At 40.1% G+C, this 230,686-nt stretch carries 230 protein-coding genes, 2 pseudogenes, 5 riboswitches and 2 other annotated features (1 of these 239 running past the window's edge); of the genes and pseudogenes, 62 read left to right on the top strand and 170 right to left on the bottom strand.

Annotation, left to right across the window (positions count from 1 at the left end):
- Positions 1–384: 384 nt before the first annotated feature.
- From BK575_RS06320 to BK575_RS06300, 5 genes are all read right to left on the bottom strand, one after another.
- Positions 385–750, bottom strand: coding sequence for a DUF3221 domain-containing protein (locus BK575_RS06320; protein WP_078414671.1), 366 nt, complete (start codon positions 748–750; stop codon positions 385–387).
- Positions 751–856: 106 nt separating this feature from the next.
- Positions 857–1,636, bottom strand: coding sequence for a hypothetical protein (locus BK575_RS06315; protein ID WP_078409407.1), 780 nt, complete (start codon positions 1,634–1,636; stop codon positions 857–859).
- Between the two features lie 105 nt (positions 1,637–1,741).
- Positions 1,742–3,142 carry an alkaline phosphatase gene (locus BK575_RS06310; protein ID WP_078409406.1) on the bottom strand — a complete coding sequence of 467 codons (1,401 nt, stop codon included), beginning with the start codon at positions 3,140–3,142 and terminating at the stop codon, positions 1,742–1,744.
- A gap of 366 nt (positions 3,143–3,508) precedes the next feature.
- The gene (locus BK575_RS06305) at positions 3,509–3,916 is read right to left on the bottom strand and encodes a VWA-like domain-containing protein (protein WP_078409405.1); all 408 of its coding nucleotides are present in this window, start codon (positions 3,914–3,916) and stop codon (positions 3,509–3,511) included.
- Positions 3,917–4,166: 250 nt separating this feature from the next.
- The gene (locus BK575_RS06300) at positions 4,167–4,784 is read right to left on the bottom strand and encodes an acetate uptake transporter (RefSeq protein WP_078409404.1); all 618 of its coding nucleotides are present in this window, start codon (positions 4,782–4,784) and stop codon (positions 4,167–4,169) included.
- A gap of 240 nt (positions 4,785–5,024) precedes the next feature.
- Here BK575_RS06300 and BK575_RS06295 point away from each other — a divergent pair, with 240 nt between their 5' ends.
- Positions 5,025–5,549: a ferritin-like domain-containing protein gene (locus tag BK575_RS06295; RefSeq protein ID WP_078409403.1), complete on the top strand. Its 525-nt coding sequence runs from the start codon at positions 5,025–5,027 to the stop codon at positions 5,547–5,549.
- 248 nt (positions 5,550–5,797) lie between these two features.
- Here BK575_RS06295 and BK575_RS06290 read toward each other — a convergent pair whose 3' ends face one another.
- The 6 genes from BK575_RS06290 to BK575_RS06265 all read right to left on the bottom strand — a co-directional run bounded on the left by BK575_RS06290 (position 5,798) and on the right by BK575_RS06265 (position 12,362).
- On the bottom strand, positions 5,798–6,187 hold the full coding sequence (locus tag BK575_RS06290; protein WP_078409402.1) for a cytosolic protein: 390 nt from the start codon (positions 6,185–6,187) through the stop codon (positions 5,798–5,800).
- Between the two features lie 120 nt (positions 6,188–6,307).
- On the bottom strand, positions 6,308–7,408 hold the full coding sequence (locus BK575_RS06285; protein ID WP_078409401.1) for a prephenate dehydrogenase: 1,101 nt from the start codon (positions 7,406–7,408) through the stop codon (positions 6,308–6,310).
- Positions 7,405–8,496: a histidinol-phosphate transaminase gene (gene hisC, locus BK575_RS06280; RefSeq protein WP_078409400.1), complete on the bottom strand. Its 1,092-nt coding sequence runs from the start codon at positions 8,494–8,496 to the stop codon at positions 7,405–7,407. The genes BK575_RS06285 and hisC overlap by 4 nt, the downstream gene beginning before the upstream one ends.
- Positions 8,497–8,614: 118 nt before the next feature.
- Complete coding sequence (aroC, locus tag BK575_RS06275) at positions 8,615–9,784, bottom strand: chorismate synthase (protein ID WP_078409399.1); 1,170 nt, start codon at positions 9,782–9,784, stop codon at positions 8,615–8,617.
- Between the two features lie 69 nt (positions 9,785–9,853).
- Positions 9,854–10,930 (bottom strand): bifunctional 3-deoxy-7-phosphoheptulonate synthase/chorismate mutase, encoded by a 1,077-nt coding sequence (locus tag BK575_RS06270; RefSeq protein WP_078409398.1) that lies wholly within the window; start codon positions 10,928–10,930, stop codon positions 9,854–9,856.
- Positions 10,931–11,103: 173 nt separating this feature from the next.
- Positions 11,104–11,335 (bottom strand) — a binding site (T-box leader).
- A 50-nt stretch (positions 11,336–11,385) separates the two neighbouring features.
- Positions 11,386–11,617, bottom strand: a binding site (T-box leader).
- Between the two features lie 547 nt (positions 11,618–12,164).
- Positions 12,165–12,362 (bottom strand): hypothetical protein, encoded by a 198-nt coding sequence (locus BK575_RS06265; protein WP_078409397.1) that lies wholly within the window; start codon positions 12,360–12,362, stop codon positions 12,165–12,167.
- 242 nt (positions 12,363–12,604) lie between these two features.
- On the opposite strand from BK575_RS06265, the gene pepF reads away from it, so the two are divergent.
- On the top strand, positions 12,605–14,494 hold the full coding sequence (gene pepF / locus BK575_RS06260) for an oligoendopeptidase F (RefSeq protein WP_078414670.1): 1,890 nt from the start codon (positions 12,605–12,607) through the stop codon (positions 14,492–14,494).
- A 436-nt stretch (positions 14,495–14,930) separates the two neighbouring features.
- Positions 14,931–16,328: a M28 family peptidase gene (locus BK575_RS06255; RefSeq protein ID WP_169907588.1), complete on the top strand. Its 1,398-nt coding sequence runs from the start codon at positions 14,931–14,933 to the stop codon at positions 16,326–16,328.
- A 102-nt stretch (positions 16,329–16,430) separates the two neighbouring features.
- Here the strand turns inward: BK575_RS06255 and glpK are convergent, their stop codons facing one another.
- The 3 genes from glpK to BK575_RS06240 form a co-directional block, all read right to left on the bottom strand.
- Entirely contained in the window at positions 16,431–17,921 is a 1,491-nt protein-coding gene (gene glpK / locus BK575_RS06250; RefSeq protein ID WP_078409396.1) for a glycerol kinase GlpK, read from the bottom strand.
- A gap of 31 nt (positions 17,922–17,952) precedes the next feature.
- Entirely contained in the window at positions 17,953–18,777 is an 825-nt protein-coding gene (locus BK575_RS06245) for an MIP/aquaporin family protein (protein WP_078409395.1), read from the bottom strand.
- 273 nt (positions 18,778–19,050) lie between these two features.
- A complete protein-coding gene (locus BK575_RS06240) occupies positions 19,051–19,407 on the bottom strand; it encodes a DUF5634 family protein (RefSeq protein WP_078409394.1) in 357 nt (118 codons plus the stop codon).
- A 277-nt stretch (positions 19,408–19,684) separates the two neighbouring features.
- Between BK575_RS06240 and putP the strand changes: the two genes are divergently transcribed.
- From putP to BK575_RS06225, 3 genes are all read left to right on the top strand, one after another.
- Positions 19,685–21,157, top strand: a complete 1,473-nt coding sequence (putP, locus tag BK575_RS06235) for a sodium/proline symporter PutP (protein WP_078409393.1) — start codon at positions 19,685–19,687, stop codon at positions 21,155–21,157.
- A 210-nt stretch (positions 21,158–21,367) separates the two neighbouring features.
- Positions 21,368–22,054: an SIMPL domain-containing protein gene (locus BK575_RS06230; RefSeq protein WP_078409392.1), complete on the top strand. Its 687-nt coding sequence runs from the start codon at positions 21,368–21,370 to the stop codon at positions 22,052–22,054.
- Positions 22,055–22,112: 58 nt separating this feature from the next.
- Positions 22,113–22,391, top strand: a complete 279-nt coding sequence (locus BK575_RS06225) for a hypothetical protein (RefSeq protein ID WP_235867318.1) — start codon at positions 22,113–22,115, stop codon at positions 22,389–22,391.
- A 65-nt stretch (positions 22,392–22,456) separates the two neighbouring features.
- On the opposite strand, the gene BK575_RS06220 is transcribed toward BK575_RS06225, so the two are convergent.
- From BK575_RS06220 to BK575_RS28355, 3 genes are all read right to left on the bottom strand, one after another.
- Positions 22,457–23,638: a trans-sulfuration enzyme family protein gene (locus tag BK575_RS06220; RefSeq protein WP_078409391.1), complete on the bottom strand. Its 1,182-nt coding sequence runs from the start codon at positions 23,636–23,638 to the stop codon at positions 22,457–22,459.
- A complete protein-coding gene (locus tag BK575_RS06215) occupies positions 23,622–24,770 on the bottom strand; it encodes a trans-sulfuration enzyme family protein (RefSeq protein WP_078409390.1) in 1,149 nt (382 codons plus the stop codon). Before BK575_RS06215 ends, BK575_RS06220 begins: the two co-directional genes overlap by 17 nt.
- Positions 24,771–24,859: 89 nt before the next feature.
- Positions 24,860–24,975, bottom strand: a riboswitch (SAM riboswitch).
- A 227-nt stretch (positions 24,976–25,202) separates the two neighbouring features.
- Complete coding sequence (locus tag BK575_RS28355) at positions 25,203–25,349, bottom strand: hypothetical protein (protein ID WP_169907586.1); 147 nt, start codon at positions 25,347–25,349, stop codon at positions 25,203–25,205.
- 295 nt (positions 25,350–25,644) lie between these two features.
- Between BK575_RS28355 and BK575_RS28350 the strand changes: the two genes are divergently transcribed.
- Positions 25,645–25,803, top strand: a complete 159-nt coding sequence (locus BK575_RS28350) for a hypothetical protein (RefSeq protein WP_169907584.1) — start codon at positions 25,645–25,647, stop codon at positions 25,801–25,803.
- A gap of 52 nt (positions 25,804–25,855) precedes the next feature.
- Positions 25,856–26,026, top strand: a complete 171-nt coding sequence (locus tag BK575_RS28345) for a hypothetical protein (protein WP_169907582.1) — start codon at positions 25,856–25,858, stop codon at positions 26,024–26,026.
- A 92-nt stretch (positions 26,027–26,118) separates the two neighbouring features.
- On the opposite strand, the gene BK575_RS06210 is transcribed toward BK575_RS28345, so the two are convergent.
- Both BK575_RS06210 and BK575_RS06205 read right to left on the bottom strand, forming a co-directional pair.
- Positions 26,119–27,087 (bottom strand): DMT family transporter, encoded by a 969-nt coding sequence (locus BK575_RS06210; RefSeq protein WP_078409389.1) that lies wholly within the window; start codon positions 27,085–27,087, stop codon positions 26,119–26,121.
- Positions 27,088–27,756, bottom strand: coding sequence for a GntR family transcriptional regulator (locus BK575_RS06205; RefSeq protein WP_078414667.1), 669 nt, complete (start codon positions 27,754–27,756; stop codon positions 27,088–27,090). It abuts the gene before it with no gap.
- 300 nt (positions 27,757–28,056) lie between these two features.
- Between BK575_RS06205 and cspD the strand changes: the two genes are divergently transcribed.
- Positions 28,057–28,257, top strand: a complete 201-nt coding sequence (gene cspD / locus BK575_RS06200; RefSeq protein WP_028396993.1) for a cold-shock protein CspD — start codon at positions 28,057–28,059, stop codon at positions 28,255–28,257.
- A 786-nt stretch (positions 28,258–29,043) separates the two neighbouring features.
- On the opposite strand, the gene BK575_RS06195 is transcribed toward cspD, so the two are convergent.
- The gene (locus BK575_RS06195; protein WP_078409388.1) at positions 29,044–29,442 is read right to left on the bottom strand and encodes a YppG family protein; all 399 of its coding nucleotides are present in this window, start codon (positions 29,440–29,442) and stop codon (positions 29,044–29,046) included.
- 367 nt (positions 29,443–29,809) lie between these two features.
- Here BK575_RS06195 and BK575_RS06190 point away from each other — a divergent pair, with 367 nt between their 5' ends.
- Both BK575_RS06190 and BK575_RS28340 read left to right on the top strand, forming a co-directional pair.
- On the top strand, positions 29,810–30,010 hold the full coding sequence (locus BK575_RS06190; protein WP_028396991.1) for a YppF family protein: 201 nt from the start codon (positions 29,810–29,812) through the stop codon (positions 30,008–30,010).
- A gap of 187 nt (positions 30,011–30,197) precedes the next feature.
- Positions 30,198–30,365, top strand: a complete 168-nt coding sequence (locus tag BK575_RS28340; RefSeq protein WP_169907580.1) for a hypothetical protein — start codon at positions 30,198–30,200, stop codon at positions 30,363–30,365.
- A 262-nt stretch (positions 30,366–30,627) separates the two neighbouring features.
- Here the strand turns inward: BK575_RS28340 and BK575_RS06185 are convergent, their stop codons facing one another.
- Positions 30,628–30,993, bottom strand: a complete 366-nt coding sequence (locus BK575_RS06185; protein ID WP_078409387.1) for a DUF1798 family protein — start codon at positions 30,991–30,993, stop codon at positions 30,628–30,630.
- 37 nt (positions 30,994–31,030) lie between these two features.
- On the bottom strand, positions 31,031–31,291 hold the full coding sequence (locus BK575_RS06180; RefSeq protein WP_078409386.1) for a hypothetical protein: 261 nt from the start codon (positions 31,289–31,291) through the stop codon (positions 31,031–31,033).
- A 191-nt stretch (positions 31,292–31,482) separates the two neighbouring features.
- Between BK575_RS06180 and BK575_RS29285 the strand changes: the two genes are divergently transcribed.
- Positions 31,483–31,605 (top strand): hypothetical protein, encoded by a 123-nt coding sequence (locus tag BK575_RS29285; RefSeq protein ID WP_268877704.1) that lies wholly within the window; start codon positions 31,483–31,485, stop codon positions 31,603–31,605.
- Between the two features lie 190 nt (positions 31,606–31,795).
- Here BK575_RS29285 and BK575_RS06175 read toward each other — a convergent pair whose 3' ends face one another.
- Positions 31,796–32,788, bottom strand: coding sequence for a DUF2515 family protein (locus BK575_RS06175; RefSeq protein WP_078409385.1), 993 nt, complete (start codon positions 32,786–32,788; stop codon positions 31,796–31,798).
- Between the two features lie 298 nt (positions 32,789–33,086).
- On the opposite strand from BK575_RS06175, the gene recU reads away from it, so the two are divergent.
- Positions 33,087–33,683: a Holliday junction resolvase RecU gene (gene recU / locus BK575_RS06170; RefSeq protein WP_078409384.1), complete on the top strand. Its 597-nt coding sequence runs from the start codon at positions 33,087–33,089 to the stop codon at positions 33,681–33,683.
- A gap of 62 nt (positions 33,684–33,745) precedes the next feature.
- Positions 33,746–36,442 carry a PBP1A family penicillin-binding protein gene (locus BK575_RS06165; protein ID WP_078409383.1) on the top strand — a complete coding sequence of 899 codons (2,697 nt, stop codon included), beginning with the start codon at positions 33,746–33,748 and terminating at the stop codon, positions 36,440–36,442.
- A gap of 20 nt (positions 36,443–36,462) precedes the next feature.
- On the opposite strand, the gene BK575_RS06160 is transcribed toward BK575_RS06165, so the two are convergent.
- The 19 genes from BK575_RS06160 to BK575_RS06070 all read right to left on the bottom strand — a co-directional run bounded on the left by BK575_RS06160 (position 36,463) and on the right by BK575_RS06070 (position 54,698).
- The gene (locus BK575_RS06160; protein WP_078409382.1) at positions 36,463–36,996 is read right to left on the bottom strand and encodes a YpoC family protein; all 534 of its coding nucleotides are present in this window, start codon (positions 36,994–36,996) and stop codon (positions 36,463–36,465) included.
- Positions 36,989–37,648 carry an endonuclease III gene (gene nth / locus BK575_RS06155; protein ID WP_078409381.1) on the bottom strand — a complete coding sequence of 220 codons (660 nt, stop codon included), beginning with the start codon at positions 37,646–37,648 and terminating at the stop codon, positions 36,989–36,991. The genes BK575_RS06160 and nth overlap by 8 nt, the downstream gene beginning before the upstream one ends.
- Positions 37,649–37,852: 204 nt before the next feature.
- Positions 37,853–38,554, bottom strand: coding sequence for a DnaD domain-containing protein (locus BK575_RS06150; protein ID WP_078409380.1), 702 nt, complete (start codon positions 38,552–38,554; stop codon positions 37,853–37,855).
- A 341-nt stretch (positions 38,555–38,895) separates the two neighbouring features.
- Complete coding sequence (gene asnS / locus BK575_RS06145; RefSeq protein WP_078409379.1) at positions 38,896–40,188, bottom strand: asparagine--tRNA ligase; 1,293 nt, start codon at positions 40,186–40,188, stop codon at positions 38,896–38,898.
- A 151-nt stretch (positions 40,189–40,339) separates the two neighbouring features.
- Positions 40,340–41,524, bottom strand: a complete 1,185-nt coding sequence (locus BK575_RS06140) for a pyridoxal phosphate-dependent aminotransferase (protein ID WP_078409378.1) — start codon at positions 41,522–41,524, stop codon at positions 40,340–40,342.
- A gap of 88 nt (positions 41,525–41,612) precedes the next feature.
- Positions 41,613–42,101 carry a cell wall elongation regulator TseB-like domain-containing protein gene (locus tag BK575_RS06135; RefSeq protein WP_169907578.1) on the bottom strand — a complete coding sequence of 163 codons (489 nt, stop codon included), beginning with the start codon at positions 42,099–42,101 and terminating at the stop codon, positions 41,613–41,615.
- Between the two features lie 332 nt (positions 42,102–42,433).
- A complete protein-coding gene (locus BK575_RS06130) occupies positions 42,434–42,604 on the bottom strand; it encodes a YpmA family protein (RefSeq protein ID WP_078409376.1) in 171 nt (56 codons plus the stop codon).
- Between the two features lie 211 nt (positions 42,605–42,815).
- Entirely contained in the window at positions 42,816–43,640 is an 825-nt protein-coding gene (locus tag BK575_RS06125; protein ID WP_078409375.1) for a ComEC/Rec2 family competence protein, read from the bottom strand.
- A 2-nt stretch (positions 43,641–43,642) separates the two neighbouring features.
- A complete protein-coding gene (gene dinG / locus BK575_RS06120; RefSeq protein WP_078409374.1) occupies positions 43,643–46,465 on the bottom strand; it encodes an ATP-dependent DNA helicase DinG in 2,823 nt (940 codons plus the stop codon).
- Positions 46,466–46,786: 321 nt separating this feature from the next.
- Positions 46,787–47,170: an aspartate 1-decarboxylase gene (gene panD / locus BK575_RS06115; RefSeq protein ID WP_078409373.1), complete on the bottom strand. Its 384-nt coding sequence runs from the start codon at positions 47,168–47,170 to the stop codon at positions 46,787–46,789.
- Positions 47,171–47,183: 13 nt separating this feature from the next.
- Complete coding sequence (gene panC, locus BK575_RS06110) at positions 47,184–48,029, bottom strand: pantoate--beta-alanine ligase (protein ID WP_078409372.1); 846 nt, start codon at positions 48,027–48,029, stop codon at positions 47,184–47,186.
- A 1-nt stretch (position 48,030) separates the two neighbouring features.
- Positions 48,031–48,864, bottom strand: coding sequence for a 3-methyl-2-oxobutanoate hydroxymethyltransferase (gene panB, locus BK575_RS06105; RefSeq protein WP_078409371.1), 834 nt, complete (start codon positions 48,862–48,864; stop codon positions 48,031–48,033).
- Positions 48,865–49,124: 260 nt separating this feature from the next.
- Positions 49,125–50,111 (bottom strand): biotin--[acetyl-CoA-carboxylase] ligase, encoded by a 987-nt coding sequence (locus BK575_RS06100; RefSeq protein ID WP_078409370.1) that lies wholly within the window; start codon positions 50,109–50,111, stop codon positions 49,125–49,127.
- Positions 50,081–51,286, bottom strand: a complete 1,206-nt coding sequence (locus tag BK575_RS06095; RefSeq protein WP_078409369.1) for a CCA tRNA nucleotidyltransferase — start codon at positions 51,284–51,286, stop codon at positions 50,081–50,083. Before BK575_RS06095 ends, BK575_RS06100 begins: the two co-directional genes overlap by 31 nt.
- Positions 51,287–51,293: 7 nt before the next feature.
- Entirely contained in the window at positions 51,294–52,418 is a 1,125-nt protein-coding gene (gene bshA, locus BK575_RS06090) for an N-acetyl-alpha-D-glucosaminyl L-malate synthase BshA (protein WP_078409368.1), read from the bottom strand.
- Positions 52,415–53,122 (bottom strand): bacillithiol biosynthesis deacetylase BshB1, encoded by a 708-nt coding sequence (gene bshB1, locus BK575_RS06085; RefSeq protein WP_078409367.1) that lies wholly within the window; start codon positions 53,120–53,122, stop codon positions 52,415–52,417. The genes bshA and bshB1 overlap by 4 nt, the downstream gene beginning before the upstream one ends.
- Positions 53,123–53,125: 3 nt before the next feature.
- Complete coding sequence (gene mgsA, locus BK575_RS06080) at positions 53,126–53,536, bottom strand: methylglyoxal synthase (RefSeq protein WP_078409366.1); 411 nt, start codon at positions 53,534–53,536, stop codon at positions 53,126–53,128.
- Positions 53,537–53,550: 14 nt separating this feature from the next.
- Complete coding sequence (dapB, locus tag BK575_RS06075; protein WP_078409365.1) at positions 53,551–54,351, bottom strand: 4-hydroxy-tetrahydrodipicolinate reductase; 801 nt, start codon at positions 54,349–54,351, stop codon at positions 53,551–53,553.
- On the bottom strand, positions 54,348–54,698 hold the full coding sequence (locus tag BK575_RS06070; RefSeq protein ID WP_078409364.1) for a nucleotide pyrophosphohydrolase: 351 nt from the start codon (positions 54,696–54,698) through the stop codon (positions 54,348–54,350). Before BK575_RS06070 ends, dapB begins: the two co-directional genes overlap by 4 nt.
- Positions 54,699–54,839: 141 nt before the next feature.
- Here BK575_RS06070 and BK575_RS06065 point away from each other — a divergent pair, with 141 nt between their 5' ends.
- A complete protein-coding gene (locus BK575_RS06065) occupies positions 54,840–55,712 on the top strand; it encodes a YitT family protein (protein ID WP_078409363.1) in 873 nt (290 codons plus the stop codon).
- A gap of 384 nt (positions 55,713–56,096) precedes the next feature.
- Here BK575_RS06065 and BK575_RS06060 read toward each other — a convergent pair whose 3' ends face one another.
- The 4 genes from BK575_RS06060 to BK575_RS06045 all read right to left on the bottom strand — a co-directional run bounded on the left by BK575_RS06060 (position 56,097) and on the right by BK575_RS06045 (position 59,659).
- Complete coding sequence (locus BK575_RS06060; RefSeq protein ID WP_078409362.1) at positions 56,097–56,777, bottom strand: zinc metallopeptidase; 681 nt, start codon at positions 56,775–56,777, stop codon at positions 56,097–56,099.
- A 187-nt stretch (positions 56,778–56,964) separates the two neighbouring features.
- Positions 56,965–57,732: a sporulation protein YpjB gene (gene ypjB, locus BK575_RS06055; protein ID WP_078409361.1), complete on the bottom strand. Its 768-nt coding sequence runs from the start codon at positions 57,730–57,732 to the stop codon at positions 56,965–56,967.
- Positions 57,733–57,803: 71 nt separating this feature from the next.
- On the bottom strand, positions 57,804–58,667 hold the full coding sequence (locus tag BK575_RS06050) for a CAP domain-containing protein (RefSeq protein ID WP_169907574.1): 864 nt from the start codon (positions 58,665–58,667) through the stop codon (positions 57,804–57,806).
- Positions 58,668–59,239: 572 nt separating this feature from the next.
- Positions 59,240–59,659: a CBS domain-containing protein gene (locus tag BK575_RS06045; protein ID WP_078409359.1), complete on the bottom strand. Its 420-nt coding sequence runs from the start codon at positions 59,657–59,659 to the stop codon at positions 59,240–59,242.
- Between the two features lie 215 nt (positions 59,660–59,874).
- Here BK575_RS06045 and BK575_RS06040 point away from each other — a divergent pair, with 215 nt between their 5' ends.
- On the top strand, positions 59,875–60,234 hold the full coding sequence (locus BK575_RS06040; RefSeq protein ID WP_078409358.1) for a YugN family protein: 360 nt from the start codon (positions 59,875–59,877) through the stop codon (positions 60,232–60,234).
- A gap of 109 nt (positions 60,235–60,343) precedes the next feature.
- Here the strand turns inward: BK575_RS06040 and BK575_RS06035 are convergent, their stop codons facing one another.
- The 9 genes from BK575_RS06035 to cyoE all read right to left on the bottom strand — a co-directional run bounded on the left by BK575_RS06035 (position 60,344) and on the right by cyoE (position 68,691).
- The gene (locus BK575_RS06035) at positions 60,344–60,667 is read right to left on the bottom strand and encodes an Asp23/Gls24 family envelope stress response protein (RefSeq protein WP_078409357.1); all 324 of its coding nucleotides are present in this window, start codon (positions 60,665–60,667) and stop codon (positions 60,344–60,346) included.
- A 74-nt stretch (positions 60,668–60,741) separates the two neighbouring features.
- Entirely contained in the window at positions 60,742–61,926 is a 1,185-nt protein-coding gene (locus BK575_RS06030; protein WP_078409356.1) for a GNAT family N-acetyltransferase, read from the bottom strand.
- Between the two features lie 126 nt (positions 61,927–62,052).
- A complete protein-coding gene (locus BK575_RS06025) occupies positions 62,053–62,511 on the bottom strand; it encodes a DUF420 domain-containing protein (protein ID WP_078409355.1) in 459 nt (152 codons plus the stop codon).
- 30 nt (positions 62,512–62,541) lie between these two features.
- Positions 62,542–63,450, bottom strand: a complete 909-nt coding sequence (gene ctaG, locus BK575_RS06020; RefSeq protein WP_078409354.1) for a cytochrome c oxidase assembly factor CtaG — start codon at positions 63,448–63,450, stop codon at positions 62,542–62,544.
- 189 nt (positions 63,451–63,639) lie between these two features.
- On the bottom strand, positions 63,640–63,975 hold the full coding sequence (gene ctaF / locus BK575_RS06015) for a cytochrome c oxidase subunit IVB (protein ID WP_078409353.1): 336 nt from the start codon (positions 63,973–63,975) through the stop codon (positions 63,640–63,642).
- Between the two features lie 4 nt (positions 63,976–63,979).
- Entirely contained in the window at positions 63,980–64,603 is a 624-nt protein-coding gene (gene ctaE, locus BK575_RS06010) for a cytochrome c oxidase subunit III (RefSeq protein WP_078409352.1), read from the bottom strand.
- Entirely contained in the window at positions 64,603–66,471 is a 1,869-nt protein-coding gene (gene ctaD / locus BK575_RS06005) for a cytochrome c oxidase subunit I (protein ID WP_078409351.1), read from the bottom strand. The genes ctaE and ctaD overlap by 1 nt, the downstream gene beginning before the upstream one ends.
- Positions 66,472–66,512: 41 nt before the next feature.
- Positions 66,513–67,583, bottom strand: a complete 1,071-nt coding sequence (coxB, locus tag BK575_RS06000; protein ID WP_078409350.1) for a cytochrome c oxidase subunit II — start codon at positions 67,581–67,583, stop codon at positions 66,513–66,515.
- A 172-nt stretch (positions 67,584–67,755) separates the two neighbouring features.
- Entirely contained in the window at positions 67,756–68,691 is a 936-nt protein-coding gene (gene cyoE / locus BK575_RS05995) for a heme o synthase (protein ID WP_078409349.1), read from the bottom strand.
- 627 nt (positions 68,692–69,318) lie between these two features.
- Here cyoE and BK575_RS05990 point away from each other — a divergent pair.
- Positions 69,319–70,218: a COX15/CtaA family protein gene (locus BK575_RS05990; protein ID WP_078409348.1), complete on the top strand. Its 900-nt coding sequence runs from the start codon at positions 69,319–69,321 to the stop codon at positions 70,216–70,218.
- A 243-nt stretch (positions 70,219–70,461) separates the two neighbouring features.
- On the opposite strand, the gene pyc is transcribed toward BK575_RS05990, so the two are convergent.
- The 3 genes from pyc to BK575_RS05975 form a co-directional block, all read right to left on the bottom strand.
- Positions 70,462–73,911 (bottom strand): pyruvate carboxylase, encoded by a 3,450-nt coding sequence (gene pyc / locus BK575_RS05985; protein WP_078409347.1) that lies wholly within the window; start codon positions 73,909–73,911, stop codon positions 70,462–70,464.
- A gap of 172 nt (positions 73,912–74,083) precedes the next feature.
- On the bottom strand, positions 74,084–75,307 hold the full coding sequence (locus BK575_RS05980; protein ID WP_078409346.1) for an FtsW/RodA/SpoVE family cell cycle protein: 1,224 nt from the start codon (positions 75,305–75,307) through the stop codon (positions 74,084–74,086).
- 433 nt (positions 75,308–75,740) lie between these two features.
- Positions 75,741–76,022 carry an Fpa/YlaN family protein gene (locus tag BK575_RS05975; RefSeq protein WP_028396951.1) on the bottom strand — a complete coding sequence of 94 codons (282 nt, stop codon included), beginning with the start codon at positions 76,020–76,022 and terminating at the stop codon, positions 75,741–75,743.
- Positions 76,023–76,182: 160 nt separating this feature from the next.
- Here BK575_RS05975 and BK575_RS05970 point away from each other — a divergent pair, with 160 nt between their 5' ends.
- Complete coding sequence (locus BK575_RS05970) at positions 76,183–76,680, top strand: molybdopterin-binding protein (protein ID WP_078414666.1); 498 nt, start codon at positions 76,183–76,185, stop codon at positions 76,678–76,680.
- A 166-nt stretch (positions 76,681–76,846) separates the two neighbouring features.
- On the opposite strand, the gene BK575_RS05965 is transcribed toward BK575_RS05970, so the two are convergent.
- Complete coding sequence (locus BK575_RS05965) at positions 76,847–78,175, bottom strand: PhoH family protein (RefSeq protein ID WP_169907572.1); 1,329 nt, start codon at positions 78,173–78,175, stop codon at positions 76,847–76,849.
- A 207-nt stretch (positions 78,176–78,382) separates the two neighbouring features.
- Between BK575_RS05965 and BK575_RS05960 the strand changes: the two genes are divergently transcribed.
- Positions 78,383–78,979, top strand: coding sequence for a YhcN/YlaJ family sporulation lipoprotein (locus BK575_RS05960; protein WP_078409344.1), 597 nt, complete (start codon positions 78,383–78,385; stop codon positions 78,977–78,979).
- An 86-nt stretch (positions 78,980–79,065) separates the two neighbouring features.
- On the opposite strand, the gene BK575_RS05955 is transcribed toward BK575_RS05960, so the two are convergent.
- On the bottom strand, positions 79,066–79,521 hold the full coding sequence (locus BK575_RS05955) for a pyridoxamine 5'-phosphate oxidase family protein (RefSeq protein ID WP_078409343.1): 456 nt from the start codon (positions 79,519–79,521) through the stop codon (positions 79,066–79,068).
- Positions 79,522–79,785: 264 nt separating this feature from the next.
- On the opposite strand from BK575_RS05955, the gene BK575_RS05950 reads away from it, so the two are divergent.
- Complete coding sequence (locus BK575_RS05950; RefSeq protein ID WP_078409342.1) at positions 79,786–79,986, top strand: YlaI family protein; 201 nt, start codon at positions 79,786–79,788, stop codon at positions 79,984–79,986.
- Between the two features lie 183 nt (positions 79,987–80,169).
- On the opposite strand, the gene BK575_RS05945 is transcribed toward BK575_RS05950, so the two are convergent.
- From BK575_RS05945 to typA, 3 genes are read right to left on the bottom strand one after another with little or no spacing between them, the layout of a single operon-like run.
- Complete coding sequence (locus BK575_RS05945) at positions 80,170–80,457, bottom strand: hypothetical protein (RefSeq protein WP_078409341.1); 288 nt, start codon at positions 80,455–80,457, stop codon at positions 80,170–80,172.
- Positions 80,458–80,472: 15 nt separating this feature from the next.
- Positions 80,473–80,790 carry a YlaH-like family protein gene (locus BK575_RS05940; RefSeq protein ID WP_078409340.1) on the bottom strand — a complete coding sequence of 106 codons (318 nt, stop codon included), beginning with the start codon at positions 80,788–80,790 and terminating at the stop codon, positions 80,473–80,475.
- A 33-nt stretch (positions 80,791–80,823) separates the two neighbouring features.
- Positions 80,824–82,668: a translational GTPase TypA gene (gene typA, locus BK575_RS05935; protein ID WP_169907570.1), complete on the bottom strand. Its 1,845-nt coding sequence runs from the start codon at positions 82,666–82,668 to the stop codon at positions 80,824–80,826.
- Between the two features lie 111 nt (positions 82,669–82,779).
- Here typA and BK575_RS05930 point away from each other — a divergent pair, with 111 nt between their 5' ends.
- Positions 82,780–82,965 (top strand): YlaF family protein, encoded by a 186-nt coding sequence (locus tag BK575_RS05930; protein ID WP_078409338.1) that lies wholly within the window; start codon positions 82,780–82,782, stop codon positions 82,963–82,965.
- Between the two features lie 162 nt (positions 82,966–83,127).
- Here the strand turns inward: BK575_RS05930 and BK575_RS05925 are convergent, their stop codons facing one another.
- The 3 genes from BK575_RS05925 to BK575_RS05915 all read right to left on the bottom strand — a co-directional run bounded on the left by BK575_RS05925 (position 83,128) and on the right by BK575_RS05915 (position 84,725).
- Positions 83,128–83,583: a GNAT family N-acetyltransferase gene (locus BK575_RS05925; protein WP_169907568.1), complete on the bottom strand. Its 456-nt coding sequence runs from the start codon at positions 83,581–83,583 to the stop codon at positions 83,128–83,130.
- 2 nt (positions 83,584–83,585) lie between these two features.
- Entirely contained in the window at positions 83,586–84,386 is an 801-nt protein-coding gene (locus tag BK575_RS05920; RefSeq protein WP_078409336.1) for an inositol monophosphatase family protein, read from the bottom strand.
- Between the two features lie 144 nt (positions 84,387–84,530).
- Positions 84,531–84,725: a hypothetical protein gene (locus tag BK575_RS05915; RefSeq protein ID WP_078409335.1), complete on the bottom strand. Its 195-nt coding sequence runs from the start codon at positions 84,723–84,725 to the stop codon at positions 84,531–84,533.
- A 360-nt stretch (positions 84,726–85,085) separates the two neighbouring features.
- Between BK575_RS05915 and BK575_RS05910 the strand changes: the two genes are divergently transcribed.
- Positions 85,086–85,727: a YktB family protein gene (locus BK575_RS05910; RefSeq protein ID WP_078409334.1), complete on the top strand. Its 642-nt coding sequence runs from the start codon at positions 85,086–85,088 to the stop codon at positions 85,725–85,727.
- A gap of 110 nt (positions 85,728–85,837) precedes the next feature.
- Here BK575_RS05910 and BK575_RS05905 read toward each other — a convergent pair whose 3' ends face one another.
- Complete coding sequence (locus BK575_RS05905; RefSeq protein ID WP_078409333.1) at positions 85,838–86,107, bottom strand: UPF0223 family protein; 270 nt, start codon at positions 86,105–86,107, stop codon at positions 85,838–85,840.
- 578 nt (positions 86,108–86,685) lie between these two features.
- Here BK575_RS05905 and BK575_RS05895 point away from each other — a divergent pair.
- Positions 86,686–88,161 carry an aminotransferase class I/II-fold pyridoxal phosphate-dependent enzyme gene (locus BK575_RS05895; protein ID WP_078409331.1) on the top strand — a complete coding sequence of 492 codons (1,476 nt, stop codon included), beginning with the start codon at positions 86,686–86,688 and terminating at the stop codon, positions 88,159–88,161.
- Between the two features lie 124 nt (positions 88,162–88,285).
- Here the strand turns inward: BK575_RS05895 and BK575_RS05890 are convergent, their stop codons facing one another.
- Positions 88,286–88,408 (bottom strand): GapA-binding peptide SR1P, encoded by a 123-nt coding sequence (locus BK575_RS05890; RefSeq protein WP_078409330.1) that lies wholly within the window; start codon positions 88,406–88,408, stop codon positions 88,286–88,288.
- Between the two features lie 210 nt (positions 88,409–88,618).
- Complete coding sequence (locus BK575_RS05885; RefSeq protein ID WP_028396934.1) at positions 88,619–88,918, bottom strand: DUF3055 domain-containing protein; 300 nt, start codon at positions 88,916–88,918, stop codon at positions 88,619–88,621.
- A 240-nt stretch (positions 88,919–89,158) separates the two neighbouring features.
- Here BK575_RS05885 and BK575_RS05880 point away from each other — a divergent pair, with 240 nt between their 5' ends.
- Positions 89,159–89,599: a DUF1885 family protein gene (locus BK575_RS05880; RefSeq protein ID WP_078409329.1), complete on the top strand. Its 441-nt coding sequence runs from the start codon at positions 89,159–89,161 to the stop codon at positions 89,597–89,599.
- A 64-nt stretch (positions 89,600–89,663) separates the two neighbouring features.
- On the opposite strand, the gene BK575_RS05875 is transcribed toward BK575_RS05880, so the two are convergent.
- Complete coding sequence (locus tag BK575_RS05875) at positions 89,664–90,707, bottom strand: M23 family metallopeptidase (RefSeq protein ID WP_169907566.1); 1,044 nt, start codon at positions 90,705–90,707, stop codon at positions 89,664–89,666.
- Positions 90,708–91,034: 327 nt separating this feature from the next.
- Between BK575_RS05875 and BK575_RS05870 the strand changes: the two genes are divergently transcribed.
- A complete protein-coding gene (locus BK575_RS05870; RefSeq protein ID WP_078409327.1) occupies positions 91,035–92,558 on the top strand; it encodes a glycine betaine uptake BCCT transporter in 1,524 nt (507 codons plus the stop codon).
- 191 nt (positions 92,559–92,749) lie between these two features.
- Here BK575_RS05870 and BK575_RS05865 read toward each other — a convergent pair whose 3' ends face one another.
- Positions 92,750–92,935, bottom strand: a complete 186-nt coding sequence (locus BK575_RS05865; RefSeq protein ID WP_235867316.1) for a hypothetical protein — start codon at positions 92,933–92,935, stop codon at positions 92,750–92,752.
- A 308-nt stretch (positions 92,936–93,243) separates the two neighbouring features.
- On the opposite strand from BK575_RS05865, the gene BK575_RS05860 reads away from it, so the two are divergent.
- Complete coding sequence (locus BK575_RS05860; RefSeq protein ID WP_078409325.1) at positions 93,244–93,654, top strand: hypothetical protein; 411 nt, start codon at positions 93,244–93,246, stop codon at positions 93,652–93,654.
- Positions 93,655–93,749: 95 nt separating this feature from the next.
- Here the strand turns inward: BK575_RS05860 and lpdA are convergent, their stop codons facing one another.
- From lpdA to BK575_RS05835, 5 genes are all read right to left on the bottom strand, one after another.
- On the bottom strand, positions 93,750–95,162 hold the full coding sequence (lpdA, locus tag BK575_RS05855; protein ID WP_078409324.1) for a dihydrolipoyl dehydrogenase: 1,413 nt from the start codon (positions 95,160–95,162) through the stop codon (positions 93,750–93,752).
- Positions 95,163–95,316: 154 nt separating this feature from the next.
- Positions 95,317–96,690: a dihydrolipoamide acetyltransferase family protein gene (locus tag BK575_RS05850; RefSeq protein ID WP_078409323.1), complete on the bottom strand. Its 1,374-nt coding sequence runs from the start codon at positions 96,688–96,690 to the stop codon at positions 95,317–95,319.
- A 149-nt stretch (positions 96,691–96,839) separates the two neighbouring features.
- Complete coding sequence (locus BK575_RS05845) at positions 96,840–97,817, bottom strand: alpha-ketoacid dehydrogenase subunit beta (RefSeq protein ID WP_078409322.1); 978 nt, start codon at positions 97,815–97,817, stop codon at positions 96,840–96,842.
- Positions 97,818–97,820: 3 nt separating this feature from the next.
- Positions 97,821–98,936 (bottom strand): pyruvate dehydrogenase (acetyl-transferring) E1 component subunit alpha, encoded by a 1,116-nt coding sequence (gene pdhA, locus BK575_RS05840; protein WP_078409321.1) that lies wholly within the window; start codon positions 98,934–98,936, stop codon positions 97,821–97,823.
- A gap of 612 nt (positions 98,937–99,548) precedes the next feature.
- The gene (locus tag BK575_RS05835) at positions 99,549–100,232 is read right to left on the bottom strand and encodes a YkyA family protein (protein ID WP_169907564.1); all 684 of its coding nucleotides are present in this window, start codon (positions 100,230–100,232) and stop codon (positions 99,549–99,551) included.
- A gap of 190 nt (positions 100,233–100,422) precedes the next feature.
- Here BK575_RS05835 and BK575_RS05830 point away from each other — a divergent pair, with 190 nt between their 5' ends.
- The gene (locus BK575_RS05830; protein ID WP_078409319.1) at positions 100,423–100,545 is read left to right on the top strand and encodes a YjcZ family sporulation protein; all 123 of its coding nucleotides are present in this window, start codon (positions 100,423–100,425) and stop codon (positions 100,543–100,545) included.
- A gap of 126 nt (positions 100,546–100,671) precedes the next feature.
- Positions 100,672–101,226 (top strand): peptide deformylase, encoded by a 555-nt coding sequence (gene def / locus BK575_RS05825; RefSeq protein WP_078409318.1) that lies wholly within the window; start codon positions 100,672–100,674, stop codon positions 101,224–101,226.
- A gap of 146 nt (positions 101,227–101,372) precedes the next feature.
- Here def and BK575_RS05820 read toward each other — a convergent pair whose 3' ends face one another.
- Both BK575_RS05820 and BK575_RS29280 read right to left on the bottom strand, forming a co-directional pair.
- The gene (locus tag BK575_RS05820; protein ID WP_139367973.1) at positions 101,373–102,212 is read right to left on the bottom strand and encodes an alpha/beta hydrolase; all 840 of its coding nucleotides are present in this window, start codon (positions 102,210–102,212) and stop codon (positions 101,373–101,375) included.
- An 81-nt stretch (positions 102,213–102,293) separates the two neighbouring features.
- Entirely contained in the window at positions 102,294–102,422 is a 129-nt protein-coding gene (locus tag BK575_RS29280) for a hypothetical protein (protein WP_268877703.1), read from the bottom strand.
- 839 nt (positions 102,423–103,261) lie between these two features.
- On the opposite strand from BK575_RS29280, the gene BK575_RS05815 reads away from it, so the two are divergent.
- The gene (locus tag BK575_RS05815; protein WP_028396920.1) at positions 103,262–103,474 is read left to right on the top strand and encodes a DNA-dependent RNA polymerase subunit epsilon; all 213 of its coding nucleotides are present in this window, start codon (positions 103,262–103,264) and stop codon (positions 103,472–103,474) included.
- 2 nt (positions 103,475–103,476) lie between these two features.
- A complete protein-coding gene (gene rnjA, locus BK575_RS05810) occupies positions 103,477–105,144 on the top strand; it encodes a ribonuclease J1 (RefSeq protein ID WP_078409316.1) in 1,668 nt (555 codons plus the stop codon).
- A 257-nt stretch (positions 105,145–105,401) separates the two neighbouring features.
- Here the strand turns inward: rnjA and BK575_RS05805 are convergent, their stop codons facing one another.
- From BK575_RS05805 to BK575_RS05785, 5 genes are all read right to left on the bottom strand, one after another.
- Positions 105,402–106,061 (bottom strand): potassium channel family protein, encoded by a 660-nt coding sequence (locus BK575_RS05805; RefSeq protein WP_078409315.1) that lies wholly within the window; start codon positions 106,059–106,061, stop codon positions 105,402–105,404.
- A gap of 101 nt (positions 106,062–106,162) precedes the next feature.
- Positions 106,163–107,179 carry a cytochrome d ubiquinol oxidase subunit II gene (locus BK575_RS05800; protein WP_078414665.1) on the bottom strand — a complete coding sequence of 339 codons (1,017 nt, stop codon included), beginning with the start codon at positions 107,177–107,179 and terminating at the stop codon, positions 106,163–106,165.
- Between the two features lie 22 nt (positions 107,180–107,201).
- The gene (locus BK575_RS05795; RefSeq protein ID WP_078409314.1) at positions 107,202–108,533 is read right to left on the bottom strand and encodes a cytochrome ubiquinol oxidase subunit I; all 1,332 of its coding nucleotides are present in this window, start codon (positions 108,531–108,533) and stop codon (positions 107,202–107,204) included.
- A 358-nt stretch (positions 108,534–108,891) separates the two neighbouring features.
- The gene (locus BK575_RS05790) at positions 108,892–109,347 is read right to left on the bottom strand and encodes a TlpA family protein disulfide reductase (protein WP_078409313.1); all 456 of its coding nucleotides are present in this window, start codon (positions 109,345–109,347) and stop codon (positions 108,892–108,894) included.
- A gap of 120 nt (positions 109,348–109,467) precedes the next feature.
- A complete protein-coding gene (locus tag BK575_RS05785) occupies positions 109,468–110,010 on the bottom strand; it encodes a peroxiredoxin (protein WP_028396914.1) in 543 nt (180 codons plus the stop codon).
- Positions 110,011–110,358: 348 nt separating this feature from the next.
- Here BK575_RS05785 and BK575_RS05780 point away from each other — a divergent pair, with 348 nt between their 5' ends.
- Positions 110,359–111,228, top strand: coding sequence for a mechanosensitive ion channel family protein (locus tag BK575_RS05780; RefSeq protein ID WP_078409312.1), 870 nt, complete (start codon positions 110,359–110,361; stop codon positions 111,226–111,228).
- A gap of 109 nt (positions 111,229–111,337) precedes the next feature.
- Here BK575_RS05780 and BK575_RS05775 read toward each other — a convergent pair whose 3' ends face one another.
- The 7 genes from BK575_RS05775 to BK575_RS05745 all read right to left on the bottom strand — a co-directional run bounded on the left by BK575_RS05775 (position 111,338) and on the right by BK575_RS05745 (position 116,366).
- A complete protein-coding gene (locus BK575_RS05775) occupies positions 111,338–111,580 on the bottom strand; it encodes a YkuS family protein (protein WP_078409311.1) in 243 nt (80 codons plus the stop codon).
- A 57-nt stretch (positions 111,581–111,637) separates the two neighbouring features.
- Complete coding sequence (locus BK575_RS05770; protein ID WP_078409310.1) at positions 111,638–112,768, bottom strand: N-acetyldiaminopimelate deacetylase; 1,131 nt, start codon at positions 112,766–112,768, stop codon at positions 111,638–111,640.
- A 186-nt stretch (positions 112,769–112,954) separates the two neighbouring features.
- Complete coding sequence (gene dapD / locus BK575_RS05765) at positions 112,955–113,665, bottom strand: 2,3,4,5-tetrahydropyridine-2,6-dicarboxylate N-acetyltransferase (protein ID WP_078409309.1); 711 nt, start codon at positions 113,663–113,665, stop codon at positions 112,955–112,957.
- 75 nt (positions 113,666–113,740) lie between these two features.
- Entirely contained in the window at positions 113,741–114,622 is an 882-nt protein-coding gene (locus BK575_RS05760; protein ID WP_078409308.1) for a LysR family transcriptional regulator, read from the bottom strand.
- A gap of 252 nt (positions 114,623–114,874) precedes the next feature.
- Positions 114,875–115,327 carry a cyclic-di-AMP-binding protein CbpB gene (cbpB, locus tag BK575_RS05755; RefSeq protein ID WP_078409307.1) on the bottom strand — a complete coding sequence of 151 codons (453 nt, stop codon included), beginning with the start codon at positions 115,325–115,327 and terminating at the stop codon, positions 114,875–114,877.
- A 325-nt stretch (positions 115,328–115,652) separates the two neighbouring features.
- Complete coding sequence (gene abbA / locus BK575_RS05750) at positions 115,653–115,844, bottom strand: antirepressor AbbA (RefSeq protein WP_078409306.1); 192 nt, start codon at positions 115,842–115,844, stop codon at positions 115,653–115,655.
- Positions 115,845–116,129: 285 nt separating this feature from the next.
- Positions 116,130–116,366: a YkuJ family protein gene (locus BK575_RS05745; protein WP_078409305.1), complete on the bottom strand. Its 237-nt coding sequence runs from the start codon at positions 116,364–116,366 to the stop codon at positions 116,130–116,132.
- A 454-nt stretch (positions 116,367–116,820) separates the two neighbouring features.
- Here BK575_RS05745 and BK575_RS05740 point away from each other — a divergent pair, with 454 nt between their 5' ends.
- Positions 116,821–117,075, top strand: a complete 255-nt coding sequence (locus BK575_RS05740; protein ID WP_078409304.1) for a glutaredoxin domain-containing protein — start codon at positions 116,821–116,823, stop codon at positions 117,073–117,075.
- Here BK575_RS05740 and BK575_RS05735 read toward each other — a convergent pair.
- The 3 genes from BK575_RS05735 to fadH form a co-directional block, all read right to left on the bottom strand.
- Positions 117,069–117,302: a hypothetical protein gene (locus tag BK575_RS05735; RefSeq protein WP_235867315.1), complete on the bottom strand. Its 234-nt coding sequence runs from the start codon at positions 117,300–117,302 to the stop codon at positions 117,069–117,071. The two genes, BK575_RS05740 and BK575_RS05735, sit on opposite strands and share 7 nt — an antisense overlap.
- A gap of 279 nt (positions 117,303–117,581) precedes the next feature.
- Positions 117,582–118,796: an EAL domain-containing protein gene (locus BK575_RS05730; protein ID WP_078409303.1), complete on the bottom strand. Its 1,215-nt coding sequence runs from the start codon at positions 118,794–118,796 to the stop codon at positions 117,582–117,584.
- 83 nt (positions 118,797–118,879) lie between these two features.
- The gene (gene fadH, locus BK575_RS05725) at positions 118,880–119,644 is read right to left on the bottom strand and encodes a 2,4-dienoyl-CoA reductase (RefSeq protein WP_078409302.1); all 765 of its coding nucleotides are present in this window, start codon (positions 119,642–119,644) and stop codon (positions 118,880–118,882) included.
- Between the two features lie 253 nt (positions 119,645–119,897).
- Here fadH and BK575_RS05720 point away from each other — a divergent pair, with 253 nt between their 5' ends.
- Entirely contained in the window at positions 119,898–120,785 is an 888-nt protein-coding gene (locus tag BK575_RS05720; RefSeq protein ID WP_078409301.1) for a metallophosphoesterase, read from the top strand.
- Positions 120,786–120,997: 212 nt separating this feature from the next.
- Here the strand turns inward: BK575_RS05720 and BK575_RS05715 are convergent, their stop codons facing one another.
- Positions 120,998–122,719 carry a sensor domain-containing protein gene (locus tag BK575_RS05715; RefSeq protein ID WP_078409300.1) on the bottom strand — a complete coding sequence of 574 codons (1,722 nt, stop codon included), beginning with the start codon at positions 122,717–122,719 and terminating at the stop codon, positions 120,998–121,000.
- A 307-nt stretch (positions 122,720–123,026) separates the two neighbouring features.
- On the opposite strand from BK575_RS05715, the gene BK575_RS05710 reads away from it, so the two are divergent.
- Positions 123,027–123,260 carry a hypothetical protein gene (locus BK575_RS05710; protein WP_078409299.1) on the top strand — a complete coding sequence of 78 codons (234 nt, stop codon included), beginning with the start codon at positions 123,027–123,029 and terminating at the stop codon, positions 123,258–123,260.
- A gap of 299 nt (positions 123,261–123,559) precedes the next feature.
- Here BK575_RS05710 and BK575_RS05705 read toward each other — a convergent pair whose 3' ends face one another.
- Together BK575_RS05705 and BK575_RS05700 are read right to left on the bottom strand one after the other, a co-directional pair.
- On the bottom strand, positions 123,560–125,701 hold the full coding sequence (locus BK575_RS05705) for an RNA degradosome polyphosphate kinase (protein WP_139367971.1): 2,142 nt from the start codon (positions 125,699–125,701) through the stop codon (positions 123,560–123,562).
- Positions 125,702–125,914: 213 nt separating this feature from the next.
- A complete protein-coding gene (locus BK575_RS05700; protein WP_169907562.1) occupies positions 125,915–127,453 on the bottom strand; it encodes a Ppx/GppA family phosphatase in 1,539 nt (512 codons plus the stop codon).
- A 176-nt stretch (positions 127,454–127,629) separates the two neighbouring features.
- On the opposite strand from BK575_RS05700, the gene BK575_RS05695 reads away from it, so the two are divergent.
- Positions 127,630–128,145 (top strand): L,D-transpeptidase family protein, encoded by a 516-nt coding sequence (locus BK575_RS05695; RefSeq protein ID WP_078409296.1) that lies wholly within the window; start codon positions 127,630–127,632, stop codon positions 128,143–128,145.
- Here the strand turns inward: BK575_RS05695 and BK575_RS05690 are convergent.
- Together BK575_RS05690 and BK575_RS28940 are read right to left on the bottom strand one after the other, a co-directional pair.
- Positions 128,142–128,927 carry a glucose-1-dehydrogenase gene (locus BK575_RS05690; protein WP_078409295.1) on the bottom strand — a complete coding sequence of 262 codons (786 nt, stop codon included), beginning with the start codon at positions 128,925–128,927 and terminating at the stop codon, positions 128,142–128,144. The two genes, BK575_RS05695 and BK575_RS05690, sit on opposite strands and share 4 nt — an antisense overlap.
- Before the next feature lie 19 nt (positions 128,928–128,946).
- Positions 128,947–129,089: pseudogene (locus tag BK575_RS28940) on the bottom strand (GRP family sugar transporter); the annotation flags it as partial.
- A gap of 435 nt (positions 129,090–129,524) precedes the next feature.
- Between BK575_RS28940 and BK575_RS05685 the strand changes: the two are divergent.
- Complete coding sequence (locus tag BK575_RS05685) at positions 129,525–129,992, top strand: YkyB family protein (RefSeq protein WP_078409294.1); 468 nt, start codon at positions 129,525–129,527, stop codon at positions 129,990–129,992.
- 47 nt (positions 129,993–130,039) lie between these two features.
- Here the strand turns inward: BK575_RS05685 and BK575_RS05680 are convergent, their stop codons facing one another.
- Both BK575_RS05680 and BK575_RS05675 read right to left on the bottom strand, forming a co-directional pair.
- A complete protein-coding gene (locus BK575_RS05680) occupies positions 130,040–130,945 on the bottom strand; it encodes a chemotaxis protein (protein WP_078409293.1) in 906 nt (301 codons plus the stop codon).
- 116 nt (positions 130,946–131,061) lie between these two features.
- A complete protein-coding gene (locus BK575_RS05675; protein WP_078414663.1) occupies positions 131,062–132,375 on the bottom strand; it encodes an MFS transporter in 1,314 nt (437 codons plus the stop codon).
- A 209-nt stretch (positions 132,376–132,584) separates the two neighbouring features.
- On the opposite strand from BK575_RS05675, the gene BK575_RS05670 reads away from it, so the two are divergent.
- Together BK575_RS05670 and BK575_RS05665 are read left to right on the top strand one after the other, a co-directional pair.
- Positions 132,585–133,181 (top strand): TetR/AcrR family transcriptional regulator, encoded by a 597-nt coding sequence (locus BK575_RS05670; protein ID WP_078409292.1) that lies wholly within the window; start codon positions 132,585–132,587, stop codon positions 133,179–133,181.
- Between the two features lie 164 nt (positions 133,182–133,345).
- Complete coding sequence (locus tag BK575_RS05665) at positions 133,346–133,543, top strand: hypothetical protein (RefSeq protein ID WP_078409291.1); 198 nt, start codon at positions 133,346–133,348, stop codon at positions 133,541–133,543.
- 30 nt (positions 133,544–133,573) lie between these two features.
- Here BK575_RS05665 and corA read toward each other — a convergent pair whose 3' ends face one another.
- On the bottom strand, positions 133,574–134,551 hold the full coding sequence (gene corA / locus BK575_RS05660; protein ID WP_078414662.1) for a magnesium/cobalt transporter CorA: 978 nt from the start codon (positions 134,549–134,551) through the stop codon (positions 133,574–133,576).
- 153 nt (positions 134,552–134,704) lie between these two features.
- On the opposite strand from corA, the gene BK575_RS05655 reads away from it, so the two are divergent.
- Both BK575_RS05655 and BK575_RS05650 read left to right on the top strand, forming a co-directional pair.
- A complete protein-coding gene (locus BK575_RS05655) occupies positions 134,705–134,944 on the top strand; it encodes an IDEAL domain-containing protein (protein ID WP_078409290.1) in 240 nt (79 codons plus the stop codon).
- A gap of 146 nt (positions 134,945–135,090) precedes the next feature.
- Positions 135,091–136,245: an aminotransferase A gene (locus tag BK575_RS05650; protein WP_078409289.1), complete on the top strand. Its 1,155-nt coding sequence runs from the start codon at positions 135,091–135,093 to the stop codon at positions 136,243–136,245.
- A gap of 70 nt (positions 136,246–136,315) precedes the next feature.
- Here BK575_RS05650 and BK575_RS05645 read toward each other — a convergent pair whose 3' ends face one another.
- From BK575_RS05645 to BK575_RS05635, 3 genes are all read right to left on the bottom strand, one after another.
- Complete coding sequence (locus tag BK575_RS05645; RefSeq protein WP_078409288.1) at positions 136,316–136,498, bottom strand: hypothetical protein; 183 nt, start codon at positions 136,496–136,498, stop codon at positions 136,316–136,318.
- A gap of 349 nt (positions 136,499–136,847) precedes the next feature.
- Complete coding sequence (locus BK575_RS05640) at positions 136,848–137,729, bottom strand: NAD(P)-dependent oxidoreductase (protein ID WP_328589545.1); 882 nt, start codon at positions 137,727–137,729, stop codon at positions 136,848–136,850.
- Positions 137,730–138,035: 306 nt separating this feature from the next.
- Positions 138,036–138,221: a TM2 domain-containing protein gene (locus BK575_RS05635; protein WP_028396885.1), complete on the bottom strand. Its 186-nt coding sequence runs from the start codon at positions 138,219–138,221 to the stop codon at positions 138,036–138,038.
- Positions 138,222–138,443: 222 nt separating this feature from the next.
- On the opposite strand from BK575_RS05635, the gene BK575_RS05630 reads away from it, so the two are divergent.
- Positions 138,444–139,055 carry a nitroreductase family protein gene (locus tag BK575_RS05630; RefSeq protein ID WP_078409286.1) on the top strand — a complete coding sequence of 204 codons (612 nt, stop codon included), beginning with the start codon at positions 138,444–138,446 and terminating at the stop codon, positions 139,053–139,055.
- Positions 139,056–139,161: 106 nt separating this feature from the next.
- Here the strand turns inward: BK575_RS05630 and BK575_RS05625 are convergent, their stop codons facing one another.
- The gene (locus tag BK575_RS05625) at positions 139,162–139,971 is read right to left on the bottom strand and encodes a peptide ABC transporter permease (RefSeq protein WP_235867313.1); all 810 of its coding nucleotides are present in this window, start codon (positions 139,969–139,971) and stop codon (positions 139,162–139,164) included.
- 14 nt (positions 139,972–139,985) lie between these two features.
- Positions 139,986–140,312 (bottom strand): hypothetical protein, encoded by a 327-nt coding sequence (locus tag BK575_RS05620; RefSeq protein ID WP_078409284.1) that lies wholly within the window; start codon positions 140,310–140,312, stop codon positions 139,986–139,988.
- 30 nt (positions 140,313–140,342) lie between these two features.
- On the opposite strand from BK575_RS05620, the gene BK575_RS05615 reads away from it, so the two are divergent.
- Complete coding sequence (locus tag BK575_RS05615; RefSeq protein WP_078409283.1) at positions 140,343–141,230, top strand: LysR family transcriptional regulator; 888 nt, start codon at positions 140,343–140,345, stop codon at positions 141,228–141,230.
- Positions 141,231–141,653: 423 nt separating this feature from the next.
- Here BK575_RS05615 and ptsP read toward each other — a convergent pair whose 3' ends face one another.
- The 9 genes from ptsP to BK575_RS05570 form a co-directional block, all read right to left on the bottom strand.
- Positions 141,654–143,375: a phosphoenolpyruvate--protein phosphotransferase gene (gene ptsP, locus BK575_RS05610; RefSeq protein WP_078409282.1), complete on the bottom strand. Its 1,722-nt coding sequence runs from the start codon at positions 143,373–143,375 to the stop codon at positions 141,654–141,656.
- Positions 143,375–143,641: a phosphocarrier protein HPr gene (locus tag BK575_RS05605; RefSeq protein WP_078409281.1), complete on the bottom strand. Its 267-nt coding sequence runs from the start codon at positions 143,639–143,641 to the stop codon at positions 143,375–143,377. Before BK575_RS05605 ends, ptsP begins: the two co-directional genes overlap by 1 nt.
- Before the next feature lie 20 nt (positions 143,642–143,661).
- Positions 143,662–145,713 (bottom strand): glucose-specific PTS transporter subunit IIBC, encoded by a 2,052-nt coding sequence (ptsG, locus tag BK575_RS05600; protein ID WP_078409280.1) that lies wholly within the window; start codon positions 145,711–145,713, stop codon positions 143,662–143,664.
- Between the two features lie 221 nt (positions 145,714–145,934).
- Positions 145,935–146,786 carry a glucose PTS transporter transcription antiterminator GlcT gene (gene glcT / locus BK575_RS05595; RefSeq protein WP_078409279.1) on the bottom strand — a complete coding sequence of 284 codons (852 nt, stop codon included), beginning with the start codon at positions 146,784–146,786 and terminating at the stop codon, positions 145,935–145,937.
- A gap of 311 nt (positions 146,787–147,097) precedes the next feature.
- Positions 147,098–147,565: a 6,7-dimethyl-8-ribityllumazine synthase gene (gene ribH, locus BK575_RS05590; protein WP_078409278.1), complete on the bottom strand. Its 468-nt coding sequence runs from the start codon at positions 147,563–147,565 to the stop codon at positions 147,098–147,100.
- A gap of 17 nt (positions 147,566–147,582) precedes the next feature.
- Complete coding sequence (locus BK575_RS05585; protein ID WP_078409277.1) at positions 147,583–148,776, bottom strand: bifunctional 3,4-dihydroxy-2-butanone-4-phosphate synthase/GTP cyclohydrolase II; 1,194 nt, start codon at positions 148,774–148,776, stop codon at positions 147,583–147,585.
- A gap of 16 nt (positions 148,777–148,792) precedes the next feature.
- Entirely contained in the window at positions 148,793–149,443 is a 651-nt protein-coding gene (gene ribE, locus BK575_RS05580; RefSeq protein ID WP_078409276.1) for a riboflavin synthase, read from the bottom strand.
- 1 nt (position 149,444) lies between these two features.
- Entirely contained in the window at positions 149,445–150,536 is a 1,092-nt protein-coding gene (ribD, locus tag BK575_RS05575; RefSeq protein ID WP_078414661.1) for a bifunctional diaminohydroxyphosphoribosylaminopyrimidine deaminase/5-amino-6-(5-phosphoribosylamino)uracil reductase RibD, read from the bottom strand.
- 339 nt (positions 150,537–150,875) lie between these two features.
- Positions 150,876–151,034, bottom strand: a riboswitch (FMN riboswitch).
- 304 nt (positions 151,035–151,338) lie between these two features.
- On the bottom strand, positions 151,339–152,373 hold the full coding sequence (locus BK575_RS05570; protein ID WP_078409275.1) for a YkvI family membrane protein: 1,035 nt from the start codon (positions 152,371–152,373) through the stop codon (positions 151,339–151,341).
- A gap of 458 nt (positions 152,374–152,831) precedes the next feature.
- Positions 152,832–152,942, top strand: a riboswitch (SAM riboswitch).
- 103 nt (positions 152,943–153,045) lie between these two features.
- Here BK575_RS05570 and BK575_RS05565 point away from each other — a divergent pair.
- From BK575_RS05565 to BK575_RS05555, 3 genes are all read left to right on the top strand, one after another.
- Positions 153,046–154,902, top strand: a complete 1,857-nt coding sequence (locus BK575_RS05565) for a bifunctional homocysteine S-methyltransferase/methylenetetrahydrofolate reductase (protein ID WP_078409274.1) — start codon at positions 153,046–153,048, stop codon at positions 154,900–154,902.
- On the top strand, positions 154,880–158,320 hold the full coding sequence (gene metH, locus BK575_RS05560; RefSeq protein ID WP_078409273.1) for a methionine synthase: 3,441 nt from the start codon (positions 154,880–154,882) through the stop codon (positions 158,318–158,320). The genes BK575_RS05565 and metH overlap by 23 nt, the downstream gene beginning before the upstream one ends.
- Before the next feature lie 299 nt (positions 158,321–158,619).
- Complete coding sequence (locus BK575_RS05555; RefSeq protein ID WP_078409272.1) at positions 158,620–160,047, top strand: carbon starvation CstA family protein; 1,428 nt, start codon at positions 158,620–158,622, stop codon at positions 160,045–160,047.
- Between the two features lie 54 nt (positions 160,048–160,101).
- On the opposite strand, the gene BK575_RS05550 is transcribed toward BK575_RS05555, so the two are convergent.
- Positions 160,102–161,148, bottom strand: a complete 1,047-nt coding sequence (locus BK575_RS05550; protein WP_078409271.1) for an oxidoreductase — start codon at positions 161,146–161,148, stop codon at positions 160,102–160,104.
- 144 nt (positions 161,149–161,292) lie between these two features.
- Here BK575_RS05550 and BK575_RS05545 point away from each other — a divergent pair, with 144 nt between their 5' ends.
- Both BK575_RS05545 and BK575_RS05540 read left to right on the top strand, forming a co-directional pair.
- Positions 161,293–162,057, top strand: coding sequence for a DeoR/GlpR family DNA-binding transcription regulator (locus BK575_RS05545; protein WP_078409270.1), 765 nt, complete (start codon positions 161,293–161,295; stop codon positions 162,055–162,057).
- Positions 162,058–162,059: 2 nt separating this feature from the next.
- Positions 162,060–162,872 (top strand): Cof-type HAD-IIB family hydrolase, encoded by an 813-nt coding sequence (locus BK575_RS05540; RefSeq protein WP_078409269.1) that lies wholly within the window; start codon positions 162,060–162,062, stop codon positions 162,870–162,872.
- A gap of 106 nt (positions 162,873–162,978) precedes the next feature.
- On the opposite strand, the gene BK575_RS05535 is transcribed toward BK575_RS05540, so the two are convergent.
- The gene (locus BK575_RS05535) at positions 162,979–163,167 is read right to left on the bottom strand and encodes a hypothetical protein (protein ID WP_078409268.1); all 189 of its coding nucleotides are present in this window, start codon (positions 163,165–163,167) and stop codon (positions 162,979–162,981) included.
- A 141-nt stretch (positions 163,168–163,308) separates the two neighbouring features.
- On the opposite strand from BK575_RS05535, the gene BK575_RS29275 reads away from it, so the two are divergent.
- A complete protein-coding gene (locus tag BK575_RS29275) occupies positions 163,309–163,431 on the top strand; it encodes a hypothetical protein (protein WP_268877702.1) in 123 nt (40 codons plus the stop codon).
- Positions 163,432–163,594: 163 nt separating this feature from the next.
- Here the strand turns inward: BK575_RS29275 and BK575_RS28335 are convergent, their stop codons facing one another.
- From BK575_RS28335 to BK575_RS05490, 9 genes are all read right to left on the bottom strand, one after another.
- Entirely contained in the window at positions 163,595–163,753 is a 159-nt protein-coding gene (locus BK575_RS28335; RefSeq protein ID WP_169907560.1) for a hypothetical protein, read from the bottom strand.
- A gap of 125 nt (positions 163,754–163,878) precedes the next feature.
- Positions 163,879–164,142: a hypothetical protein gene (locus BK575_RS05530; protein WP_078409267.1), complete on the bottom strand. Its 264-nt coding sequence runs from the start codon at positions 164,140–164,142 to the stop codon at positions 163,879–163,881.
- Between the two features lie 204 nt (positions 164,143–164,346).
- Positions 164,347–164,709 (bottom strand): cytochrome-c oxidase, encoded by a 363-nt coding sequence (locus BK575_RS05525; protein WP_078409266.1) that lies wholly within the window; start codon positions 164,707–164,709, stop codon positions 164,347–164,349.
- Between the two features lie 218 nt (positions 164,710–164,927).
- Complete coding sequence (locus BK575_RS05520) at positions 164,928–166,523, bottom strand: ABC-F family ATP-binding cassette domain-containing protein (protein WP_078409265.1); 1,596 nt, start codon at positions 166,521–166,523, stop codon at positions 164,928–164,930.
- Between the two features lie 114 nt (positions 166,524–166,637).
- Positions 166,638–168,005 (bottom strand): YcdB/YcdC domain-containing protein, encoded by a 1,368-nt coding sequence (locus tag BK575_RS05515; protein ID WP_169907558.1) that lies wholly within the window; start codon positions 168,003–168,005, stop codon positions 166,638–166,640.
- Positions 168,006–168,167: 162 nt separating this feature from the next.
- Complete coding sequence (locus tag BK575_RS05510; RefSeq protein WP_078414660.1) at positions 168,168–169,466, bottom strand: NCS2 family permease; 1,299 nt, start codon at positions 169,464–169,466, stop codon at positions 168,168–168,170.
- Between the two features lie 470 nt (positions 169,467–169,936).
- Complete coding sequence (locus BK575_RS05505) at positions 169,937–171,262, bottom strand: short-chain fatty acid transporter (protein ID WP_078409263.1); 1,326 nt, start codon at positions 171,260–171,262, stop codon at positions 169,937–169,939.
- Positions 171,263–171,882: 620 nt separating this feature from the next.
- Positions 171,883–172,128 (bottom strand): hypothetical protein, encoded by a 246-nt coding sequence (locus BK575_RS05495; protein ID WP_078409261.1) that lies wholly within the window; start codon positions 172,126–172,128, stop codon positions 171,883–171,885.
- 546 nt (positions 172,129–172,674) lie between these two features.
- Positions 172,675–174,591: a bifunctional metallophosphatase/5'-nucleotidase gene (locus BK575_RS05490; protein ID WP_078409260.1), complete on the bottom strand. Its 1,917-nt coding sequence runs from the start codon at positions 174,589–174,591 to the stop codon at positions 172,675–172,677.
- A 156-nt stretch (positions 174,592–174,747) separates the two neighbouring features.
- Between BK575_RS05490 and BK575_RS05485 the strand changes: the two genes are divergently transcribed.
- Entirely contained in the window at positions 174,748–175,113 is a 366-nt protein-coding gene (locus BK575_RS05485; protein WP_078409259.1) for a YueI family protein, read from the top strand.
- 144 nt (positions 175,114–175,257) lie between these two features.
- Here BK575_RS05485 and BK575_RS05480 read toward each other — a convergent pair whose 3' ends face one another.
- The 4 genes and pseudogenes from BK575_RS05480 to BK575_RS05465 all read right to left on the bottom strand — a co-directional run.
- Positions 175,258–175,572 carry a hypothetical protein gene (locus tag BK575_RS05480; protein WP_204524855.1) on the bottom strand — a complete coding sequence of 105 codons (315 nt, stop codon included), beginning with the start codon at positions 175,570–175,572 and terminating at the stop codon, positions 175,258–175,260.
- A gap of 330 nt (positions 175,573–175,902) precedes the next feature.
- Entirely contained in the window at positions 175,903–176,097 is a 195-nt protein-coding gene (locus BK575_RS05475) for a hypothetical protein (RefSeq protein WP_078409258.1), read from the bottom strand.
- A 14-nt stretch (positions 176,098–176,111) separates the two neighbouring features.
- Positions 176,112–176,963, bottom strand: coding sequence for an EcsC family protein (locus tag BK575_RS05470; RefSeq protein WP_407984338.1), 852 nt, complete (start codon positions 176,961–176,963; stop codon positions 176,112–176,114).
- Between the two features lie 123 nt (positions 176,964–177,086).
- Positions 177,087–177,479, bottom strand: a pseudogene (locus tag BK575_RS05465) (DUF6363 domain-containing protein); the annotation flags it as partial.
- A gap of 547 nt (positions 177,480–178,026) precedes the next feature.
- Between BK575_RS05465 and BK575_RS05460 the strand changes: the two are divergent.
- Entirely contained in the window at positions 178,027–178,212 is a 186-nt protein-coding gene (locus tag BK575_RS05460) for a YkvS family protein (protein WP_028396849.1), read from the top strand.
- A gap of 127 nt (positions 178,213–178,339) precedes the next feature.
- On the opposite strand, the gene BK575_RS05455 is transcribed toward BK575_RS05460, so the two are convergent.
- From BK575_RS05455 to BK575_RS05445, 3 genes are all read right to left on the bottom strand, one after another.
- Positions 178,340–178,933, bottom strand: a complete 594-nt coding sequence (locus BK575_RS05455; RefSeq protein WP_078409255.1) for an undecaprenyl phosphate transporter UptA — start codon at positions 178,931–178,933, stop codon at positions 178,340–178,342.
- Between the two features lie 132 nt (positions 178,934–179,065).
- Positions 179,066–180,004 carry a magnesium transporter CorA family protein gene (locus BK575_RS05450; RefSeq protein WP_078409254.1) on the bottom strand — a complete coding sequence of 313 codons (939 nt, stop codon included), beginning with the start codon at positions 180,002–180,004 and terminating at the stop codon, positions 179,066–179,068.
- A gap of 420 nt (positions 180,005–180,424) precedes the next feature.
- A complete protein-coding gene (locus BK575_RS05445; RefSeq protein WP_078409253.1) occupies positions 180,425–180,547 on the bottom strand; it encodes an anti-repressor SinI family protein in 123 nt (40 codons plus the stop codon).
- A 29-nt stretch (positions 180,548–180,576) separates the two neighbouring features.
- A riboswitch (cyclic di-GMP riboswitch) is annotated at positions 180,577–180,663 on the bottom strand.
- Between the two features lie 353 nt (positions 180,664–181,016).
- On the opposite strand from BK575_RS05445, the gene BK575_RS05440 reads away from it, so the two are divergent.
- The gene (locus BK575_RS05440; RefSeq protein WP_078409252.1) at positions 181,017–181,229 is read left to right on the top strand and encodes a hypothetical protein; all 213 of its coding nucleotides are present in this window, start codon (positions 181,017–181,019) and stop codon (positions 181,227–181,229) included.
- Between the two features lie 161 nt (positions 181,230–181,390).
- Here BK575_RS05440 and BK575_RS05435 read toward each other — a convergent pair whose 3' ends face one another.
- The 5 genes from BK575_RS05435 to queC form a co-directional block, all read right to left on the bottom strand.
- A complete protein-coding gene (locus tag BK575_RS05435; protein WP_078414658.1) occupies positions 181,391–182,071 on the bottom strand; it encodes an NAD(P)H-binding protein in 681 nt (226 codons plus the stop codon).
- Between the two features lie 123 nt (positions 182,072–182,194).
- Positions 182,195–182,692 (bottom strand): preQ(1) synthase, encoded by a 498-nt coding sequence (queF, locus tag BK575_RS05430; protein WP_078409251.1) that lies wholly within the window; start codon positions 182,690–182,692, stop codon positions 182,195–182,197.
- Between the two features lie 99 nt (positions 182,693–182,791).
- On the bottom strand, positions 182,792–183,523 hold the full coding sequence (gene queE, locus BK575_RS05425) for a 7-carboxy-7-deazaguanine synthase QueE (RefSeq protein ID WP_078409250.1): 732 nt from the start codon (positions 183,521–183,523) through the stop codon (positions 182,792–182,794).
- Complete coding sequence (queD, locus tag BK575_RS05420; RefSeq protein ID WP_078414657.1) at positions 183,516–183,959, bottom strand: 6-carboxytetrahydropterin synthase QueD; 444 nt, start codon at positions 183,957–183,959, stop codon at positions 183,516–183,518. Before queD ends, queE begins: the two co-directional genes overlap by 8 nt.
- The gene (queC, locus tag BK575_RS05415; protein WP_078409249.1) at positions 183,959–184,624 is read right to left on the bottom strand and encodes a 7-cyano-7-deazaguanine synthase QueC; all 666 of its coding nucleotides are present in this window, start codon (positions 184,622–184,624) and stop codon (positions 183,959–183,961) included. Before queC ends, queD begins: the two co-directional genes overlap by 1 nt.
- A 371-nt stretch (positions 184,625–184,995) precedes the next feature.
- Positions 184,996–185,039: riboswitch (PreQ1 riboswitch) on the bottom strand.
- A 236-nt stretch (positions 185,040–185,275) separates the two neighbouring features.
- Here queC and BK575_RS05405 point away from each other — a divergent pair.
- Positions 185,276–186,601: a DUF2254 domain-containing protein gene (locus BK575_RS05405; RefSeq protein ID WP_078409247.1), complete on the top strand. Its 1,326-nt coding sequence runs from the start codon at positions 185,276–185,278 to the stop codon at positions 186,599–186,601.
- A gap of 38 nt (positions 186,602–186,639) precedes the next feature.
- Here BK575_RS05405 and BK575_RS05400 read toward each other — a convergent pair whose 3' ends face one another.
- The 15 genes from BK575_RS05400 to BK575_RS28935 all read right to left on the bottom strand — a co-directional run bounded on the left by BK575_RS05400 (position 186,640) and on the right by BK575_RS28935 (position 199,529).
- On the bottom strand, positions 186,640–187,407 hold the full coding sequence (locus BK575_RS05400) for a TadE/TadG family type IV pilus assembly protein (RefSeq protein ID WP_078409246.1): 768 nt from the start codon (positions 187,405–187,407) through the stop codon (positions 186,640–186,642).
- Complete coding sequence (locus BK575_RS05395; protein ID WP_078409245.1) at positions 187,404–187,808, bottom strand: TadE/TadG family type IV pilus assembly protein; 405 nt, start codon at positions 187,806–187,808, stop codon at positions 187,404–187,406. Before BK575_RS05395 ends, BK575_RS05400 begins: the two co-directional genes overlap by 4 nt.
- Positions 187,809–187,832: 24 nt before the next feature.
- Complete coding sequence (locus BK575_RS05390; protein ID WP_139367970.1) at positions 187,833–188,525, bottom strand: hypothetical protein; 693 nt, start codon at positions 188,523–188,525, stop codon at positions 187,833–187,835.
- Between the two features lie 12 nt (positions 188,526–188,537).
- Positions 188,538–189,383, bottom strand: a complete 846-nt coding sequence (locus BK575_RS05385) for a hypothetical protein (RefSeq protein ID WP_078409243.1) — start codon at positions 189,381–189,383, stop codon at positions 188,538–188,540.
- A gap of 30 nt (positions 189,384–189,413) precedes the next feature.
- A complete protein-coding gene (locus BK575_RS05380; protein WP_078409242.1) occupies positions 189,414–190,733 on the bottom strand; it encodes a hypothetical protein in 1,320 nt (439 codons plus the stop codon).
- Between the two features lie 72 nt (positions 190,734–190,805).
- Entirely contained in the window at positions 190,806–192,164 is a 1,359-nt protein-coding gene (locus tag BK575_RS05375) for a VWA domain-containing protein (RefSeq protein WP_078409241.1), read from the bottom strand.
- Between the two features lie 296 nt (positions 192,165–192,460).
- Positions 192,461–192,694, bottom strand: a complete 234-nt coding sequence (locus BK575_RS05370) for a hypothetical protein (RefSeq protein WP_139367969.1) — start codon at positions 192,692–192,694, stop codon at positions 192,461–192,463.
- Between the two features lie 102 nt (positions 192,695–192,796).
- On the bottom strand, positions 192,797–193,735 hold the full coding sequence (locus tag BK575_RS05365; protein WP_078409240.1) for a type II secretion system F family protein: 939 nt from the start codon (positions 193,733–193,735) through the stop codon (positions 192,797–192,799).
- 3 nt (positions 193,736–193,738) lie between these two features.
- Positions 193,739–194,665 (bottom strand): type II secretion system F family protein, encoded by a 927-nt coding sequence (locus tag BK575_RS05360; protein ID WP_078409239.1) that lies wholly within the window; start codon positions 194,663–194,665, stop codon positions 193,739–193,741.
- On the bottom strand, positions 194,662–196,017 hold the full coding sequence (locus BK575_RS05355; protein WP_078409238.1) for a CpaF family protein: 1,356 nt from the start codon (positions 196,015–196,017) through the stop codon (positions 194,662–194,664). Before BK575_RS05355 ends, BK575_RS05360 begins: the two co-directional genes overlap by 4 nt.
- Before the next feature lie 54 nt (positions 196,018–196,071).
- Positions 196,072–197,232 (bottom strand): AAA family ATPase, encoded by a 1,161-nt coding sequence (locus tag BK575_RS05350; RefSeq protein ID WP_078409237.1) that lies wholly within the window; start codon positions 197,230–197,232, stop codon positions 196,072–196,074.
- 18 nt (positions 197,233–197,250) lie between these two features.
- The gene (locus tag BK575_RS05345; protein ID WP_078409236.1) at positions 197,251–198,024 is read right to left on the bottom strand and encodes an SAF domain-containing protein; all 774 of its coding nucleotides are present in this window, start codon (positions 198,022–198,024) and stop codon (positions 197,251–197,253) included.
- 759 nt (positions 198,025–198,783) lie between these two features.
- Positions 198,784–199,092 (bottom strand): DMT family transporter, encoded by a 309-nt coding sequence (locus BK575_RS05340; RefSeq protein ID WP_328589484.1) that lies wholly within the window; start codon positions 199,090–199,092, stop codon positions 198,784–198,786.
- Positions 199,089–199,235, bottom strand: coding sequence for a hypothetical protein (locus BK575_RS29460; RefSeq protein WP_328589483.1), 147 nt, complete (start codon positions 199,233–199,235; stop codon positions 199,089–199,091). Before BK575_RS29460 ends, BK575_RS05340 begins: the two co-directional genes overlap by 4 nt.
- A gap of 165 nt (positions 199,236–199,400) precedes the next feature.
- The gene (locus tag BK575_RS28935) at positions 199,401–199,529 is read right to left on the bottom strand and encodes a DUF6254 family protein (RefSeq protein WP_235867311.1); all 129 of its coding nucleotides are present in this window, start codon (positions 199,527–199,529) and stop codon (positions 199,401–199,403) included.
- 98 nt (positions 199,530–199,627) lie between these two features.
- Here BK575_RS28935 and BK575_RS05335 point away from each other — a divergent pair, with 98 nt between their 5' ends.
- Together BK575_RS05335 and BK575_RS05330 are read left to right on the top strand one after the other, a co-directional pair.
- A complete protein-coding gene (locus BK575_RS05335; RefSeq protein ID WP_078409235.1) occupies positions 199,628–200,221 on the top strand; it encodes a type II CAAX endopeptidase family protein in 594 nt (197 codons plus the stop codon).
- Between the two features lie 270 nt (positions 200,222–200,491).
- Positions 200,492–200,923, top strand: a complete 432-nt coding sequence (locus BK575_RS05330; protein ID WP_078409234.1) for a YkvA family protein — start codon at positions 200,492–200,494, stop codon at positions 200,921–200,923.
- An 87-nt stretch (positions 200,924–201,010) separates the two neighbouring features.
- On the opposite strand, the gene BK575_RS05325 is transcribed toward BK575_RS05330, so the two are convergent.
- Together BK575_RS05325 and nhaC are read right to left on the bottom strand one after the other, a co-directional pair.
- Positions 201,011–201,901, bottom strand: coding sequence for an alpha/beta hydrolase family protein (locus tag BK575_RS05325; RefSeq protein WP_078409233.1), 891 nt, complete (start codon positions 201,899–201,901; stop codon positions 201,011–201,013).
- 295 nt (positions 201,902–202,196) lie between these two features.
- Positions 202,197–203,591 carry a Na+/H+ antiporter NhaC gene (gene nhaC, locus BK575_RS05320; RefSeq protein ID WP_078409232.1) on the bottom strand — a complete coding sequence of 465 codons (1,395 nt, stop codon included), beginning with the start codon at positions 203,589–203,591 and terminating at the stop codon, positions 202,197–202,199.
- Positions 203,592–204,011: 420 nt separating this feature from the next.
- On the opposite strand from nhaC, the gene BK575_RS05315 reads away from it, so the two are divergent.
- Complete coding sequence (locus BK575_RS05315) at positions 204,012–206,150, top strand: ATP-dependent Clp protease ATP-binding subunit (RefSeq protein ID WP_078409231.1); 2,139 nt, start codon at positions 204,012–204,014, stop codon at positions 206,148–206,150.
- 620 nt (positions 206,151–206,770) lie between these two features.
- Here BK575_RS05315 and BK575_RS28330 read toward each other — a convergent pair.
- Positions 206,771–206,941, bottom strand: coding sequence for a hypothetical protein (locus tag BK575_RS28330; RefSeq protein WP_169907556.1), 171 nt, complete (start codon positions 206,939–206,941; stop codon positions 206,771–206,773).
- A gap of 279 nt (positions 206,942–207,220) precedes the next feature.
- On the opposite strand from BK575_RS28330, the gene BK575_RS05305 reads away from it, so the two are divergent.
- Positions 207,221–208,489: an ATP-binding protein gene (locus tag BK575_RS05305; protein ID WP_078409230.1), complete on the top strand. Its 1,269-nt coding sequence runs from the start codon at positions 207,221–207,223 to the stop codon at positions 208,487–208,489.
- Positions 208,490–208,799: 310 nt separating this feature from the next.
- Positions 208,800–208,946, top strand: coding sequence for a hypothetical protein (locus BK575_RS28325; RefSeq protein WP_169907555.1), 147 nt, complete (start codon positions 208,800–208,802; stop codon positions 208,944–208,946).
- 104 nt (positions 208,947–209,050) lie between these two features.
- Here the strand turns inward: BK575_RS28325 and BK575_RS05300 are convergent, their stop codons facing one another.
- From BK575_RS05300 to BK575_RS05275, 6 genes are all read right to left on the bottom strand, one after another.
- Complete coding sequence (locus tag BK575_RS05300; RefSeq protein WP_169907553.1) at positions 209,051–209,593, bottom strand: helix-turn-helix domain-containing protein; 543 nt, start codon at positions 209,591–209,593, stop codon at positions 209,051–209,053.
- Positions 209,594–209,676: 83 nt separating this feature from the next.
- A complete protein-coding gene (locus BK575_RS05295) occupies positions 209,677–211,656 on the bottom strand; it encodes a TRAP transporter permease (protein ID WP_078409228.1) in 1,980 nt (659 codons plus the stop codon).
- Positions 211,643–212,152, bottom strand: a complete 510-nt coding sequence (locus BK575_RS05290; RefSeq protein ID WP_078409227.1) for a DUF1850 domain-containing protein — start codon at positions 212,150–212,152, stop codon at positions 211,643–211,645. The genes BK575_RS05295 and BK575_RS05290 overlap by 14 nt, the downstream gene beginning before the upstream one ends.
- An 89-nt stretch (positions 212,153–212,241) precedes the next feature.
- Positions 212,242–213,189, bottom strand: coding sequence for a TAXI family TRAP transporter solute-binding subunit (locus BK575_RS05285; RefSeq protein WP_078409226.1), 948 nt, complete (start codon positions 213,187–213,189; stop codon positions 212,242–212,244).
- 376 nt (positions 213,190–213,565) lie between these two features.
- Positions 213,566–215,275 (bottom strand): M3 family oligoendopeptidase, encoded by a 1,710-nt coding sequence (locus BK575_RS05280; RefSeq protein ID WP_078409225.1) that lies wholly within the window; start codon positions 215,273–215,275, stop codon positions 213,566–213,568.
- A 92-nt stretch (positions 215,276–215,367) separates the two neighbouring features.
- Positions 215,368–215,832 carry a MarR family winged helix-turn-helix transcriptional regulator gene (locus tag BK575_RS05275; RefSeq protein ID WP_328589482.1) on the bottom strand — a complete coding sequence of 155 codons (465 nt, stop codon included), beginning with the start codon at positions 215,830–215,832 and terminating at the stop codon, positions 215,368–215,370.
- A 581-nt stretch (positions 215,833–216,413) separates the two neighbouring features.
- On the opposite strand from BK575_RS05275, the gene BK575_RS05270 reads away from it, so the two are divergent.
- On the top strand, positions 216,414–217,925 hold the full coding sequence (locus BK575_RS05270) for an ATP-binding protein (RefSeq protein ID WP_078409224.1): 1,512 nt from the start codon (positions 216,414–216,416) through the stop codon (positions 217,923–217,925).
- A 32-nt stretch (positions 217,926–217,957) separates the two neighbouring features.
- On the opposite strand, the gene BK575_RS05265 is transcribed toward BK575_RS05270, so the two are convergent.
- Positions 217,958–218,983 (bottom strand): phosphotransferase enzyme family protein, encoded by a 1,026-nt coding sequence (locus BK575_RS05265; protein ID WP_169907551.1) that lies wholly within the window; start codon positions 218,981–218,983, stop codon positions 217,958–217,960.
- A 108-nt stretch (positions 218,984–219,091) separates the two neighbouring features.
- On the opposite strand from BK575_RS05265, the gene BK575_RS05260 reads away from it, so the two are divergent.
- Both BK575_RS05260 and BK575_RS05255 read left to right on the top strand, forming a co-directional pair.
- Positions 219,092–219,880 carry a DUF4931 domain-containing protein gene (locus tag BK575_RS05260; protein ID WP_078409222.1) on the top strand — a complete coding sequence of 263 codons (789 nt, stop codon included), beginning with the start codon at positions 219,092–219,094 and terminating at the stop codon, positions 219,878–219,880.
- Between the two features lie 163 nt (positions 219,881–220,043).
- Positions 220,044–220,775 (top strand): ZIP family metal transporter, encoded by a 732-nt coding sequence (locus tag BK575_RS05255; protein WP_078409221.1) that lies wholly within the window; start codon positions 220,044–220,046, stop codon positions 220,773–220,775.
- 227 nt (positions 220,776–221,002) lie between these two features.
- Here BK575_RS05255 and BK575_RS05250 read toward each other — a convergent pair whose 3' ends face one another.
- A complete protein-coding gene (locus BK575_RS05250; RefSeq protein ID WP_078409220.1) occupies positions 221,003–221,209 on the bottom strand; it encodes an aspartyl-phosphate phosphatase Spo0E family protein in 207 nt (68 codons plus the stop codon).
- Between the two features lie 573 nt (positions 221,210–221,782).
- On the opposite strand from BK575_RS05250, the gene BK575_RS05245 reads away from it, so the two are divergent.
- Positions 221,783–222,688 carry a DMT family transporter gene (locus tag BK575_RS05245; RefSeq protein ID WP_078409219.1) on the top strand — a complete coding sequence of 302 codons (906 nt, stop codon included), beginning with the start codon at positions 221,783–221,785 and terminating at the stop codon, positions 222,686–222,688.
- A 169-nt stretch (positions 222,689–222,857) separates the two neighbouring features.
- On the opposite strand, the gene BK575_RS05235 is transcribed toward BK575_RS05245, so the two are convergent.
- Positions 222,858–224,192, bottom strand: a complete 1,335-nt coding sequence (locus BK575_RS05235) for a CoA-disulfide reductase (protein WP_078409217.1) — start codon at positions 224,190–224,192, stop codon at positions 222,858–222,860.
- A gap of 168 nt (positions 224,193–224,360) precedes the next feature.
- Here BK575_RS05235 and BK575_RS05230 point away from each other — a divergent pair, with 168 nt between their 5' ends.
- A complete protein-coding gene (locus BK575_RS05230; RefSeq protein WP_078409216.1) occupies positions 224,361–225,323 on the top strand; it encodes a dimethylarginine dimethylaminohydrolase family protein in 963 nt (320 codons plus the stop codon).
- A 381-nt stretch (positions 225,324–225,704) separates the two neighbouring features.
- On the opposite strand, the gene BK575_RS05225 is transcribed toward BK575_RS05230, so the two are convergent.
- The 5 genes from BK575_RS05225 to BK575_RS05205 all read right to left on the bottom strand — a co-directional run.
- The gene (locus tag BK575_RS05225) at positions 225,705–226,736 is read right to left on the bottom strand and encodes an ABC transporter permease (protein ID WP_078409215.1); all 1,032 of its coding nucleotides are present in this window, start codon (positions 226,734–226,736) and stop codon (positions 225,705–225,707) included.
- Entirely contained in the window at positions 226,702–228,216 is a 1,515-nt protein-coding gene (locus BK575_RS05220) for a sugar ABC transporter ATP-binding protein (protein ID WP_078414654.1), read from the bottom strand. Before BK575_RS05220 ends, BK575_RS05225 begins: the two co-directional genes overlap by 35 nt.
- Before the next feature lie 100 nt (positions 228,217–228,316).
- Positions 228,317–229,420: a sugar ABC transporter substrate-binding protein gene (locus tag BK575_RS05215; protein ID WP_078409214.1), complete on the bottom strand. Its 1,104-nt coding sequence runs from the start codon at positions 229,418–229,420 to the stop codon at positions 228,317–228,319.
- A 210-nt stretch (positions 229,421–229,630) separates the two neighbouring features.
- Positions 229,631–230,143 (bottom strand): 1,2-dihydroxy-3-keto-5-methylthiopentene dioxygenase, encoded by a 513-nt coding sequence (locus BK575_RS05210; RefSeq protein WP_078409213.1) that lies wholly within the window; start codon positions 230,141–230,143, stop codon positions 229,631–229,633.
- Between the two features lie 230 nt (positions 230,144–230,373).
- Positions 230,374–230,686: the 3' portion of a methylthioribulose 1-phosphate dehydratase gene (locus tag BK575_RS05205; protein WP_078409212.1), read on the bottom strand. It continues 311 nt past the right edge of the window; the window shows 313 of its 624 coding nt (coding positions 312–624); its start codon lies off the right edge, out of view — the gene reads right to left on this strand; its stop codon occupies positions 230,374–230,376.

Here is a 230,686-nt window from a genome sequence, read left to right as displayed (position 1 = left end):
CGGCAACGGCTGATTTCTAAGCAGGGGCTTCCCCCTTTACTTTTTTTCTTCCACCTTTTGCTCCTGATGGCAACCACTTTTACAAATATACGCTTTTTTTACATATAAACTCGGAAACACTTTCAAATTGTCTTTTGCCCCGCAAATATGACATTTTTTCGGTTTACTTGCCAACAGCATCTCCAGCACCTTCCCTTTGCTTAGTTTTTATTAAGCAAGGTCTAAGATGAATGTGTTCTAGTCTGTTCGACTATGATTCGCTCTTGAATTCATTTCGACTTTCTGTGATCCAATCCCTTTCTTCTTAAGGAATCTTGGTTTAATTTTTATCCCGCATGAATGGTTTCTTCGAGAACTAAAATCCCGCATGAAAAATAGGGCTCCTCATTTCTTCAAAATTTCTATTTTTGCAGCCGTTGCCCTTGCCGGAAATGAGTATGTAACACTCTCTTCTTCCTTTAGCCATGCCTTTACTAGTTGACCGGTTTTATAATTTTGGATGTTATCAGGGACCGTTATATAAATAGGCTGAATATCATTATCTCCTAAGATTTCTTTTGTCGTATAATTCAGTGCCACATCTTTTGGAACGACATTGGCCACTAAAATTTCATTCCCCTTTACCTCCATAATCCGACCTTGAACGGTATAAGAAAGTAACGATTCATCATTCTCTGTTTCTCCACTACAACCGACATGGATGATTAATAAAAATAAAATCATTGCACACTTTAAAATGGTAGATTTCATTTGTTCTCTCCTTATTTTTGCTGATTTCTTCATTGTAACCTGATTTGCCGTCCACTTTCCAAGGTTATGCAAAAAAGCCTCCCGGCAATTGTGCAGGAGGCGATCGTTAAAACTCAATCTTGATTTTTTGAGATTCACTGATTTTGTTTTCAGTTTGATCAAATACGTCACTTGTCGTTATTTCAATCCACTTAACATTCTTTGCTTCATTATCATGTTCATCTTTCTCGCTGTCGCCGCCTGCATGCTCGTCGTGTTGCTCTTTATGAGCATGGCCGTCTGTGGCGTTCACAATAAAGCCAATGTTTCCGGTCTTTACAGCATTACCTTGTATTTCACCGTTCAGCTCTTCAAGGTAAATATCTTTTTCCCAATCAAATGTTTCACCCGTGTTCGTTTCAAGTAATGCCACTGGTGCAAAATTCACTTTCTCTGAAGAAGTGTTTTTAATTTCCACAAACACTTTAACAAAGTCAAACTCCTCTTCATGTGTTAACACATGAAAATAATCGATCATCCCGTAGCTTGGCCTTAAGTGAACGAGTTTCATCTCTTTTACTGTCAATTCAATCGGTCCAACTTTGTAAGTTTGATTGACGTTATTAATGGCTTTTAAAGTGGCTTCTCCTTTATCGTCTTCATACGACTGACCAACCTCCAGCAATGAACGGTCATCTGTCACTTGAGGATTGGGCTGATATTCAACGGTTTGGTTCTCCGTTTGTTCTGAATCCTTTTGTTTTGACGTTTCAGTATTTTTTTCGTTCGTAGGCCTTTCTGTCTCGGTTGCATTTTCTTTATTCGTTTCATCGCTATCAGGAGCAGCATTTGCGGAACAGCCGACAAGCAACATGATTAAAAATAACACGGAAAAAGTTTGTTTCATGAAGATTCCCCCAGATGACTTTTTATTTTTAGTTTGAACAACCTCTTTAAAAAAGCACCCGCTGCTCTTATTGCAACGGGATACCTTTTCGTCTACAGTTAATTTTTACTTATCTTCAATTTTAATATCATAGTTTAATGCATCGAAAACATTTTTCGCGATTTCAATGTTATCGATTTGTCCAGCAAATTTTTCGCTTGCCGGTCCGAATGCATATATAGGAACGTCTTCACCTGTATGTCCGCCTGTTGTCCAGCCAGTATGAGAACGCTTATTGAAAATGTTCTCAATCGCATTGTCGATATCAACGACTTTCTTTGTTGCCGCAGCATCTTTAACTGATTGGATTTCTTCTGCTGTTAAGGCTAAGACATTTTGATCGATATATTTTTTCAATGTTTCTTCAACATCGGCACCTTTAGCAATTTCTTGAGCCATAAAGTCAGGTGTGCGCTTTGCCGCTTTGATTGGTTCGCTGAACCAGTTGTAAATGCCGTCCGCGCCGATAGAATATCCGCCTGTAGAATGGTCTGCCGTTGCCACAACTAATGTATGCTTATCCTTCTTCGCGAATTCGATTGCTGCTTTGAATGCTTGTTCGAAATCTTCCATTTCACTCATGGCACCAACAATATCATTGTCATGCCCAGCCCAATCGATTTGGCTTCCTTCTACCATTAAGAAGAAACCGTCTTTGTCTTTGCTTAATTTAGAAAGGGCAGTGTTTGTCATTTCTTTTAATGAAGGAATCTCTTCTGTACGGTCAATTTTCTTTGGAAGTCCGCCTGGAGCGAATAATCCAAGGATTTGATCGTTTTTGTCGTTCAACATCTCTTTACGATTTGTTACATAGCTGTATCCGTCTTTTTTAAATTCTTCTGCCAAATTGCGGTCTGTACGTTCAAAGTTGCTTTTACCGCCGCCAAGAAGAACGTCAACTTTATGTTCACCGTTTACCATTTCATCAAAGTAGTCATCCGCAATCGAGTTCATGTTTTTACGGCTGTGGTCATGCGAACCGAAAGAAGCTGGCGTTGCATGCGTAATTTCAGAAGTTGCCACAAGGCCAGTCGCTTTTCCTTGTTCTCTGGCAGCTTCAAGAACCGTTTTCACTTCTGATCCGTCGTTGTCAACGGCAATCGCAGCATTGTAAGTTTTAATCCCTGCAGACATCGCAGTTGCTGCGGAAGCAGAATCCGTTACGTTTTGTTCAGAGTCTTCCGGATAAGTCATTTGCTGCCCTACAAGGTACTGATCAAATGCTGTTTGTTCAGCGAACTTTGTTGTTGGATCATTTTTCATATAACGATGTGCAGAAGTGTAAGAAACACCCATGCCGTCACCGATTAAGACAATGACATTTTTAATTTTAGCGTTATTATTTGCTTCCTTTTTATTATGTTCTTTTGCATCTACATGCGAGAACCCGCTCATTAAACCGCCAAAAGCAACCGTTGAAAGAACAGCCACTGGTAATAACTTTTTCGCTAATTTCTTTTTAAACAATGTTGTTACCTCCTAGTTATTGTCGTATTCAATCTCACAAAATGAATTATATTCAGAAACTATTAAGCTACTTTTAACAGATTGTAAATTAAACGTTAAGATTCTATATCTATTAAAATATTAGTCTTTTAATGCTTTACCCCTTCAGCATATTCTGTAGAATGAACTACTTTTCCAGAGAATGTCTGGAAGAAAAAAGAGTGCTTCAATTTAATAAAAAAACTGAAAAAACCACCCGATTATAATAAAATCGGGTGGTTTTTCAACTTTTGTTAAAGGTAGAACTTGCTTTCTTCCATTGTTAGCCATTTCGCATAACCAGTATTTAAGATTTCCGCGTTATTCCTGCAGTCTATCATGATTTCATTAAGCGACCTTGATGGCTTTGCCAAATGGAACCCTCGGCAAATAATCGTCAGGAACGAGCCAAAATACTTTATAGTTCACTTGAAGCTCTTCATAAAAATGACCAGTCACATCTGTAATATAAAACAATGTATCAATTTTTTCTGCCTCAGCCCATTCCAATACTTCCGTATAGGAAGCTTTTCCATGCTTAAAATATTTGATTTCCGCCTTATCAATAGGTGTTGTACTTCTGATTTTAAAGTCGGCTTGAACCAATATGGCGTCTTTTTTTAATTCTTGAAATAATTTGATGATATTATTTACGAGGTTTGGATCCTCAGGCGGATTCGACGTATCAATCGCCAATGCAATCGTTTGGTCCTGCCGCTCTTTCAATAGCGTAAGGAGAGCCATTTGCCATTTCATTATGATCGCCCCCATCTTTTTTTTCGAACAACTTTTATTTTGTATCGATTTGATCTAAATATAAGAAGAGTTGAAATAAAAATTATGTATAGGAGATGGATCAAAAGGGTAAAGAGAAGCCCTTTTAATCCATCCTACTGAAAGACCGCGTCATTCAAGCTCAGTAAGACCAAAGGATTTCTTGACATGGTCTTTCAGTAAAAAAGTGCTTTGATAAGTAATTAAAGACTTATGGATAACTTCTTAAATATTATTTCTTGAAAATACCGAACGGTTTCCCCACAGGCAGCACAACTTGACCGAAATGAACATTCAAGACAGCTGCTGCGCATCCGTAAAACGAAAACAAAGCAATTAACAGCTCGGATACAGCAGCTAATAAATGCGTAAATTCATGCATGATGCCAAACGTACTTAAAGACAATCCGATAAATAGAAAATCGATTAAAACGAAAATAATGAACAAGACCTTGTGTGTTTCCATCGCCCCGATGGTCATAAAGATACTGAAAATCAAATAGCCGACAAAGGCAAAACCAAGTTGTTTTGGATCGGCAGCTGCCGCTAATTCTTCTCCAAGTGCTCCCATTTGAATGAGCCATGTCATTCCTACACCAAACCAAAATAAACCAAAGGCGCCAAATGCTGTCGCACCAAATGTATTATTATGTTTTGAATCTTGAATGGATGCGATCAATTGAGCCAAGCCGCCTAAGAAAACTGCCCACGGCAAGACTAATGAAACTCCGTCAGTTAGTCCAAGCTTTTGAAAGGATGCTACTAATGTGACCATAGCCAGTCCGAAAAGACCCAATGCCGACGGATCTGCCGTCACGATTTTAACATGCTGTGTATTTTCGTTGTTCATGATGAATAATAAACCTCCCTGATTTTAAACACATACTTGAAAAAGATACAGAAATGAGCGGAAAGTGTCAATGCTTTTTTACCTTCTTCTTTCTTTTTTCTGCTTTTTATGAGTCCTCTATACTGGATAAAAGTAATAACGTAAACGCTTTTTCATTCATGTTTTATTTTTTCTTTTATGGAATGGTTACGGAAAGACCGCACAAAATAGTTTTGAACAACTGTTAAAAGGAGAATTGATATGAAAACATCTATTGTTCAAAAACATGTATGTTTCGTTGCAGTATTCGCAGCTTTTATGCTATGTTGGGGATCCGTTTCATTTGCTGGGGCTTTACCTGAAAAATATGGTGCAAAAGGTGCTTTAAGCGACTCTTCGATTACATTAGATGAAGCATTGACATATGCGATTCAAGATGAATTTTTGGCACAGGCTCGCTATGATTCGGTTATTGAAAAATTCGGACCTGTCCGCCCGTTCACTCAAATTAAGGCTGCAGAACAACGGCATATTGAAGCGCTTCTTCCTTTGTTTAAACAATACAATGTGATTATTCCCGTGAATGACGCTGCCCGTTTTATTAACATTCCCCAAGCGGCAGAAGATGCTCTGGAAGCAGGTGTTTCAGCGGAAATTAACAATATTGCGATGTACGATAAGTTATTGAAGATACCCGATTTTCCTCCAAATGTCGAAAATGTTTTTTCCAGATTAGGCCATGCATCACGGAACCATCTTTCTGCACTCCAAGCGGCACTTAGATAAAAATGGGATAAGTGACGGTAAAATGGTTCGTGAAAATATATAAATCCACATAACCTTTGTGAGCTTACTCAAGATGGAAGAACAGAAAGGCCTGCATAGAAGAAAATCCGATAGAAAAGGTTAAAAGATTAATTTGGACTTATATAAACATAAAAACGGCACTTGAAAAATCCTTCCGTTTAGTGGATTTCTCAAACACCGCTCAATGGGCAAATCCTGGCTCGCAGACTGCCAACCAGGACTTTTCATTATACCTGTACCTTTTTTCCTTCTTCCAGAACGTGATGCAAAAGATGCGCCAAATGCTGGATTGGTCCATACTCCAGTTCATCCGCGTCATTTCCGAATTGCAAATCATTTAAATATAGGGCTACAAACTGATAAAAGTCTTTTAGTTCAAAACCGTAACACGCACTTGGTTCTTCATTTTCACCTTCGTAATGAAGCATTAAGTGTGAGGCCTTACCCTGTTCATCTTGTGCATCAAAAAAAATAAAAAATCCTACATCTGTATCAAGCTCGAACAGTTGTCTGGTCTCTTGTTCGGTTACTTTGTTAAAATCCTCTTCCGTTAATTTTTGAACTGTCATCTGTCCGATGGCATCTTCTCTATGTAACTGTACCGTAAAACTCTTCATCTTATCACCTCTAAGTAGTCTTCTCTCCTATCATAAACCATCTTATAAGATGAAAACAAATAAGAGAGCCAAATGAGGCGGGAGATGGTGGCAAGAAACACAAAAAGCCGCTTTGAAATTTCAAGCAGCTTCATATGTTTTATATTCATGATGCTGGAGCAGCGTTTGGGCCTGCAGCCGATCCTCGTCTGACTGAAAGCTGATGCGCAGCACTCCAAGCAATCCTTCTCTGGACTCAATGATATGAAGGTTTACAATACTGATTTCATGTTCCGCTAACAAAGTCGTGATGCGGGCAATCGCTCCAGGAACGTCGATAACGTCCACGTGCAAATCATAGTAAGCTGGAATTGCCCCTTTTGCACGAACGGGCAGTGCATCCCTGTAGTCTTTTGCATCTTCAAAAAATCGAGCAAGCGCTCGGTCATCTTCATTTAATAAAACGTTTTGAACTTGACGCATTTCCATAATCCACTCTTCTAAAAGCTGAAGAACATTATGGCGGTTTTGTTTTACGATGTCCTTCCACATGTTCGGACTGCTTGAGGCAATACGTGTAATATCACGAAACCCCCCTGCCGCTAAAAGGCTGACCAACGGATTATCTCCTGCATGTTTTTTGGCCAATTTCACCAAACCAGACGCGATGACATGCGGGAAATGGCTGATGACTCCTGTAATATAATCGTGTTCTGCTGTATCCAAAACAAGAAAATGGGCATTGGTTCCTTTCAGCCATCGCTTCAATTCTTCAACTTTCTCAAAGGAGGTAAAAGAATGGGGCGTTAACACATAGAATGCATTTTCGAATAAATGTGCCTTTGCGCTCTCAACTCCTGCTTTATGGGAGCCTGCCATCGGATGACCTCCGATGAATGTCACATTTCCTTTCCATAAATCATTGGCCTGTGCCATGATGTCTCCTTTTGTACTGCCGACATCAGAAATGATGACATCTTCCCTCAAATTGAAAGATGCCAATTTCTTCATCAGTTTCAACGTTTGTTCGACAGGTGATGCAAGAAGAATCAAGTTAGCTTTTTCCGCTTCTTCTTGCAAGCTTGAGGCCGCTTCATCAATCACTTGAAGCTCCCGAGCTTTTTTCAGTTGTTCTTTATTAATATCGTACCCGACAATTACAGCAGCCGCTTCTTTCTTGATGGCTAAAGCGATGGAGCCGCCAATAAGCCCTGTACCGATGAGCAATACCCGTCTTGTCACGATGTAACCCCTGCCTTTATTTGTTTTTTCTCCGCCATTAAACTTTTTATAATCGAAATGACTCCTGTATTTTGTTCTTTTGTTCCGATGGTGATGCGTACTCCGCTTGGAAACGGACGAACGATGAATCCTTTTTGGATAAGGTGTTCAAACCACCGTTGAGATTCATCCGTACAAATGAAAATAAAATTCGCCTCTGAAGGGTAATAATCGACTTCAAGCTCCTTTAATGCTTCTGCATATTGCTCTAATCCTTTTCTATTTTCTTCCGCACAAAATTGTAAGAAATCTTCGTCTTTCAAAGCTGTGACAGCAGCCGTTTGAGCAAACGTAGATGTGTTGAACGGCAATCTTACAATGTTAATTTTTTCGATCAGCTGTTCATTTCCGACTGCATAGCCAATTCGAAACGCCGCCAATCCGTATGCCTTTGAAAATGTCCGGAGCACTAACAAATTCTCAAATTCTTTCAGTAGAGGAATCGTTTGAGGGAAATCCTCCTTGTTCACATATTCATAGTAGGCTTCATCCACAACGACGAGTATGTTCTTTGGAACGGTCCGTAAAAAGTGAACAAGAGCTTCTTCCTTCACATACGTACCTGTCGGGTTATTCGGATTACAAATCCAAACTACTCTCGTTCGAATGTCGATTGCATTTGCCATTGTATCTAAATCGAACGCTCCATTTTTCAACGGAATTTCACGAACTTCACATCCCTCTACAATAGCGTGGTGTTTATATTGGGGAAAAGTGTTCGAAGCGGTGACGATATTATCGCCTTCGCGTAACATTGCCCGGCTGATCGTTTGGATTACTTCATCCAATCCGCTTCCAAATAAAAGCTGGCTTTCTTTCACATCTAAACGTTCAGCAAGTTTTTCCCTTAATTCGTTCGCTGCGCCATCTGGGTAGGACGAACAAAGAGAAAAAGAGTTTTGCAAAGCTCTTTCAACATGAGGAGAACACCCGAACGGATTTTCGTTTGATGCAAGCTTCACTACTTTTTCTACGTTATACTCCTTTTGGATATCCTCGGGGGATTTTCCTGGTTTGTATGGTTGCAGCATTAAAATTTGGGGTTTCATTTTCTATTCCTCACTTTCGTTTATCTATATAGATCGATTTAGAACATTCGACATGACCAAAGAACGGCCATGCCAAATTTTCTGGAGCTAAAGTAGGCTCGTTCCGCTTTTCTTGGCATCAAAACTCTCTTGCGTATTTTTTGTGCGCTTCAATGTTTTGATGAATCCATTCCATGCGATCTTGACCAAACTGTTCTACAAGGGCGTTGGCGAGTTCCCACGCTACTACGGATTCGGCGACAACACCCGCAGCAGGCACTGCACAGCTATCGGATCGCTCGATGCTCGCTTGAAACGGTTGCTTCGTCTCGATATCTACGCTCTCAAGCGGTTTGTAAAGGGTTGGAATCGGCTTCATTACACCTCTGACGACGATTGGCATACCTGTTGTCATTCCTCCCTCAAGGCCGCCTGCGCGATTTGTTTTTCTCACATATCCCTGTTCTTCATTCCATGTGATTTCATCATGCACAGCACTTCCCGGCGTTCGGGCCGCTTCAAACCCCACTCCGATTTCAACACCTTTAAAGGCGTTGATGCTCATCACCGCTCCTGCCAATTTTGAATCCAGTTTCCGGTCGTAATGCGTATAGCTGCCTACGCCAATCGGCATTCCTTCAGCTATAACTTCCACTATACCTCCGATCGAGTCTCCATTTTCTTTTGCCTCATCGATCATTTTCATCATGAGCGGTTCCGCTTCTTTATCCAAGCAGCGTACAGGGGAAGCTTCCACTCTCTCTTTCATCTCCTCCACAGATGGATAAAATTTAATGCTTGCTTGGACTCCACCAATTTCAAGTACATGTCCTGCAATTTGGACCCCCAGTTCGGAAAGAATTTTCTTTGCCACAGCCCCTGCGGCTACCCGAACCGTCGTCTCCCTTGCTGAAGACCGCTCTAATACATTACGCATGTCCCGATGCCCATATTTAATGGCACCATTTAAGTCAGCATGTCCTGGACGCGGTCTTGTGATTTGCCGTTTTACTTCTGCGGATTCGCCCTCCAAAGGTTCTGCTCCCATAATTTTCGTCCAATGCTTGTAATCATCGTTCACGACAACGAGGGTGATGGGAGAGCCAAGTGTCATGCCATGTCGGACTCCGCTTAAAATTTGCACTTGATCTTTTTCGATCTGCATACGTCTTCCGCGCCCGTATCCTTTTTGGCGTCTTGCCAGCTCTTCGTTAATATCCTCTGCTGCCAGTTCCAATCCTGCCGGCACTCCTTCAATAATGACTGTTAGCTGAGGACCATGTGATTCTCCTGCTGTTAAATATCTCATCGTATCTTTCCTCCCTTAGGTTCAACTAACACTCAGCGGGGATAACCCTCCGCTGAGTGAAGGTGCACTTTATGCCAGCTTTCCTTTAAACTCGCTCAATTCATTGATGAACTCGTTGAACTGAGGAATGTTCATTTGCTGAGCTGAATCGGATAAGGCAACTGCCGGGTCCGGGTGAACTTCCGCCATGATGGCATCAGCACCGATTGCGAGTGCCGCTTTGGCCGTTGGCAACAGTAAATCTCTTCTTCCTGTAGAGTGCGTGACATCGACGACAACCGGTAAATGTGTCTCTTTCTTTAAAATTGGAACAGCCGAAATATCCAATGTATTTCTTGTTGCTTTTTCGTATGTGCGAATTCCGCGTTCACATAAGATGATTTGATCGTTTCCTTGGGCAATGATGTATTCTGCTGCATTAATGAACTCTTCAATCGTAGCAGCAAGACCGCGTTTTAAAAGGACTGGTTTATTGATCTTTCCGACTGTTTTAAGTAGTTCGAAATTTTGCATGTTACGTGCCCCAACTTGAATGACATCCACATATTCTAAAGCGATTTCTACATCATGCGGTGTGACGATTTCACTGATGATGGACATTCCTACTTCATCGGCCACTTTTCTTAAAATTTGCAGTCCTTCCACACCTAACCCCTGGAAATCGTATGGGGAAGTACGAGGCTTGAACGCTCCGCCGCGCATGAGTGTAAGTCCTTGTTCTTTCATAGCTAATGCAACCTCTTTCACTTGCTCATAGCTTTCAACTGCACATGGGCCCATAATGAAACGCTGTTGGCCGTCTCCAATCGTTTCCCCGTTTATATCTACAATCGTATTTTCAGGGCGAGCTTTTCTGGAAACAAGTAAGGCTTTACGATGATCATCTTCCTGCAATTCAAGGCTCGCTTTGAAAATCTCCTTGAAAATATGTTGAATCGTTGATAATTCAAACGGGCCATTATGGTGCTCCGCAATCAAATCGAGCGCTTCTCTTTCGCGAACTGGATCAAATCGATTAACCCCTTGCTTTTTCTTTTGCTGGCCAATTTCTTGAGCAATTTCTCCACGCTCGTTTAACAACTTTAAAATCTGTAAATTAATTTGATCGATTTTGTTTCGTAATACCGTTAATTCATTTGTGCTCATGGTTTATTCCTCCTGAATTGTGTTAGTTTTATATTAAAATACAAGTGTTTGCATCTACAAACAAATAGAATATTGGAAATTTTCCGACTAGAAAAGTTTGTATTTCCTCTCAATCTACTGAGTTTGCCTCACCTCCTTAAAATAAAAAATCGTCCCTGCCGTATTAGATTAACGACAGGGACGATTTTCACCGCGGTACCACCCTCATTGTGAACAAGTTTGTTCACCTCTTGATATTGTTAACGATCATATGACCGTCTTTCCCTTCATAAAGATGGACTCTTTACTACGAAAAAGAAGCTCCAGGATTGTAATTCATGCTTATCTTTGTGCTGATTCGCACCGACCATCAGCTCTCTAAAACAGGGAGATAAGACACTACTCGTTTCCTTTCGTTGCTCATTGCTTATGAAATTATAGAGGGATGCTAATAAAAAAGCCCCTACTGGTTAACCAGTAGGGACGATGATTATCGCGGTACCACCCTAGTTGTGAACAAGTTTGTTCACCTCTTGATATTGTTAACGATCATATGACCGTCTTTCCCTTCATAAAGATGGACTCTTTACTACGAAAAAGAAGCTCCAGGATTGTAATTCATGCTTATCTTTGTACTGATTCGCACCGACCATCAGCTCTCTAAAACAGGGAGATAAAGCACTACTCGTTTCCTTTCGTCGCTCAAAATATATGTAAACCAGATTTTGTTAATGTTTCTTTGTTATGATTTGTATTATAAGGTCAATTTCAATTCTATGTCAACACTTTTCAGAAAAAAATATAAATCGATTTAGAAAATTAGGCATGACCGAAGCGGATGACGGTTGTCTGTATCTCCAATTGTAATGCGTCTTGATTGAATGAAGATGTGTCGAGTTATTAAGTGGAACGTAGATAGAAAAACGCAAAAAAGCTGCCAGAATTTCTGGCAGCTTTTTTTATATGGGGCAATAAAACTCTCACTCAGTGAAGTTTCCTTTATATTTTAAGAAATAATCAGCATACATTCATTCATTTTGCAACTTAAAACAACGAAAGCCCTACCTCTCTTTCGTCCTCACGGCTCCGATGACCGCGCCAGTATGAATCAAGTTTAGCAAAATACACATTTCAATAACTGGGATTTTAGAAAAATGGTAGAATAACTCATTTCGAGGAATATAAAGAAGATGTTTAAAACAGCAACTTTTAAAGTTTACACTTTTTCCAAATCGATTGCAAGTGTTTTTTAAAATTAATCCATTACTCCTGTTCGCAGGATGCTTGTCTTTACGTTTACTTTAAACGAAGCTCCTGGGAATTTCTTATGCCACTCTTCTTTCGTTAACGTTATCCCTCGTACTTTTGCATCAATTAGCTTAATGTCACCATTGCTTTTAATATCATCAACAGTAATATATACGACTTCTTCCCTCGGATTTTTTTCAAACATGTTTTCTTTTAGCTTATCTGTTTTTCAGGATTAGCAGTTTCCTCGTTCTTGTCTCTTTTTTTAATTTTCCTTTTCATTAATCTCATATCATTCACCCATTTAAAGCAATCGTTTCCAGTATAGCTCCCTACCCCTTTAGTTTTAATGCGGGATAAAAACAAGGGAATCGAGGAATGCTTAGTCATAGTGGATAATCTCAAAATTTGGAAGGGGATTTTTTTATGGGAAATCGCTCTAATTTAATGAAGACATCTCTTCTATCTATATCGGTTACCTCTCTTCTCGTTCTCTCTCCGCTGAGCGCCATACCGGCTGTAACACCTTTGGCAGCTGAGCAAAGACAAGAAAGTAACACATGGAATTTAAATGATATATACCAGTCCGAAACGGTTTTTAATAAAGAGTTGCAACATGTGAAACAAATCTTACTACCTAAGTTGAGTAAATACGAAGGTAAGCTGGACAATGCGAAAACCCTTTTGCAGCTTTTCAAATTGAATGAAAAGACAGCTCGAAAAGTAGAAAAGCTATACTTGTACGCCCACCTTATGAAAGATTTGAATATCGAAAATGAACATGCAGCCACTTTATGTGCAGTGACAGAGCAGTTGTATGCGGATTACGGAGCCGTTGTTTCATACATTGAACCTGAACTGCTTTCTCTTCCCGATCAAACATTTAAAAAAATAAAAAAAGATACTCTTTTGAAAGAGTACGCCCTCCAATTGGAAGCTTCCTATCGGCAAAAGGCACATACCTTATCCAAAAAAGAAGAAGCTTTACTTGCCAGGCTCTCTCCCCTTACAGGTGTGCCGGAACAGATTTATGACAATGCGTCGGTAGGAGACATCAAATATGAAAGCATTAAACGTCCGGATGGCCGAAACGTTGAGATATCCGAAAGTACATACCCTACAGAATTGGAGCATGAAAACCGTGATTACCGGAAAGCAGCCTTTAAAGCCTTTTTCACAAGCTATGACCGAATTAAACATACATCAGCTGCTTCTCTATTCGGGTCAGTTAAAGTCGATGAGCTGCTTGCTGATACTAGGCATTACAAATCTGGATTAGACGCCAGCCTCTCCAGTGGTTTTATTCCAGCAAGCGTATTTGACAATCTTCTTTCAACAGTCGATGAAAACTTGTCTTCTCTGCACCGGTACATTGATTTGCGAAAAAGGGTGCTAAAACTTGACCAAGTGCACGCCTATGATATGTATGTTCCGCTTGTCGATCAGTCGGTCGTGAATGATATGAAATTCCCGATCGACAAAGCGAAATCCACGATATCGGAAGGACTCCAGCCTCTTGGAAAAGACTACGTCCAAAAAGTAAATACAGGATTTCAAAACCGATGGCTGGATGTTTATCCAAAAAAGAAGAAGGCAACAGGAGCCTATAATTGGGACACATATGATACCCATCCCTTCATTTTACTTAACCATGACGGGTCATTAAACGACATGCTGACCATCGCACATGAAATGGGACATGCAATGAACTCGGTCTATACGAATGAAAAGCAGCCTTATCATCATGGGGGACAATCCATTTTCACAGCCGAAGTCGCTTCCACCGCCAACGAGCTTATCATGATGGACTATTTAATCAACAAAGCAAAAACAGATGACGAGAAGCTCTTTTTAATTAACAAGCAAATCGATACAATTCGGGGTACGGTTTATTTTCAGACCATGTATTCGGAGTTTGAAAAAAAGATCCATGACAAAGTCCGCAATAAGGAAAGCTTAACAGCTCAAGGCTTGAACGAAATGTGGTCAAATGTCCTCCAAAAGTATCACGGTCCCTCTTATAAAGTGGACGAACTGGCCGGTGTAGGATGGTCTCGGATTTCTCACTTCTATTCGCAGTATTATGTATATAAATACGCCACTTCCATGGCAGCCGCTTTTGAACTGGTTAAACAAATGAAAGAAGACCCGACAGGTGCAGCAACAAAGCGCTACTTGGACTTTTTGGCGGCAGGAACCTCTGACTATCCTATTCAATTACTGCAAAACGCAGGAGTAGATATGAATTCTCCAAAACCGATTGAACATGTATTGAATTATTTCGATTCCCTTGTTACGGAGATGGAACGGATTTTAAAAAAACAAGGGAAGATTTAATAAAAAGGCCTTCTCGCTCCATCTTTCCATAGCGAAAAGGCCTTTTTAATTTAGTTGTTTATTCTATTGAAATTATTTTAATTATATTAAGAAAAGAAAATGACGTAGTGGCTACAACAAAAGAATTATTTGATTCATATTTTGAACAGTTTTTCTCGTTGAATGTCAAAAAAGCTCCTCCGCCTTCTACTTTCTTGAAAAATGAATAAAAAGCAGGACTATACTCCCTTCTCAAGGATGCAAATAATAGAACGGAATAAATCGTTTCTCTTACAAAACACATACTCGACACAAGACTTTAAGCCCCCGTTTTCTGCAGAAGAAGTAGCTTTCCAACAAAAATCAGAACATATTTACCTGGTTAATTATAAACTTACCTATTTTTACCAAAAGCAATAATCTAGTAATAACTCATGCATATTCAAGGAGGAAGTTTATGGTCAGTAAAAAATCTATTAAAAAGCCCCTTCTATCATTGATGCTCGCTGCGAGCGTAAGTATTGGAGGGTCATCTGTTTATGCAGCACCTTCCGTTTCATCCCCTTCTGCCCATGCTTTTGATAACAAATTGATTAAGCGTATTAATGTGGACAGTATTTATAACCATATTGATTTCCTCTCCAAATCCCCTCGTGTGGCAGGAACGGATGGTGAAAAGAATGCCGTCAAGTACATCCAAAAACAGTTTGATTCATATGGATATGAATCAGAATTGCAACCGTTTACGTTTTGGGGATACAAAGAAGCCGACGAATTTTCTCTTGACGTTAATGGGGACAGGCTCTCTGATGTCAGCACTTTTACATATGGAATCAACGGTGACGTAGGTGGTAAGCTCGTATATGCAGGTCTTGGAACAGTCGAGGATGTGGCAAAGGTTAATTTAGAAGGGAAAATAGCTCTTATTAAACGGGGGGACATATCCTTTGCCGAAAAAATTGTCAATGCTGCAAAGGCGGGAGCAAAAGGAGTGCTTATTTTTAACCATTCTGCAGGTACTCTGAATGGTACACTCGGCGGTCCTGATGAAAACCTAGTTCCGGCTCTTGCTTTAACGAAAGAGCAAGGTGAAGCAATTGTCTCCCAATTAGATGCTGGACAAACCGTAACGGCTTCCATTCACATTGGAGGGGCAGAAACAAAAGAAAGCACTTCTTATAATGTTGTGGCCAAAAAGGCTGCAAGCCAAAAAAATAAAGATACAAATCAAATCATGATTATCGGTGCCCACCACGATTCCGTTGAAGGAGCACCAGGTGCTAATGATGACGCTTCTGGTACTGCCGTGACACTAGAACTGGCACGCGTGATGGCTAGCCTTCCAACAGATACAGAATTACGCTTCGTTACATTTGGGGCTGAAGAAAATGGGCTGATTGGATCATATGAATATGTGGATTCCCTATCCGATGATGAAATTAAACGAACCGTTGGCATGTTCCAAATGGATATGGTAGGCAGCAAAGATGCAGGCGATCTGATTATGTATACAATTGATGGGGAACAAAATGCCGTGACAGACCTTGGAGCTTCTGCAGGAGCTAGATTGAACGGAGAAGCTGTTGCGTATGGAAAAGAAGGGCGCAGCGATCACGAGCCATTCCATGTTGCAGGCATTCCAGCTGCCCTGTTCATTCATGCACCTGTGGAGCCGTGGTATCATTCACCGGAAGACACCATTGATAAAATCAGTAAAGAAAAACTGCAAGATGTGGCCGAAATTGTTGGGTCAGCTGTTTATCAAGCAGCTCGTCCGGATACACCGGCCTTACAACATGCGAGGGTTGCCCCTCAAAAAGTAGAATATCCTTTTGAAGAAAGAGAATTAGAATAATGAGAAGGCCCTGTTTGAAAATCCAGTAAATCAAGATTTCATGGCAGGGCCTTTCATTAAAACAATCAGTATTTATGGTTTATTGAATTATGGCTCAACCTATTATTTAAAAGCCATGGTTGCATGAATAGCTTTTTTCCAACCGCTGTATAACTTTTCACTTGTCTCTGGTTGCATAGATGGTTTAAAAGAACTGTCAATATTCCACTGTGAGGCAATCTCTTCTTTTCCGTTCCAGTATCCAACAGCTAACCCCGCTAAATAAGCCGCACCAAGAGCGGTGGTTTCATTGACGACCGGACGTTCAACAGGTACTCCTAACATATCGCTTTGGAATTGCATCAAGAAATTGTTTTTCACAGCCCCCCCGTCTACACGAAGAGTTTTTAAAGAAATGCCTGAATCCGCCTCCATTGCTGTTAATACGTCTTTCGTTTGGAAGGCTAACGATTCAAGAGTTGCTCGTACAAAATGTTCTTTCGTTGTCCCGCGAGTGAGACCAAATACAGCCCCTCTTACATCACTATCCCAATATGGAGTTCCTAACCCGACAAAAGCCGGAACCACGTACACGCCTTCTGTTGAGTCAACACGTGCGGCATATTGCTCGCTATCTTTTGCATCATTAAACATGCGCAATCCGTCTCTTAACCATTGAATGGCAGAGCCTGCTACAAAAATACTTCCTTCAAGAGCGTATTCTACTTTTCCGTTTATTCCCCATGCGATTGTCGTTAACAAACCACGATCAGATGCAACCGCTTTCTCACCTGTGTTCATTAACATAAAGCATCCTGTTCCATACGTATTTTTCGCCATGCCTTTATCAAAGCACGCTTGGCCGAACAATGCTGCTTGTTGATCTCCTGCAGCACCTGCAATCGGTACTTCATGACCAAAGAAATGGTATGTAACCGTATGTGCATATACTTCAGATGAAGGGCGCACTTCCGGTAACATCGAAGCTGGGATGGTTAAAATGTCAAGGAGTTCTTCATCCCATTTCAGCTCATGAATATTGTACATAAGCGTCCTGGAAGCATTCGAATAATCCGTTACATGGGCCTGCCCGCCAGAAAGCTTCCAAATGAGCCACGTATCAATCGTACCAAATAATAGTTCGCCTTTTTCCGCTTTTTCTCTAGCGCCTTCTACATTGTCCAAAATCCATTTTACTTTCGTGCCAGAGAAATAGGCATCAATCAATAAACCTGTTTTCTCCCTGAAAAGGTCATTGTAACCTTTTTCTTTCAACTTTTCACAAATATCGGCTGTTTGTCTCGATTGCCACACGATGGCATTGTATATAGGCTTTCCTGTCTCCTTTTCCCATACTACCGTTGTTTCACGCTGGTTCGTGATTCCGATACCAACAATTTGTTCTGGTTTAATATCCGACTCAGAAAGGCATGTGGCAATAACCGCAAGAATGGATCCCCAAATTTCGTTTGCATTGTGCTCGACCCAACCTGGTTTTGGGAAATGTTGAGTAAACTCTCGTTGAGCTACATGTACAATTTCTCCTTTTTGGTTAAAGATGATAGCACGGGAGCTAGTTGTTCCTTGGTCTAATGATAAAATGTATTTTTCCATCTTGAAAACCTCCAATTATATTTACTTTCGATTACGCAGCTAATTTTTTATTTGGTGTATTAACTGTTGATTTTTTGCTTATGAAATATAATACAACTAAAATAATTGCCATAACACCTGATACAAACCAGAACTCCTGTGTCATTTGTCCTAAAAATACCGCTTTATAAAATACTCCACCGAAAGATCCGCCGAGGATTGGCCCCACTACAGGAATCCAAGCATACCCCCAGTTAGATCCCCCTTTTCCTGGAATAGGGAGAAAGAAATGAGCGATTCTCGGACCTAAATCACGAGCAGGATTTAACGCATAACCAGTTGTTCCGCCCAATGAAAGCCCTAAGCTTAAGATTAAGAAACCGACAATTAGTGGGTTCAAGCCATCAGTAAATTTATTCGCCCCAATTGAAAGAATGCCTACAACCAAGATAAATGTTCCGATAATTTCACTTAACACGTTTGAAAATGCGTGGCTAATAGCAGGGCCCGTCGAGAATACGCCGAGCTTTGTGCCGGCATCTTCTGTTTCTTTCCAGTGTGGTAAATAGTGCAAATAAACCATAACAGCCCCGATGATGGCTCCGATAAATTGAGCTAAAATATATGATGGTACACCGCTCCAAGCAAAATCCCCTTTAAACGCTAGTGCTAATGTAACAGCCGGGTTTAAGTGAGCTCCGCTAAATTGACCTACTGCATATACGGCGATCGTTACCGCCAATGCCCATCCCCATGTAATCACAATCCAGCCAGAATTCGCAGCAAAAGATTTCTTTAACGAAACTCCCGCACACACACCTCCGCCTAAAATAATTAAAATGGCTGTTCCTAACACTTCCCCTAAAAATGGTGTCATGCTTTTTCCTCCTCTTCTTTTTGTAAACACTTATGCGATTCTATAGATAGAGACGATAAGAAGATAAAAAAAACAAAGACTCAACACAAAATACCCTATAAATAAATAATAGGAATTTTTGCGTGAGTCTCCGTTTTCTCCATCACAACTTATCAACTTGTTATCCTAACTATAAAGGACGTTGTAAGCGGTGTCAATTGATTTTTTTCAAAAAATCGTCACATTTATACTGTCCGTACAAGCAAACCTCCTCCTTCCCAGATTAAAGTACTCTTATCCTTTAATCTGATTAAATACATCTTCTAATGATGAGTAACCTTTTGATTCGTTTTGTTCCGACTGAATCGTCCATTGTGTTTCTTGTAAAGCAAGTTCTTTGCTTTCATTTTTTACATATGGCTGATGAATCATATACACATGTTCTCCTTTTTTGACCGTATATCCCATGTAATAGAGATCATTTACGCCTTCTTCCTCGTAAATTCCGATTTCATCCAATTGATATTGCTCCAACAGCGGTTCCAGCGAATGGAGCATTTCGTTCATTCTTTCTTCTCTCTTCAAAAACTGCATGGCCATTTTCTCCTTTCGTCTCAACTTCTCTTTGTTATTGTTTCCGTTTTGGGACAACTATACAAACCTCCTTTTCGATTCAAAAACAGGACGATTTTTACCGGATTAATTTTCTGAATATTTTTACTTTAATATATTTTTGCAAGCGTTTTCTTCGTCATAACCATGGGGTATACAGAGATAAAACTTAGAATGACAAGAGGTTTAGATCACTTGAAAGAGGGGGTATTTATTGTTACCGTAGATAACTGTAAGTAGTTTGAACGGTTATTCAAGCTGAATAGTTATCATTTCTCATTGAAGAGATTCTATAAAAGAAATAAGGAGAGATTTTGTGCAACTAGAAATTTTTATTTCATTAGGTATTTATTTAATTGGGATGTTATTGATTGGTTTATATTCTTTTAAACAAACATCCGATCTTAACGATTATATGTTGGGAGGAAGAGGTCTTGGTCCTGCAGTTACCGCTTTATCCGCAGGAGCATCGGATATGAGCGGATGGATGCTGATGGGATTGCCTGGCGCCATGTACGCGAGCGGTTTGTCCAGTCTATGGATTGCCGTCGGTTTATTGATTGGTGCCTATGTAAACTATTTAATCCTTGCTCCAAGACTCCGTACGTATACAGAAGTAGCCAATGATTCCATCACAATCCCCGACTTTCTTGAAAACCGCTTTAAGGACCATACGAAAATGCTTCGGTTCGTCTCAGCGATCGTTATCATTATTTTCTTCACATTATATACATCAGCGGGGCTCGTATCCGGTGGACGCCTATTTGAAGCCTCATTCGGTCTGGACTATAAACTAGGGTTGTTTGTTACAGCCGGAGTGGTAGTAGCTTATACATTGTTTGGCGGATTTTTAGCCGTAAGTTTAACTGACTTTGTACAAGGTATCATTATGTTCATCGCTCTTATTTTAGTACCGGTTGTCGCTTTTACAGATGTGGGAGGAGTACAGCTCGCTCTAGATGAAGTTCGCCGCATTGATCCTTCTTTGCTCGACTTCTTTAAAGGAACATCTGTTTTAGGAATTGTTTCTCTTTTGGCATGGGGGTTAGGCTATTTTGGGCAACCGCATATTATCGTTCGTTTTATGGCTATTTCCTCTGTTAAAGAGCTAAAAACAGCACGCCGTATCGGCATTGGCTGGATGGCTATCTCTATTATTGGGGCCATGCTGACAGGTCTAGTTGGCATCGCCTATTATTCCATCCATAATGAGCAGCTTGTCGACCCGGAAACAGTCTTCATTGTTTTTTCTGATATCTTATTCCATCCTTATATTACAGGATTCTTATTGGCGGCGATTCTCGCAGCCATTATGAGCACGATTTCCTCGCAGCTGCTTGTAACATCAAGTGCAATGACAGAAGATTTTTATAAATCATTCTTCCGCCGGGATGCAACAGATAAAGAACTTGTACTAATTGGCCGTTTGGCTGTATTGCTCGTGGCAATAATAGGTATTTTCCTTTCTTATACACCAAATGATACAATCTTAAACCTTGTCGGGTATGCATGGGCTGGATTTGGTTCAGCATTCGGACCTGCTATTCTATTGAGTCTATATTGGAAACGCATGACGAAGTGGGGAGCCCTTGCCGGTATTGTGACAGGAGCAGTTACGGTCCTTGTGTGGGTAAATATTCCTAACTTAAAAGAAATCATGTATGAAATGATTCCTGGATTCTTTCTTAGCTTGATTGCCGTCATCATCGTCAGCTTGCTAACAAAAGAACCGTCTGAAAAGGTGCAAGATACATTTGAAGAAATGGAAGAAGTGATGCAAGAAGATTAATGGAAAGGGCTGTTTTGCCCTTTCCATTAATCTTCTGAAAGGCCCCGTTATGAAGTTTGCAGTAAAATCGGGATTAAGTAATGGGGCCTTTCATTAAAAAAGAATTTATTTTGGTGATTAATTAGAGACCCATGAATGTGAATAAAGGCGATTCCTTTACATATCTTTTACTGAATGCATTACACGGCAGTTTAGAAAGGAGAATCAGCCATGAACCCATCTTTTCATCCTTACCCTCCCCACCGGAATAATGCGGCATCTCATTCTCAATCAAATCGCACTATTACCGTTTACGGGCAAGGGACGATTGAAGCGATGCCGGATACCATTATGATGACCATTGGGATAACAACGGAAAATCAAAATGTTCAAGAAGCCCTCAGACAAAATTCCGTTGCAGCATCTCAATTGATAGAGGCGCTCCATCAGCTCGGTTTATCAGATCAGCAAATTGAAACTTCTTCTTTTACCATCAATCCGAAATATGAATACAGTGAAGGAAAATCAACATTGATTGGCTATGAAGTACAACACTTATTCACGATTACTGTCAAAGACGTAAAACAAGCCGGGGAAGTCTATGCATCAGCTGTTGCAAATGGAGCAAACATTGCCCGGAACCTGCAATTTCAACTGCAAAATGCAGATCTTTATTATCAGGAAGCATTAAAAGCTGCTGTTCAAAACGCCACTGAAAAAGCATATACAATCGCCCGTTCACTAAGGGTTACCCTTCAAGAGCAGCCCATCGAAGTGATTGAAGAAACACTCTCCCCAGTTTATGAACGGTCATTCGAAGCAAAAGCCACCGTTTTAGCAGCCTCATCGGTCCCTCCTATCCAGCCTGGTGAACAGCAAATCGAGGCAAAAGTTAAAGTCGTCTTTTCATACGTGTGAGAATTGAATCTTTTTCCTCCTATTTGATATAGTTAGTGAAGGAAAAGGAGGTATATTCGTGACTTACCAGGAAACCGAGTATGTTCACCTGTTGAACGCCTATCGTAGATTGTGGACCAACCGTTCTCTTCAGCTTAACAACGATAAGAATGAACAAGATTTGTTATATGAGACCATCAAAAAAGACTTGTTGGACGAAATGACCCATCCCCGTGTACGTCAGCCAGCGAATGTGAAGCTCCAATGGGCTGTAAAGAGAATAGAAGATGCGGATTTAGAACAAGAATTAAAGGATGGGCTCCTCTCTTTATACCATTCTATCTACATTGCCCTATAAATTCACATAAATAAGGTGACATGGACTAACAACATCCATGTCACCTTATTTACGTATTAGCTATATTAAGGTGTTTTGACAGAAATTAGACTGCTTTCAAGCGCATGGGCGAAATCAGCTTGTAAATCTTCTGGCTCTTCTAACCCGACAGATAATCGGAGGAGTGAACCGGTAATGCCTCGTTCTTCCCGCGTTTCTTTCGGGATACTTGCATGTGACATCGTTGCAGGATGAGTCAAAATCGACTCAACTCCTCCCAGACTCACACCGACAGATGGAAGCGAAACGGTTTTTAAGAAATGATGGGCCGCTTCTTCATCTTTAACCGCAAAAGAGATAATAGCGCCGAAACCAGAAGCTTGTTTTTTAGACAGTTCGTGATGAGGATGGTCGGTTAAGCCCGGATAATACACATGCTCCACTAATGGATGTTCTTTGAGCCATTGTGCCAGCTTCTCTGCCGTTTGTTGCTGCTGCTCCAATCGAACTTTTAATGTTTTGATACCACGAAGCAGCAACCAGCTGTCTTGGGGACCTAGTACTGCTCCAAAAGCATTCTGAACAAACTTCACTTCTTTCCCTAATTCTTCCGAAGCCGTTACAACAACGCCTGCGACTACATCGCTGTGGCCGCCAATATATTTCGTCGCACTGTGGATGACAATATCTGCTCCCAATGCCAATGGCTGCTGTAAGTATGGCGTCATGAACGTATTATCCACAATGGTAATAAGGCCGTGCTTTTTAGCGATTGCAGACGCTTCTTTAATATCAGTGACATTTAAAAATGGGTTGGACGGGCTTTCGATATATAATCCCTTCGTATTTGGTGTTACAGCTTTTTCGATTTCAGCGAGATCCGTTGTATCTACGAACAGCGTCTTAATTCCAAACCTTGAAAAAAGTTGTGTAAGCACGCGATATGTTCCGCCGTAGCTGTCATGAGAAACAATGATTTCATCCCCGCTTTTGAATAGACAAAGGACGGACGCAATGGCCGCCATTCCCGATGCAAAGGCAAATCCCGCACTTCCCCCTTCCAACTGCGCGACTGTTTGTTCAAGCGCTTCACGCGTCGGATTCCCAGAACGTGAATAATCATAACGATTGTCTGCCTCAACATCTTGATGGAAAGTAGACACTTGATAAATCGGGACGTTAACAGCCCCGTAATGACTGCCGATATCTGTTTTCGCGTGAATAAGTTTTGTCCCAAATTGTATACGATCTTTATTTTCTGTATGCATCAAATACCTCCTTCAAATCTTGAATTAAATCATTTGCATTTTCGATTCCTACGGAGAATCGAAGCAATCGGTTTGTCACTCCGATGGCGTTTCGGATTTCTTCCGGAATGTCAGCATGTGTTTGACGTGCCGGGAAAGTAATAAGACTTTCCACTCCGCCTAAGCTTTCAGCGAATGTGATCAACTTTAAATGTTCAAGCAAAAACGGGACCAAGTCTTCTTCACGAACAGAGAAAGAAAGCATGCCTCCAAATCCGCTTGATTGCTTTTTCATGATTTCATAACCTGGATGCGTCTCAAGCCCAGGATAATATACATGCTCCACTACGTCAGTCTGTTCGACTAACCAACGGGCGATTTCCAGTGCATTTTCTTGATGTTTTTCCATCCTCAACGCTAATGTTTTGACCCCTCGCAGCAACAGCCAGCTGTCTTGAGGACCTAAAATAGCACCTATGGCATTTTGGTAAAATTTAACTTTCTCTCCAAGCTCACTACATCGAGTAACGACCAATCCTGCAATGACATCATTGTGCCCGCCAATATACTTACTGGCACTATGTACAACGATATCCGCTCCCAATTCAATCGGACGTTGATGATAAGGAGACATAAACGTGTTATCCACGATTGTAAGGAATCGATGGCTTTTGGCAATGTCCACCACTGCCGCAATATCTGTCACTTGCATTAATGGGTTTGTCGGGGTTTCAATGAATACTGCCTTTGTATTGCTTTGGACAGCTGCGTTTACCGCCTCAATATCACCTGTATTGACGTAACTTACTTGTATCCCTGAGTTCTCTAAAACATCACTTAAAATCCGGTATGTTCCCCCGTATAAGTCTTCTGATGCAATTAAGTGATCACCGCTTTTAAATAGAGAAAAAACCGCTGCAATCGCCGCCATACCCGAGGCAAATGCATAACCTTCTGCTCCGCTTTCTAATGCAGCAATCGCATCTTCAAGGGCTGTTCTTGTCGGATTGGCTGTACGTGAATAATCATATCCCGTACTTTCCCCAAGACGCGGATGCTGGAATGTGGAAGATTGATAAATAGGGGTTGTAATGGAGCCGGTGGAAGGGTCTTTTCCTACCCCTGATCGAACTAACAATGTCTCAATATGCATGTCTCTCTCTCCTTAATCTTAAAAATTCAATAAAAAACACTCTTCCGCAGTAAGAAGAGTGTTCGTTTCATTCACCGTGATAACGAAAACTCTCATCTGCTAGAACGATTTGTTCTACAGGAATTAGCACCGTTCAAATCAAACATATTGATTTGATGGTTGCCGGGCGTCACAGGGCCAGTCCCTCCGCCTCTCTGGATAAGAGTGATACAATTATTTGATTATTTTTCTTATTCTTTAAATTTAATCACAACAACAACTTTTGTCAATATAATTTTCCGAAAAATCATAATTGTATATAGATAAAATTATAAAAAAACCGCCATAAAGAGGCGCTGATGAATGAATTCGGCTCTTTTTTGGCGATTTTATTCATTAAAATATTCTCTAAGGCCTAAAATTTCTCCTCAAACCCTAAACACTTCTTATTCTTTAATTTTTATGAGATTTACTCCCATATTTTGGATTTTCTTCAGGTGTAGCATCTTTTTGAATGGAGAATTCTTTTGCAAACTCTGGTTGCTGCTTATTGTTTGGGTATTTATTTCTTCGCTCACGATTATCATTGCGGTTTGTCATAATCAGTACACGCTCCTTATTTTTTCTTTTGCTTGTTTCCTACTTCAGTTTTCGTTGATTTTCCCGTGAATTCTTTTCCAAATTCCATATTGGTTTTTTGAGGTTTGTTTGGCTTTTTGGACATCTGAAAGCACCCCTTTCACTTTTGCCTCCTTTATTTTTTGTGATTTCATTGAAAATATGTTTGAAGTAGAGCCCCAATTCCAGCCAACAAAGGGAGCCTTTAGAAATAGCGCCTCCTTTACATAAAGTGTTTAAAACAAATCCACTTTAAAGATAGGGAGGTGTAAGCAATATGACAGATAAACATGGCACAGGGAAACGACTTTACGCCCAACCGTCTTCTTCCCCTTCATTAGTTATTAAGACAAATCTGGATCCGAAAAGTCCTGAAGAAGAAAATCCATATTATACGCACAAACGTGATGAAAAGTTTAACCAGTATTTTAAATAAAGAACCTCCTATCAGCAACGGCCGTCCTGATCGGCAATGGAGAATCAAACAAATGGGGTGTTTTTTATTGAACAGCTTATCTTTTCCAAAAAGCAGCACAAATGTGGAGGAAGTCAAACGCTTGAATGCCCAGTCCGGCCTCAGTTATAATCAAGTATTTGAATTGCTGGCGGAAAAATACAAACAGGAGACAGCTCAAAAGCACAAGACAAGTACCTTCTAAGATGTCTCCATTGGAATGAACCACCCTCCTATCCGCGGGTGGTTCATTCTTTCTTTATTTTAATAAGTATTGTCCGCTTATTCAGTCGTCCATCAAAAACTGACCTTTTCCGCTTTCGGCAACGGTTCCATTCTTGAAGCATAACTATGTGCAATCATTCCAATCATTAATATCAGCATTCCCCACCAAGATAAAGGGGTTGGAATGATTACAGCTAGAAAAAGAAACTCTCCCATGAATGTAAAAAGGACTTCCATGGATTGGGTAGCTTCAACAGAAGCCAGTTTTCGCATGTCTCCTCTCACCATGTCTGTTGCTTTAAAGAAAAGAACGGTTGCGATAACTCCAGAGCAAATCGCGACTAAACCGGATTGAATGGTCTGCTCTTTACTTGGCAGGCCATTTGACATCAAACCATAGGCAGAAAGCAACAGCCAAACAGGAAGACTCGCCAAAGTCATGCCCAGCACACGCTGATAAGCATCTAATCGATTATCGCATAATTCCATCATTTTTCGATTGCCCAGCGGATACGCAAAAGAAGCGATGATAACCGGGATGATTCCGAGCCATAATTCTTTCATGGAAATATGTTGCGCTTGTTCAATCTGCATCAATACCACACCCAATAATATAATGAGAGACATGGTAAGACCTTTCAACGGAATCTGCCCCCGAAGTTTTTTCGTCCCGTTTGCGGTTTGAATCGTTTCATAAAAAAACGGAGCAAGCAGAGAGCCGGAAATGATGGTAATTTGCCATGTTCCCGCAATGAGCCACCCAGGTGAATAAGCAGCCGCAAAGCATAAAGGTGCATAAAACAACCCAAACCCGACAAAACTCCATAGCACCCATCTTCCGGGATTTTCTTTCATCACTTGCAAAAGAGGACGGAAATTCTTTCTTCCGGCTACAATAACAAAAAGTAAAGGAATCATAAACAGATACCTTAGTGAAGCACTCCATATCCAGCTGCCACCCGATAATTCCATGGCCCGGTTCAAAATGAACGTAAATGAAAAGAAAAGAGCTGCACAAATTCCTAGAAAAAGAGGACGCAATCATTTCACCTCATCTTTGTTTAATGTTAACAACTCACCAAGACTCAGCCAATTTTCTTCAACAAGGCGAGCCGTTTCTTCGCTATCTCCCTTTTTGCAGGAGAGAATGATCTGTTCGTGCTGCTCCACCGATTGTAAACCTTTAATGGAAGCAAACTGCGATATTTCCAAGCGGTGAATCTTAGGGACGATTCTTTCTAATGCCATCACAATTTCAGGATTTCCCGTTATATTTAAGAAAACGCCGTGAAACGCTTCGTCTGCTTCAATAGCATTTGCCACATCATGCTGCTCAAGTGATATTCGTAAAGCTTCATTACTTGTTTCCAGTGCTTTTATTTCCCTTTCTGTTAATGATGGGACTGCAAGACGAGCAGCTAATGAATGTAAAACAGCCACAACGGTAAAAGCATGCTTTGCCTCCTCTATATCAAGAAGAGCTACACGAGTGGCCGAGCCAGGAATGGATTGTACAAGACCCTCATCTTCAAGACGCTTGAGCGCTTCTCTGACTGGAGTCCGGCTTATTCCAAAGTCCTCAGCCAATTCCTTATCGTTTAAACGCTGTCCCGGTTCGAATTCCAACATAATAATTGCTTTTTTTAAGGTTTCATACACTTCATCTCTAAATGAGGAACGTTTAATGGGTTTTATGTTATTATTTTTCACAAAACCAATATATCGCATATCACTTTTCGTTTCAACAAGATTTTGAATTTTTAATTCGCATATTCTCACACATATCCTTTTTATATTGAACGTTATTTGCTTTTCTACTAGCGAAGTGATATAGTGGCTTTAAACCATTTTACTTTTAATACAATAAAGATTTAAGTGAGCTGTAACTTCAAAGAAGATGGCAAAGTTAAATCTTCTGCGAGGTTGCAGTTTTTCAATATCTTTTTATTATTTGTAAGATGGTCGAAAATGGATATGTACATAGAAGTACATTTTTAGGAGGATTTTTTAATGCAAACTGGTAAAGTTAAATGGTTTAACGCAGAAAAAGGTTTTGGATTCATCGAAGTTGAAGGCGGAGACGATGTATTCGTACATTTCAGCGCTATCCAAGGTGAAGGCTTCAAGTCTTTAGAAGAAGGACAAGAAGTTTCTTTCGAAGTTGAGCAAGGTGCTCGCGGACCACAAGCTACTAACGTAGTTAAAAAATAATTGACATTTAAAAGAGAAGGTAACCCCTTCTCTTTTTTGCATCTATCCAGGCTAATTTTTTATCCTCATTAACGGACAGTAGATAGAAGTTTCCTTTATTGATTCAACTCTTTATAGGCTAGAACCTTTAAAGCTAATATCTCTTCTTCTGTCAGTTTACTTTCCACTTTATTCAATATCTCCTGTTTTTCCTCTGCTGTCACTCCGTCTTTTACTTGCGACTGAATGGATTGTAATTCTGTAATTCCGATTTTTTTAATAATAGTTTTAGCAGCCTCTTCTTTAGTTGTAAACGGTAGTGTACTTCTATCAATTAGCTACTACTATACTATACCTTTGCAAAAGTTTAAAAACTTGATTTAACGTATTTTTATTTCAGCCGCTTCCTAAATCATCCCCCTTATGCTTGTCCACTTCCGGATAACGCCTCTTTTGCATATACTGGACTATCCAGAATTTTAGATAGCGAGGTGATGCTTATGTTGCCGAGGTGGGATTGGCTGTATCAATTTATTTTTTCCAACGAATCTGTGATATCTCTTTTGCTATACATCTCATCCTTAGGAGCGATTATTATCCTTCTTTCTTACTTATTTTCCACCATAAGCAAAATTTTAAAAAATAAACGTGATTAAACTAGGTACCCTGCTCCCTTATGATATTCAAAAGTTGATTTCTCCGTCTTGTTTAAAAGTGATACAATTCCACTATCATCATGGCGCATCATAAGAAAAAGAGTAAGTAAGCAAGTAAATAAAAAAGAAGGGGCAAATCCCCCGAGAATCCTTATACCTTAAAGATTCCCGAGACCCCCTTCACCATCCCGCTTAGTTGATTTACCGCGTTCATCATTTGTCCTGCGGTATTCATCATTTTATTAATATCCAGATTTCCATCAGATGTCTTGAACTGTGACATGATTGATTGCATTTGTTTTGGCTGTGCCTTTTGTGAAGGTGCCGGATATGGAGTCGGATACATATTGGCCATTGGCGGTCTCGGCCCCATATAAGGCATGTTAGGCAATTGGTTCATCATATTCATATTGCCCATTTGTGCTCCATGCTCTCCGTACATTGGCCAATAAGGATTCATGGGAAATGACGGCTGATACGAGGCAAATGGGTATGAATATGGATACTCCATGCGCTGAAGCTGAGTACCGTAATATGGTGTTGGAATCATCCTTTTAACCTCCCTGATCTTACATCTCTTCTTTATTGTATGAGCAAAGAAAAAATAGGTGTATATGGATGAAGGGAAAGGGGCAAATCATCCCTTTCCCTTCATCCACGTAAAATGGACCATGATGGAAACTTTGAATGCCAAGAGTTAAATGACGGCCCATTTTCCATAAAAACATAAAAACCAAACGATTTTAAACTTGAGTTCCCTAATTAGAGAAAAAACTTTAACAAAGATAAATTTATTAAATCCAGAAAAAATGTCACATTTTTGTCACAATTTGTCGGAAGTCTAAATTTTTCAAATAAAAGCATCCTCTCAAAATCATGATAAAATTATAGTAATTGGGGGATTAGGGGGGATTTCCATGAGTGTAAATGAACTTCGAAACAAATTTATTGCTTTTAAGCAGTATGAGCCCGAAGATGGAAATGAACTACTAGACTTTGCACAGCAGAAATATTTAAGGGGTGAAATTTCAATCACGGAGTACAAGCAGTTAATTCGTGAATTGGAATTAAATGGTGCTGAAAAGCCCTATTTTTCAATCTTAGAGGAAAAAGCTTAAGTGTTATAAGAGGACGAATGAAACAGGATTTCCTGTCATTCGCCCTCTTTTTTATTTCCATTAAAATTGTAAAATCAATCCCAAATCTTAAAATCGAAGTCTTACTCCCTGTTAATGAGGGATAAAACAGCTTAAAAATCTCATATTAAAAATGTAGTCACATCATTTTTATAGGAGGTCGATTTTCATGGGACGCGGAAAAAACTTTAATCATAAACAAAAAGGTCATGAGCCAGAAAGTCCAAAGCATGGCCAGCAAGCTCAAGCAAAACGTCATCAACAAGCTGTACTAGACATTGAGCCTGTAGCAAGTGAAAACACCCCTCCAGTATCGATTAAAGTAGTAGAAGAGTAACCCAAAAGAGGGTGAATCAACCGCATGGAAACCATGCGGTTGATTCACCCTCCTGAAAATGAACCGTCATGAGAAATCCAGTAAAACCAGATAGTTGCTTGACGGTTCATTTCAGTTTAAAACCCATATTATCTCCCTTTTCTGAACTTATGGGATAACCCTTTCTGAAAGGAGATCTTCACTTTTATTGAAAGTCCGTGTTAAATAACGACGTTGATTGTCGCTTATTTTTAACTCATTCGTGAAAAATATTTAACAGAGCTTATTGAAAAGATTCCAAAATGGATGTAAGGGTATATTTGTTGGCATGAATCATTTTTTTGATTCTTACGTTTCTTGAGCTTACATAAAAAGATTGTAAAACGACTTGCTGAAGATTGTCTGCAGCTGTTTCGATTTGCTGTTTATGAATATATTTCGGCTGTGTATCTTTAATCCATCTCTCGCACACGACACTCCAGCGATGGACTTGTTCATCAAAAACATCAACATATGGTTTGATCTGCTGATAAAAAAAAGTATCTGATGGTTCCTCTTCCTTATTCTCTTCTAATCGTTTGAACGCCTCTTCATTATACTGCAGCATTTTATTTGTCAATGAGAGAAGCTCTTCTTTATATTCATTCATTTCCGTCACCTCTACGATGCTATTGTATCATGAAAAATTAAACCGTTCGCAGAATGGCCTCTCCTGTGTGACTTCTCCATTCTCGCTTATCGGATTGTCCTTGCAGTGCCAATGTCACATTTTCGATTTCACTTATAGCATGTTCAATCGATCGAAGGCTTTCTCTCTGAGTATGTTCATGTAAAGAGACAACTTCATCAATTTTGGTGGAAATTTCTTGTTCCACTGTTTCCAAATCACCTAAAACAGCATCCAACAAATCCAGCATTTCCATCTTCCCGACCCATTGCTCTTTCATGAAAATCCCCTCCACATTTTTATTTAATATACTGATTCTCCCTTCCTGTACATCCTACCTTCACCTTTGACAAAACTAGTTTTTATTCGTCAAAGAAAGTTATAATGCGTCATAAAAAAATGGTTCGATATTTTCTAATAAGAATGAAAACCGTTTGTCAGCAAACAATAGTGATGAGGAGGTGTGGCACAATGCGAAAGTCGAATAATAATAACCTAGAACAAAAGATGCAAGAGAAGCAAAATCAGCAAGTGACAGATACAAAGGGGTACGGCGACAAAAAATTGAACGGACCAAATCGTCCGTCTACTTAATAAACCAGTCTTAGGACTTGGTTATTGTCAAATTGCCTCTATGCGAATAAGGCAGCTTTTTTTAACCAAGGCTAAGTTAAAATCTAGTGTTGATTTTGACTCATGTGCATGAAGCAAAGAGAAAACTGAAGAGAAAATGGATGTTCTCTTCAGTTTTCTTCTCATTCACTTTTAGCGTACAAAATAGCCCCTATTTGCCTCTCTTGCCTATGTGTCGAATATATTGCTCCAATTGTATTAAAAGCCTCAGCTGCATTTGCTTTTCTTTATACCATTCCGTCACATTTGCCTTTTCAGGAAACGGCGCGGACTTGAACCATCTTTTAATTTGTCGGTTAGAAGCTCTCCATTCATTTCCATCAGATTGATGATGCGCAATAACTGGATAGGTTATTCTTAAAAAAGGCGTATCCCTTGTATTTCTATTTGCCATGTACCGTTCATAATCCACACGGGAGCCTGTATGTGCAACTTGATGGGAAAATTCCAAAAAACGAGGGTATAACGACGGTTCAAAAAGGAGAAGACTCAATTTTTTCCCAAGCTCAATCCGCTTCGTTTTATTCCAAAAGTCATGAACAGAACAACCAAATATCTCCCCTTGCAATGTAGGAAAAATCACGGAGCTGAAGTGCAGCCAATCTTGAAATTTAAACATAAATGAGTGAAATACCTTCTTTTTATAAAACGGATGATCCATTACCGGTTTTTGGATAACATTTTGTTCATTGATAATGAGAGATGTGAGGAGTCTTTGTTCATTTCGTTCGTGCCAAAAAAGAAACCATTCCTTTTGAACAAACGGAGATGTTCGCCAATATGGAAGCAAATGAAAATAAGGCTTTCCATGTAATAGAGAATATTCATAAAGGAGCAGCTGAGGATACGCATCCGCAAAAATCAACCAGTTCGCCCGCTCATAAGTTAAAAATAAAATAGCCCTTGTATAGGCATCTAATGTAAGCGGCATCCATTTCCCTTCCAAATCACACATGTTCCATCCGGCATTCCGAGAAACCATGCTTGCTAAAAAGGACCATCTTATTTCGGGATGTCGACGATAGAAGTTTGCATAAGATTCTGTACGGGAAATGTTATCCATGTTCGCTTTTGCCGTTCTTTGTTGAATTTGTCGGAGGATGACCCGTTCTTCTTTTTGTAAAGGCAATTGCCCGGAATCCATCTTTGCTCCCTTCTTTCCTTAGATGTATTATATTTTTGCTTTATGGCTCTTTTCTAAGAAATGGCTTTTCCTACTTTTGAACCGTCGGCAATTGAATGTGTAATTGATGATTCTCTTCACCAAACTGTCATATATTGAACAAAATGGTAAATTCTAATGTTAGTATAGGTCCGTTCACTCATATTCATACGAAGTTCAGTCTTTTCTGACTTCATTTTATCGGTCCATTTCCTGATGATTTTTGCTATTATATAATATATATTTTTGATGGGTTGTCATCAAAGGGAGGTGGGTGCCGGTGATTCGTTATCCAAACGGGAAAAAATATCAGCCAGCACAAACGAACAAGAAGATGTCACGCCAACAGAACACGTATAGTAATCGCGGCATGATGCTTGAAGAGGATTTAAATGAGACAAATGATTTTTATCTTACACACGGAATTGCAGTGATCCATAAAAAACCTACACCCGTTCAAATCGTGAATGTTGATTATCCGAAACGGAGTGCAGCGGTCATTAAAGAAGCCTACTTCAAACAAGCCTCCACTACCGATTATAATGGGGTGTACAAAGGTCTCTATCTAGATTTTGAAGCAAAAGAAACAAAGAACAAAACTTCTTTTCCATTGCAAAACTTTCATGAGCATCAAATCAATCATATGAAGCAAGTAGTGAAACAAAATGGAATCTGTTTCGTCATATTAATGTTCACTTCTGTACAAGAACTATACTTATTTGAAGCAAAGAATTTATTTCCGTATTGGGACCAAATAAAAGAAGGAGGACGTAAATCCATCCCGAAAAATGACGTCGAAAAAAAGGGGCATTTGATACAAATTGGCTTACATCCTCGAATAGATTACATTAAAATTATAGATAAATTGTACTTTTAAGAGTATGATATATATGTTTACGGAATCATTCTCTTACATCTGTTGAAAGGTAGGAGTGTTTTATGTCAGAGAATTACACTTCTCGTGAAGAACGAAGAAGACAAAATCAAGTTCAAAATAAACACAAAGCAAAGCAGCCTAAGGACAAAAAGAGAAAAGGAGGCTTGTTCCGGAAAATTATTGTTGCTTTCCTTCTTTTGGGAATCATTGGAATGGTTGCAGGAGGAGCGACGTTCTTTGCTTTTATAAGCGGAGCACCGAAAATCGACGAATCCCTGCTCGCAGATCCCGTATCATCGAAAGTATACGATAAAAACGGTGATCAAATCGCGGAACTGGGCGTAGAAAGAAGGACACTGGTTACATACGAGGAAATTCCTCAAGTGGTAAAAGACGCGTTTATCGCAACGGAAGATGTCCGCTTTTATAAACATCATGGTATCGATTTATACCGTATCGGCGGCGCTGTCATTGCCAACTTTAAGGAAGGCTTCGGATCTGAGGGTGCAAGTACGATCACTCAGCAGGTTGTCAAAAACTCTTTCTTATCGCCTGATAAGACAGTGAAACGAAAAGTGCAAGAAATGTGGCTCGCGTTTCAATTGGAACAAAAATATTCAAAACAGAAAATTTTGGAAATGTACCTCAATAAAATTTTCTTTGCACAAAAAGCACACGGTGTAGCAAAAGCCGCTGAATATTTTTATGGGAAAGAACTCGATAAGCTAGAATTGCATGAAGCGGCCATGTTAGCGGGAATGCCAAAAGCACCAAGCACTTACAACCCTTATGCTAATCCAGAAGCAGCGACAAAACGCCGTAACATTGTCTTGAGCTTAATGGCTCAGCACGGATTTATTACAGAGGAAGAAGCAGCAAAGGCGAAAGAAGTGCCTGTTCAATCTACATTACGTACAAATGTGGATGAAGATGGAGAAAAATACAGCGCATTTGTTGACGAAGTAATTGATGAAGTAAAGAAAAAGACAGATATGGACGTGTTCTCGGCAGGTCTTGAGATCCATACAACATTAGATCCAGAAGCACAAGAATATGTTGAAAAATTGCTGAACAGCAATGACATTATCAACTGGCCAAATGATAATCTCCAAACCGGCTTCGTCCTGACGGATACAAAAACCGGTGAAGTGCAGGCCGTTGGTGGAGGACGCAATCGCGTAGCCCGTGGTCTAAGCTTTGCATCCGATTTCCCGAGACAGCCTGGATCTGCCATCAAACCAATTTTGGATTACGGTCCGGCAGTCGAGTATTTAAAATGGTCTACGGCTGAGCCCATCAATGATGAACCATATACGTACTCAAACGGTACACCGATCAACAACTATGACCGCCGCCATAAAGGCTGGATGACCGCCCGTGATGCACTGGCAGACTCCCGTAACATTCCTGCGTTAAAAGCGTTTCAAGAAGCAGGTGCTGACCGTGCCCGTGACTTTGCAGTTGGTTTAGGAATTCCATTAGAAAAAGAGATTCCGGAATCCTATTCCATTGGTGGATTTGAACATGGGGTCACACCGATGCAGCTTGCAGGGGCATACAGTGCATTCGGTAATAATGGAGTTTACATTAAGCCCCATACCGTCACAAAAGTGAAGTTTACTGACGGTACGGAGATGGATTTAAAACCAAAACCGAAAGTTGCCATGAAAGATTACACAGCTTTCATGGTCACATCCATGATGGAATCCGTTGTTGAAGATGGAACAGGACGTTCTGCCCGCATCCCGGGATTAGAAATAGCTGGGAAAACAGGAACAACGAACTTCTCAAAACAAGCGAGAAATCAATATAACATTCCAAGCGGTGGTGTTCCGGATATTTGGTTTGCAGGGTTTACACCAAAGTATACATTAGCCGTTTGGACAGGATATGAAAAAACGACGGAAAACAATTACATCTACAGTGATCGGGAAAAAGGGCTAGCCAAGGAAATTTTCCGAAAAGTCATGAGCCATGTTTCTGAAGGAAAAAGTTCTGGCGACTTTGAACGTCCTGATAGTGTTGTAACAGCTAAAATCGAAAAAGGTTCACATCCGATTCGGTTAGCGAGCGAGTATACACCGAATAGCCTTGTTTCAACGGAATACTTTGTAAAAGGAACAAGACCGACGAAAGTATCTACACGTTATAAAAAGAAAGAAATCAATAGACCAAGCGGCTTATCCGCAAACTTTGATCCGACAACCAATCATATTTATGTGAATTGGTCTTACCCTGACGATAAACGTGATGATGTGTCGTTCCAGGTATCTTTATCTATTGATGGCGGCGGTTCACAAACGATTGCCACAACGAATGATACATCCGTAACGATACCAAACCCTAATCCTGGATCGACCTATAGATTTACCGTCACGGCTGTCAGCGAAGGTGCCAGCAGTTCTTCTTCTACATCTGTAACGATTCCTGGCGGACCAGAAGAGCCGGAGGATAATCAAGAAATAGAGGAAGAAGAAGACGAAAATAATGGCAATAATGAATTACCGCCTGGCCAGGAGAACAATCCAGGTAATGGTAACGGCAATAATGGCAATGGCAATAATGGCAATAATGGTAATGGTAATGGTAACGGCAATACGCCGGAAGATGAAGATGAAGGTGAGGAAACAGAAACCCCTCCTGCTTCAGGGGAACAGCCTCAGCAGCCTTCTGTCCCGCCAACTCCAGATCAAGGGCAAAATCAGCAGCCGAACAACCCTCTGGGGAATGTAGGAGTTAACCCTGATCCTGCCAATTAATCAAAAAACGGACCTCTCAATCAAAATTGAGAGGTCCGTTTTTTCATGGTAAGCAGTTTATAATAAATCTTTTCCAGCTCTTGATACAATTCACCGAGCTGAACATATGAATGGTATTGGTTTGGTTGGTCAAGTAAAAAGCCAATCCGCTCCCCTGCATTCATTGGCTTGTAAGGTAATGTTTGAATCTCTTCTGTAAGATTACTTAATGATGGAACAGGAACGCTGTTTATCCAAAATACTGCGCTAATGAAATGTCCCAATGAAAGGACCATTGGCTGTAATGCCCGGTTTCGATCACGCTTTTTAAAATACTCTGCGATCTCACCTTTTTCTTTCTTCCAATGCTCAAATATGTGCGGTACATATATTTCCTGCTCTTCCCAGGGCTTATCACATGCTTCCCTATTTACTTCATGAAGCAAATCATACAGAAGTGCCATATCCTTTAAAGTTTCATCAAAAGCCCCTATCTCTTGGATTTCAATTTCCCTTTGTGTAAAAAATAAAGGATGTTGAAATAGACGAGGAATGCTTACTATGATGTTATTCACTTCTCCCCTTCTCCTTCATTCGTTTTTTCCCTTCTCGGCAAAACTCAAGAAGCGGACACACATGACACTGAGGTGACTGAGCTTTACAGTGGTACCGTCCAAAGAAAATCAAACGGTGATGAGTGACAGACCATTCATCTTGCGGAATTTTGCGCATTAATGTTTTCTCCACTTCAAGGACGGAATCTTTCCAGCGGCAAATCCCTAATCGCTTGCTGACCCTTTCTACATGTGTATCAACGGCAATAGCAGGAATCCCAAATGCGACCGATACGACGACATTGGCCGTTTTGCGCCCTACTCCCGGAAGCTTCGTCAGTTCATCTCGATCGGGAGGTACTTCCCCGCTATATTCATCCAATAAAATTTGGCAAAGTTTACGGATATTTTTAGCCTTGTTCCGATATAGACCGATGGAACGAATATCTTGTTGAAGTTCTTCTTCCGATACAGACAAATAATCTTCAGGTTTCTTATATTTTTGAAAAAGATTTTTGGTCACTTTGTTCACAAGAACGTCTGTACATTGGGCAGACAACAAAACTGCAATGACCAACTCAAACGGATTTTCATGATTAAGCTCGCAATGCGCATCAGGAAACATGTCCGCCATCGAATCTAAGCAATGACGAATTTCTTTTAATGTCAACATCCTTTGTCTCACCTTAACTTTCATCTATTCTATATGCAAAAATACCATACCAGTAAACCATTATAACAAATATAAAGCTAAAAAAACGAGAGGATTGCTGCCCCCTCGTTTTACTGTCATTCTCTTTATAAGGCTGTAGTCACTGCGTAAATCATTAAACATGGATACTTTTTCCCCATGTCCAATGATTTACGTTCATGAAGGTTATTGTTCGAGCCAATTGAAAAATGGGATAGTTGGGTTTTGGACCGGTTGTTCACTTGTACTTTTCTTTGGTTGTTGATGCTGGCGAAATTTGCGGCCGTAGCTCCGCGCTTGCTCGATGGTCTTAATCCCGTTCTTCTTCCATTCAAATAAAATGCGATCGATGTAGCGGAAATTCAACTTTCCGGACATGACTGCTTCACGAAGGGCTGCCTTAATAATGATCGGATCATGGTGATCCTGGTCTTGCCACATCGTTAACGTTTCACATTCAAATGGGGAGAGCGGACGACCAAATTCTTTTTCAAATACTGTATATAAATTTACTTCAAGCTGAACTTGCTGCTCTTGTTTATCCTGCTGACTCTCTTTAAAAAGGCTGTGGATCAATGTTTCCCATAGCGGCTTTAACGTATATCGTTCTGTAATAAAAGAAGCTTGATTGTGTTGTTCAATCGCTAAAAACCCTCGTTGAAGAAGACCTCTTAACACTTCCATACACGTTCCTGTCGAGATGCTCATGTGACTTGAAATTTCCTCAGGCGTTGGAAACGCGTTTCCGCCTTCGAGAGCCATATGAATATGAAGAAGGGTCATCAGCTCAGTTTCGTTTAAACCCATTTTCGCATAATGGGTCATTAATAACTTCGGAATGGAAACCGTTCCTTGCTCCATCCACTCAATGAATTTCTCTTTATCCATAATGGAACACCTCACAATTCAGTATATCACGGCAGATGATGTTATTCCTAACCATTCTCTTATAACCGGACATAAATTATTTAACATGAGTAAAAACTTTATTTTCATATTCACGCTTTTTTAAACATGACAGCATAAGGCCGAGAAAATAAATTTTCTCGGCCTATGTAAAAATGGATTTCCCATGAGCTTCTAATGAATTACAAAATGGATTTTCATTGAAAGGCCCCGTTACGAAACCCTTAATCTTGCTGGATTTTCATGACGGGGCCTTTCAAGAGAATGTGTCAAGAGGGGTGATTTTATCCTTTTGACACATTCTCTTTTATTACCTTCTTATGTTACGGATATAAGCGATTTAAAAGACGCGGGAACGGAATCGTTTCACGAACATGCTCGACACCGCTGATCCATGCTACAGTACGCTCTAAACCTAAGCCGAATCCTGAGTGCGGTACTGAACCATATTGACGAAGTTCCAAATACCATTTATAAGCGTCTGGTGATAAATTATGCTCTTTTAGGCGCTGTTCCAATAAGTCCATATCATGAATACGCTCAGAACCGCCAATAATTTCTCCATATCCTTCTGGAGCAATCAAATCGGCGCATAATACTACGTCATCACGATTTGGATCTGGCTGCATATAGAACGGTTTTAAAGATGTCGGATAATGTGTGATGAATACCGGTTTATCATAGCTTTCAGCGATAGCCGTTTCATGTGGTGCACCGAAGTCGTCACCCCATTGAATATCCGTAAAGCCTTTTTCTTGTAAAAACTCAATGGCATCATCATACGTGATGCGCGGGAACGGTGCTTTAATTTGCTCAAGCTTCGATATATCACGCCCTAAAGTTGTTAATTCCAATGAGCAATTTTTCAACACAGATTGAACCACGTGAGAAACATACTCTTCTTGAACTTTTAAGTTATCCTCGAACTCATAAAATGCCATCTCCGGCTCAATCATCCAGAATTCAATTAAATGGCGGCGAGTTTTCGATTTTTCCGCACGGAATGTCGGGCCAAATGAAAATACTTTTCCTAGAGCCATTGCCGCTGCTTCCATATAAAGCTGACCGCTTTGAGAAAGGTAGGCATCCTCATCGAAGTATTTGGTATGGAATAATTCACTTGTCCCTTCAGGAGCGCTGCCCGTTAAAATCGGCGGATCCACTTTTGTGAAACCATTTTCATTAAAGAACTCGTAAGTCGCACGAATGATTTCGTTACGAATTTTCATGACTGCATGCTGACGTTTAGAACGCAGCCATAAATGACGATGGTCCATCAAAAATTCTGTTCCATGTTCTTTTGGGGTAATTGGATAATCCACAGCAGCATGAATGACTTCTAAGTTGGTTACCGTTAATTCATATCCAAATGGTGAACGCTCATCTTCACGAATGACACCTGTTACATAAATAGATGATTCCTGCGTCACGCTTTTCGCTGTTTGAAAAACCTCTTCCGGAACCTCAGCTTTTACAACAACACCTTGCATAAAGCCTGAACCGTCACGTAATTGTAAAAATGCAATTTTACCACTTGAACGTTTATTCGCAAGCCATGCGCCGATTGTTACTTCTTTGCCCACATATTTGCTTGCCTCTGAAATCGTTATTTTCACGATGATAATCCCTCCAAAACCTTACAAAAACCTTGCTTGATATGTACAATCTTTTTTATTATACAATTCACATCTTAGAATCACAAGTGAGAATCAGCTTTTCCAATATATCAATTAGGGGAAAGTACTTTTAGTACTTTCCCCTAATTGATTAGTTCATATGATTGGTCATAAAGTTTTGAATGCGTTCGATCGCTTTTTCCAGCACGTCTAAAGATGTCGCATATGATAAACGTACATTTTCAGGAGCACCGAATCCTGAACCTGGTACCAGCGCGACTTTTTCTTCTTCTAAAATAGCTTCTACCCATGCGTCCACTGTTTCAAATCCAGTCAACTTGGCTGCTTCAATAGCATTCGGGAATAAATAGAAGGCGCCCTGCGGTTTAATGCATGAAAAGCCCGGGATTTGAATCAATTTCTCATGAATAATATTTAAACGCTCTTCAAACGCTTGGCGCATCATTTCAACCGGTTCCTGTGTTCCGTTGTACGCCGCGATTGACGCATATTGAGCAACGGATGTCGGATTAGACGTACTATGGCTTGCCAAGTTCGTCATGGCTTTAATGATCTCTTTATTTCCTGCCGCATAGCCAATACGCCAGCCGGTCATGGAATGAGATTTAGAAACCCCGTTAATGATAATCGTTTTTTCTTTCAATTCAGGAGACAGCTGAGCAATTGACACATGCTCATTGCCATCGTACACAAGCTTCTCATAAATTTCATCTGATACGATTAAAATATCATGCTTTATGCATACTTCGGCCAGTGCTTGAAGCTCTTCACGCGTGTATAACATACCGGTAGGATTGCTTGGAGAGTTAATGATGACGGCTTTCGTTTTATCCGTAATCACTTCTTCCAATTGCTCTGGTGTAATTTTAAAGCTGTTTTCTTCACGTCCTTCTATATATACGGGGACGCCTTCCGCCAATTTTACTTGCTCCGGATAGCTTACCCAATAAGGAGTCGGGATGATGACTTCATCCCCTTCGTCCAATATTACTTGGAACAACGTATAAAGAGCGTGTTTAGCACCTGAGCATACAATGACTTCAGCCGGTGTAAACGCCAAGCCCTGATCTTGTTCAAACTTTTTGATGATTGCCTCTTTTAAAGAAGCTAAACCGCCAGTCGGCGTGTATTTTGTGTGGCCTTCATTCATTGCTTTAGCTGCGGCTTCCAAAATGTGCTCTGGAGTGTTGAAGTCTGGTTCTCCTGCGCCTAAGCCAATGACATCATGACCGGCTGCTTTCAATTCTTGAGCCTTCGCTGTAATCGCTAATGTGGATGAAGGTGTTAAAGCTGATACACGTTTTGCTAATTTCATCTTGATTTCCCCCTAAAGGCATTAACGTATGACTTTTTATTAATGTTAAGAATCGTACAAAAAAGCAGCGTCGCTGGCACTGAAGTCACTATGAAGTTTGATACATGCTGTAACGTTTTAAAAATTCACCTGTCTGGAAATCCACATAATAGTATGTAAAACTGTTTTTTTCGTCTATATATGTGACTTCCCACATTGGAAGTTTGTTTTCCATGGCTAAGCGAATTGATTTAATTTTTTCAGGGCTTCGCTCTTTTTGTACAATGGATATCACTTTGTCTCGTGATACTCCACTACTTTCTTTCTTTACTATCATATCATGTTTTTTCTCATTTTTAGGTACCCAAACAATAACTTTTTCATTTTTCTTATCTTTTGCTTTTACGATATAGTACGTATGGGATCCATAGTATGTGTCAGTGCTGCTGACTTCCGCTAAATCGTAGGCTTCTCTTGCCTTTTGCACCGCTTGTTTTTCGGCATCACGTTTTGGCTGAAGCGCTTTTAAATAGAGGTTGGATGCCCCTAATCCCACCAAAATTAAAAATAATGAAATAATGATTCCCCATTTTTTCATGCTCATCGTTCCTTGTTTTTAATTAATAGATTGTATTGAATTCCAATGTCTCTCAAGATTGAACAGAAGCCTCCGCTTTTCTTCTTGTCCGGCTGCGGCTCCCAGCCCCTCGAGTCACTTCAATTTTCATTTCGAAGGCAAAGAGCGCCTTCGCTATGAAAACTGCCAGTGCTTATCGGGGCTAACCGGTCGCCTCCGCTTTTCTTTTTGTCTAGCTGCACGAGCCAGCTCCTACGGTCATTTCGCTTCTTCCTGCGGAGTCAAAAAGCGACTCCTTCTCAGAAGCTCCAATTTCCTATGGAGCTAAGCGGGCTCGTTTCGCTTTTCTTTTCTTATGTACGGTAAATGGTGAAGATGGCTTTGTCCTTGTCATTTTGATCCAATGCCAGTCCGAACATTAGATCCTGTTTTTTTAAGGTGCGATTTAAACTATCCACCAGCTTGTATAAATCCGGAGAGTTTTGAACACGAACCGTTGATAATACTTGAATTCTGCTTTCCATCTTAATCCTCCTCGATTTCCTTCCCAAAATTGTTAGTCATAACCCCTCTTGCTTTGGCCACAATATAATTACACATGCGGCAAGGAGTCGCATGATGATTACACAAAATCAAGACCTTTAAAAAAACTACTATATATACTTCCTGCCCCGCACCATCCATTTGCAGCTTTATACAGCTGCTTTTTTTTTGCGTCTTAAAATCAGCTTCTCGTTACTTATATTCCGAGACCGGAAAAGTGATGATTTCATAATGGGTATCGTTCATCTTCATTGAAACTGTCCCCATTTGATGGACAAAGTAAACATCAATCCATAGTTCATACAAATATTCAATAAATTGGCTGCCGTGTTGAAGGTCTTTAGGGGCCGTAAAAATGGCTGTTTGTGGATCCATATGCTCTACCAGTTTTTCCGATAAAGCTTCTCCCTTCGAAAGGTTGGGCATTTTGACGACATTCACATCTTCTAATTTTTCCTTCAACAGCTGTTCCTCTTTATGTTTCGAATAATTCGTCATATAGAAAATATGATTTTCTCCATACTTAATGGATAAATCTATTGAAGGAGTCTCTTCTTGTTCTTCATTCAGAACTTGTATCATTAACCTTTTACCAAACAATTGGCGATCTCCTTTTTTCCATTTGACCAATTTTAAAAAAGGGAGAGCATTTGTATAAGAAGAAGGAACATAGATGGTTTTAGGTGAAAATTGTTTAAAAAGAGACTCTAGATTGTCATCATACCCCTCTTCCTGTCTTGTCACTATAATCGTATCCAGCTTTTTTACTTGAAATAAGTCGAGCATGCTAAATAGTTCTTTTTCAGCAGAAGCATGGCCTGTGTTAATTAAAATAGAATGACCGTGGCCGTCCACCATTAAAGCGGCTTCTCCTTTTGACAAATGAAAAAATGTTAAAACGGCCTCATCTTCGCTCAGCTCAAACTCGATATTTTCAATCTTACTTGCCTGTACGATTTTTTCCATGTTAAGACAAAAAAGACAAGCTAAGAAGATTATAAACAGCTTTTTGAACATCTTCATCGCTCCATACTACTAGAATGTACCCACCACTCTTTTAATTCCCCTAATAACTGGTCAAATGGCTTTTCACTTATGTTCATCAGAGGGAGAGAGCGCAAAAAGTATTTTCCGTATTGTGTCGTTGAAATGCGATTATCCAACACAAACATGATTCCTCGATCATTCTTCGTACGAATCAAGCGGCCAAACCCCTGCTTGAATCGAATGATAGCTTGCGGCAAAGCAAGTTCCATAAATGGATTCAAGCCTTCTTGCTTGAGTTTAGCGGTTTTAGCTGCCATGACCGGTTCATTTGGAGGCGAGAACGGTAAACGTACCATAACCAAGCAAGATAAATGATGGCCCGGTATATCAATTCCCTCCCAAAAGCTGCTCGTTCCAAATAAAATGGATTTTTCAAATTGAATGAAGTCTTTTAAAAGTCGAGTGCGGTTTCTGCTTGAGACTCCCTGGCCTAAGAGTACATATTCGTCTAGCTGGTTCAATTCTTTGACATAGGAATACGTTTCTTTCAGCATGTCATAGGAGGTAAATAAAATGAGCATCCTGCCTTCTGTGACGGAAGCAATATCAATGATTCTCTCTGCTAAAATCATACTATACTCCTCTAAAGAAACTGCATTAATCGACGGCATATCCTGTGGAATCAAAATTTTAGCCTGTTTATAATAATCAAAAGGTGATGGAACCGTCAGCTGAAGCGGCTGAAAATCATAAAGACCAAGTTCCCGTATCATATAATCGAAAGAACGATTAACGGTTAAGGTAGCCGAGGTTAAAACCGCACTTCTCTTCTTCGCAAAAAATAAGTCTGCCAAATGCTCGCTTATATTGATTGGCTGGCTGTATAGAAAGGCCGCATTGGCAGCTCCCTTAGGCTCTATTTCAAACCAGGTGACTTCCTCTTCTCTTTCAGAAAGCAACAAATGATGAAGCTTTACCTTAATTTGTTCCACCTCTTCACAAGTCTCGTAAAAATCCGAGAAGACCCCTTGCTCTTTTCTAGTTAATTCTACTTTCAGCTGTTCGAGTGCCGTTTTTAGTTGATCAAATTCATGTAAAAAATCATGCAGTAAAAATTGTACTCTTGCTGCCAATTCGCGAACACCAAACCAGCCAGGATCATTCATGGTTTTCTTATTCCAATAAAAGCTGAGGCGTCCCGCTTCTTCGGTTTTCACTCGTTTTGATACAAACGCATGAATAAAACGAAATAAATCGTCCAACTCAGTTTGAAGGTCCTTTATGAGGAGATGAAGTTGATATACGTTAGGTACGGTCGAAAAAGAAGCTTTTTCGACTATTTCCTTTACATTTTTGAACAAACCATCCTTCTCTAATGTGCCAATGCGAGACAATAAAGAATTTATTTGAAAATAATCAATTTGGACACCGAACTGTTCCCCTGCAATCCCTGCAATATGATGGGCTTCGTCCATAATCACATTGTCATAATCAGGAAGAAGCGATTGGGTGCTCATCAAATCCATAAATAACAGACGATGATTAGTAACAACAAGATGGGCTTCATCTGCGCGCTTTCTGGCTCGTTCATAAAAAGAAAACTTCACCCACGGGTAGCGAAAATCCAGGGGCGAAGGATGGTCTTCGTTAATACGTTCCCAAAACAGCTTTCCTCCTGAAGGCAAATTGATTTCATCAATATCACCCGTATCCGTTTCCGTTAACCAAACAAGAATTTTTGCTTTGGATAAAATAGCATCGTAATTAGTTTCTCTTTCTTTTAACCAGTTTATAAATTTTCTTAAATTCAAATAATGATGACGCCCTTTTAAAATAGCCGCTTGGAAAGAAAAAGGAATCAATTTCCGTAAAATTGGAACATCACGGTCCATAATTTGCTGTTGTAAAGATACCGTATGGGTAGAAACAATGACCGGTTTTTGTTGCTGTTTTGCATGAAAAACAGACGGGATTAAATAACCCAATGTTTTTCCTGTTCCTGTACCAGCCTCGACTAAAGCATGCTGGTGAGTCGATAAAGCCTCATTGACCATCTTCATCATCGACTCCTGCATAGGGCGATTCTCGTAATGGGGAAGTGCCTTGGTAAAAGACTCTTCTTTCATTTCGTGAAATTCCTCAAAGGAATATAACTGTTCCTCTAGATTTTCGTCAAGAGGCGGTTTCTTTTTTAAGGCAACGCCATGGATGAGATGAAAGGCTTGCTCATTTTCCTTTAAAACGGCTTCTTTTTCTTCCATGATTTCTTCAATCAGCTCACTAATCTCACTTTTAAGATGAAGAGACAGGGCATATAGCTGTTTTAATGTGACAAGCGGCAAGGTTTGCAGTTTTTCAAGAAGAGCCAAAAGCACATAGGCTGTTACTTCAGCATCGCTGTCCGCTTGATGCGGGTTTTCATGATTAAGATTTAAATCGTCTGCCAATTGGCTCAGCTTATAGCCCTCAGCTGTCGGTAATAACATCCGGGCCAATTCTACCGTATCAATCGTGGAGTTATACAAAGTCCCATATCCGGATTCGTTTAATTCTGCTTGCAAAAATGACAAATCAAACGTGACATTGTGTGCGACAAAATATGCTTCATCCAGGAGCTTCAGTACATGGGGAGCAATCTGCTCAAAGAAAGGAGCATCTTTTACCATATCATCGTGAATATTGGTCAATTGCTCGATAAAAGCAGGGATAGGCATGGATGGATTTAAAAAACTCGAAAATCGTTCGACGATTTTTCCGTTTTCTACTATCACGGCAGCCAGCTGAATGATTTTATCCCCCTGTTTAGGTGAATGACCGGTTGTTTCTAAATCTATCACAACAAATCGCTTGTTCACGATTATCACCTCACTCATCTCTTAATTGTAGTATGAATCAGCGTGAGTTGTGTATGTATGAGAAAACGTTTGACATTGAAAATGAAACAGACCTTTTCGCCAACACTCCCGATAAACATGGGCATGTACGGAAAGGTCTTTCTCAACTTTATGAATCTTTTTATCCCGCATTAACGGGCAGGAAAGCCCCCCACTGATGGAAGTTTTCTTTATCAAATGAATCGTCAGAAAGAATCATTGGCTTCCTCATATTCTTCATGACGATTCATTTGATGCGTATATGAAAGCCCCGAAAAATACGGGGCTTTCATATACACGTTCTTAAAGAATTGTACCAGCTGGCTCCTGTTTAATCAATTGTTGAATACGGTTGTTTTCCCCCATGATCGCCACAGTAGGTTCATGGTTGGCCACTTTGTCTTCTGCAACGAGAGCATAAGAAATGATGATGACAACATCGCCCGGTTGAACAAGGCGGGCAGCGGCTCCGTTCAAGCAAACTACACCGCTTCCACGTTCACCGCGAATGACGTATGTTTCCAAGCGGGCTCCATTGTTATTGTTGACGATTTGCACTTTTTCATTTTCCGCTATGCCGACCGCATCGATGATATCTTCATCGATTGTGATGCTCCCCACATAATTTAAATTTGCTTCCGTCACCGTTGCACGGTGTATTTTTGCATTCATCATCGTTCGAAACATAAGACAACCTCCATTATACAGTCCATGTGATATTATCAATTAGACGAGCTTTTGAAAATTTAACCGCAAGGGCAAGAATCAACTTCCCTTCCAGCTTGTCCATCTCTGTCAATTGCGGATAAGAGTAAATTTGAACGTAATCAATAATTCCCGATGTATGTGTCTCAATATAGTTTTTTACAAAAGAAAGAATGGCTTGGGGGTTTTGCTCCCCTTGACCGATCCGCTCTTTTGCCGCCTGCAAACTAGCATATAGCGCAGGGGCTTCTTTTCTTTCCTGCTCTGTCAAATAAACATTTCTTGAGCTTTTCGCAAGACCATCTTCTTCTCTAACCGTTTCCACCGGAACAAGTTCAATCGGGAAGTTATAATCATGAATAAGCCCGTCTACGACTGCGACTTGCTGTGCATCCTTCATTCCAAAATACGCTTGATCGGGATTAACGATATTAAACAATTTCATCAAAACGGTGGCCACACCGTCAAAATGCCCTTCCCGTTTGCTTCCACACAAAACATCCACTCGTTTTTGAACAGAAACGGAAATAGACATTTCTTTTGGATACATCTCCCTTACATCCGGATAAAACACATAATCTACCCCTGCTTCTTTTGCGAGTTTTTCATCGCGTTCAAAGTCCCTTGGATAGGCATCAAAGTCCTCATTCGGACCGAACTGAGTCGGGTTGACAAAAATACTGAGCACCACGATATCATTTGTTTCCCGCGCCTTTTGAAGCAGCGTCAAATGGCCTTCATGCAAATAACCCATTGTTGGCACAAAACCAATCGTTTTTCCTTCTCTTCGCTCTTGCTTCACAGATGTTTGCATCTCAGGAATGGTACGAATCACTTTCATCTCATTTTCCTCCATATAAAGCTTCAAGCTCTTCTTCTTTCATTGTGAAGGAATGCTCTCTTGCCGGAAATGCTTTCGTTTTCACTTCCTGCACATACTGTTCGATTCCTCTAACGATCGGTTCGTTAAGCTGTTCGTATGCCTTTACAAACTTTGGCACCCGCTCTACCCCGTATGTGAGAACGTCATGGTAGACTAGAACTTGTCCATCTGTTTCGCTTCCGGCGCCAATTCCAATCGTTGGGATGGAAAGCTGTTGGCTGATTTCTGCTGCAAGCTGATGCGGCACACATTCCAAGACAAGAGCCATCGCACCTGCTTGTTCACACTTTTTCGCATCTTGAATGAGCTTTTTCGCCGCTTCTGCATCTTTTCCTTGCACTTTATAACCGCCGAGTACACCAACAGATTGAGGGGTTAGGCCTAAATGGGCAACAACAGGTACACCCGCTTGTGTTAAATCGGCGATTGTAAAAAGGACATCGTCTGCTCCTTCTACTTTAAGAGCATGTGCTCCTCCTTCTTGCATAAGGCGTGCAGCATTTTTCATCGTCTCTTCTTTTGAAATGTGATAAGACATAAACGGCATGTCTGTTACAATAAAAGTGTTTTTTGCCCCGCGTTTAACTGCCTTTGTATGGTGAATCATATCTTCAACTGTAACCGGAATGGTAGACTCATAGCCTAATACGACCATCCCTAATGAGTCGCCTACCAAAATCATGTCGACTCCCGCTTGCTCTGCCAGCTTTGCAGATGGGAAATCATACGCCGTCAACATGACAATCGGTTCACTTTGTTCTTTCATTTTCATAAACTCTGTTTTTGTTTTCATTCATTGCTCCTCCTTTTTTTGAAGAGGAGATGAACGTCCCGGAACAAAATAAAAACCTTCTTTTCAGCAGAAAAGAAGGAGAGAAAACAACACTATCCGGTCATGATCATCCCTCTGTCCTAGTCCTGCTTTTGGATCAAGGCAGAATCCAAATATATTTAAATAAAAAATAAAAATACGGGTGAAAGGTGCAGTTCGCGAGATACTACCCTTTCACCCGTATTATAAGAAATCTCACAACGAATGGCCAGTAAAATTTTTCAACGACGGGCCAATTCAATGTCAGCTGAATGAATTTGATGCATATTTCCATGTGCATCTTCCAGCAGCAGCACTCCGTCATCCGTAATTCCTTTAGCAAACCCTTCAATTGTTCCCGATAACGTTCTGGCGATAATATGCTTTCCGATGCTTACCGCATATGCTTCCCATAATAACTTAATTAACTTAAAACCGTTTGCTAAATACTCATCGTACAGTTGTTCCAGCTTTAAAAAAATGGTTTGCATCAATAGTGCTCTGTTAATCTCTCTGCCAGTTTCCAATTTCAAGGAAGTCGCAATATCTTGAATTGCTGGAGCAAAGTGTTCCTTCTGTTGATTCACATTAATTCCCAGCCCGATAATGACGGAATGAATTCGGTCGGAATCCGCCTGCATTTCCGTTAAAATCCCAACTGTTTTTTTGCCATTGATCAAAATATCATTAGGCCATTTTATATCCGGGGAAATAGCAGTTACTTCCTGAATCGCCTGTGCGACAGCCACTGCCGCCATCAATGTCAGCTGAGGGGCACGCTGAGGCGGCAGAGAAGGTCTTAGGATGATACTCATCCACACGCCTGTATGCTTTGGAGAATACCAGGCACGATCTAAACGTCCTCTCCCTGCGGTTTGTTCTTCCGCCACCACGACCGTTCCTTCTACTGTCCCTTCTTGTGCGAGACGGTGGGCAATTTTTTGGGTGGAGTCCACTGTTTCTTCGTAATGAATGGATTGCCCAATTCGACTCGTATGTAATCCTAGTCTTAATTCATTTTCGCTTACTTTGTCAGGTTTTTGAACAATGCGGTATCCTTTTTTTCGCACTGCTTCCAGTTCATATCCTTCTTTACGCAAATCTTCGATATGCTTCCACACCGCTGTTCGTGAGCATCCAAGCATATCGCTGATTTTTTGGCCGGACACATATTCATCTTCCGAGTTTGTAAACATGTCTAACAAGGTTCGTCTAATATCTGATTGCAAGATTCGAGCCACTCCTTTATTGCCTCTCGTTCATTCGGCAGTTCCTTTTGTACAACTTTCATTTCAATCTTTTGCAGCAACTCGGAAAGCCACGGGCCGCCCTTTCTCCTGCAGATGGCCATGACGTCTTTTCCATTTACGGCTAAATCTTTTAACGAATGGATTGGAAGCTCTTTATGTATAGATCGAATGAGACTTTCTTCATCCAGGCCGCTATGCAGCATAAGGTTTACTCTATTCACATGAAGGGCCGTATCTAATCCGTACAGATATACGGTTCTTTTATCCCATGGCTGAAGTTTCCTTTCACTGTACGCTGCTATAACAGCTTGTACATCTTTAATACGTTTGTTAGGAAGCTTCCAGGCTCTTAAAAAGGCATTTGTTTCATGAACTCCTAAAAGAATAAGAATTATGGACCAACTTTCTATTACATCAGTTGCTTTGCCCCATTGGCAGGCACAAAGCCTTCTCTTCATTTCATCATTTAGAGAAAAACCAGGCAAATATTTGTATAAACCTGTTTCGATGAGTAGTGAGAATGCATCCCCGGGTTTGCGCCCGAGCATCAACTTTTCCAACTCTACCGATGTTCTTTCAATTGAAACGTGCTGAAGCAAATGCCCGTGCTCGACAATGGCTTCTTTTGTTTTTTGTTCCACTGTAAAACCAAGCTGACTCATAAAACGAACGGCCCGCATCATCCTTAGCGCATCCTCATGAAATCGCTCCTTCGCTTCTCCAACCGTTTCAATCTTTCGATGTTGAAGGGCTTTTTGTCCGTTAAATGGATCAATGATGACACCTTTTTTATCCATTGCCATGGCGTTGACCGTAAAATCGCGCCGCTGTAAATCTTCTTTAAGTGAAGAAACGAAGGTCACAGATGAAGGCCTGCGGAAGTCTTCATATGTGCCTTCTGTGCGAAATGTTGTCACTTCATAAGAAATTCCTTCGTGAACAACGACGACAGTTCCATGCTCCATTCCAACAAGAATGGTTTTATCAAACAGATTCATTACTTGTTCGGGTTTCGCAGATGTCGCAATATCGACATCTCCAATCGGTCTATCGATGATTGCATCACGAACGGCGCCGCCAACAAAATAAGCTTCAAAACCTGCTTTTTCCAATGTTTCGATAACCGGAAGTGCTTCAAGAAAAGGCTGCTTCATCCTATTATCACCCAATCACGTCATAGTAAATCTTTTCATATTGATTGACAATTTCTTGAGAATCGAATTTTGTTTTTACCATTGCCACTGCTTGTTCAGACATTCGCTGCAAACGCGTTTCTTCAGTTAAAATATGTAATGCTTTCGCTGCAATGTCTTCCACATTGCCCAGTTCGCACACATATCCCGTCTGATCGTTTACGATTACTTCTGGAATACCGCCAACATTTGTTCCAATACACGGCACTCCGCATGCCATCGCTTCAAGCAGGACAAGCCCGAAACTCTCTTTTTCTGATAGAAGAAGTTTTAAATCGCTTATTGAATATAATTCCTCAACATTTTCCTGCTTGCCTAAAAATAATACGCGATTTTGCAGACCCAAGTTGCGAACTTGCTGGCATACCACGGTCATCTCCGGTCCATCTCCAACGAGCAACAACTTAGCAGGTATTTCTTGTTGAATGAGATGGAATGCCTTGACAACATCGGGCACTCGTTTGACTTGGCGGAAGTTTGACACATGGATGACGACTTTTTCATCTGGTAAGATTCCGTATTCTTTCCGTAAAGACTGAACTTCTTTTTGGCGATATACACGCTCATCGATAAAATTATAGACGGTTTCAATCTTTTGATTTGGGGCAATTAAATCGTATGTTTCTCGTACAAGAGCATTTGAAACCGCTGTAACGGCGTCCGATTTTTCAATACCGAATTTAATTAACTCGCTTAATGAAGGATCTGAACCTAATACAGTAATGTCTGTTCCATGCAGCGTGGTCACAATTTTGAGATGTTCTCCTGTCATTTGTTTTGCCAAAAATGCACAAACGGCATGAGGGATTGCATAATGGGCATGAATAAGATCAAGCTCCTCCCTTTTGGCTACTTCTGCAATTTTGGTCGCAAGTGCCAAATCGTAAGGCGGATATTTGAATACAGAATAATGATTGACCTCGACTTCATGGAAATAGATGTTATGATAGATTTTATTTAACCGAAAAGGCATGCTCGATGAAATAAAATGAATTTCATGTCCTTTCTCCGCCAGAGCCTTTCCCAGCTCTGTTGCTACAACACCTGATCCTCCTACAGAAGGATAGCAGACAATTCCAATTTTTAATTTCATTCTGCCCCTCCTACCAAATCATGAAACAGAAGCAGTGGTTTTTTCGTCAAAAACCCTTCCGCATATAACACACCCGCTTCTTTTCCAAATAATCGTTCTCTGCTTTCCACCGTATCAATATACCCGTTTACGAGAGGCGTGTTGACGCTGTCGTCTCTTTTTACGAACTGGCTTTCATATGCTTGCAGACTGGCCAGCTTTTTTTGAAAAGTACCAGATACGTCCACAAGAAAGTCCGGCTTATGAAATCCATTAATCATATAGTAATGAAGAGCGGACGGGCGGTGCGGAGGCAGCTCTTCATCGTCTTGATAATGGCGGATACCGGCTGAAAAGAATGCTTCCTCTACGATTTTGGCACAGTTTCCATGATCAGGATGCCGGTCTTCCGCGTAAGGGACAAATACAAGTTTAGGGCGATACTTCCGGATAACTGTCACAATCTGGCGAATATGACCTTCTGTTAAAAAGAGACCTCGATCTGGCATAGAAAGATGAAGGCGTTCATGTACCCCTAAAAGCTGTGACGCTTTTTCAGCTTCTTGTTTGCGCAGTTGGACAGTCCCGTTTGAAGAAAGCTCTGCATGTGTCAAATCGCAAATCCCTACTTTTAACCCTTCTTCTGAAAATCTGGCAATCGTTCCGCCCATGCCGATTTCTACATCATCGGCATGAGCTCCAAAAGCTAATATATCTAGCTGCATTAGTTATTCTCCTTGTTTCTCATGAATGACTGAACGCCAATTCAAATCTCCGCGTTCTAAACCATGAATTAATATCTCAGCTGTTCCCATATTAGTTGCAAGAGGAACTGCGTATACGTCACAAAGGCGCATTAAGGCAGAAATATCTGGTTCATGCGGCTGGGCCGTTAAAGGGTCACGGAAAAAAATGACCATATCCATTGCATTTTGGGCAATTAAAGCACCGATTTCTTGGTCTCCGCCAAGGGGGCCTGAGCAAAAACGATGAACAGTCAGTCCTGTTGCCTCTGCGATTCGTAATCCCGTCGTTCCCGTTGCGTAAAGATTATGTTTTTCTAAAATATATTTGTATGCTGTCGTAAACTGAACCATGTCATTTTTCTTTTTATCATGCGCAATTAAGGCTATTTTCATTGGCAGGATCCCCTTTATTCAATGATATTTTCCAAACCATAAATCAGTGTATCGACTTTCATCACCGTGTCCACCGCCAGCTTGACCCCAGACATAAAGGACTCTCGGTTGTATGAATCATGACGAATCGTTAATGATTGTCCAAATCCTCCAAATAACACTTCTTGGTGAGCAATCAAACCAGGTAACCGGACACTGTGAAGGCGGATACCGTCATAATTGGCCCCCCGCGCTCCAGACAGCAACTCTTTTTCTTCAGGATGACCTTGCTGTTTCGTCTCTCTTACTTGCGCAATGAGCTCCGCCGTTTTTAATCCTGTACCAGATGGGGCATCCAATTTTCGATCATGATGAAGTTCGATAATTTCCACATCACTGAAATACTTAGCTGCCATTTGCGAAAATTTCATCATTAAGATAGCACCGATCGCGAAGTTTGGAGCAATGATGCAGCCAATTCCTTTTTCTTCTGCTGCTTCTTTTAAGTCCTTTAAATCATCTTCTGAAAATCCAGTTGTCCCTACAACAGCACGTACGCCATACTCTAACGCTTTTTTTGTATGAAAGCGGCCTATTTCAGGTGTTGTTAAATCCACTAATACGTCTGCCTGTACTTCCTGGAAGCATTTTTCAATATCGGTATAAATGGGAGCTTGAATGGAAGGTAGTCCTTCGATCTCATTTATGTATTTTCCTTCATGAATACGATCCACCGCCGCTGCTAATTCAAACTGTTCTGTTTCTTGGATGAGCTTTAACGCTTCTATTCCCATTCTGCCTCTAGGACCTGCTAATACAATACGAATTGGTTTCATCTTGTCTGCCCCTTTTCTTCATTTTCTTTTCTAGTCCAGCGATCTTTATCACGTGTATTGAATTTATGCATGACGCGATCATGCGCTTCCTGCAAATCGATATTCAACGAATTAGCAAAGCAAATAAGTACAAATAAAAGATCGCCCGTCTCCTCTTCTATTGTGCGTTCTTTTTCTGACTGCTTTTTTGGTTTTTCCCCGTGATAATGATTGATTTCCCGCGCTAATTCACCCAGTTCTTCCGTCATGCGCGCAAGCATAGCCAACGGGCTGAAATATCCTTCTTTAAACTGGCTTATGTATTGATCCACTTCTTGCTGCATTTGTTGTATAGTCTTCTCGCCCATTTATGTTCACCTCATTTACATTCTCTTTTACATGTTAGCCAAACAGAGGGTTTTTGACAAACATTTGAGTTTGTTTGCTACTATCAAAACTTTCCACTATTATATATAGTAGCCAATATAACCAATTGCAGGAGGTTACTTATGTTAAACGGGCTGAAATTATCAAATATTTTTTTCATCTTACTGGGTTCAGCAATTTTCGCCTTTGGACTAGTTAATTTTAACATGCAAAATAATTTAGCAGAAGGCGGTTTTACTGGGATCACACTGCTTTTATACTTTTTATTTACTATTGATCCTTCCATTACAAATTTAGTGTTAAATATTCCCCTGTTTTTTGTGGGATGGAAGCTGTTGGGGCGCACATCCTTTTTTTATACAATGATTGGCGTATTCAGCTTGTCTTTGTTTTTATGGATATTTCAGCGCTATCCGGTAGAAATGCCCTTAACAGATGATATGACGCTCGCAGCACTGTTTGCAGGGGTGTTTATCGGAATCGGTTTAGGAATTATTTTTCGGAATGGAGGTACAACAGGAGGCGTCGACATCATTGCTCGTCTCGTCCAAAAATATATCGGATGGAATATGGGGAAAACGATGTTTTTGTTTGACCTTGTCGTCATTACTCTTTCATGGCTTCTTTACTTAAATTATAAAGAAGCCATGTATACACTCGTCGCGGTATTCGTGGCGGCAAGAGTCATCGACTTTATGCAAGAAGGGGCCTATTCTGCAAGAGGAGCAACCATTATCTCCAGTCGGAATGACGAAATCGCTGAAAAAATTATGAAGGAAATGGACCGTGGGGTAACCATACTCAAAGGGCAAGGCTCTTTCTCGAAAAAAGATTTAGATATCCTGTACTGCGTTGTAAGCAGAAACGAAATTTTCCGCTTAAAACAAGTCATCACTTCTATTGATCCCCATGCTTTCGTCGCCGTCAGCGATGTCCATGACGTATTAGGTGAAGGCTTTACATTAGATGAAAATAAAATGCCGATCGAACGATAGAAAAGCGAAACGAGGCTGCTTAGCCCCATAGGAAATTGGAGCTTCTGAGAAGGAACCGCTTTTTGGTTCCGCAGGAAGAAGCGAAATTACCGTAGGGGCTGCCTCGTGTAGCTGGACAGCAAAAGGAACGAAGACTAAAAACGCAACGTCCTGTTGCAACGTCTTCGTTTGCACATCTATGTGCTTCAAGCTCGCTCATGCTCGTAGGACAGTGGAACCGCCGACGAGAAGTCGCTTTTTGACTTCGTGGGAGGTGGTGGAATGACCGTAGAGCATAGCTTGCGTAGCTGGACAGTAAAAAAAGCAGAACAGTTCAGGTTATCGAGAATCCTAGAGAGTTTATCGACAATCTAAAAACGCAGCCTTGGTCAAGGCTGCGTTTTTTTAGTCTTCGCTGTTGGTCATTCCTGTATAAATTAAGACAAGTCGAACGAGTTCCAATACCGCTACGGCTGCTGCTGCTACATATGTGAGGGCTGCAGCATTTAACACTTTTCGTGCACGGCGCTCTTCCTCATTACGAATCATCCCCGTTGATACAAGCTGATCCATGGCGCGGCTTGAAGCGTTGAACTCAACCGGCAATGTAACCACCTGGAACAATACAGCCGCTGCCATAAATACGATACCAAGCAGCAGCATATTGCTTAATTGTGCAAAAATCCCAATCATAATGAAAATCCATGATAAGTTTGAACCAAAGTTTGCGACAGGAACTAGTGCATGGCGGAAACGTAAAAACGCATAGCCTTGGTCATCTTGAATGGCGTGGCCTACTTCGTGAGCTGCTACAGCCGCTCCCGCCACAGAATGCCCGTAGTAATTCTCCTGGGATAAACGAACCGTTTTAGAACGCGGGTCGTAGTGATCGGATAGAAAACCTCCAACTGGCTCTACTTGTACATGATAAAGTCCATTTTCATCCAAAATACGTCTCGCTGCTTCTGCACCTGTTACACCTGTTGAATTAGCGATGCGCGAATATTTCTTATAAGCACTTCTCACCTTCATTTGTGCCCAAATCGGCACAATAATCAGCAAAATAAAATAAAGCAAATAACCCATTATACAGCCTCCAGCAAATTCATTTTGTTAGTTAATATTGTAGTCAATGTCTTCTTTTTCTGTCAATTTATAAGGTAATTGTTTTTCATAAAAATCCATCACGCCTACATGATAGGATCTTATTAGCCAATGTTTTGTATTAGTCGGTGAATCTTTCCCACACGCTCTCATACATTAAAAAGACGGCTTATGGAGTCGTATATTGCACTTTATCTCCATTATATTTTCTCCAAGCTACATATGATAATGTAAGAACAATGATACTTCCGGTAGTCGCCATCATCCATATAAGGGAAGGACTGATCTCTTCTTCTTTCATTTTATGAAATAAATTTTGCAAGTCTTGTTCCATCTGCTCCAGTTGTTTCAATCGGGACTGTTCGTTTATACTTGAAGGTGAATTTAAAAACGCCAGATGGGCATCCATGCGCTGAACGTATTCTTTTCTTATATCAACTTGAACACTTGGAAGAATCATTTCATATTGTGATAAAAAAGAATGATATTCGTCCTCAAAAGAACGCTCATCTCCAGTGGACACCGTTGTCTTTAATTGACTGAATGCCCCCATTATGGTCCCTTCCATCTCTGTCCAAAGGGGCTGATGTTCACTTTGAAGGGCATCTACCAAGAGGCGGAAACTAGTTACTTTTCTTACCTTTTCGGCTTTCTCCAATGCATCAGTTTTCAAGGCGGCTGATGCTTCTTCATGGATAACCGTTAACATTCGAATATTTTCGGGCGACAACTTTAGCCAATCATGACGAGATTGCTCTAATCTCTGAGGAAACTGCTCTAACAAAGCAGCCGCCTCTTCATATCGTTCCTGTTTTGTAAGCTGCAGCACCTCATCCGATAACTCATTGAGCACTCCTTCATTTATCGTTTCTGCATATGTCAGCGGTTGGAGGCTCAATAAAATAAGCATCACCATCACGATTATTTTCCCCTTCATTCTTGTCCCTCCTCTAAGTTCTACTAAACTTTATGTAGAGGTGGACAAGAGTAGACCTGTTTCTTTTTCATTTACGGCAATGTTCGGATAAAGTTTTGAGTGTAATATTTTTGATGCACGCCAACCCCTAAATAAGTAAAATCCTTATTTAACAATGCCTTTCGATGCCCTTCACTGTTCAACCACCCTTCAACTGCCGCTGCACTATCTTGATATTGAGCAGCGATATTTTCGCCTGCCATCGTAAAGAGAACTCCCCCTGTTTTCAACCGATTGCCAAGGTCGCCGGTTGTGGGAGACACATGAGAAAAATATTGGTGATCACTCATATCCTTACTATGCTTGTAGGCTACGGTCGCCACTTTATCATTCCAAGAAAGGGGTTTTAAGTTATGGCGGGAACGGATAACATTTGTAATATCCAATATTTGCAGCTCTGCCCCCTTCTCGACTTCTTTCCATTGATCTTCTCCCAACGGCTCGGCATTCACAAGGGAACCTCGATATGACAATTCATATGGCCGCTGCTTCAATAACGTTTCTTCATCCATTATCCGTATACTTGACAATGTATCTAAAAAGTGGTCGAAATATAACTGAACAAATACATTGCCATGGCGAATGAGGGGTCTTTTTTCGAGATCTTCTTCAGACAGTTCAAAACGATACTCTCCGCCTTTGTATTCAAATTGGAGATGGAGAGGCGAAGACACTTCACTCATAATTGCAGTCCGTTTTCCCCCTATTTGAAAAGGGCTTGCCTTCACGTCTTTACCAATGGCATATACTGTCACAACCTGACCATCTAAAACTCCCATTTGTATATATGAATGAGGGGAATTTTTATAAATCCACCATTTGTAATCATAAGCGGAGGAGTCAATTCGCTCCGGCTCGCCTAGTATTCCAATGATTTCTTCTTCGTTTTTTCCCATAAACTGAAAAATGTCGCCTGTTTCAATAGCCGTAATGTTTTTTTTCGTCTCTGGCTCCTTTTGTTCCAGGGAAAAATTAGCCTCCTCAGAGTGAAAAATAGGGAAATAATCATATGCGTACATAAAAAAGCATGTTGCTGCTACTATAAATAAAATTTGTTTCAGTTTTCAGTCACTCCTTACTGCTCATTCTAATTCACCCCGCTCTAACGGGCAGTCCCCCTGCTATTTAAAGGTTTACTCTAATATATATTCACCATCCTTCCAACTTCATCCTTACTTTTTTAGCACGATTTCCCCACTCCTATACATATAAGAAGCCAATCTTACCACTTATACGTATGAAAAAAGATTTTGTTTCAATTTTATTCACTTTCAAATTTGCTGAGAGCATGTGAAAAGATCTTTCGAACAAATGATTCAAAAATGACCAAAGCCACTATAGTTATGTAAAGAGACCCATTCAAAAAAAGATGGATCATCCGATTTCACTCAGTCAAAAGAGAAAAAGGACGATCCATCTGCTGACGAATATTTATTACTTTAATTTAGTATGTGACTTTTCTTTATTTTTAATGAAGAGGTTCTGAAATTTCCGCTAAGGCAACGCCCGCTTTTTGATCGGAATACTTATTTGTAGCTAAGTCACCTAGCGCTACAATACCAACAAGTTGTCCATTTTGCACAACCGGCAAACGGCGAACTTGATGCTGCGCCATCAGTTGAGATGCCTCTTCTACCGACATATCAGGGGAAACTGTAACTAGATGCTCACTCATCACATCTGTTACTTTTTGTGAGTTCGGTTTTCGCTCTGCAATGCCTCGAATGACTAAATCACGGTCAGTAATCATCCCCATAACTTGACCATTCTCTACAATTGGTATTGCACCCACATTAAGCTCCTTCATTTTAGAAGCAACTTCATATACATTATCAAGTGTGGTACACGCCTCTACATTAGTTGTCATTACATCGCGAACCGTCTGCATGTCATAACTCCTCCTTTTTAATATACAGTTAAAAAGACAGTATGCCTTTTCATCTTCTAGTATGAGCAAAACCGTTAAATTTGCTCAAGGAAATTGACGGCTTTTTAACAAGAATTTTCTTGAAGTTGGGGAATATTACGTATGATGTCATTGCAACTTCTTTCCATTCGTACTATTATTAAGCAAGGGAGTATATGTTTTAGGAGGGAATACATATGAAATTTGAAAACACTGGAATAGAAAACCTAACAGCGGATTTAACTCGCTTAGATGAAATAATGGAAGACCTTGGATTAGTTCGTGCCGGTCAATGGGACTATGAGCGCGTAACATACGATCGCAAATTTGAACTTCAAAAGGATGTTTATTACTTACGTGTTCAAGGTTATGCGGTTGAAGGTGATGTAGGAGCACATCATGCTGCCATTAAACTAATGACTCCGCTTCTTGGCAAACATTATTATCCACACGGTGTGGAATACGGAGAAGGCGAAGACTTCCCGAAATCGCTAGTAGATCAATGTACAAAAATTCTAGCTGAAGTAAAGGCAAAAGTGGAAGCGGTTAACGCGTAAGCAATTATCGCAGCAACCAACAAAAAGGATCAAGCCGGAATAAAATATTCCGGCTCGATCCTTTTTTGCATGCTTGTAACAGGATGGTGCGGTGACAGAAATTTTCTCATCATGGATCTACAATAACTTTTTTTATATAAATTCTTATGTCTTTAACATTCAACCCTGTCATCAGTTCGAACTCTTTCTTGACCATTTGCTGCAGTTCTTCACACTTTTTTAAAAGAGATTGGGTTAAAGAAGCCGCTACAATCAAGTCCAGGTTAACTATTGATGATCTTCGGCTCTTTCTTTGCTCAGTTGGCACACCAAAGTTATATTGTAATAACGATAAATGTCGATCAAATTTGCGACTATATTCTTCGAAGCAAATGGTTAAGATTATCTCGGCAATAGAAGGATGAATCGGCCACTCTTTTTTCTGCTTCGACACAAACGATCTCCCTCTTTTCTTTATCCATCATTATTTATTATAGTATGCTGATATTATCGAAATGGGAATGTTGATTAAAAGAAATCCAAAAAATGAGGAGTTTTTTGTGTAATGATTTCTGCAAATTTTTCCGTCTCTTGTACATCCCCTGTGATTTTTCCCATTTGACTTAATTGCTTAACTGATCGGTATCCTAACAAGACGGCAGTCAATGTTTGAATATCAAGCTGAAGACCTCGCTTCGGAGGATGTGCACATGTACTGCCCTCTGTTCCTTTTAGAAAGGCGGTCACTAGCCCGTTTTTAATGTGATACGTTCCATTATTCCATGGGCAATGTTTGTCATAAAGATGAAGGAAAACAGAATGTTCATCTACTTTAAATGGATATAATTTCAAAAAAGCAGGTGCATCTATGATTCTTCCCATAAAATATGGGAACGTCGTTTGTTTACAATGGGGGTTGTCCAATAAAAACAGCCATGCTTCATCCCCTGCCCACCGTATGGAAAGCTGGTTGACCATTGAATCGTGCTGGCAAATAAAATTCCAAAGAATCTTGAATGCTTGCTCATTTAAAGGAATAAATTCTTCTACTTCAAATAGTTTATTTTCTATTTTGTACATCATATAGCCCACTACTTGCTGCTGGTCGTCTAACGCTGCCACAAAGTGAAAACTGTGACTCTGAACATGATTCAGCCACCAAAGTTTATTACGTTTCAGCATCCCATTATAAAGTTGACTGAACTGTTCATATACATCATTAAGAACTTCCCATTCCTTTTCGATGTTTATTCTCTTTACCATGTCATTTACAGACTGAAATGGTACGAGATGCTCTTTTGACAGCTCATAGCTGTTTTTATCAGCGATCAGCTCCCAGCCATATTTACGGTAAAAACTCACCTTGAAAGGGTGTAAATAGGAAAGCATATGCCCATCTTTTTTCATTTCTTTGAGTGCATGCATGATAAGAGAAGCGACATTTCCATGTCTTCTATACTCAGGCCAAGTCGCGACTCCCGCAATTCCTCCCATGGAAACAGGTTGTCCTTCAATCCATACCTGATGGGGAAGAATGTGCAATTTTGACTCTATGTCATTATTCTCATCATAGACAGCCCAAATTTGCTGTCTTTCCAACATCCTCTTTTTCTGATTTTTTTGCTCTTCTGTTAATGTATACTGAAAGGCATATTGTGATAAAGCCAAAACATCCTCATATTCTTTTTCACCTACTGTTCTTATTGATGACATACATGTTTCCTCCTTCCCATCTTTTTCTATTTTAATATGTTATGTTCCCATTACGCCAGTCCTGGATGAAGAAGACAAAAAAATCGCTCTTGCTTTCTTTTAAGAAAGCAAGAGCGATTTCCGATACTAAAATCCTAAGATCGCTTTAATAACAGAAGTAGTTTCCCCGCCGCGGTAAAAGATGTAAAGAAGCAAATAAACAGCTACACCTGTAATTGCCGTAAAAAACCAAATGATGCTTGTAATGGGCCCTAATTTTTTATGTTTAATCAATTGGTTTTTATAGCCTGTCAGCAGCGTCACAATACCAAAAACAGCTCCCGTTGTGGCGAGGAAAATATGAAAGATCAAAAACAGTGTATAATAAATCTTCAAGTGATCGGGTCCGCCAAAACTTGTATTTCCGATAAAAATGGTTCTAGAAGCGTAGATGATAAAGAAAATAAGAGCAAAGACTGCTGCCCAAAACATCGTCTTTTTATGAGCTTCAACTTTCCCCTGTTTAATTAAATACCAGCCAACGGCTACGGTAATGGCACTTAATACAATAAAGGTTGTACTAATCGTCGGTAAAATGGGTATCATCGTTGTATCCTTTCTTCCTGTTTATCTTTCTTAAGGCTTTAATCCTGAAGGGACATCTGCAACTGAGATATCGGTCCCATCTTTTTGACGTTCCGCACGAGCCCATTGAAAGAAAATATAAGCTAACATTGTTCCATACACAAGTTCCTGAATGACTTTCATTACAATACCGCCCAACTGTTGATCTTCTACCAGTGGGAGCATATTAAACATTTCAGGTCCAATTAAATTTAAATTTGCCAACATGTCAGAAGGGACACAAAGCGCCAAAGCATTTGCCCATGCTTGCGGGTCTGTGTATGTAGCATATAGCGGATCTTTGGCAAAAATAATAAGTGCACATGCTGGAGTCAACAAGATGCCATCTCCAAAAATGTACCCTACTTTCTTAATGGGCGTCAATGTCTGATGCTCTGGGAATTGATTAAGAAGCGGCCACCACATGAAAAAGGCTGCGATAAAAATGGCAGTCGTAATCATGGAATGCAACATGCTGTTCGTTTTCATAACATCAAAAATTAAAGGAATATGATAAAGCGAAAAGATTCCATTAAAAACTAAAATGGCAATTAACGGTTTTGAAAAAAAGTTAAAGAAAGGCTTAACCATTTTGTATTCAATGATCGTTCGTATAAACCAATCCGGCAGTCCTAAAATAAGGAGAGGAACAACCACTAAATACAATACCGCCATTTGAGTCATATGGGCACTGAACATGATATGCCCTAAAAGGTCAATTGGGGATCCTTTTACCAAATATAAAAGAATCATGCTCGATACAAAAAAAACTTTTGTTTTTGTTGCAACTGGTGCACTGTTTTTAAAATGCGGACGCAAATATCCAATTAAAGTAAAGTAAAGAGCAATAAACCCAATCGTAAAAATTAAAAATACGGGACTCCACAATGCCTGAAATCCAAAAATCTGCAAATTTTCCATAAAATATCACCTCAAATTGTCAGTGACCAATTAATTATATTATACATAAAAAACTTTGAAGCCTGCAATGAAACATTATATGAACATTTTGCTATAAGATTCATTATATATTAATAGATCAACCAAATTTTCTATCCATTGGATCAGGATAAAAATAATGGAGTTGGCAAAATGCCAACTCCGTTATTTTTACCACCAAACGATAGTTACGAAAGTTAATACCGTAATCAATCCAACCATTGCACCAGAGTATAAAAATAACGCTGGAACTTCATGACCTTTATGACTCATATGCATGAAATAGTAAAGTTGGAAAAGTAATTGAACGACAGCAAGAAGAATGATAAACGGCACTGTGAACCAGCCGCTAAATTGCTCATTTCCTACTGCAAAAAACGCGATAAGTGTTAAGAAAATCATGAGAGCAAAGGAAATCACTTGCATCTTCATGTCTTCCGCATTCTTTTTTCTACGGTACTCTAAATCAACCTTTGGGTTCGCTGAAGTTGAATGATTTGTCGCCATCAGTTTATCCCACCATTCCCATTAAATATACAACCGTAAAGATGAATACCCATACAACGTCGATAAAGTGCCAGTAAAGGCTGGCTACATAAAACTTAGGTGCGTTATATAAGTTTAGGCCGCGTTTCGCATTGCGAATCATTAGAGTTAGAATCCATAAGAGACCAACTGCCACGTGTCCTCCGTGGAAGCCGACCAATGTATAGAACGCTGAACCGAATGCACTGCTTTTAAATGTATGACCATATTCATGTACATAATGATTAAACTCATAAATCTCTAATCCTAAGAAACCGGCACCTAAAAGTACAGTTACTCCAAGCCAAAGCATCATTTTTGAGAAATTAAAGTTTTTCATATGATACATTGCATACACACTTGTTAAACTACTTGTTAATAAGAGCATTGTCGCAACAAACACAAGCGGTAAATCAAAAATTTCTTGGGTTGTCGGACCATTTGCTGTATGATCCTTCAATGCTAAATATGTCGCAAAAAGCGATGCAAAAAGTACGGTCTCTCCGCCAAGGAAAAGCCAGAAGCCTAAAAACTTATTTTTACCTTCAAGGGTGGCTTTTTCAGGCGATGCCGGAAAGGTTTCGGGTGTTAATTTTTCATTAAGTTCCATTATGCCTTAGCCCCCTTGTCATCGTCTTTTAGTAAATCTTCTTTATGAATATGATAACCAAGATCATCAATCCAAGAACGCAAGAACATACTTAACAATGTGATTAGCATACCCACTGCACCGACGATATCTCCCCATGCCGCTTCATTACGATGCAAGAAGCCATATGCAGCAACGAATAAGCCTAGTGACATAACGAAAGGTATGAATGAATTGTTTGGCATATGAATATCTCCTACAGGTTCTGCTGGAGTCATACCTGTTTTACCATCCATCTTTTCTACCCATAAAGCATCCAAGCCGCGAACTAACGGAGTTTGCTTAAAGTTGTATTCAGGCGGCGGAGATGAAATGGCCCACTCTAATGTACGCCCGTCTTCCCATGCATCTCCTGCTGCTTGTTGTCCATTCATGCTTGTTTTGATAACATTGATCAATAAAATAATCGTAGCGGCTGCCATAAAGAAAGCACCGATTGAACTGATTAAGTTTCCTGTTTCTAACCCTTGTCCAGGTAAGAACTTCCAAATACGACGCGGCATACCCATTAAACCAAGGAAATGCTGAATAAAGAATGTTAAATGGAAACCGATCAAGAATAACCAGAATGTCATTTTGCTAAGTGTTTCATTTAACATGCGGCCAAACATTTTTGGCCACCAGTATGTGACACCAGCTAAGATTCCAAATACTACCCCGCCTACGATTACGTAGTGGAAGTGGGCTACTACGAAGTAGCTGTCATGATATTGATAATCGGCAGGAGCTGCCGCATTCATTACACCTGTTACCCCACCCATAACGAATGAAGGAATGAAGGCTACTGCATAAAGCATTGGTGAAGTAAATTGGATGCTTCCGCCCCAAAGTGTCAATAACCAGTTAAAGATTTTAATACCGGTCGGTACAGCGATTGCCATTGTGGCAACTGCAAAGATCGCATTCGCGATCGGCCCTAACCCAGTTGTAAACATGTGGTGAGCCCATACCATGAACCCTAAGAAACCGATTAACACAGTTGCGAATACCATTGAAGAGTATCCGAATAAACGCTTTCTTGAGAATGTTGCAAAAATTTCAGAAAAAACACCGAATGCAGGAAGTATAAGTATGTATACTTCAGGGTGTCCGAAAATCCAGAATAAATGCTCCCAAATAATCGTATTACCGCCTAAAGCTGGATCAAAGAAATTCGAACCGAATAAACGGTCAAAAATCATTAAAAATAAACCAACTGTTAACGGAGGGAATGCAAATAAAATTAATGCAGATGCTACAAATGTTGACCATGTGAATAGCGGCATACGCATATATGTCATACCCGGTGCACGCATGTTAATAATCGTAACAAGGAAGTTAATCCCCCCGATTAATGTACCCGCACCAGAAATTTGAAGACCTAATGCATAAAAGTCAATTCCATGGCCTGGTGAAGCTAATGATAATGATGCGTAAGATGTCCATCCAGCATCAGGTGCTCCTCCCATGAACCATGATAAATTCAAGAACACACCGCCAAAAAAGAATAACCAAAAACCTAATGAGTTTAAAAATGGAAACGCAACGTCACGAGCACCAATCTGCAATGGCATGACCGCGTTCATTAAAGCGAATAAAAGAGGCATCGCAGCTAAGAAAATCATTGTTGTTCCGTGCATTGTTAAAATTTCGTTGTAAAGACCACCACTTACGAAATCATTGTTCGGAACCGCAAGCTGGATACGTATGAATAAAGCTTCAAGACCACCAACGAGGAAGAAAAATCCCCCGGCAATTAAATAAAGGATAGCGATTTTTTTATGGTCTACTGTTGTCAAGTAGTCCCATATTACAGCGCCAGCTCCTTTTTTCTGAGTTAACGTACTCACGGTTTTACCTCCCTTTCATAAAACTCCCCAAGTTCACCAGCTTACTTAAGTTTCAGAGACTCTAGATATTTTGTTAATTGATCGATTTGCTCGTCTGATAACTCACCATATGTGCCAGTCATCTTGTTACCTGGTTTAAAGTATTCAGGATCTTTTAACCAAGCTTTAATATTTTCTTCATTGTGCTCTAAGACTCCCGCAACTTTTTCACGATCTGCAAATCCAGCTAAGTTTGGAGCTTGACGAGCTTGCTCTGGACGATTATCTTGTGCTTCGACTGCGTGACAGCCAATACAGCTTTTAGAGAAGAGCTCTTCTCCTGCTTTTACGTCAGCATCAGCTGCGGCCACTTGCGGTTTTGCCGTCTTCATGTCTTCTACCCAAGCATCAAATTCATCTTGTGATAGCGCTTTTACTTTAAAGTCCATTAACGCATGTGACGGTCCGCAAAGCTCCGCACATTTACCGTAAAATATGCCGCCTGCTTCTTCAGCTTTTTTCGAATCGAACTCTAACCAGAATTGGTTAACCACATCTGTATTTGTATCCATTTTTCCTCCGACAGCCGGAATCCAGAATGAATGCTTTACATCAGAAGCCTTTAGGTTGAAATAAACTTTTTGATCTGTCGGAACGACAAGATCTTGAGATGTAACAACTTTTTGGTTAGGATATTCGAATTCCCACCAATAAGCATTTGCACGAACGTTAATAATCATTGCATTTTCTTTGTTCTTGCCTTCCATCTCTTTTACATCTGCAAGCTTAAACGTATAAGCTACAGTAGGAACTGTTAAAATAATTAATAATAGAATAGGAATAACAGTCCAAATCATTTCTAGTTTGTGACTTCCTTCTACTTGCTTCGGAATCACACTTTCGTCTCCTTTGCGACGACGGAAGCGAACCACTACATAAATAAAGATAATGGTAACAACGATAATAACGAGTACCATGATCACAGTGCTAAGCAGCATAAGGTCATACTGCATGCTTGCTACTTCACCAGCTGGTTGTAACGTCGATAAGAACGGTTTACCACAGCCGGCTAATAAAAGCGCTATCATGCTGAATAAAGACATGATTCGCCATTTTGGTAGCCAGTTTTTCATAGCGTATCCAAACCCCTCTTTCCTTGATGTGTAAATTCCTTCTATATTCAATTCTATTTTAGAAGAAATTCCTTAAATTAAGGCCTTGTTAATGATTAATGGGTATGTACTCAACCCATTTTTGAGTAATCCAAAAAATGGGTTGAATCAAAATATGAATAGTTAACAGAGCCTAAATTAAAGTAGCAATAACCATCGCAACAAACATAATCGTTAAATAATTTAACGAATACACAAACATCATGCTTGCCCATTTTGTATCTTCCATTTTTTTATACTTAATGCCCCCTAGAAATAACCACCCTACATTAAGAAGAGTAGCTAACCCTAAAAAAATCGGACCCAATCCATGGAGGTAAAATGGAAGCGGCATTAAGCAAGCAATCCAAATCATGATTTGTCGCTTTGTTATTTCGAAGCCGTGAACTACAGGAAGCATCGGTATTCCGGCCGCTCTGTATTCTTCACATCGTCTCATAGCAAGTGCTAAGAAATGTGGCGGCTGCCAAATAAACATAATTAAGAATAGCACCCAAGCTACAATGTGCAGATTACTGTCAACAGCTGCCCACCCGATTAATGGCGGTACCGCTCCAGACACACTGCCCACTACTGTGTTGATAGTATATAAACGCTTAGACCACATCGTGTAAAAGAAAACATATGTCACTACACCAACAAGCCCGATAAGCGCGGCCGTTACACTTGTAATCATAAGCATGAGTAAACCTGTTAAAGTAAAACCTACTCCCATTAGAAGTACGGTCACGGGGTTAAATCTCCCTGTTACGGTTGGTCTTCCTTTTGTTCGTTCCATTAAGTGATCGATATCGCGATCGACATAATTATTTAAACTGCAAGCCCCTGCAATAATCATTGCCGTGCCAATCATCGAAAAAAAAGCGAGATCGAGCGCCCCTAAGAAACTTTTCCCATTGAAATATAATGCCAGCCAAAAGCCGGTAAATGCTGTGATAAGGTTCGAATTGACAATCCCTATTTTTATTGTTGCCAAAAAGTCTTGCCACAGACTCGTTTTTTCTATTGAATGAGGACCATTGTTTGAAGCAGATATGGTTGTTTCCTCTAATGCCCTCGTGTCATTCATCATATTCCCTCCTTTATCCTTCATCCCTCTTTATTCATCCATAGTAATCCCTGTAAATATTTTCTCATATTATCATAGTTTGAGATTAATTTGAAATGCGCTTTTATCAACCAAAACAGATGAAGGCGTTTCCAAGGTCAGCACACAAAAGGAGATACCAAAAATTGTATACTACTATATAAATATTAGAACATGTTTCACGTGTATATTAAAACACATTTTCAACCAATTTTGTGAAGAAAATATGAAAAAAATATGTATTTTTTTTGTCAAGTCCTTGAAATGACGTATTCCAGCTTGCTTCTTTTATCGTTTTAAATTTAAAATAGTGAAATGCAATAACTCTCCACATTTGTACTATAGATATAGTATAAAAATAGACCTTTACCATCATTGACAAAAAAAACCAAAATTATGACGATTTTTCGTTTTTTTTGTTGTATTTGCTACTATAATACCAAAAAAATCGATGGATGAGGGCATATTTCGAAAAATATTACATTTTTTCTCATTTTTATTATTATTTTTATTGATATAATAAAAACGCGAATGAAAGATTATATGTTATTTGTTTTTTTGCTTTTCACATTTTTACTAACGAATCGCAGCATAGGATGGTGAAATAGATTGCAACGAGGATTAAAATGGTTGGCCGTTTCAACAACACTTGTCATGCTTCTTATTTTATTAGGAGGAGCGCTCGTCACTAAAACAGAATCTGGAGCGGGTTGCGGTAAATCATGGCCGCTTTGCCATGGTGAGCTTATACCAAGTGACATTACGCCGGAGCTCGTAATCGAATTGAGTCACCGAGTTGTTTCCGGTGCAGGAGGACTTCTTGTTTTAGCCCTGTCTGTTTGGTCATGGTTTGCATTAAAACATATAAAAGAAGCTAGATTTTTAGCTGTCGTTTCTTTCTTCTTTCTGCTCCTGCAAGCTTTAATAGGAGCTGCTGCCGTCGTTTGGGGGCAATCAGATGCGGTGTTAGCTTTGCATTTTGGTATCTCGCTTATATCATTTGCTTCTGTATTTTTATTAACATTGATGGTATTTGAAGTTGATAAGAAATTTGATGCCAGTTCGGTTTTGCTGGACTCCAAAATGAAGTTCCACATTTACGGCATTATCATCTATAGCTATATCGTTGTTTATACAGGTGCATTGGTACGTCATACAAATGCTAGTTTAGCTTGCCCTTCTGTACCGTTCTGCTCTCAAAATCGATTCTTTCCTGTTCAAATGCATGAGTGGGTACAAATGGGCCATCGCTTTGCAGCTACCTTAATTTTTGTATGGATTTTAATTGCTTTTATTCATGCGTATAAATACTATCGAAATCAAAAAGTTGTATATTATGGATGGATGGTTGCTTTTATCCTTGTATCCTTGCAGGCAATTTCTGGTGTAATGATCATCTTTACCCGTTTAAACTTGTTTGTCGCTCTTCTACATGCCTTAATCATTTCATGTTTGTTCGGCGTCCTGAGTTATCTAACCTTGGTCGCAACACGAAGCAAAACAAAATGATTCTCCTAATTAAAATGAATAAGTTGCTCAAAAAAGAACCGCCCGCTTTTCTTTCCAGAAAAGCGGGCGGTTCTTTTCAAAAGGCAGTCCCATAACCCTCTACTAAAACATAAAAACTGATTTTTACTGAAAGGCCCCGTCACATAATCCCTTGGTTTTACTGGATTTTCATGACGGGGCGAGGCCTTTCAGGAGAATGGATCAAAAGGGTTTCTTTTTTCCCTTTTGACCCATTCTCTTTTATTATTTTGTTAACTCAAGGAGCAAGTCTCCTGTTTGAATGGCATCGCCGTTTTTCACATAAATATCTTGGACCGTGCCGGAAAACGGAGCTTGAACAGTCGTTTCCATTTTCATCGCTTCTGTAATCATAAGATGGTCACCTTTTGAAACCTTTTCACCCTTTTCGACAAGAAGTTTCAATACCGTTCCCGGCATGGAGGCACCAATATGATTTTGATTGCCAGCGTCTGCTTTCGCTCTCGTTTGGACCGTCGTTTTAATGCTTTCATCCTTAATAATAACCTCACGGGATTGCCCGTTTAATTCGAAGTAAAGGATACGTGTTCCATCTGCTTGAGGCTCGCCAATCGAAACAAGTTTGACAATCAGCGTTTTTCCTTTTTCGATTTCTACTTCGATTTCCTCCCCGAGACGCATGCCGTATAAGAATGTTGGGGTGTCGAGTACTGAAATATCTCCATACTGCTCTACCGTTTTTTGATATTCCATAAATACCTTCGGATATAGTGCATGAGCGATGACTTCATGGCTTGTGACCGGACGATTTAAAGAATGATACAATGTCTCTTTAATCTCTTGGAAGTCTACAGGCTCCAATAGTTCTCCAGGACGAACCGTGATTGGCTCTTTTCCTTTTAAAATAATGCGTTGAAGCTCTTTTGGGAATCCGCCATGAGGCTGTCCTAAATACCCTTCAAATAATTCGACTACAGAATCCGGAAAATCGAGTGTCTCGCCGCGCTCATAAACATCATCTTCCGTTAAGTTATTTTGGACCATATAAAGCGCCATGTCTCCCACTACTTTTGAAGAAGGCGTTACTTTTACGATGTCGCCAAACAGTTGATTCACGCGGGAATACATCTCCTTGACTTCTTCCCAACGATCTCCCAGCCCTACCGCTTTGGCTTGCTGCTGCAGGTTGCTGTATTGCCCGCCCGGCATTTCATGAACATATACTTCCGTGTGAGGAGCATTCATGCCGCTTTCGAAGTCAATGTAATATTTGCGAATATCTTCCCAATATTGAGAAATTTGTTCCAATCCTTGAATATTGACTTGTGGTCTGCGATTATTGCCTTCTAACGCATAGTATAAAGAGTTCGCGCTTGGCTGTGATGTAAGTCCCGCCATGGAGCTGACTGCTACATCAACAATATCGACTCCTGCCTCAATCGCCTTTGCATACATAAATACGCCGTTTCCGCTTGTATCATGGCTGTGCAAGTGGATTGGGATATCTACCGTTTCTTTCAAAGCGGAAATCAAATCATAGGCAGCCTGTGGTTTGAGTAGACCCGCCATATCCTTGATTCCTAAAATATGCGCACCTGATGCTTCAAGCTCTTTTGCAAGGTCTTTATAATAGTTTAAATCATACTTCCTTCTCGTCGGGTCTAAAATATCTCCCGTATAGCACATTGCTGCTTCCGCAATTTTCCCATTTTCACGTACGGAATCAATCGCTAACGTCATACCTTGAACCCAGTTTAAACTATCGAATATACGGAAAACGTCAATACCTGCTTGTGCAGACTTTTCTACAAATTCTTTGATGACATTATCCGGATAGTTCTTGTATCCAACAGCATTTGATGCACGAAGAAGCATTTGGAACAAAACATTCGGCATCTCTTTTCGCAAGTTCAATAAGCGATCCCATGGATCTTCTTTTAAGAAACGGTATGAGACATCGAATGTTGCACCGCCCCACATCTCAGCAGAAAATAAATTCGGCAATATTCGAGCAGTCGGCTCGGCAATGTGCAAAAGGTCATTTGTGCGTACACGCGTTGCTAAGAGTGATTGATGCGCATCGCGGAATGTAGTATCTGTCAGCAAGACTTCCTTCTGTTCTTTAATCCACTTTACAACTCCCTCTGCGCCCTGTGAATCTAAAATTTGCTTCGTTCCATCTGGAATCGGTTCAGAATATTTTACTTGTGGAATGCTCGGCTTGACAAATACAGGTTTTTTCTTTTTGGCAACCCCAGGAAATCCGTTCACTGTGACATTTCCAATATATGTGAGCATTTTCGTTCCACGGTCTTTTCGTTTCGGGAAGACAAACAACTCCGGAGATGAATCGATAAATGATGTATTATAGTTGCCTGTTAAGAAATTTTCGTGCTTCACAACATTCTCAAGGAACGGAATGTTTGTCTTGATTCCACGGATACGAAATTCTCTTAAGTTTCGAACCATTTTTGCCGCTGCCTGTTCAAATGTTAATGCCCATGTCGTTACTTTAACAAGAAGAGAGTCATAATACGGTGTAATAACGGCTCCTTGGAAACTGTTTCCCGTATCTAGACGCACACCAAAACCGCCTCCTGAACGATAGGCCATAATCTTTCCTGTATCAGGCATGAAATTATTTTGCGGATCTTCCGTTGTAACACGTGATTGAATAGCATAACCATGCACAATAATCTTCTCTTGCTTAGGAATTCCCACTTCATCACTATGAAGAGAGCAGCCGTCAGCAATTAAAATTTGGGATTGAACGATATCAATACCCGTAATCATTTCCGTAATGGTGTGCTCTACTTGTACACGCGGATTCACTTCAATGAAGTAAAATTTATCGTCTGCCACGAGAAACTCTACCGTTCCGGCATTTATGTATGAAACGTTTTTCATAAGATGGACAGCAGCCTCGCAGATAGCTTGACGCAAGCTTTCAGATAAAGAAACGCTCGGAGCTACCTCTACCACTTTTTGATGGCGGCGCTGCACGGAACAATCACGTTCGTACAAGTGAACAATGTTGCCTTCATTATCACCTAAAATTTGGACTTCGATATGCTTTGGATTTTCTACAAATTTCTCTACATATACCTCATCGCTTCCAAATGCCGCTTTCGCTTCTGATTTGGCACGTTCGTAAGATTCTTTTAAGCCTGCTTCACTGCGGACAATTCGCATTCCGCGGCCGCCTCCGCCAAGCGCAGCTTTAATCATAAGCGGATAGCCATGCTCTTTTCCAAAGGTTTTCGCTTCTTCTAGGCTGTCGATAGGTCCATCAGTTCCTGGAATAACGGGAATGTTTGCTTCAATTGCTTGATGGCGCGCTTTTACTTTATCGCCGAACATATCGAGATGTTTTGATTTAGGACCAATAAAAATGATGCCTTCATCTTCGCAACGTTTCGCAAATTGGATATTTTCTGACAAAAACCCATAGCCCGGGTGGATGGCGTCAACATCGTGCGCCTTTGCAATTTCAATAATATTTTCGATGTCTAAATAAGCTTCAATCGGCTTTTTTCCTTCTCCCACCAAATAAGCTTCATCTGCTTTATAGCGGTGGTAAGAACCTGTGTCCTCTTTTGAGTAGATGGCTACTGTTCGAATGTTTAATTCGTTACACGCGCGAAACACACGAATCGCAATTTCACCACGATTGGCAACGAGTACTTTTTTGATTTTCTTTGTTACAGAGCTCATGCTGTATATCCCCTTTCAAATTCTTTATTACCTTTTAAGTATAGGCCCCGTTAAATTCCCATATTAATTTTCGACTCCAGTTTTTTCAGGGTGGTCAACAAAGATAGAAATTAACAAGATCGTTTAACAGAACCAAAATATATATAGAACGATGGGGAGGCTCCCCACCGTTTTACACATCCGAATTTAAAGAGATTGTGCTGCCCTTTTCAACAGTGGCTTTTTGTTGCTGCATATTCGCTTGGTTTTTTTTATCTTTACGATAATTAACAAACATGGAAACATTTACAACAAGCCCCATTGAAATCATCAGCAATACAAGAGAAGAACCGCCATAACTAATAAACGGCAAAGGCACCCCTGTAATAGGAATTAAGCCGGTTAAACCGCCAAGATTGATAAACGACTGCAAACCGATCATCGTACCGACTCCGACACAAATTAAACTTCCGAATGGATCATCACATTTCTTGGCCAGCAACAATGTTTTGGCTACGATGAAGAATAATAATATCAAGACAACGGACACACCGAAAAACCCTAACTCTTCAGCAATGACCGCCATGATAAAATCCGTATGGGATTCTGGCAAATACCCGTACTTTTGAATGCTTCCCCCAAGACCCAATCCTTTAATCCCGCCGGACCCAATGGCCAAATAAGAGTTGACAAGCTGATAACCGGCATCTTCTGCATGTTTGAACGGATCGCCCGCTCCCGTGAAGCGCGATAGACGCTCTTCGGATACATAACCTGTCACCATTCCAATAGGGATTGCTACTAAAGCGAGGCCTATTGCCAGTCGAACCAATTTAAAAAAGGTTTTTAAACTGATTCCTGAACATGACATTACAGCTGCGGCTATCATACCAATAATCATGGCAGTTCCAAAGTCAGGCTGAACCATAACAAGACCTACAATAAGGAGAGTAATGGTAATGGGTCCAATAAATGCTTTTCGAAAGTCATTAATGTATTCTTGGCGTTTTGAAAAGACCATGGCCAAATACATGACAAGCCCAATTTTTGCAAACTCTGCCGGCTGAATGCTGGCTCCGCCAACTTTAAACCAACTCGTTGCATTTCCAGCTGTATGTCCGAGTCCAAATAACCCGAGTATAAATAAAAGTAATAGTGTGGCGGTAATGATCCCAATGCCAATTGGAATGAGTTTTAAATAGATTTTATATGGCAGTATCATTGTGGCGAAAAATACAAAAAAAGAAACTGTAAGCCATATTTTTTGACGATTGTAAAAATAATCGTAGGGCACATCAAAACGTGTCACACTCGTCACCATACTTGCACTGTAAATCATGACAAGTCCAATCGCACTTAAACACACGATGGCAATAATAATAGAATAATCGTAATAGCGAAACATTCTTTTAAACATCTTACCTCTTCCTTTACACATCCATTTTGGAAGGTATGAAGCAACAAGACTGTTACTTCCATCTTACTATATTTTTTCTATTTTTTGCGGAGGAAAATTGTTATATTTATGAACAATTATGCATAAATTTTTTTTTGATGAACTCTCATTTTACGCTTGAAGGCATTTTTTATAATCGCAATTTCTCCATAACACCAGTGAATGGTACATTTTTTCATAAGAAGTTATCAATCCATCCAAGGAAGAGAATCTTGTTTGTTGAACTGAAATAAACCGTCAAGCAATTCTCGATTTTAATAAAATCTCTCATGACGGTTCTTTTTCGGGAGACTGGGAAGAAAACATAAAGAAATTATGTTTCCTTCCCAGTCTCCTATGAAAAAACTCAAACTAAGAAAATTATAGTTTGAGTTAACTGAGTGTATGGTGTCGCTTACTTTTTCGTAAATGCTTCATGCAGCGCTGACAGTTCACGTTCAAGACGATCTAACAATGCTTTCCCCGTAGGCTCATCAATAAGTTCTAGACGTACGGCAAAATCAATCTCCCTCGATAATCCGAACATTTGTGTATCTAAAACTTCTTCATACAACGGACATTGCGGCATCGTAAGATTATCCATTTGTACTTGAATAAGCTTTAAAATTTTCTCTGCATCTGCTTTTAAGAGCGCATATGCTTTATCACGATGATCTATTGTAATCTCAGGCGTCAAAATCAGTCCCTCCGTTCCCGAGCATTTTCCTGATTCTATCTTTAAATAATATCGTTAAACTGTTGAAATTGCAAGAAAAAACAGGACAGCCAAATGGTGACATCTTTCCATAAAATCTTTATACTAAAAAGAGACTTGGGGAAAAGGAATGGTGACAAAGATGGAAAACATATTACCTATCGAAGGAAATGTAAAATACACAATCACGTTGGATCCGGGGGTTTGGATTTTCGATGATCGTAAAGTGGATTTAAATAATTACTTTATTTCAACTACCGAAAAAGAGGACGAGCTAGCTGCCTATACAAAGAATATCTCTGCTCACTGGGACCGAGAAATACGTGAAGGAGCGGTCTTCCCGCCAACTTTAAAAACAGAAAAAAAGTTTGAAAAAGAAAAAATTATAAACGGTTCATTTGGAATCGCCTTCAAGCATTTTTTAAAGAACGCGGAGCCGGGTGAAGATGCATCTGTTTGTTTAATTGAAACGAAAGATAAGACAATCGAAGTCCCGCTTCATGAAGCAGATACGTTCATATTGGCTTTCTCTTATAATGGCAAGCCGCTTAAAGAAGACGGTCCTGTCCACATTTATTTTGACGACGGTTCCAATCAAAATGAACCGATTAAACATATTCGCAAATTCATCATTAAATAAGGCCCCCCTTCCGCTTAAACATAATGAACGGAACCTTCCACCCTGCAGGAGGACTCGACAAGAAATTTTTCCGGGTGAGTCCTCCTCTTGTTTGGAAGGGCTTGACAGTCTTTTTCTGTATATCGCCTTCATCCTTTTTCAGTCGCTTGGAGTCCTTTCATACTCCTCAGAGCAGATCTGCTGCTAACTGTGCGAGAGCAGAGCGCTCTCCTTTAACAAGGTTGACATGTCCGGAAATCTTTTGGTCTTTAAATTTTTCTACAACATACGTGAGGCCATTGTTATATTCATCTAAGTAAGGATGATCAATTTGTGCCGGATCCCCCATTAACACAATTTTGCTTCGTTCTCCTACCCTCGTTAAAATCGTTTTCACTTCATGTTTCGTTAAATTTTGGGCTTCATCAATAATAATAAATTGGTCTGGGATGCTTCTTCCGCGAATATACGTGAGGGCCTCTACTTCAATAGACCCCATGCCTGCTAAAATGGCATCAAGTTCACCGGGTTTTTTTGTATTAAACAAGTACTCTAAATTATCATAAATCGGCTGAACCCAGGGCCTTAATTTTTCTTGCTTTTCTCCCGGCAGAAAACCGAGATCTTTGCCGACAGGAACAATAGGCCGTGCGACGAGAAGCTTTTTAAAATAACCCAAATCTTCCGTTTGCATTAAGCCCGCAGCCAATGCAAGAAGGGTTTTTCCTGTACCTGCTTTCCCGATTAATGTCACCAAGGATACATCATCCCGGAGCAAAAGTTCAAGTGCCATCGTTTGCTGGACATTCCGCGGCTTGATTCCCCATATATGATCGTATTCATATACAAGCTTGCGAACTTTTTTCCCCGCTTGATCGACAATTCCGACAGCCGAACCAGAGCTTCCAAATGCGTCTTTCATGACAATAAACTGATTTGGATAAAAAGGATGATTCGCCATCTGAGAAAGGGGCAATTCTCCTTTTTCATAGAACATACTTAACAAATCCTTTTGAATGTATACTTCTAAAAATCCTTTATAAATACTGTCATATTCTACAACTCTGTCACTCAGAAAATCTTCAGCCTCTAATCCAATGGCGTCTGCTTTTACTCGTACAAGTACATCTTTACTTACTAGAATAACTTGCCTTCCCTCTTCCTTTGTTTCTTCTTCAAGTGATAAATTTTTGGCCACAGCCAATATACGATTATCGTTCGTCTTCTCTACAAAAATCTCCTGCAGTTGGTGAAATGAACGGTGGTTCAGTTCAATCCGTAAAAACCCTCCTGTTTCCAGCGGAATTTTCTCATGCAACTTTCCATTTTGCCTTAAATTATCGATAAGTTTGGAAACATGCCGGGCATTTCTACCTACCTCATCCATGTTTCGTTTTTTAGAGTCTACTTCTTCCAAAACAACAGCCGGTATTACCACTTCATTATCTTCAAAAGAAAAAATCGAATGCGGATCTTGCAATAAAACATTCGTATCTAATACGTAAACTTTTCTCAATCTTCCGCCTCCTACCCCAAGTAGTTTTTCGAGAAGTAGTAAATGTTGGCTCCATCCACTACTTGATGGCTCCCTTTTCGCCTCCCTTATGTAAGTGAACATTGATGAAGGAACGTTTGTCTTAAATATATGAATTAACGTATAAAGATAGAAGATTTATTACACAATAAAGACAAGAATCTCAAGTGAAAAGGGGGATTTTTTCATATGGCCAAACGGCTCTTAATTTTTGCAGTCTTTTTCTCTTGTATTTTATCCGCTTGTACCGTCAATCAACAGTCAGTTGAAGAAAACGAAAACCAAACAGAATTGATTCGAGTTAAAAACAGTGTACCTGAGCAGGTTCAAAAGCGTTCCGCCAAAGATATTTCGCGTCATCTCGTCCAGCTCGCCTCCAGTATTCCAAATGTCAATGATGCAACTGCTGTAGTTGTTGGAAAATACGCATTAGTGGGCATTGACGTAAATGCAAAATTAGAGCGCTCGGAAGTCGGGTCTATTAAATATTCAGTAGCAGAAAGTTTAAAAAAAGATCCTTTTGGAGCAAACGCGATTGTAATCGCTGATCCGGATACCTATGCGCGTTTACGCGAAATCGGAGGCGATATTCAAAACGGCAGGCCTGTTACCGGTTTTTTAGAAGAACTTGCTGATATCGCCGGACGAATTATCCCTGAAGCGGCAAGTGAAATACGAAAAAATCCATCGGAAACGGAAACGAATGATGATAAACTTCCGGCTGGTGAACAAAAAGAATTAGAGAAAGAACAACAAGATCAATCGAACAATCATCTAGATAAATAAAACAGATGGGCCGAACAAGGTCCATCTGTTTTATTTATCCCGCATCAACAGGCAGTAACTCCCACTGATGGAAGTTTCCTTTATAGTCATGCCTGTCTCATTGCATCCATTACTTGTTTATCGAGCTTTGCTGCAGCCTTTGGGTCATATGTTTTTTCATATACAGGCTCTGCTGCAATTTTAGACCCATAAAACATGACATCACGTACTTCTCTAATGTTTACTTCAATTAATGCCAACTTTAACGGGACTCCCTCTAATCGTTCTTGCTTCAACGCAGCAGAACCGCTAATGGAGTAACAAGATTCATTCGCAATAATGTTAATAACTACACCGCTGTGATTTTGAATATTTGTTACAATTCTGGAGCGGTTGTCCACTGCAAAATAAATATGAGATGAATCCTTCGCTAATATCCATGAAATAGCACTGACATTTGGCGCTTTCGTTTCAAAATCCACTGTGGCTAATGTGACAAAGCGTTCCTTTTGCAAGCTATCAAATAATGGTTCAATCAATGTTTGTTCTACTTGATTAGCCAATTTAATCCCCTCCCGAATTCAATATCGCTTTACTTTTGCCCCGAATTAACAGGCAGTAGATCCCCTGCTGAGGGAAGTTTCCTTTATAATACCTATTTTTACGAATAAAGGAAACGCAGAAATTTCATCATGTTAAATATCATGACGTTTTTTCTTCATATGTAACATTCTTCGACGAAAATAAATTGACATCCTTCTTTCTTTCCGCCCATAATCAATATATCCTTTATTTTTTTATGACAATTAAAGCTTTGAGGTGGAAAAATGAGAGTAAAGTGTGTATTATGTGATAAAATCGAATCCATTGAGGATGAAACATTAATAGCTAAACGCTTGCGTAATCGCCCTATTCATACATACATGTGCTCGGATTGCCATAACCGAATTGAAAAGCGCACAAAAGAAAGAGCCGCGTCAGGTAAATTCAACTTATATCAACCACGGAAAGTAGAAGAAGATTGGTAAGATGATAAGAAAAGCGTAAGCGCCTTGGTCAGCTCGTGAAGGAAATAGGGATTGACCCCGTATACGCGCCTTATGAGGGCAATCATCTTTTCCACAACGAGCTAGGCGCTGGAGCTAGACACCAGTCCCCATCGAAAAAGTTATACTCAAAAAAAGCTTCTCCCCGGTAAGGGAGAAGCTTTTTTATTGAGGATAGTTTACATATTTATGCGGTTCTTTCTCGATTTGTTCATACATGATATCAATTAACTCGACCGGAAAGCGTGCAATCTTTTCTTCCCGGCCTATCATATACGTCACAAGATACATGATGTCATCTTTTATAAACTGCACATTCTTTACTTGATGGTCTTTCGTCAATAACTGTTCAAAAAACGAAAGCGTTTCTTGTGCAGCATGATCATCCGGTCTGGCATCCGCCACGACTTTAATCGTTAACCAGTTATATATTGTATCTTGAACCGACTTCATGCTGACAGCCCCTTTTTATAAATTTGAATTCGCTTCTTGCTTTTTTGCTTGATACAAGCGAATCTTATATATAATTAATACGAGGGCCGCTACAACTAATCCTTCTGCTACTGGCAAAAAGATACCTAGAAATGTCAAAACAGTACAACCAAGGGCAAGAAACGTATAAATGACGGCCGACTTTAAAATCGGCAGTTTCTTGGCAAAACCTAATTTGTATACAAGAACGGATAATGCAAAAATGGTCAAATACAACATCCACATTCCTGCCTCCGGGTTGTCTCCCACCTTGTAAAGAGCGGCAAAAAAGGACAAATGCTCTTTTACGTCCATTTTATCTCCCCCTCCCTTTGCTGCCTTTCAACATTATTGCATTTCTGCGTATTTCTTTTTCTTCGCGATTCTTTCACGTTCATTTTTATCAAGAATTTTCTTGCGCAGTCGAATCGATTCAGGTGTAATTTCGCAGTATTCATCTTCGTTCAAATACTCAAGAGATTGCTCTAATGACATGATGCGAGGCTTCTTCATAGTCGTTGTTTGATCTTTGTTGGCAGAGCGGATATTTGTTGCTTGCTTCACCTTACAAATGTTCACGACAAGGTCGTTATCACGTGTATGCTCACCGACAATCATTCCTTCATAAACATCCGTACCTGGCTCAACAAAAATAACTCCGCGATCTTCTACACCCATAATCCCGTAAGTAGACGCTTTGCCTGTATCCATCGAGATAAGCACCCCTTGACGGCGTCCTCCTACTTGTCCCGGCTGCATAGGCTGATAGCTGTCGAACGAGTGGTTGATGATACCGAAACCTCTTGTTAAGGACAAGAATTCAGTTGTATAACCAATTAATCCGCGAGCAGGCACCATGAAAATCAGGCGAACTTGTCCGCTTCCATTGTTAATCATGTCGACCATTTCACCTTTACGTGCACCCATCGATTCCATAACGGCACCAGTATGCTCCTCAGGTACATCGATTTGTACACGCTCAACCGGCTCACATCTCACGCCGTCAATTTCTCTTACGATAACTTCCGGTTTGGATACTTGAAGCTCGTATCCTTCACGGCGCATATTTTCGATCAGGATAGAAAGGTGAAGCTCTCCACGTCCTGATACAACCCACGCATCTGGTGAATCCGTATTGTCAACACGTAAACTTACATCCGTTTCAAGCTGTGAACGAAGACGTTCTTCAATTTTGCGTGCTGTTACAAACTTCCCTTCGCGACCCGCAAATGGGCTGTTGTTTACAAGGAACGTCATTTGTAATGTCGGCTCGTCGATACGTAAAACCGGCAGAGCTTCTTGATGCTCAGTCGGACAAACTGTTTCCCCTACGTTAATGTCTTCCATACCAGAAACCGCGATTAAGTCTCCAGCTTTTGCTTCTTGGATTTCAATACGTTTTAATCCTAGGAAACCAAACATTTTCGTCACGCGGAATTGCTTGACAGAACCGTCCAATTTCATGAGTGCCACTTGCTGGCCAACCTTCATTGTTCCGCGGAACACTCGTCCAACCCCGATACGGCCTACATAGTCATTGTAGTCCAACATCGCTACTTGGAACTGAAGAGGCTCATCGCTGTTATCGACAGGTGCCGGGATGTTTTCGATAATTGTCTCAAATAACGAAGACATGTTCTCTTCTTGTTTTGATGGATCTGAATCTAAACTTGCTGTTCCGTTCATCGCAGAAGCAAAAACAACTGGGAATTCTAATTGTTCTTCATTTGCACCTAATTCAATGAATAAATCGATGACTTCATCTACTACTTCATCGGGACGGGCAAAATCACGGTCGATTTTATTTACTACCACAATTGGGGTTAAGTTTTGCTCTAATGCTTTTTTTAATACAAAGCGCGTTTGCGGCATGCAGCCTTCGTATGCATCGACAACTAATAATACGCCGTCAACCATTTTCATGATACGCTCTACTTCACCGCCGAAGTCGGCATGGCCAGGTGTATCTAAGATGTTGATTCGAGTATCTTTATAGTTAATCGCAGTATTTTTAGCTAAAATGGTAATACCGCGCTCACGTTCAAGATCGTTGGAATCCATTGCACGCTCTTCTACTTGCTCATTCACACGGAACGTACCGGATTGACGTAAAAGCTGGTCTACTAATGTTGTTTTCCCATGGTCTACGTGGGCTATAATCGCAATATTGCGTAAATCTTGACGAATCTTCACGTTTTCACTCCTAATGTTCATAATAACTAAGATATTATATCATAATACATGTAGAAATGCGGAATACTTTTATGTACACTTATTATATTGGTCTTCGGGGGAGGGATATAGATGAAAGAATTCAAATGGATTTTTCTCGTTTACTCTATTTTAGCCGCCACTTGCCTTATGGCCGTCGGCATCTTTATCGGTGAAAAAAGTTTCATTGGCATTATTGTATCCATTATCGGTTTATTTATCATTATGGGGTTGGGATTTTCCACAAAAAAGAAAATGCGCGAGCGAGGAGAATTATAGAAAAAAGGCTGGTTCAACAGCTATGCAACGCATAGCTGTTGAACCAGCCTTCTGAAAGGACCTGTCATGAAAATTCCGTAACCAACGAATTTTCATGACAGGTCCTTTCAGCTAGTTTAAAGTTTCTCTGAAGGGTTCACTACCGCATCTCCATTATCTAATTCAAAGAGGTCTCGTCATTACCATATACGGCTCATTTCTGTTGTTTTCTTCCACCTTAAATTGTTCAAATCCGCACATGGCCCAAAATTGCATCCACTCTATTCGCTGCAAGGGAACAGAGGCAAATAAAACATCATGCCCCTCCTGTTTATATCGATCTGCAATTTGGTCTACAATCTGTTTTCCATATCCTTTTCTTCGAGCTCGTCCATCCACTAAAATGGTACCAATCCAAGGCTTTTCATTTGATGGAGCCCAATCAACCGTAAATGCTATCCCGATTGGTTTCTCACCTTTAGACCAAAGTGTCCATTGGCCATTCATCATGTCATATTTCTGCATATATGACGCCAGATCCGAAACTGAACATTCTTCCTCTTGCCAGGCAATGCTATCTTGAATAAGCTTTTCAAAAAACGGCTGATCATCTTTTTCATAAAGTCTGAAAGAAAGCACGGTTATCGCTCACGCTTTACATAATCATTTAAAATACTGGCATGCAGCCCCGGCTTTGCGATTAACACACTGCTTTTGTTCAGAATACTTAACGGTTTTCCTTCTAGTGTGGTAGCCGTTCCCCCTACTTCTTCCACAAGGATTTTTCCTCCTGCGAAATCCCATGGTGCCAAACGCAATGTAATATAAGCATCAATGCGTCCGGATGCTACATAAGCCATTTCAATGGCAGCCGAACCATAGGATCGTGTCCCGCGAACATGGCGAACAAGGGGCGTTAACACTTCACGATCAATGCGCTTATTCGGAGTAACCCATGTAGAATTAAGGCCGATGACCGCTTCTTTCACCTCTACCGGATCGAGCTTAGGCAATTGAATATCATTCATAAAAGCGCCCTTCCCCTTAAAAGCATGATACAGCTCATCATGTACAACATCATAAATCAATCCGACCTGGCCTACCCCGTTTTCGTAAATTCCAATAGAGATGGCAAAGTTGCGTTGTTGATGAACAAAATTCATCGTACCATCAATTGGATCGATGACCCAGATAACCCCCTCGTCTGATTCCAGTTCTTCTCCGAATCCTTCTTCCCCCAAAATATGATGCGACGGAAAAGTAAAGCGGATTTTATCAATCAGAAACTGCTCCACTTCCTGGTCCATATTTGTCACCAAATCGTTGGGATTGGATTTGGATTGGATGAGAAGTTCTTTGCTAAATGACTTCTTAATAAGAGCCCCTGCTTCCTTTACCCATTGCTTAGCATATGTATCAATTTGCTCCCAATTATGTTTCATCGTCTTAAACCCCTTTCAGGTTCAAATTATGTATGTAAACTAAGCTTAAAAAAACATAACTGGTAAATCAAGTATTCACACTCACAGAAAAAACGAACCCTTGTTCAAGGTTCGCGGCATCTCACACCTACAAACAATGTCATCCTATTTTACGCTTTGCAGTTTCAGCATTTCTTGGCGCAGCCTCTCAAGCTTTTGTTTGCACTCGTTTTTCTTCTGTTCATTATTCTCTACCATTGCCTCATATAAAGTGGCAAGTTCATAATCCATTTCCAATCGAATGACTGCAAGCCTTTTTTGACCGTCCAATTTCTTATACATGTTCACTACTTGTTTCATTGAATAGCCCCCCTCTCAATTTCCGCTTAGCAATTCTTCTTTTAAAAGACTAAATTTTCAGATATTTTTTGTTGATATATTCTATGATAATCGCATCCTACATGTAACAAAATTGTGTGTTTACCCATTAAGAAATGCGAAGGCGACTGTTCAACTTTGAGAGACGTTACAGCTTCTGACAAGGAAACCGCTCTTTGGTTTCAATGGCAGAAGTGAAACGGCCGAAAAGTTAGGAGCCGCAGCTAGCCATTAAATTGAACGAAGTCTTACAAGCAACTTGCTCTTTGATTTGACAAATTTCCGGCTGTTATGCTTATCATACATTTAGTGACTATACTCATTTTTAAGTGGAGGAAACATATGCAATTTACAGGATTTTCAAAAGAAGATTTTAACGTATTTGACATCGAGGGGTTAGACGCCCGAATGGAAGGAATCAAAACAGCAATTCGTCCCAAGCTTGAACTGTTAGGACAGCATTTTGTGCCTACTCTTTCGACGCTTACAGGAGATGAAATGTTTTATCATGTCGCTAAACATGCGCGCCGGACGAAAAACCCGCCAAAAGATACATGGGTCGCGTTTGCTTCTAATAAAAGAGGATATAAAATGTTGCCGCACTTTCAAATCGGCTTATGGCACACACATGTTTTTATTTGGTTTGCTGTCATTTATGAATCACCTATCAAAGAATCGTTCGGCCACACCCTTTTAAACCATCTTCAAGAAGTGAAGCAAATTATTCCTTCTCATTTTGCCTGGTCCAAAGATCATACACAGCCGGAAGCTATACCAATGGGCAATTTGAAAACTGAGGATTTGCAAGAGCTTTTTACACGCTTGCATACCATAAAAAAAGCAGAAATTTTATGCGGACTGAATATACCAACAGAAAAAGCGATCTCCATGAGCGGGGAAGAATGGCTGGCTGCAATTGACGACACGTTTAATACTGTATTACCGCTATACAAACTGTCTCAAGAAGCATCTAAAAAGATTTAAATAGTGTATATTTAGTTTATTCTGAAATCTCGTTTGTATGATAAAGTACTATAAAAAAAGACAAGAGGATGACTCAAAAGGGAAAAATGCAACCCTCTTGAGCCATCCTTCTACATTTTAATAATAGCGCCGGCCGAAGAATCTTTTGCGTTTTTTATTGCACGGTATATAGAATAGCCGCTTATCTCTTCAAACTCATGACCGATTTTTTTCTCCTCTGATTTGCTTGGCACAATTTCTTTAAAGCGGCGATAAGATAACATTAATACATCGCGTTCAATCCCTTTTTCATAAGCTTTTTCAACCATTTCGAAAAATTTGATGACATCGATGATTTCCTCTGTGTTCCAATCAAGTGAAATTGGATATTGATATTCCATGTTGATTTCTCCACCTTCTTTGTATGTATCACGCATCCACTGTTACACCTGCCATCGTAACCAGCTTGTTGCTTCCCGAATTGAAGGATGCGCTCTGTCCATGAATTAGCAATGGCTCTACCCGGTGCACCAAGCGTTTGCTTAATCACTACTGTATCATATTCAGACCCATTGACAAGCGCTTGCTTATAAAACATGGGATATGGATTGTTCTTCATCCATATCCCATGTTTTATATATATGCAAAAATTTCTTTGCAAAGTCTTCAATAGATGCTATAATTCTTTTGTTTATCAGCGGATAAAGACTAAAATTCAACGTCTTTACCAGAACATCCTGTTCACTGACAAAAAGAATTAAAAATGCAGCACCTTGCGAGAATATCCAATTCGTTGAGTCAAAGACTAAAGAAGTGGACTTCATTCAGGTGTAACATCCATCAGAATAGACGGGTGTTTCCATTTTTAATAAAGGGATATCAATGTAAATGATAAAGTGAACCTTCATTACAGGGAATCTTATGGCCCGTTTGAGCGGGATAAAAAAATATGAAATAGATAAAGAGGTGGATAGCAAAGTTGTCTTCACAATTTGAAACTCCGTTATTTACTGGGCTTGTTGAGCATGCAAAAAAAAATCCTACCCAATTCCATATTCCTGGACACAAAAAAGGAAATGGAATGGATCCCCAATTCCGAGCATTCGTTGGCGACAATGCCCTTTCAATAGATTTAATTAATATTGGTCCATTAGATGATTTACATCAGCCAAAAGGGATGATTAAAAAAGCCCAAGATTTGGCCGCAGAGGCATTCGGGGCTGATCATACCTTTTTCTCTGTACAAGGTACAAGCGGTGCTATTATGACAATGGTCATGTCTGTATGCGGGCCTGGAGATAAAATTTTGGTTCCGCGCAACGTTCATAAATCGGTTATGAGCGCTATCGTATTTTCAGGTGCCACACCTGTATTCATCCATCCTGAAATCGACTCGGTTCTTGGCATTTCTCACGGAATTACACCGGAATCCGTCGAAAAAGCACTGGAACAGCATCCTGAAGCGAAAGCTGTTTTAGTAATTAATCCAACTTATTTCGGAATTGCCGGCGATTTAAGAAGAATAGTGGAAATCGCTCATTCCCATGACATTCCTGTTCTTGTCGATGAAGCACACGGCGTTCATATTCATTTCCATGAAGATCTTCCTCTTTCTGCTATGCAGGCAGGGGCCGATATGGCTGCGACAAGCGTTCACAAGCTTGGCGGATCTATGACACAAAGTTCAATTTTGAATGTACGTGAAGGACTTGTGTCACCTAAGCGTGTCCAGACGATTTTAAGTATGTTAACGACAACATCTACGTCTTATCTATTGCTTGCTTCTTTGGATGCCGCACGCAAGCGTCTAGCTATAGAGGGGAAAGAGTTAATCGAAAAAACGATTCATCTTGCAGAAAAGACTCGGGACCAAATTAACGAAATCAAGAATCTTCGATGCGTAGGTCGTGAAATTTTAGGAACTGCTGCCACCTATGATATGGATCCGACAAAACTGATTGTCTCAGTAAAAGATCTGGGAATTACAGGCTATGATGTAGAAAAATGGCTTCGTGAAAAATTTAATATTGAAGTGGAAATGTCTGATCTTTATAACATTCTTTGCATTATAACACCTGGAGATACAGAAGGTGATTTACAAAAACTAGTTGATGCCCTTCGAGAACTGTCCAATGAGTGCAGCCATCAATCAGACAATGTTGCAAATCCTGCTGTATTATTACCGGATATCCCTGTTTTAGCTCTTACACCAAGAGACGCCTTTTATGCAGAAACAGAAGTTGTACCCTTTGAGGAATCTGCTGGCCGCATTATCGCTGAGTTCCTCATGGTGTACCCCCCAGGTATTCCTATTTTTATTCCCGGTGAAATCATCACGGAGGATAATTTGAAATATATTAAAATGAATTCAGAAGCGGGCCTTCCTGTCCAAGGTGCTGAAGATTATGAACTGAAAACATTGCGGGTAATTAAAGAACATCGCGCAATCAAATAATTTATTGCCAATTTGATTATGAAAAGCAAACCCCGGGCTTAGCCTGGGGTTTGCTTTTTATGAAAAAAATCCATTCTCGTACAAGCCGAGAATGGATCATTTATCCCCTTATTATCACCCTACATCAATCTAAACTTTCAGTATATTCGCAATCTGAACAATTACATTGTCCATATAATGTTGTTACTTTTTCATCTTCAAAATAATCAATTGTGTTATTACAAGTTTGACATACGATAGTTCCCATCTATAAACTCCCCTTTGTTTGAGTTTAATAATATAAATTGATTTCCCCTCAAAATGTAAGCGTTTAATTATCTATCTGTTATTATAATAATATGTCACATTTGTTTTGTCAACACCTAATTAGTATAACACATTTATAAAAGAAGAAATCATTATTCGCTTTTATTGAGAATGCAGCCAACAAAAAAGGCAGGGTATGAACCTGCCTTTTTTACTCATATTGTGTTTCAAAAGGAGTGCTTGGGATGCTTACCCGGAAAAATTCAGCTAAATCAGCAGCTTCTTCTTTTGTACGAATTCGGAATACAGTTTGGAGATGATCTAAATCTTCAATGTCTTTGGAATCGAGGAGAGTGGAGCGGCCTGTTTGCATACAGATAACAAGAGGTTTGCCGAAAAACATATTTGTGTAGACAATTGCAAAGTCATAGCGCGTTTCTAAAGTCGTAAAACCAACAAATCGAACTTTAGCGCCTTCCATTTCATCATACAATTTTTCAAATAAATCCATATTACTCCTCCTTTTTAATAATCTGAATTTTATTATAATTCATTTCCAGCGTTCTTACAATATATCAAAATTATCAGTCAATTATTCTTGTGCCGTATTTTTGAGAATGCTAAAATATATAGGAACATCTTTTTATAGTAAGGAAGAAAAATCCATTTGTAAAGATTGAGGGTCAAACGGGAGTTATTACAGAAAAGATGACTTTCTTTTTAGGTCAATGCTGCCTTTGGAGGGATTTATGTGATAAGCAGTGCCTTCATAAAATTAGTACCAAAGTCTTCACAGCAAGAAATCACCATAGAAGAAGTAAAACACTTATTTCATTATTACAAAGAAATTACAGCCAAGACAGGACATCAGCTTAGCTGGAATTATGCTCATAGTGCCTTCCCTTACGAAATACATGATGTACTTGACATGAAAGAAAACATGCTTTATTTAAAGGGAACAAATGAAAAGTATTTTGCGATGATTGTCAAGATTGGAGCCGACACAATACCTTTAGAAGAAACAAATGAATCTTACAATCAAACATACATCCAAATTCTCCTGCCAAAAGGCGCGACAAATGGTGATAAGGGAAAAGCTAATGAATTTTGCAAGTTTTTGGCAAAGAAGCTTTCGGGGGAACTTCATTTGTTTAATAGTCGAATTATGTATTTTTATAAAAGAGGGAGCTGACCCGCAAGTCTGCTTTTAGTGGACTTGCGGGTTGTCTTTTGATACAGCCCTATTAAGGGCTGTATCAAAAGACAGCTTGAATGATAGTTATAACTTCTTCTTTCGTAAACCCTTCCCAAAACAAGCGTCCTTTTACTAATAAATCTACGTGCAGGTGCAGCTCGGTTCCGTCTTTGTTCACCTCTCCGCTTGTTCCTGAATTCCCTACAAACCCAATCAGCGTATTCTGATCAATTTTATTTCCTATTTGAAGTTCACTTGAGATATTGCTTAAATGTGCAAAACGGGCTTGAACTCCATTTTCATACTGAATCCATACTTGCCTGCCTCGAAGTTTATCTAATATATAAAGAGGTGTTTTTCCATGAAGCTGGCAAACGTGCAAATCCTGCTCCCTTTCTTGGACTGATTTATATCCAGTATATTCATGATCGACCCTTACAACTCTTCCTTCCCCCATCGCATACACGGGAGTTCGTTCATTGATGACAGCACCCGTAGAATAACTGTACCAATCCAACCCTTCATGGAAGCCCCCGCGATAATTCCTTTTTGCCCCCGGTATGTGCGATGGATAAAGATCCGGTTTCACTCCTTTTAAAGGTGAAGATAATACTTGAAGCTGCTCTATGATTTCCTGCTTATTTTTTATTTGAGCTTGAACAGGCCGCGTATTTTGTTCCATTTTTGCTTCATTCGTAATTTTAACTTTCCCACCTTCTACCCAAACAAGAGTTGGGAAAAAACGATGAAGCCATACTGCTGAAAGATATACCTTCTTTCCTTTCACCAAAAAATCATTCTGCTGGATTGGCTCATAGTGTCCATCTCTTTCTACTACTGGAACACCCTCGATAAAGAAGAAGTTTTGTCCATCTATCGTCAAGGTGAAGGCCCGATCAATCTCATCAAAAACAGAATTTCCGTTTAATTGCTTAGTAATTGCCTCAGCTTCCACATATAATTCATTCTCTTCTAAGATAGAGGGTAAAATCACACTGTTATCACGTTTCACCGAAATATTTTTTTCATCCTGATCCTTTAATCCAAGAAAAACAAAAGATATAACGAAAATGATGGCTATTGCTGCCCATACTATTTTTTTCACCTGTCCACTCCTCTCTTTCTTCATCCAGTATCGACAGGTGTTCTATAAAGTAATCAGCTAAAGGGCAGCTCATACATTTTTCTTTTCATGGGCAGAAGTCGTTCTTGTTTTCATGGACATTTAGATATCGGGCAAAATTTTTGACACTCGGAAACACTTATATTACCATAAATGGATGGTTCATGTTATTTGTGCTCATACCCCCATTTATTTTCTCTTGTGCACCCCGTTTTTACCTATGTTCCATTCTCTTTTCCGACTTTAATGCGCATGCCGGCCATTTCAAAGCAAAAAACGACCAATTAGCCATTTGAAGGGAGTTTGATGATGCAAAAAATTACAAAAGTCTTTATTGTTTCATTCATTTTGACATTTCTTTTTATCCTTTGGGGAGTTCTTCCTGAGTCCCTCATAGGAGCAGCTCATATTACGAATGTAACGGGCAACGTGCATTCTTTTATTATTGAAAAATTTGGTTGGTATTACTTATTGGCAGCGAGCTTATTTTTAATTTTCACTTTATTTCTCGCATTTTCAAAATACGGGAATATTAAACTCGGAAAAGATGATGATGAACCGCAATACAGCTATTTAACATGGTTTGCCATGCTGTTTAGTGCTGGAATGGGGATTGGTTTAGTATTCTGGGGTGTATCTGAACCGATGTATCACTATTACACTCCGCCGATGGGAACCGGAGAAACAACGGAATCCGCACGTATCGCATTTCGTTATTCATTTTTCCACTGGGGCCTTCATCCATGGGCCATTTATTCGGTCCTTGCCTTAGGGCTCGCCTACTTTCAATTTAGAAAAGGGGCACCGCTCGTCATCAGCCGCATTTTACGCCCGGTTTTAGGTGATCGAGTTGATGGAACATTAGGAGTAATCATTGATTTTATCGCTGTCTTCGCAACCATTTTTGGGGTAGCAACATCGTTGGGGCTTGGTGCTATTCAAATTAGCGGAGGGATTTCTCATTTAGTGCCGTCTGTCCCGAATAATGCGAATACACAACTGATTATCATTGTTGTTGTCACGGTTTTATTCATGCTTTCCGCGCAAACGGGACTAAATAAAGGAATTAAGTACTTAAGTAATTTAAACGTTGTACTTGCTGTTTCACTCATGCTATTTTTGCTGTTTGCCAGCAAAACGAACTTCATCATGGACTTGTTCGTCACAACGATTGGTTCTTATTTGCAAAACTTGCCGTCCATGAGTTTTCGCTTAAGTCCATTTGAACAAAATACGTGGGTACAGGATTGGACGATTTTTTATTGGGCATGGTGGATTGCATGGGCTCCATTTGTAGGAACATTTATTGCCCGCATTTCAAAAGGAAGAACAATACGGGAGTTTATAATTGGAGTATTGGCTGTCCCTACCGTTTTTGGAGCGCTATGGTTTTCGACGTTTGGCGGTTCAGCCGTATACTTGGATCTTTTTGAAAATATTCCTGTCATGCAGGTAATCAATGATAAGGGTTCGGAAGTTGCCTTGTTTTATGTATTGGAGCAGTTTCCTTTAGGAACGCTCATGTCCATTATTGCCATTTTCCTGATTGCTACCTTCTTCATTACATCCGCAGACTCCGCTACTTTTGTACTGGGGATGCAAACGACCGGTGGAATGTTGAATCCGCCTAATATGGTAAAATTCGTATGGGGAATTGCTCAGTCGGCTATTGCAGCCATTCTTCTCTACACAGGAGGTTTGGGTTCATTGCAAACAGCATCCATCATTGCCGCTTTCCCATTCTCTTTCGTTCTTCTTTTAACGGCTTTCTCTCTTTTTAAATCGTTAAAAGAAGAAAAAAGTAAAAACAGCACGAATTCACGCTTGCATTAAAACAGCTTACAGTTATTGGGGAAACGGCTTTTAGTGGATGGAATTTAAAAAGGCGGCTTGGAAGGAAATCCTTTCAAGCCGCCTTTTTCATGTAGTTATTCGGAAGATTGATTTTCATGGATAAGTCTTTTCTCAAAGAGTGTACCTTTTGCTTTTGGAACGCAGGCAAGCTGATGCTTGCGAAAACAGCCTCATGAATAAAGCCATTTTATAATTTGCTCTATGCAAGCAAAAACGGATAAAGAAAAAATCGTCGTAACTACAGCTGTTTTTCTTCTCCCTACAATATATTCTGCAATCACATATGCTAAATATAAAAAGATAAAAAACAAAATGACTTTTGCCATTTCTTCATCACGATGTGAGAGATGTTCCACAATGACATATCCCGTCCAAATCAAAAACTGAAGAACCCATAAAACGATTGTAATGGTTATCTCCCCTTTTCAATAGGGCTAAACATAGTTACTCCTCAAAAAACGTGGTTCTTGAATGAAACAGCAGGTGAAGAAAGCAAAGGCTCTCGCAACCTGTTACAATATCAGCACTTGTACTATTATGAATATGCATGGGGAATCAACTTATTTTTCATTTTTGTAACAAATGTTTAACAACAACAATATTTGGGAAATGCCATGATAAAATATAAAAAGAAATTTGTTAGAACAGGAGAAACAAACATTCATTGAAAGAAGTGACTTGCATGACATTCAAATTGTCCGCTGTTTTCATGATGGCTGTTGTGTTGCTGACAAACTGCGGCAGCACTAAACCACAAGGGATTACGATTCAAGCGATTGAAAAGCAAGTTTTGCTATTTTCTAATGATGGCAATACAAGAGCTGAAGAACTTTATTACGATGCTTTATTGGATTTAAGAACGGAGTTTCCTGAAGAATTAAAAAATGTGCAAATCATCCACCAATCAACCGTCTTGATTAATAATGACCTGATTGAGCTGCATAGCTATCCAGCCTTACTTCTTGTGGAGAATAATAAGGTTGTGGCTAAAATTGAAGGAACTGTTTCGAAGCAGCAAATCACGGAGCAATTGAAGCAAACATTGAGTATGAATGAAAGCTACACTGCTCAGTAAAGCAAAAAGGCAATATCGAATGGATGTTTCGTTATAAAGAAAAAATATAAAAAGCTGGAGAGGCATTCTCCAGCTTTTTTATTACTACTTAATGTTTATTTTACGATGTGGATTGGGCTTCCAATTACCACTTCTGCTGCTTCCATTGTAATCTCTCCAAGAGTTGGATGAGCATGGATTGTCATTGCTACATCTTCTGCTGTCATACCAGCTTCAATAGCAAGGCCGATTTCAGCAATCATGTCAGAAGCGCTCGCACCAGCGATTTGTCCGCCGATTAACACGCCATCTTCTTTACGTGCAATAAGCTTCAAGAAGCCGTCCGTGTTGTTAAGCGCAAGAGCACGTCCGTTTGCCGCAAATGGAAATTTAGCTGCTGTAACTTCAATGCCTTCTTCTTTCGCTTGTGCTTCTGTGTATCCAACAGATGCAAGCTCAGGCTCTGCGAATACAACTGCAGGAATAGCCAAATAGTCGATTTCAGCAGCATGTCCACTGATTGCTTCAGCTGCAATTTTACCTTCATAAGAAGCTTTATGTGCAAGCGGTGGTCCAGCTACGATATCACCAATTGCATAGATGTTAGAAACGCTTGTACGGCACTGGTTATCGATTTCGATTACACCGCGGTCTGTCATTTTCACACCAACTTGCTCTAAGCCCATTTCGTCAGTGTTTGGACGACGACCAACTGTTACAAGAACGTAGTCAGCTTCAACTGTTTTCGTTTCGCCGCCAACTTCAAATGTAACGTGTACACCGTTTTCTGTTTCTTCTACACCTCTAGCCATTGCTTTTGTGTAAATTTCAACGTTACCTTTTTTCTGTAGGTTACGTTTTACGAGTGTGCTCATTTGCTTTTCAAAGCCAGCTAAGATTTCATCACCCGCTTCAACAAATGTTACTTCTGTACCGAAGTTAGCATAAGCTGTTCCAAGTTCAGTACCGATGTAACCAGCACCGATAACAACCATTTTCTTCGGAACTTCTTGCAATCCTAATGCACCAGTAGAATCTAGTACACGTTTAGAGAATTTGAAACCAGGAATTTCAATTGGACGAGATCCTGTTGCAATAATTGCATTGTTGAATTTATAAGTTTGAGCAGAGTTTTCATCCATTACACGTACAGTGTTTGCATCCACAAAATACGCTTCACCGGATACAACGTCTACTTTGTTGCCTTTAAGAAGACCTGCAACGCCGCCAGTAAGCTTCTTAACTACACCGTTTTTGAACTCTTGAACTTTTGAAAAGTCCACTGTAACGTTCTCTGCTTTAATTCCCATATCTTCAGAATGCTTTGCAGTCTCATAACGATGACCCGCAGCGATAAGTGCTTTTGAAGGAATACATCCAACGTTTAAGCATACGCCTCCAAGCGTTGCTTTTTCTACAACAGTTACTTTTTGTCCTAATTGAGCTGCACGGATTGCTGCAACATATCCGCCAGGACCTGCGCCAATGACAAGAGTATCTACTTCAACTGGGAAATCTCCTACTACCATTTCTACTACGCCTCCGTTAACAATATAATTCTAGGCCACTTAGTAACCGCTTACTATGGTTTAACATCTCGGGGGCAATGACGCCCCCAATTTATATTAATATTTCTCAATCATTTAGTAAACACAAAATTCAGTTTACTGTTTTTAGAAGCGATTACGCCTCCATTAACAATAATTCTGGATCGTTCAATAAACGCTTAATGTGGTTAAGAGCGTTTTGAGCTGTTGCACCGTCAATCATGCGATGGTCAAAGCTTAATGATAAAGCCAATACTGGAGCAATCACAATCTCGCCGTCGCGTACAACTGCTTTTTCAGCAATACGGCCAATACCTAAGATTGCTACTTCCGGATGATTGATAACTGGAGTGAACCATTGGCCGCCAGCAGAACCGATGTTTGTAATTGTACATGAAGCACCTTTCATTTCAGCTGGAGCTAATTTACCATCGCGGGCTTTTGTTGCAAGTTCATTGATTTCATCAGAAATTGCGAACACAGATTTGCGATCAGCATTTTTTACAACTGGTACTAATAAGCCTTTTTCTGTATCAGCAGCAATACCGATATTGTAGTAATGTTTTTGAATTACTTCATCTGTTGCATCATCAATAGATGTGTTAAACACTGGATACTTCTTAAGAGCAGAAGTTAATGCTTTTACCACATATGGTAAGAATGTTAACTTGATGCCTTGTTCAGCAGCAATGTTTTTGAATTTCTTACGATGTGCAACAAGTTTTGTTACATCGATTTCATCCATTAATGTAACGTGTGGAGCTGTATGTTTTGAATTTACCATTGCTTTTGCAATCGCACGACGGATTCCGCTCATTTTTTCGCGAGTTTCTGGGAATTCGCCTTCTGGTACGACTGTAGCCGCTGCAGCTTTTGGAGCCGCCGCTTCAGCTTTTGCTTCTTCTTTCACAGGAGCAGCTGCAGCAGGTTGAGCACCACCAGCTAAGAAGCTGTCGATGTCCGCTTTTGTAATGCGGCCATTTTTACCTGAACCAGGAACAGCTTTGATGTCGATGCCTTTTTCACGAGCGTACTTGCGTACTGATGGCATTGCGACTACTTTACGGTTAGGATCAACTGCCACTTGAGGTTGTGCACCTGCACCAGTTGTACCTTCTGCTTGAGCAGCTGGAGCTTCTTCTTTCTTCACATCTTGTCCAGCTTCAGCAGTAGCTTGAACTTGAGCTTCTGTTTTCGCTTCAGCAGCTGGAGCCTCGTCTCCGTGGTCACCTTTGAACTTTAAGTTTTCATAACCTGGTGCATCGAAAGTCACGATAACTTGACCTACAGTTGCAACTGTACCTTCGTCCACTTTCAATTCTAATACTTTCCCTTTAACAGGGGAAGGAATTTCTACAACCGCTTTATCATTTTGTACTTCTGCAAGTACGTCATCTTCGCCTACTTCATCTCCAGGTTTAACAAACCATTTTACGATTTCGCCTTCATGGATACCTTCACCGATATCTGGTAGTTTGAATTCAAATAATGCGCCTACTTCAGTTGCCACGAGATTCAACCTCCTAATAATTCATTCCAGTCATATAAATGATCTGGCTCTAAAAACTTTGCAAAAGAAATCAGTGTACAACTGATTCCTTTTGCCTTTGTTAAATATGATAATCGTCTTTCCCTGTCGAAAAGGAAAAACAAACTTAATTAGAATGATAAAACTTTTTTCGCAGTTTCAACGATGTCTTTGTGGTTTGGTAACCATACACTCTCAGCCTCTGAGAATGGGAATACTGTATCAGGTGCTGTTACACGCAATACTGGAGCTTCAAGGCTAAGGATTGCACGATCATTAATTTCAGCTACAACATTTGCTGCAATACCAGCTTGTTTTTGAGCTTCTTGTACAACGATTGCACGTCCTGTTTTTTCTACAGAAGCCACAATTGTTTCAATATCTAAAGGTTGAACTGTGCGTAAGTCAACTACTTCTACAGAGTGGCCTTCTTTTTCTAATTCTTCAGCCGCTTTTAATGAAGCATGAACCATTGCACCATAAGAGAAGATAGAAAGATCTGTACCTTCGCGCTTCACATCTGCTTTACCGATTTCAATTGTATATTCGCCTTCAGGCACTTCTTGACGGAAAGAACGATATAATTTCATGTGCTCTAAGAACACAACCGGATCATTGTCACGGATAGCAGCAATTAAAAGCCCTTTCGCATCGTATGGAGTTGAAGGAATAACGACTTTCAAACCAGGTTGAGAAGTCATTAAAAGTTCTAAGCTGTCAGCGTGAAGTTCTGGTGTATGAACGCCGCCACCGAATGGTGAACGGATTGTCACAGGCGCTGTCCAACGACCGCCAGAACGGTAGCGCATACGCGCAAGCTGGCCAGAGATAGAATCGATTACTTCGTAAACGAAACCGAAGAATTGGATTTCAGGAACCGGACGGAAGCCTTTTAAGCCAAGACCGATTGCAAGACCACCGATACCTGATTCAGCAAGAGGCGTATCGAATACACGATCTTCACCAAACTCAGCTTGTAAGCCTTCAGTTGCACGGAATACACCGCCGTTCACACCAACGTCTTCACCGAAGAGTAATACGTTAGGATCATTTTTTAATTCTGTGCGTAACGCATCAGTGATTGCTTGAATCATTGTCATTTGCGCCATGGCTTACTTCGACTCCTTCTCTTTGTAGATTTCAAACTGTTCTTGTAAGTTGTAAGGCATTGTTTCGTACATATTAGCCATTAAATCCGTTACTTTTTGTTTTGGCTGTTCGTCTGCCTTCTTGATTGCTTCTTTGATATCTTCTTTAGCTTGTTCGATTGCTTTGTTTTCTTCTTCTTCGTTCCAGATGCCTTTCGTTTCTAAGAACTTGCGGAAGCGTACAAGCGGATCTTTCTTTTCCCACTCGTTTTCTTCTTCTTTCGCACGGTAACGAGTTGGATCGTCACCCGCCATTGTATGTGGACCATAACGGAATGTTAATGTTTCGATTAATGTAGGACCTTCACCGTTTACTGCGCGCTCACGTGCTTCACGAACTGCTGCATAAACCGCTAATGGATCCATACCGTCTACTTGAATACCAGGGATACCTGCAGCAACTGCTTTTTGAGCAATTGTACGAGCAGCAGATTGTTTTTCAACCGGTGTAGAAATGGCAAAACGGTTGTTTTGAACAATGAAAATTGCTGGAGCTTTGAACGCACCTGCAAAGTTGATACCTTCGTAGAAGTCACCTTGAGACGCACCGCCGTCACCAGTGTACGTAATCGCAACTGATTTTTCACCGCGCTTTTTAATACCTAATGCCACACCCGCTGTTTGGATGTATTGGGCACCGATAATGATTTGCGGAGAAAGTGCATTCATATCTGCAGGGAATTGATTTCCGTGGAAGTGTCCACGAGAGAATAAGAATGCTTGATATAATGGAAGACCGTGCCAAATTAATTGTGGAACATCACGGTAGCCAGGTAATACAAAGTCTTCTTTTTCTAACGCGAAATGAGAAGCGATTTGAGAAGCTTCTTGTCCAGCAGTTGGTGCATAGAAACCTAAACGACCTTGACGGTTTAATGAAATAGAACGTTGGTCAAGGATACGAGTGTACACCATACGACGCATTAATTCTTTTAATTGATCATCACTTAAATCAGGCATTGCCGCTTCGTTAACAACTTCGCCCTCTTCATTTAAAATTTGGAATGTTTGGAACTGCTCTGCAATTTTATCAAATTGCTTTTTTACATCAACAATAGCTTTTTTTGTTTTAGCAGCCATCTAAGTCACCTCTTCCTTTCATTTACGGTTGGGTAATTTCTTGTTGCTAGCCATGCTTACACATACATTGTTAGAATAACCAATTTAAATTATTAAAAGTCATACTTTATCGACTAGCATTTAAAAAGGAGTCGATTTCGGACTACAAGTTATGTATTCCCTGACGATTCCGTAGAAAACATCTCAGTAAAAGGAATGTTTCTAAAATATTATGAAAGAGTATCTGTATTAATCTCGCATCTAAAATGATTAATACACATTCTGTTTTCACGGATTAGTTTACACTATTACAAAATGTTTCGTCAACGCTTTTGTACCAATATTTCTTTTTATTTTGAAAGCGCCTGTCAAAAAAGAAACAAATTCTCCACTGTACTAATACAACTTGTAGTTCTGTATTATATGTTTTATAATAACCTAAATCTCTCTTGTTTTATAACCCCTTAAAAAATTACCATTCTCTTTTATTAAACAACTCACCGAAAACCTTGCCAATCATCACCTTCTTTTCGTATTCTTTCATGAAATTTCAACAAAAATCTTTGATTAGATTATGATGTAAAAATCCATTCTAACTTTTAGCATAAGCAGACAAAAAAGAGCCGGTGCATTTTATTGCACAGACTCTTTTTGATTTTCTTTTACTACCTCAAGTCCAGCTTTTTTATATAAAGCGGCCTTGGCTTCATTATACTGTTTTGTTAGCTGATTAAACTCTTCATTTGCTTTCATGATTTGTTCGTAAGTCTTATTGATCGTTGTAATTTGATTTTCTAGCTCGTCCAGCTTAACGTCTTTCTTTTTGAACATTTCATATAGTTGTCGATCAAGTTGAACCGCTTTTTCATATTGTTTATGCAGCGCATCATAACTGTCGTAGCGTTTATTCATCAGAACAATTAATGATTCTGCCTCTTTTTTATATTCTTCTTCTTCAAGGTCCTGAATAAGCTCAGTTGCTGCTTTGAATTTCTCTTTAGATTCATCCATACTCTTTTTTTCTTCCCGGATGCGCTCTTCTCTTTTCTTTACGATGTCTAATGCCTCATCAGAAAGACGCTGAATTTGTTTATGCTCTTTCATTCCGAGCGAAATGATTTCATCATACTTCTCTTTTTCTTTCTTTTCCAGCTCTACTAACGGCTGCTGCTGCTTGGAAAATTGCTTTTCAGATGTCACCACTTCTTCCAGTGCTTTGTAGATGTCAAGTTGAGGAGAAGAATTGGCGCAAGCTGTCAGCCCCAGCACGACCGCCGTCAACAAAGCCATTTTTTTGATTTTATTTACGTACCGCACAATAAAAAAGCCTCCCTTATTTATGTTACACATTATACTATAAAAAAAGGGAAATGGGTGTTTTTTTCTCTTTAATTAATTGCCTCGTGAGCTTTTTCTCTTCACCAAAAATCGCTTCATAACATATTTTATATTAGCCTGTATTATCCAGAAAAAGAATACAGGCTAATATGAAAAGGAGGCACATATCATGTACGGTTATGGATACGGTTGCGGTTATGGATATGGGGCTGGAACTGGCTGTGGAAGCGGGTTTGTATTAATTGTTGTTCTCTTTATCCTGCTTATTATCATCGGGGCAGTCGTTTGTTGAAAGGAAGCGGTCCTTTTGGATCGCTTTGTTCTTTTAATCGGGGCATTCCGCTTTCATAATGACTTTTACATACGCTTTTGTTAGACTGATTTTATATGTGAACGTTGCATAAGGAGGTTAAAAAACATGATTACCATGAAAGATATCATTAAAGAAGGTCATCCGACATTGCGTGCCGTGGCTGAAGAAGTCCCACTGCCCGCTTCTGACGAAGATAAAGCAACGCTGCGAAGCATGATCGAATATGTAATAAGCAGCCAAAATCCTGAGATTGCTGAAAAATACGGACTTCGCCCAGGGATTGGTTTGGCTGCACCACAAATCAATGTATCAAAACGAATGATTGCCATCCATGTAACGGATGAAAAAGGGACACTTCACAGCTATCCGCTATTTAACCCAAAAATCGTCAGTCATTCTATTGAACAGACGTATTTATCCGGAGGAGAGGGCTGCCTTTCTGTAGACCGTGACGTACCGGGTTACGTTCCCCGTTATTTACGTGTTACCGTGACAGGAACGACATTAGATGGTGAAGAAGTCAAGCTTCGTTTAAAAGGCTTGCCCGCCATTGTATTTCAGCATGAAATCGATCATTTAAACGGCATTATGTTTTATGATCACATTAATCAGGAAAATCCATTTCAAGCCCCGGCAGATGCTGCACCTCTCGAGCGCTAGGAAATTAGAAAAATGGAGCGAGAAAAAGGGGCTGTCCCATAAGCCTCTAATCAATTGCAAAAACTGATTTACTAAAAGGCCCCATCATATAATCCCTTGGTTTTACTGGATTATCATGACGGGGCCTTTTTAGCTCATCCTCTTCTCTATTTCTTTTCGCTAACAAACTCATAAACAGCATGGTCCACCTCTGCACTTTCATGTAAATCAAAATGGGAAACAGGAAACGAAGCTGTTTTCACCTTATCTGAAAAGCCACTCAAAAATAAAGCACTGTTTTCTGTCACTGATCCATCCCCTTTCGTTTGTCTCATTTTTTCAGAATTACCAGCTATTGAAAATATATATACATCATATTTATTTAAATGACCAAACTTCACATGAAGATCTTTTAATGCAGAAGATCCAGCTTGCAGGTCAATGGATGCAGGCGTACCTTCGTCTGTCTTTGCGTTTGGGTATTGCTTTACAAGATCCTTCATATCTAAACCAGCTGCCGGAGTTCCCAGTGTAACGAGTTTTTCTACTTTTGGATAAGCCGAAGAGGAGTAATCTGTTATATATTTTAACGCCGCAAGACCTCCCATGCTATGGGCAATAACGTTAATTTCTGTTGTTTTATAATGCTTTCCGGTGACTGCAGCGATTTGTGCAACCCACTCCCCCTGTTGCTGCAGGCTTGCTGTGTTATTTTTAAACACAACATGAATGAGAGGAATTGAGCCGTTCTTAGCTTTTTTCGCGCTGCTCCATTGCAATGTACCTTTATAGTTTACGATACATGTTTGTACATGAGTTCCCCATCCATTAGATTCAAATCGTTTAATCATCGATGCCATGGAACGTTCTGTCCCCCGAAATCCATGAATCATTAAAGTCGGCTGCTGTTTAACGGATCCTGCTCTCATGATGGGTTCTTTATAAAAGAAAACGATGATGGCAAGGCAAGCAACGATGCAGATAATCCAAATTATTGTTTTTATCATGATCCAATTATGTACCGTCCATATCAAAGAAAATTATACTGCGTATTTTCATTGTTCATCACCTGTTTATTGTATGTTTTTTTAAGAATGGAAGGCGTTGATGTAGTAGCTTTTTTTACGCGTGAAGCTAAATAAATACCGGTCAAGATAACGACCAAACCAAAAACCATTTGCCCTTAACAACAATAAGGCACTATACAGCTTTCCCATCTGCAACTCTCCTACGCTATGTATTCTATCTAACTCTCATTTGGTACAACAAAAGCCGCCCCTTCATGCTCTTTTATGTTCGCAAGCATCTCCGCTGATTCATATAAAATGTATAGAAAACACAAAATATTGTCAAATACAAGAAGATATATCATGAGAATTCACATCTACCAAATATAACCATGAAAAACTTTCAAAAAAACACACATACTAAAATATAGAAAAAATGAGAGACAGCATTTCAATAAGGAGATGAAATTGTCATGCTGAAACGTTTAAGAAAAAAACTATTAGATCGTTGGAATGAACTCCTTCGCAAAAAAACAATCGCGTAGGAACAAAAGCGAAAGCTCGCAAGGCTATACGCTGAAACTGGACAACCACTGAATCATTCACGAAGTGATTAACAAGCCAATGTTTAAAGACAGCCTCTCTGCTTAGAGGGGCTTCCTTTAACAACAGCGAATGTCCTATCATGATTTTTAGCCTGTTTGAACGGAAATGCAGCAGGCGGAGTTTGTGTCTTATGCCCCTTTATCCTTTAAAGTATTGGCACAAAATGACTGTTTTCTAGAAAAAATTCAAACATTTTGCTATTATATGTTATTCTTTAATGAAAGCTTTTTCACTAAAATAAAACGCTTATTTTATTTCTTCTACCTCTCATTTTAGGGTCAAAACGTAACCATTATAGGTTTTCCTGCATTGACTTGTTCTGGTTAGGTGACTAAAATATGTGAAAGGTGACGTTTCTTAGTAGAAAATACATGAAATACATAACCATTTTATAATATAATATAAAAAGTTACTTGAATTTCGGTAGTAAGGAGAGAATTATAATGATTTTTAAAGTGTATTATCAAGAGAGTATTTATGAGGTGCCTGTTCGTGAGAAAACAAAGGTACTTTACGTAGAAGGGGAAGCTGAGCGTGATGTTCGTTTAAAATTAAAAGAACGCCCTATCAACATTGAATTTGTTCAACCCCTTAAAGGTGCATTTTTAGAGTATGAGCAACAAAGTGAAGATTTTAACGTATTGGAGATTGGATAAACATGAAATTTGTAAAAAATAATCAAACGGCCGTGTTCGCCCTTGGCGGTCTCGGTGAAATCGGTAAAAACACATATGCTGTACAATTTCAAGATGAAATTATTTTAATCGATGCTGGAATTAAATTTCCAGAAGATGAATTACTTGGAATTGATTATGTTATTCCCGATTACACATATTTAGTGAAAAACGAAGATAAAATCCGCGGCCTTTTCGTAACGCACGGTCACGAGGACCATATCGGAGGAATTCCTTATTTACTAAGAGAATTAAACATTCCGGTTTACGGCGGAAAATTAGCTCTTGGATTGATTCGAAACAAACTCGAAGAGCATGGTCTCTTGCGTAAAGCGAAATTAATTGAAATTAAAGAAGATGATATTATTAAGTTCCGTAAAACATCTGTGACATTCTTCCGTACGACCCACAGTATCCCGGATTCCTATGGTGTAGTAGTCAAAACGCCGAACGGCCAAATCGTACATACAGGCGATTTTAAATTTGACTTTACACCAGTAGGAGAACCGGCTAACTTAACAAAGATGGCGGAAATCGGAAAAGAAGGTGTCCTTTGCTTGCTTTCTGACAGTACAAATAGTGAAGTCCCTCATTTTACCATGTCAGAACGCCGCGTGGGAGAAAGCATTCACGATATCTTCCGAAAAGTAGACGGACGCATCATTTTCGCTACTTTTGCGTCAAATATCCATCGACTTCAGCAAGTGATCGAAGCGGCTGTTATGTACAACCGTAAAATTGCTGTATTTGGACGCAGTATGGAAGCAGCTATCGAGATCGGACAAGACTTGGGCTATATTCGTTGTCCAAAAGACACGTTTGTAGAGGCTTCCCAAATTAATCGACTTCCTGCAAACAGAGTAACCATTCTTTGTACAGGAAGCCAAGGTGAACCGATGGCTGCGCTATCGCGTATTGCAAACGGTACCCATCGTCAAATTCAAATCATTCCTGGGGATACAGTTGTCTTTTCTTCTTCTCCAATCCCAGGAAATACGGTGAGTGTAAGCCGTACGATTAACATGTTATACCGTGCTGGTGCCGATGTTATTCACGGTGCTTTAAGCGACATCCATACATCTGGTCACGGCGGACAAGAAGAGCAAAAGCTAATGATCCGTTTAATGAAACCTCAATATTTCATGCCGATCCATGGTGAATACCGTATGCAAAAAATGCACGCCAAACTAGCCATTGACTGTGGTGTTCCTGAAGAAAACTGCTTTATTATGGATAACGGCGAAGTATTGGCCTTAGGTGATGAAGAAGTTGGCGTGAGCGGTAAAATTCCTTCAGGATCCGTATACATTGATGGAAACGGAATTGGGGATATCGGAAACATCGTTCTTCGTGATCGACGTATTTTATCCGAGGAAGGTCTTGTCATCGTCGTTGTAAGCATCAACATGAAAGATTTCAAAATCGCCGCTGGTCCGGATATTATTTCACGCGGATTTGTCTATATGCGCGAATCTGGCGATTTAATTAACGATGCTCAAACTCTTATTACAAAACACTTAAACAAAGTGATGGAAAGACGTACAACCCAATGGTCTGAAATCAAAAATGAAATTACAGATACATTGGCTCCATTCTTATACGAAAAAACAAAGCGTCGTCCAATGATCCTTCCGATCATTATGGAAGTATAAGAAAAGCGTAAGCGCCTTGGTCAAAGAAGGCCGACTAAGAACGCCACGTCCTGTGGCAACGTCGGCATGACCCGCATCCTGCGGCCCCAAGGAAATAGGGATTGACCCCGTATACGCTTTTTGCCTTATGAGGGCAATCATCTTTTCCCGTGCTGAGCTAGGCGCTGGAGCTAGACACCAGTACTCGTCGAAAAAGTTATACTTTCTTACCTTAAAAAAAGAAGGGCTTCCCTCCAAAAGAGGAAAGCCCTTCTTTTTTATCCCACTACTTTCTTCTCAAACCGATTAATATCGACATCGGCTCCAATGACAATCAAAATGTCCTTCTCACGGATAACTTCCGATGCTTGAGGAGAAACGATGATATCTTTCCCTCTCTTAATGGCCACAATATTGATTCCATACTTGGCGCGAATATCCAAATCAATTAAAGAATGGCCGTCTACCCGGCTGTTAGCTACAATCTCTACAATACTATGCTCATCAGATAACTCCAGGTAATCTAACACGTTATTTGATACAATGCTTGTGGCGATCCTTTTCCCCATATCACGTTCAGGGTGAACAATTTGGTTCGCACCGATTTTCGTTAATACCTTTTCATGATAATCATTTTGTGCTTTCACCGTGATGTTCTCAACACCGAGCTCTTTTAAGATTAACGTTGTTAAAATACTCGCTTGAATATTATCACCGATTGCTACAATGACATGATCAAAATTTCGAATCCCTAAACTTTTCAATACGGTTTCATCCGTTGTATCTCCTACGACAGCATGGGAAGCAATATTTGCAAATTCGTTGACTTTATCTTCATCGACATCGATGGCCAGCACTTCCATCCCTTGCTCGCTTAAAGTTTTGCAAATACTTCCGCCGAAGCGGCCTAACCCGATGACGGCAAACTCTTTTTTCACAAAGATTCCTCCAATGATAACGATATTGAGTATGTAATAGTTGACATAGAATGATTTTATCATATGTAAAAAATAAATGAAGAGAGAAATCCCCCCTTCATTTATTTTTTCCCTTGAATATAATCTGCATCAAATAAAAACAAGCGCATGAGCAAGAATAAAGATGGAATGAGCAGTAATAAACCCAAAATGAAAACGATGACTAACGTAATTCCCATCGTTTCGTTAGTATATCCGCTATAAATAGTAATATACGGATCTAAAATGTAAGGCAAATGCGACGCTCCATACCCGAAAAAGGCAAAGAAAAATTGAAACATGACGAAAATAAAAGCCGTTCCATAGTTTTTCCGTATCCAAATAAGCACGGATGCAATCAAGAAGCAAAGAAGCGATAAAATAAACATCCACCAGTATCTGTCTACAATATTTTCAAAATGTCGAACATTATGCTGCCTTAACGAAACAAATACTAAAAAACTTGCCAGAATAGTCGGCGGACTCCAGAAAAGCGCAAAGCGACGGAGTATTTCCAAAGCTTTATGATCATCCGCTCGTGCCGCATAATATGTTAAAAAACTTGCGCTGATAAAGAGCACAGAAACGACCGCTAAAATAACGACACTCCACGAGTACAGGTTTGTAAATAGTTCTTTCGCCAAAAACACAACCGTTTCTCCCCGCTTTTCAATGAATCCCCCTTCTGAAATAGTAAGAGCTGTTGAAAGCGATGCAGGGATTAACAAGCCTGTTGCACCATATAAAAACAAGTAAAGGCCATTATCTCTGGATCCATAATTGCCAAACGCATAAAAAGAGCCGCGAATGGCCAGTAATACAAGCGAAACGCTTCCCGGAATTAATAAGGCTGTTCCGTAATAATAAGCGGTATCCGGAAAAAATCCTACAATCCCGACAAAGAAAAAGACGAAAAACACATTCGTCACTTCCCAAACTGGAGATAAGTAACGGCTGATGAGTTTATTTATCACATGATCTTGCTTCGTCACTTTACCGTAGTAAGCAAAAAACCCCGCCCCAAAGTCAATAGAAGCAACAATTAAATAGCCGTACAGAAATAACCATAGTACGGTAATTCCCAAAAGTTGAATTTCCACCATTTATCCCCTCCTGTCATGATTAGTCTTTAAAACGATATTCCAGCTCTGCTTCCGCAGGATTGTTTATAAACATCTTGCGAAGAACAACCGTACAAATGACCCCTAACATGATATATAAGCCAAGGAAGAGCCACAGCATGGCTCCTACGCCGTTTGAGGTAGTCGCTGCTTCAGTTACCTTCATATACCCTCTTAAAATCCAGGGCTGCCGTCCTATTTCTGCTAAAATCCATCCTAATTCAATAGAAATAATTGACAGCGGTCCGCACAGGACAATCGCTCGCAATAACCATTGATTATGTACCCATTCTCTTCTCCATCTTGAAAATACTACAAACAATGAGGCTACCAGTGTCATAAACGCCGCAAAGGTTACTTTAAAATCAAATAGATAGTGGACATATAAAGGTGCTGTTTCATCTTTTGGAAATTCATTTAACCCTGTTACTTCCGCATTAACGTCATTATGGGCCAAAAAACTCAGCATTTTAGGCAAATGAATAGCATATTTAATTTTCTGGCTTTCTTCGTCTAATGTCCCGAATAAAATGAGATCAGCTCCCTTTTCTGTTTCGAAATGCCATTCAAGTGCTGCTAATTTTTCAGGCTGATGCTCAGCCAAAAATTTAGCGGATAAATCTCCTGCAACCCCTGTTAAAATTGCGAATAAAAAGGCTGATGTCACGGTTAAATGCAACGCTTTTTTCGTATAATCCGTAATGTTACCTTTTAACATCTGAAAGGCAGCAATCATAGCTAAAACGAAGGCCGAGGCCAAATATGCTGTTACAAGTACATGAAACGTTTTCGTCGGTGTCGCGGGATTAAACATAGCCTGGATCGGATCAACTGTTTTAATGACACCATCGACTAATTCAAAACCTTGAGGTGTATTCATAAATGCATTTACCGTCGTGATAAAGAATGCTGATAATGAGGAGCCAATAATAACTGGAATCGAGAGAAACCAATGGTACATCGGATTTTTAAATCGCTCCCAAGTATACAAATAAATCCCTAAGAAAATCGCTTCAAAGAAAAACGCGAACGTTTCCATGAATAATGGAAGCGCAATGGCTTGCCCCGCAATTCTCATGAAGCTCGGCCATAAAAGGGACAGCTGCAGTCCAATACATGTGCCGGTTACAACTCCAATTGCTACCGTAATAGTAAAACCCCGTGTCCATCTTCTCGCCAACAATGTATAATGCGGGTCATTTTTTTTGATTCCAATAAACTCCGCTATCGAAATTAAAACAGGTACACCAACTCCAATAGTTGCGAAAATGATATGGAAAGCCAATGTTAAAGTTGTTAACATCCGGCTTAACATAACGCTATCAAACTCCATCTCTCTCCACCTCTTTAATTAAAATAAATTATACCCACTCCACGTAATAACTCGGCATCTCTTCATCCAATCGAAAAGTACCACTATCGGTCATGCTGAATCTTCTAAGTCGATCTATATAGTTTATTTTCACTATAATCATATTTTAAAACTTCTTTTACTTATTGTGTTCGAGAGCGTTGAAATTTTTGTGACTTTTTTCACAAACTTTTGTGACAAAATTTCTGCACAAGACAAAACCTCCCACATATGCTTGATTTTACAGGGAAGTTTACTTTTCTATATTTATTTTACTGTTTGCACACTTATTCCTTTTCTAGAATAAAAATGAGCGAACCGTATAACGGTTCGCTCATTTTTATTCGGCTGCTTCTGTTTCTGCTAATACACGATTCACGCGTTTTTCCAGCATCTTCATTCCGCTTCCGCCTGCTTGGAAATGACGAAGTTGGCCTGTTTTATCAAACACGTAGTAAGCCGGTACATATTGGTTTTCAAATGCATCTGTTAGTTTATGATCACTGTCAACGAAAATCGGCTGAGCAATATTATGTTCTTCTGCAACTTTTTTGATTTCATTAAGGTTTAAATCATTTTCAGAGCGAGGCATATGAACTGCAATTACATTTAACTTATCTTTGTATTGGTTACGGAATTCATTCACTTGAGGCATAGCTTCTTTACATAAATGACAGCTGATTGACCAAAAGTGAATAAGAGTTGGTTTTTCACCGATTAATTCGTCTTTTGTTGCCTGGCCGTTTAGCCATTCTGTTGCACCCGTTAATTCCGGCATTTGTTCACGTAATTTCATAATGGATTCCTCCTTTATGTTAACGACGCGGTGTGAAGCACCACGCCTTGTCTGTACATCTTGTGCCTCGAAAAAAAGGTCTAACAAAAATGTTAGACCTTTTTAATTCAAGCCGAAAACTTATAAAGTAGCTTGACCTGGTTTCCAGTTAGCCGGGCATAAGCCGCCAGTTTGCAACGCTTGAAGAACACGTAAAGTTTCATCTACATCACGGCCAATGTTATTATGGTTAACAACAGAGTACATTAATTCGCCATCTGGACTGATGATAAATAAACCGCGAAGCGCAATACCTTCTTCTTCAATTAATACGCCATATTCGCGAGAAACCACATGGTTTGTATCCGCTGCTAACGGGTATTTAAGATCGCCTAAACCATTTTCTTTACGGTCAGTTTTAATCCACGCTAAGTGTGTATGGATAGTGTCTGTAGACACACCGATTACTTCAGCATCTAAATCTTCGAACTCATCATAACGATCAGATAATGCTGTGATCTCTGTTGGACATACGAAAGTGAAGTCCATTGGGTAGAAGAATAACACAGTCCATTTACCGTTCTTCATGTTTTCTTCTAAGCTTACTTTACCGAACTCTTTGTTTGCTAATACAGCATCCATTTCAAAGCGTGGAGCTTGTTTACCTACCATACGTTCTGGCATAGCTAAATCCCTCCAAATCAATTTTCAATTGAGAATATGTAGCGTGAATTCTCATTTGTATGTCCCATTTACAATTATGATTATAATTGAATGAATATTTTCGGTCAATGTTAAATGATAATTAATTTAAATAATGCGAACTGGGCATATCTCTTTAAAACTTGTATTACAGATGCTATGCTTACATAGATGTTATGCCCTTAACGATATCGGAATAAACGAAAAATGTGAAGAAAGGCTTTTAGGATACAAAGATAGAAAAACTTCTTCCATTAATAGTTTAACATGTCCAAAAAAGGGAATAAACCAATGTGCTCTTAAAAGGAGTATTTTTGAAAGGATGATTGAATGCTGGATATGAGTGTACAGAAAATTAATTGGGAAAAGCTAGCGACTGACGCCGGTGTTATACTCTTAAAACTAGGTGTCTTGTTTCTTGCTTTTTTTATTATTAGGACAGTTGGCCAAAAGATTATTGATCGATCGTTTCAACGGGTTACTGAAAAAGATAACGTCTCACGAGGAAGAGCTCTGACACTGAAAAGTTTAATTGCCAATATCTTTTCGTATGCTCTTGTTTTCGTTTTTATTGTCATGATATTTGAATTATTTGGAGTGGATGCAACGGCCCTTTTAGCTGGAGCGGGAGTGATAGGACTTGCAATCGGTTTTGGAGCGCAAGGACTTGTCAGTGACATTGTAACCGGTTTTTTCTTGCTTTTGGAAAAGCAAATTGATGTAGGAGATTATGTAACAACAGGAGGGTTTTCCGGGATTGTGGAGTCGGTCGGCTTGCGAACAACGCAGATCCGCGGCTTTGACGGGACGCTTCATTATGTTCCTAACCGTGAAATCACAAGCTTGAGTAACCATTCACGCGGTAATATGAGGGCTCTTGTAGATATTGGTATATCTTATGATGATAATATCGATAAGGCTATCGAGGTACTTCAAGCAGCATGTGATCAAATCGCAGCTGAAGATGATAATATTATAGAAGGCCCAAACGTGCTGGGTGTACAAACACTGGGGGCATCAGACGTTGTAATCCGTATTATCGGTAAAACGAAAAACGGGGAGCAATGGGAGGTAGAACGTAAACTTCGTAAAGTATTCAAAGAAACACTAGATGCAAACGGCATCGAAATTCCCTTCCCTCACCAAGTGCTTGTCCATAAGAACGGGGGCGGCGCACTGAAAGCTTCTCAACACCTTTAGAGATAGTCGCCATGTTAAACTGTAAAAAAGCGCCATGGGAACATCATATCGTGTTCCATGGCGCTTTTTTTATGTAGCCCAAAACCTCATACGGCTTTTAGCATCAATATTATTGAAGCTTGCTTTCGACTTGCTGGCATACTTCCTCAGCTGTCATCCCGCTGGCTTCAATAACAGAACCTGCTGTTACTACATTCGAAATGCCCATGATGTTATTGTCCTGACCTGTTACGACGCAGCAGTCACAACCGTTTGCATCACTTTCTTGACGCAGTTGTACAACTTCATAGCCTTTTTCCTGAAGAGCTTGCTGCACATCTGTTAAACTTTGTTCAACACCGATTTTAGCCATGATTCATCCACCTCCTCACTCTTTTAATGTGTCCGAGGAAAAGGTGAAATATACCATTTATTCGGTTGCTTTCTTTGTTAAATATTTACTTAGTAGTGCAATTGCAGCTTCGATTGCTTGTTCATCAGGCTGCAGTTTTGCATGGTGAAGCCCATATGGAGACTGAACACCCAGCCAAAACATAAAGCCTGGAATTTCTTTTAGCATGTAACCGAAATCCTCGCCTGTCATCGCTTCTTTGCATTCAATGACCTTTATGTCCGTTTCATTTTCAACGAATTCCATAAACTCTCGGGTCATTTCATGGTGATTGTATACTTGATGATACATACAACCATAATCAATATAGGTTTCGCATTGATATCCGACTTCAACACCTTTTACAAGGGCTTCAATTCTTTCTTTAACACGTCCCATCGACTCAGGTGATAACGTTCGAATCGTCCCCTCTAGTCTTGCACGCTCAGCAATAATATTTTGCACAGTACCACCTGTAATTTTCCCGATGGTAATTACCGCACTATCAAGCGGATCTACATTTCGCGAAATGACTGTTTGCAATTGATTCACCAACGAACATGCTGCAACGACCATATCATTCGTCGTATGCGGATAAGCGGCATGCCCTCCTTTTCCTTTCAAATCAATGAACAACTCCGAAGTATTGGCAAACAGTAATCCTTCTCTTACCGCAATGGTCCTAACCGGATATTCCGGAGCAATATGCAATGCCACTATCATATCAGGCTTCCATTCTTTCATGATATCACTCGCCAACATGGGCTCGGCTCCCCCTGGTCCTTCTTCAGCAGGTTGGAAAATAAATAACAAATCATCATTGACAGGATTATGTACAAAATGCGTCAGCACTCCCAAGGCAATGCTCATATGGAGATCATGCCCGCATGCATGCATAAGACCTTCATGTTCCGATTGAAAGGCATAGTCCGTTTCTTCTGTAATTGGAAGTCCATCAATATCCGCACGATAGCCAATCAGCTTTGTTGGATTCGTCCCATGCACTCTTACAAAAATACCGGTTTTCCACGTTTTAATACTTAAACGCTCCTGCGGCAATGTCTCCAGATAATGTAATAAAAAACGCTGTGTTTTAACCTCCTGAAACCCAAGCTCCGGAATCTTATGCAACTCCCGGCGAATCGCCACAAACGGATGCAATGTCTCCATCTTCACTTCCTCCTTATAAATGATTATGGTTCTTATACTTTTAAAGCCCTGCTAGCGCAGGGCTTTAAAAGATATAGTCTTTGTTTTTGCCGGAATGGCCCTTTTCTCTATACAAGTGATTTTTCACTTCGTAAACATAAATGGCCATTCCGGTATAAAAATAGGGCGGGTGCTCCCGCCCTATTTTTATAGCTGGCGAAGCTCTTGTTTGATCTCTGTTTTCGCTTTTGTTTTCTCATCGATTTCTTTAATGACGCGAGCTGGCGTACCTGCTACCACTGTGTACGGAGCTACATCGTCAATAACAATAGCGCCTGCTGCTACGACTGCGCCTTTACCAACTGTTACACCTTCTAATACAACAGCATTGGCACCAATCACAACATCATCTTCCACGACAACCGGTTTAGCTGAAGGAGGCTCAATTACCCCTGCCAGCACAGATCCTGCACCAATGTGGCAGTTTTTCCCTACTGTTGCACGACCGCCAAGAACAACGTTCATATCGATCATCGTACCCTCACCAATCACGGCACCGATATTAATGGAAGCGCCCATCATGATAACGGCATTGTCGCCGATTTCCACTTGGTCACGAATAATAGCACCCGGTTCAATGCGTGCTTTAATTCCTTTCATATCCAGTAAAGGAATCGCTGAATTACGGCGGTCATTTTCCACCACATAATCTTCAATTTTACCTTCATTTGCTTGAAGAGCAGCTTGAATGTCAGTCCATTCGCCAAATACAATTCCTGTATTTCCTGTAATGAAAGTTTTTGATTCCGCACCGAAATCAATGCCTTCCAATTGACCTTTTACATATACCTTTACAGGGGTTTTCTTCACGCTGTTTTGAATAAATGAGATAATTTCATTAGCATCCATCATTTTCATTATGTATATCCTCCTTTAATTCCCTATGTTTCATTTCTCTAATGTATCAAAATGTATCCTCGATGACAAGCATCATCATACAAGTTCTTCTGTTCCAAACTCCTTCACTACCTCTAAAAAGGCTTTTACCTGCTTTAATTGAAAAGCCGATTCATACCCGATGAGCCACGTATCCCTTGAAATTGGCTTTTGGTGTTCATCCATCAACGGAATCTTATACACGCCCTGGTCGTTTTCCGTTAATGCAATAGATGGTAAGATTGCAAACCCAATCCCATTTAAAGCCATTTGTTTACATGTTTCAATTTGATCAACTACGATTGTTCTCGTTGGTGTTGTTTGAAACTGACGATGCCACCAATCTTGTATTTCTTGATAGTAAGTAGAATCGCTCTTGAATTGAATAAAAGGCTTTTCGCTTTGCAGCACATCTTCTACACGTTCAATTTCCGTGTCCACTAAATATAAAGTATCCGTTAAGATATGCTCCTTAATTCCCTTCCAGTCGGGATTTCCGCGAATGATGCCAAGGTGGACCTCATCTTCATATAAATAGTTCACCATTTCGCTGCTCCAACCTGTTACGAGGGAGATTTTAGCGCGAGGATATTTCTTGACAAATTGTTTTAACACACGTGGAAGCCAGTGCTGTCCAATAATAGAAGCAACCGCAAGCTTTAATGTTCCGTATACCTCGGTCTCCAACGCCTCCAGTTCTTCCCTTACTTTCTCTTCTTTTTCGACTACTTCTTTAGCAAATTGAATAATTCGTTCACCGGACGGCGTTAACGACAACCCCTTTTGTGAGCGTACAAAAATTTGTGTGTTCCATCCTTTTTCGATTGTCTGCAAACGCTGCGATAAAGCTGGCTGGGAGACAAATAAACGTTCCGCCGCTTTTCTCATATTTAACTCCTCCGCTAAAACGGCGAGCATTTTACATTCAATAAGCTGCATAAACTCGTTCTCTCCTATAAGGTTTTCTTATTAAGTTTCTTTAAAACTTCTGATGTTCATTATAATGCTTTTTTCTATAGAAATGAACCTTCCCCCCACTATCGCTTCGCACTTAAGCCCAGAGGACTTTGCCATTCCATCCTAAATAAAAAAACGAGGATGATGCAAAAGGTATTAACATAACCTCTCGAATCATCCTTGCGATTGCTCTCATCGGAACAGACAGTATCACCCGTCGAATAAAATCTGGCTTTATTTTTTTTCTTTTGCGTAAATTTTTAACTGTTGATTGATTTGTTGTAAAAATGCCCGGCGTGTTAAAATTCCCTTAAATACGTGCTCTTCATTTTCTACACAAACAAAGGGATGGTTAATCATTAAGTTCAAGCCTTTATATACATTATCTTGAAAATGCAGACGAGGAATTTCCTTATTCATCACTTCTTCCACTTTCATATGTTCAAGGCGTTCAAACTCTACACGCTTCAGTCCCAGGATTGAGTCCAAAATCATCGTTGTGCTGATTAAACCATGTAATTTAAATGTTGGATCCAACACTGGAACAGCTGTATAGCCGGTCTTTGTTAAAACTAGAAGAGCGTGCTCCAAACTGTTTCCTATTTGGACATGTGCCACTTTCTCGGACGAAATCAACAAATCTTCAATGGACGCTGCAGAAAACGCCCTGCTGTAAATACTAACCATTGCGGCTTCCCCTCGATTCTCTTTTGCTTATTTCTCGAAACTGGGATAGATTAATGTACCCGCTTCTAACGGGCAGTGACCCTCATGGACAGAAAGTTCATTTTATTTTAGCGTCATTATATAATAACATCTTGTTTTGACGCTTATTAAACAGCTCGGAATGTAAGCGTTATCAATTATATAGTATACAAAAATCTTTTAAAGTTGTTTCCGCATGCTCAAGTTTCTTAGGCGCCTCTTACTATTTCCCTCATTTGCTAAAGTTTAAACGAAAATAAAACAAGCTATTACTCAAGTAAATAGCTTGCCGCATTATGTATCCTCTTTAAAATTCTCTAAGGCGACTATATAGTGAAGCTATTTGTTGATATTTCTGTGAATCTACAGATTTCAAACCTGTTTCAATATCGTACATATGACTGCTGACCACTTCTAACGCGTATTCCTGCTCAAACAGTAAATCCAATAAGAGTTGTGCCTCCTCTATAGAAAGCATGGCTGAACTGTTATTATTCATTTACTTGATCCCCCGCTTCACTCAAGAACACTTTAAATGTCTTACTTCTAGTCTAGGTTCTTTTATAGATAGTGTCAATAAAAGGAGAACGACATTTTCATAAGGAAACCTACATGTTTCGACGTTTCAGCAAAAGAGATGAAAATCAATTTAACACGTCTTACAAAAAAAAACTAAAAAATGGTGCTAAAATGATAGTGCATTCATTCGTATAAAATGGATATTCGACATACTTTAAATCCGGCCTAAAAATGGATATAAAAAAAGCCCTGAAGACACAGGACTTTAATTAATTAATTCGAAAATTTCAATGGCAATCATATCAATATTATCGAATTGGTAAGATTTTGGTTTTTCTCCGTCTTGATAAACCTCAAGCTCATACGTTTCCGTCTTGGCATGATATTTTACACTGCAAATACGCTGCCCATTTACTTCAAAAAAGCGTTGTGGTATTTCGCCGCCGTTTGCTTGTTCACGGAGATTAATAAGACGAGTTAAAATGCCTTGTAACTGTGACATATCCATACTCCTTTCAGCCATGGCATAGTAATGATCTCTATGCTTAGGTTTCACTAACATTTTCTTTCTATCCGCGTTACTTCTCTCATATATAAAAGACACATTCACAACTATATGGTACTGAGGCAAAAAATACAAGCATTTTGTCACATTTTATCGTTATAACACAAGATATTTTCTTATTTTGTGCTTTAGAGCTTACCTCCAGCCACGAAAGCATTGTCCGCCTACCCTCAAGACTTTTCATGGTATACTGTAAATAAGACAAGCGGAGCAAGCTCCGTTCCAACTCAAAACGGTTACGTCCTGTGACCAATATTGTAACCCTCAGTACCCATGGCTCTTATCCCTAGAGAACCGGGAGGAGAAAGGCGCGACGCCCTGTTCTTCAAGTTACCGCAGGACATAGCTTGCGAAGCTAGACAATCAAGAATTGAATAAAGGAGTTTAAAACATGAAACACGTAGAAGTCTATACTCAGCCAGCTTGTCCTCCGTGCCAAGTAGTCAAAGAATTCCTGAAACATTATCAAATCTCGTATGTAGAGTACGACATTTCGACAGACTCTAAAGCACGGGACAGGATGATTCATACATTTCAAGCCTACTCCACCCCGACAGTAAAAGTGGACGAAGAACTGGTCATTGGCTTTGATTTGAAAACATTAGAGCGCTTGCTTGGGTTATGTGAAGACGAAACGAATCAATAATACAAAGCTGCCACATACGCTATAATAGCTAGGAAAGCCAAAAAAACGAAAATATAAGCGATGAAAATGGGATTGCGGATATAAGGATGGGCTTGAACTCGTTCATTTAGTTTCGTGTCCATTTCACTTTGTAAATACTTTTGATTTTTCATCACCACATACGTATAAATCAAACCAACAACAGAAATCAAAAAAACGAGAACACTTAAAATCATCATCATATTCATATGGATTCTCCTTCCTTTCAACCGTTTTTTCTATTTTCCCGTTCTTGCTCCCTTCATATTCGGACAATGGCAAAATTTTGTGCTTTATCCCTGTATGAGATGACTCGTGCAGCTAAATATGATAAAAGGCGCTGAAAAATCCAGCGCCTTTTATCATGCGATCGTCCCTGCTTTTTTATCCCGCATTAACGGGCAATCCCCCCACACTTTCAAAACTTGAGAGAAATGGAAGAAGTCTAAGCGGGGGATGAAGGAAAACCCCACTGATGGAAGTTTCCTTTATAAAGCATCCCGTTCATACAAAAAATCATAAGATAAATCAATGAATACATAGTGCTGACTGTCCAACGGATAAGAGAACGTACGAATGTTCTCCCCTGTCTCAATGTCAATGTAAAGATCCGACAGCAGCCCTTTTTGCTCATGGCTCATCCGAAGAATATTTTCAAGAAAATAAGGTCGCCAGCTCCAATTTTTACTCAAATATTGGGGCTCAAACGTCCAACGATTGTCTTTTTGGATGATATTCGCGGATTGCTGAAAACCATTTTCATCACAAATGTATATACGAAAACATACATTGGATAATTCCTCTGCGATCAATTGAATCATTTCATCATAGGAATTCAGCTTTTTACATTTTGGTATTAGCTGCTGTAATTGTACTTGAAAACTTTGAGCTAAATTATAAAGTGCGAGAAGCTTTCTTTTTTCATGAGCAATAAAACTTTGAAAGCGTTCTTTCAATTTATCCTTCAATAGGTCACTGGGTACAAAAGCTGGTGCAGGCTTTTGTAAATAAAAGCCTTGAAAATAACGTCCGCCATGACGCCACGCATATTGGAGCTGAAACGAAGCCTCTATATCTTCATACAAAAGGGTCGCTCCAATTTTACGAGCAAGCAACGCCAAGGAATAGAGAACATCCTGATACGATTGTGTCATCGCTGTTTGGCGTAAAATACGCAAATCAATTTTCAAAATGTCTGGAGAAAGCAGTCCAATACGGTCTAAATTACTGCTCTCCTTACCAATGTTGTCGACAGCCACTTTAATCCCGTATGTACGATAATACATAAGCAGATGATGAAGCTGATCAATATCTCCATTAAAGTCGTGTTCTGTAATTTCAAGGACAATCCGATTCAAGGAAAGTCCTCTCTCTTCAAATGAGTGAAGCAGCGCAAGAAGTGATTCTCCGTGATCTTTCATTAACAGGTTGGCATTTTGATTTATGAAAATAAGACCGGTATGATCACTTTCACTTATCGCATATTCCAAGGCTTTTCCCAATACAACTCGGTCTACTTCAATGCGGTATTCATCCGGAATCGCATCATCATGAAAAAACGGGCCGAGACTTTCTACTTCGTCGTCTGTTTGAAATCGGGCTAATACCTCATATCCAATGATTTGATGAGCATCAGCCGAAAAAATGGCTTGATAGTATGGTACGACTTGTTCTAAATTTGTTAAAACGTCTAATGGATCCATACGAACACCACCTTTCCGTATACTAAAAATAGTATAATATGGATAAGATGATTGCGCTAGTGTTTAAGCCGATTTCGGCTTTCTTAGAAAGGATGCTGATTGAGCCATTGTCCTCCGTCCATCGTAATGCACTCTCCATTTATGTAAGCGGATTCATCAGAAAACAAAAAAGCTGCCAGCGCCGCAATCTCTTCCGGTGTCCCAAGTCTCCCAAGGGGAACAGAAGATAAAGTCCGCTTTGCCGCTTGCTCAGATTCCCACAGCTTATCGGCTCCTCCTGTGCGTTCAATCGGACCGGGCGCAATGGCATTGACCCGGATTCCATATTTTCTTCCCCACTCTACTGCCAAAGTACGTGTCATTGTCAATACTCCCGATTTAGCGCAAGCAGAATGGATAACCCCGGCTCCAGCATTCCAGGCATAAGTGGCAACGATATTTGTAATAGCTCCCTTGATCCCCTTTTCTATCCAATAACGGCCCACTGCCGAGCTGCAATAGAATGTACCGTTTAACACGATATCAATGACACTGTTCCATCCATTAACAGACAGCTTTTCAGCTGGACAAATAAAGTTTCCCGCTGCATTATTTACAAGGAAATCAATACGTCCGAATGCTTTATCGGTTTCTTTTACCATCTTTTCGACCAATTCCGGATCTCTTACATCCATGGTAATTGTTTGCACTTGTCTGGAAAAATTTTCAATTTCTGTTTTTGCAAGTTGCAGACGTTCTTCGTCTCTTCCGGTAATCACAACATAGGCTCCATCATCAGCAAAACGCTTCGCCATATATTTCCCCATTCCGCTCGATCCGCCTGTCACAATTACAACCTTCCCCTTCATAAACTATCCCCTCTCTACTTTTTGAATTTTCGGACTATTCATCTTACATTATATTCCTTATCTAGCTGGTAAATCCAACTATTCTTTTACTTTTTTAATATTTCCTTCTTTTTTACATCTGTCTGTCCTTATATTTTGAATTAATTCTAGAAACTTGGACATGGATCTTTTTTGACCATGTCCAAGTTTCTAGAAAGAAAAAAGAATGCTATAATAGGAGAACATGAATATTAAGAGAAACAGGTTGATTTATATGAACAAGACATGCACAAGGCGTAATTTTTTAAAAAAAGCCATTGCTTTTTCAGCTGGAACATTTCTTACTTCCAGCTTTGGATATATATATGCACGCTACATCGAGCCAAGACAGCTTGACGTTGTGGAACAAACCATTACCTCTCCAAACATCCCAAAAAGCTTTCATAATGTAAAAATCCTTCAGTTTAGTGATATTCACCTCGGTCTTTCCTATAACTTGCCGTTGCTTGAACGACTCGTGGAACAAATGAATATTTTAAGACCTGATATCGTGCTGTTTACGGGAGATTTGATTGATATACCAAATCAATACCTCTATATGGAAAAGGTAGCTCCCATCCTTAAACAAATTGATGCACCTCTTGGGAAATTTGCAATTTTCGGAAACCATGATCACGGAGGCTATGGTACCGAAATGTATAAGCAAATCATGCATGATTCAGAGTTTAAACTGTTGGTAAACGAAGTGGTCCATATTCGTTTAATCGATAACAGCTATATTGCCATTGGGGGGCTAGATGATATCATGCTCGGAAAACCCAGCTATGATTACACCCTTGGACAATTGTCTAAAGATATCTTTTCGATCATCATGGTACATGAACCCGATGTCGCACAAAAAGTGGCTCTTTATCCTGTCGACCTTCAGCTATCGGGACACAGCCACGGCGGGCAGATTCAAATTCCTTTTTACGGCCCATTAATCACTCCTCCGCTATCGACTCTTTACCAGGAAGGAATGTATGAGGTAGGAGATTCGAAAATGAAACTTTACGTTAATCGAGGATTAGGGACTACAAGGCTCCCATTCCGTTTTTTAGCAAAACCTGAAATAACCCTTTTTACTTTGAAAAAAGGCTTTCTTGATAGAAGCTCTTCATAATTTGGGGCTAATCAAAAAAGGCTGTTCGATATAACTAAATAGGTCAACAGTATCATATGATAAAGATCTTATAGAAAAGACCCGTCATGAAAATCCCTTAATATTATTGGATTTTCATGACGGGTCCTTTCAAGAGAATGACTCAAAACTAATGTTTTGTCTGTCTTTTGAGACGTCTCTTCGTAAAAGGTGTTCAATTGACCACGCTTTCTTTATTTATGTAAATGCTCTATTAATACTCCCTTAGGGAGCGGTCGGCTAAAAAGGAAGCCCTGAGCTTTTTCGCAGCCGACTTTTCGTAAGAAACTTGCTTGTTCTTCTTTCTCTACGCCTTCCGCTACAACCGTTAAACATAAACTTTTCGCTAAATGTATAATAGTGGTTGTAATAGCCTCGTCTTTTTCTTCGATTAAAATATCGCGAATAAATGATTGATCAATCTTTAAAGAATCTATCGGAAAGCTTTTTAAATAGCTTAATGATGAATAACCGGTACCGAAATCATCTACCGCGATTTTTACTCCAATTCTTTTTAACTCGTTCAATACTTTAATGGTTTCACGAGAATCATGCAAAGCGCCCTCTGTAATTTCGATTTCTAAACAACCGGGTGGAATGCCGGATTTTATTATACAGTCTTCAATATGCTCTACGAGGCACAGTTGCTGAAATTGTCTGGTGGACAAATTGACCGCTACCGTTTTATATCCATATCCTTGCTCGCTCCACTCTGCAATTTGACGGCATACTTCTTCGATAACCCAATTCCCGATTGGAATGATCAACCCCGTTTCTTCAGCAATAGGGATAAATTCCCCAGGAGGAATGAACCCCTTTTGAGGGTGGTTCCACCGTATTAATGCTTCAAAGCTTTCGATTTGTCCTGTCCCCAAATTCACTTGGGGCTGGTAAAACAGGATAAACTCCTTTTGCTTTACCGCTTTACGCAAGTTCGTTTCAATCCTCATTGAATGGGGCGCCGCTTGCTTCATACCAGATTGATAAAATTGATACGTTCCTCTCCCTTGCTCTTTCACTCGATACAGAGCAATGTCGGAACATTTGATTAACGTTTCCAAATTATGCCCATCTTTAGGAAACATACTAATGCCAATACTCGGGGTTATATAGCATTCTTGTTCTCTGTAAACAAAAACATCAGAAAATAAAGCTAAAATCCTTTCAGCGATCTCTTTCACTTGTTCTTCATCCGTATTTTCGACCGTCACCAGGAACTCATCCCCGCCATGGCGGAATGCTTCTATTCCATTATGTATAAGCGTCCTCAAACGCATTGATACATCCTTGAGCAACTGATCTCCTACATCATGCCCAAGCGTATCATTGATAAATTTAAAACGATCTAAATCAAAGTATAAGAGCGCAAATGATGTTTGTTCTTTTTTTGATTTTTCAATCATTTGAGATACGGATTTTTTTAACCAATTGCGATTAGGCAGGCCTGTCAAATAATCATAAAACGCCATTTCGCTTATGATTCGCTCATTGTTCAACTGTTCAGTAATATCTCTTGTAATGCTGACTACATATACACATCTGCCGTTTTCATTTAATACAGGGGTCAAAACGGATTCCCCGTGCATAATATTTCCGTCTGGAAGTGTAATTTCATCGCGAAATGTTACTTTTCCCTTTGTTGTGGCAGCTTTCTTATAACAGGCGTGTAAGCTGCTTGCCAATTCTTCAGGTAAAACCTCATGCAGCGTCTTACCTTTATATGCTCGCAACAATTTTGCATGATTTTTTCCTGCCTCGTTGACAAATATATAACGAAAATTCAATTGGTTATCGACTTCCATAATATAAACTAAATCGTGAATATGTTCTAAAATCGTTTGAATGAGCGCATTCTCAATATTGTTTATCTTTTCTGATTTTTCTGAGTATATATTTTTAAAGTCTAAGTTATACATGTCCCTCATCCTGTTGCATTTCGGCTTCTTTTTTATAGTAGCACATTCCTCCATCTGTGGCACTACTCTTCTTTCTTTTTTCACTGTATTTATAGTATTAATTTCCCGTTACTTTTGAACCTTTCATCCAAATGATAAACAACGCGCCAGAAACTCTTTGCTAGAAATAAAAAGCAGGACGCTGTCCTTCCTAATGTTTTTTTACATTTCTATATCGTACTTCCTGTCAGTTTTGCGCTTAGGCCATGCTCATTCCCATTAACATGACCATACACTATTAAGACAATGAACAAGGAGGTTTTTATTCATGTACCCATACGGTTATTATCGCGGCGGTGCCCCTTACGGAGGAAACCGCTTCATCGGATTTCCATTCCTAGGCGGATTAGCAGGAGGGCTCTTAGGAGGACTTGCGGCGGGTGCTTTCATTGGGCGGCCCGGTTTTTACGGTGCCCCGTGTTGCCCTCCTCCATTTTACGGGCCATACGGAGTTCCGCCTTATGCGCCTTATCCGCCTTACGCCCCTCCATTTTATCGATAAAATGGAAGCTCGTTCCTCATTTCACAAGAACTTTCCTGTGTCATAAAACTATTCGAGACTCGTTTATCCTGCATCATGCGGGCCTCAATTAACCATCAGTGGGATGAAAGAAGCTCCCCGTGATGGAAGTTTCCTTTATTTCTTATCCTATACCACGTATCAGACCATTTGACTGAAATCTTATGCCAAACTCTTTTAGGGCGGCGGCTCAAAGGATGAAAATGTCCTTCGAGCCGCCGCCCTATTTTTTATCCCGCATTAACAGCCAGTAAGACCTCCACTGATGGAAGTTTCCTTTATTACTCCTCATCTTCTTTTACTTGATAGGCCATATCATATAAAATGGTTTGGCTGTCAATGAGGGGTTCACCGTCTTTTCTAGTCACATAGTAATAATTTCCATGCTCATCTTGTTCTCGTGCCTTCGCATTATCTGCCAGCATAATGGACATCCATTTGTTGATTCGTTTCTTTAATCGTCCATCGAAAATAGGAAATAAAATCTCCACCCGTTTCTCCATATTTCTCGTCATCATATCAGCCGACGATAAAAACAGTTTTTCTTCCCCGTTATGATGGAAATAATAAATCCGGCTATGTTCAAGGAATCGTCCGACAATACTTCGGACTTTGATGTTCTCACTTACCCCTTTAATACCAGGGCGCAAACAACAAATCCCCCGAACAATTAAATCAATTTTCACTCCCGCGTTAGATGCTTCATACAATTTCATCATGATCGGCTTATCTGTCAACGAATTCATCTTGGCGATAATACGCCCGTTTCTATGTTTTTTATGAAATTCAATTTCTTGATCAATGAGTTCGATAAAATCTTTTCGAATATTAAATGGTGCGATGGATAAATGATGGTACGATGGCTTTTCTGTGTAGCCGCTTAAATAATTAAAAAAGTTGGTCGCATCAATACCGATTTTTTTATTTGCCGTAATGAGTCCCATATCCGTATAAATCTTGGCGGTGGCATCATTGTAATTGCCTGTTCCCAAATGGACAAAATGTTCGATTCGACCGCTTTTCCGTCGAACTACAAGCGTAATTTTACTATGTGTTTTTAAATAATTCATGCCGTAAATAACATGGCAGCCTTCCTGTTCCAACTCTTTTGCCCAGTGAACATTGTTTTCTTCATCAAAACGGGCTTTCAATTCCACTAGAACTGTTACTTGCTTTCCGTTTTCAGCAGCTCTTTTTAAAGCTTTGATAATGGGTGAGTCACCGCTTACACGATAGAGCGTTTGCTTAATAGCCAATACATCCGGATCATTTGCGGCATCCGATATAAAATCAACCACCGGCTCAAACGATTCGTACGGATGATGAAGTAAAATGTCTTCCTGCAATGTCTTTTCAAACACATCTTCATGCGAACCCAAATCTTTTGGAGGCTGTGGGATTAACGTTTCATCAGCTAAATGTTCATGTGTTGCTTCCACCGCTTTGGAAAAAGGGAATAAGCATGTTAAATCAAGGGGACCGTCCACACAATAAATGTCCTTTTCATGAATCTCCAATTCTTCCTTTAAATAATAGAGCAATTGTTCATCATACTCTTGGCCCTTTATCTCTAATCGAACCGCCGCACCCCACTTTCGCTTTTTCAGCTCTTTTTCAATTTCCTTTAATAAATCGCGAGCTCCTTCTTCATGAATCGTCATGTCTGCATTTCTTGTAATTCGAAAAGGAGTAACCGATTTTACATCGTACCCTTTAAATAATTTATTAATAAAATGAGAAATAACATCTTCAAGCAAGGCAAACACTCTATTTCCCGCTTGATTTGGTAATTCGATATAGCGGGTTAGGACAGCAGGGACTTGAACAATAGCCAATTTGCCATGCAGTCTTTCCATCTCTCCCTCTTCCTCTTTCTCTTCCTCCTCTGGATCATTCGCCAATATAATGGCTAAATTTAAACTCTTATTTAGCAGCATTGGAAACGGGCGATAAGCATCCACGGCCATTGGAGTTAAAACTGGAAAAATTTGTTCTTCGAAATATTTTTCCAAAAAAGCTGTTTGTTTCTTATTTACATCTTGGAGACCAAGAATTGATACACCTTCCCTTTCAAGAAGTGGAATTAATTGGTTATACGTTTCGTATTGTAGATTCACAAGTGTGTGATTTTTTTTGGAGATAGAGGAAAGTTGTTCTTTCGGGGTAAGACCTGCTTTATTTTCCGGTTTATTAAAACCTGCCTTCACTTGGTCTTTCAGTCCGGCGACCCTCACCATAAAAAATTCGTCTAAATTGGAAGCGAAAATGGCCAAAAATTTAAACCTCTCTAAAAGACGGTTCCGATTATCTATTGCTTCTTCCAAAACACGTTGATTAAAAGCAAGCCAGCTTAGTTCCCGGTTATTATAATTTGATGGATGTCCTAAGTTTTTTTGCTCTATTGATGTAATGGTTGTTCCCATCTTCATTGCCCACCCTTACTTAAATTCTCTATTTTTAGTTATCTTTTCCACTTCACGATACCATCGAAATGTTAATTAAGTGTAAATATAATGTAAATTTCTTGTTAGTGATATATTCAACATAAGAGGGTTTTATAATCTTAATTTTCAGAAAAAATATATTTTATTGGTGATGAGTAAATAGAAAAATTATAAGCGCTGAATGCTCTGCGCTTATAATTTCTGAAACTGTAATACAATGGGCTGCTTTGTTACTTTTTCTAAATGTTTTTTTTGTTTTTCTGCTTGATATTCTTCTGCTCGATAGTCACTGCAACATAAAATTTTGATCGTAAATCCAGTTGAATTCGCATCTATATCAAGATGTTTCACAATATTTCTTTTCGTAGCATTTAAGCTTGAGGCAAACTTCAAAACAGCCCCTAAGAAACGAAGTGTTTTTTGTTCCTCTTTTGTAAGCCAGTCTTTAAATGGTTCCATATATTGACGAAATGCCGATTTACCTTTATAAGAGGCAAGTAATGCCAGCTTCAGCCTGTCTTTATGACGTATCCCGTCAATCGTTCGGTTTGCCAATAAATAAAAAGTATGCTGACTGCTCGATTCAGAATCGATATACTCCCCAAGATGAAAAACTTGGGCCGCTCTTTTTAATAAAGAAAGGTCCTTATCCCCCATTGGAAAGTCAAGATGCATACGAAAATGTTGAAACAACAAACTGGCGATCTTCGTGACCTGCGTGACATGCTCCGTGTCAATCTCAAAATCCATCACAAGCTCTTGAAAACTTTCCTCTAATACATTGGGGTAAAGACCGATTCCAAGGGGCTTGATCAATTCTTCAAACATCAGGCCTTCTCTAAGACCTTTTCTGCTCAGGATGAATCGCGGGGCTTCTGTTAATTCGCACAGTGATTCAAATACTTCCATGGCCGGCAAAATCGTATCCGCCCGATCTTTCGACAACCCTTCCAATCTTTGAAGTTCTTGGTAATTCATACCGCTAAGCTGTTTCTTTAGCAGTTGAATATCGGATAGCATCATTTCATATTGGTGAACACCCGCCAATGGGTAATGAATAAAACTTTGATGAAGCTGCACCATGTTACGTGCACTTCCTCCAATGGCTACAATAGGTACTTGTTTTCCATGTAACCAAGGAATCGTTTCGAACTGGGATTGGACAAACTGCTTAATTGCCTTTCGCTCTTCTTCTGTCGGGGTGTCCTCTTTTACATATTGAAGCTGTAAAGATAACGCTCCGAAAGGAAAACTATGATACTCAATAAGCTGCCGATCTAAAAAGTACGTGATTTCTGTACTCCCGCCTCCGATATCAATGGTGATACCTTCTGGTATATCGGTCGAATTCACTACGGCCAGAAATCCGTAAAAGGCCTCTTCATACTCGGATAAAATGGTCATTTCGAAATCCGTCAGTTTTTGAACAAGGCGGCATATTTCTTCGCGATTGTCTGCCTGACGGACAGTTGCAGTCGCTACACACTTTACATGTTGCACACTGTGATGTCTTGTAATAATTTGAAAACTGCACAGCGTATCGATTAGTACATTGATTCCCTCTTCGCTCAACTGCTGTTCTTCATTTAAATAGTTACGAAGTCTCGCTACTACTTTTACATTTTCTAATTGTTTGAATTTCTTTCGCGAGTCATGTTCATATATGACAAGACGCATCGTATTAGACCCTATATCAATCATTGCATACTTATCGCTCAACTGTTCTAACATCCTTTACTTATGTAGTTTACTGAATATACTGTTATAAATATTCTAGCTGATTCCAATCAAATTTCACAACCATTAATATTACGCTTTTTCTGTGCCTTTCCAGTATATTCGGGCATTTTTTGAACAGCATCGCAATACAATACATTAGTTCATCATCTTGAAAAGGAGGAACAGGTGTGAACCATACTGTAAAGCCGGGCGAAACATTGTCATCCATTGCCCTTGATTATCGCCGCTCTCTTCAAGCTATCATTTCGGCCAATCCATCCATTAATCCCAATATCATTATGCCTGGGCAAATCATTATCATCCCGGGATTACCTCCGAAAGAAAGCATTCCGTATACGATCTATATATATTTGAAGGAAAAGCAGCTTGAACTAAGAAGAAACGGCATTACGGTGAAAACATATCCCATCGCTGTAGGGAAGATGCTGTCAGCAACGCCGATTGGTAACTTTGTTATTGTCAACCGTGAACCGAATCCGGGAGGCCCGTTCGGAACAATGTGGCTCAGTTTATCAAAAATACACTATGGTATTCACGGAACGAACCAGCCGAATTCTATTGGGAAAGCGGTCTCTAAAGGCTGCATTCGAATGTACAATGAAAATGTGAATGAACTGGCTTCCATTATTCCAAATGGAACAGCCGTATATATCCGACCTTCACGCGCCTATTCTTCTCCTTAACCTTTGCCTGCTTGAAAGCTTGGGTACAATGTCATTCCCCCATCAGCATAAAGGGTCACACCCGTTATATACTTTGCTTCTTTCGAGGCTAAAAAAGCAGCGACAGAGGCAATTTCTGTTGATTCGGCAATATACCCCATCGGAATCATCTTTTCTACAGATGATTTCACACTCGGGTCCGAAAATTTTTCTGTATTGATAGGCGTGTTAATAGCACCTGGGCCAATCGCATTCACCCGAATTCCTTTTGGGGCATATTCAAGGGCCAATGTTTCTGTCATCATCTTAATGCCCCCCTTACTTGAGGCATAATGAACAAAATGAGGCCATGGAATGACATCATGGACGCTTGACATATTGATGACACACCCTTTAATCCCATTCTCTAACATATAGTTAATGGCTTGGCTCGAACCTAAAAAAGTTCCTGATAAGTTAACAGAAATCACCTTATTCCAATCATCAAGCGTCATCTCGTGAGAAGGAATTTCAGTTTGAATCCCGGCATTATTGACCATAACGTCCAAACTTCCGAAAGAGGTATGAGCAGCTTCAAGCAACCTTTTCATGTCATTTTCTTTTGATACATCGGCTTGGACGGCAATCGCATCACCTCCAGCTTTTTTAATCTCGGCTACCACTTCAGCTGCTTTCTCTGGAGTACCCAAATAATTGACTACCACTTTCATTTTCTCTTGACCGAAACGAATGGCGATGGCTTTACCGATTCCGCTTGAAGAGCCTGTAATCACCGCTGTTTTCCCGGCTAAATCCTGATACATACTACTCGCTCCCTTTCTGTTATTTTTTTGTGAATCCAAGCAGGATACCGCCTGTAATAATCAAAATACTTCCAATGATTACAAATACCATTTGTCTTTTTGATTTTTTTCTCCAAGTAAAAAGATGCCGTCGAATGTTGAAATGATGATTCCCATTTGAGAATATGTATGATTTATTCTTTCTTAAAAAGGGAAGGTTCATGAAGGCTGTTTTTTATTTTCACTCTTTTTACCCCGCATTAAAGGGCAGTAAACCCCCACTTCAAGAATTGAGAAAAATCGGAGAATTCTAAGCGGGCGATAACTGCCCGTAAAAGCCCGAATAAAGGAACACAGACTAACATCGCCGCGTCCTGCGGGCCTAACTAACCATCAGTGGGGATAAAGAAAAATCCCCACTGATGGAAGTTTCCTTTATCTCTTTTAAACTTTTTTGAAACAAGTTATTCAGGAAACTGGTTTTCCGCTAAAAATATCTCTCGTTTGCAAAAGCGGAATCTGGGTATATAATATTATAGAGAAACAAACATTCGATGAAGAACATTAAATTTTTCTGTAAAAAAGAGGAATAGATAAATAAAAAGAAGGAGTGTCATTATGTCCGACTTAAACGGCCACGAACCTTTGGAGGAATCTGTAAATGAATTGGCACAAGCCATTTTTACAGTGAATCGTCATGCTAAGGCAGCACCAGACCCAAAAAAATTGTATACGTTAAAGAAGCTTGCTTTAGAAAAACTTCTCACGGAAGGAAAAGCAAAAAAAGAAGGCCTTCACTTCTCTCCAAACCCTGGAAAAAGCCAACAAAAATCTGATGTACTCGTTTCTGTTGGGGACTACTATTTTCATATGCCTCCTAAAAAAGAAGACTTTCAACAACTTCCGCACCTCGGTCACTTAAATCACCAATACCGAAACCCTAAAACATCCATGTCTTTGTCCTACGCAAAGCGTATTCTATCCAAATATGCCGGATACTGGGTAAAGCCGCCTCAACACCCGTTGTATCTACATAGAAAAAAACAGGCCCCTGTGTTTAAGCCGCTCGGGAAAAGTTATTTTTAATTGAAAAGAGGAAGGAACCTGCACAGCAGGTTCCTTCCTCTTTTCAATTATAAAATATGTTCGTCTACCATTCGGATCAGTTCAGCGATCTCAGGTTTGCTCACCTGCCCGTTTGCTCCGACCATTTGCCCTTTATGACGTAAATCCTCAGTAATAAGAGAGGAGAAAATAATAATCGGTAAGACAGATAGCCTTGGATCCTCCTTAATTCGCTTCGTCAAATGATGGCCATCCATTTGCGGCATTTCAATATCTGTAATGACTAAATGGACTTGGTCTTCAATGGCCGCACCATTTTCTACAAGTGATTCTAAATAATGAAGGGCATCTTGCCCATTTTCAAAGAATTCCCCATTCACATAACCAGCTTCTTCTAGTGTATCCGAAACAAGACGGCGCAGAAGCGGTGAATCCTCTGCAATGACAATGCGTTTGTTCGATCTTTCTCTTAACCCTAATTTTTTAACAGAACTTATATTAATTCCCGAGTCCGGGTTAACATCTGTTACAATCTTTTCAAAATCGAGCATTAACAGCATATGGTCTTCCATTTTAATAACCCCTGTAATTTGGGTCTCTAATCCCTGGTACATTTGAGACGGTTTTTCAATCTGTTTCCATGAAATTCGATGAATTTGTGTAACGTGATGAACATGAAAGACCATTTTCTGCTTGTTGAATTCCGTTACGATAAACTTATCTTTATCTGGCGTAGAAGATGGTGCCATGTTCAAAGCTGTGGCTACGTTCACAATTGGCAGTACCTCTCCTCTCAGTTCAATAATTCCTTCTACATACGGATGGGCATGCGGGATGGGAGTGATTGGAACCGGGTTAATAATCTCTTTTACTTTAATAACGTTTATCCCAAATTTAATTTGACCTATTCCAAACTCGACAATTTCTAATTCATTCGTTCCGGTTTCCAGTAAAATCCCTTTATCTTGTGCCATAATTTTTCGTCCTTCCATCTTTAAGTCTTGTCATTTGTGTTTTCTACATTTATATCATCGGCTGTTACATATAAAAAGTTTATCCCGCATTAACGGGCAGTAAGATTCTCACTTCTTTATTCCTGTTCATAGGGTGTTCTTAAATGAATGAAGAGGCCTATGACCGCAAAAAGAAGCAGAGATGATAAGGCAAGGCGGCTTGCCAGATTGCCTGTATGGGCAAAAACGAGCGTCACCGTTCCATATACAGCAGGACCTAGTATCGCTGAAACCTTTCCCGAGAAAGCGAACAATCCAAAAAACTGGCCGGCTTTATTAGGCGGACTTAGTTCCACAATCAGCGTCCTCGTTGTGACCCACATGGCTCCCAGTGCCACACCAAACAAACTTCCCGAAATCCAAAAGGCGGCAGAACGGACGGCTGTCACCGCCAAAATAAGGGCCATTATCAAGATGAAAGCGACATACGTAATTCCTCTTCTCGCTCCCACTGACCTAGTAATATATCCAAATAGAAATGAACCGATGACGCTCGCTACCGTAGAAATTAAATAAAGGACAATAAACATATCAGTCGTAAATCCGACGACTGCTTTTGCATACACAGCCATCATTGCAATCGAGGTAGCAATGGCATCATTAAGAAAAAAATACGTTAACATAAATAAAAAAATAGACTTATGCCTCTTTGCTTCACGGAATGTTTGAATGATATCTTTATAGCCGTTGAAAAAAGAAAACCTCTCTTCCTTTTCATCGCTTTTTTCTTTTCTCTCCTCTTTTACCCACAGAATGAGCGGCAATGTGAATAAAAAATAAAGCAGCGCGGTTGGAATAAAAGCATGATGAAACTGACCGTCTCCAACAAACAAATACACAAGAAGACCAACCAATGTTCCAATATATCCAATAGCGACTCCAAATCCCGAAATAAGCGGCAGCTCTTTTTCATTTCCTAAATCTGAAATCATGCTGTCATAAAAAACGAGGCTGGAGTGATAAAAAAATTTTGCCAGGACAAACAAGAGAATGACCATCAGAAGCGACAAAGACGCATTTTCCTGCCAAAAAGCAGCTATCCCCATTCCTGCTGTACATGCAATGGATAAAAGGGCAAGCGTGACAAGAGGCTGTTTCTTCTTTCCCGTTCGATCAATCATCACTCCAAAAAGTGGAGAAAAGATGACTAGAAGTATACTCGCCAAAGCATTCGCATAGGAGATGAAAGTGCTTGCAACTTGGTTAAGCTCATCGTTTTTACCAATCGTTTCTTGTAAGTAAAACGGAAAAAAAATTGTAGTAATATTGGATGAAAAAATTGTATTGGCAAAATCATATAATGCCCATCCTAGTATGGGAAGAGAACAATACACAGCAAAAGATGACCCCTTTTTCATCTTGCTCTCCACCCTTTTCGTCTTCGTCTTCATCTCCGTCATCCGCTTCACGCCCTTTAGCAAGTTTTGATGTTTACTTCCATGTATATCCCCTGAAGTCCTGTTCCTTTACAAAATGTTTACATGCTCTTATGAAAGAATACACATTCGGAGACTCTATTATTTAATTACTATAATTCATCCATATATTAACGTATAACTGTACATTCCTTGACTAAATATATATGCGGAGTTGAATAGCCATGAGAAGAGCCCAACAAAAAGAACAGACGAAAAAACTCTTGCAGCAAACTGCCATAGAATTGTTCAAAAGGCAAGGATACGGCAAGACGACCGTTTCCCAAATTACAGCCACTGCAGGGGTTGCCAAAGGAACTTTTTTCAACTACTTTGAATCGAAACAAGCCGTTCTTCACACCATTCAGGAACAGCAAGCAGAATATATGGAAAAAGAAGCAGAAAAGATTTTTGAAGAAGAGGGTAAAATTAAAGAAGGCTTGTACCGTTTATGGGAGAACATAGCTCTCCATCTTGAAGAATCGGGCCGTCCCCTCATCCGTTCCCTTTATCACGTCCTCATCACGGATGAGTCCTTTCAACGTAAAGAAGTGTTGCAATCAAGAAAGTTTGAAGAACTGCTCATTCTTTTATTCGAAGAGGGACGAAAAAGAAACGAATTTGCTGACAATTTTTATTTCGAACAATTCGCCCTCATGATGGTTCATCATTTTACAGGAGTCCTATTTTATTGGTGCACAAGTGAAGATTCCCTGCCTTTATCAACGTTAATTCGTCAATCTATGCCTTTGTTGTTTAAAGGCATTTCAATTGAAGATTGACCATTATCTACTCTAAACTCAACGAAATCGATTCCAATTAACTGAAAAATATGAATGTGAAAAAAAGGCTGGACGTTTAAAAAGAAAAAATTTATACTACACAATGGATTGAGACATTAACATGGCTCTTTAACAAAGCTAACATTAAAGAAGGTGTACTGAAGATGAAAGGCTCTGTCATTTTATTTCATCATAATAATGAGATGACCATCTTGGAAGATGTAGATAAATCCGTTTTCTCTGCTATTCAAAAACAAGCAGGTACGGAACATTGTATCGTGACATTAAATAACCGGAAAGTTGACTTTGGATATGTCGCCTCTCCGGTCTACTGGCGTGAAGGCGCTGTGTATACAGATTAAAAATGACACGTGAACATTCACGTGTCATTTTTAATCTGTATGTTTCGGTTTCTTATTTACTCTAAACCACCCTCTTCGCTGAAAAAATACCGTCATTACCATGGCGAGGAGGAACATAACTCCTAATACGATATAATAACTGTATTTTCCTTCTAATTCCGGCATATGTTCAAAATTCATTCCATATACCCCTGCAATAAAGGTTAAGGGCATAAAGATGGTTGTAATGACGGTTAATGTCATCATCACCTGGTTCATCCGGTCGGAATTGATGGAAAGATAACTGTCCCGAATATCGGACGTAAAATCGCGGTTAGCCTCGATTAACTCGGCTAACTTAAGCAAATGATCATAAATATCTTGAAAGTAGATTTTTTGATCGCTCACTTGAGTCATGCGTTCAGAGTTAATAATACGGTATAATAAATCTCTCATCGGCATGACCGTACGGCGAAGTTTCGACAGCTCACTTCGAATGTCAAACACTTCATCCATAAGATTTCCTGTTCCTCCATACCTGCTTGTGTCATCTTCAATTTCATTTAGACGATCTTCTATGCGATAAATGGGCGGAAAATAATCATCTACCAACTTATCCATAACAGCATGAAAAACTGCCATTGGCCCTTTTTGTAACGCTTCCTCTTTTTTCATCCTTACCCATAGGTTATTGAGCCCCCTTACCGGCCTTTCGTGAAAAGTAACCAGATAATTGTTTTCTATGAAAAAGTCCACTTCTTCTGCATTTAATGTGTTTTGGTTAATACAATGTAATATAATAAATACATATTTATCGAAAAAGTCCATTTTGGGACGTTGTACAAATTCCAGACAGTCTTCGATGGATAAAGGATGAAAGCGGAAATGAGTCGCCAAAAACTTTGACTCCTCCTCTGTCGGCTGCTCAAAATCCACCCAGTACCAGGCAATATCCGGTCTTTGCAATGCCCGTAAGGACAAATCATATTTTACTTCTCCATTCTTTTTAATTGCACATGTTCGAATCATATAATCCCCATTTCTCTTTTCCATCTATGTTTAAACATTCCCTTTTTCTCAGACTAAAAACATGTCAAAAAATTCGTACACCACAGGATTAATTACAAGGAATGCGGGTAAACACGAAATAAGTTCATAGCCAAGGAGAAAGGAGCAAGAGTGATGAAACAATATGACGATAAATCAAAAACAACGAATCAAATGAATGTGTATCAAACATTAAAAACAAAATTTTATGAAAAAGAAACGGCTGCTTTATTAGATTTTCTTACTTATTCCTTTAATAAAAAACATATCCAAACCTTACTTGACCGTGCATTGGATCAAAAAGACAAAGAAGCGTTCATCCATTACAGTAACTTGTATAATCAGTTGCTTAAAAAGGAACCTTCCCCTTCATAGAACTAAATATAAACGATTAGAAGTGCGCTAGGACCATGTGTATTTTAGGGGTTTTGGTGCACTTCTTTTTTTGTTCATCGTTCTTGGCATTATGGTTATGCTAAATACAATGATCTTTTCAATGAAATGGAAAGGATGGCCAAATCATGGAACACCTTATCAATCCTCTTGTTCAAAGCATTCAAATCTCTGGTATTCGAAGATTTTTTAATATGGTCTCACAGCATGAAAATGTTCTCTCCCTAACCATCGGTCAACCCGACTTTTCGACGCCGAATCATGTTAAAGCTGCAGGGAAAAATGCCATCGATCAAAACATGACATCTTACACACACAATGCCGGTATGTTTGAATTACGTGAAGCGGCTGCTAGTTTTATGGATGAACAGTACGACTTAGCTTATGATGCCCAATCTGAGGTTATTGTCACAACAGGAGCAAGCGAAGCCATAGATGTGACGTTGCGAACCATTCTATCGAGCGGGTCCGAAGTTCTTTTGCCAGGTCCGGTTTATCCCGGTTACGAGCCGATTATTCGTCTTTGCGGAGCCCAACCTATTCATATAGATACAACAAATACGGGCTTCCGTTTAACAGCTGATCTCATGGAGCCATACATAACAGAACGCACGCGCTGTATTGTTCTTCCATACCCCTCCAATCCGACAGGGATGACACTATCGGCGCAAGAATTAAGAGACATTGCCCTTTTACTGGAGAATCGAGATATTTTTGTGCTGTCAGATGAAATTTACAGCGAATTTGTGTTTACTGGACAACATCATTCCATCGCCTCATTTCCTAAAATGAAAGAGAAAACGATTGTGATTAATGGGTTGTCAAAATCGCATGCGATGACAGGATGGCGGATCGGTTTTCTTTTCGCTCCCGCCAATATTTGCCGCCATATTCTCAAAGTCCATCAATATAATGTTACGTGCGCTTCTTCCATCTCTCAATCTGCTGCCCTCTCTGCATTAACAACAGGGAAAGCAGACCCAAAAATGATGAAAATACAGTATGAGCAACGTATGAATTATGTATATAATCGGTTACTAAAAATAGGATTTGATGTAGAAAAACCAAACGGAGCGTTTTACATTTTCCCATCCATTCACAAATTCCATCATAGTTCATTTGAATTTGCATTAGAGCTTATGGAAAAAGCCGGTGTCGCTCTCGTACCGGGTAATGCTTTTTCATCGTTTGGGGAAGGGTATGTTCGTCTTTCTTACGCTTATGCCAGCGAAACACTAACAAAAGCATTAGATCGAATAGAACAATATATGTCCTCACGCTAAACGCTTGACCATCGTTTTTTTCTATCGACCAACAAGAAACTCCCCTTCGATGAGGGGAGTTTCTTATCAGCTATAGGCCGCCTTTATACTTTCCATCATTTTTAGACGCTTTTTCTTTTTTAGCTTTATCTTTATGAACTTTATTTGCAGCAGCACTTCCAAATTCATGACTGAACTCGGAATCAATAACCGCAGAGTCAAAACCTTTTTTACTTTTTTGATCAGCATCATTCTTCTTTGTACGCTTTGCCATTTGCCTAACCCCTCTTCTGAAAAATTTCGTACACGTATAGTGTAGGCAAATAACCTTTTTATATGAATCCAATAAAGGAAAACTTCCATCGCTGGGGGGTTCCCTCATCTCCCACCGATGGTTAGTTAGGCCCGCACGATGCGGGTCACGCAGACGTTGCCGCAGGAAACAGCGATGTTAGTCTATGTTCCTTTGACCGGGCTTTTACGGGCAGTTATCCTCCACTTAAGCTTCCGCGATGAAGCCAAGTTTTGAAGTAGGGGTCTTACTGCTCGTTAATGAGAGATTAAATTTTTGGACGTCAACTCTGCTTCGGCTTCTCTTTTAAGCCTTTTTGCTTTTTGGCTTCTTAGTTAGCCTTCCAAAGCTTGTAAAGAGCTTGAGTTCCGCTGTTCTCTTCTCCTTTTTCGGCAAGTGAATCATACAGTCTTTTAGCCAGCGCCAACCCTGGAGTATCCATATTCATGGCTTCCGCTTCTTCTAATGCGATTCCCATATCTTTAATAAAATGTTTAATATAAAAGCCCGGTTCAAAATCTCCTTCAATCATACGGGGGGCCAAATTGCTCAGTGACCAGCTTCCTGCTGCTCCTGCGGAAATGGATTGTAATACACTTTCTGGCTTTAATCCTGCTTTCTCTGCATAAACGATCGCCTCTGAAACACCTACCATATTGGAAGCGATGGCAATCTGATTACACATTTTCGTATGCTGTCCTGCCCCTGCTTCTCCTTGCAAAATCACATTCTTTCCTAAAAGATGCAAAAGCGGCAAACAGTCGTTGAATGCTTCCTCGTCGCCTCCGACCATAATTGTCAAAGTCCCCTGACGTGCCCCCACATCTCCTCCCGATACAGGGGCGTCCAACGAGTACATGTTACGCTTTTTCGCTTCTTCATAGATCTTTTTGGCTAAAGTTGGAGTGGAAGTGGTCATGTCAATAAAATATGTACCAGGTTTGGCATGGTTCAAGAGACCATATTCTCCTAAATAAACCTCTTCGACATCTCTCGGATAGCCTACCATTGTAATGATAATATCCGCTTCCGAAGCCAAATCGGCAGGGTTTTCTCTCCAAATAGCCCCTTCTTCCAATAAATCCATTGCTTTTTCCTTTGTTCTTGTGTAAACATACACCTGATATTCCGCCTTCATCAAATGACGAGCCATACTTTTGCCCATCACGCCAGTACCAATGAATCCAACCTTTGTTTTCCCGTTCATTTCAATCTTCTCCCTTCTTTCATTGTTATTATTTTACTTTATAACCAGGCCAGAAAAAAGGAAAAAGAGCTGACCCCCTTATTAAAAGGCTCTTTTCTAAAAGATTGTTATTTTTAGATAGGTTTCTTGAAAGATAGCCGTTTAAGGTTGGTTGGAGCGGAAGGTGCGAGACTCCTGCAGAAAGCGAGCAACCTGGAGCGGAAATCAACCACTCCCCACTACTTGTTAAATAGCAACAAAGTTTGCAAAAACAGCCTATTAAAAAAACGGATGTTACGAAAGTTATCACCATCTTCCGCAGCACCCTCATTATTAAAAGTTCTCGTCTGAAAGAAGTAAATACACGCACCCTTCCACTAAACCGATAATCGTCGGAATACCTGTCCAACAAAAAAGCAGATATAAAATACCTTGTACCGGCTGTTTTAAATAAAATTTATGAACCCCAAAGCTCCCTAAAAAAATCGCATACAACGCTGCCTTTTTTCGTCTGCTCATTCACGCTCCCCTTCATGAAAGAGTATGATTCGGCTATATAAATTTATGATAAAAAGCGAGAATACATGCAAGAAATAGAAGTTCTTTATGCAGACTAAACATATTACTTGCTTTTCAAGGCTCTGTTCGATAAAATTTGGCTCATGCGGTTTTTTGTCGTAATCTGTCGTAACCGCCCGATAATGAATTACTTGTTTTTACTTACATAGAGGAGGTCATCATATGACAAAAGATTTTTTTGAAATCGTCAGCGAACGTGCGTCTGTAAGACATTACGATTCTTCCGTAAAATTGTCAAAAGAAGAGGTAACAGAATTATTAGAAGCTACTGGAAAGACTCCATCCGCCTGGAATCTTCAACACTGGAAATTCATGGTTTTTTTGAATGATGAAGCAAAAGAAAGGTTACTCCCTATTTCCTATAATCAGAAGCAAGTCGTTGAGGCTGGTGCAGTCATCGCTATCTTAGGAGATCTTGAAGCAAATAAAAATACAGAAATTGTTTACAATCCTCTCGTTGAAGCTGGATATATGACTTCTGAAATTAAAAATACGCTTGCAGGACAAATTGAGTCTGCATATCAAAATACTGTATATGCACGGGACGCAGCATTCAGCAATGCTTCCTTGGCTGCTATGACGCTTATGCTCGCTGCAAAAGCGAAAGGCTATGATACATGTGCGATGGGTGGATTCAATGTGCAGCAGTTCATTGAAGAGTTTCAAGTATCTGATCGTTACATTCCGGTTATGCTCATTTCAGTTGGGAAAGCTCTTAAACCTGCACACTCTAGTGCACGTCTCCCGGTAGAACAACTGTCTACGTGGTTGTAACGAAAAAGACCCGTTACTGAATCCCTAGTTTTACTAGATGTCCGTGACGGGTCTTTTTAGGAAGATGATTCAAAAGGTATGTTTTTACCTTTTGAATCATCTTCTTTTAATTTTCAATTAAACTCCATTCTAAATCTTTTTTATTTAGAATAAGGTTCGCTCTTAGTTTACTTGCTTTTTTATGCTCATCCACTTCATTATACATTTCATCCATATCTAAAAATTCACCGATTGTATAGACGGGAACTTGTACATCTTTACGGGTATGAACCATATGCTGAAAATCGATTAAAAGCCCGTCATTCGTTAACGTTAACAATGTATTCACCAATACAAGCGGCAATGGCGGATATTCCGATTTTTTTCGCAGCAATGAAAAACGCTTTTGGTTTAAAGAAGATATTTTTAATGGGACAATTCGGCTCATTAAATGCTTCATATCATATATATCTTTATAGTACGTTTTATTAAACCACCCGTCATCATGGGCCAAATAAACAAATTGATTATTTAGTTTATTATTAAACTGGCTGTTTAACGGCTTTTGGTAATGTCCCAAATATAACAAAGCAGCCAAATCATGAGGTTCAAGAAGGTTAAGCGATGAAATGTCCTCTACATCTATCCAACAAAAGTTTCCGTAACCGTATACATGATCCTGCGCCAATTTATGAATCTGTTCACCTTCCACATAATCAAGCAATGTTCCAAAATGAAAATCACTCTCATCATATTGATGTTTTAGCAATAAAATATTGGAAATTGGAGATGGAAGTGAATACACAAATTCCTTGAATTCAATACCATACGTTATAAAGCACTTTTCATTTATATTGCCATTTATATAAATAAGGTCTCGTATGCCGTCTGTTTTGCTCAACCGTTCTAACCACCTTACATGATGTTCGCTCTTCATTGATTTACTCCGCATTAACGGGCAATAAGCCCCTTTTTAATGTAACCTAAGAAGGTGAAGTAGAAATCACTGCCTGTTAATGCCCGAATAAAGGAACACAAACTAATAACACCGCGCTCCGCCGCAATGTCTGTGTGATCCGTATCGCGCGGATATGAACTACTATCTGTTAAAAATAAAGGAAATTCCACGAATGCAGTTCCCTTTATTATATCGTTAATTAAATAAAAGTGAAAGTGTTTCTCCTGCTGATCATGATGCTCTCTTGTATACTCAATAACAATGACAATGATTGTAAAAATCGTTATAATATGCTTTGTATTTATACTTACATACGACATCAAGATTAACTCTTTTGAAAGGAGATTTACATGGACGTCCGTCAGCTTCAATACTTTTACGAAGTCGCAAAACAAAAAAGCTTTACAAAAGCAGCAGAAGTATTACATATTTCTCAGCCTTCCTTGAGCAAGATGGTTAAATCTTTGGAAGATGAAATTGGCATCAAGCTCATCGACAGATCGGGAAAGCGAATCCAGCTAACGGATGCCGGCGAGATTGTTTTTCAGCAAGCAGAAGTGGTGCTTAGCTCGCTCAATGACTTATCCAACTCCCTCTATGATTTAATGAACTTAAAAAGAGGAACGATTAAGTTTGGTATCCCTCCTATCATTGGAACGTTGTTTTTTCCTCGCATCATGAAATCATTCCGTGATTCTTATCCGCTCATTCATATTCAAATGATTGAGTTTGGAGCGAAGAAAATGGAACGAATTGTGGAGCAAGGTGAAGTGGATGTAGGGGTCGTTCTTCTTCCTGTAGATGATGCAAAATTTGAATTCATTCCATTCGCGAAAGAAAAGCTTCAGGTTGTCATGCCTAAAAAACATTCTTTTTCGGGAAGGAAGTTTGTCTCATTGGCTGAACTGAAAGACGAATCGTTTATCATGTTTCATGAAGATTTTTCTATGCACGAAATCATTTATAATGAATGCTTACGGGCAGGATTCCAACCGAATATTGCCTATACAAGCTCTCAGTGGGATTTTATTGGAGAGATGGTCGCTGCCAATCTTGGCATAGCCCTATTCCCTCAATCTATCTGTCAAAAACTTAACCATGACCACGTAAGCATTATTGACCTGGATGATATCATTCCATGGGAACTCGGCTTAATCATCAAAAAAGACCGTTACATCTCGATAGCAACAAAAGCCTTTCTAGATCACCTTCGGTCCAACTTCCTTGGTTTATCTTAAAACGCTGAGAATGAATTATATATAAATATAATTTAAGTTTTTAACATTAACTTGGTTCAGGCCCTTTTTTAGGATTTTGGGATTCTTCATCTTGAATTAACAAAAAAGGCCGGCTGCCCATGCTAAATTCTTTATGTGGATTATATATAGTTTCCTTGCATAGTAACTATAACTATTATGTATTTTACGGAAAGCGCAATCTCTTATAAACTAATAAATGTAAGATTCATCATATACGTAACTAAGCGTGATACGATGAATTCATGATCTCTAGACCCATTTGCATAATCTCATGTTACTCTTTTCTCCCAAAGATGAGTCGTCTTGTCCCATGCAAGACGACTCTCTTATTTGTATACTATCTTAAACTACCAACTCCATATAAAAAACGTTTGACCTAAAAAGGCCAAACGTTTTTTATTGTTATCCAATATGGAAAGTTTCTTTAACAAATGCCATAACTTCTTCTGTTGTATTCATTGAAAGAATGGTATCTACATGTTTCTCGATTTCTGCTTTTGATAAGTGACGGATTTGAGAACGTGCTTTTAAGATGGATGTTGCACTCATTGAGAATTCGTCTAACCCCAGTCCAAGAAGGATTGGAATCGCAATTTCATCTCCAGCCATTTCTCCACACATGCCTGCCCATTTTCCTTCTTTATGAGCTGCATCAATAACCATTTTGATTAAACGAAGAATCGCTGGGTTATATGGCTGATAAAGATATGAAACACGCTCGTTCATACGGTCAGCTGCTAATGTGTATTGAATCAAGTCATTTGTTCCGATTGAGAAGAAATCTACTTCTTTCGCAAATAGATCCGCAATAACTGCAGAAGATGGAATTTCCACCATCATTCCTATCTCAATATTGTCAGAAACTGCAATACCTTCGGATTGAAGCTTTTCTTTTTCTTCCATTAAAATAGCTTTCGCTTGACGGAATTCATCAAGTGTTGCAATCATTGGGAACATGATTTTTAAGTTGCCGTGTACACTTGCACGCAATAACGCACGAAGTTGGGTACGGAACATATCTTGCATTTCAAGACATAGGCGAATCGCACGGAATCCTAAGAATGGATTCATCTCTTTCGGAAGATCTAAGTAAGGAAGTTCCTTGTCACCGCCGATATCCAATGTACGAACAACAACCGGTTTGCCTTCCATACGTTCTAATACTGTTTTATAAGCATTGAACTGTTCTTCTTCTGTTGGAAGCGTATCGCGCCCCATGTATAAAAACTCTGTACGGTATAAGCCGACACCTTCGCCGCCGTTTTCTAGTACTCCTTTTACATCTTCAGGTGTACCGATATTAGCTGCTAATTCTACATGATGGTCGTCAGCTGATACAGTCTTCTCGTTAACAAGCTTCGCCCATTCTGCTTTTTGTGCTTCATATGCCGCTTTTTTCTCTTCATATGCTTTAACCGTTTCCGGAGCAGGATCAACAATAACTTGACCGTCTAATCCGTCTACAATAACCAGAACCCCATTTGCGATGTCTGCTGTCACTGTTTTTGTTCCAACGACCGCCGGGATCTCCATTGAGCGAGCCATAATCGCTGAGTGCGAAGTACGTCCGCCGATATCTGTTGTAAAGCCTTTTACGTATTGACGATTTAATTGAGCTGTATCTGAAGGAGTTAAATCTTCGGCAATAATCACCACTTCTTCAGAAATCATGCTTGGGTTTGCGATGGTTACACCTAGAAGGTGAGCTAATACGCGTTTTGTTACGTCACGAATGTCTGCTGCACGCTCTTTCATATATTCGTTGTCCATAGACTCGAACATATTGATGAACATCGTTGCTACTTCATTTAAAGCATATTCAGCATTCACTTGCTCAGTTTTGATTTTATCTTTAATAGGATTGATAAGTTCTGGATCGCTCAGTACAAGAAGATGTGCAGCGAAAATGTCTGCTTTATCTTCGCCAAGCTCTTTACGAGCATGTTCTTTGATTACTTCAAGCTCTGATGTAGATTGTACAAGTGCTTGTTCAAAACGTGCTGTTTCTGCATCTGTATCTGTTACTGCTGTTTTTTCAACTGTTAACTCTGGGTTTTCAAGACGAAAAGCTTTGGCAATGGCAATGCCGCTTGATGCGGCAATGCCTGAAATTTCTTTTGCCATTATTCTGCTAATCCTTCTTTTTTCATTGTATCTTCTAGAGCAGCAACAGCGTCTCCTGCATCAGAGCCTTCAGCAGTGATTTTAATAACAGCATCTTTTGGAATACCTAAAGACATAACACCCATGATGGATTTTAAGTTAACCGTTTTGCCATTGTACTCTAAGTTTACATCTGCATCGAATTTGCTTGCTGCTTGTACTAATGTTGTCGCTGGACGAGCGTGGATTCCTGAATCTGCTACTACTGTGAATTGTTTTTCTGCCATGATAATCAATCTCCTTTTGTTTACTTAGAAATATTTACAACGTTTTCTTCTTTTAGGTCAACTTGACCTTTCTTTAAGATGTTAACTTTTTCATCAGCTTGTAAGTTCGTGAAAATGATCGGTGTAATCACAGAAGGTGCATTATTTTTGACAAAGTCTAAATCGACCTTCAATAATGGTTGACCTTTTTTCACCTCATCGCCTTGAGAAACAAGAGCCTCAAAGCCTTCGCCTTTTAAGTTAACAGTATCAATACCAAAGTGAACTAGAATTTCGCGACCATTCGTCGTTTCAATTCCAATGGCATGCTTTGTCGGGAATAAGTTTACTATTTTTCCATCCGCCGGCGCAACTACTGTGCCTTCAGAAGGAATAATCGCGAAACCGTCTCCCATCAGTTTTTGTGAAAAAACTTGATCCGGCACTTCAGAAAGAGGCACGATTTCTCCTTTGATTGGAGAAACAAGATCGTCACCATTGCCGCTCATAGAAGCTGGTGTGATGACTTCTTTTTCTACTGCTTTTGGTTCCTTCACAGCAATTGGCGTACGCCCTTCCATAATATCTTTGATCTGTCCTTTTAATGTATCGGATTTTGGACCAAAGATCGCTTGGATGTTATTACCCACTTCCAGGACACCTGAAGCGCCAAGTTTTTTCAAACGCTCTTTATCCACGTTTTTCGCATCATTTACAGATACACGAAGACGTGTAATACAAGCATCTAAGTGAGAAATATTTGCTTGGCCTCCGAGTGCTGCCAATACATTACTTGGAAGTTCTCCTGCTTCTACAGTACCTTCTTCCGCCTCTTCCGTTTTATCTTCACGGCCCGGAGTCTTCAAGTCAAACTTGCGAATCGCGAAGCGGAATCCAAAATAATAAATAACCGCTAATACTAATCCAACCGGAATGACCAACCACCAGTCTGTACGGTTTTGTAACACACCGAACAGCATATAATCGATAACCCCGCCTGAGAACGTCATCCCGATTTTTACATTCAAGATTTCCATGATCATGAAGGATAAACCGGCAAAGATTGCGTGAATACCGAATAAAATCGGTGCGACGAATAAGAATGTAAACTCCAGTGGTTCTGTAATACCTGTTAAGAACGATGTTAATGCAGCTGAACCCATGATACCCGCGACGTATTTTTTGTTTTCCGGACGCGCTTCATGATACATTGCTAACGCCGCTGCCGGCAAACCAAACATCATGAATGGGAACTTCCCAACCATAAAGGTACCAGCTGTTAATTCCACACCGTCTTTCAACTGAGCGAAGAAGATTTTTTGGTCACCGCGGACAACTTCACCCGCTTTATTCACATATTCTCCAAACTCAAACCAGAATGGCGAATAGAAAATATGATGCAATCCAAACGGAATTAATGAGCGCTCAATAACTCCGAAAATAAAGGCTGATATAGTCGGATTCGCGCCAATCATATTTTTTGAAAAAGCATTTAACCCACCTTGAATCGGCGGCCATACAAAGATTAAAACAACACCAAGAATAATTGCTAATACCCCTGTGATAATAGGTACGAAACGTTTACCTGCGAAGAATCCTAAGTACGATGGCAGTTCAATATTGAAATAACGATTGTACATCGATGCTGCCAGTATACCGATGATAATACCTCCAAAGACTCCTGTTTGTAAGGTCGGAATCCCTAAGATACTGGCAAATGCAGGATCTTGACCGATCATCGCCGGATCAAGCTTCCCTGTAGCAACTAAGATGGTACTCATGGTTTTGTTCATGATTAAATAACCAACGATTGCAGCAATACCTGCTACCCCGTCTCCGCCAGCCAAACCGACGGCAACCCCTACTGCAAACAACAGCGACAAGTTGGCAAAGATAATATCCCCAGCTTGTGCTAACACATTAGCAACGAGCTGAAACCCATCTCCCCCAAGAGCAGGAACACGCTCTAATAGAGTTGGATTTTGCAGTGCTGTACCGACTCCTAATAAAATACCGGCTGCTGGCAAAATTGCCACAGGAAGCATTAGTGCTTTCCCTACTTTTTGTAATACACCAAAAAGTTTTTTAAACATAGGGTGTACCTCCTTTTCTATTTGTAGTGTGCAACAAGCGAGTGAATTGATACGTCATTCTTTATCAAACGCTTTCTTTTCTCACAGAACGAAAAAAAAAGGCACAAGTAAAGACGAAACAACTGGACGGTAAAAGGGCACAAAAATGCCTCTTTCACATCAGTGTTTCACTTCTCTACTCATGCCTGATCGAATCAGTAACACGTATCAAAATGAATGAATCATGCTAATTCTGTTTTATTAACCAATCGCTGCAGATGCATCGTTAAATAAACGGCCTCTGCTTCATAAACTGGCAGTTGTAATACCTGCTGCATCACTTTTATGATTTTCCAAGACAAATTGTAGCATAGAGGGTATTCCTCTTTCAAGAGTAAAGCTAATTTTTTTGGTTCTTCTACTTTTTCTCCTGCCTTGACACGCTCAATCGCAAAATGCAGATGGCGAATGAGGCGCATATAATGAATGGATTCGCGATCAATCTCTATTTTAAACGAATGTTCAATCATTTCAATAATCGTGTGAATCAGCTGTGAATGCTTATTTACTTCTGAAATGTGTTTGGCTGTCAACGCACTATGAATATGAAGAGCAATAAAACCAACTTCCCCTTTTGGAAGATCGATCCCCATTTTTTCCTTCATCAAGTCCACCACCTCAGAGGCAATCGTGTACTCATCCGGATATAAGGCTTTTGTTTCCAATAAAAAAGGGTTCTTCAAACCCATACCCTGCTGGATACGCTTAATCGCAAAATAAATATGGTCAGTCAACGCCACATGGATATGCTCATTAAGCGGTACGTTTACCCGATGCTGAATATGAGAAATCGCATCATTCATAAGTCCCACAAAGCGCTCGTCTACATGGTTTAGAAGCTGCTTATATTGCTCCTGTTCTTGCTCGCTCTTTAGTAAAAATAGTTTTTCGACAGCTTCCGATGTAATCTCATCGCCTTTTTTCTTCCCGAAACCGATTCCTTTCCCGATCAAAACAACCTCATCATACTCTTTGTTTGACGCAATCAATACATTGTTGTTCAATGCTTTTTTTACGACAAAGGACCCTTGCACGAATCCTTCACTCCCCTATTTTTCACTTGGCACTACTCATTACTCGTCCTTACATATTACATAAGAAACGGTTTTAACGTCAATGGAAATGGCACCGTTTTTAGAAAAAATCAAAAACAATTTGTTCCGCATTAGCAGGAAGTAAGGTACCCACAGATAGAAGTTTCCTTTATTTTCTAAAAAATATATTTTTTTATTTCCTGCTATTTCGACTCTCAATACTAATTAGGGTAAAACAATCCCCTTTAATTATTCACTATAGAAAAAAGAAAGTCCAAGACGGGTTATATTGCCTTGGACTTCCTTCTTTATCAATACAACTCTTTCGTTAAATTGGCCATTTCAATCGCTGATGCTGCTGCTTCCCAGCCTTTATTTCCAGCTTTCGTACCGGCGCGCTCAATGGCTTGCTCGATGTTCTCTGTTGTTAATACACCGAAGATGATTGGAACTCCTGTTTGAAGGGTTTGGGAAGAAACTCCTTTCGCCACTTCATTGCAAACATAGTCAAAGTGAGGAGTGGACCCGCGAATCACGGTACCTAACGTAATAACCGCATCATATTTTTTGGATTCTGCCATTTTCTTTGCAATAAGCGGAATTTCAAATGCTCCTGGAACCCAAGCTACATCTACATGATCCTCTTCTACTCCGTGTCGCTTTAAAGCATCGAGGGCTCCCCCCAGCAATTTACTTGTAATAAATTCATTGAAACGCCCTACAACAATTCCTACACGTAATCCTGTTCCTACTAAATGTCCTTCAAATACTTTTGCCATCTTAATTTCTCCTCCAATTATAAATGTAATAAATGTCCAAGTTTTTCTATCTTTGTATTCAAGTAACGCTCATTGTCTTTTAGCACTGGCATTTGCAGTGGAACGCGTTCCACGATTTCCAGGTCATAGCCTTCGAGCCCGGCAATTTTTCGAGGGTTGTTCGTTAACAGTTTCATTTTTTGAACCCCCAGCTCTTTTAATATTTGCGCTCCGACTCCGTAGTCACGCAAGTCTGCTGCAAAGCCAAGCTTTTCATTCGCTTCGACTGTGTCATAGCCTTCTTCTTGTAACTTATAGGCTCTCAATTTATTTAACAGCCCTATTCCTCTTCCTTCTTGGCGCATGTAAAGTAAAATTCCTTTGCCTTCTTGCTCAATTTGGGATAGGGCTGCATGTAGCTGAGGACCGCAATCACAGCGGTGCGATCCAAACACGTCACCTGTTAAACATTCCGAATGAACACGAACTAACACCGGTTCATCGGGAGAAATCTCTCCTTTTACAAGGGCCATATGTTCTTGGTTATCCACAATGTTTGAAAATCCGACTGCCTGGAAATGACCAAATGAGGTCGGCAGCTGAATGTCCACTTCACGTTGAACCAATTTATCATGCTTTCTACGGTAAGCGATTAAGTCCTTAATGGTAATCATTTTTAAGTCGAATGTCTTGGCAATTTCCACTAAATCCGGGACTCGCGCCATCGTTCCATCTTCTTTCATGATTTCACAAATGACCCCGGCAGGCTTCGCTCCTGATAAAACGGCCAAATCAATCGCTGCTTCTGTATGACCGGCACGTCTTAATACTCCGCCTTTTTTGGCAACAAGCGGAAATACATGGCCCGGACGGCGGAAATCTCCTGCTTTTACTTCACTATTTAGCAAAGCTTGAATAGTGTCTGCACGTTCAAATGCACTAATGCCCGTTGTGGTTGTTTTATAATCGATACTAACCGTAAAGGCTGTTCCATGCGGGTCGGTATTTTCTCCAACCATTGGCTTTAAGTCTAAACTCTGCGCTAATTCTTCAGAAATGGGTGTACAAATAAGTCCTTTACCGTGTGTTGCCATGAAATTAATCGTTTCGGCAGTCGTTTTTTCTGCTAAAGCCACAAAGTCTCCTTCGTTTTCACGGTCTTCATCATCACAAACGATAATAACCTTCCCTTGCTTTAAATCATCAAGGGCTTCGTCAATACGATGGAACATAAAACCACCCCTTCCTTTAATTTGTAAATCCATGCTCGTGGAGCAAATTGTATGTGATAGAACTTTTGGGAGCCGGCTGCTCTTTCACCATCATTTTCCGTATATATTTCGCAAGCATATCGCACTCGATATTTACAATGTCCCCCGCTGCTTTTTCTCCTAAGATCGTATGTGATGATGTGTGGGGGATAAGAGAAATAGTAAACGAATGGCTGGTTAAGCCAAAAATCGTTAAACTTGTCCCGTCAACCGTTACGGACCCTTTTAAAATCATAAAATCAGCTAAATCCGGTTCCACTTCAATTTCATAATAAACCGCATTTCCTCTTGGTGATTTATTGATAATTTTTCCCATTCCATCAACATGCCCGCTGACAAAGTGACCGCCAAAACGTCCGTTAGCCGCCATCGCTCTTTCTAAATTGACGGCATCTCCTCGATTCAGCATTTTTAAGCTAGTGGCAGCAATCGTTTCCGGCATGACATCAACCGTAAATTCATTATTTGAAAAAGAAGTAACGGTTAAACAAACTCCATTTACCGCGATACTGTCACCGAGCTTTACGTCTTCCAAAATACTGTTCGCTTTAATAGCAATTTCAACCGCATCTTTCCCTTTTTGAATATGTTGGATTCTGCCGATTTCTTCAATAATTCCCGTAAACATATCATTCACCTTCTAACGGTACAGCTGTTATTTTTAAATCATTGCCGATCTGTTGGACAGATTGAATCTTTAATGGAACGGCTTCATCAATATTCGGAATTCCTTCTCCTCCGAACAAAGCGGGAGCATCCTTTCCACCGATAAGTTTCGGAGCAACGTATGAAATGACTTCATTGAACCGGCCCGCCTTTAAAAAGCTTCCATGAATGGTTGAACCGCCTTCCACTAAAAGAGATGTGACGCCCTTTTCTCCAAGGAATATCAATACTTCGTCAATATGAATGGTTTCACTGGAGAGCGGAAAAACTTCTACAAACGAATTGCGAATACGATCTGTTTTTTCAGAATCAATATTATTTCCTGTAATAATCCAAGTAGGTGCTTGTCCATCATGCAGCAATGTACTCTCTTCCGGTATTCTTAATTTATGGTCGAGAACAATTCGAATTGGATGCTTTCCCCCATTTGGGAGACGTGTCGTTAAGCTTGGATTATCGGCAATAACGGTTTGAACCCCCGCTAAAATGCCGTCATGTTCGTGACGTAATTGATGTACATCCAATCTGGCTTCCTCACCTGTAATCCACTTGCTTTCTCCCGTTACCGTTGCGGTCTTCCCGTCAAGGCTGCTGGCTGTTTTTAACGTTACGTATGGAGTTCCCGTTTTGATATAATGAAAAAAGACTTTGTTCAAAGCATCCGCTTCTTCTTTTAATATCCCCGTCTCTACAGAGATCCCCGCCGCTTTGATTCGTTCGATTCCTCGACCTGAAACAAGGGGATTTGGATCGAGCGAAGCAACCACTACTTTCGCTAGCCCTTTTTCGATGATAAGATCAGCGCATGGCGGCGTTTTCCCATGATGCGAGCAAGGTTCAATCGTTACATAAATCGTTCCCCCTCTTGCTTTCTCGCCGGCCATTTTTAATGCATGTACTTCCGCATGTGCTTCTCCTGCTCTTAAGTGTGCACCCATGCCAACTACTTCACCATTGTTTACCACGATTGATCCAACAACGGGATTAGGGCTTGTCTGCCCTTTTGCTGCTTTTGCCAGCTCGATGGCCAGCTTCATATAATCGTAATCTTTCAGCTCCATCGCCTCCCAACATTTCTCCTTATATTTTTTATTTGCCCAATTTATCCCGCTTTAACGGGCCGACAAAACTCACGAAGCGAAGTTTTTTACTTTATTATGGCCAAATAAAAAACCCCTAGTCCTTGTTTCCTAGGGGTTGGTTGAGACGAATCAGTTTTTAAGCATATTTTTCACATGCCAAATAAGCAAGATGACAACTGCTACTATAAAGGTGGATTGGTGCTAAAAAATGTATGCAAAAAAAACTTCCGTTTTAATCATACATTATACGCGAACCAAATAAACCTTTTTCACTCGTAAAACAAGCAAATAAAAGCGTCGAAACCTGCAACTCTGATCCTTCTCCCATCCAGACTATACTGTCGGCTCCAGATTTTCACTGAATCCACCGTTTATCCCGCTTTTATGCAACGGACAAACGGGTCACGGGCTTAAAAACGTTTCCGTTTTATCACCGCCGGTTGGGAATTTCACCCGACCCCGAAGGATATAAATTTATGAAGTTTGAGAATAGTGTAACAGATAAAAAGACAAAAATCACGCAATTTGTTTCTATAGCCTTTTATAAATTTTGTTATGCTTATTGGAGATGAAAGAACAGGAAGACGGAAACAGCTGTTCAGACAGATTAGGCTATTGAAATAACAAGAAAAACGAAACAATAAAAGAATGATTCACACCCCTGGTTAATCAGGGAGCGTGAATCATTCTCTTTAAAAATACATCACCAAACGAAAGAATTGAGGGAAGGAGCTTTCAGCGAACTATCCATTTGAAAGGTAGAGAACAACTGCTCTTATAAGTTTGACTTTTTTAGCCAAAGCATAAAAATGAATGCCAATCCCATATAGCCGAATAACGGATACAAGGCTGTTAATAAAGAACTGTAGCCAATTTGACCGATCGTGAAGCAAAGAAGCAAAATTACCATAATCCATGTACTTTCACGCGCAGGAAGAATCGTTTGAAATTGACGGGCCATGCCAAATACATTTCCAATAAGCGTGGTAAATATTTCTCCGTAAATGACAATTAAAAACAGCCAGTTTATCCACACGCCGACATTTTTAATCACTTCACTCATTGGAATATCAAGTTGAAAGGTATAAGGCAAATTTGAAAGGGCCAAATGGGCTGCAACCATCATAAATGTAAGTCCGATACCCCCAAGGACCGCCCCTCTCTGAATAATTTTACGATCCTTGATTTCAAAACCAAGAGGCACCAATACCGCTTGAGCCATAGCTAAGTTAAACGCCACATACAAAAACGGACTGACCATCCAATTGACATCGCCAGTTAACAATTGGACCGACGATACTTGCAGAAAAGAGAAGTGGCCGATGTATGGGACTATGATGATGACCGAAAAAATCAACATCATCGGCACAACAAGCGAATTGACCATCATAATTCCTTCAATGCCTTTCATGATGGAAAGATACGCAAGCAATACCGTTAAAATCATACCGATTTGGGGCCACCAGCCGAGCTGCTCCTTGACGATGGAGCCTGTGCTTGCCAACATAACAGAGGTGATGCCAAATAAAGTGAAGATCGTAAACAAGTTGACAATTTTCCCGATGTTTTTTCCAAATAAATAATTATTTAGCTGCTGATAGGATTCCGCTCCAATTTCATGTGCCATGACCATCATTTTTGATCCAAGCCATACAAAACATAAACCGCTGACAATAATTCCAATCAAGCCATATGTACCATATTGGGTAAAAAATTGGACAATTTCTTTCCCCGTTGCAAATCCGGCTCCTACGACCGTTCCAATATAAGTAGCGGCCACTTGCAATACTCTTTTCCACTCTTTGTTCATCGTCTCACCCTTTTTTCAAACTGCTAATACTACACTATATGACGTTGTTTTAAAAAAAGACGAGCTATTCTCATTGATGCTATCTATTAAAGCTGTTTCTGCAATGGCTGTATTCTATTGTTTTTCATCTTAATTCTCTATAAATTCCATTTAATAAATCGACACGTCTTCATTCACTTGAAAAGCATTCACAATCTGTGGTCCAGACAGCTTGAATCCGCGCTCAAAGGTCTAGAAAATTCGACATAGTCGTTCTTTGGTCATGTCGAATTTTCTAAATCGATCTATATATTTTTTGAAACATAATTTTTTAGTCGCCTCTCTATATTTTTCAATATTCATAATGTATTAATTTTTTGAATAGTCGTTCACAAGAGACTGTCCAGAATAAAAAATATGTTGTATAATTATCAAAAATCAGATAAGTTAAATATTATAATTTAAAATTTCATACATCATTCTTATCAAGAGAGGTGGAGGGACTGGCCCTTTGAAGCCTCAGCAACCAGTCACGGCGTGACAAGGTGCTAAATCCAGCGAAGCAGGGAACCATGCTTGGCAGATAAGAAGAGGGTTTTGATTAAAAGGTCTTCTTCTTAAATAAGAAGGCCTTTTGTGTTTATCATCATTCCCCCTTCCGAAAAGAATGAGTAAGTATAAGGAGGAATAACAATGGGATTATTACAAGACTTGAAGTCTCATATTTTAATTGGGGACGGAGCTATGGGCACACTTTTATATGCTCATGGTGTAGACAGCTGCTTTGAACAGTTGAATGTAACAAAGCGTGATGAAGTCTTTCGTGTTCATGAGGCTTATTTAAAAGCGGGCTCAAATATCATCCAAACGAACACATACGGAGCCAACTACCATAAGCTGGCACGCTATGGCCTAGAAGATGAAGTGAAGACTTTTAATATAGCTGCTGCAAAAATCGCGAAGGAAGCGGCCGAAGGAACGGCCTATGTTGCAGGGACAATCGGCGGAATCCGCGCTTTAACGAAGTCCACCATCACTATAGAAGAAATAAAGCGAAACTTCCGAGAACAGCTGTTTTGGCTTCTTCACGAAGACGTCGATAGCATTTTATTAGAAACATACTATGATCTTGAAGAACTGAAGACCGTTTTGACCATAGCCCGTAAGGAAACAGATAAACCAATCATCGCCCACGTTTCTCTGCATGAAAAAGGCGTCCTGCAAGGCGGCACACATTTAAGTGATGCATTCACCCAACTTGAGGCTCTTGGAGCAGATGTTGTTGGCATCAATTGTCGTCTCGGCCCTTATCATATGATTGAATCGCTGGAAGAAGTTCCTCTTCCAAACCATTCCTTTTTATCTGCTTACCCGAATGCAAGTTTGCCGGATTATGTAGATGGAAGACTTGTTTATGAAACAGACAGCAAGTATTTTCAGGAAACAGCCCTTGCTTTCCATGAACAAGGAGTTCGGTTGATCGGCGGTTGCTGCGGCACCACTCCCGCTCATATCGAAGCCATCTCTTCTGCGTTAAAGAATCAAGAGCCCGTTACCGTAAAGCAAACAAAAGAACGTCCTGTTGTCCAAATTCAAGAATCAGTCGAGGAAACGCTGCCGCATATTCATGATATCGTTCAAGAGCGCCGTTCCGTCATTGTTGAGCTTGATCCTCCAAAACAATTTGGAATTGAGAAATTTATGACCGGAGCTAAAGCATTACATGATATCGGGGTCGATGCCGTTACGCTTGCTGACAACTCACTCGCCTCACCAAGAATCAGCAACTTGGCGATGGCATCTCTTTTACAGCATAAAACGGACGTGCGACCGCTTGTGCATATTACGTGCCGTGATCGCAATTTAATCGGCTTGCAGTCTCACTTAATGGGGCTTCATACATTAGGAATCAATCAAATTCTTGCAGTCACAGGAGATCCCTCTAAAATTGGTGATTTCCCTGGCGCCACTTCTGTTTATGATTTATCTTCATTTGATTTGATCAGTCTGATTGCCCAATTTAATGAAGGCCTTTCTTACTCCGGTAAACCACTCGGCCAAAAAACGAATTTTTCAATTGCCGGCGCCTTTAATCCAAATGTAAGACATCTTGATAAAGCGGTACTGAGATTAGAGAAAAAAATTGCTTGCGGTGCTCATTACTTTATTTCTCAGCCTGTTTACTCCGTCTCGCAAATCGAAGATATTCATGAAGCAACAAAACATTTGCAAGCTCCCGTTTATATTGGGATTATGCCGCTGACAAGCGCACGTAATGCTCGTTTTCTTCATCATGAAGTACCTGGGATTAAGTTGTCCGATGATATTTTGGCACGCATGGATGCAACAGAAAACGATAATGAAAAGGGTGCGCGTGAAGGCATCGCTATCGCCAAACATCTTATTGATGCGGCTTATGATTTATTTAATGGCATTTACTTAATTACGCCGTTTATGCGCTATGAAATGACGGTTGAACTGACAAAATATATTCATGACAAAGAACGTATCAGAAAGGAAGATCATCATGAATCAATCCTCCATTCGTAATCAATTAAAAGAAAGAATTCTCGTCCTGGACGGTGCAATGGGAACAATGATTCAAGCTGCCAACTTAACAGCCGATGATTTCGGCGGCGAGCTGTATGAAGGATGTAACGAATACTTATCCCTTACCGCTCCTGATGTCATCCGCTCCATCCACGAAGAGTATTTAAAAGCAGGAGCAGACATTGTTGAAACAAATACCTTCGGCGCCACATCCGTTGTATTGGACGAGTATGATATAAGCCACCTCGCCTACGAGTTAAACGTCGTGTCAGCCAAGCTAGCAAAAGAAGCCTGCGACAAATATTCTACACCCGAAAAGCCGCGCTATGTGGCAGGGTCAATGGGACCGACGACGAAAACATTGTCCGTTACAGGAGGTATCACCTTCCAGGAGCTTATCGAGTCTTACGAAGAACAAACCCGTGGATTGATTGACGGCGGGGCTGACCTCCTGCTGGTGGAAACGTGTCAAGATCTACTGAACGTCAAAGCAGCATTCTTAGGGATCTCCCAAGCGTTTGAAAAAGCAAACAAAAAGCTGCCGATCATGATTTCCGGAACCATTGAACCGATGGGAACAACGCTTGCCGGCCAGGATATTGAAGCATTCTACCTTTCCCTTGAGCATATGGAGCCTCTTTCTGTCGGCTTAAACTGTGCGACAGGCCCTGAGTTTATGACCGATCATATTCGTTCACTTTCTGCCCTTTCGACGACAGCAGTAAGCTGTTACCCAAATGCAGGATTACCGGACGAAGAAGGAAATTACCATGAATCTCCTGAGCTTTTAGCGAAGAAAATCGTTGGTTTTGCTGAAAAGGGCTGGCTGAACATTGTCGGGGGATGCTGCGGTACGACACCTGACCATATCGCGGCATTAGCGGATGCTGTAAAAGATGTCAAGCCTAGGGGCATTCCAACGGACTCTCACCCTCATGCTGTTTCGGGTATTGAGCCTCTTATTTATGACGATTCGATGCGCCCGCTTTTTGTCGGTGAACGTACGAATGTTATCGGCTCACGTAAATTTAAGCGTCTTATTGCAGAGGGTAAAATTGAAGAAGCGGCTGAAGTTGCCCGTGCTCAAGTGAAAAACGGTGCTCACGTTATCGATATTTGCTTGGCCGACCCGGATCGTGAAGAAATTGAAGATATGGAGATTTTCATTAAAGAAGTTGTGAAGAAGGTAAAAGCTCCTTTAGTAATCGATTCAACCGATGAAGCGGTTATTGAACGTGCCCTCAGCTATTCGCAGGGGAAAGCCATTATCAACTCCATCAATCTTGAAGACGGCGAAGAGCGATTTGAAGCCGTTTTACCGCTTGTTAAAAAATTTGGAGCAGCTCTCGTCGTCGGGACAATCGACGAAATAGGAATGGCTGTAACGGCTGAGCGTAAGCTTGAAATTGCCAAACGCTCCCACGATTTACTTGTGAATAAATACGGCTTCAATCCAAAAGACATCATTTTCGATCCGCTTGTCTTCCCTGTCGGAACAGGTGATGAACAATATATTGGATCCGCCGAAGAAACGATTAAAGGAATTGCGCTTATTAAAAAAGCATTACCTGACTGTTTAACGATTCTCGGTGTAAGCAACGTTTCATTTGGTCTTCCGCCTGTCGGACGTGAAGTATTAAACGCCGTCTATTTATATCACTGTACACAAGCAGGACTCGATTATGCGATTGTCAACACGGAAAAGCTGGAGCGCTATGCTTCCATTCCAGAAGAAGAAATCAAGCTTGCCGATGACCTCCTTTTCCGTACAAATGATGAGACATTGGCGACATTCACAGACTTCTACCGCGATAAAAAGAAGACAGTCAAAGTCCAAGCAAGTAATTTAACGCTGGAAGAACGACTGGCAAACTACGTCGTTGAAGGAACGAAGGAAGGCCTGCTTCCGGATTTGGAAAAGGCTCTCGCAAAATATCCAAACCCTCTCGACATCATCAATGGACCGCTTATGGAGGGAATGGCCGAGGTAGGACGATTGTTCAACGACAACCAGCTTATTGTTGCCGAGGTACTGCAGAGCGCAGAGGTCATGAAAGCATCTGTTGCCTTTTTAGAGCCGCATATGGAAAAGAAAGACGACAGCGGAAAAGGAAAAGTATTGCTTGCTACAGTAAAAGGCGATGTACATGACATCGGTAAAAACTTAGTAGATATTATTTTAAGCAATAACGGCTTTAAAGTGGTCGACTTAGGGATTAAAGTCGCACCTCAAGAATTAATTGCCGCTGTTAGAAAAGAAAAGCCGGATATCGTCGGCTTATCGGGATTGCTCGTCAAATCGGCTCAGCAGATGGTATTAACCGCACAAGATATGAAACAAGCCGACATTGACGTTCCGATTTTAGTCGGTGGCGCCGCCCTATCGCGCAAGTTTACCGATAACAAAATTGCCGCAGAATATGAAGGTCCAGTCTTTTATGCGAAAGATGCCATGGACGGCTTATCATTAGCGAACCAATTGCAAGACAAAGAAGCGAGTAAACAGTTACTGGCAACCTTGAAGGAAAAACAGGAAATTTCTGCAGCCGCTCCTGAAAGAGAGGTAGCACAATCTGCGGTGGCCACCCTCACTCGCTCAACTGTGTCAACATCAGCACCTGTTTTTGTACCGGCCGATACAAAGCCGCATATTATTCGTCAATACGATGTCGCGCATATTGAGCCGTACATTAACTGGCAAATGCTGTTGGGCCATCATTTAGGCGTCAAAGGAAAAATTTCGCGTCTATTGAAAGAAAAAGATGAACGAACGTTAAAAGTGAAAGAAGTAGTCGATGAGCTGTTGCAGCTGGCGAAAAGAGACCGTTTAATCCAGCCTGCCGCTTTATACCAGTTCTTCCCGGTACAATCCGATGGAAATGATCTTATCATTTATCATCCGGATCAGCCGCAAACTGTTCTGGAGACGTTCAACTTCCCGCGTCAGGCGAAAGAACCATTCTTATGCTTGTCAGACTATGTGAAATCGGTCGATTCAAATGAAATGGATTACGTGTGCCTGTTTTCTGTAACAGCTGGAAAAGGGATCCGTGAACTCGCCCAGAACTTTAAAGAAAAAGGCGATTTCCTAAAAAGCCATGCTCTGCAGGCACTGGCTCTTGAAACGGCAGAAGCATTGGCGGAACGCGTCCATCAGCAAATTCGCGATCAATGGGGATTCCCGGATTCCCCGGATTTCACGATGGAGCAGCGCCTGACGGCCAAATACCAGGGCCAGCGCTATTCATTCGGTTATCCGGCATGCCCGAACTTAGAAGACCAGGAAAAATTGTTTAAGCTCATCCAGCCGGAAAAAATCGGAATTCAGTTAACGGACGGCTTTATGATGGAACCTGAAGCATCTGTTTCCGCTATCGTATTTGCCCATCCGGAAGCGCGCTATTTTAATGTTTTATAGTAGAGGACTTCTTTAAAAAGAAGTAAGCTGCTTCTGTCAAACCGTCATATGAATCTCTCAATGATTCATATGACGGTTTTTATTATTTTAAGAAGATACTTCTTTCTGTACCGAAATAATCATCCCCTCTTTCCTCCCCCATCCCAGCGATTTCTTACCTTTGAAAATGTAAGCGCTTCTAAATTGTTAGAAATTTTAATTTTTTCAGAAAAATATATTGCGGTATTTGTCGGACTTTGTTAATATATGTATATATTTTCAGAAAATTTAAATTAGTGGTACAGAAGGAGGTTTCAAACATGCTTACTTTTCTCGCGTCAATCGCACTTTTAATCTTAGGCTATATGTTTTACGGACGGGTGGTTGACCGAATTTTTGGCATGGATCCCAATAACGAAACACCTGCCTATACAAAAACGGACGGCCTTGATTATATGCCGATGCCATGGTGGAAAGGCTGGCTCATCCAATTATTGAATATTGCGGGACTAGGCCCGATCTATGGTGCGATAACGGGTGCTTTATATGGACCGGTCGCCTTTATTTGGATTGTGGTAGGATGTATTTTTGCCGGAGCGGTCCATGACTATTTTTCCGGTATGATGTCCCTTCGTCACGGCGGCGCACAATATCCGGCTCTTGTAGGACGTTATTTAGGAAAAAACGTAAAAATCATCACAAACGTCGTATCTCTCGTTTTAATGATTTTAGTAGCCGCTGCGTTCACAGCAGGGCCAGCACAATTGATTTCACAGTTAACTCCACTATCTTTTAGTACAGTACTCGTTCTTATTTTTGTTTATTTCTTGTTAGCGACCGTTTTACCGGTTAATAAAGTAATCGGTAAAATTTATCCGCTGTTCGGTGCCATTTTGATTTTTATGGCAGTTGCCATCGCAGGAGCCCTTTTATTCTCAGGCAAACCAATTCCAAATGTCACTTTGGAAAACCTTCATCCGGGCGAACTGCCAATCTGGCCTTTATTGATGGTTACAATCTCATGTGGAGCCATTTCCGGCTTCCATTGTACACAAAGTCCGATTATTGCCAGAACACTTAAAAATGAGCGTGAAGGCCGCAAGGTGTTTTATGGAGCTATGATTGGAGAAGGTATCATCGCGTTGATTTGGGCAGCTGCGGGTATGACATTCTTCGGCGGTACGACAGGGCTGCAAGAAGCCATCGCAGCAGGTGGTCCAGGAGGAGCTGTCAATGAAATTTCAACTTCCCTTCTTGGTCAATTAGGTGGAATTTTAGCCATCTTAGGGGTTATCATCTTACCTATTACAACAGGTGATACGGCTCTTCGTTCATCGCGCATGATTTTGGCAGAATTAGTTGGAGCTAAAGGTGAGAACGCCGGCCTGAAGCAAGCATTTCTTTATTCAATACCAGTCACGATTCCAGCTTTTTATTTATCAACGATTGATTATTCATTCTTATGGCGTTATGTGGGCTGGTCTAACCAGCTTGTTGCAACAGTGACATTATGGACAGCTACTGTCTACTGTTTACGTCACGGCAAATTCCATTGGATTTGCGGAATCCCAGCCCTATTTATGACAGGCGTTGTGAGTACTTATATTTTCTATGCTCCTGAAGGATTTAAGTTAAGTTACCAAACGTCGATGATGATCGGAACGGTGATTACGTTAGCCGTAACAACTTGGTACGCTTATCAAATTCGACGCCACCACCAAAAAATAGAGACAGAAGTGGCAGCTTAAGTAATGTGTGTGATCTGCAAAAAGAGGAGAGCCCCCGCTCTCCTCTTTTTGCGTCTATTCAAATGAAATGGTTCGTTTTTCGCGTGCACTTTGTTCCGCTAATTCAATGATTCTGATAACGGTGGCACCCTGTTCCGGTTTCACTTCCAGCTCTTTTCCTTCTGTTACGGCTTCATATACATTTTGGTAAAAATCTTGGTAACTTCCAGGCAGCGTCTCAATTTTGCCATGATAATGCAAACCGTTGATCGTCGCATTCAAGGTTCCCCAACATCCCTCGTCTTCTATCCCGTACCCGCTGTCTGTTGGCATGCTTCCTTGGCGAAGTGCATTTTCCTGCGGATCCAAGTCATATTTAACAAAAGACCCTTCTGTACCATGAAGAGTGAAACGAGGGCCAAGCTCCCTGACAAGCATACCCGCTTTTAACGTTACGCTTACCTCTGGATAATGAAGGCGCACATCAAAAGCATCTACGGATTTCCCGCCTTTCCGCTGAATGCTTGTATGAGCGGTGACCGCATCAGGTGTACCGAATAACACGAGTGATTGATCAATTAAGTGGGAACCGAGATCATACAAAATGCCTGAACCCGGACGGTCTTCTTCCCTCCATGCATTTTCCTTAAAATAATTGCGAAACCGGTCAAAATGAGATTCAAATTCAACAATATCCCCAAGCAAACCCTGTTCGATAATCTTTTTGACTGTTTTAAAATCACCATCCCAGCGGCGATTATGATAAACAAAGAGCTTGACACCATATTCACCGGCTAATTCTGTCAGCTCCATGGCTTCCTTAGATGTCACCGTGAACGGCTTTTCAATAACGACATGTTTCCGTTTCAAGATGGCATCCTTCACCATTGAAAAATGGAATTCATTTGGAGTCGTAATGATGACAACATCTATCTCTTCATCTGCCAGCAATTCTTCGTAGGAGGCCACAACTTCTACATACGGATAGTGTTCCTTTGATTTTGCACTTCTTCTTTCTACAACCTTCTTTAAATTCATATGGGAATGCGTATGTACAAACGGAGCGTGGAATACTTGTCCCGATAAGCCGTATCCGACAAGCCCGACTTGCAATGTTTTCATTCTGCTTCTCTCCTTTTATGTATTTTCTTATATTTTAAGCGTTTATAATGTTTTTGTAAATTTATACGTAAAAATCGATTAAGAAATTGCATATTAACTTAATATCACTTAAAATATACTTACAGATGATATTGAGGTGCTGCCATGTATCAAGAAGAACGATTGATAGAGATTTTACAACATTTAAAAAAACATAAACGAATCAGCATTGAAGATATTTGCGAGCAATTTGAAGTTTCCCGGGATACGGCACGAAGGGATCTTGTAAAGCTGGATGAACAAGGAGCTATCGTTCGAACAAGGGGAGGCGCTATTTTACCGGCCCTTTCTAAAGAAGTTTCCAGCTATGAGCAGCGGTTGAAACACGTTCCCGAGGCAAAAAAAGAAATTGCCAAACGGGCTGTTTCCCTTATAAAAGATTACGAGTATCTTATTTTGGATGCATCTACTACCGTTGAATTCATTGCTGACTATTTGCAAACGAAACAAAATTCGATTGTAACAAATTCCATCCAAATTGCGAGTACATTGTCAAAAAAAGAAGTGGCTTCCATTCATTTATTAGGAGGACAGCTCCACCATTCCCAGCAGTATATATACGGAGCGGCTGCCATTGAGATGCTTCGCAACTACCATGTAGATAAGCTTTTTTTAGGTGCATGCGGAATTACTCAAAGCGGACTGTCAACTCCTTATGAAGAGGAAGGACTGCTTGTGAAAGAAATGATTAAGCGGGCTAATCAAGTCATTGTCCTGGCCGATCAATCGAAGTTCGGAAAGCAAATGTTTTACAATGTATGTCCTTTAGAAGACATTGATATTATTGTGACTTATTGTTCTCCTGATGATTCATTTCAAAGTATTGTTGACCAATATGAGATTGAGCTTTTAACAACGAGAGGAGTTTAAAAATGATTAAATTATTAGTCAGTGATTTAGATGGAACGTTAATTGATAAAAAAAATCAAGTGGCGCCCCATGATATAGAAGCATTAAAACAATTGCGGAAGCATAATGTAGACATTTGTCTCGCTTCAGGCAGAATGGACAATGAAATTATGGAAGTGGCGAAAGCCGTTGGAGATCAATTCCACCGTGTAAGCCAAAACGGAGCATTTGTGCTGACCAATGATCATATTTCCCTTCACTCTTGCACTTTTGAACACGAACTTGCTAAAAAACTGTATGAATCAGCTTGCTCAGATCGTTACATTACCATCGTTTGCTCTGATAACATCAACTTTGTCGCACAAAAGAATGAGATTATTCAGCAAATTGAAGAGCGCTTTTTCTTTCCAATTGAAGAGCAAGGCAATATGTTAACCGAAATCGGCCAGTCACTTACCCCTTCTAAAATTACCGTATTAGGCCATCATGAGGAAGTATTGGAAATGCAGCAAGCCATTCAGGATGTTTTTCACGAAGATGTAGATACGTTCATTTCTGAAAAGGGCTGCCTGGACATTATGCCGAAAAACATCAGTAAAGGAAATGCCCTTTTAGTCTTGTTAAAACACTTGCAGCTTAACCCCGAAGAAATTGCCTGTGTAGGAGATTCCTTTAATGATATCCCTATGTTCAAACTAACACCGAACAGCTTTGCTATTTCCCATGCGCATGAAGATGTGAAAAAAGAAGCGGCTTATGTCGTTGATACGGTAAGCGAAGTCGTAAAGGTGATTCTTGAGAAAAATGCCTGTGAACAAAATGTGACTCACTCATAAGAAAAGCACAAGCAGCTCATATAGGCAATGGAGCTAGACATGAATGTCGAAAACTTTAAACTTTCTTACTAAAAAGGCAAAGGGCCAAATTAGCCCTTTGCCTTTTTTATGAGGTGAAGTCATCATAGTCATAACGAAACCCGTCAGTCTGAACAGGATACTTCATACCTGTCTCTTGCTTCAACTTCTTTAGTACACCCTCATACTGATAAATTTCCTCATAATCGGTGCTATTGGCGGCAGCTGTTTTCAGCGCTTGCTCAATAATGGCGTAATCGTGTTCATTTAACGTCATTTTCACCATTCCTCCTGTTTTTGTTAGTTTACACGAAAAAGCAAACAATATAAACTCTATTAAATTTGCTCTTATGAATGAATAAAAACATTTATGGAGGTATAAACTACATTCGTTGTCAGAAGAAAGGAGGAATGAACCATGGCAAAAAAAGGACGTCAAAACAAAGTAAGTCAAGAAACAGCCAATCCAAACCTAGCAGCGGATACGGAATTCAGTAAAGAAATGGACGTAAAATCAGCTAAACAAGCAAAGAAAAGATAATGCTGCATATGTACATAACATTTGGCTAACAGAGTTCGTTGAAAGAGAGAAACTTTCTTATTAGCCCAAAAAAAGAGGCGAAGTCCAAAGCATTTTTGGACTTCGCCTCTTACTACAAGTGAATATATATGCCGCGTCTCAAAACTTCTAGAACTACTTTCTTTTACTCCAATTCATCAAACTCTGTTTGTTTCTCTTCCTCTTGATGCCGTGATTTACGTTTGATAAAAATGGATATGAGTGATAAGACGATCATAAGCATTAAAAAGAAAAATACGCCTGAAACCAACCATAAAATAACTGTTTCAAACGAGATGTTCATGAAGCGTCACCACTTTTCTCTTTTCTTTCAATATATGGAGAAAAGAACGCCTTCATGATTATTACATCATGGTTTCCTTAGCCAGTAAACATTTTGCCTTTAAACTGCCTTTTCAATATGATTTGTTATACAACCGAACCGTTTTTCCTTTGCTGTGAATCCATCTCATTATAGGCCATTTTCATCTTACTTATCGTTGCTTTTAATGAGGTTGGAGGGTCAATGTCAGCACCAAGGTTTAAATTGGTTAAATCTACAACTGAACGAGCAAGTAATTCAGTGACATTTCGCAATTGCCATTCATCATAATGAGTACCGTCCTGCAAACCGCTTTGAATAATGTTATGTGCCAATTCACGGATACGTTTTAATTGTTCTTGTTCGTTCATATTCTCCATCCTCCTTTAAAATTAACATTACTTTATTATTCGAGGATACTTTCTGTTTTCCCTTTTTATAAATGATTAATTTTGACGACAATTTCCCCCAAAACAACCCTGTATTTTGTCCATATATTAAATAAAACGCCGGCAAAAGCTGATGGAAATCCAACTAGCTGTTCGCGGCGTTTTTTATCACTTTCGTGCATTCTTTTATTTAACGTTTTTTAACACATTATAAACGAAAAATAACACAGCAATGACTGTAATCGTTCCTCCAATTGCCGTAAACGCGACTAGTTGTTCATATCCCAGCACCACAAATGCAAGAGCAATCATCATGATAGGCAATCCGATATTATGAAGCCAAAAATGAATTTTTGCCGCTTTAGTAGCAGCTGCTTGCGGAAAAACATGATAAATGATCCCAGCTAGTGTTAAGGCCGTCCACCCTAGTAAATTAATATGGACATGAACAGGTGTGAGCGTGTAAGTATGGGCAATGGACATGTAAAAACCTAGTAACGCCCCAATCGCAAAATACACAGCGGAGACTTTAATAAGCCGAACTCCCATCGTTCCCCCCCTTTTTATATACCATACTCTATTCATACTTTCTTCCTTAATCCGTTAGAATCAAAATCCCCTCTTTTTTTCATAAAAATACTACATAAAGGATAAAGGATCTAGGTCTTGCTGCTTCCTAATTCAGGATAAAGCGACCCTCTTCAGTTGCTGCACTCAATAAAAAAGAAGCAATCCAAGTTGAAGTGACAACTTGGATTGCTTCTTTTTTATTTATTGATTAATTCAAGATACTCATCATACGTTACTTGCTTATCAAACATTGTGCCATCCGGCTTAATTTCAATAATGCGGTTGGCGATCGTTTGAATAAATTGATGGTCATGGGAAGTGAATAATAACGAACCTTTGAAGTTCGTTAAGCCATCATTTAACGATGTAATGGATTCAAGATCTAAATGGTTCGTTGGCTCGTCTAATAAAAGAACGTTTGAACCGCTCAGCATCATTTTGGATAACATGCAGCGAACCTTTTCTCCTCCGGAAAGAACACTTGCTTTTTTCTTTACTTCTTCTCCAGAGAATAACATTCTGCCCAAGAATCCGCGTAAAAAGCTCTCGCTGTCATCTTTCGGAGAATATTGACGCAGCCAATCAACTAACGTTAAATCGCAGCCCTCAAAGTATTCAGAGTTGTCTTTCGGGAAATAGGCTTGAGATGTTGTCACACCCCATTTGAACGTACCGCTGTCGGCTTCCATTTCTCCCGTTAAAATTTTAAATAACGTCGTGTACGCCACTTCATTTGACCCTACAAACGCAATTTTATCATCCTTATTCATGATAAAGCTTACGTTATCTAATACCTTTTCACCATCAATCGTTTTAGTCAATCCTTCGACACGCAGCAAATCGTTTCCGATTTCACGGTCCGGTGCAAAATGAACAAATGGATAGCGGCGAGAGGACGGTTTAATATCGTCCAGTGTAATTTTATCTAACATCTTTTTACGTGATGTTGCCTGACGAGACTTAGAAGCATTCGCACTAAAGCGCGCAATGAAGTTTTGCAGCTCTTTAATTTTTTCTTCTTTCTTTTTGTTCGCATCCGATGCCATTCTTTGAGCCAATTGGCTTGATTCATACCAGAAATCATAGTTTCCTACGTAAATTTGAATACGGCTGAAATCAAGATCAGCAATGTGCGTACATACTTTGTTCAAGAAGTGACGATCATGGGACACAACAATAACTGTGTTTTCAAAGTTAATCAAAAACTCTTCCAGCCATTGAATCGCTTTAATGTCCAAGTGGTTCGTCGGCTCATCCAGTAATAAAACATCCGGTTTACCGAATAACGCTTGTGCCAATAGTACTTTAACCTTTTCCCCACCCGTTAAGTCAGCCATCTTTTTCGTATGGAGATCTTCTTGAATACCAAGACCTTTCAACAGAATCGCTGCTTCTGATTCTGCTTCCCAACCGTTCAACTCGGCGAATTCGCCTTCCAGCTCAGCAGCGCGCATTCCATCTTCATCTGAAAAATCTTCCTTCATATAAATTGCATCTTTTTCTTGCATCACTTCATACAGGCGAGCATGGCCCATAATGACCACTTTTAATACTTCATGTTCTTCATATTCAAAGTGATTTTGTTTTAATACTGCCATACGCTCTCCAGGACCCATGAATACATCGCCTGTTTGCGCCTCAATTTCACCTGATAGAATTTTTAAAAAAGTGGATTTGCCTGCACCGTTCGCTCCAATTAATCCGTAGCAGTTGCCCGGTGTAAATTTAATGTTTACATCTTCAAATAACTTTCGGTCACCGTAACGTAAACTAACATTGTTAACTGTAATCATAAATGGCTATTACTCCTTTATTCGTTATTGCACATAACTTTTATTATACCATAACATGATGGACTTTGAGAAAGAAACCTTTGAATGTAGGATAAAACATTATTGAGCATGTATTTAATGCTCGATTTCCCCTGTCATTGCATCAATCCCATAAATATCACCTTTTGAAAAAGCAGGCTGATAGACAAGACAATATCCATCATCTTCTCTCTTATGCCATTTTAACTTCACATCGATGTCACGCAAATAAATATCGAGTGCTTCCTGCTCCGATATAACAGGCTGAGGTGAAAAGTTTTCCGCCGCTTCTATAATTTTGTATGGGAAGGAAGCGTAATGTTCAATCAGCCCCGTCGTTCGATTGACATTGACCATCACCATCTCTAAATTCAAACGAATGCCATTTACATACGCACTAAAATGAAAGAAGGCTTTTTCCTCTTTTTCCTCTTGCTCATCATCTTCTTTTTTCCACACTCTCATGTATCGTTCATAATTCGGAAAAGCAGCCGATAAAAATTGGAGCGCCCGCTCGAAACATTCCTCGTCTGTCAGATCGTATGCACCCGTTGATGTTCGTCCGCTGAAGAACTGGAGAAGCTGTCCTGAAGATTGGTCATATGTACAAATAGCACCATTTTTTAAATAGTGAAGTTTGGAAAAACGACTTTCAAAATAAGCTTTATACGAACCTTCTTTTTCCTGAGGCACTACCCAGCCTTTCGGCAGGTAGCCGATTGTCAGTTCACCGTCTTCTTCCTTTAAAACGGTCTTATCGTATTGGTCTTCCTGCAGCTGCAAAAACGTTTCCAGTTCTCCCCTTGCTTCCACCCGTTCTATTGGAGAAGAAGGCGGTAGTTCATAATGGGACTCGTCATGCAAGTTTTCACCGGTTTCCGCTACAATAAACGCAGTCGATGGGTTCGGATCATACATCAGTCGGCACCCTTGTTCATCATGAGTATAAACAAAGTCCATTTTTTGCTCATGCTTTACCTTATTTAGCACTTGTTCTTTCGGAACGATGTGTGCCGGCATGACAGGTTCGTCTATTAACTCATAATAACTGAAGCTCTCCATCTGCCCGTCTTCAAAGAAAAAATAGCACCCAGTAAATGGAATCATCACACCCCCTGAATGCTGGCAATACGATACTTCCTCCCTTCCTGCCGCATGAGGCTCGACTATTTTCATTAACGATTTGGACAAAAGCGAAGGAGCCGCCTGTTTGATGAATTGCTGCATACATTCATCCATGTCCACACCAGCGTTACTGTCATCTCTATAGTCCGTTGCAAAATGGTTTACCTCTCCCGTATCTTCATTAAATGTAAAAGAAATGGTTTCATCTGCATTTTGTTCATTCTCCCACAGGAGATGAACAAATTTTCTCTCTTCATTCTCTGAAAGCTCTTGAACGACTAACTTGTAATGGTCAGGAATGACTGTTATCCTGTTCGCCTTTTCAATCCATTTATCCATTATTCCCCATCCCTTTTTGTTTTCTATCTTACTCATACGAAAACGCCGGGTAAAAGTTTCAGCATATTTTTGATTTCACCTTTTTCTATCCGCCCTCCCTGAATGAACACGTACTGAATAAACCATGTAAAAAAACCTCCTGTCATGTGACAGGAGGCTCTATCAGCTTATATAATGCAACACAAAGTTTAAAAAGAACAAAAACGCTACAACATACATGAATGCCGAAACTTCGCGCATTTTGCCCAATGCCGCTTTCAAGATCGGATAGGCAATAAAACCGAAGGCAATACCATCAGCTATACTGTATGTGAGCGGAATAAGCGCAATAATTAAAAAGGCAGGAAAACCTTCCGTTAAGTCTTGCAAGTTGATGTGTTTAATGTTTTGAATCATTAAACCGCCAATGACGATTAAAATCGGTGCAATCGCACTGTCAGGAACCATCTTAATGACAGGTATGAAAAACAACGATGTTAAAAATAACAAGCCCGTCACAAATGACGTCATACCTGTACGTCCGCCTGACGCAATACCCGCTGCACTTTCAACAGACGAGACAGTAGGACTTGTGCCAAAGATACCGCTTGTCACAACCGAAATAGCATTGGCTTGAAACGCACGTTGAAATTTCTCATCATGTCCCGTCATGCCCAAATGACCGTGAATTAATCCGATATTCTCAAAAACGATGACCATCGTTAATGAAAAAACGGCCGCCCAAAAAGTCATAGAGGCAATGGATGAAAATGAGAAAGCTCCAACGGCCTCGAAGAATACTTGCAAGCCTGCATCTGACGCGACTGGTTCTATTGGCTTCACTTGCCCTAATACAAAAGCAATCAATGTCCCCGCCGCCATACTTAACAAGAAGTTTCCGCGAACATTTCGAATAAACAACACAATGGTGATCACTAGAGTGATTAACGTGCTAATGACATGCAGGTCGCTTAAATTTCCAAGTGCCACAAACGTCGTCTCACTTGATTGAACGATACCGCCTTTTTGCAGTCCAATAAAAGTGAGAAAAAGTCCTACCCCCACCGTAATTGCTTCCTTCAGCGATTGTGGAATCGACTTCATCAGCAGAACGGATAAACGGGAAAATGCCAGCACGGTAAATAAAGCCCCTGAGATAAACACCACTCCGAGTGCTTCTTGCCACGCCAACCCCATTGACTGTACCATCGTATATGTGAACAACGCATTGATTCCCATACCAGGCACTAATATGATCGGGGCATTTGCCCAAAACGCCATGATTAAGCATCCTAACAATGACGTGATAACCGTCGTGAAGATCCCTGCTTCTAATGGGATTCCAGCATCAGCCAAAATCGCCGCATTAATGGCGATAATGTACACCACGGATAAAAAAGCCACCACTCCAGCCATGCTCTCTTTTCCAAGAGTCGTGTTGTGTTCATTGATTTTAAATTGTTTGTCGAAGAACGCTTTCAACATCTTATTCCTTCTTTTCCAATATCCCTCTCCCACCCGATGAATCTCAAATAATGAGTCACCGCTGATATTATAACAAATATCAAAAAGGTTTCAAGAGGGGAATATACGCATCTTTGGACTTTTTTTCTTTTTGGAGTTGCTCTAAGTTCAGCTCATTGACATAGAAGAAAACAAACGTATATACCATTCATTTCTATGTTCGTTTTTATCTATGTACTTTCAGGTTTTACTGAAAGCGTTCGAAATATCCACTTTAAACGAATCAACCAAAAATCAACAATTGACTCCGACATATCTAAAAAAGGGGGCTATCTCATAAGTCTCTAATAAATCACAAAAATTTTTTTCACTGAAAGGACCCGTCGTATAATCTCTTGGTGTGGACTATCATGACGGTGCCTTTCAGGATAATGACTCAAAAAATGTGCTTTTTATACCTTTTGAGTCATTATCTTTACTTTGAAACATTAGAAGAAAAAGAAGCCCAAAGAAATAATTGCACCGCTTACCAATAGTGTAATTAAACAAAATCCCATAATGTCTTTCGCCTTCAGTCCCGCAATAGCAAGAGCCGGCAATGCCCAAAATGGCTGAATCATATTCGTCCAGGCATCTCCCCACGCAACAGCCATGGCTGTTTTTGACATGGAAACACCCATATTTTGTGCTGCTTCCAGCATAACAGGCGCTTGTACTGCCCATTGTCCGCCGCCTGAAGGAACAAAAAAGTTCACCAGTCCAGCGCTCCAAAACACAAGCATATGGAACGTTTTTTCCGTGGAAATGGAAACGAATGCTTCAGATAATACGTTCGCTAACCCTGAAGAAACCATAATGCCCATTAAACCTGCGTAAAACGGGAACTGGATGATAATACCGCTTGCCCCTTTTACAGCATTTCCCACCGCTTCTAAAAAGCGCTTTGGCGTTCCATGGAATAAAATCCCCAAAAATAAGAACAAGAAATTGACAATGTCTAAGTTGATTTTTAAGCCATTTTTCATAACATAAAAAGCCAAAAAGAAAAGTCCGAGAAGACCTGTTACAAGAGCTAAAACCCGGCTGTTTTCAAGACGATCTGCCGGTGTCATTTCCGACCTTTCAACTGCTGCGGCCTGAAGTGAATCCGCTTCTTCGAGCAGTGAACGGTCTACAACTACCGTTTGATCTTTAGAAGGCATCATCAGACGATTTAAAATCGGCATTACTACGAAAAGAGCAGCCACAATCACTAGGTTGTACGTCGAAAACAAAGTTTCACTTGTCGGCACAATCCCGATAATATCCTCACTAAAATGACCAGGGGTTGCAATTGTAAGCGGAACGGAACCTGACAAGCCCCCGTGCCAGATAACGAAACCGCTGTAAGCGCTTGCTATTAGAAGACGATAATCTACACCATCCACTTTTTTAGCAAGCTCTTTCGCAAACAATGCACCAATAACAAGTCCGAATCCCCAGTTGATCCAGCTTGCTATGAGAGAAATAATTGAAACCAGAACAATAGCCTGCCCAGGTGACTTCGGTATAGAAGCTAAGCTCCCGAGCGCTTTTTTGAAGAATGGACTGCTTGCCAGCACATGACCTGTTACGAGCACAAGAACCATCTGCATAGAAAACGCGAGCAAGCCCCAAAATCCCCCGCCCCAATATTCCACAACCTGCACAGGTGTACTATCTGTCAAAACAAGAGACAAGCCCCCTACAAAGAAAGTAAGAATGATGACAAATAAAAATGGATCTGGTAAATACTTTTGCATTAATTTGTTGGACAATGAAATGAGTACTTTCAACTCTCTCTCCCCCTGCTCTTGTTGTATAAATTAGTATACTTTCTAAACATTCAAACATTTTATTCTTCCATTTCCCCTTAAAATCCTCCCTTTTTCTACAATTATCATCTGACAGCTTTAGACATTTTTTTAATAAACAGAGGATTGATTATGTATATGAATATAACTGGGATTTTTAAGCCATTCTTTGTATTTTTAACATTCTGTTCTTACATGTTTACATAAGACTATGAGGTTATTTAGATTCATACATATCCATTGAATGAAAGGCATATAAGCAGCAGGCAGCAAATAAAAGAAACGAACAAAGGGCACAAATGGAAAAAATTACCAACTCAACGAAAAGATGATGTTCCCATGAAAGATAAACATTCCATGCCGATCCCCCGAAAATTAACAATAAATAAAGTGAAGTAATCCAAACTTTCATAACATCCCTACCTACTTTTTCTAAATTATACCACATTTTTTACCATTAAATGTTTTGGATTAATGGACAAATTCCGCATACAAGATCAATCTACCGCTCTCTTCTAACATTCGGCTCAAATCATTGGACTTTAACAATTTATTCTCCAAAAAGAAAGGCGATGCGTTTCCTGCGCATCGCTTTTCTTTAGCTAATAATAGGGGTAATAGTATGGCGGATAACCATAATACGGCGGATAGTAATAAGGACGAGCAATTAATGCGCTTCCTAACAATCCTCCCAATACCCCTCCTAAAAATGGGGCTCCATAGCCAAAGCCTCCATAAAATGGCCGGCCAAAGCCTCCGTAAAACGGGCGTCCATAACCGAATCTTCCGGGTCTAAATCTTAGCCTGTATGCTCTTGGATTGTGATTTCGAAGGAATGGATGCTGCATGAAAACTACCTCCCTTCCTAATTATTAATCATCTTACACTGCAACATATGTTAAACGCGGAGTTATGGAGTGGGCATATATCTCCTTATGCGGAAATTTCTATATAATAATCGCAAAAATATATCTTTTTGCTCAAGAAAGAAAATACCGAAGGGAGCAGCGAGAAGAAAGCAAAATAAAAAACGATGGGGTCCCCTTCCCCATCGTTTTTTATTGCTGAACAAGCAATGTGCTGATGTTACAAGTTTGATTATTTTTTATCGTCATCCCTTTGTTTGCCGTTCAAATTCCCCTTTTATAAAACATTCTCCCCTAGATAAACCAAAAACCATATCCTTTTGTTCTCCTCCCCAAGAGTCCAAAAAGAATGTAAATCGTACTGACAATGGATTTAATATGTAAACGAATGCTGAAAGCGCTTACGAATCATCACAAAAAATAATCAAAGGATTTCTTTTTCAATAATCAAATGTAACATCTCATCACAGTCTACCTTTTTATTAAACCTTAAAATCATAAAAATATCAACCTTATCATGAAAATTTATTATTCAAATAACATAATGCGCCCTTCGACCGTTGGAATAACAGGGTCTTTTTTTATATAATCCGCCAAAATTTTACTGAGTGTGTGTCCCGAATTATGGGTAATCTTCCTGCCTTTTAACATCGTATATCCGTCTCCTCCAATAGCTGTAAAGCGATTGACGGCAACGGTATATATCTTATCCGGATTAAGCGGCCTTCCATTAATGTTTATTTCTTTTACACGTTTGCCGGCCGGCTGAAGCGGGTCAAATGTAAACGAAAGCCCTGACACTTGCAAAAATCCCCCGTGTTCCTCTGGATACACGCTTACACTATGTTCCAATACAAGCTTAATGCTTTTCCCTGTTAACGATAATTTAACAAGTGTATCACTAAATGGTAATACGGTTAGCAAATCATCACGTGTCACATTTCCTTTATCCACACTTGAGCGGATTCCTCCCCCGTTTGTAATTGCAATATCTGTTTTTACAGCCTCCCTCATAGCATCTGCAATTAAGTTCCCCAAATTAGTTTCTTTCGTTCTTACATGATCCCGCTCTCCATCTAAATCGAAACTTACTTTCCCCACCACTTCATTTAATAACACATCAGTTTTGGCTTTATACTCCTTAATGACAGCAGCAATTTTTTGATCCTCTGTTTTAGAGTCGTGATTACGATATAAAAATCCATTGATACCAATTAATGTATTATTATGAAAAATCAACTGTGTGCGACCGATTGTTTTCCCATATTCAAAAGCTTGTGCCACATAGGCATATTTAAATTTCTGCGGCCGCTCCATCAACTTATGGCTATGTCCTCCCAAAATTAAATCCACATCTTTTACTTCATTCGCAATCCTCTCATCCATTGCTGAACCTGCATGGGAAAGCAAGACAATATGGTCTGCCTTTCCCCTCAATTCCTTAACCGTTTCTTTTACGGTTTGAATTTCATCCTTGAATAGAAGACCCTCAATTCCTTCAGGGTTGGTTTTGACAGCTGTATCGGCAGCCGTTAAACCGATAAAGGCTATTTGTTTTCCCTGTACTTGCTTGATAATATATGGAAAAAAAATCGTTTTTCCTTCTTTTATCACGTTCGCGCTAATAATGGGAAATCGAGCCTTTGACTTTAATATCTTTAAATGGTTCTGCCCATAATTAAAGTCATGGTTGCCAGGAACCATCGCATCATAATTCATGGCATTCATCACATCCACTACGACTTGCCCTTTGTTTAAAATCGCCAAATTCGTTCCATGGAAAGTGTCGCCTATGTCAAATAGTAAAGTATCGGCATTTGCCCCTCGAACCTCATTGACAACTTTCGATATCTTTGCATACCCTAATTCTCCTTTTCGGGCATTGTACATGATTCGCGCATGTACATCATTTGTATGCAAAATAGGCACTCGTTTAAAATTTTCTTTATAGCGGGCTAACATACCCGTTAATTCTGCGGAAGTAATAGGTTGTTTTGGGTAAATCTTATTTCTCTTTGAAACCGTTAACAACCCTAATCGGAGAGCTTCTGCCAGTTCTTCTTTCGACCAAGTCAAGGTATGTCCATCCTCAAACTCTTTCAATATATTTGTATCAAAGGGCCCTTTTAAGTTTAACGAGCGAATCAAATAGGCATAAGCTTGTTCACGCGTCACTTTTTCATGTGAAGCAAATGTCTCCTCATTGCTCCCTTTTATTATAGTCAAACGGGCAGCTGCCTCCATATAAGGGGAAGAGAAGGCATCCGTACCTTTAAACGTCTCTGCCGCCTCGCTTGGCAAATCAACTTCCATTGCTGTAAGGAGCTGCTTCATAAACTCACCGTGTGTAACGTACTGATTGTCTTCCGCTTCAATTGATGTCCCGCCAAAGCTCCCAGAGAGAAAGAGAATGGCCAAAAAGACCAAACCGTTTTTTTTAAGCATAAAATCCCCTCACATTTCCTTTAAAAGAAAGACCATGTTTTCTCATATCCTTGCCATTGCCATTGGATTATATGTGCTCTTGCTTCATCATGTATAGCTTTTTCTTCTTTCGGGTACATAGATGTAGAGAACATTTTCAATCAGGAGTGACTTGCTGTGAATGATAATATTGAAGAGTATTTAGAACGAGGCATATACGGAGTAAAGGAAACAAAGACGGAAGAACGAACCCGTTTTTTAACAGCCCTGCGTGAGCGTGTTGAGATTGCGTTGAAAAAAGGGCAAGTAATGAGAGAAAAACCTTATCCGGAAGTAACGGGAAAAATGGAAAAGGTTCAAAACGGACATCTATATTTAAATGGGAACCTTGATTACCGCTTTCTATCTAAGTATATAAAAACAGCGAACGATACAAAAGTTCCCTTCACGATTGTGCAAAATCAAGAGGCCGACACCGATATCGGCCTAGTACTGACAGGCAGTCAAGGAAGTGAAGGAAAAGAGATTTTCATTGAGGAATAAATACTTTTATAGATAAATCAATACAGCTGTAACTTTCAAATATTATAAGTTTTTTCTTCACTAAAAATAAGGTTGCCCGCTCTTTTCCAGAACTCATTTAACCAAAACTTCCCGGACAGGCCTGTCCGGGAAGTTTTGGTTAAATTAATCTCGAAGATCTATCTCAACGACGTCAAAGAAGTCAATGACAAGCTTGACCCCATTAGTATCCATAAACGTAAACACATCTTCTTCTTTTGAAATATGAACTACATATCCATCTAGGGATTGTTCACGATTATCGTACACCGTCGTAATGGCTATTTTCTTATTTTGTGTATATGCTTCTTTTAATAGCGTATGGAGATCAAAGTCATCCTCGCCATCCGGTCGCTTAACGAGCAGCATACCGTATGTCGTATGACCTTGCTCATTTTTCCAAATGTAATCCGCAAAATAAAAAGGTGTGCGATTTTCCATCCATAATCCCTCCTCATGCAGGCACATGACATTTTCATAGCCCAGCTGGGTCATCTAGTTTAAATCTATCATGTTTTGGAACAATTATCATCTACTATTCGCAAAATAACCATTATTCATCTCGTTCAACTAAAGAGTAGTTTAGCATATGCCATCTTTTCTTCAAAAAGAACTGCTTCTCCCAGGTACGCAGGTCATCTATGCAGTCCACAATAGAGTTTGACAAGACGCTCCAAAAGCAACAATGCTTTTGAAAATAGCCAATTCAAAAAGACTCACATTAACCTTGTTAATTAACAAATGGGCCAGAAGGAAAGCTGAGCACGATGCTCAGCTTCTCGGTTCATCTAAATAATGGTATATAACTTCTCCACCATGCCCGGCAATCCCACGGAAATGTTTAAAATCTTTTTGATTCACTAATACTTGACGAAAAGGTAAGAATTGATCCTTTGTAATATGAAGCTCTTTCACTTCTTTATCTCGTAATTGTTGCAGCAATTCCATCGCTTTTTGTTCTTCCATCGACATACCCTCCCTTACAAAGTAAGAGATTTCTGCTCATCACTTTGTTCTAAACGCTCTAAAATTCGGCGCTTTCGATACAGCATTATACCAGCTTCTGCAACATCTTGCATCATGGATTTATTCATAAAGGCCCCGATAAACATACCTGCAATCGGGATCAACTGAAATAATTTTTTCCAGCCAAATTGATCGGTATACGTAACCACTACTTCACGCCATCCTTGGAGCTGAGAAACCATTTGTGTTCGACTCTCACTTCCATAATGATTGGACAACTCGTCTAATATAGCCTTCTTTCCTACAATATCCGCAGAAACGAACTGCAAACATTTGACAATAAACACCCGTTCTTCTTTTTGGTTAGGATCATAGCCGTACGCAATGGCAATTTCCTGCAATGTTTTAAGAGACAGGCCGAGAATCATGGGGATATCAATAGCTAACGTAAATATCCCTCCAAAGCCAGTCGTCGCCCCCTGGATAGTCGCTGCTTTCGCCCTGCTTTTCTTCAGTTCTTCACTTACTTGATCCATTTTAGCAAGCGGCAGATCGGCAATATGGGATAAATTCAATTCTGTTTTTCCTTCCAACTCTTCAAACTTTTTCAATATAAGGCGTTCTTGTGTTAAATATTGTCCGCCGGTTTGAATGAAATTTCCAAGTTCATCAAGAAGTAATCCAATTTTGTTTTGAACAAAAGCCGGTGTAATTTTGTCCAATAGCTTGAAAGGAAGACGACCAATCCTCTCCCAAAACCAGAGACTTTTTTGGTCCTTCTCCCACATCTCAATTTCTTTCAAGGCTGCTTGTAAGGTTTCTTTTGACTCCACGTTTGCCACTCCCTCAATTTTGTTATCTTCCATACGAAATGAAGCACTTGTAAGTTTCATTATGTATGATAGAGAGGAGTAAAAAGAATATGGCTATATTCCCTTTTTAAATCATTGAGCTATTTCTCTTTACGATAACCATTTAATAAGCTGGTCCTATTTTGCTTTTGCTTCTTCATATCCTTGTTGATATAAGCCTTCAAGTTTAACCGGATTGCGCTCCATTCTCCCGACAGAGAGCGGCTGTGCTGGACGAATAATAAAAATATTGCCTTTTTCCTCTTCCTTCTCTAGATAAGCGACCGTTTCATTATAAGTGCTGTAACGACGCTCTAATGCTTGTAAAAGTCCCGGATAATCTCTATAGGAACGCTTTGCGATCCAAAGCATATTGGATTTCTTCTTTTGATAATCCGCATTTCTCGTTAATACGACGACATTTTTTGTCATCCCATCTTGTTGAGCTTTTTTAATGGGAATTGGATCACTAATTCCGCCATCTAGAAGTTTTTTGCCTCTATATTCGACAATAGGGGCAATAAAAGGAACACAGACTAACATCGCCGCGTCCTGCGGCAACGTCTGCGTGACCCGCATCGTGCGGGCCTAACTAACCATCGGTGGAGGATGAAGGAAAACCCCTACCAATGTAAGTTTCCTTTATATTAAAATAATAACGAATCCCTCTATGATTGTCATGTATTTCACTCAAAAGCTTCTGGATCTAAAATGATTGAAGAATACTAAAAAATATAAAGCAGGATTTATCATTAAACTTCCTGATTCTCTTCTCATTTTTCATAAGAAAGGCTCAGCAGGTATGAATTTTATACCTGCTGAGCCTTTCTTATACAAAAAATTGTAAAAAAACACTTTACGATTTTATAAAATTCGTGCAAACTGTTTACAAGAAGTCTCAAAAATAACAGAGAAAATCTTGACATTTTCAATAGTATTTGTATGGTTTAAACGAATAAGAAAATAAAGGCCTTTATTTTCTTATTCGTTTAAAACGGAAAATTACGTGCAACCTTTTTCCGTTTTTCTCGTATAAAGTAAAGAGAGACTTCTGATTTATGGGTAAAGGAGAGAGAATATGAAGATTGCTGAAGTTGGAAATTTGATTGAATTTAAAGGTGGTTTACAAGGTATTGTTGAGAAAGTAAATGAAAACTCTGTGATTGTTGATTTAACCTATATGGATAACTACCATGAACTTGAGTTAAATCAACGTACGGTAGTCAATCATAAAAATTATAAGATTATTGCCCAACATGTTTAATCAAACTGCAGAAGAGTCATTGTGATTCTCTTATTAAAAAGAAATCAATTTCTTTTTAACGAAAGCGCTTTAACATCTCTTTATTACTAAAAAAGCCATGAGGTTTCTCCCTCATGGCTTTTTTAGTTTATCCCTTTTTTCGCTTCCATACCTTTACGACTATATATGCTAAAATGACAGTTGCTGCAGCAAGCGCAATCGGGCGAGTATATGCAGCGGCAACAGTTTCGATTTCTTGCCAGCGAGAGCCTAGCTGTACCCCTAACATAAGAAAGAAGATAGACCATGGGATAACGGCTAAAGTCGTTAAAATCGTAAAACGAACAGCAGACATTTTTGCAATTCCTGCTGGAATGGAAATAGCATGACGAACAACCGGTATAAAACGGGCGGTAAAAATAACCCCTGTTCCATATCGCTCAAACCAGTTTTCTGCCATATCAATATGTTTTTTGTGAATCAATACATATTTTCCGTACTTTTCTAGAAACGGGCGTCCGCCATAATAACCGGCCCAATATAAAAACAGCTGAGCGATCACTCCACCAATTGTTCCGGCTATAACAGCTCCAACGAAGGTAACGGTTCCTTGAGACACCATATATCCTCCATAAGCAAGTACAATCTCACTCGGTATGACTTCAATCATCAGGCCTAACGCAATTCCAAAATAGCCCAAATCAGTCAGCCAAAATAATACATTATTTATTAATTCACCCATACTATTTTTACTCAATTCCTTTCCATATAAATATGTATCATCTATTTTTATGACCCTCATGTACAAGAAAGACTTGTCTTTTTGTATACATAAAGGTTCATGAAATTCTGATGTTCAAGCAATCGTGTTGATTTAAAAATATCTTTTCTTCCAAAAAATAAAAGCGGTAGCTCCTGATAAACCAAATGCTATGCAAAGTACGATAATAAAAGCATGAGATATATGTTCAAGCGGTAAAGCGACATTCATACCAAAAAAGCTCGCCACAATCGTCGGAAACGACAAGACAATTGTAATGGATGTCAAAAACTTCATGACGATGTTTAAATTATTGGAAATAATGGAGGCGAACGTGTCCATCATTCCAGTTAAAATGTTGCTGTATGTTTCGGCCATCTCAATAGCCTGCGTGATTTCAATAATGACATCCTCAAGCAAATGTTCATCGTCTTCATACATCCGTAAATATTTTTGACGTAAGATTTTATCTAACACGACTTTGTTGGACTTTAATGAAGTCGTAAAGTAAACTAAACTTTTTTCAATCGCTAAAAAAGCATATAGCTCTTTGTTTTTCATTGATTGATGCAATTCTTTTTCAATTTCATTTGTTTTTCGATTAATTTGCTTTAAGTAACGCAAATAATACATGGAAATGACGTTTAAAATTTGTAAAGCAAAACGGGTCTTTTTGTAGGTAAAAAAGCTGCGGACTTTTTGATTCAGAAAATGATGTAAAATCGGATTATCCTCCAAACAAACCGTAACAAAGCAATCTGGAGTAATGATCATCCCGAATGGAATGGTTTCATAAACAGAGGACTGGTTGCTGTCGTATGATATAGACGGGTAATCCACAATAATCAAGACATTCCCGTCTTCCTCTTCAATCCTTGAACGCTCATCATCATCAAGAGGATCTTTAATAAAATCCAATGGTAAATTCAAATGACCTGCAACTCTTCGTATTTCTTCCTCCGTTGGTGAAATCATGCTTATCCAAGAGCCTTTTATAATTTCCTCCTGCTCATGGAGCCTTCCATTTATATCCGTTAGGTAAATGTTCAGCATATATCAAACCTCCTCCTTTTTCAAAGAGGAAGCCCTCATACCGTTCTATCAAAGAAGCTGATATTGTTATCGGCAGCACTATTATCTGATAAATTGGGTATCCTGGCTCCCTCTGATTGCATACTAGACCCAGGATCACTGGAACTTTGTGTACTCAACCGATACCAACTCCTCTTCTCTCATTTACTCACAAAGTCTATCATACCGCTTCTTTTTTTATTTGTACACAGGAAAAATAGAAAGCTATGAGTATCCATTTTTTAGGTATATTACAACTTTCTTTCCAAAATAAAAAGCGTTTATGCCTCCATAAACGCTACTCCTCTTTATCCTTTTTCACTTTCTCTTAACCTCATTACCATATCATATCCTAGATGCCCTCGTTATATAGAAAGAACATAAAAGCAATAAATTTTCCGACTAATCCTGTGATGATTGACCGGCTAGAAAGTCCTTAATTTCCTTCTCTGAAATACCACTGTCTAATGCTTCTAAAACTAAATCCACCCATTCCTCATCTAATAGTATTTCCCCTGTAATCATAGTCTTTCTCCTAAAATACGTTTTGTATCTCAGGCACCCAGCCGTCATCGTTAAAAAACAACTTTATACCCGTAACTTTGCGTCCTTACTTTTCAATAAGTTTGCCTTTACTCAAGAATTTCCTCTGAATTATTATGCCTATAACAAGAACAATATTCCTAGTAGGTTTTCATGCGTTAAACTACTTATGTGTTTTAATAATTTCATTCTTTTGCTGTTCCGTAATAATACCTATTTTATAAAATAAATAGGTATATTGTTGAACTTTTTGTTGACAAGAGAGCCATTTCATATCAATATCCCCTTACTTTTTCATATATTATATTTCCACTAAACAAAAATGTTTCCTTAAGCCAATAAATTTCCGCTCTTATCTCCCTTAATTCCCAATCTGCTAATCATTCATTGAATAAGTGATGGATTAATGAGACAATAATGTCAGATATTCAATAGAAAGGAGCGGTTTTAAATGGAACTAGTGTTTCTGATTATATTCTTTATTATTTTCCTGCTCGCAGCCTTCGCAGGCGGAAAAAAGCGCAGCCACCGCTCTCATCATACGTCAAACTCTTTTACACCCTTCACATATGAGAAAGATGAACATCACGATTCGGATTCTTCTTTTTCAAGTTGGAGCGACTCCGGCAGCAGTGATGGAGGCGGCGGTGGAGGTGGAGACTAACCCCCGCAGCTATTTATGTTTCTTCCTGTATTGAAACTATAAAGGAAGCTTCCATCAGTGAGGGTCTTACTGACCGTTAATGCGGGATAAATTCAAAAACAGTAAAAAAGGACGGCTCACAAAGTATACGTTTTGTACTTTGTGAGCCGTCCTCTTCTTCTTTAATTCGTTACGGCACCATGACAATTTCCATAATAAATAACATCACTTTCATGAACATGGACGCCTGAACGTTCCTCAAGTGCTGCCTCCAACATGGCCTTCGCTACATTTTCTGCTTTAATCGGCTTAAATTTACGCCATTTACCGATTAAAAACATCGAAACACTTTTCAGAGCATATTCTCCGATCTTTTCACCTAAGCGGATTTCACTACGCTGTCCAAGTAATAACGATGGGCGAAAGAAATGAGTGGATCGAATATACAGATGGCAAATATCTTCTTCTGTTTGCCCTTTTACTTTGTTGTAAAAAATAGGTGAACGAAGATCTGCGCCGATTGCTGTAATCGTTAAAAAATTGCGCACCCGCTTTTTCTCTGCCAGTTTAGCAGCTGCCAGCGGATATTCATAGTCAACCTTTAAAAAATTAGCTTTTGTTTTCGCTTTTTTCATAGTTGTTCCAAGACAGCAAAATACGTCATCTACCTTAAATTCGTCTTCATACTTATAAAGCTCATCAAAATTGACCTCGACTTGCTTTAACTTTTCATGCTGAATTAACAGCTTATTACGAACTAAAATAGTGATTTGACTATATACGTTGCTTTCAAGTAACAAACTGAGCAGCTCCCGACCGACAAGACCAGTTGCACCAAGCAAAACTGCCGATCTTTCCGACATTTCTTTCACCTTCTTAACTAAATTGTCAAAACTGGCAGCACCTGCAATCATGTTGCCTGTTTCATTTCACTTTCTTCATATCCAGTTCCACAAGCTAAGCCGTACAGCTGCTTCACCTTCTATTTACCGATTGTCTATCTTTTCAGGATATAAATCATGATTCATGAGACGGTATTCCGCCATTTTTTCATATTTTGTTCCTGGACGACCGTAGTTCACATAAGGATCAATGGAAATCCCGCCGCGCGGTGTGAATTTCCCCCATACTTCAATGTAACGCGGGTCCATCGCTTCAATTAAATCATTCATAATAATGTTCATACAGTCTTCATGGAAATCCCCATGATTTCGGAAACTAAACAAATACAATTTCAATGATTTGCTTTCGACCATCTTTTGATCAGGAATATAACTGATATAAATGGTTGCGAAGTCCGGCTGGTTTGTTTTAGGGCACAGACTTGTGAATTCCGGACAGTTGAATTTCACGAAATAATCACGATTTGGGTGCTTATTGTCAAACACTTCAAGAACTTCCGGTGCATACTCGAATAAGTATTTCGTTCCTTGGTTTCCCAGCAGCGTTACACCTTGTAATTCTTCATCTTTTCTTCCTGTCATGTTAGTTTCCTCTCTTTCCTCGCTTGTCATTCTATCAGCGAATTGAATTTTTGTGAATACATCTTTTCGTTATTTGTTTGTAAATTTTTTGAAAAGCGCTTACACGCCCCGTTTATTCCCCCATACGAGGGTATGAAGCTGCGGCAGCGCTCGGATATTATTCATCTCAGGTGAAGCGGCAATTTTATCGATTAACCATTCAAATTTTGTTAATAATTCCTTGATTAATTGATCATCATTCGTTGTACCGGCATCTTCATTGCCGACTTGCACAAAAAACGGAATAGATGGGTAACGTTTATGAACATTTACTGCATATTCGAAATCCTTGTCGTTAAATATAACAACCTTCAAACTGACAGCATCCTGTCGGCCGTTCTCATGCAATTTGAAAATGATGTCATCCAAAACGGCAAAATTCGTCTCCATTCCTGAACTTGGCGGTTTCGGTGAAATAGTCAAATCATCGATGTGCAAGAACCAATCTTGCCAGCGGCTTCCTTGTGTTTCAAGCGCAGTGAAGATATCGTTTTGTTTTAAAACATCAATCAGTTCAGAGAGCGCGGCAATTAAAGCGGGATTTCCCCCTGAGACGGTCACATGGTTAAAACAATCTCCACCAATTTCCTTTAATTCTTCCCATATCTCTTGCGCTGTCATTTGACGAATATCGTCTTTTGCCGATCCGTCCCATGTAAATGCTGAATCACACCAGCTGCATGAATAATCACAGCCGGCCGTTCGTACAAACATGGTTTTACGCCCGATGACCATCCCTTCTCCTTGAATGGTCGGTCCGAAAATTTCCAGCACCGGAATTTTTTTAGCCATGCTTTTTCACCTTCTTTGGACGATACACAACATAGCTTGTCGGTGTTTCACGCACAAACACTTGCAAGCATTTCGGCTTATTTGTTAACGTGTCGAGATGGGTTTGAATCATTTCATATATTTTGCGTGCTACCACTTCCGTAGTCGGGAAATCATTCGGATTTTGGTCATTAAACACGTTCGTATGGTCATTTAACAACGTATGATCAAACTGGCCGGATACAATTTTCTTCAACAACTGAAAATTAACTAAAAATCCTGATTCATCCAACTCATCCCCTGCAACCGTAATATTCACAAAGTACGTATGGCCATGAATGTTTTGGCAGCTCCCCGCCTCTTCATGCGGTACAAAATGGGCCGCAGCAAACTGCATATCTTTATTCAATTCATACGAATACTCATGAAAGACTTGCGGATACATTTGCTGAAGCATCATTCATTCCCTCCGTTCTTTTTCGTTAAATATTCATCCAATCCACGCTTGCGCAGGTCGCAAGCCGGACATTCTCCGCATCCATCGGCCATCACGCCGTTGTAGCATGTAAGTGTCTTTTGACGAACATAATCGAGTGCTCCAAGGTCATCAGCCAGCTCCCACGTTTCCGCTTTATTGATCCACATAAGCGGTGTATGAATGACAAACTCATAATCCATCGACAAATTGAGAGTTACGTTTAATGATTTCACAAACACATCCCGGCAGTCCGGATATCCGGAGAAATCCGTTTCGCACACACCAGTGACAATATGGCGACCTCCGGCTTGTTTCGCCAAAATGGCAGCAAACGAAAGGAACAATAAATTCCGTCCATCTACAAATGTAGTCGGAAGTTCTCCCTCTTTTTGCTCAATCTCAATATCATTACGGGTTAACGCATTTGGCGCCAACTGATTTAAAAGCGACATATCCAATATATGATGCTTCACGCCAAGTTCAGCGGCAATCGCTTTTGCCACTTCAATTTCCTTACTATGCCGCTGTCCATAATTAAACGTTACTGCTTCTACCTCTTTAAAATTTTGAAGAGCCCAAAACAAACAAGTCGTACTGTCTTGCCCTCCACTGAATACTACCACTGCTTTTTCATGCTTCATCATCTATTTCGACCTTCCTTTCCTTTATAAAAACTGCCGTAAAAGAAGAAAGTGTGTCCTTGAATGGTTTCCCCTGAGAAATAAAAAGAGACTGCGCCCTATAGCGCAATCTCCCTTTTATCCCATCATTAAGAACAGACAAGCCATATGCTTGCCTATTCTTTAATATAGGGAATAAAAAACAAAAAAGCACTTCATATCGAGGCAAATCGAACATGAAATGTGCTTCATAAGACATGTCAAATAATAGAGGCCTCTCTCATCCATTTATGATGGTTGAATGCCTCCACCAGCAAACAAACGCCGGTATTTGGGCGTTTGTTTGCTGGCCGGCTAAAAGGCTCCTCCTGCTTTGCAGGAGAGCCTTTTAGCCGACTGTCTTAGTTTTTTATAGAGGGAGTTCGCGAACCTCTCCCGTGCTGCTGCACGGATTTTCTTCTTTAGTTGTAAATAAAGGAAACAAGCGCTGAGGCCCGTTTTCCTTTCATTAATATCATGTTATGTGTAAAGATACTCAAAAATCTCTAATTTCTGCAATCCTGATTCAAATGTTATCGAATACTTTCATACTATACCACAATATTTTTGGAAAGACTATAAGCAAAAAAGAAAAGCCCGTAGAAAGCAGAAATCGAAAAGGAGCGTGCAGGGGTCATGAGGTTTATTGCATTATGGCGCAATATCCGGGGAAGCTTTTGGTATCTGCCGGCACTTTACAGTGTGGTTGCCTTTATATTGGCTCTCCTCACCATTCGTTTTGATTTTTACGTAACGGGTAATCCAATGGTTAGTGCGCTCGTTCCAAGCCTTTTACTATCTGACAAAGGGCTTGCTCAAGCTGTACTCAGCTCGATTTCATCTTCTCTCTTGACCATGACGACTATTACGTTTTCTACCATTTTGGTGGTTCTCACTACGTTTTTATCGAATTTTTCTCCGCGTACGCTGCAAAACTTCATTACAGATCACAGTACACAACGGGTATTGGGAAGTTTTGTCGGCGGCTTCGTTTATTCGGTTGTTCTTCTTTTATTACTGAGGGAAACGGATGACAAAAGTACATTCATCTCCCCGACTTTTGCGATTGCTGTTACGATTTTGTGTTTAGCTGTTTTCGTTTTCTTTGTCCATCATACTTCTTTATGGATTCAAGTAGGCAATTTAATTTTTCATATTTCTACCGACACTTCAACCATTATTAAAGAACAATTCCCTCCAAAAACAAGCAACCTTTCAGATACATGGAGCGAAACCGATTTCAAAGAAATAAAAGAGCTGCCGGCAATCATCATAAACTCTCCCTCATCTGGATACATTGATATGATCGATGAAGAAGGATTAATGGATATGGCCATCAAACGAAACTGTATCATTCGCATCGAGCGAAGACAACCTGATTTTGTCGATGAAGCTGCTCCTCTTTTTTCAGTATGGAATACAACCGAGGAAGAATTGATAGAAGAGCTGTACAACTTTGTATCGATTGGTCCCCAGCGAGCTCCTTACAAGGATGTGGAATTTGGACTTCGGAAACTGGCAGAAATCGCCTTAAGAGCCATTTCCCCTGCAGTAAACGACCCAAATACAGCCATTAACAGCATTGAACAAATCGGAAATATTTTAACAGAATTAGGGAAGAGACAATTGCCAAAGCCATTTCGCTATGATGACAAAGGGCAGCTTCGTTTAATCATGGAACAACCAATTTTTATGGATTATTTATATGCGAGCTTTTATCAAATCCGTCATTACAGCAAAGAAGATATTTCAGTCATACGTTCAATTGTCAAAGCATTGACCTTAATTGCGGAGAGTAACGATTCTGACATTCAACATACCGTATGGGAATTTTCGATCTACATTATAGAAGGAATTGATATGAATTCCCTTCTTTCCCTCGATAAACGTTACTTGAACGATTTGCTTCTTAAACTGGCCAAAGCCTGCCAAAAGCAACATGAGTTTAAACTATTACAATAAAAAAAGGATGAATCAAAAGATATTTTTGATTCATCCTTTTACTCAATAATATAAGGCTTTGACTGAAAACCATCTAAGTGCTTGATAAACCCCACCTTTGGCCCTTCCCCTGTTTGCTTCACTTCCATTCCTTCCTTAGGAAACAAATTTGCAAAGATAGTCGGCTTATATGTACTGGATGTTTGAATCTCAATTCGGTTTTCTTCATTTAAATAATGTATTTCTGAACCGACCGCTGTCCCGCCATTTTCTTCAATCAAGTCCGAAATGATTTGTACTAAACCATTAATTGCATCGTTGTTCAACGCTTTTATTAACTCATTCTCAACGATTGTTTGTCGCGGGCTATCTCCTCGTAATTCATCACTTAATACTTTATCAATAGCTTCAATCCTTGCTTCATTATGTGTAAATCTAGAAGAGGATTGCAAAATTTTATTGGTTTCTGCAACAATCTGGTCTGCCAAGCTTTTCTTCCCTACCGTTATGTCCACTTCCGCTGAGGATGCTTCAGTTGGTGCCGATACCTCCTCAGCTTCTGTCGGAGTTTTTTCTCCATTCTCCACTGTGACACTGCCAAGCTCAAACAATTTTTGATCGATTTCATTGATTGCCTCGTCTACCTTCTCATAAAAATAAGCAGTCGCTGCCAGGCTTGCCTGTTCAGCGGCTGATGATGCCTGATCCTTAATATAAAAAGCCTTCACAAAGCTCATAAGCATGAGAAACATCACGACGAGCACGCTCATGAGACAAACGTTTAACAACATAATATTCCCGCGTTCATTTTGAACATACTTTCTCATTGAATCACCCTGCTGGTCGCTTCCTGTTTAATCGGAATGGCAGGAAGGCCTTTTCTCATGTCAGCCGGTAAAAAAACAAGCTCCACCTCTGTCTGTAATACCGCCGTGAAATCAGGGCTGCCTCCTGAATAACTGACAGTAAGCGGTACGGTTTGGCGGATGCTGTCCCCAACCTTATTCATGACGTCATGGGCCTTTGCAGAAGCTTCCAATGGATCTTCCGTTACCGCATATACTTTCGCCCCTTCATGAACGGCAGAATGGGTCACGATAAGGGCATAGCCGACAATGAAAAACTGCCACAGCATCACAAAAAGAAGCAGCAACAGCGGAACCATTCCTAAAAACTCAATCGAGGCTGAGCCTTTTTCGCTGTTTATATGTTTTTTCCATCTACCCATCTTTTTCACTTCCACTATCTTTAATTACTTTGCTTGAAACACAAGTTCATTGTGCCATTTCCTTACATAAAAGGTCGTAAAAATCACAATGAACGGAAAAGCAATCATATTGAGCACACATTGGCCAAGCACAATAGCCAAATAGCTTGCTGTAACAGAGGCAATTGAATTCATGACAACAAAACCAATCAAAAACTCAACAAAAGCCGTTAACAGGATAATCAACAGTAAAGGAAAAAACTTCTTTTTCCCTAAACGAAAAGCCGTTTTCCACGCGTGATGAACAGGCTTATCAGACATCACAGTCATATACGGAGTTAAGAAAAGCAGCACGGCTGCAATCATTCCAGGAATGATGAATAAGACCATCCCTGTTACAACAATCAAGACATAGCACAGGGCAAACACAAAAACGGAAAAACCGTATTTTAAAAATGCCTGATAGGCTTTTTTCAGGCACTGCTCTTCTCCTTCTATATCACTTAGCGCATATTGGATGAATGGAATTTGTGTAATGATGCTAAATAACAACATATAAAACCCGTTGACGAAATCCCCGATGAAAAGAAATGGAGTATCGGAAACACGGATGTACATATGGTTCACTACAACCGTTTGAATGAGAAAAAACGGGAATAAAACCGTCACGGACAACAATAAAATGTGCTCGATATTTTGTGTATATAACTTAAAGCTCTCTTTCAATGGCTTCAACATGAATCACCTGTCTTAATGATTTCTAATCATAGTTAAAAATTGTTGTTCATATTCATAATCACTAATCCGTTTTGCTCGTTCCTCCAATTGTTCCAGCGTTAACGCGCCCCGCTTTTGAGTCATGCTTTTCCCATACTCATCTTTTTCAAACGTCAACATCGAATTCTCCAATCGTTTTCGGGCGGCAGCATTTGTCAATTCTGTAAGGCTGCGCTGAAGCATTTGGGCTTTATCAGCAGCCGTCCCGCTCATTCCTTTCAGAAATTCTTTCACGACTGCAGCATCATCAAAAGAATCGAGCTGAATTTTTCCCTCTGTATACATGGTGTAATTGTATTCATTTAATAAGCTGTTAGCCTTTTTGACTTGTTCTTCCGATAAATAGCCCTGCTTATCGTAAACAAGGTCATCATTCGCCAACAGCTGTTCAAAAATCTCTTTAATGTAAAGACGTCCTTTTATAAGTTGACGAAACATATCCTTTAGCGCATTCCATTGTGGTTCAATTCCCTTGACACTTTCTTGCTTCTCAATATATTCCATCCACTGCAGAGGCTCTTCCACCAATTGAATCGGCTCCAGCATTTTACGCTGTATTTCCGTAACCGCTCCCGAGGCGATCGCATTATAAGAATTCATTTGCTTATAAATCATTTGAGCCAATAAACGAGAAACAGGTTCACCTTGTTTATCTAAAATCAGAACGCCTTTTACTTTTCCAAACCGGAAAAAGCGAACAAGCTGATAATATTTTTCTTCATGTAAATAGAAGTACGTATTCAAATGAGGATCTTCGAACAATCGCTTATATTTTTTCATTTGTTCTTCAATGCGGCTTGTCTGTTCTACTTTCAACAAAGAAGAACACCTCCTTCCTAAAGAGCTTCGTTATTTTCCAAACCCAAACAATCCTTTTGCCCCATTCCATAAAGCCGATGCTTTCTCTTTAATTTTTTCACGGTTCTTAATCAGCTTCGTCACACCTTGAACTGCATACCCAGCTACAAATAGCCCTGCTCCAACAGCCATAAGCCCAGCACCCGCAGGTGTCATCATTCCCATCGTTCCAGCGCTTGCAACCATTTCACCTACACTACTGATGGTTTTCCCGATACTTTCTGCCCGATCGTAGCCATTGTCTGCATTAATAGCAGCTCCGACATTTTTAACGGTCTCATAAGTCGAGAAACCTAAGCCAACGGCTCCCATTCCTACCCCAATCTTAGGAAGAACGCGTCTGGCTCCTTGATAAAACGCTCCGTCGGTTGGTGCCATGCGCATAAACTCACGAATGCGTGTTTGTTCCAATGCGGCTGTATTACTTAAAAATTTAAAGTCTTGGAAATTGGAATACGCATCATATGTTTTATAGCCGGCTTCCACAAAATCCGCCGCTTCTTTCGCATATGGATTATTGGAGGAAGCAACTTTGACACTTGAAATCAGAAACTCCTTCCAGCTCCCCGACCCTTTGAAAGCGTTAGTACCATTGATGCTTTCACCATTTATGACTTGATAATATTCGCCTTTTACCATATCTGTCCCAAGTGCTACTTGTTTCAATAATGCATCGTTGACTGCGTATTTGATCCCATCATAGCTGGTAAATCCATCCGCATCAGGATCATAGGAAAAGCTTTTAGAGGTACCTTCTGTCCCCTCGCCGCTATGGCCTTCTCCTGCGGTCTCATCACCTTGGTGCGTATCGCCGCTATGGCCTTCTCCTGTTGTTCCTTCACCTTGATGCGCGTCCCCCCTATGGCTGTCTCCTGCTGTTCCTTCACCTTCCCAGCTTCCCTGATCGGTTTGTCCTTGCATTTGCCATTGGTTCAGCTGCCACTGCTGAAACGCCCATTGCTTAGCTTCCCATGTGGAGGCATTCGGATTCACCTTTAAATACCATTGTTGCATTTGCCATTGCTCCGATGCCCATTTTTCGGCTTCCCATGTAGAAGCATTCGGCATGGTTTGCAAATACCACTGCTGCATTTGCCATTTATCCAGCTGTTCCTGCTGCTCGATGGCTTTCGTTCCCTCTCCTTTCCATTCATCAAGTTTCCACGGAGAGATTTGATCTCCCCACTCATCTCCCTGCCACGGCTGCACTTGTGCAAACGCTAGTATTGGAGCAAATTGCAAAAATAAAATAAACATGACAAAGAACAGTGCTGCCCTTGACCTAATACGCCGTCTTTTCATCCTCTGCACAGTCTGCTCTCCCTTCCATTCTTTTTCTGTCTAGTATCAAAGGTTGAGACACTTCCGTTTCCAACTCACAGACTATTGCTTATTAGCTCGGTGTGTTTCAAAAAGCTGATCCATTTTTTCTCGATATGCTTCGTGGCTTTCGGAAACTCCTTCATGATAAATATCATTGGTCGTAAACTGAATATCCCTTGTGTAATCTAAATACCAGCGATGGATTTCGGCTTTTTGATCAAAGGTGATTTTCTCTGTTTCTAGTAAATAATCGATAGAGCTTTTATAGTTGGCAGCCTCTTCATCCGCCAACTGTTTGGAAACAGACCGATAATTTCTAAATGCATCTTTATTGATCATGCCAATATCAGAAATTTTTTGTTTGTTTTCTTGAAACCAAGCATGCCAATCCACTGCAGCCTCTTTCGCTTTATCAAATTCGTTGTTCAGCTCATCCTTCGTATTAACAGATGTATAGTCTCCTCCAGAAGCTGTCGCCACTTGTTCAAGTTGCTTTTGTCCTGCATCATCCACATCAAACCCAATGACATTCACCACAGGCGCAATGCTGGACTCTTTCAATTTTTTCGCTTCTGCCGCCGGATCCCCGCCGCATGTTTCAATTCCATCGCTAACTAAATAGATGATGTTTTTATGTTGTTCGCCTTCAAATGCATTCAAATCATCCGCTGCTTGTTGAAGAGATTTCGCCACAGGTGTCCACCCTGTCGGTTCAAAGCTGTTCAATGCATTTTGAAGATGCTGTGCATCATATGTATTAATAGAATAAACAAGCTCGCTGCTCTGACAGGATAATTCTTTATCCTTCTCTTCATTGCTGCCCTTATGTCCATATACACGCAAACCCACTTTAGTACCTTCCGGAAGTGTGCTTGCAAAATGAAGGATAGCCTCCTTCGCGAGTTCCATCTTCGTTTTTCCGTTTACTTTACCAGCCATACTGCCGCTGGCATCCAAAATAATTTCTACATTATAGCTCGGCTCTTTCGGCTCTGTTTGTTGTTCTTGCGGATTGCTCACATCTTCTTGTGCCACAATTCCTGGGGGCTTAGGGTATTCCTGCTTATATAGCTGAACAAGTTTGTTATATAAGCTCTTTATTTCTTTTTCACTCGCACTCTCAGGCAATGCCGGGAATTCATTCAATCTTTCTTCAAACGCTGATTTGTTTTCCTCAAATCGTTTACCTGCCAACTCTCCAACAGGATAGTCCAAAGCTTCTGCATAATTTTTCGGCGCCTCCGGGGCATTATAAAAAGCTTCTAATTCAGATGGTTCTTTTATGTTCTCTTTTACTTCCTCTGCAGTGCTTGGTTCTTCTTTCTTTGGCTGTACAGCTCGTTCATCACTCCCGCATCCTGCCAGCATAGCCAATGAGGAAAAAGCGATAAATCCTTTTTGCAACCATTTTCTGTTCATCTATTTTTCTCCCTTTTTCTTCATGTTTTACAAAGAATGAAAAGGGCCTTTTCTCTTGATTGCGCACTATAGCCGAATCATTTGTATATATATTCCACTTAATAACTCGACATAGCTTCATTCGATCGAGGGACATTCGCAATCAGTTCATCAGACCCCTTGAATTCACCCGCAAAGGTTCGGCAAATTGGGCATGGCCGCTCTTTGGTCATGTCCAATTTGCTAAATCGATCCATAACAGGTCCTTTTTCATCTATCAATCTTTTATTCCCTTATATCCAGAGACGTCGTAATTCTTACTCCCCGCCGCCGATTTTACCTAAAAATCCTTCCAGCTTTCCTACGAAAGTATCTCCAAAACTCGTATCCTTCATGGCAGTCGAAATAACACCAGTTAGGATAACAATGATCGCGGCAATTCCAATCCATTCTAGAGACTGTGAACCTCTTTCATTCTTTACATATCCTTTTACCATGTTCTCTAAAAAGTTATTCACCTTTACAAAAGCCTTTGTTGTAAGTTTGTTCATCCTCTTTTTCCTCCTATTATTCATTTATCCCGCATTAACGGGCAGTAAGACCCCCACTGATGGAAGTTCCCTTTATATACATACCGCTTAAACGGGAATGACTTATTCAAACATCTTGAGAATACTGTTATCACCTAGAAACATATTCAATATCATCAATCCTGCAATCATCATGATGGCTGCAGGCGTGATTACGAAGGTCGTAATCAATGTAATTTTCGGCGATGCCTTTGCCGCTTTCTCTTTTGCCTGCTCTTTGCGCATGATGCGCATGTCCTCTGCCTGTATTTTAAATGTTTGGGCAATCGGGACACCAAGCCGGTTCCCTTGAATGAGGGATTTGATCAATGACTGAAATTCAGGATTGTCATTTCTCCTTAAAAGCTCCCGGTATGCTTCTTCCCTTGGCACTCCCAACTCGACTTCTTGCAAAAAGCGGGAAAACTCTTCCTTAAGCGGGCCGTCAAAAAAGCGAACAATTTGTTTCAAGGCTTGCTCTAAATGGACACCCGCCTGCAAACTGACACTGACAGTATCTAAAAAGTCAGGAAGATCATAGCGCAGCTTTTCCTGCCGTTCCTTCCCTTTACTTTTCACATACAAAATGGGAAGAAAATAACCGATTAACGGCATAAAAATCAGCCCGAAATGGGCAAGTGGAACCCCAATGACAAATGCCATGGCTGCCAATGTCAATCCTGCCAGCGCGAAAAAGATTTTAATTCCCTGAAATCGCTCAACGGTTAAATCAAACGGATAACCGGACCTTCTGAGCCAATCTTCCACATCATGGGGCTCGCTGAAGAAATTAATGCGCTGTCCCATGGTCGAAAAATCATCAGCAAACTTGGTCAATCGTTTAATAGCCTTTTCGACCAATGGTTCTTTTTTCCGGTAACGATGTTCATTTTCCATATGTACCGTTTCTTGCACATGTACCATCAACTCTTTTTTCTGTTGTTGGAATACATAGAGGTGACGCAATCCAATGCCGACAAACAACCAAAATAAAATGACTGAAATAATGAGTAATGCATCCATGTTTTACACCCTTATATTGGATACCTTTCGAACGAGAATAAAAGCAAGTACCGTCGCTCCTAAAAAGAGAAATCCTAAAATCGCTCCAGGTACCGTCATAAGCGGCTGTAAAAATCCGTCAATAATCTGGTTCATCATCAAGACAAGAAAAACAGGTAAGATTGGTAATAGGTACGAAATATAACGTTGTTCGGCTGTCATCGTTTTAATGGATTGCAAGAGAAGCTTTCGTTCATCTAATGTTTGCGACATTTCGTCCAATACGGCGTAAAGATTGCCTCCCGCACGCTTTTGAATAAGAAGCGTCGCAATAAACAATTGAAACTCACGGGATTTATGACGCTTTTGCATGTCCTTTAACGCTTTTTCAAAGTCTACCCCGAGCTGAAGTTCCTGTGATAATCGCTGAAATTCTTCCTTTGCCGGTGAGGCCACTTCACGTGCTACAAGATCAATACCCTGATAAATGGTCATCCCTGCCCGTACCGAGTTGCCGAGTAAGCGGCATACTTCGCCAAGCTGGTTGTTTAAACGTTCTTCATATTTATTTTGACGAAGCCAAAACAAAATGAAATAAGTAGCGATAACGGTAAGAGTTCCAATGATGGCGCCAAGAGCGTATGTAAGGCCGAACATGCTGTTGGACAGAACGGTAATAGCCATAAAAGCGAGTGCAAGCATCCCTAAAAACTCTGATGGTGTAAGGGGAAGGTTCGCTTGCTGCAGCTTTTCTCTTAATGGCTCGGCGTGTTTGGTTTGATCAAAACGATCGCCCAGAACCACGAAAAAGCTTTTCCGTTTTTGACGTTCCCCGTACCAGCCTGTCACCCGCTGTTTCCATTGGCGTTTTTCCGCCCTATAGCCAAGATAGCTGTAAGCTCCCCATAGTCCGAATAAAACGGCTAAACCGTAAAAGACTGCGGCTGTCATACGTTCACCTCCACTTGTTGAAACAGGGATTCATCAATGCCTGCTCCATATGTTTGCAAGCGATGCAAGCATGCCGGCACAATACCTGTCGATGTAAAATACCCTTCTACATCCCCGTTTCGAGACATTCCAGTACGCTTAAAAGTGAAAATTTCCTGCAGACGGTTGGAGCCATCCTCTTCTGTTACAATTTCTGCAATCGATATGATTTTCCGTGTTCCGTCCGTTAAACGCGTCGCCTGAACGATGAAATCGAGAGCTCCAACGACGTATTCGCGAATGACATGGCTCGGCAGGTCCATTCCTGCCATAATGACCATCGCTTCTACACGCCTTAGTGCATCTGCCGGTGAATTCGCATGGACGGTTGTCAATGACCCTTCGTGGCCTGTATTCATGGCCTGAAGCATATCAAATGCTTCCGCTCCGCGAACCTCCCCGACAATGATTCGGTCAGGACGCATACGGAGCGCATTGCGGACAAGCTGGCGGATGGTAACTTCCCCCCGCCCCTCCACATTGGCAGGGCGCGCTTCCATTCCAACGACATTCGGACGGTCCAAGCGAAGTTCGGCCGAGTCCTCAATCGTGATGACACGTTCTCCAAAAGGGATGGCACCGGCCGCGACATTCAATAATGTTGTTTTACCACTGCCCGTTCCCCCTGAAATGAGCACGTTCATCTTCGCCTTAACGACGGCTTGCAAAAATTGCCCCATCTCTCCACTCAAAGAATTCAAGCCGAGCAAATCTTCCAGCTGAAACGGATCTTTTCGGAATTTACGAATCGATACTAACGTTCCATTTAAACTGATTGGCGGAATGACAGCATTGACACGGCTCCCATCCGGCAATCGTGCATCAACCATCGGCGAACTCTCATCGATTCGGCGGCCAAGGGGAGCTACGATACGATCAATAACATGACGTACATGTGAATCATCCCGGAAGACAACATTTGTCATCTCTAATTTACCTTTTCGTTCCACATATACTTGGTTATGTCCGTTGATTAAAATTTCAGTAATAGAATCATCATGGATTAACGGCTCAAGCGGTCCGAAACCGACAGCCTCATCTAAAATTCTTGTGAGCAATGATTCCTTGTCCGTTCTGGAAATGACCACTTTTTCTTCGGTCATGAACTGGCTGACGAGCTGTTCAATTCGCAGCCTCATTTCGCCTTGTGAGAGCCTTGTGAGTGCTTCTAAATTCGCATCACGCAATAGCCGTGCCTTATAATGCTCTGCCAGTTCCTCTAAATACGGCTGATCATATACAGATACAACATTCGTCATATTTTTTGTTTCCTTTAATATCTTTTCTTTTCGCTTTTCAAATAACGAAGCCATTTCCTCTGCCTTCCTCCTTTCCTCGCAGTTATACTTTCTTACCTTTCTACAAAGTTACTTCAACATGGAAAGAACCCATTTTTGAACATCCTTGGCGAATGGAATCATTTTCTTTTCATTGGGCTGCTTGCGAATGGGTTCTCCTTTATTCAAAGCAGCTTGGACTCCTTTTAAATCACGGCGGATTTTTGCCGCCACCGGGTAGACAACAAATTGTTTTAAATCACTCGGCTGCAATTCGTTATCCCGGCCTACTTCGTTCAAGACGACTTCCATCCGATTTTCCGTATTGATCCCAAGCCTTACAAATAACTGCTCGACTTGCTTCAATACTTTCAATGATAATGTATTAAAGTTTAACACATAGTATATTTTGTCAGACTCTTCCAACGCTGTGTACGTTACGCCATTCATATGGGAAGGAAGGTCGACAATGACAAAATCATAGCTGCGGCGGCATGTGCGCAGCAATTTCGCGATAAACTCTTCGGCAATGGTTTCGGCCACCTCTGCATCGGCAGGGCTTAACAAAATTTCTAACTGTGAATGCTTTTCCTTTTGTGATACGTTGCGAATATGGCCTTCGTTCATTTCTTCAGCGACCGGCAGCAAATCTGCCAGTGAACGGTTAGACTCGATTGTTAGCACCGTTTCCACTCCACCGTATTGAAGATTCAAGTCTAATAGAATCACTTGTGCTGTTGATTCAAGCTTTAGCGTTTGCGCAAAAGAAGACGCGACGATCGTTCTTCCAACGCCCCCCTTGCCGCTGTAAAACGAGTAAATTTGTCCGCGCCCGCGTTTATAGGAAACTGCAGCCGCAGCTTCCGTTTCCTGCTGCTTTTGCTCATTCACAAGATGAAGCAAGCTTGGAAAACGGCCTTCAAACAATGTCAATTCATCCGGGAATACGAAGAAATCCACTGCCCCGGCTCTTGTCACACTTCTTAATAGATTAAAATCTTGATAGCGTGCTACAAAAATGACGACGGCAAGCGGGTTCAACGTTTTCATATAATGAATTAGCTCAATTGATGAATCATCGTCAGGCTGAACAAGGACGACCACTTCCGGTGCAAGACGGTCCAACTCCAATGTAACATCGCTGGGTTGTAGTACATGAACGGCCACTTCAGGTTTTTCAACGGTTAAACGCAGCTGATCAGTAATGGCAGGCTGATCGCTGACAATGAGTAATTTATGATGTTGATTCATAATCGCTCCTCCAACGGGTTAATTTGTCTTTGCCGGCTGGGCAGGTTGCTGAGCTGGAGCCGGTTTGACTTCTTGCTGCTGAGCTGCAGGCGGGTTAGTCGGAGCCGGTTGTTTGGCGGCTTCTTCCGCCGGTTTTGTCTCCTCTACCGGTGCGGCCGATGCCTTCACTTGGTTTTGATCTTCTTTCCCCACATTAGCCTTTAAAATTCTGATGCTTTCCGCATAGTTTTGCATATGTATGAGCTTCGGTGCGTCTTCTTGGCTTACTTCGACTGCCACACCCGTGAAGTCTTTCCCCTCAGGCAGACGTGAAACAAGAACATCCTTCATGAACACCTCTGTTTTCGGTTGGTCATTAAAGGTATGGGATACAATAATATCCACACGATCTTGTTCCCCTACTTCCTCATCGAAGTGAACTTTTTCATTTTCGAAAATCGCCACTAGTCGATTGTTTTCGTTTTGTACATTGGAAATAGGCTTTAATACATTCTCAGTGATAAGATCCCCTTCCGACATCGGTACAACGGACACTTTGTTTACTAACCTGCTGACATCCGTTACATGGAAATCTTTTATAACAAAACGATTGGGCAGCTCCACCGTCCTTACCTGCCCCGGCTTAATAGGTGTTCTCGAAGCTATATCAGCAGCAGCAACATATACCTTCGTCCTTCCTCCAAGATCTGTGTTTAAATCTTTCACTTTTACTAAAAACAAGATGCCGGCTGTAACGGCCAATAAAAAAGATAATGATAAGAAAATAAGGGCTTTACGCTTGGACTCTAGCATGAATAAATACCTCTCCTTGAACATTTGTTCACAGTTATGTCAATTTTAATAGTTTAACTATGTAAAAAGTTACTATACTCCTATAAATAAAAGCAATGTAGCACCGACTGCCCCCATATATACGTTCTCCCTCTTTTTCATCATTTTCCATTTTTTGCTCAAGTACTAAGGTTAATAGTCATAGGACAAATTAAGGGTGAATTAACATTCCATTCGCAGGAGGCTTTTTTTCACTTCTTAGTAGAAATTTTGCTGTTTCTCTCCATTTTAAAGCAGCATTTTGCCTGCTCTCTCTCGGGAATATCTCTTATCATCTTCCGTATTGATTAACATTCACTACAAACAATTGATCTTTCTAAACATAAAAGAATACGGTTACATCAATATATTAATTTCTGAAAATTTAGCATTATTACACTTTATAGGAATTTAGCTTCCTTTTTTGTAATTTTTTATAAAAAATAAACTATTTGTTTTTTACCTTGAGAAAAAAGATTTAAAACCCATTTTTAGAAAAAAATTCCGATAACAGTAAAATAGAATCTATTTTACTATAAAAATTAAGTTTACCCTTTTTAAAAAAAGGCTATATTACCCTTAACTAGGTAATATAGCCTCCTTAAATTCATTTGGAATGTGCAGCTCCGAAATAAAGAATTGCCGCTCATCGTTTTTACTGTATGCTCAGATTTTTATCTTACATTCGAGTCTTTTAGATATAATGGGGAATGAGTGCTTTTTACTCATCCCCCATTATATCTAGCCGATTTTTGTTCCTCCTTTAAAAATTAAATAAAGCGCAATAAATAAAAGCGCCAGTCCTAAAAGACGGGAGCCATCGAGCAAAATACGCGGATTGCCAAACAAACCAAAGTGATCCAACAGCATGCTCATTGCAATTTGTCCCACTATGACTGTTACAATCGTTGTTCCTACACCAAGCTTTGGAACGGAAATCACGGACAGGACCACATAAATAGAACCAAGTAACCCTCCCGTTAAGCTCCATTTTGGCACTTGGAACATTGAGAGAATATTTCCTTTTCCAAAAAACAACATAATCATCAATAAAGCCAATGTTCCAACGGCAAAAGAGACAAATGCCCCTTCAATTGAACCGATTTTTTTCCAAGCGTTCCATTAATGGAAGCTTGAAGACTGACGGCACTGCCAGCTAAAAGCACCCCTGCTAAAAGAATCCATTTCCCCATTTTTGTTCCTTCTTTCCTTGCTGTTTGCCCCTTATGAATTCGACAAAACAGAGAAATCTCCTGTCTAGGAAAGCAGGCATCGTTTTTGACATGTCAGGAATGTGACAAAGTCCTTTCCGGAGTATGAATCCAAAGGTATGTTTCATACCTTTGGATTCATACTCTTTATTTATTTTTTAGCTGTGGAGCTGTCTCTTCCGCTAACTCTTCCAAAGACTTCACTTTCCCATGAGGATTTTGAGATTGTTTTCTTACTGTCCACTGACGTTCCTGTTGGCTTTTAGATTGTGTCATATGCTGCTCGTCCTTTCCTGTAAGATGTTTCTTCATATACTAGGATGGCACTGGGAAGTATAATTATACTTAGAAGACTAATGAAAGGATTTCCGTGAATGCTATTAACTAAACGCATTATTTTAATGTTCCTTGCGATCCACTTTTCTTTTTTTGTAGTTTTTACCAGCGATCAATGGTTTTGGATTTTGTTCCCGCTTTTATATATCATACTTATTGCCGTCTCCATGACCGTCCCCCTTCCTCGCCGTATGACGATAAAGCAATTCATAATAGGAATTTTATCGGGATTATTTTTATATGGGGTATTCGCGTTCGGATATTGGCTGCTCATTCATACGCCTCTTCCCATCAAAGAGTATGTACATGATTTATATGACTCCATTGGACCATCCGTTTGCTGGCAGCACGCATTAATATGGTTGATTATTGCTGGCGAAGAATTTTTTTGGCGCTCTTTTATCCAAAAAAACGTCTTAGGCGGATTCAGTACCATCAAACGCATTTTGCTTGCAACGTGCCTTTACACAAGCGTCCACCTCTATTCCTTTAATCCCTTGCTCATCCTTGCAGCCATTGCGGGCGGAATTTACTGGGGATGGCTATATGAAAAAACACGAAATATATATACTATAGTCGCATCCCATGCAGTCTTTGATTTATTGCTTTTATACATATTGCCTTTTACATGAGAAAAGCGGAGGCGACTGTTCAGCTCGTGAAGGAAATAGGGATTGACCCAGAAGGCGCTTTTTGCCTTATGAGGGCAATCATCTTTTCCACAGCGAGCTAGGAGCCGGAGCTAGACAATGAGAAAAGCGGAGGCGACTGTTCATTGAAATCATTTTCAATCTTTAGGTATACTACTTATAAGATGTTGACGGGCGGCTTCATTCTTTGTTCACCAAAGATTTGACTGCCCTATAAACAGGATAAACAATACAATAAAGGACGGAGAAGTTATGTGGAAAAAAGAAAACATAGAGCAAGTATTTATTAATTATAGACCACAAGCGGAAAAACTGTTGCAAAACACCGATAAAGTCAAGAAGCTCCTCCAGCAAGCGATTGAAAAAGCAAAGCAAAACGACGGAATTATTGGGGAATCAGTTCGAAACTTAGAGCTCACATTCGACATGTTTCGAGATTGGTTAAAAGGAGAATATCAGCATGTTCCAAAACGCTCCCTTATGACGATTGCAGTCACGCTTCTTTATTTTGTATCAGTTGTGGACTTTGTTCCCGATTTTCTCATGGGAATCGGACTTGTCGATGATGCTGCCGTTATTGCGTATGCTGTAAAACATATTCAATCAGACTTAGAGCAATATAAGCAATGGAAGCATGAGCAAACCCAATCACCCATTACGATTGATATCTCTGAATCCACATGACAGATTTTCAATTAATAAACTACATATAAGAAGCAGGAAATTTTTTCCTACTTCTTATATGCATGGGCTTATAGGGCAAAACCTTAATTATTCATGGGAAGTAGAGAATCTTTTCGGCAAATGGATGGCAAACCACTTTTCTATTTCTTGATTATACTCGTTAAAATGTTGGGTTAATGGATGATCGTCCCCTTCATACAATACGTATTTATACTCTTTATTTAGCGACTTCAAATTGGTTACCAGCTTTTCCGCCTGCGAATAATGAACTTTTTTATCCTTTGTACCGTGTAAAATAAGGAGGGGAGAATTGATTTTCTCACTCCAGAAGACAACGGAACGACTTTTATATTTTTTCCTCTCTGCTTCCGGACTGCCTACCATCTTCCTCAATTCTTTTTTCACGTTTGCCCCCCGTCCATCATAAAATTGAAACATATCTGTAATCCCTGACACGACTGCTGCCGCATTAAAATGGATCCCATTTTTCATCAATAAGTAAGTCATCATACCACCTCGCGAATAGCCAATCACCACTTTTTGTGCAGGGTGAACATAGGGTAATTTTTCTGCGTGATGAATCAAATTGATAATGTCGTTAACATCATTTCCCCCATACGTTTCTTTCCCTTCACTTCCACCGTTCCCGCGGTATTGAGTTGTCACCACCACATATCCTTTTTGGGCCCAGGATGATAAATATAAAAGCCTTTTATTATTGACAGAGCCATAGTCATTCATTCCGCCCCGATTATATACAAGTAATGGAAGCTTCCCTTTACTTTCTTTTGGTTTAAGTAAAAAACCTTTTACTTTTAAACCATCACTCATATACGTAAGTTTATAAATATCGACATCATGGGCGTATGGAGATCGCAGGGGCATTTTCTCCATAATCATGTCATCTGATTTTGAGAAGAAAGCGGTTAAAGCGACTGTTAGGACTGTCACAAGCATCATTATTCCAAATTTCTTCATCCAAAGTTCCCCCATTGCTGAATAAAACTTGATTTTAAGCACTTTTCTAAAAGATTATTGCTTTTGGCTTTTGGACCATAATTAAGCAGATGCTTACCATCTATTTGTATGTATGTTCCGTTTCATAACTCGACACTTCTAGATGGATACACATAGTTTATACTCACGAACGCCTGTCTTCTCTTTTAAATACTTTCCTTTACTTGAAAAAACACCCTGTTTTGAAAAGTGTATCTTTGCTTATAAAAAAATCGCCCTGCTCCATGCCAAAAGGCAAATGAGAGGGCGATTGTCGTTAAGCCGCTTTCTTATGAGGAATGTCTTTTTGCTTTACTCCAAGACCTGAATATCCTAATACAATCGAAACGATTGGGCATAACAATAAGAAGAAGGCATACGGAGCATATTCCACTACTGGAACCCCTAATGTTTGAGCGATAAACGCACCGCTCACTCCCCATGGGATAAGAGGATTAACGAGCGTACCCGCATCTTCTAACGTACGTGATAAATTTTTGGAAGAAAGATTCCATTTTTTATACAATGGCTGAAAAGTTTGCCCAGGCAATAAAATCGACAAATATTGCTCTCCTGTAATGACATTCACACCAATAGAAGACATCGCTGTCGAAAAAATGACATCTCCTTTTCGTTTGATTTTTTTCGTCAAACCATCAAGTAAAGCTTGTACAATTCCCAACTCGCGCATGACTCCGCCAAGTCCAAGAGCAATCATCACAAGAGAAATAGACCACATCATCGACTGTAAGCCGCCTCGATTCACAATACCGTTGACAATATCATTTCCTGAATCAATTTTTAAGCCATTTTGAAGCATTCCTAATAAATCAGGCAAAGCAAACTGAGGCTGAATGGCCAAAGCCGTGATGAAAGCTGAAACGATTCCCGCTATCAATGTAGGCACCACTTCTGCTCTTTTAATTGAAAGAAGTAAAACCAGCAAAGGTGAAATAAGGGACCAGCCGCTAATGTGAAACTGATTCGCTAACACGGTTTTTACCGTTTCAATTTCTTCATAGCGCAAATTGCTTCGATCTGCATTTAACCCAATAATCAAGAATATAGCTGCCGTGATCACCAGGCTCGGTACTGTCGTCCAAAGCATATGGCGAATGTGCGCAAACAATTTGACTCCGACAATACCGGATGCGAAGTTAGTCGTATCGGATAATGGAGACATCTTATCCCCAAATGCTGCCCCTGATACAATGGCGCCGGCAGCCAAGCCAGGATGAATCCCTACAGCCGTCGCAATTCCCATTAATGCCACCCCTACCGTACTTACCGTAGTGAAAGTACTTCCTGTAAAAGTGGAAACAATAATGGTAATAAATAAAGAACTAATTAAAAAATAAGTCGGCGAAATCCACTCAAATCCGATCGATAAAATAGTTGGAATAGTTCCGCTTGCCATCCAAACGGCGATGAGCATACCGATGAGAGCTAAAATCATAATCGGCTGAATTCCCAGCTTAATCCCTTCCACAATACCATGCTCTATTTCCTTCCAACGAAATTGGTACATACGCCCAATAATAGAAAGAGCGATAAGGCTCATGACCAATGGAATATGCGGTTCTACTTTTAAGAGAAATAATGAAACAAAGATAAATGAAAGAATGAGTAAAACAATAAAGAATGATTGCTGGAATGATAATTGCTTCTTCATATATAAGTTCCTTCCGTACTTTTTTACTTAAACGCTTTTACGCTTTTGTGCAGTTAAGTGATGAATATAAGTATAACGTTTCCCCCTCTATTCGTCAATGACAGACTGGCTGTTTATATGTTTAATAGATAGGATAAATTACGCGTAATTTCAGGGAAATCACTGAATGTTTAGAAATCTTTTATATAATTAAATCATTTTGTTTAAGCTATAACTTTACTATGTTAAAAAACTAACTTCGACGATTACAAAGCACTAATAAACTATTCCGTTTGATACAACATGATTTCCATAAATTTCTTATGCGAAAAACTTGAAAGTCAAAAAAGGTCAAAGTATAATGACCTCATAAAGGTCAAATAAAGTCAAAGTCAAAAGCAACATACATGCGAATTAAATATTTTAAGGAGGTTATGAGCAATGATTTGTCAAAACTGTCAACATCGACAAGCAACTGTTCACTTCACTCTTCAATTCAATAACGATAAACAACAATATTATTTATGCCCTACATGCTACCAAACATTAAAAGCTGAAAATAAAATTCCGTCTGGATTGGGAGAGGGCTTTATGAATATGTCATTTGATGATTTATTCAAACAATTGGCCGGCCAACAGATGGCAGCGCCGCATCAAGGGGCACAAGCCGCTCAACTAAAGCCAGATGGTAGCGGCCGCGGTGGTTTTTTAGATCAATTTGGACGCAATTTAACAAACGCAGCCAAAGCCGGGTTAATTGACCCTGTCATTGGCCGAGACGAAGAGGTAGAACGCGTCATCGAGATTTTAAATCGCCGCAATAAAAACAACCCTGTATTGATCGGTGAACCCGGTGTTGGTAAAACGGCCATTGTAGAAGGATTAGCATTAAAAATCATAGAAGGTAATGTCCCTTCTAAGCTTTTAAATAAAGAAGTGTATTTATTAGATGTCGCTTCATTAGTATCCAATACCGGTATTCGCGGTCAATTCGAGGAGCGTATGCAGCAGCTAATCGCTGAATTGCAAAAACGGAAAAACGTCATCTTGTTTATTGATGAAATTCACTTACTGGTCGGAGCTGGTGCTGCAGAAGGCTCAATGGATGCAGGCAACATTTTAAAACCGGCGTTAGCGCGCGGTGAACTTCAATTAGTCGGTGCTACAACATTAAAAGAATACCGTGCCATTGAAAAAGATGCTGCTTTGGAGCGCCGCTTCCAGCCAGTAATGGTGCATGAGCCGACAGTAGAGCAGGCAATTGACATTTTAAAAGGCATTCAACGCAAATATGAAGACTATCATGCCGTACGTTATACAGAAGAAGCCATAAAAGCATGTGTCACATTGTCACACCGCTACATTCAAGATCGCTTCTTACCTGATAAAGCCATCGATTTATTAGATGAAGCCGGTTCAAAAATGAACTTACAAGCTGGTGTATCGAACATCGGCGAAATTGAAGAACGCTTAAAAGAAATTGCAATTGAAAAGGAAAAAGCACTGAAGGCAGAAAACTATGAAACAGCTGCCAAACTGCGCGATGAAGAGGCTTCATTAGAAAAACGCCTTGAAAACAAAGACGAGAAAAAGGCTGTAGTAGATGTCCACAACATCGAAGCTATTATTGAGAAGAAAACAGGTATTCCTGTTGGTAAACTTCAAGCAAATGAAACGACCAAAATGAAAAACTTGGCTGAAAACCTAGTAAATAAAGTGATAGCTCAAGGTGAAGCTGTTGAAAAAGTAGCCAAAGCCATTCGTCGTTCTCGTGCCGGTTTAAAAGCGAAACACCGTCCGATTGGTTCATTCCTGTTTGTCGGACCAACAGGTGTCGGCAAGACAGAATTAACGAAAACATTGGCTGAAGAATTGTTCGGTTCGAAAGATGCGATGATTCGTCTTGATATGAGTGAATACATGGAGAAACATTCCGTTTCAAAATTAATTGGTTCTCCTCCTGGTTATGTCGGTCATGACGAAGCAGGACAATTAACAGAAAAAGTACGCCGTAATCCGTACTCCATCATTCTGTTAGACGAGATCGAAAAAGCGCATCCGGACGTACAGCACATGTTCTTGCAAATTTTAGAGGACGGCCGCTTAACAGACAGCCAGGGCCGCACAGTAAGCTTTAAAGATACGGTTATTATTATGACAAGTAACGCAGGTGTCGGTGCGAAGAAAATTACGGTTGGTTTCGAAAAAGCAAATGATGCGGTAAAACAAACATCTGTGCTTGATTCACTCTCTTCCTACTTCAAGCCGGAATTCCTGAACCGCTTTGATGCGATTATCGAATTCAATCACCTGGAGAAAGACAATCTTGTAAAAATTGTGGACTTAATGCTAAAAGATTTGCAAGAAACATTAACTGAGCAAAACATTATAATGACTGTTTCAGATGAAGCGAAAGAAAAGTTAGCCGAACTCGGCTACCATCCGGCATTCGGTGCCCGTCCGCTTCGCCGTGTAATCCAAGAACAGCTTGAAGACCGCATTACTGATTTGATTTTAGATCAAGGCGACATAAAAGAAGTAGCAGTAGACGTTGAAAACAATGAAATTGTTGTACGCTAACCAAGAAAAGCGGAGGCGACTGTTCAGCTCGTGAAGGAAATAGAGATTGATTCAGAAGGCGCTTTTTGCCTTATGAAAGCAATCATCTTTTCCACAACGAGCTAGGAGCCGCAACTAGGCAATAAAGAAAGGTTCCATCAATTCTAAATAGACCATAAAAATGACTTTTTACTGAAAGGACCCGTCCCTAAATCCTTGATTTTACTGGATTTCCATGACGGGTCCTTTTCAGGAGAAGGACTCAAAAAGTATGCTTTTGTATATCTTGCAAGTCATCCTCTTTCTCATATAATCCATCAGATATTGGACTAAAATCTCGTCCCTTACAAGCCATGCGGAATAATTTCTTTTCAAAGAGCAGCCTGGCGCCTTCGTATGGCCTCCTCCATATTGGCCCGCAACTTGAGACACATCCACATGGTCATGGATGGTCCGGAGCCCCATCCGAATCATTATGAGATAACAGTCGATCCATATTCTTCACCTCTGAACATAGTATGGTTTTAAGAGGCAAAAAATATTGAAAAAAGGCTGACCAGTAAGCATAAAAACATGCTCACCGATCAGCCTCTTCATTTATAAGTTATCCTTATGCAAATCTTAGGAGTAGATAATAATGCTTACTGCTCTGTTGATTCTTCAGCTTCTTCAGGTGTTTCCTCGGTTGTTTCTTCTTGCTGTTCTTCCATATCTGTTTCTTCTTGTTGCTCTGCATCTTGTCCGCAAGCTGTAAGTAAGAAGATGGCAAGCAAAGAACCGAATAATTTGAGCATTAAACTTTTATTCATCATCTGTTCTCCTCTCGATTCATTCCATATATTTAGCCGTTTAACATTCATATACGGCTCTGATTTGATTATATGAGATGTCTATCATTAAAAGGGGCTTTTTACCATTTTATAACATAACCTTTACACTAGCTTCATGTTTTAACATTTCCTATATATTTCCTGATTTCTATTCTCATACAAGACTGTTATAGTATACGACAGTTCTCGACAACTTTAGAAAAATAGTTTATAAATAAGGAAGATACTAATTAATGCTGGAAATAGAGGAAATGATTTCTAATGTCTAAAGTGCAATTGATTGATAAAAGAAATAAATTATTATTAAATTTACTGACCTGTTTTTATTTGGTTGATGCTGCTATTTACATGTGGGAAGACGGAGACATGACTATGTTTTGGCCTCCTGTAGGATTATTTATCTTACTATTTTTATATATTTTTCTATATAGAATAAAAGTTCTGCCCCACGCTACCATGTTCATCTATATCTTATTTTATTATGCATATATGGCTTATTTACTTACTTATTACCCATATTTAGTCAACTATTTCTTTCTTATTTTCGGAATCATCTTCTGTGCCATTTATCATAACTATATATCCATCATCTTTTCCGGTTGTCTGTGCATTCTTCTTCTTACCTATTTTTATGTCACCAATTCCACGCAAATTTTTTCGGAGATTGTGGAAACGGATTTTGTTTATTTTATCTTGTTTGCTGTTTTATGTATGTTTTTTCTTCTCTTTTATGCTAAGTTTGCAAATGAGCTCTGGGAAACTGCCTATGAAAATGAAAAAAAAGCAAAAGAAAAATTGCGTTTCACACAAGAAGAAAAGAAAGCGCTGGATCAATCACTACGTAATGCAGATAAGCTCACATTAGCCGGTGAGATGGCAGCGAGCATCGCCCATGAAATTCGTAATCCTCTCGCTTCCATCAGAGGTTTTGTTCAGCTCATCCACGAAGATAATCCCAAATATGAAACTTATACATCTATCATGTTATCTGAATTAGAGAGAGTCAATGATGTGATCGGAGAATTTTTAGTGCTCGCCAAGCCTCAAACCAGCAAAATGTCCAGCTCTTCCATCACTGCTATTTTAAATGATGTCTTAACCTTATTTAAAACAGAGTTTCGCTTACATAATATTCATTTAACGGTGGAGTCATTAGAAGATGATGTTAAGCTCCTGTGTGACAGCAATCAATTAAAGCAAGTGTTCATTAATCTTATTAAAAATTCCATTGAATCCATGCCAAATGGCGGAGATCTCTTTCTTTCGACCGTCTTGGATAATCAGCAGTGCTATGTACATATCACCTTAAAAGACACTGGCATTGGAATCCCCGAGCACTTGTTATCTATGATTCATAAACCGTTTTTCACCACAAAAGAGCAAGGTACAGGCCTTGGTCTAATGGTAACAAATAAAATTATTGAACAGCACGAAGGAAAAATAAACATTTCCAGCGGATCTAACCAAGGAACAACTGTTATAATCTCTCTTCCATTACTTACAGATAAAGCGCTCTCTGCTTCTATATAATCGTTTGAGTACGCTGCCGCCAAGAGTACTCAAACGATGCTTTCTTTCAATTAAGTAAGCTCTGTTAAAGAACCATGTTGTTTTCCACTATTTTTGACTCATTCGTAAGAAATGGCCATTTCTTACGAATGAGTCGAAAATTAACACCAGACTTTAACATAGCCTTTAATTAAGTTAATCAGACTTTAGAAGGAATTTTTTTCATGCAAAATCTGTACCTCTTCTTCCCTCTCTCCTCTCATGAATAAGAAATATTTCCCAATTATACTTAACTTACAGAATAAAAACGTTGATGGGAGTGTGAACAGAGATGTTCATGAATGATTATGAGGCAAATATGATTTATAAACTGGAATACAGAACATGGAAGGAAAACAAATACGAAGGAATACACGAAAATCAAAAACGCAACGCTATCCATTTAGGTCAGCTGCTCGTTTACATGTTGAGAGGATAATTAATCAAAAGCTTGAATCTAGACGATCACAGTTCATATTCACTGATAGAACACTACCCTTTATAAACCTGCTTAAATACAAAAGAGTGAAGCGAGCTTCTTTATTAATCTTCTCGCTTCACTTCGCTTGTTAAAATAGACGTAAACGTCCGGGCATGGCGCTCTTTCGAAGGGACATTTGGAAGGGCCTCCATGATGATCTTTCCCATCTTTTGCACAAACTCCATGAATTCCTCATCTGATAAAAAAAGCGTGACTTGGCGATATCCTGCCCCGTCTTTTTCAAAATCAAAACCTTCTTGACTTACATACCTTTCGAAATCACCCATTACAGCAGCCATAAAGCGCAAAAAATAATACATATGCTGCTCTTTTGTCATATTTCGCAACTCTTCCGGTGTAATTTGTTCCTTATTTTCTGCCAATGCATATGTTTTTTCTACCGTTCCCCGAATAGGAGTTTGATTGACAACGATGATAAACCCTGCATCAGCCAGCTTTTTTATGTGACGATACAACGAAGCTTGTGGAACATCCGGCATCGCTTCACTCATTTGTTGGGCAGTCAGCCTTCCTTTACCTAACAATATTTGGATAATCCGAATCCGGACTGGATGCAATATCAAATCAGCCCTTGAATCCTTCAATTGAAAAACCTCCATCCATAATATTTATAATTAAAAGCCTATCTTCTGTAAAAGATAGGCTTTTAAGAATGCCCTTTGAAACTTTAAGCTTCAAGAGGTTTTCCTTGATTATCATTATTATTTCCTTTATAGAAAATTTGAGCTGCCAATAATAAACCGAACAATACGATGCCGGCCACATCTGTAAATCCTTCAGGGATAATGAGCATGAGTCCTGCAACGATAGCCAGCATACGCTCGATCCAGTGAAGTTTACGGAACCAAAATCCTACCATAGCTGCACCAATGGAAAGCATTCCCGTCACAGAAGTGACAACAACCCACAGCGTTCCGAACACTGTTGTGTCAATCATAAGGAGCTGCGGAGACAGAATGAATACATATGGAATAATAAAGGCTGCAATAGCGAGCTTGGCAGATTGAACCCCTGTTTTAATCGGTTCTCCTCCAGATACGCCTGATGCCGCAAAAGCTGCCAGTGCTACTGGAGGTGTGATATCTGCAATGATACCGAAGTAAAATACAAATAAATGAGCCGCTAAATCCGGTACACCCAATAAAATGAGAGCTGGTGCCGCAATGGTGGATGTAATAACATAGTTGGCCGTTGTCGGTGAACCCATTCCTAAAATTAACGCTGCAATCATCGTAAATACAGCTGTCAAAAGAATCGAGTTGCCTGCAAGTCCCACTAATCCGTTGGCCAATTTTAGCCCCAGACCCGTTTTCGTTACCACTCCGACAATAATCCCGGCTGCCGCTGTTGCCGCTGCTACACCAAGAGCTGTACGCGCTCCATCCACAAGCGCATCAAAAAAGTCACGAACACCAATTCTTGTCTCTTTGCTAAATGAACTGGCAATAATCGTTATGACTACGGCAATTAAAGCTGAACGCGTCACACTCATACCAGACATTAACAAGCCGATAATCGCTAAAATCGGAACAAGCAAGTAAATTTTCTTTAAAACTTCTTCCTTTTTCGGAATTTCTTCATCCGGTAATCCAGTTAAACCGATACGCTTTGCTTCAAAGTGCGTCATAATCCAAATTCCCGTGAAGTATAACAACGCTGGAATTGCTGCTGCTTTTGCAATATCCCAATACGTGATTCCATTCCCAATAAACTCTACCATTAAGAAGGCCGCCGCACCCATGATTGGAGGCATTAACTGACCGCCCGTCGATGCTGCCGCTTCAACCGCTCCGGCAAATTCCTTGCGATAGCCCAGCTTCTTCATCATTGGAATCGTAAATGAGCCCGATGTTACAACGTTCGCCACAGAGCTTCCTGAAATGGTTCCTTGAAGTGCACTGGAGAAGATTGCTACTTTTGCCGGACCGCCAATGCGACGTCCAGCAATAAAGCACGCTAAATCATTAAAATACTGACCCACACCTGTTTTTACAAGAAACGCACCAAATAAGAGGAACAAGAAAATGAAGGTAGAGGACACGCCTAATGGTGTACCTAAAATTCCTTCCGTTGTAAAAAACATCGTTTGCACAAGGCGTTCCAATGTTAGGCCTCGATGTGCCAGAAAGCCCGGCATGTAAGGGCCGAATAAACCGTATAATAAGAAAACAATTGCAATAATCGTAATTGGAAGGCCAACCACGCGCCTAGTCGCTTCTAACACAAGAACAATGGCCAGCAATCCTACCACAAAATCCAGAGTAGTGACTTGACCAACACGATTCACTAAGTCATTAATCATCAGCGGCCAATAAGAGCCGACTACCATACCGCCTAAAGCTAAAACGGCATCATACCAAGCTATTTGTAATTTTCCTTTTAATTCCTTTTTCTTTGAAACCGGAAACAGCAAGAAAATTAGCGCAAGAGCAAATCCTAAATGGATCGAACGCTGAATTTGCGCTGTATACACCCCGAAAATGGCTGTATATAATTGAAACAACGAGAAAGCGAGCAGACCTCCATAAGCAATCCAGGCAAGGACACCAGTAAATTTCCTTGTATTTGCCTCCGGATCATACTTTTCTAAAATTTCTTGTTGCTGCTGTTCAGAAAGGGTTTCATAGTTTACCTTATCTTTGCTCAAGTATGTTCACTCCTTCCAACATTTCCCATAAGTTGATTAAACGATAATCTATGCGAATCCATGTTCCTTCTTTTACAAAACTAGAAAGCGGAATCTGATGCTTTCTATATATAAGAGTATGATTGGCTACTACTTGTCCGATCCGCAAATCGACATGATTGAAGACACGATTCATATTCGTGATCATATATCGCCCGTCTTTCTCGACAAATGTTTCATTTCCCTGGGCGTCTGAAGGCATCCCGATTGCAAAATCTTCATACTCCAGCTGCTGTTGAACAATTTGTCCATCCTCATTAAGTTTATACGTCTCAATTACATCTGACAGATGAATAGAATGCGTATACTTTACAGCAAACGTCATCTCTTCTCCTATTTCCATATACCCGAGCACTTTTCCCGTATTTTCATATTCGAAAACGAGTACTCTCTGAATAGGAACAAACACAGCGCCTATCATGACGGATAAAAGAGCAATCCATATTTTTTTCATCATATTCCTCTACTTCCCATATCATGCCCAAACGATGACAAACCCCTTCATAAAAGAAGGGGTGTCATTGTTTCTGACTGAAACCGGAAAGATTATTTTAATACGCCTTGCTCTTTAAAGTACTTTTCAGCACCTGGATGGAATGGAATACCCGCACCTTCCACCGCATTTTCAGCCTTAATCAATTTACCTTTAGCATGAGTAATTTTATCTGTGTTTTCAAAAATTGATTTCGTAATATTATAGACAAGTTCTTCATCCAATTCGTCTGTTACGGCAAGCATCGCTTGAACAGCTACTGTTTTCACTTCTGCAGGCAGCTTGTATGTGCCGGCTGGAACAGTATCTTGAACGTAATAAGGATATTTTTCAATCAATGCTTGGATTTTATCGTCGGCGACTGGAACGATGTTTACTTCTTGTGTAGCCGATAACCCTTCAACAGCTCCTGTTGGCGCACCTGCTGTAATAAACGCCGCATCAATGCTTCCGTCTTGGATCCCTTCTGTTGACTCATCAAAAGAAAGGTTGCGCACTTCAACATCTTTCATTGTCATGCCATGAACTTCTAAAATTTGCTCGGCATTTGCTGCAGTACCGCTCCCAGGAGCTCCGATAGATACCGTTTTGCCTTTTAAATCTTCAACCTTTTGAATGCCTGTTCCTTTTAATGTCACGATTTGAATCGTTTCCGGATAAAGCGTACCGATTGCTTTAATATTTGTAATCGGTTTGCCGTCAAACATTAGTTTTCCTTCAGTCGCATAACTCGCAATATCTGTTTGTGTAAACGCGATATCCGCATCGCCGGCACTCAATGTTTGCATATTTTCCGCTGATGCCCCGGACGCTTGTGCTGTTGCCTCAGCATCAGTATTTTCTGAAATAATATTTGCCATGGATCCACCAAGTGGATAGTATGTACCGCCTGTACCTCCTGTTACAATGCTAAGCTGTTGCTTGGCACCGCCGCAGGCAGCTAATACCATCATGACACTCAGCATTAAAACAAAAGAAACAATAAACTTTTTGTTCTTCATGTTTTTTCCCCCTTCTAAATAGTATATTTTTGTTTTTGGACTTTCTGGTATTAAAGGAGAATATTACCAAAAAGTTGTTATACAATAACAATAAAATTCTATTATTGTTACATAACTATTGTCAACTGTTTTGAGGAATTTTTTTCTCCTGTGTGTCATATTTTCTTACATCATTTAACGAGATAATGATTGCAAATCCTTTGATTTCCATGGGTTTTCAGACTATTTTTTCCTTTAAGATTTTTTTCTATTATTTTAAAATTTTCTATATCTATACTCATCTTTTATATTCTGTACAAGAGCGTTTTATTTTACGAAGGAAACTTACATCCGCGGGAATCTTCTTCCCCTCTCACGGATGGTTAGCTACTTATTACTACCCGCTAATACGAGATAAATGTCGATCATCTATTCCATTTAAGTACGATTCGATCTCACCTATTACCGACTGGACACACCCCTGTTCAAATGGAGAAATGAGGCCTGCGTCTTTTACAAGTTGGGTAAAAGGCTTGGTTCCGCCTTGTCGGCAAAGATAGAGATAATCGCTCCAAGCTGCCTCGTGATTTTCCCGATTGCGCTTCCAAAACTGAAAAGCGCACATTTGAGCTAATGTATAATCAATATAATAAAATGGATCTGTAAAAATATGAATTTGACGATGCCAAAATCCGCCGTTTTCTAAATAATCAATCCCATCATAGTCTTTATAAGGCATATATTTTTGTTCAATCTGGCGCCACATTTCTTTTCTCTCTTGCGGCGAGGCCTGCGGATGCTCATAAACAAAATGTTGAAATTCATCCACACAAACCCCATATGGTAAAAATACAACGGCATCACTTAAATGGCTGAATTTATATTTTTCGGCATCCTCTTTAAAAAAACGCTCCATCCATGGCCATGTAAAAAACTCCATGCTCATTGAATGAATTTCTGCCGCTTCATAAGTCGGCCATACATATTCGGGAACGTCTACATGACGGCTCGAATAAACTTGAAAAGCGTGGCCTGCTTCATGTGTAAGTACATCAATATCCCCAGATGTCCCATTGAAATTTGAAAAGATAAAAGGTGATTCGTAATTTTCGATATATGTACAATATCCTCCGCTGGCCTTTCCTTTTTTGGCTGTCAAATCCATCAATTCTTTTTCAAACATATAGTGGAAAAACTCTTTTGTTTCTGGTGACAGTTCTTCATACATCTGCTTTCCATTTTCAATAATCCAATTCGCATCTCCTTTTGGTACGGCATTGCCGCTTTCAAACATGAACCCGTCATCGTAATGCTTAAGCTGGTCCACTCCAATTCTTTGTCGTTGACGTTCTTTTAATTGAACGACAAGAGGAACGATATGCTCATGGATTTGCGCCCGGTACATCTTGACCATTTCAGCATTATAATCCGTACGTGCCAGGCGTGCATAACCCAATTCCACAAAATTGTTGAATCCAAGCTTTTTCGCTATAGCCGTGCGAACTTTCACCAGCTTATCAAAAATGTCATCAAATCGATTTTCATGTTCCTTAAAAAAGCGGATTCTCGCTTCTGCTGCACGTTTTCGCATATCGCGGTCCCTCGACTCCAAAAAAGGGCCCAGCTGCGCTAACGTGCGCTCTTCCCCCTCAAACGAAATTTTGGCCGAAGCGACCAGCTTGGTATACTCAGATCCCAATTTATTTTCATGTTGCAAATCTTTCACAATCTCAGATGAAAACGTTTTTAATTCCATTTCTGCCAATGCAAAAAGGTGGGCTCCCCACTTTTGTTCAAGCTCTGTGCGAAAAGGGGACTTAATGAGTACTTCATAGTAGCGGCTAACAAAACTTTGCACATGAGGTTCTGCTTCATCCATGAAATCTTGCTCTCGTTGATAAAACTCATCATCCGTATCTACCGTGTGACGAATATGGCATATGTTATACATTGTATCGAATTCAGCCCGTATATCATTTATCGTCCGAATTGCTTCATGCTGTCCTTCTGCATTCGCAGCTTGTTGAAATTGCTGGATGGCATCCTGGATCTGCTGTTCCATCAGACCAAGGTCAGGGCGCTCATATTTATAGTCTTGAAATTTCATTACTTTCCCTCTTTCTTATTTATATTTGCCTTACTATATGACTTAAAGCTTTGAAAATGAACTCCTAAAATAAAAGAGCCCAATGGGCTCTTTTATTCGGAAGGGACGTATTGGTCTGCATAATGACCGAGTTTTTTTAATAACTCAATCAATCCGGCTTTTTCATCATTCGTTAGGACAGACATTAATTCATGGATGCGCTGCTCATGACTTGGAAACATGCTCTCAATCATGTCTTTTCCTTTTTGCGTAATTTCTGCATATGTCACACGGCGATCATTTGGACATGCAACACGCATCAAAAATTCTTTTTTCTCCAGCTTGTCGATGACATACGTAATGCTTCCGCTTGCAAGCAGAATTTTGCCGCCGATTTGCTGCAGCGGCTGTCTGCCTTTATGATACAGCAGCTCAAGTACCGCAAATTCAGTTGGATTCAAGTCGTGTTGCTGAATAAATTTATGAACGTGATCATTGATAGAGCGATGAGCTCTTGATAACACAATAAATAACTTTAATGATTGATCTAATTCTTCTCTAGTCATTTGTTCACTCATTATCTTTTCCTCATCCTTTAAAGAAAACTTGGCCAATGTAGAGTCTTTTAGGGAGAACCCCTTTTTTCTAAAATACTCTGTCATCCCCATTTGAAGAAAGCGAGAAAAAAGCCTTTGATTAGGCCCAAAACCATGTATCTCGACTTCAAGATAATAGTACTAAAAACGCTTTTATTTGTCAAACCCTGGGTGCAAAGAAAAGCGGAACGAGCCCAGTTACAGCTAAGAACGGTCACGTCCTGTGACCAACGCTGTAATCCCCGCCATCCATGGCTCTCCTCCATAGGGCATTAGAGTTCCTGACAAAGAAGCGCTTTTTGCTTCTGTAGGAAGGAATCAAATGACCGTAGGAGCTGGCTCGTGCAGCTGGACAACAAAAAAAGCGAAGGCGACTTGATTAAAGAAGGCCGACTAAGATCGCCACGTCCTGTTGCAACGTCTTCATTTGCACATCTGTGTGCCTCAAACGAACCGAACAAACTCCTACCTCCTTGTACGTTCATGTTTGAATTATGCCGATTTTGTTATAATAAAAAGAAGCTTTTCTAAGGACCCATTTTATAAGGAGATTTACTTTATCGATGATGCACTCTTTTGCTTCTCAATCAAAAATGAAAACGATACAGCTCTATCTATTGATCGTTCTCCTTCCCTCGGTTATCATAAGCGGTATATGGACTCAATTTCGGATACATCAGCTCGAGGCAGAACGAATGGCGGATGCACAGCAACTGGCCAGTTTTCATAAAAATTATTTGGACCGTTTTATCGGAGAAACCGTAACAAGCATTGAAACCATTGCTCTTACGTCTAATCCTAAAAAAGAATCCCATCAATATATCGAATCCATTTTGGCTAAAGCCCATCATAACGACTTACGCCTATCCGGCTTATATTTTTGTGATATTAAAGGAAACATGCTGTTCGGTTCCCATCCCTTGCAAAAACAGGTAAATGTGTATGATCGCGATTTTTTCCAAAGCGTTTTAGAGACAAAGCTAACAACTATATCCAATGCATATTATGGGCGGCTCACAGGCCGCTATATCGTCACAATTGCCACTCCTGTCTTAGACTCGAATAATCATATTCAAGCGATTCTGCTTGCTGTTCTGCGCCTGAACTATTTGGCAAGCGTTATGACAGAACTTACTCCTGAAACTGATATTCAAGTATTTGACCGAAACAGAGTGAACATTTTGGAGTTTGGCAAGACCGTGCATGTACCTGCTGTACGCAAAGCCGAAACTTATTTAGATCGGATTCCATGGTCAGTTGCCGTGGCTGCCCAACCCATTTCTACTTTAACTATCGCCACAATTCTTATCATTTCTTTAATTTCTTCGAGTATCACAACCAGCATTCTATTTTTAGTGCTAAAGATTTGGCTATTAAAACGGCAATCATTAAAGGAACGCATACAAACGGAAGCACAAAAGATTGAACTTGTGGGAACATTAGCAGCCAGTACTGCCCATGAGATAAGAAATCCGCTTACAGGAATTAAAGGACTTATTACGCTTCTGAGCGAAAAACACCAGGACGAAGAAGATCAATATTATTTCTCGGTCATCCAAACCGAAATCAATCGCATCAATCAAATCGTAAGCGAGTTTCTCGTTCTCGGAAAACCTACAGCTGAGCATCGCCAAAATCACAACATCAGCGAAATCATTAAAGAACTTCAGCCTATTATCGAGTCAGAATCCCATTTGCATAATGTCGAATTCATCGTCTCTCTTCCTCTAAAGCCGCTTCTTATCCACTGTACAAAGGATCAAGTGAAGCAAGTATTGTTGAACTTAACAAAAAACGCTCTTGATTCTATGCCAAGAGGAGGGAACCTCACGCTTTCGGTTATCGCCCAAAATAATGAATGTATCATTAAAGTAAAAGATACGGGAGAAGGGATTCCAAAAGAACGACTGCATAAAATCTTCCATCCTTTTTATACATCAAAAGACACCGGCACCGGCCTCGGCCTCGTCGTGTGCAAACGAATCATTGAAATGTACGATGGTACCATCTCTATCGATAGCATCGTCAAAAAAGGAACAGAAGTTACTATTCACTTACCGCTTATACATAAATAATATGAGGTGAGTAAAAAGCACTCACCTCATAATTATTTATGTAGACTTAAATCTTGACAGATTTGTCGATAATCAATATCCACTACCGGTCGTTCCGCTTCAATTCTTCCTTTCACCTCAGCAATCATTTCTTTTACGCGCGGCGTCAAATCTTTATCGCTTAACTTTAAGCGCAAAGCGGCATAAAAAGTAATGTCGCGAAACATTAAAAAAAGCGGCAGCTTCTCAAGCCACCATTCGTCCAACTCGAAATGTCGAAAATAACCAACCAAAAAAGAACGAAAGAAGCGTCGTGCAAATTTTTGTCTCTCCTGTTCATCTTTTGGATGTCGATAAAAAGATGAATAAAACAGCGGAATGGCTAAATCATTAATGAACCAATGATAACAGCAATCATCGAAATCAAATATGGTCATAGTTTCTCCATCAAAAAAGAAATTCCCCGAGTGGACATCTGTATGGATAAGACCATATACATTTTCATTTACAGGCAATATTTGAATTTGCTTTAAAAGTTTTTCTATTTTGTCAGCTAAGAACGGTTCTTTTTCGGCAATCCTCCATGCCGTTCCTAACTCTTCTTCCTGCCAATCCATCCGTTTATTTACACCAGCACGAGGTGTATATGCACGAGTTGCGTTGTGCATTTTACCTATCATTTCTCCCCACTGAGAAAATAATGATTCATGAAACTGCAGGTCATCATCCACACGAATTAAACACCCCGGCGCCTTTTCAAACAAGCTGACAATAAACTCTCCTTCGGGTACGGTAAGGCGCTCAAGTAACTGTCCACGAGCCGATAAAACAGGTGCTGCCACCTCCACTCCTTTTCTTTTCAAAAAGAGAATCCAGTCAAGTTCCGCTTCTACCTGCTCACGTGACCGATGTGAACTGTGCGTTAAACGAAGCACATAGGAGTTCTCTCCTCTTGTCACTTCATACACATAATTTTCAAAGTCGCCCAACATTTTTAAGGTGTCTTTCTCTGCCCCGAATTGGGAAGCAGCTTCATTCAAAATCTCTGTACTAAAAAGCTTTCCTACTGCTTGCTCCATCTCTTTTTCCCCCTTTGTCCAAATTTTAACACAAGTACAAAACGAATAAGTTGGCTTTTTATATTGGGGATGAGATAATGTTAAGAAAAGTGATAAAAGGTGAACGTTATGAAACAGTCCCATCTCATTTTCAATTCATCCATCGCGGGTCAAAAGCCTGAAACGATCATTAACCGCCAGCACCCTTGTCCGTTTTGCGATATAAAATCCTTAACCGACATACTTGATCAAGACGGTCCGATCATCTGGCTGAAAAATAAGTTCCCTGTTCTTCAGGAGGCATTTCAAACTGTCATTATTGAAACCGATGAATGCCTATCTGAACTATCCATCTATCCAATAGAGCATTTACAACGACTTCTTTCTTTCGGTATTAAGCATTGGCTGAATATGATAAACAGCAAAGAATATGAATCTGTTATGTTCTTTAAAAATCATGGCCCAATGTCAGGGGGGTCCCTGCGTCACCCGCACATGCAAATTGTCGGCTTAAAAAACATCAATGCATACGAACGGGTCTCACGCGATCAATTGGAAGGGTTAATCATAGAAGAACGCAACTCTGTACAATTTAATCTGTCGACGAAGCCGCGCATCGGTTTTTTTGAGTTCAATGTTATATTGTCTGAGTTAAAAGACTTATCTATTTTCGCGCAATATCTTCAAATGGCTGCTCACTATGTACTGAATCATTTTCACCGCAGTTGTACGAGCTATAACTTGTTCTTTTATTATATGGACGGAGACATCATGGTTAAGCTTATCCCCCGCTTTGCCACATCGCCTATTTTTATTGGCTACGGCATTCCTCAAGTATCCAATAAAGTCAGTGATCACGTTCAGCGCGTTCAAGAATTATATTTAACGCAAAATAAGCAGGAAGAACCTGCTGAATAAACCGTATGAATTTGAAGTAAATTTCTTTGATCAAATTCCATAGGATGAAGATTTGTGCACGAGAACGGCTTTTCTTCTTTTAAGCCGTTCTCGTGCAAATCCACGTTTTTCATACATATCTTTATAATATTAAGGATGGGAATTTACTTAAAGGAGAAGAAGTATGAAGGAAGTTTTAATTGGAAGCATTCTGTCTGCGTTATCGACAGGCCTGGGCGCCTTGCCTATCTTATTTTTGCATAATTCATTAACTCACCGCTGGCGTGATATTTTGCTAGCTTTCACAGCTGGCATTATGACAGCTGCCTCTACGATGAGTTTAATTCCAGAGGCTCTACAATCAGGAGGATTTACCGCTCTTGCCATTGGATTAATGCTCGGCGTCGTAACTTTGACATTATTGGAGCAAAACATTCCTCACATCGATTTAGAGCATTCTAAAAGCGGAATTCAATTTGATGAAAAAGCCATGCTGATCATCGCAGCCATTACCCTTCATAACTTACCGGAAGGGCTGTCTGTCGGGGTAAGTTACGCTTCAGACGCGGCAAACACGGGAAATTTAATCGCCCTTGCCATCGGACTGCAAAACGCTCCTGAAGGATTGCTTGTTGCCCTGTTTTTAGTTCAACAAAATATTACCAAACTAAAAGCCTTTCTTATCGCTACCTTAACCGGGACTGTAGAGATTTTCACCTCTCTTCTCGGCTTTTATTTAACATCCTATATCAGTTCCCTTGTTTCATATGGATTATCTTTTGCGGCCGGGGCCATGTTATTCATTATTTATAAAGAACTGATACCAGAAAGTCATGGAGATGGAAATGAGCGGTTTGCTACCTATTCTTTTATCATTGGATTATTGTTTATGATTTTCCTTATTAATCTCTTTTAAAACGAAGGTGTAAAAGGACAAATTAGAAGCAGAAGCAACATATGGTGAAGTGATTTGGATGCAGAATATCAACCGTTCATAGCTTTTCATGTATTTAGAAATCAATAGAAAGAAGTCTCGTCTGTATGGGCATGTGAAGGTTAATCCAGAGCCGTCATGAATCCTTGCTTTGTTTAGACGGGACTTCTTTTTCATTTAACCAAGCTTTTGCATGGCAAACGGTTTGACTAGAAATGAAAAAAACCTTTTTGTTTTTCCTTTTTTGCTAACAGCTGTTGATATATATTTAAAAGTTCGTCAAGTTCTTGACTGCACTTAATTGTTTCTATGTTTGTAAACCCTTTTTCTTCCGCTATTGTCATCATTTGTTGGCGTTTTTGAACAATTTCAATCAGTAAAGTCTCTGCCTTACTGTGTTTCTTATAAAAAAACACATGGATGTCCTCCCTTATTATTAATCAGAAAATAACCCCCTAACGCATTATTACAAATTCTACTAAATATGTAAATAGACTCGCAATAATAGACATTTTTTTTAATTATTTTTTTAAATAGTTGTAAAGTGATTGGTGAAAAAACTTATTACATCAACATATTTTAACAACAAGAAAATTTCACATAAATTTCAAAAAATTCCACTCGACAAAAACTACTCTATCATCCGACAATAAAATCTATCTCGAAACGTCGACAGGGTTGCTCTGCAACCCTGTCGACGTTTCGAGACCTAATTGGACAGCACTCCGTTAGCGCTATCCAATTAGATAAACCTTTGTAAGTCAGTAGCTCCAGACGGAGAATAGAAAGCATAAATAAGGTAAAAAGCTATCATGCTAGAGAGAGTCAATTTTACTTTTAACATTAACGGCCCCTTCTTCCTTGAATCCTTAAAAAAGGCTTATACGTAAAGAATGTGACATAGCGTTTTTTTACTTATGTCACATTCTTTAGGTGGATTTATTTAGGGTTTCGAAGTAATATGGAAGGGAGATAAGGGGTGATACTCGATGCAGCCAATGTATTACATATTGTTGTTGATTACCAGTATGTTATGGGGAGGAAATTTTGTATCAGGCAAGTTTCTCGTGCCACATGCCTCTCCATTATTACTGACAGAATTACGATGGGTCATTGCTGTGCTCTGTTTGTTACCGTATGTATGGTGGAAAGAAAAATCGCTTTCGTTTCCTAAACAAGCATTATGGCCCTTGATTTTAATGGGTCTGACGGGCGTGCTATTATTCAATTTCTTTCTGTTTCTTGCATTAGATCATACAAGTGCAGATAACGTGGGACTACTTTCGACGCTAAATCCGATTTCCATCGCCATTGCGTCTTTCTTCTTATTAAAAGAACGCTTAAACAAACAGCAAATTATGGGAATGGTCCTTTCACTAGGAGGTGTCCTAATCGTCATGACACACGGCGATATCAGCCGTGTGCTGCATCTCCATTTTAACATTGGTGATGTTTATATGATTATCGCCGTCATCATATGGGGCCTTTATTCCATTGCGTCCAAAAAAGCAATGGAGTACGTTTCCCCCTTTAAATCCACTTTATGGTCTGGTATATTCGGTGTTTTCATGACCCTTCCTTTTACTCTTTCTTCCATGACCATCCAACATGCAGGAACGCATTTCTACATTGCCTTGTTATATTCGAGTGTAGGGGCTACCGCATTGGCTACTATACTTTGGAACATTGGCGTACAAAAAGTCGGCGGAACAAAATCAGGGATATTCTTAAACTTCAATCCTATCTTTACCGCCATTCTCGCTTTCTTTCTTTTGGGAGAAACACTGAATACCGCACAGCTTTTTGGCAGCATTCTCGTTATCGGCGGCGTCTATTTATTTACGGTTAAACCGCTTAAAAGGGCAAAAAGAACGTATGTTCATTCAAAAGGATAAGTTTGAGCCAACAACAAAAGGTGCGGACCGTCAAGTCTCTGATAGGCCGCACAAAAACCGCTGTTTGCTGAAAGGCCCCGTCACGAAATCCTTGATTTTACTGGATTTCCATGACGGGGCCTTTCAGGAGGATGATCAAAAGGGGATTTTTCCCTTTTGATCATCCTCTTTATTTTGCTTTTCTTGTCGCAACTTGAACCGCGTCCCATACTGTCGCAAATGGGGGTGCATAACTCAAGTCAAGAAGGGTGATGTCTTCTGTTGTCATTCCGGCTGTAATGGCAGTGGCAAAAACATCGATTCGCTTCGCCACTCCCTTTTCCCCCGCCATTTGAGCTCCGTATAATTTAAGAGTTTCCGGATGATAAAGCAGCTTGATTACCATCTTTTTGGCACCGGGATAGTAAGACGCGTGGCTGTTGGCGTCAACAGTAACCGTTTTATATGGAATCTCCGCTTCTTTTGCCTCTTTTTCAGATAAACCTGTTCTGGCGATTTCCAACTCCATCACTTTTACTACACTTGTACCCAGCACCCCAGGAAATGGTCGGCGCTGCCCCGCTAAATTATTACCAACGAGCTTTCCTTGTTTATTCGCAATCGTTCCAAGCGCTATATTCACCGGTTTTCGTGAGATTAGGTGGCGGCTGGTTGCACAATCACCTGCAGCATAAATAGAAGGAAGATTCGTTTCCATCCATTCGTTGACGATAATCGCCCCGTTTTTTAACATATTAAGCCCTATATCTTTGACAAATTGCGTATTCGGACGAACACCGACATTTACGACGACTGCGTCTGTTTCATATGTTCCTTCATTCGTTTGAACAGCAGTCACCTTACCGCTATCGTTTATCAATCCCTGAACCTCTTCACCTAGCCGGAACTCTACACGGTCTCCCAATTCTTTCTGTATAATTTGAGCTATATCAGCATCAAAGGGCGGAAGAATCTGTTTGTTCAATTCAATGACCGTCACCCTTTTTCCAAGCTCCAGCATCGTTTCCACCAGCTCCAATCCGATATAGCCGCCCCCGATGATCGTCACATGTTGAATATGTTCTTGCTGAAAAAACACTCTCATCTTTTTTCCGTCTTCAAGTGTTTTTAAAGTAAAGACATTTTGAAGGTTTTCTTTCATAAAAGGAGGGATAATGGGTGTAGTCCCGACAGCAATTAACAATTGATCGTATTGATACGTCTTTTCTTTGTTATTATGTATATCCAGCACTCTTATTTCTTTTCTTTCAGCATCCACTTGCTGCACATCATGGTGAAGGTAAACGTGAATACCCCGTTCTTCAAACTGATCTACAGTTCTCGCGATTAATTCTTCCTCCGACTCTGTCACACCAGAGATATAATATGGAAGCCCGCATGCCCCGTATGAAACATCTCCTCCTTTTTCAAACACGAGAATTTCGACATCCTTACTCAATCTCCTAAGCTGGGAAGCAGCGCTCATCCCTGCTGCCACTCCTCCAATAATGATCACTTTTTCCATATTTATTCCTCCAGTCGTCTTATATTATTAAGTTATCCTCTCCTGCCCCTTTTCTAAACCCCAAAAATAAAATACAACATTAATGCACAGAAAGTTTCATTTTATCCTTATAACCGTTTGGCTCTAGGAGATGCTATGATTAAATGATTATTTTCGGAGGACTTATAAATGGCAGTAATTCCAGAAGAAGGCATAAAAGCAGCTTGTAATAGTGAATACGATAAATTGCATACGGTAGTTTTATGTGAACCTCAATATATGACAATACGCGAAGTTATCAACGAAACTCAAAAACATTTTAAAGACGTAGGTATTCATATCGCAAAAGCCATGGAGCAGCATAAACAGTTTGTTCAAACGTTACGTAATCATGGAATCCATGTAATTTTGCTTCCATCCCTTGAGCGATATCCGGAGCAGGTGTTTACACGTGATATTGGCTTTACACTTGGAGAAACAGTTTTTGTCGCTGAAATGGCGAGTGATATTCGACAAGGAGAAGAAGGAATATTGAAAGAATGGCTTGAAAAAGAGCATGTTCCTTTTTATAACCTGAAAAAAGACCAAATTGAAGGCGGGGATGTCATCATAGACCGCAACACCATTTATGTGGGTGTCAGCAATCGAACAAATGAAAAGGCCATTCATCATTTACAAGAATTGTTACCCGATTACGAAGTGATTTCGGTTCCCTTCACTGAAAAATATTTGCATCTAGATTGTGTATTCAATATTTTATCTCCGGACGAAGCATTAATTTTCCCTGGAGTCATTGAAGATAAAGTGGCAGCTTTGTTATCATCTCGTTATGATTTAATTGAAGTGACAGAAGAAGAACAATTCACGCTCGGGACAAATGTCCTTTCAATCGGCCATAAAAAGATATTAAGTCTGCCCGTCAATAAAAAGGTGAATGAGCAACTGCGAAACCGCGGATACGAGGTAATTGAGGTAGATATTACAGAAATCATTAAATCCGGCGGATCTTTTCGCTGTTGCACACTTCCAATTATGAGAAAAGCGGAGAAAGCTCCTTTAAAGCAATGGGAGCTGGAATCTTCTCCTGAAGAATCGTTTTTTGGTTCCATAGGAGAAAATGAAACACCTGTACACCTTGGCTTTCACAGCTAGACAATCAAGAAAAGCGGAACGAGCTTGTTCACACCCATAGGGCATTGGAGCTTCTGACAAAGAAACCGCTTTTTGGTTTCGTCAGAAGGAGCGGAAATGACCGTAGGGTGTAGCTCGTGCAGCTGGACAAACAAGAAAAGCGGAGGCGACTGTTCAGCTCGTGAAGGAAATAGGGGTTGATCCAGAAGGCGTTTTTTGCCTTATGAGAGCAATCATCTTTTCCACAGCGAGCTAGGAGCCGCAGCTAGACAATCAAGAAAAGCGGAGGCGACTGTTCAACCTCCAGAAGCACTGGCATCCAATAATTTGATCTCCCGCGCTTTAAAATGGGTACTAAAAAAGGCTGTGGAACTTTCTTTCTCCACAGCCTTTAATATTTTTCTAAGAATGAGATTTTTGGCGATAATACGTAATCGCCAACGCCCCTGCAAGGACGGCCCCCTTAATAATATCCTGTGTATAATAAGGAACATTCAACATCGTTAACCCGTTTAGCAAGACACCAATTAAAATGGAACCGAACAATGTCCCGATGACATTCGGTTTCCCGGCCCCAAATACGGAAAAGCCGATATAGGCCGCTGCCACTGCATCCATTAGAAATGGTGCACCGGCATTTACTTCGCCCACTCCAATTCTGGCAGCCAAGACAACCCCGCCAATCCCGGCAAATAACGCTGAAAGAACATACGCATACACACGATACTTATTGACCGGCACACCGGATAAGCGTGCCGCTTCCATATTTCCTCCCGTCACATAAAAGAAACGGCCATGTTTCGTATAGGTTAAAAAGATGTGCACGACAAGAACCGCAAGCAGCATGATCAAAACCGGAATAGGGATTCCGAGTATTTCGCCTTGACCGATATGGATAAAAGAAGGAATGAAAATCCCCGGTGCACGTCCGCCGTCTGCAAGCGGCATATTCGTATAAATCGCGTATCCTTTTGTATACGTCAATAAAGCCCCCTGAACAATGAACATCATCGATAATGTCGCTAAAATATCTGGAATCTTTACTTTGACGACTAAAAAAGCATTAATCAGCCCTATCAGAACGGCGGCTATAATTGGAACGATAATAGCTACAATGAGTTCCTGACGATGCAAGACGAGCATGGAAGCCGATAAAATGGTCGCAAGACCTGCAGTCGACCCGACAGATAAATCCAATCCATTGATCGTTAAAGACAATGTCACTCCGACCGCAATCAAGGTAACGATTGAAATGGATCGTAAAATATCACTAATGTTATCAGCCGTTAAAAAATTCGGTGATAGCAAGGAAAAGATCCCGATAACGAGAACGATCGTTAATACCGTTCCATATTTATAGAAGAAATCGAAGATGCTTACCTTTTGCCTGGCGGGTGTGTTAATGTGTTGTTGCTCTACTATTTGACTGTTCATCGCGTTCTCCTCCTGCTGCATAATAAAAAGTGTTTTCTTGTGTTGCTTCGGCTCGTGTTAATTCTTTTACGATTTTTCCGTCATACATGACGTAAATGCGGTCAGCAATACCAAGAAGTTCATTGAATTCACATGTTGCATACACAACGCCTTTCCCTTGTTTCGCCAATCCATTGATCAGCTGAAAAATATCTCGTTTTGAACCGATGTCCACCCCTTTTGTCGGTTCGTCGAACAAATAAACATCCGCATCTTGCAGCAGCCATTTACCGATGGCCACCTTCTGCTGATTGCCTCCGCTCAATGTCCCGACCTTTTGCTGGATGGATGAAGCTTTCACTCCCACTTCTTGTACCGTTCGCTTTGCTTCCTTTTGTTCTTTGAAACGAGATAAAAAAGAGAAATTGGTAAACTTGGAGAGACTCGGCAGCGTCAAATTGGAGACAATAGATTCTTCTACTAAAATTCCCTCTTTTCTTCGTTCTTCCGGAACGAGGGCAATTCCATGTTGAATATAGTAATAAGGCGGCTTATTAAGAGCGAGACGATGATCGCGGACCGTTACTTCCCCGCTTAATTCATCTGCTAAACCAAATAGACTGCGGCATAACTCCGTCTTTCCTGCTCCTACAAGCCCTGCAATCCCGACAATTTCCCCTTCGCGAACCAAAAATGAAATATCTTCAAGCTTCCCTTCCCATGATAGATGTTCCACAGAAAAAAGCGTATCGCCAATCGGAACGGCTTCTTTTGGAAATTCCTCTTCGAATGATGTTCCAAGCATAAATGTAATAACCTCTTGGACTGTTGTTTCAGAAACAGGCTTCGTCGCCACATGCTCCCCATCCCGCACAACCGTCATACGATCTGAAAGCTCAAATACCTCTTGAAGCCTATGGGAAATATAAATAACGCCCACACCATTAGCTGCCAATTGACGAATCACCTTGAACAAGTGCTTCGTTTCTTCGACGCTAAGAGGGGCTGTCGGTTCGTCCAAGATCAAATATTCCACTTCCTGCACAATCGCGCGTGCAATCAACACTTGCTGTTTTTCGGATAAAGTAAGCGTCGAAACTTCCCGCTTTACATCAAGTTCCACCCCGAGCTGTTTTAACGCTTCTTTTGCCTTCTGTTGAAGACCGCCCCAGCTGATAACACTCTTTTTAGCCGATACTTGAGCATCGAGCATAATGTTTTCCGCGACCGATAAATAAGGGATAAGCGCGACATCCACTTCTTGGTGGACGACTTGGATTCCATGCTTTTTGGCATCTATTGGCGAGTGAATGTGAATGTTTTCTCCATTTTTCGAAATGCTTCCTTCATACTCCTCATATACACCGCACAAAATTTTCATCAGAGTGCTTTTTCCCGCTCCATTCGCTCCCAATAACGCATGGATTTCCCCGCTTTGAACGGTAAAATTTACTCCTTTCAGCGCTTTAAAAGAGCCGAATGACTTTTGAATATGACTCATCTTTAACGTAACCGCTGCACTCAAATCTCCACACTCCTTCTTCTCATACAAGAAGCAGAAGAAAGCGCTCCTTCTGCTTCTTGTCCATTATCGGTGTTCTTTACTCGTTGTTGCCCCATTCTTCTACGTACTCCTGCAATTGATCCATGTTGATTGGGCTTTCCGGTAAATCGTCTTGTGTCACAAGCACAGGATCAAATGAGTAGTAACGAGGTGTTTTTTCACCCGCCAATTTTTGAAGCAGCAATTCTACTTGTTTTTCTCCTACCGCTGCCGGATTAACGGCTGCCGACGCTTTCCAAGGGCTTCCCTCTTCTTGCATCATTTGTAAATCTTCATCTGATAAATCGATGCCGTATACTTTAATTTCATCACGACCCGCTTCTTTAATTGCACGCGTAGCCCCTTTTGCAAATTCATCCCAAGGCGCCCAAACTGCTTTAATATCACCTTTATTCGGATATTGCTTTAAAATGGCTTCCATTTTTGTTTGCGTATCCAATGATGTGTTGGCGGTAGCATTTCCGAAACGGGCAATTTCTTTAATTCCCGGGTATCGCTGAAGCATAATTTCATATACACGATTTCGTTTTTCCATCGGTGCAAAGCCGCCGACGAAAATGTTCACGATGTTACCTTCACCGTCAATATCTTGAGCCATTTGTTTCAATGCCAACAATGCCAGCATGTAATCATCTTGATCGATTGTCGTAACCCCATCGACATTCAATTCGACGTCAAACGCCACAACAGGGATTCCTTTTTCCACCGCACGTTTCACGCCTGGCTCCAATGTTTCGGTACGGCCGTGTTTAATCACGATGCCATCCACATCCTGGTTAATCGCTGTGTCCAAATATGAAGCCATTTTGGCTTGGTCATTATTCGCATCGGAAATGACAAGTTCAATGTCCTTTTCCTCAGCCGCTTTCTTTACCCCGCTTACGTATTGAGAAGCATGCGTTCCAGTCGTGAATTCAGCCACAAGGGCAATCTTCAACTTTCCATTTTTCCCTTTTGGAACAGGTGTTGCTTTCTCTGTTTTGTCTTCTTTTTCTTGATTTTGATCTTCTTTGCTTCCTTGTTCCTCTTTAGCCGGTTCCGCATTAGAAGCGGTCGGTTGTTCACTCGTACAGGCAGCCAAAGGCAAGACGAGAACAAACGTTAAAATAGTGAATAATAATGTTCGAACGATTTGTTTCATATAAAGACTCCTTTTTTCCTTGATCTTTTATCTTTTTTACAAACTATCCTTATCGAAAAACTTGGTTTTATAACTATTAACAGGCAAATTACTCATTGATGAAAAGTTCACTTGATTTTTGCATAGGCAGCGGGCTATTGGCCGCTGCTTATGCGTAACCTTTTATGATGGATGCTCCTTACCATCATAAAAGGTTACGTGGATGGAAGATTAGTAGATTGGTACCCAGCCTTCTGTTGTAACAAAGATACGAACAGCGACGACTTTACGGTCATCCATTAACGTAAAATAATGACGAACGTTTTCAGGAACGGAAATTAAATCCCCCGGCTCCAATTCTACATCAAAGAAATTACCGTCTTGTCCTTGAATGACGAAAATGCCGTGACCGCTTACGATGAAGCGTACTTCGTCATCTGTATGATGATGCTCCTGTTGAAAGTTCTTCAACAATTGATCCAAGTTCGGTGTTGTTTCCGATAATGAAATCACGTCCGCCGTTTTATACCCCCGGCGCTCGGAAATATCGGCAATTTCCGATTGGAAAGCCTCTAACACTTCATTTTTTTGATCGTCTGTTAAGGCATAATTTTCACGTAGTGCCTCTGGAAGTTTAGTGATGTCCCATTTCTCATAAATAACTTCGTTGCTTGCTAAGAACTCTTCTACCTCTTGTTGATTTGCGATGCGCTCATTGTTAACATGTAAACGAATTTCTGCCATTTCTTTTTCCCCCTAGTATTAGATGTTTTATATATAAGTCCCACTTGATCACTCGACATTTATCTATTCAATTGAGACAAGTTTACAAACAGTGATCCAGACATCCTGAATCGCCCCTCAAAGGTTCACCTATGCGGATGGCACCAACCCCGTAAGGGGGGTGACAGCCGCTTAGGTCTAGAACATTCGACATGGTTGCTCTTTGACCATGTCGAATGTTCTAGATGGATTTAATATAATTGTGATTTTAATGAAAGTACTTTCAAATGATAGCTAAATAAAAATTCATAAGCTTCCAAAAACTTTTTCGCTTCGAAAGCATTTCTGCCCCAGACGGTAATCCCGTGATTGCGAATAAGAACCGCACCCTGGTCCTCTTTTACATACTTGCCAAACTCCTGTGCCAAGGTCGGTATGTCAGCATAGTTGCGGATAACCGGAACACGAATTTCCGCATCCTCTTCCCAAATGCCAAACGCCTTGATGATTTCCTGACCTTTAAACACGACCTCTCCCTCATCTCCGTAAAGCTCGGAAATGACA

The organism is Priestia abyssalis (genome assembly GCF_002019595.1).
GTDB classification, from domain to species: domain Bacteria; phylum Bacillota; class Bacilli; order Bacillales; family Bacillaceae_H; genus Bacillus_BA; species Bacillus_BA abyssalis.
This window is presented reverse-complemented; position numbering and strand designations above follow the sequence as displayed.

Bases quoted from the DNA above. Each gene is read 5' to 3' on its own strand.
- BK575_RS06320 (WP_078414671.1), bottom strand. From the start codon at position 750: ATGAAATCTACCATTTTAAAGTGTGCAATGATTTTATTTTTATTAATC.
- BK575_RS06315 (WP_078409407.1), bottom strand. From the start codon at position 1,636: ATGAAACAAACTTTTTCCGTGTTATTTTTAATCATGTTGCTTGTCGGC.
- BK575_RS06305 (WP_078409405.1), bottom strand. From the start codon at position 3,916: ATGAAATGGCAAATGGCTCTCCTTACGCTATTGAAAGAGCGGCAGGAC.
- BK575_RS06300 (WP_078409404.1), bottom strand. From the start codon at position 4,784: ATGAACAACGAAAATACACAGCATGTTAAAATCGTGACGGCAGATCCG.
- BK575_RS06295 (WP_078409403.1), top strand. From the start codon at position 5,025: ATGAAAACATCTATTGTTCAAAAACATGTATGTTTCGTTGCAGTATTC.
- BK575_RS06290 (WP_078409402.1), bottom strand. From the start codon at position 6,187: ATGAAGAGTTTTACGGTACAGTTACATAGAGAAGATGCCATCGGACAG.
- hisC (WP_078409400.1), bottom strand. From the start codon at position 8,496: ATGAAACCCCAAATTTTAATGCTGCAACCATACAAACCAGGAAAATCC.
- aroC (WP_078409399.1), bottom strand. From the start codon at position 9,784: ATGAGATATTTAACAGCAGGAGAATCACATGGTCCTCAGCTAACAGTC.
- BK575_RS06270 (WP_078409398.1), bottom strand. From the start codon at position 10,930: ATGAGCACAAATGAATTAACGGTATTACGAAACAAAATCGATCAAATT.
- BK575_RS06265 (WP_078409397.1), bottom strand. From the start codon at position 12,362: ATGTTTGAAAAAAATCCGAGGGAAGAAGTCGTATATATTACTGTTGAT.
- pepF (WP_078414670.1), top strand. From the start codon at position 12,605: ATGAAGACATCTCTTCTATCTATATCGGTTACCTCTCTTCTCGTTCTC.
- BK575_RS06255 (WP_169907588.1), top strand. From the start codon at position 14,931: ATGGTCAGTAAAAAATCTATTAAAAAGCCCCTTCTATCATTGATGCTC.
- glpK (WP_078409396.1), bottom strand. From the start codon at position 17,921: ATGGAAAAATACATTTTATCATTAGACCAAGGAACAACTAGCTCCCGT.
- BK575_RS06245 (WP_078409395.1), bottom strand. From the start codon at position 18,777: ATGACACCATTTTTAGGGGAAGTGTTAGGAACAGCCATTTTAATTATT.
- BK575_RS06230 (WP_078409392.1), top strand. From the start codon at position 21,368: ATGAACCCATCTTTTCATCCTTACCCTCCCCACCGGAATAATGCGGCA.
- BK575_RS06220 (WP_078409391.1), bottom strand. From the start codon at position 23,638: ATGCATACAGAAAATAAAGATCGTATACAATTTGGGACAAAACTTATT.
- BK575_RS06215 (WP_078409390.1), bottom strand. From the start codon at position 24,770: ATGCATATTGAGACATTGTTAGTTCGATCAGGGGTAGGAAAAGACCCT.
- BK575_RS28355 (WP_169907586.1), bottom strand. From the start codon at position 25,349: ATGACAAACCGCAATGATAATCGTGAGCGAAGAAATAAATACCCAAAC.
- BK575_RS28350 (WP_169907584.1), top strand. From the start codon at position 25,645: ATGACAGATAAACATGGCACAGGGAAACGACTTTACGCCCAACCGTCT.
- BK575_RS28345 (WP_169907582.1), top strand. From the start codon at position 25,856: ATGGGGTGTTTTTTATTGAACAGCTTATCTTTTCCAAAAAGCAGCACA.
- cspD (WP_028396993.1), top strand. From the start codon at position 28,057: ATGCAAACTGGTAAAGTTAAATGGTTTAACGCAGAAAAAGGTTTTGGA.
- BK575_RS06195 (WP_078409388.1), bottom strand. From the start codon at position 29,442: ATGATTCCAACACCATATTACGGTACTCAGCTTCAGCGCATGGAGTAT.
- BK575_RS06190 (WP_028396991.1), top strand. From the start codon at position 29,810: ATGAGTGTAAATGAACTTCGAAACAAATTTATTGCTTTTAAGCAGTAT.
- BK575_RS28340 (WP_169907580.1), top strand. From the start codon at position 30,198: ATGGGACGCGGAAAAAACTTTAATCATAAACAAAAAGGTCATGAGCCA.
- BK575_RS06185 (WP_078409387.1), bottom strand. From the start codon at position 30,993: ATGAATGAATATAAAGAAGAGCTTCTCTCATTGACAAATAAAATGCTG.
- BK575_RS06180 (WP_078409386.1), bottom strand. From the start codon at position 31,291: ATGAAAGAGCAATGGGTCGGGAAGATGGAAATGCTGGATTTGTTGGAT.
- BK575_RS29285 (WP_268877704.1), top strand. From the start codon at position 31,483: ATGCGAAAGTCGAATAATAATAACCTAGAACAAAAGATGCAAGAGAAG.
- BK575_RS06175 (WP_078409385.1), bottom strand. From the start codon at position 32,788: ATGGATTCCGGGCAATTGCCTTTACAAAAAGAAGAACGGGTCATCCTC.
- BK575_RS06165 (WP_078409383.1), top strand. From the start codon at position 33,746: ATGTCAGAGAATTACACTTCTCGTGAAGAACGAAGAAGACAAAATCAA.
- nth (WP_078409381.1), bottom strand. From the start codon at position 37,648: ATGTTGACATTAAAAGAAATTCGTCATTGCTTAGATTCGATGGCGGAC.
- BK575_RS06150 (WP_078409380.1), bottom strand. From the start codon at position 38,554: ATGGATAAAGAGAAATTCATTGAGTGGATGGAGCAAGGAACGGTTTCC.
- BK575_RS06140 (WP_078409378.1), bottom strand. From the start codon at position 41,524: ATGAAATTAGCAAAACGTGTATCAGCTTTAACACCTTCATCCACATTA.
- BK575_RS06135 (WP_169907578.1), bottom strand. From the start codon at position 42,101: ATGAAAAAATGGGGAATCATTATTTCATTATTTTTAATTTTGGTGGGA.
- BK575_RS06130 (WP_078409376.1), bottom strand. From the start codon at position 42,604: ATGGAAAGCAGAATTCAAGTATTATCAACGGTTCGTGTTCAAAACTCT.
- BK575_RS06125 (WP_078409375.1), bottom strand. From the start codon at position 43,640: ATGTTCAAAAAGCTGTTTATAATCTTCTTAGCTTGTCTTTTTTGTCTT.
- panD (WP_078409373.1), bottom strand. From the start codon at position 47,170: ATGTTTCGAACGATGATGAATGCAAAAATACACCGTGCAACGGTGACG.
- panC (WP_078409372.1), bottom strand. From the start codon at position 48,029: ATGAAAGTGATTCGTACCATTCCTGAGATGCAAACATCTGTGAAGCAA.
- panB (WP_078409371.1), bottom strand. From the start codon at position 48,864: ATGAAAACAAAAACAGAGTTTATGAAAATGAAAGAACAAAGTGAACCG.
- BK575_RS06095 (WP_078409369.1), bottom strand. From the start codon at position 51,286: ATGAAGCAGCCTTTTCTTGAAGCACTTCCGGTTATCGAAACATTGGAA.
- bshA (WP_078409368.1), bottom strand. From the start codon at position 52,418: ATGAAATTAAAAATTGGAATTGTCTGCTATCCTTCTGTAGGAGGATCA.
- bshB1 (WP_078409367.1), bottom strand. From the start codon at position 53,122: ATGCAGCTAGATATATTAGCTTTTGGAGCTCATGCCGATGATGTAGAA.
- mgsA (WP_078409366.1), bottom strand. From the start codon at position 53,536: ATGAAAATAGCCTTAATTGCGCATGATAAAAAGAAAAATGACATGGTT.
- dapB (WP_078409365.1), bottom strand. From the start codon at position 54,351: ATGAAACCAATTCGTATTGTATTAGCAGGTCCTAGAGGCAGAATGGGA.
- BK575_RS06070 (WP_078409364.1), bottom strand. From the start codon at position 54,698: ATGGGCGAGAAGACTATACAACAAATGCAGCAAGAAGTGGATCAATAC.
- BK575_RS06065 (WP_078409363.1), top strand. From the start codon at position 54,840: ATGTTAAACGGGCTGAAATTATCAAATATTTTTTTCATCTTACTGGGT.
- BK575_RS06060 (WP_078409362.1), bottom strand. From the start codon at position 56,777: ATGGGTTATTTGCTTTATTTTATTTTGCTGATTATTGTGCCGATTTGG.
- ypjB (WP_078409361.1), bottom strand. From the start codon at position 57,732: ATGAAGGGGAAAATAATCGTGATGGTGATGCTTATTTTATTGAGCCTC.
- BK575_RS06050 (WP_169907574.1), bottom strand. From the start codon at position 58,667: ATGGGAAAAAACGAAGAAGAAATCATTGGAATACTAGGCGAGCCGGAG.
- BK575_RS06045 (WP_078409359.1), bottom strand. From the start codon at position 59,659: ATGCAGACGGTTCGCGATGTAATGACAACTAATGTAGAGGCGTGTACC.
- BK575_RS06040 (WP_078409358.1), top strand. From the start codon at position 59,875: ATGAAATTTGAAAACACTGGAATAGAAAACCTAACAGCGGATTTAACT.
- BK575_RS06030 (WP_078409356.1), bottom strand. From the start codon at position 61,926: ATGTCATCAATAAGAACAGTAGGTGAAAAAGAATATGAGGATGTTTTG.
- BK575_RS06025 (WP_078409355.1), bottom strand. From the start codon at position 62,511: ATGATACCCATTTTACCGACGATTAGTACAACCTTTATTGTATTAAGT.
- ctaG (WP_078409354.1), bottom strand. From the start codon at position 63,450: ATGGAAAATTTGCAGATTTTTGGATTTCAGGCATTGTGGAGTCCCGTA.
- ctaF (WP_078409353.1), bottom strand. From the start codon at position 63,975: ATGGCGACAAATCATTCAACTTCAGCGAACCCAAAGGTTGATTTAGAG.
- ctaE (WP_078409352.1), bottom strand. From the start codon at position 64,603: ATGGAACTTAATGAAAAATTAACACCCGAAACCTTTCCGGCATCGCCT.
- coxB (WP_078409350.1), bottom strand. From the start codon at position 67,583: ATGAAAAACTGGCTACCAAAATGGCGAATCATGTCTTTATTCAGCATG.
- cyoE (WP_078409349.1), bottom strand. From the start codon at position 68,691: ATGAATGACACGAGGGCATTAGAGGAAACAACCATATCTGCTTCAAAC.
- pyc (WP_078409347.1), bottom strand. From the start codon at position 73,911: ATGAGCTCTGTAACAAAGAAAATCAAAAAAGTACTCGTTGCCAATCGT.
- BK575_RS05980 (WP_078409346.1), bottom strand. From the start codon at position 75,307: ATGTTTAAAAGAATGTTTCGCTATTACGATTATTCTATTATTATTGCC.
- BK575_RS05970 (WP_078414666.1), top strand. From the start codon at position 76,183: ATGGAAAACATATTACCTATCGAAGGAAATGTAAAATACACAATCACG.
- BK575_RS05960 (WP_078409344.1), top strand. From the start codon at position 78,383: ATGGCCAAACGGCTCTTAATTTTTGCAGTCTTTTTCTCTTGTATTTTA.
- BK575_RS05950 (WP_078409342.1), top strand. From the start codon at position 79,786: ATGAGAGTAAAGTGTGTATTATGTGATAAAATCGAATCCATTGAGGAT.
- BK575_RS05945 (WP_078409341.1), bottom strand. From the start codon at position 80,457: ATGAAGTCGGTTCAAGATACAATATATAACTGGTTAACGATTAAAGTC.
- BK575_RS05940 (WP_078409340.1), bottom strand. From the start codon at position 80,790: ATGGACGTAAAAGAGCATTTGTCCTTTTTTGCCGCTCTTTACAAGGTG.
- BK575_RS05930 (WP_078409338.1), top strand. From the start codon at position 82,780: ATGAAAGAATTCAAATGGATTTTTCTCGTTTACTCTATTTTAGCCGCC.
- BK575_RS05920 (WP_078409336.1), bottom strand. From the start codon at position 84,386: ATGAAACATAATTGGGAGCAAATTGATACATATGCTAAGCAATGGGTA.
- BK575_RS05915 (WP_078409335.1), bottom strand. From the start codon at position 84,725: ATGAAACAAGTAGTGAACATGTATAAGAAATTGGACGGTCAAAAAAGG.
- BK575_RS05910 (WP_078409334.1), top strand. From the start codon at position 85,086: ATGCAATTTACAGGATTTTCAAAAGAAGATTTTAACGTATTTGACATC.
- BK575_RS05905 (WP_078409333.1), bottom strand. From the start codon at position 86,107: ATGGAATATCAATATCCAATTTCACTTGATTGGAACACAGAGGAAATC.
- BK575_RS05890 (WP_078409330.1), bottom strand. From the start codon at position 88,408: ATGGGAACTATCGTATGTCAAACTTGTAATAACACAATTGATTATTTT.
- BK575_RS05885 (WP_028396934.1), bottom strand. From the start codon at position 88,918: ATGGATTTATTTGAAAAATTGTATGATGAAATGGAAGGCGCTAAAGTT.
- BK575_RS05870 (WP_078409327.1), top strand. From the start codon at position 91,035: ATGCAAAAAATTACAAAAGTCTTTATTGTTTCATTCATTTTGACATTT.
- lpdA (WP_078409324.1), bottom strand. From the start codon at position 95,162: ATGGTAGTAGGAGATTTCCCAGTTGAAGTAGATACTCTTGTCATTGGC.
- BK575_RS05845 (WP_078409322.1), bottom strand. From the start codon at position 97,817: ATGGCGCAAATGACAATGATTCAAGCAATCACTGATGCGTTACGCACA.
- pdhA (WP_078409321.1), bottom strand. From the start codon at position 98,936: ATGGCTGCTAAAACAAAAAAAGCTATTGTTGATGTAAAAAAGCAATTT.
- BK575_RS05830 (WP_078409319.1), top strand. From the start codon at position 100,423: ATGTACGGTTATGGATACGGTTGCGGTTATGGATATGGGGCTGGAACT.
- def (WP_078409318.1), top strand. From the start codon at position 100,672: ATGATTACCATGAAAGATATCATTAAAGAAGGTCATCCGACATTGCGT.
- BK575_RS05820 (WP_139367973.1), bottom strand. From the start codon at position 102,212: ATGATAAAAACAATAATTTGGATTATCTGCATCGTTGCTTGCCTTGCC.
- BK575_RS29280 (WP_268877703.1), bottom strand. From the start codon at position 102,422: ATGGGAAAGCTGTATAGTGCCTTATTGTTGTTAAGGGCAAATGGTTTT.
- BK575_RS05815 (WP_028396920.1), top strand. From the start codon at position 103,262: ATGATTTTTAAAGTGTATTATCAAGAGAGTATTTATGAGGTGCCTGTT.
- rnjA (WP_078409316.1), top strand. From the start codon at position 103,477: ATGAAATTTGTAAAAAATAATCAAACGGCCGTGTTCGCCCTTGGCGGT.
- BK575_RS05795 (WP_078409314.1), bottom strand. From the start codon at position 108,533: ATGGAGTTTGATAGCGTTATGTTAAGCCGGATGTTAACAACTTTAACA.
- BK575_RS05790 (WP_078409313.1), bottom strand. From the start codon at position 109,347: ATGAAATTACGTGAACAAATGCCGGAATTAACGGGTGCAACAGAATGG.
- BK575_RS05785 (WP_028396914.1), bottom strand. From the start codon at position 110,010: ATGCCAGAACGTATGGTAGGTAAACAAGCTCCACGCTTTGAAATGGAT.
- BK575_RS05780 (WP_078409312.1), top strand. From the start codon at position 110,359: ATGCTGGATATGAGTGTACAGAAAATTAATTGGGAAAAGCTAGCGACT.
- BK575_RS05775 (WP_078409311.1), bottom strand. From the start codon at position 111,580: ATGGCTAAAATCGGTGTTGAACAAAGTTTAACAGATGTGCAGCAAGCT.
- BK575_RS05770 (WP_078409310.1), bottom strand. From the start codon at position 112,768: ATGGAGACATTGCATCCGTTTGTGGCGATTCGCCGGGAGTTGCATAAG.
- dapD (WP_078409309.1), bottom strand. From the start codon at position 113,665: ATGAAAATGATGGATGCTAATGAAATTATCTCATTTATTCAAAACAGC.
- BK575_RS05760 (WP_078409308.1), bottom strand. From the start codon at position 114,622: ATGCAGCTTATTGAATGTAAAATGCTCGCCGTTTTAGCGGAGGAGTTA.
- cbpB (WP_078409307.1), bottom strand. From the start codon at position 115,327: ATGGTTAGTATTTACAGCAGGGCGTTTTCTGCAGCGTCCATTGAAGAT.
- abbA (WP_078409306.1), bottom strand. From the start codon at position 115,844: ATGAATAATAACAGTTCAGCCATGCTTTCTATAGAGGAGGCACAACTC.
- BK575_RS05745 (WP_078409305.1), bottom strand. From the start codon at position 116,366: ATGTCACAGTTACAAGGCATTTTAACTCGTCTTATTAATCTCCGTGAA.
- BK575_RS05740 (WP_078409304.1), top strand. From the start codon at position 116,821: ATGAAACACGTAGAAGTCTATACTCAGCCAGCTTGTCCTCCGTGCCAA.
- BK575_RS05735 (WP_235867315.1), bottom strand. From the start codon at position 117,302: ATGAATATGATGATGATTTTAAGTGTTCTCGTTTTTTTGATTTCTGTT.
- BK575_RS05730 (WP_078409303.1), bottom strand. From the start codon at position 118,796: ATGGATCCATTAGACGTTTTAACAAATTTAGAACAAGTCGTACCATAC.
- fadH (WP_078409302.1), bottom strand. From the start codon at position 119,644: ATGAAGGGGAAGGTTGTAATTGTGACAGGCGGATCGAGCGGAATGGGG.
- BK575_RS05720 (WP_078409301.1), top strand. From the start codon at position 119,898: ATGAACAAGACATGCACAAGGCGTAATTTTTTAAAAAAAGCCATTGCT.
- BK575_RS05715 (WP_078409300.1), bottom strand. From the start codon at position 122,719: ATGTATAACTTAGACTTTAAAAATATATACTCAGAAAAATCAGAAAAG.
- BK575_RS05710 (WP_078409299.1), top strand. From the start codon at position 123,027: ATGTACCCATACGGTTATTATCGCGGCGGTGCCCCTTACGGAGGAAAC.
- BK575_RS05705 (WP_139367971.1), bottom strand. From the start codon at position 125,701: ATGGGAACAACCATTACATCAATAGAGCAAAAAAACTTAGGACATCCA.
- BK575_RS05700 (WP_169907562.1), bottom strand. From the start codon at position 127,453: ATGTTAGAACAGTTGAGCGATAAGTATGCAATGATTGATATAGGGTCT.
- BK575_RS05690 (WP_078409295.1), bottom strand. From the start codon at position 128,927: ATGTATCAGGATTTAGCCGGGAAAACAGCGGTGATTACAGGCTCTTCA.
- BK575_RS05685 (WP_078409294.1), top strand. From the start codon at position 129,525: ATGTCCGACTTAAACGGCCACGAACCTTTGGAGGAATCTGTAAATGAA.
- BK575_RS05680 (WP_078409293.1), bottom strand. From the start codon at position 130,945: ATGGCACAAGATAAAGGGATTTTACTGGAAACCGGAACGAATGAATTA.
- BK575_RS05675 (WP_078414663.1), bottom strand. From the start codon at position 132,375: ATGAAGACGAAGACGAAAAGGGTGGAGAGCAAGATGAAAAAGGGGTCA.
- BK575_RS05670 (WP_078409292.1), top strand. From the start codon at position 132,585: ATGAGAAGAGCCCAACAAAAAGAACAGACGAAAAAACTCTTGCAGCAA.
- BK575_RS05665 (WP_078409291.1), top strand. From the start codon at position 133,346: ATGAAAGGCTCTGTCATTTTATTTCATCATAATAATGAGATGACCATC.
- corA (WP_078414662.1), bottom strand. From the start codon at position 134,551: ATGATTCGAACATGTGCAATTAAAAAGAATGGAGAAGTAAAATATGAT.
- BK575_RS05655 (WP_078409290.1), top strand. From the start codon at position 134,705: ATGAAACAATATGACGATAAATCAAAAACAACGAATCAAATGAATGTG.
- BK575_RS05650 (WP_078409289.1), top strand. From the start codon at position 135,091: ATGGAACACCTTATCAATCCTCTTGTTCAAAGCATTCAAATCTCTGGT.
- BK575_RS05645 (WP_078409288.1), bottom strand. From the start codon at position 136,498: ATGGCAAAGCGTACAAAGAAGAATGATGCTGATCAAAAAAGTAAAAAA.
- BK575_RS05635 (WP_028396885.1), bottom strand. From the start codon at position 138,221: ATGAGCAGACGAAAAAAGGCAGCGTTGTATGCGATTTTTTTAGGGAGC.
- BK575_RS05630 (WP_078409286.1), top strand. From the start codon at position 138,444: ATGACAAAAGATTTTTTTGAAATCGTCAGCGAACGTGCGTCTGTAAGA.
- BK575_RS05625 (WP_235867313.1), bottom strand. From the start codon at position 139,971: ATGAAGAGCGAACATCATGTAAGGTGGTTAGAACGGTTGAGCAAAACA.
- BK575_RS05620 (WP_078409284.1), bottom strand. From the start codon at position 140,312: ATGTCGTATGTAAGTATAAATACAAAGCATATTATAACGATTTTTACA.
- BK575_RS05615 (WP_078409283.1), top strand. From the start codon at position 140,343: ATGGACGTCCGTCAGCTTCAATACTTTTACGAAGTCGCAAAACAAAAA.
- ptsP (WP_078409282.1), bottom strand. From the start codon at position 143,375: ATGGCAAAAGAAATTTCAGGCATTGCCGCATCAAGCGGCATTGCCATT.
- BK575_RS05605 (WP_078409281.1), bottom strand. From the start codon at position 143,641: ATGGCAGAAAAACAATTCACAGTAGTAGCAGATTCAGGAATCCACGCT.
- ptsG (WP_078409280.1), bottom strand. From the start codon at position 145,713: ATGTTTAAAAAACTTTTTGGTGTATTACAAAAAGTAGGGAAAGCACTA.
- ribH (WP_078409278.1), bottom strand. From the start codon at position 147,565: ATGGCAAAAGTATTTGAAGGACATTTAGTAGGAACAGGATTACGTGTA.
- BK575_RS05585 (WP_078409277.1), bottom strand. From the start codon at position 148,776: ATGTTCCATCGTATTGACGAAGCCCTTGATGATTTAAAGCAAGGGAAG.
- ribE (WP_078409276.1), bottom strand. From the start codon at position 149,443: ATGTTTACGGGAATTATTGAAGAAATCGGCAGAATCCAACATATTCAA.
- BK575_RS05570 (WP_078409275.1), bottom strand. From the start codon at position 152,373: ATGAACAAAGAGTGGAAAAGAGTATTGCAAGTGGCCGCTACTTATATT.
- BK575_RS05565 (WP_078409274.1), top strand. From the start codon at position 153,046: ATGGGATTATTACAAGACTTGAAGTCTCATATTTTAATTGGGGACGGA.
- metH (WP_078409273.1), top strand. From the start codon at position 154,880: ATGAATCAATCCTCCATTCGTAATCAATTAAAAGAAAGAATTCTCGTC.
- BK575_RS05555 (WP_078409272.1), top strand. From the start codon at position 158,620: ATGCTTACTTTTCTCGCGTCAATCGCACTTTTAATCTTAGGCTATATG.
- BK575_RS05550 (WP_078409271.1), bottom strand. From the start codon at position 161,148: ATGAAAACATTGCAAGTCGGGCTTGTCGGATACGGCTTATCGGGACAA.
- BK575_RS05545 (WP_078409270.1), top strand. From the start codon at position 161,293: ATGTATCAAGAAGAACGATTGATAGAGATTTTACAACATTTAAAAAAA.
- BK575_RS05540 (WP_078409269.1), top strand. From the start codon at position 162,060: ATGATTAAATTATTAGTCAGTGATTTAGATGGAACGTTAATTGATAAA.
- BK575_RS05535 (WP_078409268.1), bottom strand. From the start codon at position 163,167: ATGACGTTAAATGAACACGATTACGCCATTATTGAGCAAGCGCTGAAA.
- BK575_RS29275 (WP_268877702.1), top strand. From the start codon at position 163,309: ATGGCAAAAAAAGGACGTCAAAACAAAGTAAGTCAAGAAACAGCCAAT.
- BK575_RS28335 (WP_169907560.1), bottom strand. From the start codon at position 163,753: ATGAACATCTCGTTTGAAACAGTTATTTTATGGTTGGTTTCAGGCGTA.
- BK575_RS05530 (WP_078409267.1), bottom strand. From the start codon at position 164,142: ATGAACGAACAAGAACAATTAAAACGTATCCGTGAATTGGCACATAAC.
- BK575_RS05525 (WP_078409266.1), bottom strand. From the start codon at position 164,709: ATGGGAGTTCGGCTTATTAAAGTCTCCGCTGTGTATTTTGCGATTGGG.
- BK575_RS05520 (WP_078409265.1), bottom strand. From the start codon at position 166,523: ATGATTACAGTTAACAATGTTAGTTTACGTTACGGTGACCGAAAGTTA.
- BK575_RS05515 (WP_169907558.1), bottom strand. From the start codon at position 168,005: ATGGATAAATGGATTGAAAAGGCGAACAGGATAACAGTCATTCCTGAC.
- BK575_RS05495 (WP_078409261.1), bottom strand. From the start codon at position 172,128: ATGCAGCATCCATTCCTTCGAAATCACAATCCAAGAGCATACAGGCTA.
- BK575_RS05490 (WP_078409260.1), bottom strand. From the start codon at position 174,591: ATGCTTAAAAAAAACGGTTTGGTCTTTTTGGCCATTCTCTTTCTCTCT.
- BK575_RS05480 (WP_204524855.1), bottom strand. From the start codon at position 175,572: ATGGAAAATCGCACACCTTTTTATTTTGCGGATTACATTTGGAAAAAT.
- BK575_RS05475 (WP_078409258.1), bottom strand. From the start codon at position 176,097: ATGGAAGAACAAAAAGCGATGGAATTGCTGCAACAATTACGAGATAAA.
- BK575_RS05470 (WP_407984338.1), bottom strand. From the start codon at position 176,963: ATGGAAGATAACAAAATTGAGGGAGTGGCAAACGTGGAGTCAAAAGAA.
- BK575_RS05460 (WP_028396849.1), top strand. From the start codon at position 178,027: ATGAAGATTGCTGAAGTTGGAAATTTGATTGAATTTAAAGGTGGTTTA.
- BK575_RS05455 (WP_078409255.1), bottom strand. From the start codon at position 178,933: ATGGGTGAATTAATAAATAATGTATTATTTTGGCTGACTGATTTGGGC.
- BK575_RS05450 (WP_078409254.1), bottom strand. From the start codon at position 180,004: ATGCTGAACATTTACCTAACGGATATAAATGGAAGGCTCCATGAGCAG.
- BK575_RS05445 (WP_078409253.1), bottom strand. From the start codon at position 180,547: ATGATTACAGGGGAAATACTATTAGATGAGGAATGGGTGGATTTAGTT.
- BK575_RS05440 (WP_078409252.1), top strand. From the start codon at position 181,017: ATGGAACTAGTGTTTCTGATTATATTCTTTATTATTTTCCTGCTCGCA.
- BK575_RS05435 (WP_078414658.1), bottom strand. From the start codon at position 182,071: ATGTCGGAAAGATCGGCAGTTTTGCTTGGTGCAACTGGTCTTGTCGGT.
- queF (WP_078409251.1), bottom strand. From the start codon at position 182,692: ATGACAGGAAGAAAAGATGAAGAATTACAAGGTGTAACGCTGCTGGGA.
- queE (WP_078409250.1), bottom strand. From the start codon at position 183,523: ATGGCTAAAAAAATTCCGGTGCTGGAAATTTTCGGACCGACCATTCAA.
- queD (WP_078414657.1), bottom strand. From the start codon at position 183,959: ATGCTTCAGCAAATGTATCCGCAAGTCTTTCATGAGTATTCGTATGAA.
- queC (WP_078409249.1), bottom strand. From the start codon at position 184,624: ATGATGAAGCATGAAAAAGCAGTGGTAGTATTCAGTGGAGGGCAAGAC.
- BK575_RS05405 (WP_078409247.1), top strand. From the start codon at position 185,276: ATGAGGTTTATTGCATTATGGCGCAATATCCGGGGAAGCTTTTGGTAT.
- BK575_RS05400 (WP_078409246.1), bottom strand. From the start codon at position 187,407: ATGAGAAAGTATGTTCAAAATGAACGCGGGAATATTATGTTGTTAAAC.
- BK575_RS05395 (WP_078409245.1), bottom strand. From the start codon at position 187,808: ATGGGTAGATGGAAAAAACATATAAACAGCGAAAAAGGCTCAGCCTCG.
- BK575_RS05390 (WP_139367970.1), bottom strand. From the start codon at position 188,525: ATGTTGAAGCCATTGAAAGAGAGCTTTAAGTTATATACACAAAATATC.
- BK575_RS05375 (WP_078409241.1), bottom strand. From the start codon at position 192,164: ATGAACAGAAAATGGTTGCAAAAAGGATTTATCGCTTTTTCCTCATTG.
- BK575_RS05370 (WP_139367969.1), bottom strand. From the start codon at position 192,694: ATGAACAAACTTACAACAAAGGCTTTTGTAAAGGTGAATAACTTTTTA.
- BK575_RS05365 (WP_078409240.1), bottom strand. From the start codon at position 193,735: ATGGATGCATTACTCATTATTTCAGTCATTTTATTTTGGTTGTTTGTC.
- BK575_RS05360 (WP_078409239.1), bottom strand. From the start codon at position 194,665: ATGACAGCCGCAGTCTTTTACGGTTTAGCCGTTTTATTCGGACTATGG.
- BK575_RS05355 (WP_078409238.1), bottom strand. From the start codon at position 196,017: ATGGCTTCGTTATTTGAAAAGCGAAAAGAAAAGATATTAAAGGAAACA.
- BK575_RS05350 (WP_078409237.1), bottom strand. From the start codon at position 197,232: ATGAATCAACATCATAAATTACTCATTGTCAGCGATCAGCCTGCCATT.
- BK575_RS05345 (WP_078409236.1), bottom strand. From the start codon at position 198,024: ATGCTAGAGTCCAAGCGTAAAGCCCTTATTTTCTTATCATTATCTTTT.
- BK575_RS29460 (WP_328589483.1), bottom strand. From the start codon at position 199,235: ATGGGGAAATGGATTCTTTTAGCAGGGGTGCTTTTAGCTGGCAGTGCC.
- BK575_RS28935 (WP_235867311.1), bottom strand. From the start codon at position 199,529: ATGACACAATCTAAAAGCCAACAGGAACGTCAGTGGACAGTAAGAAAA.
- BK575_RS05335 (WP_078409235.1), top strand. From the start codon at position 199,628: ATGCTATTAACTAAACGCATTATTTTAATGTTCCTTGCGATCCACTTT.
- BK575_RS05330 (WP_078409234.1), top strand. From the start codon at position 200,492: ATGTGGAAAAAAGAAAACATAGAGCAAGTATTTATTAATTATAGACCA.
- BK575_RS05325 (WP_078409233.1), bottom strand. From the start codon at position 201,901: ATGAAGAAATTTGGAATAATGATGCTTGTGACAGTCCTAACAGTCGCT.
- nhaC (WP_078409232.1), bottom strand. From the start codon at position 203,591: ATGAAGAAGCAATTATCATTCCAGCAATCATTCTTTATTGTTTTACTC.
- BK575_RS05315 (WP_078409231.1), top strand. From the start codon at position 204,012: ATGATTTGTCAAAACTGTCAACATCGACAAGCAACTGTTCACTTCACT.
- BK575_RS28330 (WP_169907556.1), bottom strand. From the start codon at position 206,941: ATGATGAATAAAAGTTTAATGCTCAAATTATTCGGTTCTTTGCTTGCC.
- BK575_RS05305 (WP_078409230.1), top strand. From the start codon at position 207,221: ATGTCTAAAGTGCAATTGATTGATAAAAGAAATAAATTATTATTAAAT.
- BK575_RS28325 (WP_169907555.1), top strand. From the start codon at position 208,800: ATGTTCATGAATGATTATGAGGCAAATATGATTTATAAACTGGAATAC.
- BK575_RS05290 (WP_078409227.1), bottom strand. From the start codon at position 212,152: ATGATGAAAAAAATATGGATTGCTCTTTTATCCGTCATGATAGGCGCT.
- BK575_RS05285 (WP_078409226.1), bottom strand. From the start codon at position 213,189: ATGAAGAACAAAAAGTTTATTGTTTCTTTTGTTTTAATGCTGAGTGTC.
- BK575_RS05280 (WP_078409225.1), bottom strand. From the start codon at position 215,275: ATGAAATTTCAAGACTATAAATATGAGCGCCCTGACCTTGGTCTGATG.
- BK575_RS05275 (WP_328589482.1), bottom strand. From the start codon at position 215,832: ATGAGTGAACAAATGACTAGAGAAGAATTAGATCAATCATTAAAGTTA.
- BK575_RS05270 (WP_078409224.1), top strand. From the start codon at position 216,414: ATGATGCACTCTTTTGCTTCTCAATCAAAAATGAAAACGATACAGCTC.
- BK575_RS05265 (WP_169907551.1), bottom strand. From the start codon at position 218,983: ATGGAGCAAGCAGTAGGAAAGCTTTTTAGTACAGAGATTTTGAATGAA.
- BK575_RS05260 (WP_078409222.1), top strand. From the start codon at position 219,092: ATGAAACAGTCCCATCTCATTTTCAATTCATCCATCGCGGGTCAAAAG.
- BK575_RS05255 (WP_078409221.1), top strand. From the start codon at position 220,044: ATGAAGGAAGTTTTAATTGGAAGCATTCTGTCTGCGTTATCGACAGGC.
- BK575_RS05245 (WP_078409219.1), top strand. From the start codon at position 221,783: ATGCAGCCAATGTATTACATATTGTTGTTGATTACCAGTATGTTATGG.
- BK575_RS05235 (WP_078409217.1), bottom strand. From the start codon at position 224,192: ATGGAAAAAGTGATCATTATTGGAGGAGTGGCAGCAGGGATGAGCGCT.
- BK575_RS05230 (WP_078409216.1), top strand. From the start codon at position 224,361: ATGGCAGTAATTCCAGAAGAAGGCATAAAAGCAGCTTGTAATAGTGAA.
- BK575_RS05225 (WP_078409215.1), bottom strand. From the start codon at position 226,736: ATGAACAGTCAAATAGTAGAGCAACAACACATTAACACACCCGCCAGG.
- BK575_RS05220 (WP_078414654.1), bottom strand. From the start codon at position 228,216: ATGAGTCATATTCAAAAGTCATTCGGCTCTTTTAAAGCGCTGAAAGGA.
- BK575_RS05215 (WP_078409214.1), bottom strand. From the start codon at position 229,420: ATGAAACAAATCGTTCGAACATTATTATTCACTATTTTAACGTTTGTT.
- BK575_RS05210 (WP_078409213.1), bottom strand. From the start codon at position 230,143: ATGGCAGAAATTCGTTTACATGTTAACAATGAGCGCATCGCAAATCAA.